We start from the raw sequence: 224361 nt of genomic DNA, 5'->3' as shown, positions 1-224361 counted from the left end.
GGGCGCCGGCGGCAAGGATGTCTCCCCGCAGCTGTCCTGGTCCGGATTCCCGCCGGAGACAAAGAGTTTCGCGGTCACCGTGTACGACCCGGATGCCCCGACCGCCTCGGGCTTCTGGCACTGGGCCGCGGCCAACATCCCGGTCGGCACCACCTCGCTGCCGACGGGTGCGGGCAGCAAGGGCGGCGTGCTGCCCGACGGCGCGCTGAACCTGCGCAACGACGCCGGTTTCCCGGGGTTCGTCGGTGCGGCCCCGCCGCAGGGCCACGGTCCGCACCGGTACTTCGTGGTCGTGCACGCCGTCGACGTCGAGGAACTCGACATCGACGAGAACGTCGCGCCCGCGGTGCTCGGGTTCAACCTGTTCTTCCACACCCTCGGCCGCGCGACGCTGATCGGTAAGTACGAGGTCGCGTAACACCCCTCGAAACGACTGTGGCCCCGGACCGAGAGGTCCGGGGCCACAGTCGTTCTCGCTACTTCAGATCGATGACCGTCGCCGGTGCTTCCTTCTCGTACAGCGCGGCGATCTCGGCGCCGTACTTGGCCGCGATCGGGTTGCGCTTGAGCTTCATGGTCGGGGTCAGCTCCTCGCCGCCCGGCTCCCACGGCTGCGGGACCACGGTGAAGCGCTTGATCTGCTCGACCCGCGAGAGCTTGCGGTTACCCGCCTCCACGGCCGCGCGGACCTCGTCGAGGATCTCCTTGCGCACCGACAGGGCGGCCAGGTCGTCGGCGGGGGCGTCGAGGGCCTTGGCGCGCAGCGCGGCGGTGTCGGGATCGAGGGTGATCAGCGCGCCGATGAACGGCTTGGCCTCGCCGATCGCGACGACCTGACCGATCAGCGAGGACGCGGACTTGACCGAGTTCTCGATGTTGGTGGGGGAGATGTTCTTCCCCGCCTCGTTGATGATCAGTTCCTTCTTGCGGTCCACGATCCGCACGTAGCCGTCGGCGTCGATGGTGGCGACGTCGCCGGTGTGCAGCCAGCCGTCGTCGTCGATCGCTTCCTTGGTCTTGTCGGCCTGCTTGCGGTAGCCGGGGGTGACGATCGGGCCGCGGCACAGCAGCTCGCCGTCCTCGCCCAGGCGCAGTTCCAGGCCGTCCACCGCGCGGCCGACCGAGCCGGGACGCGGCTTGGCCAGCTCGGTGTAGGTGCCGACGCCGGTGGTCTCGGACATGCCCCAGACCTCGGTGACGGTGAAGCCCAGGCCGAGGAAGTACTCCAGGGTCTCCGGCGGGATCGCGGCCGCGCCGGAGGCGGCGACCTTGAGGTTGTCCAAGCCCAGCGCGTGCCGCAGCTTGGAGAGCACCAGCGTGTCGGCGACCTTGTACTGCAGGCCCAGCACCGGGCCGCGGCCCTTGCCGGCCAGGTCGGCGCGGGCGGCGGCGATGCCGACCCCGATCGCCCAGTTCGCCAGGTTCTTCTTCACCGGGCTCGGCTCGAGCGAGAGCTTGCCGTCGATACCGGCCTTGATCTTCTGCCACACCCGCGGCACGCCGAAGAACACGGTCGGGCGGGCATCGGGCAGCGCGGCGGCGATCTCCCGCGGGTCCGGGACGCAGGTCACGAGCATGCCGGTGAGCAGGCTGATGGCGTGGCCGGAGATGCGGTCGGCGACGTGCGCGGCCGGCAGGTAGGAGATCGCGCGATCGTCGTAGCCGACCCGCAGCGGGCCGTTGACCAGCGCGATGATCTGGGCCAGCACGTTGCGGTGGGTGATCTCCACGCCCTTGGACGGGCCGGTGGTGCCCGAGGTGTAGATCAGGGTGGCCAGATCACCGGGATTGACCGCCTTCCAGGACTCGTCGAAATCGAAGTCCACCAGCGGATCCGCTTCGACCGCGGTCAGATCCAGCGCGCCCTCGGCCGGGCCGTCCACCAGCACGATGTGCTCGAGCTCGACGCCCGCGGAGCGGATGGTCTCCAGGAAGACCCGCTCGGTGATCACGACCTTGTTCTCGGCATTGGTGAACAAGTGCGTGATCTGCTCGGGGGAGCTGGTGTTGTAGATGGAGAACGGGGTGGCGCCCAGGTGCAGGGCGGCGGTGTCGACCAGGTTGAACTCCGGCCGGTTGGTGAGCATGATGCCGACGGCGTCGCCGGACCCGACCCCCAGTTTCGCCAGGCCCGCGGCGATCACCCGGACCCGGTCGCCGTACTGCTGCCAGGAGATCTCGGTGGTGCCACCGACCGTGCGCAACGCGATAGCGTCGGGCCGCAGCTTGATCGTCTCCTGGAACGCCTCGGGAACGGTGTAGACCGTCTTGCCGGACTCGTGCGCGAAACCGATTTCTGTAGTGCTCATATTCCTGTTCCCGATAGCTCTGTCCTGACAACCGTCCCCGAAGGCGCCGTCCCGTGCATGACACAGTGTGCAGAAGGTTGTGTCATCAACTCACGGTGCGGCGCGTCATCGAGTGGCGCGGCTCACTTATCGTAACCAAAGAATTAGTAAAGTGGCGTCCCTTACCGAGATGCCGAGCACTATCGGGGAGCGGATCAGGCCGTTGGGCCGCTCGCGACCAGGGGTGCGCGCTTCCAGAGTCGCGACAGTCCGCGCTTGGGCTCGGCGGCGGGCGGCGGCGGCGCGGCTTCCCAGGGAACGGCGAGGTCGAGCGGCTCGAACTGGGCGGTGTCCTGCAGTGCGTCCTCGATCGGGATCCAATGCTTGCGGTGTTTGCGCTTGGCCTCGAGATACTTGCGCGCGCGTTCGCTGCGGGCCCGCGTGCCCAGGGGAACCGGGGTGACGGCGAGCCCCGCCGACTTCAGGGCCTCGACCTTCTCCGGATTGTTGGTCATCAGCCGGACCTCGGTGACCCCGAACTGATCCGTGAGCAACTTGGCCAGCGCGACGGCGGCCAGCTTGTAGCAGCGCGCGTCCTCGGGGAAACCGAGGCGGTGATAGCTGGTGAACGTATCGGCGCCGGAGCGTTCGGTCTCGCGCAGACCGAGCACCTTCGCAACCAGCCCGACGCCGCGCCCTTCCTGTTCGAGGTAGACCAGCACGCCGGAACCGGCGTCTTGGATCCTGTCCATCGCCATGTCGAGTTCGGGACCGCAGTCGCAATCGTCGGAGGCGAGGGCGTCACCAAAGAGGCATCGGGAGTGGATTCGTACCAGGCAGCCATCGGAGGGTTCCCCGAACACCAGCAGGTAGCCACCGTCCCCACCAGGCAACTCGCGAACTCGAACCTGGAGGTCGCTGCCCTTGCGCCGCAAAGTACACATTGGCTCGGTGAACAATCCGTCTCGACCGTCTGGTCTGGGCGCCGAACTCTGTGCTCTGCCTGTCATTCACGCTCCCGATGGCTGGCTTCTGCCACTGATCATAGGCCGCAGCTATCGGGAGCTTCCGAAAACAAGTATCGGGAGGAGGGTTCGGCGTTGGACTTTCACTCGTGGTGCCGTGCAAAGGGATACCGTTGAGACGTCCCGAAGCGGCCCAGGGGAGGAGCGGTGTCGGTGAGTGGTGCGGATACACCGACGTCGGCGGTGGTCTTCGTGCACGGTCTGTTTTCGTCCGGGCGGACCTGGGCGGCGATGCGCGCTCGGCTTGCCGAGGATGACGAGATCAACACGCAGATCACCGATTTCGCGTTCGACTATCCCAGTCCCAAGTTCAGCCTGCACCCGCTGCGGGTGATTCCGGACTACGACGCGGTCGCGCTGCTGCTGCGGACCTATCTCGAGCTCCGGGTGGCCGGGTATGAGCGGATCGTGCTGGTCAGTCATAGCCAAGGGGGGTTGATCGTGCAGCGGTTCCTGGCTCGGATGCTCCAGGAGAACCAGGGCTTGCAGTTGAGCCGTATTCGCGCGGTGGTGATGTTCGCCTGCCCGAACAGCGGCTCAGAACTGGGCATCATGGTGCGCCGGATCGCGAAATTCTGGGTGCATCCGCAGGAACGGCAGCTGCGTCCGCTCGATGATGAGGTAACACGCATCCGCAAGACGGTGCTTCGGGGCATCCAGGACGCCACGCGCCTGGATGCCACACAATGCCCGATACCCATCTACGCGTACGCGGGATTGACCGACGGGGTGGTCAGCTACGCCTCGGCATGCGATGTTTTCGCCCGCACCGGCGCGTTGCCGGGAGACCACTTCTCCATCATCGCGGCGGATTCCTCGGACGCACTCGCATTTCTGGCGCTCAAGGAGCGGCTGCGTGAAGCGCTCGGGACTCCGGAACTCCGTGTGCCCGCGGAGCCGCTGCCGAACTCTGTTCCGGCTGAGCGTGTTTCGCCGGATGCGCGGATCCATCACAACCTGGCCGCGCCGACGACCGACTTCGTCAACCGGACCAGCGAACTCGCCCGCACCCATGCCGGGCTCACCTCGCGCAACCAGGTCGTCAGCATCTGGGGCCTGGGCGGTATGGGCAAGTCCGCGCTGGCCTGCCGAATCGGCTGGGAGCTGGTCAAGGCCGAAGGGGACACTCGGTTCGACGTGATCGTCTGGCACGACCAGAAGGCGGGTCCGCACAGCCTCGATGCTCTGATCGATGCGATCTCCGATGTGCTGCACTTCCCGTACCTGCGCGCATTGCCCATGCCGGACAAGATGGATCACGCCATCGGTCATCTCAACAGCGCTCGGTGCCTGATCATCATCGACAATCTGGACGATGTGGACGACCCGGAGATTCGCGGGTTCATCGCGCGGATTGACCCGACCCACAGCAAAGTTTTGGTGACCTCCCGGCAGCGCTTCTCCGGCGATGCGTGGTCGGTCGATATCGGCGGGCTCGACGACCGAGCCAGCAGTGAGCTGGCCGGCTCCGAAGCCCGCCGTCTGGACATCCCGCAACTCGAGCCGTCCGGCAGCGGGGGCGAGCGTTCCGGAGTACGCAATTATCTCGTCGCCACCGGCGGCAGTCCGCTGGCGATCCGACTGACGGCAGCCCAAATGCGTTATGGTGGCGACGATCTCGCGGCAGTGACGGCACGGTTGCGCAGTGCCGCGGACCGGGATCTGTTCGAGGCGATCTTCGACCGGACCTGGAACGAACTGCTGGCCCACGACCGCGATGCCCGCACGATGGTGATGTCGGTGGCCCTGCATCCGACCTCGGCCGGTCGGGAAGCCATAGGCGCGGTAGTCGCCCTGCCCGAGGACGAATTGCGCGGGCAACTCCAGGCGCTCGGTGCGACGTCGCTGCTGGAGTTCTCCCGGGCCGAGCATCCGGACGGGAGCCGGTTGCGAGTCCATCCCCTGACTCGCGCGTACGCGCTGAGCAAGCTGGACCCGCACACGCGAGCCCATCTGGAAGACCGCCTGATCGACTACTATCGCGACTTCTGCACCGCGCACGCCGATATCTACACCCAGCCGCAGCGCATCCGTCTGCTCGAGCGGGAGCGGGAGAACATTCTGGCCTTCGCCGACACGGCGTACCGGCGGGCGGTCGAGAGCGAACGAAAGAACGAGTGCCGCAACGCGATCGACTTCGCCGAGACGCTGGCCGGATTCCTGTGGGTGCGAGGCTACTGGAGTGATTTGATTCGCCTGTGCACCCAGGCGGCCGAGACCGCCCGAATCGCGCATGACCGGGTCGGGCGCGCCAGGATGTTCGCGCTCCTCGGGCGCGTCCAGGTGTGGCGCGGCGGGTACGCCGACACGCTCGACTGCTTGCAGCAGAGCGAGGCGGCGCTCCCGCCGGATGCCGCCGCGGCGGACCGCCGCGAGACGATCCGGCTGCGTGCGCAGTTCGACTCGCGGTTCGGTGAGTACTCCACGGCTCGCCGCCTGTTCGGCGAGGTCTTGGAGCAGGCGCCGGAGACAGCCGACGCCGAAGGCCGGGCCGCGACGCTGGTGGAGTTGGGCATGTGCGCACTGCGGGAATCGGAGTTCCCGATCGCTATCGAGACCTTCCAGACAGCTCAGCGCCAGTACGAGCGCATGGGCAGCCTGGAAGGCGCGGCCAACTCGCTGGTCCACCTGGCCGACGCCTGGTTCGAGTCGGGCCGCCCCGCGCACGCCCGTCCGATGTACGAGCGCGGACTGCTGCTCGCGAGCCAGATCGATCATTCGCTCAGTCTGGGGCGGTGCCATCTCGGACTCGCCAAGATCGCGGTTGTCTCGCAAGACTACGAGCGGGCCCGCCGACGCGCTCGGACCGCGCGGGAATACTTTGTCCGTCTCGGCATGACCGACATGGTCGCCGAAGCCGACGTGATCGTGGGTAACACGCCCGACCCCGAGCACCCGGCGGACAGCCACTCCGCGACCATCGCTCGGCTGCTGAACGACTGCCGCGCAGTTCTTTTCGATTTCGACGACACCGTCGCCGCGACTATCCGCACGCGCTGGCCCGCGCTGCGTTCGACCGCCGCGACATTCGGTGTATTGCTGGAGGACGAAACCATCCGAGCTGCCTGGGGCAAGCCCATAGATCAGCTCATCGCCACCATCGTCCCGACCATCGATCCGATCGAGTTCGATGTCCGCTACCGCCAGGCGATGGCCGCGCAACGGCCGGTGCCCACCGTGGGCGCGGCGGCGTTGCTCGAGGCATTGCGCCAGCGCGGGATCCGGCTGATCATCGTCAGCTCCGGCAAGTACGAATATGTGCTGCAGGACTTGCGACAGATGGGCTTGGAGCACTACTTCGAGCGCGGCGACATCTACGGCTTTGCCGAAACCGGCGCGCACAAGCCGGACCGTGCGGTGTTGCGTCGGCCTATCGAGGCTCTGAGCCGGGCGGGCATCGTCCCCGAGAAGATTCGATACGTCGGCGACAGCCGCCGCGACTACGCGGCCGCGAAAGGAAATGAAGTGGAGTTCCTGGCGGTGCTCACCGGAACGGAGAACCGCCAGGACTTCCTCGACGCCGGACTACCGGACTCGCAGATCGCCGGCAATCTCTCGCTGCTGCGGTTGTGGCTGTGACGAGCTCTTCCAGAACCGCATCCGCCGTTTGGGTTCGGTGCTGGCCGGCGTGGCCGCGATATCGGCGTCCCACGCCGCGTCACAGGGCACCGGCGCCAAGACCGCCGTGTCGGTCAGTGCACGGTTCTCGACGGCCGGTGTCAGCACCACCGTCGCCTCTTCTGCCCACGGCGCGAAGTCACCGGGAATCCAATGACCGCGCCGACGCCGTTTCGCCTCGAGGTAATCACGCGCACGCTTGCTCAGCGCGCGGGTACGCAGCGGGACCGTGGTGACCGCGATACCGGAGCCCACCAGGGCTTCGACTTTGGCGGGGTTGTTGGTGAGCAACTGCACCGACCGCAGCCCGAGGGCGTGCAACCCGCGGGCGGCCACCGTGTAGGTGCGCGGGTCGGCGGGGTATCCGAGCGCCTCGTAGCTGGTGAAGGTGTCGCTGCCGGTACGTTCGGCATAGCGGTAGCCCCGCGCCTTGGCGATCAGTCCCAGACCCCGGCCTTCCTGCTCCAGATAGATCAGCACCCCCCGGCCCGCCTTCTGGATCAGATCGAGGGCTTTGTCGAGTTCCGGGCCGCAGTCGCAATCGTCGGAGAACAGAGATTCTCCGTAGAGGCAACGCGAATGAATCCGGACCAGGCAATCATCGGCAACCTGTCCGAAAACCAGCGCGAAGCCCTGCTCGCCGTGGCCACCGTCCAGCTCGATGACCTGAACCCGCAACTCGCGCCCTTTCCGGGAGAAGCGGTGCTCGGTCTCGCCGGGCTTCGACATGAAGGTGGTCATGATCCTCCGGAAAGGTATGGCGCTGGGGACAGTCGGCAAAGGGTCCGGCGCAGCGGCTGGCGACGCTTTGACCAGACGATACTTCAGAGCAGTGCACTTGGCTGGGCAAGATCATCCGGGCATTTCGTCCGCGCCGCCGGAACGCGATCGGTTCAGCGCAGGGCGGTGGTCGCAGAGCATAGCGACTGACTATGGCCGAGGTCCACAAGGGCATTGCGGGCATTTCGACCGCCTATTCGGCATCGGCGAACACTGGCACCAGGCCCGCGGCCATCCAGTTCAGCGTTCTTCCATCTTGTTTGCCGGAAAATTGACGATCCGATCGATCTCTTCGGCGAGCGGCATCGCGTCGGACACGTCGCTGAACGATTGGGTCGCGGCCATGGCAGAGGTGGCGTAGATGAAATCCTCACGGTTCGCAGAGCGCTCGTTGGTGAGCAGTCTGGAAGCCAGGGCAGCCATGAAAGCCGCACGGGCGCCGGGGGATTCATCGAGCCGCGCGGCGATCGGGCGGGGGATGTCATAGGTTGATTGGCGCGAACGCACCGCGCACTCGAACCCTTCGACCGTGCAGACCGTGTCTACCCCCATAGCCAGCAGCTTCTGGGCGACCGACTCCGGGGTGTGATCGAGTTCGTCGACGCTGCCGTCCGGCGGAGCGGCGGTTTTCGTGTCGAGCAAACTGGCCAACTCGCGCCGCGTCCCGATCATGTAGTCGATCTGGCTGAAATATTCGTACAAGTACTGCGGGCGGTCCGCTGACGGAGTGGGGTGCACGAGTATCCATGGCGGGTCGGACAGCTGCCGGACCATGCGGAAGACCTGCTCGATCACTGCGATGGGTTGTTCGAAGGTCAGCAGCAGCGCGTCCGGCTCGACAATCGCCTCTTCTGCCGCAGGATCGTTCAGATCGTTCGCGCTGAGCCGCACGGCGTCATCGATGCTGCCAATCGTGCCTATCCCGCCGCCTCCGGTAATGATCATGGCTGCCACTGGAGTTCGCAGGCCGGGCATCAGTTTGACGAGTTCGGTATCGACCTTCTCTGTGCGGAGCCGGCGCAAGATCCGGTGACCATAGGCATCGTCGCCTACCGCGGTGAGCAGCCGAACCTGGAAACCGAGACGCGCGGCGGCAATCGCGCGGTTGAGCCCTTTGCCGCCGATTCGCTCCTCGAATCGCCCACGGGCGGCTGGACCGGCGACGGTGGGCATCCGGTCGGTGCGGTAGATGTGATCGATGACCGCGTCGCCGATCACTGTGACCACCCCCCGGGCGGTGCGCGAGGCCCGTTGCCGGACACCGACTTCGGTGGGCGCGACCGCGACGTAGCCGGTGTCGCCGGTGAGCAGGCGCGCCAGCAGGGTGACCGCGTGCAGTTCGCGTTTGTCGCGCAGGGAGCGGACCGAGGGCGCTTCGGGGATGTGGTCGAGGCCGAGGTGGGCCAGTAGTACCGGCCAGTTCTCGGTGAGGAATTCGCGTCGCCGGCCGAGGTCGGTGCCGTAGAACAGGGTGAGATCCAGGCCCGCGGGCGGGGTGTCGGCGAGCAGCTCGAGGGCCAGCGCGGCGTCGGCGATCAAACGTTCGGTGGGTGGCAATTGCCGGGCAAGGTCGCGGACTACTAGCAGCGCGGCCTGTTCGGGCTCGACGCGGTCGCGGTAGGCGCGCTTGCGGACCGGCTCCAATTCCAGCAGCGGGCCGATGTCGACCACGCTTTTGCGCAGGCGCGCGGCACCACCGGCGAGGCCACGATGTTTTCCCAGCCGCGTGAGGATCGTCTGCACCGCGGCGGCTCCCGAGTCCTGCGGTGCCATAGCGCGATCCACTCCTCGAGGTGGTCGGGGTTTGCTGGCCGTATGGCGCCACGATAGGCGGAATTTGCGTGTTTAGCCAGACCTCGGGCGGTGAATTCCTTGAGTGTCACGACAATTGACGCCAAACGGGCGGCAATTGCCAAAGAGTAGTAGCGACAGACCCGCCGGACCGGTCACACTGAAACCCCGGCGACCTATCGCCCCACCAGGAGCTCGGGAGGGTCTGGTGATGAGAGTGGTTCTCGTGAAACGCCGCATCCGCCGGCGCCGGCAGCACCGGCCCGATACCGAGCTGGAGCCGAATTTCCGAGGCTAGGCGAGACCGCCGTGCGGTCGCCAGCATCCAGCAGACATCTTGTCCTCGCCGTCACCCGGCTGCCGCCACCTCCGGATTCATGCGAGACCCGACCGACCGGTTCGACCTGTCGGCCGGGTCGCGTGCACCCAAAAGCCAGGCGGTACACCGGTCGACGACGCCGCCTCCGGGGAGACAGCCGTGACGATCTATGAATGCAGCCGGTCCATGACCAGCAGCGTCACGCCCGACTGGGCTTGGCGGCCCAGCCGCCGCTCCGCGGAACCGGCCTGGCGCCTGAGCTGGACGCCGGAGCCGTGCACCCGCGAACAGGCTCGGGCCGCAATGGAATTGCGCGAGCAAACACACCGCGACCTGGCGGCGGATCCCGCCGCTGAGCGGGGCGAACACGGCACCGCACCGCTGCGCCGCGTCATTAACAGCCTGTACCTGCGGATACTTGCCCGGAGGCGGTCGTGAATCGGTATGTAACCGACTGGTCTGTCACTAACGATATGCCCAGCGAATCGGCATATCGGGTTGCCGATAAGTGCACCAGAGCCCAATGGTCGGGTTGGCCGCTCGACCGACCTCTCAGACGTGAACAGCTAATCGCGGGGACGGATCTCACCGTCGGCGACCCTTCGCAGGTCGCGCGACAGCGGAGATCCTCAGCACCCAGACATTCCGGCACGACCGGATGGCACATCTTTCGAGCCGTCCACTGCGCTGGACAACTCGGAATTCCGTTGGAACAGCTCGGCACCGAGCTGCCGCACCCGGAGAGAGCGCAATGATCCGCACCACCGAATGGACCATGACCAGCGACATCACGCCCGAGACGGCCTACCGGGAGACCGGAGCCGGGCCGCGATTATGGCGGCTCAGCTGGTTGCCCGACCGGCTGCTGACCCGCCAACAGGCCTGGGCCGGGATGGAACTCGACGAAATCCTCAGCGACATCGACTCCGTGCACAACCGGTTGATCCAGGCTCGTGCCGCCGACTGCGCCGCCGAACTCGGCCTGCTCTGGGAACAGGCGGTGATCATGCTGTCCAAGCGCATGATCACCCGCCTGCAACTCGAGGAAGTCGAAGATCCGCCCGTCACCGAGAGAAACCGGAACCGGCCGCACTTGGCTCGATTGCACTGAGTGCACCCGAACGGTCGCCGGGCTCGGGGCGGGGTCGAGCCCGGCGACCGCCCGCGCCCGGAATCTAGGTGCGGCGGGCGACGTTCTCCGCGCCGACCGCCTCGGCGATCGAGGTGTAACCGTGCCGGCGCAGGCGCTCGGCGATGCCGCGATGAATGGTGCGGGCCCAGAACGGGCCGCCGTAGATGAAGCCGGTGAAGCCCTGCAGCAGGGTGGCGCCGGCGAGGATGCGTTCGAAGGCCTGGTCGGCGGTTTCGATGCCGCCGACGGAGATCAGGACCACGCGGTCGCCGACGCGGCCGTAGAGGCGGCGCAGGACTTCCAGGGAGCGCTCGGCCTCCGGCGGGCCGGACAGGCCGCCCGCGCCCATGGCGGCGACGTCCGCGGCGGGCGTGCGCAGCCCGTCGCGGCGGATGGTGGTGTTGGTGGCGACGATCCCGGCCAGGCCGAGTTCGACGGCCAGGTCGGCGACCGCGTCGATGTCGTCGTCGGACAGGTCGGGGGCGATCTTCACCAGCACCGGGACCCGCACGGTGTCCAGGACCGCCTGCAGCAGCGGGCGCAGGGACTCGACGGCCTGGAGATCACGCAGGCCGGGCGTGTTGGGGGAGCTGACGTTGACGACGACGAAATCGGCCAGCGGGCCCAGCAGGGCGGCGCTGGTGGCGTAATCGGCGGCGGCGCCGGCCGGTTCGACGATCTTGGTCTTGCCGATGTTGGCGCCGATCGGCACCGTGGACGGGCGAGTACGCAGCTGCTCGGCGGCCGCGGCGGCGCCAAAGTTGTTGAAGCCCATGCGATTGATCAGCGCCCGGTCGGCGGGCAGCCGGAACAGTCGCGGCGCCGGGTTGCCCGGCTGCGCCTGCGCGGTGACGGTGCCGATCTCGGCGTAGCCGAAACCGAGCGGACCCCAGGTGTCGGCGCCGTCGGCGTTCTTGTCGAATCCGGCGGCCATGCCCAGGGGCGCGGGGAAGTCGACCCCGAACACCCGGTTGCGCAGGATCGGATCCTCGGCGGTCAGCAGTTTGCGCATGGCGAGCCGGGCCGGCGCGAAGCGCACGGCCCATCGCATGGCGGTGAACGCCCAGTGATGGATTTTCTCCGGATCGAACAAGAACATCACGCGCAGCAGTAGTGTGTACATCGGCGTCACATCCCCGGTTCGGGCTGGGGTAGGAGAGCGGATTTACGGCGGCGCAGCAGGACCCGTCGGCTGCCGTCGGTGTAGGCGCGGACGCGCGACAGCTCCCAGCCGCCGTATTCGGCCTGGATCGCCAGGCGCATGGAGGCGGTCACCCGATTCATGTCCTTCGGTAGTCGTAACGGCACGTATTCGTAGTCGTCACTGGTGTTTTCCGTCCAGCTCGCCGGTAAAGCGCGGGAGTGTTTCGGCGTCATCTACTGCCCTCTCTTCCGCTGATCCGCCCGGATTCGCTGCACCCCGTCACCGGTCGCGGAACCGACGAACAGGTCACCGGTGCGCTCGTCCACCGTGACCGAGTTGGGCTGACGCACCGCCGGGTAGCGGCCCACCTCCACCGGTATACCCGTCGAGAGATCGAATCCGACAACTTCGTTGCTCTGCGTACACGTCACCCACACGGTCTCGGACCGTTGATCGTAGGCAAGTGCGTAAGGCGACGATCCTACCGGGAACCGTTGCCGCAGGAGCAGCGGTCCGGTGGTGTAGACCAGCAATTCGTTATCGGCGGTGTCGGTGACCAGCACACGGCCGAAGTGGTCGGCGATCATCATGGTGGCCCCGTCGCCGGCGCGCTGGGCCAGGCCGAGGTCCGTGGCGCCGGGCTCGATCTCGGTGATCGAGGACTGGTGGCGGTCCAGCACGGCGAGATGATCGGGGGTGCGGGCGAGCACGTCGGCGGAGATCAGGCCGGGCACGGTGCGCACGACCGCGCCGTCCGCGGCCAGGGTGCGGACCCGGCCGTCGGCGGTGCCGGCCAGCACGGTGCCGTCGGCGCCCTGCAGGACCGAGCGCACGTCACCGTCGACGGGAATCTCGGTGGTCTCGGCGGCGGCGACGTCCACCCGGACGACGCGCTGCGGTGCGGCGACGAGGATCTCGCCGGGCTTGCCCGCGGCCAGGCTCGCACCCGGGCCGGGCAGCGCGACCGTCCGCACGGCGGCGGTGTTCGGGTCGACCAGCAGCAGGGTCGCGCCGTCCAGGGCCGCGAGCTGTCCGGTGCCGGCATCGGCGACCAGCGCGGAAACGGCGCGGCCGAGCGGCACGACCTGGCCGGCGGGTGCGGCCGCGGGGACGGGTGCGACCGCGGCGGTGGCGGGCTCCCTGGTCGGTGCGTCAGGCTTGTCGCCGGAGGAGGAACACCCGGTCAGCAACAGCAGCGTCGCCGCACTCGCAAGCGCCAACGGGACGCGCACACCGAACTCCTTCACTACCGGGGTCAACCCCACTATCTGACCATGATGCGGAACCGGGCTCGCCGACCGGGGTGTCACGTCGGGGTTTCGGCCAGCCGCCGGTCGATTATCTTGGTGATACGCAGTGTTCGACTCAGGGAGCTCTCTTGAAAGCCGACCATCCATCGGGGTTTGTCATCGATGACATCACCGTCGGTCCTTTCGCTCACGGGTTCGGCACGACCGCCGATGGCCGGCCCTACGCGTTTCGCACGGTCGGCCCGGTCCTGACGCTGGAGATCTATCGCGCGGATCTGGTCGCCGCGGTGCCCGGGCCGGACGACGTGGTCGCGGGGGCGCAGGTGCGGGTCACCGATGTGGATTTGGACGACGAGCGCAGTGTGGTCGCGCTGGTGCGGGATATGATCCCCGACGCCGTGCCGGTCGAGGCTGCCGCGGACCGGGACGTCACAACCGTGCGCGCCCTGCTGGGGCGGATCAGTTCCGTCATCGATGGTATGTAGGGAATTGATGCTTTCCTCACGACTCACCGTTCTCGCGGCCGCCCTGCTGGTGGCCGGCGGCACCGCGGCCTGCGGCGGCTCCGGTCCCGACGACGCCGCGGTGGCGGCGGCGCGCTCCTCGGCCAACGCCTCGCTGTCCGCGTCGGTGGCGACCTCTGCTTCGGTGGCGAACCGGCCGCTGCCCAGCGCCGCCGAGCTGGACGTGCAGATCAAGCGCGCGCTGGACCCCTCGCTGCCCGACAGCGAGCGCACCGCGCTGATCGAGGACGGCGACGCGTTCAAGGACGCCATCCCCGACATGTACAAAGCGCTGCAAGACAATCCGCGCGCGATCTACGGCGTGACCGACCCGGTCTTCGACAACCGCGACGGCACCCTGACCGCCACCATGCGCCTGGACAAGGACGGCACCGGCAGCGCCGTGCGCACCACGGTCGTGCATTTCGTCTGGCTCGACGGCAAGTGGAAGATCTCCCGCACCGACCTGTGCGGCATCCTGCGTTCGGCCGACTACCGCTCCGCGGCCTGCGGCTAGGGATGCGGGACTCGGGGATGCCCGGCGGGGTCGGTGAGCGCTGGGGCCGTTTCATCTACCGGCATCGCTATCTCGTGCTGGCCCTGGCGGTTTTCGCGGTGCTGATCTCGGGGTTCTACGGGCGGGGCGTGGCCGACCGGATGACCCAGGAGGGTTGGTTCGACGAATCCAGCGAATCGGTGGCCGCCTCCAAGATCGCCGATTCCACCTTCGGCCGCGACACCGACAGCGACCTGATCCTGCTCTACACCGCCCCCGCCGGTGCCACCGTCGACGATCCGGCCGTGCGCGGCCCGGTGACCGCCGACCTGCGGGCCCTGCTGGAGCGTTTCCCCGACCGGATCCAGAAGATCGACAGCTACTGGGACAGCCCCTTCGCCGCCAACGCCACCGACGCCACGAAGACACACGCCTTCGCCAGTGTCGGCTTGCGCGGGGAGGGCACCGCGACCGTGGAGAACTACGCCGCGATCGTCGACCAGATGCGCGCCGGTGTGCCCGGCGGCGGGCCGGGCGGCACGACGGTGCAGCTGGCGGGGTTGCAGCCGATCCTGGCCGGACTCAATACCGGCATGCAGGACGACATCCAGCGGGCCGAGATCATCGCGCTGCCGCTGGTGGCGATCCTGCTGTACTTCGTCTTCGGCGGGGTGGTCGGCGCGTTGCTGCCGGTGCTGATCGGCGGCATGACGATCCTGGGCACCGCGGGCATCATGCGCGGCCTGACCGGTCTGATCGACGTGAACGTCTTCGCCAGCATCGTGATGACGCTGGTCAGCCTCGGGCTGGCGATCGACTACGGACTGTTCACCGTCACCCGGTTCCGGGAGGAGCTGGCGGCGGGGCAGACGGTGGAGACCGCGGTCGCGCGCACCGTCGCCACCGCGGGCCGCACGGTGATGTTCTCGGCGGCGATCATCGCGGTCAGCCTGGCGGCGCTGTTCATCTTCCCGAACGGCGTGCTGCGCTCGGTGCCCTACGGCGGGATCAGCTCGGTGCTGCTAGCGGCGCTGCTGTCGGTCACCGCACTGCCCGCGGCACTCGGTATCGCGGGCCGCCGGATCGATCTGTGGGGCTGGAAACGCTTCTCCCGCACCCAGACCGAGGCGCAGATCGACGCCGGGTTCTTCTCCCGGCTGGCGATGTGGGCGATGGGGACGAACGCGAGCGATCCGGGCAAGCGCAAGCGCCGGCCGTGGGTGGTCGCCGTGCCGATCGTGCTGGGTCTGCTGGCGCTGGCGATCCCGTTCCGCCACATCGAGTTCGGCGGGATCAGCGAGAAGTATCTGGCCGCGGAGAGCCCGGCGCGGGTCGCCCAGGAACGCTTCGACGAGCTGTTCCCCAGCTTCCGCACCGAACCGCTGAAACTGGTGGTGGTGGACGCGAATCCGCAGCAGCTCAGCGACATTCGCTACGCCGCCAACCAGGTGCCCGGGCTGACCGGGCGGTTCGAGCCGAGCGCGGCGACCAAGGACGGCGTGAACGTGCTCAACGCCGGGCTCACCGACAAGCGCGACGCCGACGAGGTGATCGCGAAACTGCGTGCGCTGCCCGAACCCGAGGGCGTGCAGGTGATGGTGGCCGGTGTGCCCGCACTGGAGCGCGACAGTATCAACGGCTTGCTCGCGGGCCTGCCGCTGCTGGTGGCGATTCTGTCGCTGGCCGCGCTGGCGTTGATATACGCGGCGTTCCGCTCGATCGTGCTGGCGCTCAAGGCCGTTGCGATGAGCGGGCTCAGCCTCGTCGCCACGCTCGGCGTGCTGACCTGGATCTTCGTCGAGGGGCACGGCTCGGAGCTGTTCCACTTCACGCCCGGTCCGCTGATGTTCGCGGTGCTGGCGCTGATCGTGACCGTGGTGTTCGGCCTGTCCACCGATTACGAGGTGTTCCTGCTGTCGCGGGTGTCGGAGGCCCGGCAATCCGGGGCCGGGGCCGAGGAGGCGATCCGCTACGGCGTCGCCCACACCGGCGGCGTGATCACCTCCGCCGCCGCGATTCTCATCGTCGTCACCGGGGCGTTCGGGTTCTCGGACCTGGTGCTGATGAAGTACATCGCCTATGGCATGATCGCCGCGCTGATCCTCGACGCCACGGTGATCCGCATGCTGCTGACCCCGGCGGTACTGAAGCTGATCTGGCGCTGAGGGGGACCGGTCGTGCGAATCATCAAGGGCGCCAACCTATTCGTGATGTTCCTGCTGGAACTCGGCGTCATCGCCGGTGCCGCCACGTGGGGGTTCACCCTGGATGGCGCGCTGCTGCTGCGCGTCGTCGCCGGGCTGCTCACGCCGCTGCTGTTCATCGGGATGTGGGCGCTGTTCGGCGCGGCGGGCAACGCGCGCTACCGGCTGCACGGTCCCTGGCGAATCGCCTTGGAGCTGATCTGGTTCGGTGGCGGCGCGCTCGCCTGGGGTGTGGCAATCGGCCCGGTGCTCGGTGTGCTGTTCTTCGCGCTGTGGGTGGTCAACGCCCTGGTCCGCTATTTCGGGGACGGGACGTTGCAGGTGGAAGTCGGAGCGCGGTAGTCAGGCCACGATGGTCGCGTTCATGCGGCCGACGCCGGTGCCGATACCCGGGCCCACGCAGCCGTTGATCTGATCCGGGGTCATCATCTCGTACCAGGCGTTGACCTGCACCCGGCTGCCCAGGCCATAGCCTTTCACCACGGTGAGATCGCCGACGGTGGGCTGCATCATGCCCACCGGCCACGGGCCCCACAGCTTGCTGAGTTCGCCGTTGGACCAGGCGATCTCGACGGTGAGCGGGCCGTCGGCGGGGTGCATGCAATCCGACCAGGCCACGTGCTCGCCGGTGAAGGTGCCGCCGGAGATGTCGGCCATGCCCTCGCAGCCCCACAGCCGCCCCACCGAGGTGAAGGTCAGCAGTTGCGGGGCCATGGTGATCCCGCCCTCGGTGGCCGTCCAGCGGAAGTCGCCGCCGTAGCAGGTGCCGACGGGGGAGTGCGCCGCCCCGGTGGGCGCGGCGGCCAGCGCGAAACCGGCGGAAAACGCCAGGGCCACAACGATGTTCACCGACTTGCGCACAGCATCCCTCACTTCCGGGCGGTGGCGTGGAGCGACGCGTTCAAGATCAACTCAGACCTTAACGGCAGTGCCCCGCCGGATGCGGTGACCGGGCCGGTTCAGCGGCGAATCGGCAGCACCAGTTGCGCGCCGGTGACGGGATGGTCCAGCACCTCGACCGGATGCTGGTAGACGCGGCTGAGCAACTCGGTGGTGAGTACCTCGCGCGGCGGGCCGTCGGCGGCGACGCGGCCGGCTTCCAGCACGGCGACCCGGCTGGCATAGGCGGCGGCCAGGCCGAGATCGTGCAGCACCACCACGACCGCCGCGCCCGCCGCGGCGCGGTCGGCGGCCAGCTTCAGCACGGCCTCCTGGTGGCCGAGGTCCAGGGCGGCGGTGGGCTCGTCGAGCAGCAGGGTCGGGGTGTCCTGGGCGAGCACGCGGGCCAGGGCGACGCGGGCGCGTTCACCGCCGGACAGGGTCGGAAAGGGGCGGGCGGCAAGGTGTGCCACGTCCGCGGCGGCCAGGGCCCCTGCGATGAGCGCGTCGTCCTCGGCGCGGCGCTCGGTGCGCGCCCAGGGGGCGCGGCCCATGGTGACGACCTCGAGCGCGGTGAACGGAAAACCCACGGTGTGGGTCTGCGGCAGCACGGCCCGGCGGCGCGCCATGTCCAGCGGCGTCCAGTGCGTCAGCGCGCGGCCGTCGAGTTCGACGACGCCCGTGGCGGCCTCCAGTTCCCCGGCCAGCGCCGCGAGCAGCGTCGACTTGCCCGCGCCGTTCGGCCCGACCAGCGCGACGACCTCACCGGCGGCGACCTCGAAATCCACGGCGTCGAGCACGCGGCGGGCCGCCCCGCGCCGGTCAACGCACAGCCCTTTCGCGCGCAGCGTCACCGTGCCGCGTTCGGGCCGCACCGGCAATTCGTGTGCCCGCGCGAAGACCGCGTCCAACCCGCTCACGCCCGCTCTCCTCGACTCGAATCGCTCATCCCCAGCCTCCGGCCCGGGCCCGGGTGCGGCGCAGCAGCCAGAAGAAGAACGGCCCGCCGATCAGCGAGGTGAGCATGCCCAGCGGCAGGTCGGCGTTGTCGACCAGCGAGCGCGCCCCGACATCGGAGGCCAGCAGCACCACCGCGCCGAGGATCGCCGACAGCGGGATCAGCACGCGATGCCCGGGCCCGACCAGCATGCGCACCAGGTGCGGCACGATCAGGCCGACGAACAGGATGATGCCGGAGAACGCGACACCCGCGGTGGCGAGGATCGCGACGATCACGATGACGTTGCGCCGCAACCGTTCCACGTCGACGCCGAGGTGGCGCGCGGCGGATTCGCCCAGCGCCAGCAGGTCCAGGCGCGGCGCGATCAGGATCGCGGCCAGCACGCCCGCGACTGTCAGCGGCGCGACCACCTGGACCGCGTCCCAGGTGGCGCCGTTGAGGCTGCCCAGCTGCCAGAACACGATCTGATCCCGGGCCGCGGGGGAGGCGACGAACAGCAGGAACGCGATCAGCCCGCCCGCGAACGCGTTGATCGCGACGCCGGTGAGCACCAGCGTCACCACCTCGGTGCGCCCGTTCGAGCGGGACAGCAGATACACCATCAGCGTGGTGATCAGGCCGCCGACGAAGGCCGCCGCGGCGATCGACCAGGCCGCGACGAACGCGCCGCCCATCACGATCACCGCACCCGCACCGACGGCCGCGCCGGCCGAGACGCCGATCACGCCCGGCTCGGCCAGTGGATTGGCGAACACGCCCTGCAACAGCGCGCCGGCGGTGGCCAGCGCCGCGCCGACGAGCATCGCCAGCAGCACGCGCGGGAACCGCACCTCCCACAGCGTCACCTCACCGGCGGGATGGGCGGGCATCGGCCCCCAGTCCACGCCGATGCGGTGCGCGATACTGCCCGCGACCTCGGCGGGGGTGGTCGGCACCTGCCCGACGGCCGCCGAGATCAGCGCGAGCACGATCAGCGCGGCGATCGCGAGGGCGAACACCAGCGTCGTCCGGGAGCGGCCGCGCGCGGCGGGCAGTTCGAGCCGCGGGGAGTCAGCGGACGTCGGCCGAGTGCCCTCGGCGTTCGCCGGGTCTGCCACCTCGGCCGGCGAATCGGCCGGGCCGCCTAGCCGTTCGCTCATGCGTGAGCGGGGTCGTAGACAGCCTTGCTGAGCGCGGCGACGACGCGGCCGGTGTTGGGGCCGAAGCTGAGCAGATTCGAGTCCGACATTTGGACCACGCGCTGGTTGCGGCCCGCCGGCGTCTGGGCGATGCCGGGGACCTTCAGCAGGCCGTCCAGGCCGCCGATGGACTTCAGGCCGTCGGTCATCACCAGCAGCACGTCGGGCGCGGCGCTGATCATGGCCTCGCTGGTGATCGTGGTGAAAGGTTCCTTCAGGCCGGCGGCGGTGCCGGCGTCGTGCGCGCCGAGCGAGGCGATCAGCGCGTCCGCACCCGAGCCGGGCCCGGCCAGCATGGTGATGGCCGAACTGCGCAGGTACACGAACGCGATGTTCAGCGGCTTGTCCTGGGCGGGCACCGAGGCCTCGGCGGCGGCGATCTCGTCGCGGGTGCGCTTGGTCAGGGCTTGGCCGCGATCCGGGACACCGAGGGCCGCGGCGACCGCCTCGATCTGCGGCGCCACCCCGGCCATGCTGCGCTGCGGATCGAAATACACGACGGTGACGCCGGCCGCGCGCAACTGCTCGCGCACGGCGGGCGTCGCGCTGGTGGAGTCGGTGAGGAACACCGTCGGGCGCAGCGCCAGAATCGATTCCACGTTCAGCGAGCCGTTGCCGCCGGTGACGATCGGCAGGTCCGCGATCGCGGGGAACACCCCGGAGGTGCTGCGCCCCACCAGGTTCGCGCCCAGGCCGAGCGCGTAGACGGTCTGGATCAGGGTGCCGTAGCGGTCGGCGGCGATGATCCGGTCCGCGGAGTTCACCGTCACGTCGGCGCCGTCGAAGGAGCGCACCGTCGCCGGCAGCACCGGCGTGGGCGGCGGACCGACCGGCTCCGGGGCGATATCGGTCAGGTTCGCGGTGGACAGTCCGTGCTGCCCGCTCGCCGCGGCGCCACTGTCGGTGCCACACGCGGCGGTTCCGGCGACCAGGAACAGCGCGAGCACGGCCAGGACGGCGCGGATGCCAACGGAACGACTCATGTAGGCAAGCCTAAGCCCACCCCGATCGGGCTCATTCGGTGCGTGCGCTGACATCGTCGATGGCGGCCCCGATGGCACGCGGCAACTCCAGGGTCTCGGCGGCCATCACCCCGGTCAGCTGACCGATGTCGCGGGCGCCGACGATCAGCGAGGCGATGCCGGGCCGGTCCCGGATCCAGGCCAGCGCCACCGCCAGGGGCGAGGTGCCCAGGCCGTCGGCGGCGGTGACCAGGGCGTCGACCACCCGGGTGGCGCGCTCGTCGAGCCGGTTGGTGATCTCCGCGGCGGTCGCCTCGTCCGCGCCGCGCGAGTCGGCGGGCACACCGTCGCGGTATTTGCCGGTGAGGATGCCCCCCGCCAACGGCGCCGAGGCGATGATGCCGAGCCCGTGGTGCCGGGCGGCGGGCACGACGTCGTGCTCCACATCGCGCGCCAGCAGCGAATACGGGGTCTGCGCGACGCACACCGGCGCGATCGCGGCCAAGCTGGCCAGCTGCCAGGCGTTGAAACCGCGCACCCCGCCGTAGCGCACCTTGCCCGAGCGCACCGCGTACTCCAGGGTCGCGGCGACCTCGTCCAGCGGCGTCGACGGGTCCCAGGCGGCGACGCTCCAGATGTCGAGATAGTCGGTGCCCAGTTCCAGCAGGGTCCGGTCGAGCTGGCGCAGCAGCGTGCGGCGCGAGGCATCGATGGTGGGCCGCAACGCTTCCGGCGTGGGCTGCAACGGTTCGGTGGTGGGCAGCGCGGGATCGGCGTGCGGCGGGTCGATCGCGGGGATGACGCCCGCGCAGCCGCTGATCACCAGGTCGTCGCGCGACACCAGGTCACCGAGCAGCTCGGCCAGCACACGCTGGGCCGCCCCGCCGGCGTAGGCGGGGGAGGTGTCGACCAGCGTGCCGCCCGCCTCGGTGAACGCGACCAGTTGCGCGGCCGCGGACTCGGCGTCGGTCCGCGCACCCCAGGTGTGGGTGGCCAGTCCGATCCGGGACACTCGTAGGCCGCTACGGCCGACCGTCCGCTGTTCCATCACCACGTCCACGCATTCGTCACGGCGCCAAGCCTAAACGGGAGGAGGGCCCGGAGTCCGTCGACAGGCGCGGGGGTGTGCCGGTCGTTTCGGCTGAGCTGCGCGTGGTCGCCGGCGAGCGCGGACTGGAACCGGCCGGTAGGCCGCGCCACGCCCGGAGCCTGTACTGTCGCTGCGAGATTGCGGCGGTTCGCACCCCCGGGTGCGCCGCCGCGCCCCAATTGCCCAGTGAGAACGGGCAATTCAGTCAGCTCGAACAGGAGGCGCGCGCGTGGGTGAGTCGATGACCTGGGTGCAGGCATTGATACTCGGTCTGGTGCAGGGACTCACGGAATTCCTGCCGATCTCGTCCTCGGCCCATCTGCGGATCGTGTCGTCGGTGTTCTTCGGCGACGACGCCGGCGCCTCGTTCACCGCGGTCACGCAGCTGGGCACCGAGGCGGCGGTCCTGGTGTACTTCGCCAAGGACATCGGCCGGATCGTGCGGGTGTGGTTCTCGGTGATGTGGGAGAAGCTCACCGTCCGCAACCGGGTGCCGGTCTCGGATCAGGTGACCACCAAGCTGCCGGTGATGACCCGGGAGCGCCTGGCCCTGCAGGAAGCCGAGGCGCAGCGCGACCTGGACTACCGCGTCGGCTGGTACGTGATCATCGCCACCATTCCGATCGGCGTGCTCGGGTTCCTGTTCAAGGACGAGATCCGCACCGGCGCCCGGAATCTGTGGCTGGTCTCGTTCATGCTGATCGCGTTCGCGCTGGTGATCGCCGCCGGTGAGCACTACGGCCGCAAGGAACGCCCGATCGAGCAGCTGACCACGCGCGACGGCCTGATCATGGGCCTGGCCCAGTGCCTGGCGCTGGTGCCCGGTGTCTCGCGCTCCGGCGCCACCTCCACCGCGGGCCTGTTCCTCGGCCTGGAACGCGAAGCGGCCGTGCGATTCTCGTTCCTGCTCGCGATCCCCGCCGTCACCGCCTCGGGCCTGTTCAGCCTGCCCGACGCGTTCGAACCCGCCGGAGAGGGCCTGAACGCGAGTGGCCCGCAGCTGCTGGTCGCGACGATCGTCGCCTTCGTCGTCGGCTACGCCTCGGTGGCGTGGCTGCTGAAGTTCGTCGGCAAGCATTCGCTGAACTGGTTCGTCGGCTACCGGATCGTGCTCGGACTGGTCGTGATGGGCCTGCTGGCGGCCGGGGTGGTCTCGGCGACATGAGTAGGGTGACTCCATGACGGTGATCCTGTTGCGGCACGGCCAATCCACCTCCAATACCGCCCGTACCCTGGCCGGTCGCAGCGCGGGAGTCGATCTGACCGAGCGCGGCGCCGAGCAGGCCCGCGGGCTCGTCGACCGGCTCGCGGCCCTGCCGATCGCGCACCTGGTGTCCTCGCCGCTGTTGCGCTGTCAGCGAACATTGGCGCCGCTGGCGGAGAAACTCGGGCTGGAACCGGAATTCGACGAGCGGTTGCTCGAGGTCGATTACGGCGCCTGGACCGGCAAGCCGCTGGCCGATCTGGTCACCGAACCACTGTGGAAAGTGGTGCAGCGGCATGCCTCCGGCGCGGTGTTCCCCGGCGGGGAAGGACTGGCCCAGGTGCAGGCCCGCGCGGTCGCCGCGATCCGCGATCACGACCGCGCCTTCGCCGAAAAACACGGCGCTGACGTGCTGTGGGTGGCCTGTACGCACGGCGATGTCATCAAGTCCGTGCTGGCCGACGCGTTCGGTATCCACCTCGACGGCTTCCAGCGCATCGTGGTGGAACCGTCCTCGCTCAGCGTGATCCGCTACACACCCACCGCCCCGTACGTCTGGCGGCTGAACGACACCGGCCCGGACCTGTCGGGGCTGGCACCGGCCGGGGCCGCGGACAAAGGCCCGGTTCCCGGCGGCGAGCCGGGGAATACTCCCGGTGCGGATAATGGGAATGCGGAGCGCCGAGATTCCTTGTAAACGAAGAAGCGGCGTATCAGCGCCGCGGATGGTTGATCAGGGTGACGTGAGCGGGCTCGCGAGCGAACCATGAACACTGCGCAGGAGGTGCAGATTGGCACGAGCAATCCATGTATTTCGCACCCCCGATCGGTTCGTCGCCGGGACCGTCGGTGAGCCGGGCGATCGCGCGTTCTACCTGCAGGCCGTAGAGGACCCGCGGGTGGTCAGCGTGCTGCTGGAGAAGCAGCAGGTCAAGGTGCTCGCGGATCGGATGGGTCTGCTGCTCGACGAGGTCGCGCGCCGCTTCGGCGCGCCGGTGCCGCCGCAGGCCGACGATGTCGCCGACGTCGCGCCGCTGGTCACCCCGATCGACGCCGAGTTCCGGGTCGGCACCATGGGTTTGGGCTGGGACGCCGACGCCGGCGCGGTGGTGGTGGAATTGCTCGCGATCACCGAGACCGAGGTCGACGAGTCGGTGGTGCTCGACGACACCGAGGAGGGCCCGGACGCGGTCCGGGTGTTCCTGACCCCGGTGCAGGCGCGGGAGTTCGCGCTGCGCTCCACCCGGGTGATCGCCGCGGGCCGGCCGCCGTGCCCGCTGTGCGGGGAACCGCTGGCCGCGCGCGGGCACATGTGCGTGCGCACCAACGGATACAAGCGCAGCGACACCTTCGGCCCGGCCGAGCTAGAGGAGTGAGTTGACCGGCGGGCAGGGGAGCGGCACGGCCGAGGACGGTTTCGGCAGCGGGGAATTGACCGTGATCGGGCGGATCAGCACCGCCTCGAACGTGACGCTGGTCTGCGATATCGCCGGCGGGCCGCGCGTGGTCTACAAGCCGGAGCGCGGTGAACGCCCGCTGTGGGATTTCCCGGACGGCACCCTGGCCGGGCGCGAAGTGGCCTCGTATCTGATCTCCGACGCGCTGGGCTGGGGCGTCATCCCCGAGACCATCCTGCGCGAGGGCCCCTACGGGCCGGGCATGGTGCAGCGCTGGATCGACACCGCCGACAATCACACCGAGCGCGGTGACCGCTTCGACCTGGTCGACCTGGTTCCCGTCGGTGCGATGCCCGAGGGCTTCCGCGAGATCCTGCGCGCCCAGGACGACCTGGGCAACGAGGTCTCGCTGATCCACGCCGACGACCCGCGCCTGCAACGCATGGCGGTGCTCGACGTGCTGCTCAACAACGCCGACCGCAAGGGCGGTCACGCGCTGGAGGGCACCGACGGTCAGGTCTACGGCGTCGACCACGGCATCTGCCTGCACGCCGAGCACAAGCTGCGCACGGTGCTGTGGGGTTGGGCGGGTCAGCCCATCGACGAGGTGCTGATCACCGACATCGAGAAGTTCGCGCAGGCGCTGCCGGGCGAGGTCGCCGATCGGCTGGCCCCGCACATCACCGACGCGGAGATCACCGCGCTCGCCGACCGCGCCGGGGAACTGCTGGCGCATCCGGTGATGCCGGTGCCGCGGACGACCCGGCCGATTCCCTGGCCGGCTTTCTGATCGGCAAATTCGTGCACTAGTGGGCCGAGCGCGCCGCGAAGGCGGTCGTGATCGCGGGTTGGTGCACGAATTTGCCTGCCTCAGGCCAGCAGTGGACGGACCTGTTCGCCGACGAAGCGGATGAATCCGACCGGGTCGGGGTCGGTGTCGGCGGGTTCGAGGATGACGGTGTCGGCGCCCGCGTCCCACCAGCGGCGGACGGCGTCGGCGATCGCGGGTGCGTCGCCGGCGATTCCGGCTTCCGGAAGGTGCGGGCTGCTGCCGCTGTTGGCCTGCTGGGCGGCGGCGAGGCGGGCGGCCGCGTCGGGGCCGGTGGTGGTGAGGAGATTGGCGATGAGCCGGGCCGGGCCGGTGATCCCGGCGGCCGCACGGCCTTCCTCGACCAGGCGGCGGGCTGCGCGCAGTCCGGCGAGGTCGGTGCGGGAGGTGAGGATGGTGGCGTCGGCGATGCCGCCGGACAGGCGCAGGGTCTTGGGGCCGGTGGCGGCGGCGACCAGCGGCGGCGGTGTGGCCGGCGGCCACTCGAGGGCGACCTGGTCCAGCTGCACGTAGCGTCCTGTCACAGTGACCTTTTCGCCCGCGAGCAGGGCGCGCAGCGCGGTCAGCTGTTCACGCAGCAGCGTCAGCGGCGACTCGACGCGCGCGCCGATCTGGCCCATCCAGTCCTGCACGCCGTGCCCGAATCCGGGGAGCACCCGGCCGGGATACAGGCGCGCCAGGGCGGCGATCTCCATGGCGGTCAGGGCTACGTTGCGCAGCGGAACCGGCATCACGCCGATGCCCACGCGCACCCGTTCGGTCCGTGCCAGCAGCGTGGCGGCGGTGACCGCGGAACCGGCCCAGAAACAGTCCTCCCAGACCCACACCTCGTCCAGACCGGAGTCCTCGGCGGCGGAGGCGACCTCCGGGAGGCGCTCCGGCGGAACCTGGGGCAGACACACAGCACCTAGAACAGTCACGCTGCCAACGTATCCCGCGGTCCGGCCGCGGCGCACGGTCTTTACCAACCCTTACGGGTGGCCGCCGTGCGCACAGGATCTCCACAGGTGCGGCGACGACTACGCACAATCGATGGTTAAGGTTCGCTCATGGAGCAGAGCAGCGGGCACACGGCCCGGCGGATCCTGGTGGTCGACGACGAGGTGACCATCGCCGAATCCGTGGCGGCGCGACTGCGCGCGGAGGGTTTCACCGTCGAGATCGCGCACGACGGCCCGGCGGCGGTGGCCGCGGTGGCCGCCCGCGAACCCGATCTGGTCGTGCTCGATGTGATGCTGCCCGGTTTCGACGGGCTCGAGGTCTGCCGCCGGATCCAGGCGGGGCGCTCGCTGCCGGTGCTGATGCTCACCGCCCGCACCGACGAGACCGATCAGCTGATCGGTCTCGGTGTCGGCGCGGACGACTATCTGACCAAACCGTTTTCCATGCGGGTGCTCGTCGCCCGGGTGCACGCGCTGCTGCGCCGGATGGAACGCACCGCCGACCGGGACGGCGCCACCATCGTCGTCGGCGACCTGCGGATCGATCTCGACGAGCGCCGGGTCTGGCGCGGCGACCTCGAAGCGCAGCTCACGCCACTGGAATTCGAGCTGCTGGCCCGGCTGGCGCGTCGTCCGCGGGTGGTGCTGGCCCGCGAGCGCCTGCTCGAGGAGGTGTGGGACTGGGCCGACGCGGCCGGGACGCGCGCGGTGGACAGCCATATCAAGGCTCTGCGCCGCAAACTGGGCGCCGATCTGATCCGTACCGTGCACGGTGTGGGTTACGCGCTGGAAGGACGGTCGTGACCCTGCGGGCGCACTACATTCGCCTGACCGATTGGCTCGACGCGATCCTGCCGCGCCCGCTGGACCCGGTGCGCTCGATCAAGCTGAAGCTGGCGATCCTGATGCTGGTGTCGGGTGGGGTCGCCTTCGGGTTCTTCCGGTTTCAGATCGGCTGGCTGCCGCCCCGCACCACCCTGGCCGCGCTGATCGTCGCGCTGGTGACCTCGCAGGTACTCGCGCACGGCATCACCCGCCCGCTGCGCGAGATGACCGCGGCCGCCCAGCGTATGGCGCATGGTGATTACACGCGCCGGGTCCGCGCCAGCTCCCGCGACGAGGTCGGCCAGCTGGCCGCGGCGTTCAATCAGATGGCCGCGGATCTGGCCGCCGCCGATCAGCAGCGCCGGGATCTGATCGCGAACGTCTCGCACGAGCTGCGCACGCCGATCACGGCGCTGAACGCGGTGCTGGAAAACCTGGTAGACGGTGTCTCCGAACCGGATCCGGCCACGCTGCGTACCGCGCTGGCCCAGACCGAGCGCCTCGGCCTGCTGGTCACCGAGCTGCTGGACCTGTCGCGGATCGAGGCCGGCGCGTTCCCGCTGGACCGCGAAGAACTCTCCCTCGCACCACTTTTGGACGACGTGGTCGCCGAGGCCGAGGTGATGACCGCGGTGCTGGGCCGCGGCGTCACCTTCCGGACCGACGTATTGCCCAGCACGGCACGCATTTACGCAGACCGTGCAAGAGTGCATCAGGTGCTGCTCAATCTGCTGGACAACGCGGCCCGGCACGGCCCGGCCGGCGGCGAGGTCCGCATCCATGCCCGCGCCGAATCCGGCGTCGTCGTCATCGATGTCGACGACGACGGCCCCGGAATCCCGAGCGCCGAGCGCGCCCGGATCTTCGATCGCTTCACCCGCGGGGGTCGCACCGACGGTGGCGGCACCGGTCTCGGCTTGGCGATCGCGCGCTGGATCATCGAATTGCACGACGGCACCATCGCGGTCGCCGACCCGGGCTCCCGAATCCGCATCACGCTGCCCGCGCCCTGACGCATCCCGCCATCCGCACCCGACGGCATCACGCTGCCCGCGCCTAACGCTGTTCGCACCCGACCGCATCCCGCCAGGCGCACCCTACCGAGATCGCGCGGCGCGGTTCTTTGCGAATCGCGCCGCGCGCGCCCGGCCGAAGCACGCCGCGCGCACTGCAATTCGGCGCGGCGTGCAAACATGCATGCGATGAATCCGCCTGTGACATGCGCGGATCGATGACCGGTGCTACGGAATCAGGGCCAGCTGCCGGGACTGGGCGACCAGCGCGCCGGTGCTGTCCCAGATGTCGAAGTCCTCTTCGTGGAAGCCGTCGATCAGGTAGTTGGTGCGGACCCGGCACTTGAGCCAGCCCGGGGCGGGCCGCTGCCGGATGTGCACGGTCAGTTCGACGGTCGAGGAGCCGGGCACCCCGAGATCCATCACCACCGGGGCCGCCGCGTCCACCAGTAGGGCCAGGGCGATCGGGTCGGCGTCGCGCCCGTCGGTGAACCGGCACCAGAAGTCGGCCGCGCTGGTCCCGCCCGGCTGCCCCTGCCAGAATCCGGGCAGCTCCGGCATCCGGAACTCCACCCGCTCGGCGATGGTCGCGGCCCCGACGGCCCCGAGCCCTTCCAGCGGGTTCACGCACTCCTCCGGCGCGGGCAGTTGCGGCGCGTCGTCGCGCACCGCGGTCTTGCCCGCGGCCGCCGCCAGATCGGTGAAAGTGGCCAGCACCCGGATGATCTCGCGATCGTCGCGGGTCAGCACCGCGGCGCCGGTCGCGGTGCGCCGCCCGATCCGCGCCACCTCGGTCGTGATCCGCGCGGGCCCGAGCACCCCGGGCCGCAGGAAGTGCGCCGAGGCCGACAGCAGATCCGGCTGTGGAAACTCCTGCCGCAACGCCTGCAAACAGGTGGCCAGCAGATATCCGCCGTTGGCGGCGCCACCGAAGGTGGTCCACCGCTCGGACAGCTCCAGGGCGAACTCGTGTGCACCGACCCGGCTACTGGCCGTGTCGGTGTCGAACGCGAAGGGCGTGGTCGTGGTCATCCGAAGAAGATCCTTTCACTCGCTCACGATCTTCCCCGGCGGGCGCGCCGTTGTCGATTACTCCGCGGGTAAGGGGCGCAGGTCGCTACTGGTAGGTGGGGTCGGGCCAGGGGCCGGTGGAGCGGGAGCGGACGGGTTCGACGAAGCGGGGGGCGAGGCTGTGGGGGTGGCCGGGGCCCCAGTTGGTGGGGTCGCCGGTCATGACGACCTTGGCGTTGTCGGTGTACCAGTCGACGAGGTCGGCGTCGGAGCGCACGATCCAGGTGCAGCCCTGTTCGGCGTCGGCGGTGAAGTCGCCGTGGCGGATGTAGGGCGGGCGCCAGAAGTAGGTGCCGGGCCACATCTTGCCGAAGTTGTAGTCGAAGCCGCCGTCGAGGCAGTAGGCCTCCTCCGAGCAGGGGTGGTGGGCCAGGGGTACTTCGCGCCAGCCGGGCTTGGCTTTGATCAGGCGGGTGTAGAAGCCGGTCTCGGCGTCGCGGGCCAGCAGTTTGATGTAGAGGCCGGGGACGGGGGTGCCGCCGAGGTCGAAACGCATGGGGCTGCCGTCTTTCACGTCGATCCACGGCATGGCGGCCGAGTCGCGGACGATCAACTGCTGGTCGGCTCGCACGAAGTCGCGATCGGCGTCGGCGTGGTCGAAATGCCAGTCGCCGTGTTCGCGGAACAGCAGGATCTCGCTGCCCGCGGTGACCGAGACCGGCGGTGTCAGAACGCCTTTCGGCGCCATCCAGAACCCTTCCGGGCCCAGGGTGGTGTCGCCGATGGTGACCTGCCCGGACCGCACGAACCATTCGGTGTCGGCGTGGTGCACGCCGGCCGGGCGGGACCAGTCGCTGGTGAAGCGGACCTTGAGGGAGGCCGAGCCGTCTTCCTCGTCGTAGCTGAGGTGGCGCTGTTCGGCTGTGCCGGTGGCGTTGTCGAATTCGGCGTGATGCCAGACGAGATCGTTTTCGTCGATGAGCTCTACGTGCGGACGCATGGGTCCCTCCTCGGAGGTGAGCGATATTTCTGATACAGAATGTAGCGATTACCAATAACCAACACAAGGTGTATCGTAAATTCATGACCAAACCCGGGCGCCCGGCCGGACCCGCCGCCGAAACCGAAACCCTGGTGCTGACAGCGGCTTTGGAGCTGCTGCTGACCGAAGGCGCGGTCGCCCTCACGCCGCAGCGGCTGCATGCCGCGACGGGCGTCGCCCGCACCACGATCTACCGGCACTGGCCGGCGCCGCGTGACGTGCTGGCCGCGCTCATCGCGGTCGCGCCGCACGAGCCGTCCGCGCCCAGCGGCGACCCGGTCGCGGACCTGCACGCCGAAGTCGACCTGCTCTGTGATCGCCTGCGCGACAAGCCGGTCGGCGCGTTCCTGCGCGCCCTGGTGACGGCCTCGGCGGGCGATCCGTCCTGCACGGAGCTGCGCCTGCGCTACGTCCTGGACCTGCTCGAGCCCTTCCGCGCGGCACTGCGCGCGATCGGCGCGCACACCGAGGCGGCGGTAGCGGAGGGCGCGACGCTGATCGCCGCCCCGCTGCTCGTCGATGTCCTGCTGCTGGATCGCCCGGTCGATCGTGCGCGCGCGCATCGCGCGGTGGACGACCTGCTGGCCCGAATCACCGCCTGAACTCCGACACCCAGGGGCAAGCATGACCAATGTCGTTGGCACCCGCGCCGTCTTCGGCGTCGTCGTGCCGAGCACGAACACCGTTGTCGAACACGACTATTGGCGGGCCGGTGTGCCGGGCGTCGCCTACCGGGCGGGCTCGATGTACATCCCGAACCCGGTGATGGGCGACGACGCGGACTTCCAGGGCCTGCTCGGCCAGATCCGCGCCGCCCTGGACACCGCGGTGCGCGACGTGCTGACCGCCGAGCCGGACCGCATGGTCATGGGCATGTCCGCCGAGACGTTCTGGGGCGGCGTCGATGGCAACGCGGCCTTCGAGCAGCGGCTGCGGGCGCGCACCGGACTACCCGTCACCACGGGCGCGAGTTCCTGCCGGGCGGCGCTGCGTGAGCTCGGATGCCGCCGGATCGCGGTGTTCTCGCCGTATCAGCCGATCGCGGACAAGGAGGTCGGCCGGTTCTTCACCGAGGCGGGTTTCGACGTCGCGGCGATCACCGGATTGCGCTGCCCGACAGCGATGGGCATCGCCCGCGTGCAACCCGACCCACTGCGCGAGGTGGTCGCCGGTCTGGACGGCCCGGGGGTGGAGGCGATCGTCCAGGTCGGCACCAACCTGTCCTTCGTCGCCCTCGCCGAGGAGTTGGAGGCCGAACTCGGCAAGCCCGTCGTCGCGATCAATTCCGCCACCCTCTGGCATGCGTTGCGCGAGCACGGTTTCGACGATCGCCTAGCGGGCGCGGGCGCCCTGTTGCGCGAGCATTGAGCCCTGGGGCGTGACTCCCGACTATGCGCCACCGAGCGCCATGGTCGGCACCGTGCGCGTCGAGCAACCTGCGGGCGCGGCCTGCCCCGACAGCCGCTCATCGATCCAGCGCAGGACCGCGGGAGTCGCGCTGATGTTGAGGCTGATGTGCTCGCTCAATTGATCTCGCGTATAGGCGATCTGCGCGCCCGCCGCGCACCACCGTGTCACCGCCTGGTCGGCCGCCGCGATGTCGAGGATCTCGTCGTGCACCGCGTTGTAGAGGAACAGCGGCGCGGTCGGTACGGCGCTGCCGAAGTCCACGTCGGCAAACGATGCCCGTACCTGCTCGAGCAGCCGCGAAAACGGGATCGTCAGGTAGTCGTCCATGCGCAGGAACGCATGCTGAGCCACGTTCGGCGTCACACATTTGCTGTCACCCGCGGCCAGCAGGGCGTGTCCGGCCGGGGTCAGGTATTTGTCGAAAGCCGCCGCCAGCTGTGGATCGGCGCGCATCATGCCCGGCAGAAGCGAGGGCAGGAAACCGGAGAACGGGCCGGAATCGAGCGACTCCAGGTAGGGGCCGACGGGTGTTGTCCAGCCGCCCATGGCAGCACCGACCAGGCGTATTTCGGGAGCGTAGGCCGGGTGCACCTGCGCGGCCCACGCGGTACCGAGCGACCCGCCGGAATAGCCCGTCACAGCAACCGGAGTATCGACGCCGGACAGGCCGAGGGGCGTGAAACCCTCGGCGGCGCGTACTGCGTCGAGCACGGCGTACCCCGGCTGATTCGGGGAGAACATCGCTCCTTTCGGCCCCAGCCAGTCGGCGATGGAAATCGCATGACCAGCGGACAGCATCTGGTCGATCTGTATGAGATCCAGCGCGGAGTCGTATTGGTCGGGCGCTCCATGCCGGAGCGCGAACGAGGGGGCGCACTGTGGGGCCGAGGCATCGGTGGCGGCCTGATAGGCGATCAGTCCCTCGACCGGCCCGGTTCGCGGGCGCAGTACCGTTGTCACGGTCGCCGTGGGGTCGCCGGCGGCATCGGTCGTTCGATACAGCAACTGCCAGGCATCGGCGTCTTGCGCCTGTGGCCCCATCGAGGCCAGCTCGACAGGTCGCGAATGCAGGATGGTGCCCGGCGCCGTCGAGGCCCAACCCGAGGGCGGGGTGTAGAACGGGTCGTTCTGCGGAGTGGGCAGCGGATCCGCACCACCGACCGCCACGGGGGTACCGGTAATGCACAGCACGACCGAAATCGCGATCAGCACCGAACGTAGCCGTCCGCGCTTGACCACTGAATATGTTGCATCCCAAGTTGATACGGCACTGCCCACGCTGGCGACTTCCCTCCCCGGCGGGGACCGACTCCCACGAATCCCCTTGAAGGCAGCAAGATTACATCTCGCGGCCGTGCGGGATACCCGAACCGGAGATACCGGTCGCGGCTGCCCCGCGCACTACCGGCAGCGCTCTAGGGCTGCACCGCACCGAGCAGGACCTGTTTCAGGTACTCGTGGGTGATCAGGGTGCAGTAGTGCTGGCCCTTGAACGCCTCGGGAATGCCGGGCGTGGCCAGCGGAACGTAGAGCGACTTGGACGGCAGATGCAGTATCCCGGCGGGATCGCGCACGGCGACCGGGAAATCGGCCACCCAGTCCTGGCCGGTGGCCGACGGGGTATCCGGGTCGAGCACGACGCGGCGCGGTTTGTAGACGAGGGCCCTGCGCTCTTCGCCGGTGAGCGAGCGGGCGACCTGGCGCAGGGTGACCCGGTTGACCTCGGCGCAGGTGCCTTCCGCGCCCGCGACCTGCGCGCCGTAGACCTCGGTGAGGTGATCGGCGGACTTGCCCTTGCAGCGGATCTGTTTCGCGAGTCCGTCCGCGTAGGTGGTGTAGCTGGTCACGGTGAGCGGCTGGATCTGTGGCTTGGAGGCGATGAAGGCGGAGAGGTCGGCGTAGGGCTCCTCGGTGAGGGTGCCACCGGCCCGCCGGAACTTCCCCAGCCGCAGATCCGCGGTCTGCACCTGCGCGCGCAGGCAGATTTGCGGGAACTGCTCACCCTCGGTCGCTTGCGCGCCGGGGACCTCGATATCGGGGTCGGCGCCGGCGGGTCCGGCGAGACCGAGCGTGACGGTAGCCAGCAGCGCGGTCGTGAGCAGCGTTCGGAGCAGCATGGGCATTCGCCTTCGGATCAGGAGGGGATTACGAGCCGGGCAGCAGATCGGCCGCGAGTCCCGCGGTCAGCACGGCCTGCGCCCGGGTGACGGTGGCACCTGTTGCGCCCGTCAGGAAGTCGTCGGTCCAGCCCAGGGCGAGCGCGCGCAGCGCCGCGGAGTTCTCCGGGGCCGGGACGCCACAGAAGACCGTGCCGAGCGGATCGGTGCTCGCGCCTTCCGCGTCCGTGTGCACGCCGGTGCGCAGCCGCACGCCGACGAACGGCCGATGCAGCTGTGTCTGGACCGCGGTGGTGCCGCGAGCGAAGCTGTTGCACAGCGCGGGTGGGGCGGAGATCGTCAGGATCGGCAGGCCGGTGCCGTCGAGTCCGCTCAGGGCGCGGGCGATGTTGTCCCCGACGAAGGACTGCACCGGATCGAGCAGGAGCACCCCGCGCAGTCCGGGCCAGGTCGGCAGGTGGTGGCTGCGGATCCGGTCGGCGACGAAGGTGACCGCCTCGGCGCCCGCCGAATGCCCGACGAACACCAGGTCGCTGGGCAGCTCGGGGACCGGCAGGCCCGCCCGGCGCGCGGCGGCGGCCAGGCTGGTGCCCAGCGCCGCGCCGGGATCGGTGGCGGTGCCGAACAGTTCGGCGACGTTGTACAGGAATCCGGAGTTGTCGCCGAGGTTCTGCAAGGTGCAGCCCGACAGCTGGAAGAACGGCAGGCTCGGGGCGAAGACCAGATAGCCGGCGTCGGCGAAGCTCTGGGCGAGCGCGGCGACTTGGGCATTGCTGCGGGCGAAGCCGTGCTGCACCCATACCAGCGCGGTGGGTTTGCCTTGCGGCAGGTACCAATCGGCGTCCTGGTGCAGGGTGTCCGCCGCGCACCGGATGTCGACGGCGCCGGAGATCGGAGCGGCCAGGGCGGGCCCGGCGGCGGTGGCGGTGAGCAGGGCGGCGACAACGGCCAGGACCGGGCCTCGAACGTTCATGGATGACTCCCGCAGCGCAACGCCGTTTCCACTAGCGAAATGGCGTTTCATTTACCGATGGATCATTAGCGCCCACATACGCGCTGGTGTCAAGGGGAACGGGGAATCCTGGACAATGAGACGGTCTCTCGATAGTTTCCATGTGCGAAACGGTGTTTCGCACATGGAGGAGGCTCGATGCGGTCCGCGCTGTATGTCCCCGGAAATCGTCCCGAACTGTTCGGCAAGGCCCTGGCCGGGCCCGCGGATGTGGTCCTGCTCGATCTGGAGGACGCGGTTCCGTTGCGGGACAAGCACTCCGCCCGGGCGGAGGTGGCGGCCTGGCTGCGCACGGTGGTACGCCCGCTCAAGCCGATCTGGGTGCGGGTCGATCCGGCCGAACTCGCCGCCGACATCGCCGCGGTGGCGCTACCGGCGATCACCGCAGTCTGCCTGCCGAAAACCGAGTCCGCGCAGCAGGTTCGGGCGGCCGGGGCACTGCTGGAGAAATATGAGAACCGGCCCGGCGCGATCGGCATCTGTGCCCTGCTCGAAAGTGCGCGCGCCATCCTCGCCGCCCCCGAGATCGCCGCCGCGCCCCGGGTGGCGCGCTTACAGATCGGCGAGGCGGACCTGCGCGCCGAGCTGGGCATCACCGCCGGCCCCGCGGAGCTGGAACTCCTTGCGGTGCGCAGCCAGGTGGTGCTGGCCAGCGCGGCCGCCGGAATCGCCGCGCCGCTGGCCCCGGTACGCACCGACTTCCGCGCTCTCGAGGCGCTGCGCGAGTCGACTGAGGCACTGCGGCGCTTGGGATTTCGCGGACGAGCGTGTATCCATCCCGCGCAGCTGCCGGTGGTCAACGAGGTCTTCACCCCGAGCGCGGCCGACGTGGCGCGGGCCCGCGCCCTCGTGCGGCACTTCGAGAGCGCGGACGGGGGAGTGGTACTCGACGCTCAGGGCCGGATGGTCGACCTGGCAGTCATCAAACAGGCACGGCGGGTGCTGGCCGAGGCCGAGGACCGGCGGTAGTCGGCGGAATGTGGAACCGCGCCCAGGCGCGACCCTGGTCAGTGCTCACGCAGTAGTGTGCCCGCTCCTTCGATCCGATCGGTGATCCCGTTGTCGCGCAACGCCATCCACCAGGTGGCGGCGTTGATCGCGATGACCGGCTTGCCCAGCCAGCGCTCGGCTTCGTCGGCCAGCCGGACCATGGACAGATTGGTGCCGCACTGGATCAGCGCGTCGATGTCGTCGCTGTCGACCTTCAGCAGCGCCCGGCGCAACTCGTCCTCGCCCACGTGCGCGATGGACACCGCGGTGGGACAGCGCAAGCCCTCGATGGCGGCGACCGCGAAGCCGAGTTCGCCGAAGAAGCGGACGACGTTCTCGTCGCCGACCGGCTGATAGGGCGTCACCACGCCGACGCGCCGGGCGCCGAACAGCTCCAGGGCCCGGCGGCAGGCCTCGGCGCCGGTGGCGACTTCCAGGCCGGTGATGTCGTGGATCTGCTGGACGAACTCCTTGTTGCCTTCGACTCCGCCCCAGAAGGTTTCGGCGGACATCCCCATGACCATGTAGTCGGGTTCGCAGGTCAGCACGCGCTCGCACGCGGCGCCGATCTCGGCGCGGATCTGGGCCAGCAGCCGGTCCATGCCCGCGTCGTCGGCCATGTTCTGATCGCGGATGTGGATCCGGCTGAAATGCGCGGTGACCCCGGGCACGCTCAGACGGTAGAAGTCGGGTTCGACGATGGTGTTGGTGGAGGGCGCGATCACCCCGAACTTGCGGCGCCAGCCCAGTGCGTCGGTCATCGGATCATCTCCTCGGTGCGCGCGGTGGCGGTCAGCCGCCACGCGGCGATCAGGAACGCGGCCTGCGCCGCGGTATTGGACAGTTGCTCGATCCATTGCAGCGTCACCGTCTGGTCGGGACGCGCGGCGAGCGGGCCGAGCACGAAGAACCCCAGCAGCTGGAGGCCGAACAGCGCGGCGGCCACGGTGTCGCCGCGGGCGCGGGCCAGGGTGATCAGCCAGATCCCGGTGAGGGTGGCGAAGACCGTGGTGCTGACCAGCATCGGTAGCGGGTCGCGGGCGAGCACCGCGCTCACTGCGCAGACCACGGTCAGGCCCGGCACCAGGTAGCCGAGCCAGGCCGGAACCGTGCCGGCGCGCAGCCGGGCCAGTTCCAGGCAGAGCAGCCCGAATCCGAGCGTCAGCAAGGGAAAAAGCAGGCTGCGCAGCCACGGCAGATCCGGGCCGCCCAGCGCGGCAACGAGTTTCGCCGTCGCCTTGGTCCCGCCGCCGAGTCCGATCAGGACCGCGGCCACCGCTACGCCCCAGCCGGGGGCGACCAGGCGGCGCAACAGCACGACCCCGCCGGTGGTGAGCAGCACCGGAACGAAATCCTCGACGGCCAGCGAGACCGGATAGTCGACGGCGCTCATCCGGCGAATAGGTCGCGGCGGCGCACCGGCGCGCTGAGGAAACGGCCGATCACCTTCGGAGTCGTCAGCCAGCGCACGTGCGCGCCGTTGCGGGCGTGCGTGACCGCGCGCCGCGCCAGCCACGGCGCCACCGTTTCGACCCGATCGGCGAGGATGTTGAAGATCTTGCGCGCCTTGGCCAGTTCCTCGGGGTCGGCGTAGCCGTGGGTGAGCAGATCGGTCACCACCATGCCCGGGCTGAGCAGCCCGACCGATACCCCGGCGGGCACCTCCTTGGCCAGGGCCTCGGTCAGATAGGTGACACCGCGCTTGCTGGCCCCGTAGGCGGCCAGCCCCGGCACGATCCGCCCGTCGCTGCCCAGGCCCTCCATGTTCCAGACGTGCCCGCCGCCGGCGGCCATCCCGGTGATGGCGACCGCGGCGCCGTTGAGCGCGCCGAGCAGGTTGGTTTCCAGCACCGCGCGCGCCGTGGCGGCGGGCAACTGCCACAGCGGTTTCCTATCGTGCGAGATGCCCGCGTTGTTGATCCAGATGTCGACGGTGCCGAACCGTTCGACGGCGGCGTCCCACAGCTGCTGGGCCTGCTCCCGATCGGTGACGTCGGCGACGACGACCAGCGCGTTGTCGGGCAGTTCGGCCTGGACCTCGGCCACCCGTTCCGGATCGACGCCGCACAGCGCGACCCGATGCCCGTCGGCGAGCAGGGCGCGCGCCATGCCCAGCCCGATCCCGCGGGTGCCGCCGGTGATGACCACTGTGCTCATGTCCGCTCCAATACGCCGTGCAGTACCGCGGTCAGGGTGTTGTGCTCGAACAGTTGGTAGACGATCGCGAGCCTGGTCCCCGCGCCCATGCCGGGTTCGGCGTCCATCATGAACTCGCGCCCGATCAGCCGGCGGCCGTCGGTGGTGTGCAGGCGCACGAAATCGGCCCGGCCGTAGGAGTTTCCGTTGCCCCACACCTCGGGGCCCTCGTGGAAGGACCGCACGCCGTCGCGGCGGACGGTGCCGCGCAGGGTCGATTCCAGCGGGCCGGACAGGATCCGGCGCTGGTCGGCGACGAGCAGGCTGATCGGATCGATCTCGAGCAGCAGGTGCACGGTGCCCTGGAGCCGCTGGCCGGCGCTCCACAGTTCCACCTCGCCCGCATAGCGGCTCTTCTCCTTGGTGGGCACGGTGAATACCACCGAACCGCAGCGTGTTTCGGTCTCGATGCGCTGCTCGACCAGATCCGGGTCGCGGGTGTAGACGCCGTTGAACACCCCGACCATGGCCGGGCCCTGATAGAGCACCGACGAATACACCTGGGTGTCGCCGAGGGTCTGGTTCCAGGTGTTCAGCGCGACCTGCCAGCCGGGACCGTAGTAGTTGGCGTCGACGAATCCGCCGTAGGGCTGGCCGGCTCCGAAGAAGTCCGGGCCGGTGTAGAGGCGGTCGCTGTCGGAGTCGCGGACGCCGAACGCGAACGGCGCGCCGAGCGCGAAGCGCCCGGCCAGATCGCCGCCGCCGGTCAGTCCGCCGTTCATGTAGTAGGTGGTCGCGCCGTCGGCGAATACCGAGGACCGGCGGATGTCCTCGTAGCCGCGCCAGGTGCCGGTGTCGTCGAACAGCGAAGGGCGCCCGACCCATTCGCCCGCGATCCGCTGCTGGAACGTGCTCGGCCCGGCGGCGGTGCTCACGTGACCAGCTCCCCGCGTACCCGCTCGGCCTGGTCCGCGCCGAGCAGCCGGGTCACCTGCGTCCAGACCGGGTCCACCTCGGGGCTGAACAGATTCGCCCGGTTGGCCCGGTCCCGCACCGCGAGATCCGCGGACACGGCGGGAACGCCCTTGTCGACCAGTCCGAGCCAGTGCGCCAGATAGCCGTCCACGACCGTGTCCAGGGCGGTGAAAGCCGAATCGGTGGCCCGGCACACCACCATCCACGGCGACATCATGGCGCGCTGGCGCGGGCCGATGGCGGCGGGGGCGACCCCGTCGATCAGCCAGGCCTGCTCCAGCAGCGGTGTCAGCGGCAGGAAGGCCGCGTCCAGGTAGTCGAGCTCGACGGCCAGGTCCGCGCGCGGAATCAGATCCAGGTGCATGGCGTGATACTCGGGGGCTCGGACCGCGTCGAGCGTGAAATGCGGTAGCGCCGAATCGCTTCCGGTGAAGGCGAAGATCATGTGGCTGTCCAGGCCGATCGGCGGTACCACCAGGTCGACGGTGACCACCTTCTCGATCGGCCCGCCGCGCAGCACCCGCAACCGGCCGACCGGATCGGGTGACATCGCGCTGGTGAGTGCCAGGTCCTCGGCGGTGTCGAGGCCGAGGGCGGAACCCAGGGTGGTCAGGACGCGCTCGCTCAGCGCGGTGGGCAGGCTCATTCCGGTTTCCCTCCGGTGCGGGCCTTGTGCACCCAGGCACTGGCCAGTTCGGGATTGTCGCGGCGGCTGGGCGAGGCGAGGACGGTCGCGGTGCGGCGCGGGGAGTCGCCGGTGATGATGTCGTCGCCGCCGACCCACCAGCCCTGTTTGATCAGTTCCAGGCGCCGGCGCCGGTAGGCGACCTGCAGGCCGTCGCTGCGCACGTGCAGCTCGTCGGACAGATCGAACGGAAGCAGCTCGGGGCGTTGTGATTCCACGATCGGCCGGTCCTGCAGCAGGATCTTCTCGATCCGGGCGCGGGTATTGCCGTCGGCCCAGGCGCCGGTGAAGAAGTTGCGGAAACCCAGGATCTTGATCAGCGTCCGGTCCTGGGACAGCGGGATGTTGAAGTCGTAGAGCAGCAGTTCGCCGATCGGCAGCCGGATGTGCAGCTTGACGATGTTGGGCAGGTACCAGGCGTTGGTGACGGTGACGTACTCCGCGCGCGGCCGGCGCCGCGCCAGCCAGCCCCACAGGCCCTTGGGCAGCGGCGGGCTGAGCTGGATGTCGGCCGAGGCCGACCACTCGGTCTGGGTGATGCGGAAATCGGGGATACCCGGCTTGTCCGGGTTGCCGAAGGAGGTGCCGTGCACGAACGGGGTGTGTGCGGCGTCGACCACGTTCTCGAAGGTCCGCTCGTAGTTGGCGGCCAGCTCCATCTCGAACTGCACCATCCGGAAGGCCGGGTCGTCGTACTCCGGGAGCACCGGGATCGGCGGGCGCTCGTCCTCGGGGAGGTCGCCCAGGAAGGCCCACACCATCCCGTACCGCTCCACGGTCGGATACGCGTCCACCCGCGCCTTGCGGGGAATCTTGCGTTCCTCGGCATTGGCGGGAATCTTCACGCACGCGCCGTCGGAATCGTATTGCCAGCCGTGATACGGGCAGGCGATGCAGTCGCCGGTGACCGTGCCCAGCGACAGCGAGCCGCCGCGGTGCACGCACAGATCCGACAGGCAGGTCACCGCGCCCGCCTGGGTGCGGTAGAGCACGAAATCCTGTCCGAGACAGGTCACCTTGCGGGGTTCGCGGGTGACCCGGTCCGCGAATTCCACGGCGTACCAGAAGTTCTTCAGCATCGGTCCGGCTCCTATCGCCTGGTCAAACGCATCGTGGTGGCATCGAATGCGGCCAGCTCGGCCTTGGCCGCCACCTCGCCGCGCAGGTGCGCGCGCAGGAAGATCGAGGTGAGCGCGGCGAACGGGCCGAGGGCATCGGTGTCGGCCGGGCCGTCGAGGAAGGCGCGCGCCGCGGTCGGGTCGGCGTCGGCGATCCCGAAGTGGTTGGCGCCGGGGATCAGCGCGAGCAGATGGTCGCCGTCGGGCAGTGCCTCGGTGAAGGTGCGCCGCACCGGGTCGGGGCGATCGTCGCCGTCTTCGCCGTAGCGGTCGGCGCTGCCGCGGATGACGCCGTCGTTGCCGCCCACCCCGAGCAGGACCGGGCAGCTCACCTGCGCGGGCAGCACCGTGCCCGCGGGCCAGCCGAGCATGGTGGCGACCATGGTGTGCGCGCCCCAGGCGAATACCGCTGCCACAGCGGGGAAATAGCGCGCGGATTGCAGCACCACCGTGCCGCCCGCCGAATGCCCGCCGAGCGCCACCCGGTCCAGGTCGAGCGCGCCGCGCAGGGGCGGCTGCTCGTTCAGTTCGGTCAGGGCGCTCAGCACCGCGCCGATGGTCGGGCAGGTCGGGCGGGTGCCGTAGGCGTCGGGCCGGGCGGCGTCCAGGTCGACCCCGGGCGTCAAACCCTGTTGCCCGCCGAACAATTCGGCGACCCGATCCAGGGTGACGACGACGAAACCGGTTTCCGCGACGGCGGTGGCGAAGCGCCGGTACGCCTCCTGTCCGACATTGACGCCGGACAGGAACACGACCACCGGGTAGGGCGCGCCGGCCGGATCGGGAGCGAAGACGCCGGTGAGCCGCTCGGCGTCGGTGCCCTCGGCGATCGCGGGGTAGTAGACCTTCAGGTGCGCGGTGTCGAACGGTGCCGTGCCGTCGGTGCGCGCCGACCACCACAGTGACCGGATCAGCCCGCTCATCGGCCCGGCCTCGGCAGTTCGCGGTCGCCGCCCCAGAGCGCGCGCACCAGCCGCTGGGTCAGTTCCGGCCCGAACATCCGCTCGCCCATGACATTCGCCGGGTCGCGCTCGGCGATATTGCGGCGCACGGCCAGGTCCCGGGCCGCCAGTTCGGCCTGCTGCTCGACGGGCACCGGTGCGGCGGCGTCGACCCAGCCCAGCCACTGCTCGACCCGCGCGGTCAGCACCTCGGCGACGGTGTCCAGGTTGGGCCGGGTCGCCGGGAAGGAATGGCAGTGCGCGGTGGGGGACAGGCTGGCCCGGATGAATCCGGTGCGGCTGGTGAACCAGGCGAAATCCGGATGCTGCTCTTTGAACGCCAGCCACGGCGCGTCGTTCTCGGCGTAGTAGCGGTCGAAATAGTCGCCGTCGCCGACGAGATCGCCGCGCGGCACCGCGTCGACATAGAACCAGCCCTCGGGCCACAGGAGCAGCGCCGCACCCAGGTGCGGCGCGCGGGTCTGCGGGCCGAGCCAGGCGGTGAGATGCAGGTTGACGAAACCGGTGCGCGGATCGCCGATCCAGGAGTGCACCAGCCAGTCGATCTCCGGGCCGGAGTAGGCGGCCAGGCTGCCCGAGGGGCCGGTTTCCGGGTCGCCGTAGGACTCGAGGTCGGTGGTCGAGGGGTCACGGGTGAGTTCGAAGCGCTCGGCGATGCGGGCTCGCAGTCCGCTCAGCAGCTCCCGCCACTCCTGGAACGTCTCGGTGACATCGGCGCGTGGCGTCTGGTCGACCATCTGCTCGACGTGCTGCAAGGTTTCACTCATGAAAGCTCCGGGGGTCGGGGTTCACAGTCAGGGAATGGGCATGGCGTCGAAGGGGCGGCGCGGGCGGCCATCGACGAGATCGGTGCCCTTGGATACACAACGGTTCACCGCCTGAGCGGGCCGGATCAGGGCGCGGGCGGTGCGTGCGCCGGGTTCGACAGCGGTCACCTCGGGGTGACTGATCACCCCCGTGAACGGTCCCGGCCAGGGGGTCCACAGCGTGAAATCGGGGCTGCACCCGTAGATGCCGCCGGTGAGCCGCGTGTCGTCGAGACCGGCGGCCACCACGTTGAGACGGTTCTCCGCGGCCCGTTCGGGGAGCAGGAGGCGCAGGTCCGCGGGCTCGAGCGGGCCCGTGCTGACCGCGATGACGTCGGCGTCCTGAATCGCCGCCAGCCGGAAGGTTTCCGGGAACAGAATGTCGTCGCCGATGACGAGTGCCATTCGGCCCCAAGGTAATTCGAAGATGCGAAGCTCGGTGCCCGGGGTGTCCAGCCAGGGGAGGCGGGCGGTGGGATGTAGTTGCTGCTGGTGTCCCACGATGCCGTCGGCGTCGATGAGCAGGCCGTGGTGGCTGCCGTCCGACCGGACGGTCAGGACCGCGTGTGCGGTCGTGTCACGGAGTGCGCCGGCGATGTCCGCGGCCGTGTGGCCGGTCAGCTCGGGTAGCACGATCAGGTCCGCGCCGCTGGTCGCTAGATCGCGAATCGCGTCCAGGTCGCCGAGGGACAGTGCGGCAGTGCCGGTTTCCGCGCCCGCCGGGGCTCGCCGTCCGATCGGCTCCGCCAGCAGCGGGGCGTAGAGCTGCGGCCGCCGGTCGGCCAGGAGATCGGCGCCGTGGCGGCGCTTGTCGGCGGACCAGGCGATATCGATATCCGCGACGACGATCGCCTCGCCGGTGGCGGGGGCCATGGCCACGCAGGTGCCGTCCGGCGCCACGATCTGGCTTTCCCCCGCGCCGTGCAGTCGATCCGGCGGCACGCCGAGCTTGGCGGCGATCGCGGGCAGCTCGGCGTCCGGCAGCAGCGGGCCCACCTTGTTCGCGGCCACCACCCACACCCGATTCTCGGCGGCGCGGACCGGAATATGCAGGCTCGCTTCGTCGGTCGCGAACGAGTTCAGGCTGTTGAGCAGCAGTTGGGCGCCGCGCACCGCCAGCGATCGGGTGACCTCGGTGATCACGCCCTCCATGCAGGCGTACATGCCGATGCGGCCCAGCGCGGTGGCGATGACCGGTGAGTCCTCGGTACCGGCGTCGAGATAGTCGTTCTCCGCGCCCATCAGGATCTGCTTGTCCGACTCGCCGAGCAGCGTGCCCGTGGGACCGTAGAGCAGGCTGGTGCCGGTGGTCCGGCCGTCTGCGCGGGCCAGGGTGACGCCGATTTTGACGTAGAGCCCGTGGCGCTCGGCGCGGGCGGCGATCGCGCCGAGAAAGGAATCGCCGATCCGGCAGGCCATTCGCCGGGCGTGCGCGCGGTCGGCGTACCAGGATAGGTGGTTACAGAACTCGGGCAGCACCACCAGCTCGGCGTTGTCGGCGGCCGCGGCGTCGATCAGGCGCAGGCAGGCGCCGAGATTGGCCGCGACGTCGGTGCCCGCCGCCAGCTGTGCGGCCGCGACTCGGGTCATCCGCTCCGCCCTTCTGTGCCACAGTGTTTCGGAGATCGAAACAGCGTTTCCGTTCGGCCTGATTCTGTACCGGCCGAGCCGATCTGTCCAGGGGTGGGCCCGGATTTCACCTCGCGGTAATGCCCGCGCGACGAAACCTGTTGTTTCCCTGTGGCAGCCGCGCCGCACGCCTTGACAGCCGCGTGAGCTGCGGGTTCAATATGCGCATTCTGAAACTGCGTTTCCTCTATGGAAACGCACACCGGGAGGGTGGGAATGACGACCTCCGATTCGATGACGAAATCCGTTGTGACCCAGCGCTGTCGCTCGCGACGGGAACGCTGAGATGAACCGGCGTGGGAATGTCGCGCTGGTGCTCGCCGGAGCATGCGCGTGCCCGGTCGCGGGCGGACAGTTGGTACTGCTCGGGAAACCGCTCGGTGGTGTGCTCGGTGTGCCGGGCGCGGTGGTCGGGTATCTCGCGCTCGCGGCCTTGCTGACCGGTTGCGTGACCGGGGTTTTCGCCCGCCGCGGCCTCTCGCCGCGCGTTGCGGGCGGCTGCGCTGTGGTGGTGGGTGCGGGATTCGCGGTGGCGGGCCTGGTGACGGTGCCCTGGTTGTTCACGGCGGCGGTCCTGCTCGCGGGTGCCGCGGCGGGTCCGTTGGTCGTTGCCGCGCGAGCGGCGGGTCTCGCCGTTACGGGCGCGCGCGGAGCCGGGCGTGAGTTCGGCCCGCTGACTCCCTGGCATGGCGCGGCCGCCGCGGGAGTCGCAGGCGCGGCCGGGCTGGCAGCGCTCGGCGAGCAGCGGCCCGGTATGGGGCTCACGGTGGCGGGTGCAGTTCTCGTTGTGCTCGGGATCGTTGCTCGGAGCGCGAACTGCGCTGCGGAGAAGCAGGATTCGCCGCTCCAACTGCCCCGGCGGCGGCTGCTGGGATATGCGGCGATCGGCCTGGCGGTGGGCGGCACCGTGCTACCCGCTCTGCACCTGCTGCTCTTCCGCTGGAACACCCTGGACGCGGATCGGGCAGGTCTGCTGCTACTCGCGGCACTGCCGGCGCTGCTGGTCCTCGCCTTCCCCGCCCCGCATGAGAGCGCTGTCACCCCGCTGCTGATTCTGGCCGCGGGCGGACCTGTACTGGTCGCCACCGCGCCGGGGCCGATAACGCTGGCAGTGGGAATCGCGGTCACCTCGACCGCGTCCGCGCGCGCCGCACGCGGCCTGGATCAGGTTCTCGTCGATGACCGCGGTGCTCTACCCGCTGCGCCGGACAGCCCGCGCTCAGCCCCGAGTGCGGGCGCGATCCGCCCGGGGCCAACAGCCGTCGCCAACGCCGATGGGCCTGCCGCTACCGAGGATAGGCCCCTCGCCAACGACAATGGGCCTCTTGTGGCGTCGGCGGGCGAGCGCTCTGTTGTGGCCGCAGGTAGTCCGGGGCCAGGCGAGGGGTCGTCGGCGGGCGGGCACTCTGCTGCGACTGCGGGTAGTTCGGGTCCAGTGGTCTGGGCGAGCGACGGTGGGCAGTCCGATCCGTTGGTGGATGCGCGCCTGACATCGGCGGTGAATGCGGGCGCGTCTTCGGTCGGCGCGCTGAGTGTGCTGCTCGTGGTGGCTGCCGGGCTCGCTGGCCTCGGACTGGTGACAGTGCTCGGCGAATTGTTCGGCACTGGAACAGCTTTGACCCTTCTCGCGCTGCCCGTCCTGATCGCCGCATTCGTCTACGGGCGCGGCGTTCGGGCGCAGTCCGCCGTACTTCAGGGAGGTCTCTCGTGATTCGTCATGTCGCTGTTGGTGCGCTGCTCGCGCTGTTCCTTGCCGCGCCGGTGCCCGCCGAGGCCGATTCAGGCCCTGTTCTGCGGATCAACGCCACTGCCGAATTGGCCGAGGGGCAGCGAATCACTGTGGACGGCAGTGGGTTCCAGCCTGGGCTGGCAGCGGTGGCGGTCGGCTTGTGTAAGCAGGGGTTCACCAGCGGGTTGAAGGACTGCGACCTCGAAGGTGGCGCGACCTTCGTCAATATCGGCGCGGACGGGACCTTTCCTACCGTGACGCTGACCGCGCGCGCCCGTTTCACCACCATCGACTGCGCGCGACAGCAGTGCGTGATCGCCGCCGCGCCCCTGCCCGGCAGTGAACCGCCCGCGCTCATCGCCGCCACTTCGGCGGAGGTGCTGGTGAGTTTCGCCGGCTCCGCGCCGCCCGCCGCGGCAACGAAACCGCTTGCGGTACCGCAGGAGACCGGCGTGGACGGCCCGTCCACCGCGCTGTGGACGGTGACCGCCGTCCTGCTGACCCTGATCGCCGCCCTCGCACTCGCCGACCGCCGGCGGCTGTAGAACTCCGAAGGAGACACCCATGAGAATCCGCGCACCGTTCGTCGTTCTGCTCGCCGCGGCGGGCCTCGCCCTGACCGCACCGGCAGCCTCGGCGGCCCCGACACTCCAGCTGAACGAGAGCTCCGGCCTGGCCCCGGGTCAAGCGGTCACCATCAGTTTGGACGGCCTGCCACCCAACCTCACCACCGTCGCCGTCGGACAGTGCAAGCCCCAGATCACCCTGCCCACCGACTGCCAGCTGGCCGGCTCACGCATGGGCAAGGCCGACGACAAGGGCAAATGGCAAGCACTGGACGGCAACAACACCCTCACCCTGGTCTCGGCCATCGGCGACGTCGATTGCACCACGGGCCCCGGCGCCTGCGTCATCGCCGTCACCAGCCTCACCCAACCCGGCAACCTCCTCGCCTCGACACCCCTGGCCTTCGGCGCCAAGGAGGCGCCGAAACCCGCCGCCGCGCCTGCTGCGGCCGAGCCGGCCGACGAGGACAGCAACACCGCGCTGTTCCTCGGCATCGGCGTCGCGGTCGTCGTAGTGATCGCGGCGGGCGCACTCCTGCTCCGCAGGCGCGCCCGATAACCCGCTCGGTGGCCGATCGCAGTGCAGGCGATCGGCCACCGAGCGATGATCTCGCAACCGCCGTGGTCGGCCCCTGTATCGCTCCCGACGGGCCCGGTGCCCGCTATCAAGCCGGTGGATACGCCCGCGCGGGTAGGCCCGCGCCACCCGCGCGAAAGGCGGCGGGGGCGTGAATCACAGTGGTTTGGACGTACTCTCGTAGCCCTTCGAGCCCGTACTCCCGGCCGAAACCACTGTTCTTGGTGCCGCCGAAGGGGGCGCGCAGGGACATGCCGGTGCGGTTGTGGGTGTTGACGAAGGTGAAGCCGGCTTCCAGATGGGTGGCGAAGGCGCAGGCGCGGTCTTCGTCGGCGGACCAGACGGAGGCGGCCAAGCCCAGGTCGGAGTCGTTGGCGCGGGCGAGAGCTTCGGCTTCGGTGTCGTAGGTGAGGATCGGGAGGAGTGGGCCGAACTGCTCCTGGCATACCACCTTCGCGTCGTCGGGCGGGTCGAGGACCAGGGCGGGCGCGGCGAAGTAGCCGTCGGTGCCGGCCGGGATCTCGGCCAGCGGGATCGTCCAGCCGCCTCGGTTCCAGGCATCGACGAGCAATTCGCGCATGCGGGCGACGGCGGCCCGGTTCACCACGGGGCCCATGGTCACCGTTTCGTCCAGCGGGTCACCGACACGCAGGATGCGCTGTGCCGCAGCGCGATACGATTCGAGAAATTCCTCCAGCCGATGCCAGGGCAGGTAGAGGCGTTTCGCCGCCATGCAGACCTGACCGGCGGTGGCGAACGAGGCCAGCACGAGGCGCTCGTAGCCGTCGGGTTCGAGGTGGAAATCGTCGAGGAAGATCGCGGGGTCGTTGCCGCCGAGTTCGAGCAGTACCGGGGTCAGGGCGCGGCCCGCGGCGGCGGCGATGCTCCGGCCCGCCTCGGGGCCGCCGGTGAACGCGACCTTGCGAATCAGAGGGTGGGCGACGAGCGCCTGCACAGTGTCCGGCCCGCCGTGGATCACCCGGGTGCCGGGCAGCAGCGCGGCGACCGCCGTGATCGTCAGCGGCGCCAGCGGTGACGGCTTGAGCACCACGGTGTTTCCCGCCGCCAGTGCCGGGCCGAGCTTGAGCAGTGCCAGGATGATCGGCGCGTTCCAGGGCGTGATCGCGGCAACCACGCCGAAAGGGGCGGGGGTGGTGGCGATCCGTCCCTGCGCGTCATCGAGCGTCGACTTACCGAGAACGGCAGGCGCATTCGCGCACACCCAGCGCAGATAGGCGACAGCGAACCCGATCTCGCCGCGACAATCGGCGACCGGTTTCCCACTCTCCCGGGCGAGCAGCACGGCGAACTCCGCGACCCGGGCACCGAGCCGGTCGGCAGCGAGCGCGAGCGCCGTGAGCCGATGCTCGAGCGTCCGTGCCGACCAGGAACGGAATTCACGGTGCGCGTCCTGGACGACGGCATCCACCGCCTCCGGTGCGGTTACCGGCACCGATCCGACGATTTCACTCGGTCTCGCGGGGTTTTCGCGGCTGACGGTCATGGGCGGATATCCAGGGTGTCGAGGAGGCACGCGCGGCGTAGATGGATGCGGGCCGCGTCCGGGTCGGCGGCCAGGTGCCGCAGGTGGGTGCGGTAGTCGTCGTCGTGGGCGCGGATGTTGCGCCAGTTGTTGTGGCTGGCGCGCTGGACGTGGTCGACGGCGACGGTGCGGCGGTGGGCGGCGGCGCGGTCCAGGTGGGATTCCGGGGCGCCCGCGAGTACCTCGGCGAGCGCGTCCGCGAGTTGGACCGCGTCGTGGATGCCGCTGTTCATGCCCATGCCGCCGAGTGGGTTGTTGACGTGGGCGGCGTCGCCCATGAGCAGTACCCGGCCGTGGCGGAAGGAGTCGGTGACCCGCTGGTGCACCGCGTACAGCGATGCGTGCAGGATCCGCCACGGCCGGCCGAGATCGGCGACGGCGGTCAATCGTGCTGGGAGCCGGTCTGATTCGAGGGCGTCGGGGGTATCGGCGGGCGTCGGAAGCAGGACCCGCCAGTGCTCGGGCGTCCGCAGCAGCACCAGCCACTCGTCGGGATCGAACACGTAGTTGATCGGTGCGATGCCGGGCAGCACCGCATCCAATTGCTCATCCACCGAGGCGACGAGGAACCGTTCCGGATACGTGTCCCCGTCGAACCCGGCACCGAGACCGCGCCGCACCGCCGAATGCGCGCCGTCCGCGCCGAGCACCCAGTCGGCACGCCGCGGTCCTTGCGAAGTGTGCAGGACAACGCCGTCGTCACCGGCGGACAGCCCGTGCACCGTGTGCTCGAAAAGCACTTCTGCGTTCGAGGGCAGCGCGGCCATCAAGATCGGAGTCAGCTTGCTCTGTTCGCACTGCACCCGAAACGGGTAGGCGGTGTCGCTCGCGAGCACACCCAGATCGAGGGTCGCGATGACGCCGCCGCTGCGCTCCCGGTACTGGAATGTGGACGCGGTAATGCCTTGGGCCAGTAGTGCTTCCAGCACACCCAGCGCGTCGAGCATTTCGAGGGTCGGCGGGTGGAAGGTGGAGGCCCGAGACTCCGTGGCCAGCCCCGCGCCCTGTTCCAGCACCGTGACCTCGATACCGCGGCGAGCCAGGGTGAGGGCGGCAGTGAGCCCGACCGGACCGGCGCCGACCACCACAACGGAGTTCATGGCCGAGCCTCGACGACCGGGCTCATGAGCTGTGCAGGGCGAAGCGGCCCTCGACGCCGATGACGCGCGCGCCGGTGAAGAACCGCAGCGTTTCCGCGGTGCCCTCCTCGCCGAGGCCCGACCAGCCCCAGGCCGGGCGCGGGGTCATGAGGTGCAGGCTCATGATCGAGGAGCCGTTGACTTTCACCTCACCGGCCCGGATCTGCTGTGCCACTGTGAGAGCCAGCTCTTCGTCGGTGCCGCAGACATAGCCCTCCAACCCGTAGGGGACGGCGTTGGCCAGCGCGATTGCCTCCTCGATCGATCCGTAGACAACCGTTCCCGCAACGGGGCCGAATACCTCGTCGGCCAGGTCGCCGTCCAGCAGGGCGGGCGCGAAGTAGTTGCCCGCATCGGGCATGGATCCAAAGAAGTTGTGCGCGCGGCCGGACAGTGCGCCACGCAGGCTCGCCACGTGCCGCGAGTGCACCAGCGGCCCGAACTCTGTGGCCCGGTCCAGCGGTGGACCGACCCGCAGCGCTTCGAGCCGCTTACCGATCGCCTCGACGATCTCCCCGGCGCGCTCCGCGGGCAGGATCAGACGCCCGAGCGCTCGGCACCATTGACCGTTGAGTGTGCTGAGCAGGTCGGCCGCCATTCGTGCGGCCGTGTCGGTGTCGGCGTCCGGCAGCACCAGCAGTGGATTGTTGCCGCCCAATTCCAGTTGGCACGGGCGCAACAGCGGGGCCGAGGCGGAGGCGATCGCGCGGCCGCCGGCGAGTCCGCCGGTGAACGACACCGCCTTGATCCGGGGATCGGCGGCGAGTTGCGCGCCGGCGTCCGCGCCGCCCTGCACGAGTTGGAACATGCCGGGCGGCACGTGCTCGGCGATGACCTCGGCCAGCGGAATCGCACTGTAGGGCGCCAGCTCGCTGACCTTCAGAATCACCGGGCACCCGGCCGCGAGCGCGTTGGCGACCTTGTGCGCGGCCATGGGCGCGGGCGCGTTCCACGGCACCAGGCACAGCGCCGGGCCGAGCGGCAGCCGGTGCACCTGGACACCGTCCAAATCCGTGCGCCGGGCCCCGGCCCGCAGCGCACCGGCGGCGAGCCGGAACGAGCCCGTCACGATGACGCCGAGCAGTTCGGTCTGCCGGATCGGCACACCGGTGGCCAGCGCGTCCAGCTCGGCGAGCCGTGCCAGCCGGGGTTCGAGTCCGTCGGCGATGGCGTCGAGCACCTCCGGGGTGATGTCCCCGGCGGCTCGGGCCGCCACCTCGAGCGCGCGGTCGATCCGGCCGGGCGCGGTCGCGACCGCGCGGGCGACCTCGGCCCCGGTCGCCGGATCCTCCAGCGCGACACCGAGATCCAGCTCCGGTGTACCCCAGCCGCCGTCGATCAGATCGACGATCTCCGGTAGGTCGCCGCTCATCGGTTCACCTCCGCCGGAGCGGTCGCGAACAGCTCGTTCGCCTTGGCGTCGGTGACGATCCGCGCGACCTCGAGCAGGCCGCGCTCGGCGGGAAAGGTCATGACCAGGCCCATGGCGAGGTCGCGCAGCGCCCGCCCCGCCACACCGTCCATCGACGCGGCCGAGGTGCCGCCCGCCTTGAGCGCCCCCAGCGCCACCTGGAAGCAGGCCTCGGTGACCGCGCCCTTGCCGAGCCGCCACTGCGTGAACACCTCCGGTTTGGGCTTGATCGGCGGTTCCACCGTCTCGATGCTCAGCTGGTAGCGCAGCCACAGGTAGGCGGTGTGCAGTTGCCGGGTCATCTCGCCGATGAGGACCTGGTGCACGGGGGAGGAGGCGATGGGCGCGCCGGTGTCGGCGAAGGTCTTACGGGTGGTCGTGGCCAGTGTCTCGTCGTAGGCCCGCTGCGCGCACCCGGTGTAGACCGCGGCGATGGCGAGTTGATTGCCAACGAAGCTGCCGCGGCTCATGGTGAGCATCTTGCCGAACGCGCCGGGCACTGCCAGCGCCTCGTCCGCGGGGATGAACACCTCGTCGAGGCGGATGCCGTTGTTGGCGGTGGCGCGCATGCCCAGCCCGTCCCACGGGGCCCGGGTGCTGACGCCCGCCGCGGCGCGGGGCACGAAGAACGTCGCCAAGCCCTCGGCGGTGTCGTAACCCTCGAGTTTGGCCGAGGTGAGGTAGTAGTCGGCGACGCCCGTGGCGCAGCCGAACGACTTCTCGCCGTTCAGGATCCAGCCGCCGTCGGTCTTGCGGGCGGTGGTGGCGATGGTGATGTTGGCGTGCGCGGTCTTCACCGACTCGGACGCGAAGTTCGCCAGCCACACCCCCTCGGCCATGCGGGTGAGTACCTTCTCGGCGAAGGCCCGCACCACCGGCACCTCGCCGGTGTCGAACAGTCCGGCGTCGATCGCCTCCAGGGGCAGCAGCCCGCGCGAGGCGCTGGTGTTGTGGAAGAAGTACGCCAGCGCCGTGGACGGGCAGGCCGTGCCCATGGCGTAGGTGGCCGCGGCGAGGTCGCGCAGGGTACCGCCGAGGCCGCCGAACTTCTCCGGAACCACCAGGCCCAGTAGTCCGGCCTCGCGCAGCAGGCCGACGTGCGAGGCAGGGAAGGTGGCCGTGCGATCGGCCGTTTCGGCGGCCGCGCTCAGCGCGGGCAGAATCGACTGAACACGCTGTGCGCGTTCGCGTTCCGCCTCGGTCATGTCCTCGACGAGTCGTTCGCCGGTCAGTGGTTCGCCGGTCATCGGGCAATCCCCTCGTGGTAGGTGCGATCGTGATAGATCAGTGGTGGCGCCGGGCGCGGGGTGGCGGTGTCGCGCACCAGGCCCAGGACGATGGTGTGGTCGCTGGCGGGGTGGCAGGCGACCACCGCGCAGTCCAGCCAGGCCACGGCGTCGGTCAGCACCGCCGACCCGCTCGGGGCCTGATGCCAGCGGCCCAGGGCGAAGCGCCGGGCCGGATCGCCGCGCGCGGCGAAGCGCCGGCCGATGTCCTCGTGGTCGTGGCCGAGCACGTTGACCGCGAAAACCCCGCTGCCGGTGATGGAGCGACAGGTCGCGCTCGCCGATGCCAGGCATATCGAGACGAGCGGCGGTTCCAGGGCCACACTGGTGAACGAGCTGGCGGTCATGCCCTGCGGGGTGCCGTCGGCGCGGGCGGTGGTGACCACGACCACCCCGGTGGCCCAGTGGGCGAGTACCGCACGGAGATTGGTCGGGTCCACCGAAATCCCCCGTTTCGATATGGGAAACACTGTTACGCACAAGGTAACGCTCTGTGCGGGGGCTCGCAAGTGGTGCGCGGGGGCCGGCGGCCGAAATCGCGGATGCTGTTTCCCATCGGGAAATGCCTGCCCTAAGCTGGAGCCGTGTCGGACACCGAGGCCGAGAGTCAGAGTCGCTCCATCGCCGCCGTCGAACGGGCCATGGACGTGTTGTTGCTGTTCGGCCGCACCGGCAGGCCCGATCTCGGCGTCACCGAGATCGCCAACGAACTGGGCCTGACCAAGGCCGCCGTGCACCGCATCCTCACCGCGCTGCGCAACCGCGAGCTGATCACCGTGGAGCCCACCACCCGGCGCTACGCCCTCGGGCACGCCGCCATCGCGCTCGGCCGCGCCTACCTGGCGCGCACCGACCTGCGGGTGATGGCGGGTCCCGAACTGCGCAGGCTGGCCGCGCAGACCGGCGAGACCGCGACCCTGTCGATCCGTCGCGGCGACACCCGCATGTACGTGGATCAGGTTGTGCCGGACCAGGAATTGCGGATGGAGGTCGCGCTCGGCGTGCCCTACCCGCTGCACGCGGGCAGCTCCTCCAAAGCGATCCTGGCGTTCCTGCGCAAGGAGGAGATCGGTGAGTATCTGGACCGGCACGAGCTGACTCCGTTCACCGACGCCACCATCACCACCCCGCGCAAACTGCGCAGCGAGCTCACCGAGATCCGCAAGCGGGGTTACGCGATCTCGCTGGGGGAGCGCCAGATCGGCGCCGCGTCCATCGCGGCCCCGGTGCTCGATCACGACGGCGGCGTGGTGGCCGCGCTGAGTGTGTGCGGCCCGCTGTCCCGGTTCCAGCCGGGCATCAAGGAATTCGTGCCGATGCTGCAGAAGGCGGCCGGCGCGGTGTCCGCGCAGCTGGGTTACTCGGGCTAGCGATCACAGCCGCGCGGCGGGTTTGAGCACGCCGAGCGCGGCGGCGGCCAGCACGCTGGCCCAGATCGTCCACACGTAGGGCAGGCAGCCGTCGACGCTGCGCCGCAGCGTGCGCTCCACCGTGTCGGTCGAGCCGCTCGCCAGCAGCGCGCCGAACGCGGGGCCGAAGGGGCGCAACATCATCCGGATGCCCAGCCCCGCCGCGATCGCCGCCGCGTAGAGCAGGATCTTGCCGCCCAGCCACTTCGGGTTGGTCGTCACCCCGAACGGCTGCGCCGCGAACAGCGCGTAGGCGCCGGCGATCGCCATGCCCGCGACGACGGCGAACCGGATACCGAGATCGGCGGCCTGCACCGCGGCGAACCGTCCGTGCGTGCGGTGCTGGATCACGGTGAGCGCCAGCCAGATCGCCGCGAACACCCACACGCCCGCCACCAGCCACCACGGGAAGAAATCGACGCCGAACAGCGATGCCCCGTGCGGTTCCAGCGCCATCAGTGTGAGTCCGCTGGGCAGGAACAGCACCAGGCAGACCTTCGGGCCGAGATCCAATCCGCTCATGATCGACAGGGCTGTCGCGCGGGCGGACGGCGCGAGCTCCGGGTCGAGAACGAACCGGCTGGAGTAGTAGACCCCCAGGTCCCCGCCGAGCCAGAACACGAACAGCACCAGGTGGAGCAGGATCCACCAGCCGTGCGGGTGTGCGCCCATCCGCCATCTCCTGTTCTCTTCTGCGAAACGGTGTTTCGCGTGTAAGCTCCGCCGATAGTTTCACATCGAAACAGCGTTTCCACAATCGAAACGGGGTTCGTATGCGCGCCCTCTTGGCGTCCACCCTGTCCCTGCTCCTGCTCACCACCGCGCCGGCCGAGGCTGATCCCGGCATCCGGGAAGAGGCGGTCCGCATCACCGTCGACGACGCCGCGGTGTGGTTTCCCGCCCGGGCCGAGCACCGCCTGCCGGTGGCGCTGCTGCTGCCCGGCGCCAACGTCGCTCGCCGCTATTACGCCCGATTCGCCTCGGCCGTAGCCGATTACGGCTTCGTCGTGGTGGTGCCCGAACGGCGTCCGATGCCGATGGCCGACTACACCCTGCCCAGCGAACATCAGCTCACCGAGGTGGTGGACTGGGCGCGCGCCATCGACCCGGCTTCGCCGCTCGGCCGGATCGTCGACCCGTCGACCCTGGTGGTGGCCGGGCACTCCTACGGCGGCGCGACCGCGCTCTACGCGGCCGCGGACCGGTGCCAGCCGCCGTTCTGCTTCGGGCTGACCTACCGGCATCCGCCCGAGCTGAAAGCCGTTGTCGGACTGGGCACGAACACCACGGTCGGATCCGCTGTCGACCCGGTCGCGGTGCACGGCGTGCCCGTCATGTTCATCAACGGCACGCTCGACGGCGTCAGCGAACCGGCCGAGGCGCACGAGAGCTACGCCAAGCTGACCGGCGCGCCGCGTGCGATGTTCGTGAACCTGCTGGGCGCCAACCACTTCGGACTGACCGACGAGAACAACCCACCGGGCGCGGCCCCTGATCCGCTGGTGGCGACCGTGCCGCACGCGCAATCCATCGCTACCGCGGCGCGCTGGACCGCGCAGTGGTTCCTGGCGCAGCTCGGGAGCGCGGCGGCTCAGGATTACGTGTACCGGCTCGGTGGGCAGCAGGATTCGGCGGTGACCGTGGAAGTGCGCTGAGCCGTCCGGCCGCGACGCCTAGGTCAGCAATCGACGGGCTGCCTCGAGGCCGGTCACATCGGCGTATTTGGCGTTGAGGTCGAACAGGTTGGCCTCGTGCAGGCGGGGGTCGCGGTCACCACAGGCGTCGGCGACCACCACCGGGCGGAAACCGTGCTGCATGGCGTCGGTGGCGGTGGCGCGGACACAGCCGCTGGTGGTGAGGCCCGCGATGAACAGGGTGTCGATGCCGTCGGCGGTGAGATTGGCGGCCAGGGCGGTGCCGTGGAAGGCGCTCGGGTACTGCTTGACGACCACGGTTTCGCCCGGGTGCGGTGCGGGATCGTCGAGGAAGTCGCCCAGCGGGTTGCCGTCCTCGAAGACCGCGAGGGTCGGGATCTTCAGCCGGAACAAGCCGCCCTCGGTGGTGCCCGGGCGGTAGGCGACCCGGGTGAACAGCACCGGATAGCCGCGCGCCCGCGCGTGCTGGACGAGCGCCGCGGCGGCGCGCACGGCATCCTCCACCGGGGCGCGCAGGGGCGAGTCGTCGTCGAGATAGGCCGCGCAGATGTCGATCACCAGCACGGCGGGGCGTTTCCCGACGCCCAGCGGGGTGCCGTAGCCGGCGCTGTGGGCGTCCTCGGTGAGGTCCTTCATGGTGCAAATCCCTTCAGAGCACGCCGGATTCGGCGAGTTTCGCGATCCGGGCGGCGTCCAGGCCGAGCAGGCCGCTGTAGATCTCGGCGTTGTGCGCGCCCAGCGCGGGGCCCGCGTGCCGGATGCTGCCCGGGGTCAGGCTCAGTTTCGGGACGACGTTGTGCATCGGCAGCTCGCCGAACTCGGGGTGGGCGACGCGGGCGATCGCCTCGCGGGCGGCGAAATGCGGATCGGCGAACATGTCGCGGGCGGTGTAGATGCGCCCGGCCGGCACGCCCGCGTCGTGCAGGCGTTGCAGCAGCTCCTCGGCCTCGTGGGTGGCCGTCCAGTCCGCGATCGACTCGTCGAGCTCGGTCATCCGGGCGCCGCGCGCGGTGTGGGTCGCGTAGCGCTCGTCGGTGGCCAACTCGGGGCGGCCCATGAGTGCGGTCAGACGCGCGAACACGGTGTCCTGGTTCGCGGCGATGAGGACCATCTCACCGCCCGCGGTCGGATAGACATTGCTGGGTGCGACGTTCGGCAGTACCGAGCCGGTGCGTTCGCGCTGGTAGCCGGTGATCGCGTACTCCGGCAGCAGCGACTCCATCATCGCGAGCACGGCTTCGTAGATCGCCGAATCCACCAGCTGGCCCTGGCTGGTGCGGGCGCGGTGGTGCACGGCCGCGAGGGTGCCGATGGTGGCGAAGACGGCGGCCAGCGAATCGCCGAGCGAGATGCCGGTGCGGGCCGGGGCGCGATCGGGATCGCCGGTGGTGTAGCGGATGCCGCCCATCGCCTCGCCGATCGAGCCGTATCCGGCGCGCGGCGCGTACGGCCCGGTCTGCCCGTAACCGCTGACCCGCACCATGATCAGGCTCGGATGCTCGGCGCGCAGGGCCTCGTAGCCCAGGCCCCAGCGTTCCATGGTGCCCGGCCGGAAATTCTCGATGACGATGTCGGCCTGCGCGATCAACTCCCGGGCCAGGCGCTGGCCTTCCGGATCGCGCAGATTGCAGGTCACCGACTTCTTGTTGCGCGCGACCACCGGCCACCACAGCGACTTGCCGTCGGACTGTTCGCGCCCCCACTGGCGCATCGGATCACCGCTGCCGGGCGCCTCCAGTTTGATGACCTCGGCGCCGAAGTCGCCGAGCAACTGCCCGCAGAACGGGCCGGCCAGCAGCTGGCCCATCTCGATGACGCGCAGATCGGCCAGTGGCCCGGGCGAAGTGGTGGGTTCGGCTGACATACGGCCGCTCCGTTCTCGGAAGGAACTCCATCGGCAAAATTGGATACACTGTATCCCTGAGTGAAACAGCGCGGCAAGGCGGCGGGAAGCATTCCGCGCCGGGCGCTTTCGGGACAGGGAGTATTCGTGGACATCGTGGAAGTCGCGCCGCGCGACGGTCTGCAGAACGAGCCGGGCATGATCGCGACCGGCGACAAGATCCGGCTCGTCGAACGCTCGGTCGCGGCCGGGCTGCGCCGCATCGAAGCCGTGAGTTTCGTGCATCCGCAACGGGTTCCGCAGATGGCGGACGCGGAAGCGGTGATGGCGGGTGTGCCGCGCGTCGCGGGCGTCTCCTATGCGGGCCTGATCTTCAACGATCGAGGGTTGGATCGGGCGCTGGCCGCCGGGGTGGACGAGATCAATGTCGTTGTGGTGGCGACGGATACGTTCAGCCATCGCAATCAGGGTTGTAGCACCGCCGAGGGTGTCGAACGCTGGCAGGCGCTGGCGGAACGTGCCGCCGACGCGGGGCTGTTCCGCACCGTCACCCTCGCCGCGGCGTTCGGCTGCCCCTTCGAAGGCGAGGTGCCCGCGGCCCGGGTGCTCGACCTGGTTCGGCAGGTGCGGGCCGCGCACCCGGACGAGATCGCCTTCGCCGACACCATCGGCGTCGCCACCCCGGACCGCGTCCGCGCGGTGCTCGCCGGTGTGCGCGGCCTCGCACCGGACACGCCCCTGCGCTGCCACTTCCACAACACTCGAAACACCGGCTACGCCAACGCGGTCGCCGCCCTGGAAGCCGGCGTCCAGGTCCTCGATGCCAGCACCGGCGGTATCGGCGGGTGCCCGTTCGCCCCTGCCGCCACCGGCAACATCGCCACCGAGGACCTGCTCTATCTGCTGCATCGCATGGGGGTCGAGACCGGCGTGCGGATGGAGGCGGTCGGCGAGACCGGTACGTGGCTCGGCGCACTCCTCGGCCAACCGGTCCCGGCGCTGCTGGGGCGCGCAGGGCCCTTCCCCGCAGCCCGGTAAAGAGTCGAACTGCGCGAGCCGCAAAACCGGCCGGAGGGGCGGGCGTCAGCGCAGCGGTCCGCGGGTGGTTGTCGGCGGGGTGGCTGACTCTCCGTTGTGGGGCGCGCTCAGTGCGGGAGGTGGGGCTGGGTGGTGCCGAGGGCGCGGATCAGGTGGTCGAGGTCGGGAAGGTCGGGGAGGTCGTAGACGATCTCGGGGATGGCGGTGGCGGCTTCGGGGGTGAGGGCGGTCGCGGTGTTGAGGCGGAATTTGGTGGCGAGTTCCTCAGGGGACAGCGGGTTGCCGGGGCCGCCGCGGTTCATGGTGACGCGTTCGGTGTGGGTTCGGCCGGTGTGCAGTTCGGCGGTGAGGGTGGCGGGGAACTGGTGCGGGAAGATCTCGTCGCAGCGGGGGTCGGGGCGGCAGGAGACCTTGGCGGCCAGGGCGAGGCGGGCCGGGTCGGCGGCGGCGCTGTCGGTGAAGTCCTCGTGGAAGACGCCGAGACCGCCGCCGCCGAGCAGGGCGGCCGCGACGGTGTAGGGGCCGGAAAAGGCTGCGTGGTAACCGGATTCGGGGTGGCGCTTGGCGGCCAGGGGTTCGCCGATGGTGCGCAATACCGCGGTGGGGGCGGCGAGGATCAGTCGGTCGATCTGGTCGGCGGTGATGCCGTGCGCGCGCAGGCGCAGGGCGGCGTCGATGCCGGCGTGGGTGAAGTGGTTGCAGGGGTAGGGCTTGAAGAAGATGCCGGGCAGTTCCCAGTGCGTGCCGAGGTCGGCGGTGACGACCGAGGCGTCGGCCGCCGGACCGCAGAACGCTTGCAGCAGCCCGAATCTGCCCTCGATGACCGTCGGCGGTCCGGTGAGCCCGTGCCGGGCCAGTCCGGCCGCGGTCACCGCCGCGTGCGCGGCCCAGCCGCAGTGCACGCGTTTGACGGTGCCGCCGGTGCGATTGGCTTCCAGCAGACCCGAACCCATGCTGGCGGCGATGCCGAGGGCGTGCCCGATCTCGGCCGCGCCGAGCCCGGACAGCATGGCCGCCGCCGCGGCCGCCCCGACCGCCCCGCAGATGGCGGTGGCGTGCAGACCGCGTTCGAAGAAGATGGAATTGCCGAGCGCCGCGTCGTATCCGGCCATGCCGAGGCGGACGGTGATCTCCACCCCGACGGCCACCGCGTCCAGCAGCGCGGCCCCGCTGGCGCCGGTGGTCTCGGCGACCGCCAGGGCGGCCGGCACCACCGAGGCCGAGGGGTGCAGCACCGAGGGCAGGTGCGTGTCGTCGAAATCCAGGGCATGCGCCAGGGTGCCGCCGAGCAGTGCCGCGCTCGCTTCGGGATAGCGCCCCGGCAACCCCAGGGCAGTCGCGCGCGGCCGCCCCTCCCACTCGGTGATCAGCGCGCGCACAGCCCCGGCCGCGGGTGTTTCGAGAGCGGCCAGGCTGTTGCCGAGCACATCCAGCACCCGGCGGGCGGCATCGGTCCGCAACTCCGCGCCGACCCCACGCGTGCGGGCACGGAACGCGAACAAAGCCAGCTCTTGAACAATCGTCAGGTCGCTCATGCGATGACTCCCGCAAGCAGGCGCATCAGCGATCTGTCGGCGGTGTGCGGAGGGTGCGCGACGGTGTGCTCCCGGTTGGCTCGGTCCGGCAGTAGGAGGACGCCGGAGGTACGCATGATCCGGCGTGCGGTGGCCATTGTCTGTCCGGTCATCTGCTCACCGCCGCGAGCGGGCGTACCGGGGAACCGGTGGCGCCGACTATGCGTAGGGGGGCCAGGACGAAGACGAACTCGGTGCGGTGTTCGGCGGCAAGTGCTTCCAAGGCAAGGTGTTCGAGGATGTAGATGCCGGAGTCGACCAGGAGTATTCGGTGCACGGGCAGGACGCTGTGGCCCGCGCCGGGGGCGAGGCATTCGTAGGCGGTGGTGTCGGCGCCGGTGGCGGCGATGTGCCGATCGGCGAGCCAGCGGGCCGCGTCGACGCCGATGCCGGGCACGCCGGATCGGTTGCCGAGATAGGCCGGGGCGTTGTCGAAGAGTCTCGCCCAACCGGTGCGAAGGAGGACGACGTCGCCGGTGCGCGGGTGCACGCCGGCGCGGCGCGCGGCGCGCTCCAGATCCTCGACGGTGATCTCGTATCCGCCGGGCAGGGTGTCGGTGTCGTGCAGGGCGGCGATGTCGAGCAGGAGGCCGCGGCACAGGAAGCCGGGCAGGTTTTCGGCGCCGTGCGCGCTGAACCGGCCGCCGGTCTGGGCCCGTGCGGCGTCGACGCCGCCGTGCAGCAGCCCGTCCTGGCTGACGTGGCTGAGGGCGTCGATGTGGGTGCCGACGTGCCCGCCGGTCACGATGATCTCGCTGGCGGCCGACCCGCCGTCGGGGCGCACCAGGTCACCGTGCCTGCGCGCCAGCGTCATCCGGAAGCCGGGGTGGTTCGGGGAGCACGGCATGCCGGTGAAGAACGGCTGCCCGAGCTCGATCAGGCGGACCCCGGCGCCCACCGCCGCCACCAGCGGATCGGTCATCGGATCACCCCGGCGGCGCGCAGTGCGGTCAGCCGGTCGGCGTCGACGCCGTAGCCGCCGAGCACCTCGGCGGTGTGCGCGCCCAGTGGCGGCCCGGTCCAGCGGATCCGCCCGGGTGTCTCGGAGAGCCGGAACAGCACGTTCTGCATCCGGATCGGCCCCAGCTCGTCGTCGGGCAGTTCGGCGATCGTGCCCAGCGCCCGATACTGCGGATCGGCCAGCACGTCGGCGGCGGTGTAGACGGGCGCGATCGCCGCCTCGGCCTGCTCGAAGGCGCGCAGCACCTCGGCGGTGCCGCGTTCGGCGATCCAGGAGCCGACCGCCGCGTCGAGTTCGTCGGCGTGCTCGGCTCGTTCGGCGCCGGAACCGAACCACGGCCGCTCGATCAGATCCGCCCGCCCGACCAGGCGCAGCACCCGCTCGGCCACCGATTGCGCGCTGGTGGACACCGCGACCCAGCCACCGTCGCCGGTGCGATAGATGTTGCGGGGCGCGTTGTTCGAGGACCGGTTGCCCATCCGCGGTTGCAGCGTGCCGAGCTGGTCGTAGGCGATGAGCTGCGGCCCGAGCAGGGTCAGGATCGGTTCGATGATGGCCAGGTCGATCTGCTGGCCATGCCCGCTGTCCGCGCGCGCCCGCAGCGCCGTCATGATCGCGAAAGCCGTGGCGAGACCGGCGATTCCGTCGGCCAGACCGAACGGCGGCAGGGTGGGCGGGCCGTCCGGATCGCCGGTGACGGCGGCGAACCCGCTCATCGCCTCGGCGAGGGTGCCGAATCCGGGCCGCCGCGCGTAGGGGCCGACCTGCCCGAAGCCGGTGACGCGGGCCAGCACCACACCCGGATTGATGGCCCGCAGCGCGGGATATCCCAGGCCCCACCGCTCCAGGGTGCCGGGGCGGAAGTTCTCGATGACGACATCCGCCTCGGCGACCATGCGGCGGAAGATCTCCTGCCCGTCGGGCGCGCCCAGGTAGAGCGTGATCGATTTCTTCCCGCGCCCCAGCATCTTCCACCACAGGCCGACGCCGTCACGCTGCGCGCCGTGGCTGCGGACCGGGTCGCCGCGCGGATGTTCGATCTTCACCACCTCGGCCCCGTAGTCGGCCAGCAGGGTGGCCGCGAGCGGGCCCGCGAACAGCGTCGCCACATCCAGCACCCGGATCCCGGACAGCGGTCCATCCATCACGCAACTCCTGCTCCGCCCGCATCGTTTCCCTCAACGAAACATGAAAGCCGGTGCGCGGCATTGACTATCAGCGAATAGTACTGCGATGATCGCCGAATTGGAAAAGATGTTTCGCACAGAGAAACTGAGGTGTGCTGTGGTGGCGACCGATCTGCTGATCCGCAACGCCCGGGTCGTGCGCCGGGGTGCGCAGTCCGCCGAGGACCCGGAGCCGGTCGATATCGCCGTCGCCGACGGTGTGGTCACCGAGATCGGGGCCGGTCTCGCGGCCGGCGGCGCGCGCCGCGTGGTCGATGCCCAGGGCCTGCTCGCCTTCCCCGGCGTCGTCGACGCGCATCAGCACTGGGGCATCTACCAGGAGCTCGCCGCCGACACCGAGAGCGAGAGCCGCGCTTGCGCGCAGGGCGGGGTCACCACCTCGCTCACCTACATGCGCACCGGCCGCTACTACCTCAACCGGGGCGGCGCCTACCGCGACTTCGTCCCCGAGGTGCTGGACCGGATGGCGGGCCGCTCGTTCGTCGATCACGCGCTGCACCTGGCGCCGATGACGGCCGAGCACATCGCCGAGATCCCGTCGCTGGTCCAGGATTTCGGCATCACCTCGTTCAAGATCTTCATGTTCTACGGCGGGCACGGGCTGCACGGCCGCGCCGCCGATCAGTCCGAGTTCCTGATGATCCCGCCGGAGCAGCGCTACGACCTCGCGCACTTCGAGTTCGTGATGCGCGGAATCCGAAGCGCCCGAGCGCGGTTCGGCGACCGGATCTCGCTGTCACTGCACTGCGAGACCGCCGAGATCATGACCGCCTACACCGAAATGGTCGAGCGCGACGGCACGCTCACCGGCTTGCGCGCCTACAGCGCCTCCCGCCCGCCGCACTCCGAGGGGCTGGCCATCACGATGGCCGCCTACCTCGCGCACGAGACCGGCCTGGCGAATATCAACCTGCTGCACCTGTCCTCGGCCAAGGCCGTCGAGGCCGCGCTGACGATGGCGAAAGCCTTTCCGCACGTGGACTTCCGGCGCGAAGTCACCATCGGCCACCTGCTCGCCGACGTCGACAGCGCGCACGGGCTGGGCGGAAAGGTGAATCCGCCGCTGCGCGACCGCGCCGACGTCGAAGCGCTGTGGGGGCACCTGCTGACCGGGGAGATCGACTGGGTGGTCAGCGACCACGCCTGCTGCCGTGACGAACAGAAGTTCGGGGCCGATCGGGACGATGTGTTCGCGGCGAAGTCGGGTTTCGGCGGCGCCGAGTACCTGCTGCCCGGCCTGGTGGGCGAGGGCAGGCGGCGCGGGTTGCCGCTCTCGCGCATCGCCGAGCTGACCGCGTGGAACCCCGCGCAGCGCTACGGCCTGACGGGCAAGGGCGCGATCGAGCCGGGCTTCGACGCCGACATCGTGCTGGTGGACCCGACTGCCGAGTGGACGGTCCGCGCCGCCGACTCCGAATCCGCCCAGGAGTACACCCCTTTCGAGGGATTCACCATGAACGCCCGGGTCACGGAGGTGTTTCTGCGCGGGCACCACGTCTACCGCGACGGCAAGGTGCAGGGTGAACCGCGGGGCCGCTACCTCCGTCGTGCGCCCGCCTAGCCGTCAGGGAAAGCTGAGGCGATGGTGTCCCTGATCCTGCTACTGCTCGCCGCTTTTCAACTCGCCTGCGTGGCGCGGCTCGGCCGTCGGCCACCCTGGCTGCTGTGCGTGGTCGGGCTCGGGCTCGCCTACGACTCCGCGGTCGTCGGTCTCGGTGCCTGGCTGGGGACCGGAGATGTCCTGCACGCGTTGAGCATCGGGCGTTACGTCGGCCATGTGCTGGTCACCCCGCTGCTGGTGGTGTGGGTCGCCGACCGGGTCTTCGCCCGCCGGGGGATCGGGCCGTGGCTGGTCGCGGCCGGTCTGGTCGCGTGGGGCGCGGTGACGGAGCTGATCGGCCTGCACCTGGTTCCGAAGTCCTTCGCCGATACCCTGCGCTACGTGCCGGACCACCCGGGCGGCCCGCCGATCCCGGCGCTGATCGTGTCGGTAGTACTGCTGGTCGCCGGAATTGCCCTGTGGCGCAAGCAAGGCTGGCCCTGGCTGGCGCTGGCCGGCATCGTGTTGATCGTGGCTTCGGGCGCGGCCGTCGCACTACCGCCGCTCGGCAACGCGGGCGAGGCGGTCCTGCTGGCCGCGCTCGTCGCTGCCGAACGCCGGCTCAGCCGCCCTGGTGATGGTCGTAGTCGTTGAAGTCGACCGCACGCGTGGCCCGGGCATAGGCGAGATGCGAGCCCGGCCAGACGGCGGTCACCGTGCCGTCGGCGGTGTGATACCAGCCGGGGCACCCGGTGGTGAAGACGGTGCGCCGCAGCTTGTCCTGGAGGCGGCTGTTGTAGGCGTGCTGGGCTTCCGGTCGCACGTCGAGCCAGCCGCCGCGTTCGGCGATCCGCTCGATCGCCAGGCGGGCGTAGCGGGCCTGCTTCTCCAGCATGAATGTGATGGTGTTGGTGAGGGATCCGGTGTTCGGGCCGTACATCAGGAACAGGTTCGGGTAGCCCGAGACGGTGATGCCGAGATGGGCGTAGGGCCCGGCCTTCCATTCGGCGTGCAGCCGGCGGCCGTCGCGGCCGGTGATCTCGATCGGGGCCAGATACTCGGTGGCCGTGAAACCGGTGCACCACACGATGACGTCGGCGTCCACCTCGCTGCCGTCGGCGAGCACCAGCCCGCGTTCGGTCACCCGCTGCACGCCGTGCGGATGCAGCGTCACCTGCGGCAGGTCCAGCGCCGGATACCAGGCGTTGGACAGCAGCACCCGGTTGCAGCCGAACCGGTAGCCGGGCGTGACCGCCCGGCGCAGCGCGGGATCGCCGATCTCGCGCCGGATCTTGGCCTTCAGCCACCATTCGAAACCGATCTGCACCGGCTCGGCCCAGCGCGCGATGAACGGCGCCCGCGCCTCGTACCAGAGCCATTCGGCGTTGTGCTGCAAGCGGGCCAGCCCGGGAACCCGCCGGAGCAGGGTGCGCGCGATCCGGTTGGTCCGGTGATCCCATTTGTTGCCGACCCAGTAGGCCGAGCGCTGCACCACGTGCAGTTCGGCGACGCGGTCGGCGATGGCGGGCACGATCTGCACCGCGCTCGCGCCGCTGCCGACGACCGCGACCCGCTTGTCGGTCAGATCGACCCCGTGGTCCCACTGCGCCGAATGGAATTGCGCGCCCGCGAAATCGGCCATGCCGTCGAGTTCGGGCAGCGCGGGCCGGGACAGCTGACCGGTCGCGCAGATCAGGACGTCGAAGTGGTTCACCTCGCCGTCCTCCAACTCGACCCGCCAGCGGGCGGCCTCGGGCTCGAAGGTCGCCGCGACCACCTCGGCGCCGAAGCGGATCTTGCGGGTGACCCCGTGGGTGTCGGCGGTGCGCTGCAGATAGCGGTGGATCTCCGGCTGGGTGCCGAAGCGCCGCGACCACTCCGTTTCCAGGTGCGCGGAGAACGAGTAGATCGGGGACGGGACGTCGCAGGCCGCGCCCGGATAGGAGTTGGCCCGCCACACCCCGCCCGCCGAGTCGCCGCGCTCGAACACGGTGTAATCGTGCATCCCGTTGCGGTCCAGTTCCATCGCCGCGGCCAGCCCACCGAATCCCGCGCCGATGATGGCGACCGACACTGCCTTGCTCGTCATGGTTCGACGGTAGGTGCGCGACCCGGGCGGGTTCGAGGTCCGATCCGGGTGGGTTATTGTCATTTCCGGACATGAGTATCGAGACACCCACCTGGGACCACCCCCGCGGCCCCGCCGCGACCCGCATCCTGGTCGACCTGGGCGCCGAGCACGGGCTCAGCGCCGCGGACTGCCTGTCCGGCAGCGGTCTGCGTCCCGCCGATCTGGAACGACCCGATCTGGTGGTCGAGGCGGGCCAGGAACTGGCCATCGCCCGCACCCTGCTGCACCGGATCGGCGATCGGCCCGGCCTCGGCGTGGCGGCGGGACTGCGCTACACCGTGGGCACGCTCGGCATCTGGGGTTACGCCATGCTGTCCAGTTCCAGTGTGCGCGAGGCGATCCGGCTCGGCGTGCGCTACGCGCAGCTCTCCTTCGCGTTCATCGAACCGGTCGTCGAGCGCAGCGGGCGGGACCTGGCCGTGGTGTTCGACGCCGCCCAGATCCCCGCCGATGTCCGGGACTTCTTCGTCGAACGGGAGCTGGCCAAGATCGCCGTGCTCATTCCGTCCGCGGTCGGCGATCCGCGCGGGCTGCGGATCGAGGCGGCGTTCGACGGCGCGCGCGCCGCGGCGCTGCGCGAGCAACTGCCCGGAGTGGACCTGCGCGTCGGCGCCGATCGGCATCGCCTGGTCTTCGCGGCGGCGCTGCTGGATCAGCCGCTGCCGCAAGCGGATTCGACCACGGCGCTGCTGCTCGAAGAGCAGTGCACGCGGATCCTGGAGGCCCGGCGGTCGCGGCGCGGTATGTCGGCCCGGGTGCGCGCGCTGATTCTCGCCGAGATCGACAGCGCCCCGTCCGCGGGCGAGATCGCGGCCCGCCTGCACCTCGACGAGCGCACGCTGCGCCGTCGCCTGCACGCCGAGGGCACCTCGTTCCGGGAGCTCGTCGACGAGGTGCGCGCCACCCTGGCCGCGGACCTGCTGACCCTGGACCGCCTCACGCTCGCCGAAATCGCCCGCCGCCTCGGCTATCACGACGCCGCCGGTTTCAGTCGCGCGCACCGGCGCTGGACGGGTCGCGCGCCCCGGCAGCACTGATTTTCGCCAGATGCATCGTTTTTGCATCGTTTCTGGGCTAGGTTGGATTATGCCGCACCGCAACCGGTTCGGTGGTCCGAGAACAGTCCGATACCTAGGCGAATCGCCTCGAATGCGGCGTCGCCGCAGGAGATTGCCATGAGTGTTTGTCTTTCACGCCGTACCACCGCCGCCGTGCTGGCCGCGGGTCCGGTGCTCGCCGCGCTGTGCTTGCTCGCTCCCGAAGCCGCTGCCAGCGCGTGCCCGGTGCCGGGCGCGGGCGCCACCTCGGTGACGACCGCGGGGGAGCAGTGTTCGGCCTCCAGTGTCGGCGGCAGCGCGGCCGCCGCCTACGGGGTGGCCGGTTCCGCGACTGCGGACGCGGGGCCGGCCAGCCTGTCCCTGGCCATCGCGCAGAACGGTGGCACCGCCGTCGTGCGGGCGGGGTCGCTGTCGGCGCCCGCGGCGGTCGCGGTGGGCCCCGGCTCGACGGTCCTGATGAACGGCGCCCGGCCCGGTCTGGCGCTCGGCATCGCCGGACCCGGCGCCACGGTGACGGTCACCGGGGTCAGCACCCCGACCTGCACCGGCGGCATCGGCTTCGCCGGAGATTTCCAGACCCTGCAGGGCTGCTTGTCGCTGGGCTGACCATGATCGTGGGCCCGGTCCGGACGGATCGGGCCCACCCTCAGCCGCGCCCGCCGGTGCCCTGCCGCGCCGACCAGGCCCGCAGCAGGCCGACCGACCCGATCCGCAGGCGGCGCGCGGTACCCACCCGGGCGCGATGCCCGAAGACCTCGAACCCGCGCTGCTCGATGCGATCCAGGATGTCGGAGTACAGCACCAGCGCGGTATGCACGCACGGACGGGAGCGGGGCGCCAGCGCGTCGATGCCTTCTCGGGCGAATGCATAGACGCCCCGGGTGATTTCGTGTTGCGCGGCCAGGGCGCGCCGGACCCGGGCGTCGGCGCGGCCCTGGCGGTGGCACCAGAACAGCCGTTCCCGGTCCACGCCGTGCGCGGCCAACTCGTCGGCGGGCAGGTAGACCCGGTCGCGGGAGAGGTCCTCGTCGACGTCGCGCAGGAAGTTGGTGAGCTGGAAGGCTTTTCCGAGTGCGGCGGCATACGGCGCGGCGTCCGCGCGCGCGGCGGCGGTGCCCAGCACCGGCAGCAGTTGCAGGCCGATCACCTCGGCCGAACCGTAGATGTAGCGGTCCAGGGCGGCCCGGTCCGGATAGTCGGTGACCGAGAGGTCCATCGCCATCGATGTCAGGAAGGCGTCGAACAGGTCACCGGGGATGTCGTAGGCCTCGGCGGTGTGCAGCACCGCCGCGAGGACCTCGTCGCCCTCGGCGTCGCCGGAGCGGAACCGGCCGGCGAGCTCGGTGAGCCGCTCGGCGCGCTGCGCGGTGCGGCGATCCGGATCGATGTCGTCGAGGATGTCGTCGGCGCGCCGGGCGAAACCGTAGAGCGCGTGCACGGCCGGGCGCTGGTCGGGGGCCAGCAGCCGGGTGGCCAGGAAGAACGTCTTGCCGTGGCGGGCGTTGAGCTCGCGGCAGATCCGATAGGACTCGCGCAGGCGCGGTTCGGTGATGCCGGCGGCGGCGAGTTCGGTGCGCGTCATGCTCGTCCGATCAGTGCGGGGGCGGTGCCGGCGCGGAGACGGCCGGTGATGCGGTCGGCGGCGAGCCGGCCCGACACCAGGACCGGAGGGATCCCGACACCGGGCACGGTGGAACCGCCCGCGAGGACGACGTTGTCCAGGCCGCGGATCATGTTGGCGGGACGGAACGGGCCGGTCTGGGCGAAGGTGTGCGCGAGCGCGAACGGGCTGCCGGCCAGCATGTCCTGGCTCGCCCAGTCCGCCGGAGTGACCGTGCGCAGGATACGGGCATCGCGCAGCGAACCGGGCCCCAGGCGCTGCCGGGCGAGGTCGAGGATCTCCGCGGCGTAGGCCGGGCCGAACTCGGCCCAATCGATCCGCCCGCGTTCGAGATTCGGCACGGGCGCGAGCAGGTAGAGCAGATCGCGTCCGGGCGGCGCGAGCTCGGGATCGGCGGCGGTGGGCCGGGTGAGCAGCAGCGACGGGTCCGCCATGACCTGCCCGGTGTCGATGATGTCGGCGAAGGCCGCGGACCAGGCCTTGCCGAACAGCAGCGAATGATGCGGCAGCTCGGGCTGCGCGGCGCAGGCTACGTGCAGCACCAGCGCCGAGGGCGCGGCCCGCACCCGCAGCGGCCGGCGGGGCCGATGCCCGAGCAGCTGATGGGTGCGATGCCGCTCGGTGGTCAGCACGACCGCGTCGCAGGCCAGGCGCGTCCCGTCGGCGGTGTGCACGGCCTGAACCCGCGCGCCTTCGCGTTCGAGCCGGGTCACGGTGGCGCCGTAGCGGAAACGCACACCGGCGGCGACCGCGGCCGCGGCGAGCGCGTCGGGAACGGCGCGCATCCCGCCGCGCGGGAAGTACACCCCGGCCATCGTGTCCATGTGCGCGATGACCGCGTACGCCGCCAGCGCCCGGTCCGGGGCGACACCGGCGTAGAGCGCCTGGAAGGTGAACACCCGCCGCAGATCGGGATCGCTGATGTGGCGCGCGACCCGGCGATCCCAGCGCCCGAAACCGCCGAGCGCCGCCAGCCGCGCCAGCGCGGGGGTGAGCATCGAGAGCGGGGATTCGAAGTTGGTCGCGATGAAATCGTCGAATTCGGTGCGGTACAACCGGTTCAGCCATTCGCGCAGCCGCAGGTAGCCGGCTGCCTGCTCGGCTCCGGCGAAGGCGGTGACGGCCCGCACCATGGCCGCTGCGTCGGAGTGCACCTCGAGGGTGCGGCCGTCGGCGTAGGTCGCGCGGTAGGCGGGGGCCACCGGGCGCAGGTCCAGGCGGTCGGCCGCCCGCGCGCCGACGGCGGCGAAGACGTCGTCGAGCAATTCGGGCATCGTCAGCACGGTCGGGCCGGTGTCGATGCGGTAGCCGTCGATGTCGAGGCGGCCCATCCGGCCGCCGGGCACCTCGGCGCGTTCGAGCACCGTCACCGTGCGCCCGCGCCCGGCCAGATGCAGTGCCGTGGACAGGCCCGCCAGGCCGGCGCCGACCACCACGACCTGGTCGGAAGGGCCGGTTACCGTACGCATAGTCGGCTCCTTACGCCGGTCCGGCGGTGCACAGCAGCGCCAGCTGCCGCAGCGCCGCGCGCCGCACCGCGTCGAGCGGGCCGGTGTCCAGCAGGTTCAGCGCCACCTCGACGCGGGCGTCGATCATCGCCTCGATCCGTTGCGGCGCACCGCATTCGGCGATCAAGGTGCGGCAGCGCTCGATCGCGGGCACGTCGAGCACCGGCCGCGCCAGCAGCTCGCTCAGCTCGCGGCGCGCGGCGGGGCCGGCGCAGTCCAGGGCGACGACCACGACGCTGGTCGCCTTGTGCTCACCGAGGTCGCAATCCTGGGGTTTCCCGGTCAGCGCCTCGGAGCCGAAGATGCCGAGCAGGTCGTCGCGCAGCTGGAACGCCTCGCCGACGCGCGAGCCGTAGGCGCCGAGCACGTGCAGGGTGCGCGGCTCGCAGCCCGCCAGTGCGGCACCGAGTTCCAAGGGCCGCCGCACCGTGTAGTTGCCGGACTTGGCCCGGGCGGTGTCGAGCACGGCCGACAGCGGCGGGCAGGCGCGCACATCATTGGACAGGTCGGCGAACTGGCCCGCCGCCAGCTCGATGCGCATGGCGTCGTAGCGCGGCCACATGCGTTCCAGGGCAGCGGTGTCGAGGCCGCTCTCGCGCATCATCTGCTCGGCCCACACCAGGCACATGTCGCCCAGCAGGGTCGCGGCGGCGGTGCCGAAGCGGGAATCGGCCCGCGCGCCGTGGCGGGTCGTGAGCACGACGTGCGCGGCCGGTGCGCCGCGGCGCAGCACCGCGTTGTCCATGACGTCGTCCTGGAGCAGGGCGAAACCGTGCAGCAGTTCCAGGCTCGCCGCCGCCCGGACGGCCGCGGCGGCCGGTTCCGCACCGCACAGCCAGCCCAGATACAGGAAGGTCGAGCGCAGCCCCTTCCCGCCGGCCGCGTACTGCCACAGGATGTCGTCGACCTTGACCGGCAGCAGATCCTCGACACCGGCCCCGCGCAGGAACGCGCCGATCTCGCCGAGGACCAGGGTGCGCAGGTCGCCGCGCCAGCGCGCGAAGGTCGCGGTGCTCGCGACCGAGGCGGAATCCAGGGTGGGTAGTTCGTCGAAAGCGACGGTGCTCATCGGCTTTTCCCCGTTCTGGCCGGATCGGATCGCGCGGTCCCGACCATCCTATGCCAAACGATGCAGAAGCGATGCACTAGTGCGTTCAGTGCTGTTGCGCGGACCGTTCCCGGGTCAGCTCCGCGACGGCGTCCTCGAGCGAATCGAGGTGGCCGACACCGGGCGGTCGCGCACCGGCCGACCAGCCGGGTCCGGCCAGCAGCAGGCGCGCCGCGCGCGGTTGCGCGGCCACGATGGTGCGCAGGCGCGCGGTGTCGGGGGTCTGCGCCCACAGCACGACGACCGGGGCCCGCTGCTGCCGGGCCAGCGCGTCGGTCAGCGCGCTGTCGGGCACCGACTGGCCGAGGAAGACCGCGGGCTCACCGTGCTCGGCCAGCGCGGCGCGCAAGACCTCCAGCGGCAGCGTGTGCTGTTCGCCGCCGGTGCAGGCCAGCAGGATCGGCGGATACCGCGCCGCGTCCCGCAGCAGCGGCGCCACCCGGTGCAGCGCGCTGGTCACCGCCCAGGACAGCATGTGCTCGACGTCGATGAAGCCCGCGCCCGCGTCCTGGCGATCGATGATCGCGGCGAATACCGGGCGGCACAGCAGGTTCCAGGTGTCGACCACGCCGTGGTGTGAGAAGTGTGCCACGATCGCGGGCAGCAATTCGGCCGGATCCAGCCGCTGCGCCGCGGCCAGGATCGCCGGGACGTCCTCGAGCGCCGAGATCGGCGCACTGGTCGCCCGGGCGGCTTGCGCGGCACTGGCCGGCGTCGCGCCCGCGCGCACCAGCTCGACCATCCGGACCACCACGGCGATGTCCTCGCGGGTGTAATAGCGATGCCGCCCGGGAGCGTGCCGAGAAGGCCCGATGCCGTAGCGCTGATTCCAGCTGCGCAACGTGGCGACCGGAATCTCCAAGCGTTTGGCGACCGAGCCGACGGTGAATTCGCCGACCCACGCGACGTGGTCATCGGCGCTGTTCATACCCGATACCCACCCGGTAACCACTGCGCGAAATGATCCGTATCCTACCCGGCGCGGCCGTTCACCCGTGCGGCACAGCAAATCTCACTGTTCCGGTCGCCGGCGCACCCGGCCGGGCGGCCCAGGTCCCGGGCGGTAGCGACGAGGGTGTTCAACTCCTGGCCGTGGGTCGTCCGGGTGCGATCGCCGGAGGGGTCGTCGCCAACGGGTCGTAAGCATTCGAGCACATTCCACTGGCTGGTAGCTGAGTATTCGCTACCATTCTCAGGGTTGGCCTCGTGGCCGATGTATGCGTTCTCCATTACCCCGGCGGTGCGATTGGGAGAGGCGAATGGCTGATTCGAACTTCACGACCGACAATTCCGGCATTCCCGTGCACAGTGACAGCGATTCGCTCACGGTGGGGCCCGACGGGCCCATCCTGTTGCACGACGCCTATCTGATCGAGAAGATGGCGGCGTTCAACCGGGAGCGGGTGCCCGAGCGGCAGCCGCACGCCAAGGGCGCGGGCGCGTTCGGCGTCTTCGAGGTGACCCACGACGTCAGTGCCTACACCCACGCGAAGGTGTTCCAGCCGGGCACCAAGACCGAGATGCTGGCGCGCTTCTCGACGGTGGCGGGCGAGCGCGGCAGCCCGGACACCTGGCGTGACCCGCGCGGATTCGCGCTGAAGTTCTACACCGAGGACGGCAACTTCGACCTGGTCGGCAACAACACGCCGGTGTTCTTCATGCGCGACCCGCTGAAGTTCCAGGACTTCATCCGCTCGCAGAAGCGGCGCGCGGACAACAACATGCGCGACAACGACATGCAGTGGGACTTCTGGAGCCTGTCACCGGAGTCGGCGCACCAGGTCACCTGGCTGATGGGCGACCGGGGCATCCCGCGCAGCTGGCGGCACATGAACGGCTACTCCAGCCACACCTACATGTGGGTCAACGCCGCGGGCCAGCGGTTCTGGGTGAAATACCACTTCAAGACCGACCAGGGCGTCGAGTTCCTCACCCAGGCCGACGCGGACGCCCTGGTGGCCACCGACGGCGACTATCACACCCGCGACCTGTGGGAATCCATCGCGGGCGGCAACCATCCGAGCTGGACGCTGCACATGCAGATCATGCCGTTCGACGACGCCAAGACCTACCGCTTCAACCCGTTCGACCTGACCAAGGTCTGGCCGCACGGTGACTATCCGCTGATCGAGGTCGGCCGGATGATCCTGAACGCCAACCCCGCCGACTATCACACCCAGATCGAGCAGGCGGCGTTCGCGCCCAGCAACGCGGTGCCCGGCACCGGACCCAGCCCGGACAAGATGCTGCTCGGACGCTGGTTCTCCTATCCGGACGCGCACCGGCACCGGATCGGCCCGAACTATCACGAGATCCCGGTGAACACCCCGCACGCGACCGAGGTGCGTTCCTACTCCAAGGACGGCCCGATGCGGCACCACAATCCCGGTGACCCGGTGTACGTGCCGAACTCCAAGGGCGGCCCGGCGGCGCGGGTGGACGGGCCGCGCGAGGCGGCGGGCTGGCACAGCGACGGCGAGATGGTCCGGCAGGCCTACACCCTGCGGGCCGACGACGACGATTGGGGACAGGCGGGCACCCTGGTGCGCGAGGTCCTCGACGACGCCGCGCGTGACCGGCTGGTCGGCAATATCGTCGGCCACCTGAGCAACGGGGTGACCGAGCCGGTGCTGGCGCAGGTCTATGAATATCTAGGCAATATCGACGCCGACCTGGGCGCGCGCGTCCGGGCCGGGATGACCGCTCCGCGCTGAGGCCAGCGCGCGACCGGTTTTCGAGTCCGGATGCGCGGCGAGCTCGTCGGGTGTGCCCGCGAAGACGAGCTCGCCGCCGTGGCGTCCGGGGCCGGGGCCGAGATCGAGCAGGTGGTCGGCCTGGCCGATGACCTCGAGATTGTGCTCGATGACCACCACGGTGTTGCCCTGGTCGACGAGGGTGCCCAGCACCTCGAGCAGGGTGCCGATGTCGGAGAGGTGCAGGCCGGTGGTCGGCTCGTCGAGGATGTAGAGCGTGCCACCGTCGCGGCGGGTCAGTTCCTTGGCGATCTTCAGGCGCTGGCATTCCCCGCCGGACAGGGTGGTCAGGGCCTGGCCCAGGCGCAGATAGCCCAGCCCGACCTGTTCGATGCGGCGCAACGGCCCGGTGATGGCGGGTTCCTCCAGGCGGGTGGCGGCCTCGGCGACGGTGAGGTCGTCGATGTCGGCGATGGTCAGGCCGTCGACGGTGTAGCGCAGCGCCTCCGGGGTGAAGCGTCGCCCGCCGCAGGTCTCGCACACCGTTTCCTGGCCGTCCATGAACGCCAAATCGGTGTAGCGGACGCCGAGTCCCTGACAGGTCGGGCAGCCGCCCTCGGAGTTCGCGCTGAACAGGGCCGGGCGCACCGCGTTGCGGGTGGCGAAGAGGCGGCGCAGCGCGGGCGCGATGCCGGTGTAGGTCAGCGCGGAGGAGCGCCGGTTCGTGGTGACCGGACGCTGATCGACGACGGTGGCCGGGTGCTGAGCGGCCAATTCCGCGGCCAGACTGGACTTTCCGGAGCCGGCGACGCCGGTGAGCACGGTCAGCACGCCGGTGGGGATGTCGAGGGTGAGTCCGCGCAGGTTGTTGCGGGTGGCGTCGGTGACGCGCAGGGCGCCGGTGGGCGTGCGCGGGGTGCGCGGGGCCCGGCGGCGGCGCAGGCCGCGGCCGGTCGGGGAGTCCGCGAGCAGCAGGTCGTCGAACGGTCCCTCGAACACCACCGTCCCGCCGGCCGCGCCCGCGCCCGGCCCGATCTCCACGATCCGGTCGGCGATGGCCATGACATCGGGGTCGTGTTCGACGACGAGCACGGTGTTTCCCTTGTCGCGCAACTGTTTCAGCAGCGCGGTCAGGGAGCGCACATCGTGCGGATGCAGGCCCATGGTGGGTTCGTCGAAGACATAGAGCATTTCGACCAGGCTGCTGCCGAGGTGGCGCACCGTCTTGATGCGCTGCGACTCGCCGCCGGACAGGGTGCCGGTGGGACGGGACAGCGACAGATAGCCCAGCCCGAGGGTGGTGAGCGCGGTCAGGCGTTCGCGCAGGGCCGCCACCACCGGGGCGACCTCGGGCGCGTCGACGGCGGCGAGCAGTTCGGCGAGTTCGGCGAGCTCGAGTTCGCTCATCTCGACGATGGTGTGGTCCAGGACGCGGGCGCTGCGGGCGGGCTCGTTCAGCCGGGCGCCGTGGCAGTCCGGGCAGGACGCGGCATGGGTGAACCGGTGCAGCACAGCCTGTTTGCGTTCGGACAGGTTGTCGGCGGTGTGCAGATAGATCCGCTCGAACCGCTCCAGCACGCCCTCGTAGTCGCGCGGCGGCCGGGTGCCCAGCTCGGCGGCGGCCGCCCCGCCGTAGAGCAGTGCCTGGCGTTCGCGGTCGGTCCACGCGCGCAGCGGGGTGCTCGCGTCGAACGAGCCGATATCGGCGTACTGGCGATACCAGTACTGCCCGTGGCCGAAGCCCGGCAGCAGGATCGCGCCGTCCGCCAGCGATTTGTCCAGATCCAGCACACGCTCCACGGCGGTGCGCAGGGTCTGGCCCAGGCCCGAGCAGGTCGGGCACATGCCGGCCGGATCGTTGAACGAGAAGTGGTTCGATTCCCCGACATAGGGGGTGCTGATCCGCGAGAACAGCAGGCGCAGATAGCTGTAGACGTCGGTGCTGGTACCGACGGTGGAACGGGCGTTGCCGCCCAGCCGCCGCTGGTCGATGACCACCACCGGTGACAGGCCGTCGATGTGGTCCACCGTGGGCCGGGTCCAGCGCGGCAGCCGGTTGCGCACGAACGGCGGATAGTTCTCGTTCACCTGATACCCGGCCTCCGCGGCGACCGTGTCGAACACCAGCGACGACTTGCCCGAGCCGGAGACCCCGGCGAAGACGACCAGGCTGTTGCGCGGGATGTCGAGGTCGATCCGGCGCAGATTGTGGGTGCGCGCGCCGCGGAGGCGGATGGCTCGGTGCTGCTCGAATGCGCTCATGACTCGACGCTAACGGCAGATGTGGCCGGATTCTGACCGCAATGGCTGCCATGATGGAGCCATGGCAGATGTCACCCGCCGGATGCTCGAACTGCTGGCCCAGCTGCAGACCGGGCGGCGTTTCAGCGGGCAGGACCTGGCCGCGCGCCTCGAGGTCAGCCCGCGCACGCTGCGCCGGGACGTGGAGCGCCTGCGCGAGTACGGCTATCCGGTCACCACCCAGCCCGGGCCCAGCGGTTTCTACCGGCTCGCGGCCGGGCGCACCCTGCCGCCGCTGGTGCTCGACGACGACGAAGCGGTCGCGACCCTGGTGAGCCTGGCGCTGCTCGGCGCCACCGCACCCCGCGAACCCGTGGACGGCAACGGCTTCGCGCCCGCGGCCGATCGCGCCTTCGGGAAACTCGACCAGTTCCTGCCGCAGCGGCTGCGCCCGGCCGTGGCCGCGCTGCGCGACACCGTGGAGACCGCACCGCAGAACGCGCCCGCGGTGCGCCCGGAAGCGGTCGCCACCCTGGGCACCGCGGCCGCGCGCCACGAATACGTCGGCTTCACCTACCTCGACCGGGACGGGCAGGTCACCCGCCGCCGCGTCGAGCCCTACCGCGCGATCCACCTGCACCTGCGCTGGTACCTGCTGGCCTGGGACCCCGAGCCCGCCGACTGGCGCACCTTCCGCCTCGACCGGATCGACGAGATCACCACCACGGCAAGCCATTTCGCACCGCGCCCGTTGCCCGCCGCCTCGGGCGCGGAGTATCTGCGCGAGGGGCTGAGCGCGCCCCGGCACCGCGCGGTCGTCACCGTCGAGGCGCCCGCCGCCGCGGTCGCGGACGTCCTGAAGTTCCAGGACTGCGAGATCGAAACGCTGGGACCCGACCGGTGCCGGCTGCGCACCCGGGTGGATTCCTTCGAATGGCTGATTCTCCAGGTCGGGCTGATCGGCGTGGACTTCGTCCTCGAGCAGCCCGCCGAATTCCGGGACCGGGCGATCGAACTCGCCGACCGGCTGTGTCGCGCCGCTGCGCCGGGCCGGGCCGATACGGTGTCGAGCACGGCAGAGTCCGTCCGGGATGGAAAGGATCGCTCTTGATCGCAGCACGTCGGGTGAGTGGGCTCGCATGGTGAATCGATTCGGCGCGCCCCCGCGCCCGGTCCTGCCGCTGCCGGTCCCGGCGATCTGGATGCTGTGTGTGCTCGCGCTGGCGAGCGCGGGGTTGATCGGTGCCGTGCTGGCGGGGGAGGGCGCGGTCGCTTTCGACGACCCGGTCCGGGACTGGATGCTGGAGCGGCGCACCGGCACCGCGACCACGGTGGCCACCGCGGTCACCCATGCCGGTGGCGGCATGGTCACGACGCTGGTCGCGGCACTGGCGGCGGTCCTGCTGGTGCGGCGCGGGCACGGGTGGCCCGCGGGATTGATCCTGGTGGCGGCGGTGGGTGCGCAGCCGTTGAGCAACGTGAGCAAGATCCTGATCGACCGGGATCGGCCGCCGACCGGTGACCATCTGGTGCAGGTGGCCAGTCAGTCCTTCCCCTCCGGGCACAGTCTCGGATCGTTCGTGGTCGCCACCGTGCTCGCGGTCGTGGCGGTGGCGGGCTGTTCCGGGCGGGCGCTGCGGTCGGCGATTGCCGGGGCGGCGGCAATATTCGTTGTCGCGGTGGGGCTTTCGCGGATCTATCTGGGTGTGCACTGGCCCACCGATGTGCTCGGCGGGTGGTCGATGGGCGCCGTGTGGGTCGGGCTGTGCCTGCTCGGCTATCGGGCGACGACCACCGCGCGAGCGGCCTAGCGCTGCACGACCTTCGCCGGGTCGAGGTCCAGGCGGCGCAGCAGCTGGGCGTTGACGGCGACCACGACGGTGGAGGCCGACATCAGCAGCGCGCCGACCTCCATCGGCATGGTGATGCCCCAGGGTGCGAGGACACCGGCCGCCAGCGGGACCGCGATCACGTTGTATCCGGCCGCCCAGATCAGGTTCTGCGCCATCTTGCGGTAGGTCGCGCGGGATAGCTCGATCACCGACACGACCGCGCGCGGATCGTCGCCGGCCAGCACCACACCGGCGGAGGCGATCGCGACGTCGGTGCCCGCGCCGATGGCGATGCCGACATCCGCGCGGGCGAGCGCGGGGGCGTCGTTGACGCCGTCGCCGACCATGGCCACGGTGTGCCCGGCGTCCTGGAGATCCTGGACCTTGGTGCCCTTGTCCCGGGGCAGCACGCCGGCGAACACCTCGTCGATGCCGAGCCGGTCGGCCACGGTGCGCGCGACGGGTTCGGCGTCGCCGGTGACCATGGCGACGTGCACGCCGCGTGCCCGCAAAGCCGTGATGGCCTGGGCGGATTCGGGGCGGATGTCGTCGGCCAGCGCGAGCGCGCCGACGAGTTCGCCGTCACGCAGCACGTGCAGCACGGTCGAGCCCTGGGCCGACCAGGTCGCGGCGGTCGGGGCCGGGTCCAGGTGGTGGCCGGTGAGCAGGGCGGGCCCGCCGACGTCGATGGTCGCGCCGTCGACGGTCGCGCTGACCCCGATGCCGTTGTGCGCGGTGAAGCCCGTCGCGGGGGGCACCCGGACACCGTGCTCGGCGGCGGTGTGCACGATGGCGCGGCCCAGGGGATGTTCGCTGTCGGATTCCGCGGCCGCGGCCAAAGCCAGCACGTCGTCGTCGCCGAGGCGGTGCCCGGTGGCGGTGGTGGCGACGACGGCCGGTTCGCCGCGGGTGAGGGTGCCGGTCTTGTCGAACAGGATCGCGTCGACGGTGCGCATCGTCTCCAGTGCGCGGCGGTCGGTGATCAGCACTCCGGCGCGGGCGGCGCGTTCGGTGGCGATGGAGACCACCAGCGGGATGGCCAGGCCCAGCGCGTGCGGGCAGGCGATCACCAGCACGGTGATGGTGCGGGTAACCGCCGTTTCCGGTTGTCCCAGCAGCAGATACACGAGCGCGGTCAATGCCGCGGCGCCGGCGGCGAACCAGAACAGCCACGCCGCGGCCCGGTCGGCCAGGACCTGGGCGCGGGAGGTGGAGTTCTGCGCCTCGGCGACCAGGCGCTGGATGCCGGCCAGCGCGGTGTCGGCGCCGACCGCGGTGACCCGGACCCGCAGCGCGGAGTCGGTGCTGACGGTGCCCGCGACCACCCGGTCCCCGGCGCCGCGCCGGACGGGCCGGGATTCGCCGGTGATCATCGACTCGTCGACCTCGGCGCTGCCGGTCTCGACGGTGCCGTCGGCGGGCACGCGGCCACCGGGGCGCACGACCACGAGATCGCCGGTGCGCAGCTCCGCGACGGCGACCGAGGTGGCGGTGCCGTGCGCGTCGAGGCGTTCGGCGGCGTCGGGGAGCAGCGCGGCCAGTGAACTCAGCGCGCTCGAGGCCTGGCCGAGCGAGCGCATCTCGATCCAGTGGCCCAGCAGCATGATCACGATCAGCAGCGCCAGTTCCCACCAGTAGTCCAGCTCGTGGGCGAGCAGTCCCAGCGTCGAACCCCACGAGGCCGCGAAGGCGACGGTGATCGCGAGCGCGATGAGCAGCATCATGCCGGGGCGGCGGGCGCGGATCTCGCCGACGGCGCCGGTCAGGAAGGGCCGCCCGCCCCAGCCGAACATCACGGTACCCAGCACCGGCGAGACCCAGCGCAGCGCGCGCGGCACGGTGTAGCCGAGCAGGTCGGCGAACATCATGTCCGCGGCGACCACGGGGATCGCCAGCAGCAGCATGATCCAGAACAGCCGCCGGAACATCGCGACATGATCGCCGTGGTGGGTGCCGGTAGCTGGGTGGCCGGTGGTCGATTCGGCGTGCGAATGCATGGGTGGCAGGTCCTCCGGGTCGGCGGCGGAACACGTTGCTGAAAGATAACTGATGCGGGTCCGGATCGGCGGAAAGCGCGCGAATCCTGGTGTGCGCGCTGGGCCGCCGCGTTGACGGCCGTCGCGATTGATGATTGTCTTTGCCTGTGCCTGAAGGGTTTTCGAGCAATCGTAGGTGTCGCTACCGGACCCGCATCGGCCTGGCGCTCGCCGTCGCGGCCACCTGCCTGTCCGGCCCGCCTCTGGCCGGCGCCGCCCCGGCGGTGACGCTGCCGCCGCGCCACGCCGGGTTCGACTACCAGATCACCGCCCCCTACGCGCCGCCGCCGGGCGTCACCGTCGTCTCCCGCGATCACGGCGCCACACCCGCCCCCGGGCTCTATAACCTCTGCTACGTCAACGGTTTTCAGGTCCAGGAGGGCGCGGAAGCCGAATGGCCGGCCGACCTGTTGCTGCGCGACGGCACCGGCGCGGTGGTCTACGACGAGGTCTGGAACGAGGCGCTGCTCGACATCCGCACCGCGGACCAGCGCACCCGCATCGCCGACCGGGTCGGCGGATGGATCGAGGAGTGCGCGCGCAAGGGCTTCGACGCCGTCGAGATCGACAACTACGACAGCTACAGCCGATCACGCGACCTGCTGAGCACCGACCAGGCCGTCACCTTCATCGCCCTGCTCGCCCGGCGCGCACACGACCGCGGCCTGGCCATCGGCCAGAAGAACGCCGCCGAACTGGTCGACCGAAGGACCGCGGCCGGACTGGATTTCGCGGTCGCCGAGGAATGCGGCGACACCGAGGAGTGCGGCGTCTACGCCACCGCCTTCGACAACCACGTCATCGATATCGAATACACCGCGGCCGGACTGGCGGCGGCCTGCGCGGGCTACGGGACCACCATGAGCATCGTGCTACGCGACGTGGAGGTCTCCACGCCCCAGGATCCCGGCTACGTCCGCAAGACCTGCTGAGGCCGCGCGCGGTTATCCGGCGGTGTCCTCGCTCGTGGCGACCAGGTGCAGCAGGGTGCGCAGGCTCTCGCGCTGGGCGGGAGTGAGCGGGGCGAGCAGGTCGTCTTCCACCCCGCGCAGGCGACGGCGCGTCTCGGCCAGCACCGTGCTGCCCCGCGCGGTCAGTTCCACGCGGCGCACCCGCCGGTCGGCGGGGTCGGGGCGGCGCTCGACGAGCCCGGCGGCGGCCAGGTCGTCGATCAGGTAGGTCAGCACCGTGCGATCCAGGCCCAGGTAGTGGGCCAGGGCGAGCTGGCTCTTGGGCCCGATTTGCTGTGAGCCCAGTAACACCTGGTAGCCGCGCGGGCCGCCGGGCAGGTCGGCCACCAGCTCGTCGGTGCGGTGGCGGTAGCGGCGCACGACCGCGAACAATGCCCAGCCGAAGTCGGTGTCGGTCTCCTGCGGTGTGCTCACCGTCTCATCCTATCAGGGTATGCGGTTCGGCAAATGATCTGTTGACAATATCGTCTGTTGGACAGAACATCGGTTGAAGAGAAGATACCACTGGAGAAGGAGAATCATGAGCACCCTGTATCGCGTCGACACCAGCGTCCAGGCCGGGACATCGGTCACCCACGAAATCGCCGACGAGTTCGAGAGCGCGTGGCGGGCCGCGCACCCCGGCGGCGAGGTCACCCGCCGCGACCTGGTGCACACGCCGTTGTCCCCGGCGGTGTGGACCGAGGCCCTGGCCGCGCGCGAAGCCGATCACCCCACCGCCGCGCAGACCGCCGCGGTCGAGTTCGCCGCCGCACTGGCCACCGAGGTATTGGCCGCCGACGCGCTCGTCATCGGCGCCCCGCTCTACAACTGGGGTGTGTCCGAGCACCTCAAGTGCTGGATCGACATGCTGTGGACCGACCCGCGTTTCGCGCCGCGCACCTACCCCCTGACCGGCACGCCCGTCACGCTCGTCGTCGCCCGCGGCGGCGGCACCTCACCCGGCGCGCCCCAGGAGGGCTGGGACCATTCGGTGCCGTTCCTGCGGCACACCTTCGGCACGGTCTTCGGCGCCGAGGTCACCCTGATCGAGACCGAATTGACCCTGGCCGAGCACAGCCCGGCGATGGCGCACCTGCGCGACCGGGCCGTGGCACTGCGGGCGAACAGCCACGCGCTCGCCCGGGCCGCCGGGGCGGGGACCGTACGACCGGCCGCGTGAGACACCGGCTGGGGTGCGCTGTGCGGATGCGCGCCTCTCGGCCCGGCCGCGGCTGCGTGGCGAGAATCGGGTGACCCAGAGCTGTTCGAGCTGCGACCCGAGGAGAACCATGTCGGTCACGATCCGCACGCGTACCGCTGCCCTGGCCTTGGCCCTGAGTGTCGGCGCCGGGCTCGGGCTGGCTACCGCCGCGCCCGCGGCGGCCAAACCCGCCGCCATGAAATGCGGTAAGACGCTGGCGGAGTGGACCGGGGCATCCGGTGCGGCCACCTACACCGGCACTCTCGAGAACAGCTCGGCCGGCGGCTCCAAGCCGACTACCGGGGCGGTCGAACCCGGCGCGGCCACCTTGGAGTTCAGCTCCGGTGGCCCGGCGGCGGGCATGGTCGTGCTCACCACCGCCGACGGCGCGAAACTCGAGCACGCCTTCGGCGCCGGCAAGCGCGGTCAGCGCATCGAGGCGCTGAGCTGGTCGGAGAACAAGGTGAACTACACCCTCGAGAAGCCGGTGTGCGCGAACGCCGACGCCACGGTGACCTCGGCGACGCTGCTCATCGTCTCGAAGCAGAGCTCACCCTTCCGCTTCAGCAGCGCCTCCATGACCCGCCGGTAGCGACCCGAACTCACGCCGGTTCGATGTCGTGGCGTTTGACGAACAGGATGAGCGCCAGCACCGGATACACCAGGATCGGCAGCAGCGTGCCGGCGTAGGACGGCTGGTCCACCAGGATCGCGCTGCCGCTGAGCAGCGTGAAATCGAAGAGCCCGTGGATGATCGAGTTGGCGGCGTTGCCGCGGGTCGCCCGGCGGATCAGATAGAAGAAGTAACCCGCGAGGCTGACCATGATCGCTTGCGGCAGCGCCGAGAGGCCGTGGCCGACCACGTTGGACAGGTGCACGGCCCCGAAGATCAGGCTCGACCACAGCGCCACCCGGCCCTCGGTGAGCCCGTGCCGGCGCAGGACGGTGACGCCGATGCCGCGGAACATGCCCTCCTCGCCCCAGCCGACGAGCTGGGTCGCGAGCAACAGCACCACGATGTAGACCCAGCCCTTCTCGGCCAGGGCGCTGTAGTCGATGCCGAAGGCGATGGCGAGCAGGAACACGATCGGCACGACGCGGACCCAGGGCCGGGTCGGATGGTCCTCCCGCAGGACCGGGCGCAGCCAGCCCAGGTAGGCGGCGACACCGTAGGTGAAGGCCAGCGCCACGCCGAGCGGGATGATCATCGCGAAGAACACCGACCGGGTGCTCAGGAAGTCGTCCGTGCCGGTGAGCTTCTGCAGCAGCAGGCCACCGCCCTGGATGAGCACCAGGTAGGTGAGCACGACCACGGCGAACATCGGATAGGACAGGCTGCGGGGCGCCCGGCCCGCCGACGGCGACACATCGACAGCACTCATGTCAGCAAACATAGAGCCTGCGGGGCCGCGTCGCCGTGACGCGCGGGATATAGGGTTCCTCCATAGTTAGCGCGTCACGGTGTGGAGATGGTCCAGGGTGCAGAGTTCGAGTCAGTCCGGATGGTTGCAACTGCTGCTCGAGGACGCGCCGTGGCCGGCGCTGATGCGCTACCGCGGCGTGGTCCGCGAGCAGGCGGGCACGGCGGGCGACCTGGACGCCGACGCCGCGCTGGAACTGCGCGCGAAACTCGATCAGCGCCGGCATCGGGCCGCGGAGTTGTCGGCGCTCAACGACCTCGCCGTGCGGCTGACCGCGGTGCGCGACCCGGGCGCGCTGTTGCAGATCGTGGTCGAGCAGGCGCGCGGCCTGCTGCAGGTCGACCTGGCCTATGTCGCGACCCTGGCCGGGGACGAGTTCGTCGTCGAGGTCACCAGTGGTGCGCTCTCGACCCTGCTGCCCGGGATGCGGTTTCCGCGCGAGGAGGGGCTGGCCGGGGTCATCCGGCGCACCCGCGCCTCGGCCTGGACCCAGGACTACCAGGCGGACCCGAACTTCCGGCATCGCGCGGGCGCTGACAGCGCCGCGGCGGCGGAGAACATGCGCGGCCTGCTCGGGGTGCCGCTCCTGCTCGGGGATCAGGTGCTGGGCGCGCTGTTCGCCTGCAAGCGCACCGAGCGGCAGTTCAACGACTCCGAGACCAGGCTGCTGGCCGCGCTCGCGGCGCACGCGGCGGTCGCCATCGACAACGCCCGATCGTTCGCGGGGTATCAGCGCAGCGTCGAACGCCTGGAACGGGCCAACGCCGAGTTGTCCACGCGCACGGCGCAGTTGGAGAAGGCGATCGAGTGGGATCGGACCCTGGCCGAGGTGGTGCTGCGCGGCGGCGGGGTGGCCCAGCTGGTCGCGGATGCCGGGCGGTTGATGGGCAAGCCGGTGCACCTGGTCACCGACGCGGCCACGATGCCCGCGGAACTCGAGGCGGTCGGTGCGGCGGTCGCGGAGGTGGTGACCGGCTTGGCCTCGGGTGCGCTCGACCGGTCGGAGGTCGTGGTCGTGCCCGCCGCTGCCGGGTCCGCGGCCCAGGTGATCGCGCAATGCATTCACACCGAGGACCGGTTTCTCGGGGCGCTGCTCGTGCGCACGGCCGGGGACACCGAATTCACCGAGGCGGACCGGCTGCTGCTGGGCCGGGCCGCGCCCGCGGTGGCGCTGCTGCTGGCCGCGGATCACTATGCCGGGGAGGCCTCACGGCGGGCGCGCGACGCTTTCGTCGTCGATCTGGTCACCCGCCCGGCCGCCACCGCGGAGGACGACCGCCGCCAGTGCCGCCTGGCCGGTGTGGCCCCGGATCGCCGCTACTGCGTGGTGGTCACCGAGGCCGGGGGAGCGGGCGGGCGGCTGCCGGACTCGGTCGCCTGGCCGTCGGGAACTGTTGTCGCCCAGCATGGTTCGCGGGCGATCGCGCTGGTGCCGGGCGAGGATCCGGGCGCGGTCGCGGCCCTGCTGCCCGCGGCGGTCACCAGCGGGGTGTCCGACGCCGCGGCGGGTGCGGCCGGGCTGTCGGCGGCCTACCTCGAAGCCCAGCAGACCTGCGATGTGCTGCTCACCCTGGGCCGGGCCGGGGAGACCTGCGCGGCCGCCGACCTCGGCATCTACCGCATCCTGCTGACCCACAGCGGCCGGCGGCAACTCGATCGGCTCGCCGAGCGGCTGCTGGGCCCGCTGCTGGCCGAGGAGGCCAAGCGCGGCACCCCGCTGGTGGACACCCTCTCGGCCTACCTCGGCCACGGGCGCCGGCACGCCGAGACCGCGGCCGCGCTCACCATTCACGTCAACACGCTCTATCAGCGCTTGGACACCGTGGACCGGTTGCTCGGCACCGGGTGGCGGCAACCGGACGCGGCGCTGGATCTGCAAGTGGTGCTGCGGTTACGGCGTAGCGCGGTGCTGCTGGCGTAGCGCGACGACCAGCGCGGCGGCGGCAAGCATGACCGCGCCGACCACCCACAGTCCGGCGCGCGGATTGCCGGTCAGATCGAGCAGCCAGCCGGTCAGGAACGGCGCCCCGAACCCGGACAGGTTGCCGATCGAGTTGATCAGCGCGATGCCGGTCGCGGCGGTCACCCCGCTCAGGAAGGTGGAGGGCAGATACCAGAACACCGGCAGCGCGCAGAACACGCCCACCGCGTTGATCGTCACGGCCGCCATCGCCAGCAGCGGCGAATCCAGGTACAGCGCAAGGGGAATGGAGACCGCGCCGACCGCGGTCGGCACCGCGACATGCCAGACGCGCTCGCCGGTGCGGTCGGAGTGCCTGCTCCACAGCACCATGACCGCGCCGCCGATCGCGAACGGGACCGCCACGATCAGGCCGGTCGTCATCAGGTTCAGGTGCAGGCCGAAGGTCGTCTTGAAACCGGCGACGATGCTGGGCAGGAAGAAACTCAGCGCGTACAGGCCGTAGGTGATCCCGAAGTAGACGAAGCCCAGCGCCCAGACCCGCGGATCGGTGAACGCCGCGCGGATCGAGCCTTTGGTCTCGGCCGGTGCCTGCTGCTCGGCGGCCAGGGTGCTGGTGAGCCAGTCGCGTTCGGCGGTGCTGAGCCAGCGGGCCTCGGCGGGCCGGTCGGTGAGATAGAACCAGGTCACCACGCCCAGCAGCACGGCGGGCAGGCCCGAGAACAGGAACAGCACCCGCCACCCCGACAGCCCGAACAGGCCGTCGCCGTATTCGACGATCGCGCTCGAGATCGGCGAGCCCAGCGCCGAGGACACCGGAAGCGCCAGCATGAACAACCCGGTCAGGCGCACCCGGTAGGCGCGGGGGAACCACAGGGTCAGGTAGAACAGCACCCCGGGAAAGAAGCCCGCCTCCGCGATGCCGAGCACGATGCGCAGCCCGGCCAGCATCTCCACGTTGGACGCCCAGGTCATCGCCATCATCACCAGCCCCCAGCTGACCATGATCCGGGCGATCCAGCGGCGGGCGCCGAAGCGGTGCAGGGCGATGTTGCTGGGCACCTCGAACAGCAGGTAGCCGGCGAAGAACAGGCCCGATGCCAGCCCGAACATGGTCTCGGTCATGCCGAGTTCGGTGCTCATGGTCAGCTTGGCGATGCCGATGTTGGTGCGGTCGAGATAGTTGATGAAATAGGCCAGGCCCAGGAACGGGATCAGGCGGCGCGCGACCTTGCGGGTCACCTGGTGCTCGAGATCGGTGCGTGCGGGTCGCAGCGTGGGGCTCATGCGGGGAAACTCCGGAATCGTTGTCGGTCAGTGGATCGGGACGCAGGCGGGGCTGCCGTCGGGGGTGCGCTCGGTCTGGCGCAGCGCGAACTGCTGGGCGACAGCGCGGATGTCGGGGCCGGTCGGGTCGGTGAGCAGGTCGGTGGGGTCGGTCGGCTGCCCGCCGGAGTAGGCGTGGAACAGGCCGTCGATCAGCCAGCGCTGGCCGAGCAGGCAGCCGCGGGCGTCGGCGTAGGCGGAGACCGTGTAGTCGCGGCCGTTGACCCGCCCGGTGCCGACCCGCGCGGGTGCGCGCGGCACCGATCCGTTGGCGGCGCCGTCGTCGGCGTAGTCGTTGGTGACCAGCCACTGCTGGACCAGCGCGTCCTGACCGGACAGTTGCGCGATCGGGTCGAGCGAGCCCGAGGACACCAGAAATGGCATGCGATGCAGGTATGCACCCATTGCCCGGAAGGCGAGCAGTCCGGACTGTTCGGGGTCGAAGGTGCTCTGCGGCTTCGGGGTCGGCAGCTCACAGCCCGCGCCCTGATACATGCAGCCGACCTCGGTGTGCACGGAGGCGAACAGGTCCGGGTAGGTGGCGGCCATGACCGTGGCCATCCCCGCGCCCGCCGAGATCCCGCCGACGAACACCTGGTGCGCGGCGATCGGGAGCCGGTGCCGCACCTGACGGGTGATCGCGGCGATCAACGCCGGGGCACGCCCCTCGCGTCCGGCCGCCGCCGAGCCGCTCCAGTCCCAGACCCCGGTGCCGGTCGCGGCCCGGCTCTCCTGCGGGTAGACGACCACGAATCCCTGTTCGCGCGCCAGCGTGTTCAGCCGGGAGCGGACCGCGACCAGGGCGACGTCGTCTCTGCCGCCGTGCAGGTGGACGACCAGCGGGACCGGGCGCTCACCGACACCGGGCGGGACGTAGAGGGCGTATCGCATGCTGCCGCGCTCGTCGCCGACCTCGCCGTAGGACAGTTCGCCCGCGCCGGGGTCGGCGGTTGCGGGTGCGGCACCGCACAGCGCGACAACGATTGCGGCACAGAGGAATCGGAGGATCACGCGCGATCCAGATGTGCGCGCAGGGCCGCGGCGGTGGCGTGCGCTCCCCGGTCGGTCATGATGATGGCGGCGTGGTCGACGCCCTCGACGAGTTCGGCCCCGAGCAGCCCGGCGCGCATCGACTCGACGTGCTCGACCGGATACATCGGCGCGCTGTCGGCGCCCACACTCCACTGCGCGTAGACCAGCCGCGCCGGCACCCGTAGCCGCGCGAATACCTCGGCGGGGGTGTCGCAGGCCAGGACCGAGAGCGCGTCTTCGACCACGCTGTCCGGATCGCGGCGCACCCGCCACCCGTCGGGGACGGGCTCGAGTTCGTGGTCGAGCATCCGCGCCAGCCGGGTGTCGGCGGGATCGACCAGCGGGGCGGCCGTGCGGCGATAGTGCGCGGCATAGGCGTGCTGATCCGGCCAGATCGCCGAGGTGTCGTAGACGGTGCGCAGGTGCGCTTCCAGTTCGGTGCGCGGCATCGGCGGCGCGACGGGCAGGCCGCCGTCGACGAGGGTGAGCGAGCGGACCCGGCCCGGATACTCGGCGGCGAGGTGGGTAGCGAGGAACCCGCCCATGGACATGCCGAGCACGTCGACCGAGGCCAGGCCGAGCGCGTCGAGCAGCGCGATCAGGTGCTCGGCGTGCGCGGCGACCGAGGACGGGCCGGCGGGGCGGGCCGGGGAGTGCCCGCGCCCGGCCAGGTCGGGGGCCAGCAGGGTCAGCTCGGGGTCGGCGTCGTGCAGCCACAACCACAGCCGGCTCGTACTCGAGACGCCGTGCAGCGCGAGCACCGGATCGGTGTGCCCGGGCCGGGTGGACAGGTGCAACGGCCCGGCGGCGGTGCCGACCTGCCGATCCTGCAGCGTTGTCAAAGGACTCTCCTCCACGTCGGGTCAGTGCAGGAATGTTAGGCAGGTCACATCACCGCCGAGGATGGGTGAATCCTCCAGTGCTGCGGTGAGTGAGTGGAGGTTTCACCCATTGGACGTGGCTCGGCGTCCTCTTTACCGTCGAGGCGTGCAGACCCCTACTTCCGATATCGATCGCGCCCTGGTCGCCGAACTCCTCGACCTGCTGCCCGAGGGCCGGGTCCTGACCGATCCGGGCCTGCTCGGGCGCTACGAACACGACGAGGGGGAATGGGCCGAGTTCGCGACCCCGCTGGCGGTGGTGCGGGCCCGGACCGCCGAGGAGGTCCAGACCGTGGTGCGGTCCTGCCGGGCACACGGTGTCGCGGTGATCGCCCGCGGCGCGGGCACCGGGTTGTCCGGTGGGGCCAACGCGAGCGCGCGCAGCGTCGTGGTGTCGCTGGAGGCGATGAACAGCGTCGTCTCGATCGACGCGCTGGAACGCCTGGCGGTCGTCGAGCCCGGGGTGGTCAACGACGATCTGCGCGCGGCGTGCGCCGAGTTCGGGCTGTGGTATCCGCCGGATCCGGCCAGCTCCCCGTGGTCGACCCTCGGCGGCAACGTCGCCACCAACGCGGGCGGGCTGTGCTGCGTCAAATACGGCGTCACCCGCGACTATGTGCTGGGCGTGCAGGTGGTCACCGGCACCGGCGAACTGGTGCGGCTGGGCCGGATGACAGCGAAGGGCGTCGTCGGCTACGACCTGGCCGGGTTGATGGTCGGCTCGGAGGGCACCCTGGGCATCATCACCGAGATCACCGTCAAGCTCCGTCCGCTGCAAGCACCCCGGCGCACGATCGCGGGCTATTTCGATTCGGTGGCCGACGCCGGTCGCGCGGTCACCGCGGTGGCCGGTGCGGGCCTGACGCCCTCGGCGCTGGAACTCATCGATCGCCAATGCCTGCTCGCGGTCGACGCGTGGAAGAACATGGGCCTGGCCGTCGACGCGAACGCGGTGCTGCTCGGCCAGATCGACACGGTGGGTGCGGAGGGGGACAGCGAAGCCCAGCGCATGCGCGACTGCTTCGACGCCGCGGGCGCGACCTGGTCGGTGGTGTCGGGTGACGCGGCCGAAGCGGAGGCCCTGTTCGCGGCCCGCCGCCTGGCCTATCCGGCGATGGAGCGCCTGGGCCCGGTACTCACCGAGGACGTCTGCGTGCCCAAACGCCACATCGCCGACATGCTCGAGCGCATCGAGCAGATCGCGGCCGAGCACGACACCGTCATCGCCAATATCGCCCACGCCGGCGACGGCAACCTGCATCCGCTGCTGATCACCCCGCGCGCGGACGAACCCGCCCGGGAACGCGCGCAGCGGGCCTTCGCCGCCATCATCGACGCCGCGCTGGCCTACGGCGGCACCGTCACCGGCGAGCACGGCATCGGCACCCTGAAGAAAGCCGGTCTGTACCAAGAACTCTCACCCGCGGTCATCGAGATGCATCGCGCGGTGAAGGCGGCCCTGGACCCCGACGGGATCCTGAATCCCGGCAAGGTGCTGTGAGCGTGCGACCCGGGCGTACAGTGCCCCCAGACGCACCTACCGACCCCGCAGAGGAGTTCGACGTGTCCGACGCGGCACCGATCGACTGGAAGCAGCTACGCTCGCGCACCCCCGGCGACGCCGAGCGCGCCGCCTTGCGCGCCACCCTGGTCGAGCGGGCCCGGCTGGTCCGCGAACACGGCTGGGACGGCTATCGCGGGGAGTGGACCGAGGGCGAACAGGCCGGGGTCGCCTACCTGCTCGAGGACACCGCCCAGCTGACCGAACTCGGCGAACCCGAGGGCTCGGTGCTGACCCGCTACGCCGGCGAACTCTACGGATTCACCGGCGCCCGCAAGGAGATCGACTCCGGGCTGGTCGGCACCCAGGCCTGGTTCGCCGCCGCCCGCGCCGACCTCGCGCGCTGACCTACATCGGATACACCGCGTGCTTGCGCGGATTGAACTCCGGCTTGACCGGGGCCTTGTGCCGTAGCAGCCGCAGTGCGCGCCGGATCTCGAGCCGGGTGTGCACCGGCTCGATGACGGCGTCGATGTAGCCGCGCTCGGCCGCGATCCACGGGGTCGCGATGGTCTCGTTGTAGTGGTTGACCATGAACTCGCGCGCCGCGGGCCGCTGCTCCTCGGGCACCGCGGCGAGTTGGCGTTTGCCGATCAGGTCGACCGCGCTCTCGGCGCCGATCACCGCGATCCGGGCGGTCGGCCAGGCGAAGCTGAGGTCGGCCCCGACCTGGCGCGCGGCCATCATGCCGTAGGCCCCGCCATAGGATTTGCGCACCACCAGGTTGATGATCGGCACGGTGGCCTCGATGATCGCGCGCGGCACCCGCCCGCCGCGGATGATCACGCCGCTGGCTTCCTGCTCCAGCCCGGGCAGCACGCCCGGGGTGTCCACGACGAAGACCAGCGGAATGTTGAACGCGTCGCAGAGCCGGATGAAATAGGTCGACTTGTCCGAGCAGGCCGCATCGATGGATCCGCCCAGCACCAGCGGCTGGTTGGCGATCACCCCGACCGGGGAGCCGTCGACGCGGGCGAAGCCGGTGATCAGGTTCGGCGCGAATGCCGCCCGGATCTCGTGGAATTCGCCGTCGTCGAAGATCCGCAGCAGGATCTCGTGCATGTCGTAGCCGGTGCGATCGGAGTCGGGGATGATGCTGTCGAGTTCGCGATCGTAGGCGGTGAGTTCGGGTTCCAGGCCGGGATTCACGCTCGGCGGCAGCTCGAGACAGCTGGTCGGCATGTAGCTCAGATATCGGCGGGCCCACTCGTAGGCGGCCTGCTCGGTGTCGGCGACATGGTGCAGGGTGCCGCGCTTGGCCTGTACCTCCGCGCCACCGAGGTCCTCGGCGCTGATGTCCTCGCCGTTGACCGCTTTGATCACCTCCGGCCCGGTGACGAACATGTAGGAGTCGCGGGTGCCGATCAGCACGTCGGTGTTGATCGGCCCGTAGACCGACCCGGCCGCGCACTTGCCGAGAATGATCGACACCTGCGGCACGTAGCCCGACAGTTTCTCCAGCACGCGGGAGATGTCGCCGAAGGAGGCGATCGAACCGACCGCGTCCTGGATGCGCGCGCCGCCGGAATCGTTGATCGTCACCACGGGGCAGGCGTTGTCGAACGCCAGCTGCAGGGCGCGCATGAACTTGCGCGCGGAGGTGATGCCGACCGATCCGCCGTAGACGGTCTGATCGTGGGCGATCACCACCACGGGGCGCCCGGCGATGGTGCCGCGCCCGGTGACCAGTCCGTCGCCGTAGAGGGCATCGGGCTGCCCGGGCTGGCGGGCCAGCGCACCGGTTTCGAGGAACGTCCCGCGATCGAGCAGCATCGCGATCCGTTCGCGCACACTGGGAATGCCCTTTTTCTCGCGCTTGGCGACGCCACCGGCACCGGCCGGTTCGGCGGCGACCGCCAGGATCTGCTCCAGTTGCCCGAGTTTCGCCCGGGTACCCGCCACGCTTGCTGCCACTGTCTCTCCCACTGTCGTGCCCAGGCGACGGTAAGGGCTGCGGGCGCGCCGGCGGGATGGCCCGCGGCGATTGCGAGGACAGGTCACAAATCCGGCCCGAGGGATATGGCAACTCCAACAGTTGAGTCGAGACGGGGGAAACGTGCTGGCCGGAGGCGGTCGCGTCTACACTTTGGGCATCTCAGCCGACGCCTCACCGACCCTGGACGGTGCCGTGACCACGCAGATGGATCCCGAATATCCCGGTTTCGCCGCGCTCGACGGCCGGTGGTTCCTACGGGGGGTTCCGCAGCACCCGGAGCAGTTGTCCGCGTGTGTGCGCTCGGGCCTGGATCAGCCCGAGGCGATGGCCCGCATCATGGCCGCCGCCCGCGCGCTCAACGCCGGGGCCGGGCTCGAGGCGGTGGCCGAAGGGGTACTCGCGCACGCGATGTCGGCGACCGCCGCCGATTTCGGCAACGTGCAACTACTGGACCCGGCGACCGGTGCGCTGCGCATCGTCGCGCACTGCGGGTTCGACACCGAATTCCTGGAGTACTTCACCGCCGTCGACGACACCGCGTCGGCGTGTGGGCGGGCCGCGCGCGAGTCCGCGCAGATCGCGATCGCCGACGTGCGCACCGACGCCGGGTTCGCCCCGCACCGGGAGATCGCCGCCGCCACCGGGTTTCGCGGCGTGCAGTCCACCCCGCTGCTCGATTCCGGCGGCCGCCTGATCGGCATGGTCTCCACCCATTTCCGCGACGCGCATCGCCCGCCGCATCCGGAGCTGGCGTTGCTGGGGCTCTACGGCGTGTTTGCCGGGGAGGTGACCGCCCGGCTGCTCGACGCGGGCCGCAGCGCCCCGGCGGCGCGGGATCCGCTCTCGGCGTTGGCCTTCGAGCCGGCGCTCCCGGCGCTGGACACCCTGGCCTTCGCCGAGCTGGGAGAGCGGCTGGTGCGCACCCTGTTCGACGGCGGGCTGCGGTTGAGCCGGGTGCGCGCGGCACTGGACGGTGAGCTGGTCACGCCGCTGGCGCTGGCCGACGCCCGCGACGCCCTCGAACAGGCCGTGACCGATCTGGACATGATGATCCGCGAGACCGGGCTGGCGATGCTGGACCTGACCTCCACGGTGCCCACCCCGGAATTCCGGCGCCGCCGCCGACGGCGCTGACCTGCCGATCCCTCCGGGTGAGGTTTACCGCGCCGCTGCCGGGGCATAACGGCGACACCTCGGGCGGGGGTGGGGAGACCAGTTGATGACTCGTGCACGGGAACTGAACGATATGAACAGCGATCCCACCGAAATCATGTCGGCGCCGGGTTCCGGGCATCCCCGGCACCCGCCGGCCAGTTCCGACATCGCCGCCGCGGAGGCGCTGCGACTGCTGGGCACGGTGAGCTTCGGGCGGATCGCCTTCGCGCGCCACGCCCTGCCCACGATCCGCCCGGCCAACCACATCCTGGACGAGGGCCGGGTGATCGTCGCCGCTACCGCGCTGCTCAGCTCGCATCGGCAGGCGGTGGCCTACGAGGTCGACACCCTCGACGCCGCCACCCAGCGCGGCTGGTGCGTCATCGTCACCGGGCCCGCCGAGGAGGTCACCGATCCGCAGCTGCTGCTGCGCTATCGCGCGCTGCTCGAGCCGTGGCTGCCCGGGCATCGCATCATCGCCATCGATCCCGATATCGTCACCGGGATCCGATTCCGGCCCGGCACCCGCACGCCGGCCCCGTTCACCCATCGCATGGCCTGAGTCAGCGCGCGTAGAGCCGGTGCACGGTGACCGCGGCGGCCAGCAGCCGCGAGTTGTTCGGTTCGGCCGGGTCGATCCCGGTGAGTTCGCCGACGCGACGCAGCCGATAGCTCAGCGTGTTGGGGTGCACGTGCAGGTGCGCCGAGGCGGTCTTGCGGTCCGCGCCGAAACGCAGGTGCGCCTCCAGGGCTTCGAGCAGATGCGGGGTGCGCAGCAGCGGATCGATGCGCGCGGCCAGGCGGTCACGGGCGGCGCCGGGGCGGGTCAGCTGATATTCGAGCAGCAGATCGTCGAGCCGGTACAGCCCGGGGGTGCGGCCCAGGACGCGGGCCAGGGTGGCGAGTTCGGCGACCTCGGCCGCGGCCTGTGGCAGCTCCGCGCGCGGCACCGCGGCGCATTCGGCCAGGTAGGTCGGCGCGCCGAGTTTGTCGGCGAGTTCGGTGGCCAGGGTGGCGGTGCGGGCGTCGGGTTCGGTCTCGGAATGCTGGGGTAGCAACGCGATTCCGGTCGACCCGTCGAAGGAGACCAGCGCGGCGCCGTTGCTGGCCGCGTCCAGGGTGCGGTGCGCGATGCGGATGCGCCGGCGCGCCAGCAGATCGGCGGCCGCGGTGGCCGGTTCCTCGGGCCGCACCTGGATCGCCAGGACGGTGTAGCGCTCGGCCAGGGGTGCGTCGGCGCGCGCGGACAGCGCCTCGGCGGGCCGCCCGCGCAGCAGCGCCGAGCACAACTCGCGGCGGGCCTCGCGTTCGGCGTTGTGGATGGACTGGCCGACCTCGACGTAGGTCTCCATCACCGTGATGTTGATGTGCATGAGCAGATCGAGCAGACCGGAACCGATCTGGACCAGCTGCTCGGTCTCCCCGGGCGCGGCCAGCGCGACGGCCTCGGACAGCACCGAGTGCGCCGAGCCGTGGATGGCCTCGAGCAGGATCGGCAGCGGAAAGCGGTCCTCGGCATGGCGTTCGGCGACCGGGGCGACATAGGCCGAGACCTCGTCGCGGGTGAGCCGGCGGTCCTCGGCGATGGCCTGCAGCACCGCGCGCCCGCAGGCGTAGATGGCGGGCAGCACCTCGGGGCGGAAGTGGCCCGCGGGCAGATCCGCCGCCGGGGGTGTGGCACCGAGCCCGTCGGCGAGCATGCGTTCGGCGATCTGGGGCCACCGGGTGAGCAGGCGGGCGAGCAGGGTGGTCTCGGCGGTGGGTGCAGCGGCAGGCATGGGCTGATTGTGGCCGAGCACAGCGATGCGGGCCAACACTGCGCGGCCCGGACCCAAATCTTTGTCACCAGCGACAATATCGGGGTATCGGATTTCGTTCGTCCGTGCAGTGACGCTACCTCGGGGGCGGGACAGACTCGCTGCATGAGCCTGCCCCGCGACGCTCCCGCGGATATCGCCGCACCCGTCGGCCACCGGGGCCCGCCGCGTCCCGAGCACGATGACTTCTACCGTCCGCCACCGGGATTCGAGCATCGCGCGCCCGGCACCGTGCTGCGCACCCGCGAGGTGCAGCTCGCGCTGTTCGGCCGCGTTCCGCTGCGGGCCTCGGCCTGGCAGCTGCTCTACCGCACCAGCGACCTGCACGGGGGCGCGGAGGCCGCGGTGACCACGGTGCTGCTGCCCGCCGGGGCCGCGGTGTGCGCGCGGCCGCTGGTGTCGTTCCAGTGCGCGATCGACGGCGTCAGCTCCCGCTGTTTTCCGTCCTACGCGCTGCGGCGCGGGGCGCGGGCGCTGGGTGCGATCCCGCAGCTGGAGTTGCCGGTCATCGCCGAGGCGCTGGCGCGGGGCTGGGCGGTGTCGGTGCCCGATCACGGCGGGATGGGCGGGCACTTCGGTGTCGCGCGCGAACCCGGATACCGGGCGCTGGACGCGGCGCGCGCGGCGCTGGGTTTCGCGCCGCTGGGCTTGGGCCCGGAAACCCGGATCGGACTGTGGGGGTACTCCGGCGGGGGATTGGCCACGGCATGGGCGGCCGAGCTGGCCGGTGACTACGCCCCGGAGCTGGCTATCGCGGGCGCGGTGGCCGGTTCGCCGGTGGGTGATCCCGGCGCGGCCTTCGTCCGGCTCAACGGCTCACTGCTGTCCGGGTTCTCCGCGGTCTGCGTCGCGGCGCTGCAACGGGCCTACCCCGAGCTCGAACGGTTGCTGCGGGTGCACGCGAAACCCGAATTCCACACCCTGCTCGCCGACGCCGCCACCCGCACCACCCTGAACCTGCTGCCGCGCCTGGCGGGCAAGAACCTCGACCGCTACAGCCGCCTGGGTTTCACCGAACTGCTGCACCGCACCGAGATGCGCCGCGTCCTGGACGACATCCGCCCCGGCGCGCACGCACCCACCATGCCGGTGCTGATCCTGCAGGGCGTCAACGACGAACTCATCGCCGTGCGCGACGTGGACGGCCACGTCGACCGCTACCGCGCCGCCGGCGCCGAGATCCACTACCTGCGCGACCGCCTCAGCCTGCACCTGGCCCTGCTCTACCTGGGCACACCCGTGACCATGAACTGGCTGGCGGACCGCTTCGCGAACAAGCCTTTGCCGCCCGCCACCACCCGCACCGTCTGGTCGGTCGCCTGGACTCCGCGCGAAGTGCTGGGCCACTTGCGCTGCGCGGTCCTGCTGGCCCGCATCCTGTGCGGTCGGCCGATCATCGAGCGATAGCACTGCGGCACAGCGGGATTCACCGCCGGACCGACACCGCCAGCTCACCCAGCTCCACGGATTCGTCGGCCCAGGCGGTACTGGCCGGCAAGGGGCGGTTCGCGATCAGCTCGCGGGCCGCCCGCAGATCCTTGGGCCGGCCGACGGTGATCGCGCCGACCAGCGCCCCGCCGGACAGGGCCAGGGCGGTGCAGTCGCGGGATTCGATCGAGCCGCGGATCACCAGCTCGTCGTAGTCGTGGGTCCAGCCCGCGAATTGCAGGTTCACCCCGTACTGGGTCGACCAGCCCCACGGCACCTCGGTCTCGGCCACCGGCAGGCCGAGCATGGATTTCGCGGCGGCCGCGCCCTGGGCCAGCGCGCTGTTCCAGTGCTCGCTGCGGGTGTGGCGGCCCAGGCGCGGGGTGTAGCGACCGGCCGCGTCCCCCGCGGCGAAAACGCGCGGCGCCGAGGTGCGGTACTGCTCGTCGACCAGGATGCCGTCGCCCAGGTCGAGCCCGGCGGTGCGGGCCAGCGCGGTGTCGGGTTCGGCGCCGATGGCGACCAGCGCCGAGGACGCGGCCCAGGTGCGCCCGTCGGTGGCGGTCGCCAGGACGCCCTGGGTGTCGATCTGCTCGACGCCGGCCAGGAGGACCTCGTTGTCGATGCGCACTCCGTGCTCGGCGTGCAGATCCTGGACCAGCGTCGAGAGTTCCCGCGGCAGAACACGATCCAGGGGAGTGGTGCCCGCGTGCACGAGGTGGACCTCGCCGCCGAGCGCCCGCGCGGTGGCCGCGACCTCGAGCCCGACCAGCCCCGCGCCGATGATCAGCAGCGGCCCGTCCGCGATCGCGGCCCGCAGCTCGGCGATGTCGGCGACCCCGCGCAACGTCCGCACCCGGACCGGCTGATGCTGTTCGAGTCGTCGTGCGCGCGCCCCGGTGGCCAGCAGCAGCCGGTCGTAGTCCAGGCTCGCGCCGTCGCTGAGCCAGATCCGGGCCCGGCCGGTGTCGATATCGGTGGCGGTGGTCCCCACCCGCAGCTCGATCTGGTGCTCGGCCCAGTAGCTCTCGGATTCGAGCAGGCAACGCTCCAGTGCCCGGGTTCCGGCCAGCAGATCCTTCGACACCATCGGCCGCCGGTAGGGTGCGTGCTCCTCCGCGCCGACCAGCACGATCTCCCCGTGGTAGCCCGAGGCCCGCAGCGTCCGGGCCGCGGTCGCACCGGTGACTCCCGCGCCCACGATCACGATCCGTTCAGTCATGTGCGGCTGACCTCGGCCATCTCGAAATCGGTCTTGGCCGCTCCGCAGTCCGGGCAGGACCAGTCCTCGGGGATGTCGGCCCAGCGGGTGCCGGGCGCGATGCCGTCCTCGGGCCAGCCCAGCGCCTCGTCGTATTCGAAACCGCATTGCAGGCAACGGAACAGCTTGTAGTCGACGCTCATCGGGGGTTCCTCTCGGTGGGTTCGAAGTCGACCTTCTCGCGCACGCCGCAGTCGGGGCAGCACCAGTCCTCGGGCACCGCCGACCACGGGGTGCCGGCCGGGAAACCCTCGCGCGGTGCGCCGGTGGACTCGTCGTAGACGTAGTCGCAGACCGGGCAGCGGTAGGCGGCCATCACCGCGCCCCGTACCGGGCGAGCAGTCGCTCGCGCTGGGCTGGCTGGATGTTCACCAGGGTGATGTCGCCGGCGTAGTGGTCGAGCACCCGCTGGTCCATCACCTTGCGCCACAGCGGCGGGAAGTAGGCCAGCCCGATCATGCTGGCGTAGCCGCTGGGCAGGTTCGGTGCGCCGTCCATGCTGCGCAGGGTCTGGTAGCGCCGGGTGGGATTGGCGTGATGGTCGCTGTGGCGCTGCAGGTGGTACAGGAAGATGTTGGTCACGATGTGATCGGAGTTCCAGCTGTGCACCGGCGTGCAGCGCTCGTAGCGCCCGCTGGCGGTGCGCTGGCGCAGCAGCCCGTAGTGCTCGAGATAGTTGACCGTTTCCAGCAGGGTGAAGCCGTAGACGGCCTGCAGCACCAGCCACGGCAGGATCGCGGGCCCGAAGACCGCGGTCAGCGCGCCCCACAGCGCCACTGTCATCAGCCAGGCGTTGAGCACGTCGTTGCGCGGCGTCCACGGGCTCTGCTCGAGCCGGCGCAGGCGCGCCGCCTCCAGCTCCCAGGACGAGCGCAGACTGCCCCACACACTGCGCGGCAGGAAGCCCCAGAAGGTCTCCCCGAAGCGGGCGCTGGCCGGATCCTCGGGTGTGGCCACGCGCACGTGGTGGCCGCGGTTGTGCTCGATGTAGAAGTGGCCGTAAGCGGTCTGGGCAAGGGTGATCTTGGACAGCCAGCGTTCCAGCCGGTCCTTCTTGTGCCCGAGTTCGTGGGCGGTGTTGATGCCGACCCCGCCCATGGTGCCCATGCTCAGCGCCAGGCCGATCTTGGACAGCACGCTCAGGCCGCCGTCGATGCCCAGCCATGACAGGTCCGCCGCGGTCCACAGGTAGCAGGCGAAGGTCAGGCTGGCCAGTTGCAGCGGGATGAAGGCGTAGGTGCAGTAGCGGTAGTACTTGTCGTTCTCCAGCTGCGCCATCACCTCTTCCGGGGGGTTCTGCCCGTCGGGCCCGAAGAACAGGTCCAGCGCCGGCAGCAGCACATAGATCAGGATCGGGCCGATCCACCACCAGACCGGGGCGAGGGTGTGCCAGCCGAGCTGGTTGAACCCCCACACCAGGGCGGCGGCGAGACCGAGCGCGGTGGGCGCCACCAGGCCGAGCAGCCACAGGTAGCGCTTGCGATCACGCCAGGGTCCGGGCGCGGTCACCGAGTCTTCGGGGGCGCCGGTTCGAGAGGTCATGTCGTTCTCCGTTTACACATTCGAGCAATGTGTATTCAGTAGATACAATCGATGTAGAGTTGTCAACGACGGAGTCACATGAGGAGCTGATGTACGATGACCGGCGTGGCCGAAGCCCCCAACTTCCAGACCGAGATGCGCCTGCTCCTGCGCGAACGCATGCTCGACGCCGCCCGCGACGTGGTCGTCACCGAAGGCTGGGGCGCGGTGAACATGTCACGCGTCGCCAAGGACGTCGGCATCAGCCGTCCCGTGCTCTACAAGGAGATCGGCACCAAACAGGCCCTGGCCGACGCGCTCATCGCCCGCGAACTCGGCACCTTCCTGCGCGGCATCGTCGACACCCTGGCCCAGCACCCCGCCGACCCGGTCACCGGCATGATCCGCGCCGCCGAATACACCCTGCGCACCGGCGCGGACAACATGCTGCTCAAAGCCGTGCTCGCCGGGCGCGATAGCAGCGACACCACCCTGCTGCCCGCCCTGGTCACCGAACCCGAACCGGTCCTGGGCCGCGCGCTGGCCGCCCTGCTGCCCGCCATGCGCGCGCAGTACGCCCTGCCCGAGATCTCCGACGACGACCTGGCCGCACTCGCCGAGATCCTGGTCCGGCTCACCCTGAGCCACCTCTTCCAGCCGCTCGGCCCGCGCGAACGCGCGGTCACCCAGATCGAACTGGTCATCACCCAGGTCTTCGCGGCGCTGACCGCGGGGTAGGGCCATTACCTCCGGGGTAATGGCCGCGATACCCAGAACTTCGTAGGGTGCAGTCGTGCACACACTGTCAGCCGGCGACCTGCTCCGGCACTGGCGCCTCGAACGCCGCCTCAGCCAACTCGAACTGGCCGGCCGGTCCGACACCTCCGCCCGGCACCTGAGCTTCATCGAAACCGGCCGCGCCACCCCCAGCCGCGCCATGCTGGCCAACCTGTGCGAACACCTGCAGGTCCCGCTGCGCGAACGCAACCGCCTGCTGCTGGCCGCCGGATACGCCCCCGCCTTCGCCGAACCCGCCCTCGACGCCCCCGAGATGGCCCCCGTGCGCGCCGCCATGCGCAGCATCCTGGAAGGCCATCAGCCCTACCCGGCGCTGGCGATCGACCAGTCCTGGAACATGATCGACGCCAACGCCGGTGTGGCCCTGCTGCTCACCGGCATCGACCCGGCCCTGCTCACCCCGCCGGTGAACGCGCTGCGCCTGACCCTGCACCCCGACGGCCTGGCCGGGCGCATCCTGAACCTGCCCGAATGGCGCGGGCACGTCTTCGCCCGCCTGAACCACCAGCTCGAGGTCACCGGCTCCCCGGATCTGGCCGAACTCGCCGAGGAGCTGCGCGCCTACCCGGGCGGGGCCACCGAACTCGTGCTCCCCGAACCCGACCAGGTGGTGGTCCCGCTGCGCCTGCGCCACGACGGACAGGACCTGAGCTTCCTCAGCGTCACCACGGTATTCGGTACACCGATGAACGTCACCGTCGCCGAGCTCGCGATCGAATCGTTCCTGCCCGCCGACGACGCCACCCGGGCGGCGCTGAGCTGAGCGCTAGGACGCCGTCTTCGCGATCACCCGCTCGGCGAACTTGGACAGATGCTTGATCTTGGTCTCCAGCGGCTCGGTGTCGTGATCCCGGGTGTAAGGACTGCGGAACCCGACGATCACATCGGTGACACCCTTGTCCTCGAGCCGCTTGATCCCGTCCACGGTGAACCCGTCCAGCGAGATCACATGCACCTCGAAATCCTTGCGCGTCCCGTACTCCTCGCGCAGCTTGCTCAGCTTCACCAGCAGCTTGTCCAGCTCCTCGCCGTCACCACCGGCATGCATCCAGCCATCGCAGCGCGCGGCCCGGCGCAGCGCCGGGGCGCTGTGCCCGCCGATCAGGATCGGCAGCGGCTCGGTCGGCACCGGATTGATCTTGATCGGCGGCAGATCGTAGAACTCACCGTGATACTCGAAATACCCGCCCGCACACAACCCGCGCACGATATCGATGCACTCGTCCATCCGCGCACCACGCTTCTCGAACGGCACATCCAGGATCTCGAAATCGTCCGGCCACGGGCTGATACCCACACCGAACCCGAACCGATTACCGCTCAGCGCCGCCAGCGAGGCCGCCTGCTTGGCCACCAGCACCGGCGGGCGGATCGGCAGCTTCACCACGAACGGCGTCACCCGCAACGTCTTGGTCGCCGCCAGAATCGCCGCCGAGAGCACGAACGCCTCGACGAAGGGCTTGTCCTCCAAGAACTCCCGGTTACCGTCCGGCGTGTAGGGATAGGTGGCGTCGGACTCCTGGGGGTAGGCGATGGAATCGGCCACCGTGATCGAGGTGTACCCGGCCTCCTCGGCCGCCTGCGCCAACGGCACGTAGTACTCCGGGTTCGTCATCGCCTCGGCATAGGTGAATCGCAAGGGACAGCCTTTCTGTAGTTGTGCGGACAGCCCGCTCGTCATCGGTCAGTGGGGGAGAACTAGGTCCATGGATTGCGATGCCCCTCGGGGACGAGCCGATCGAACAGCGCGCGCATCTGCGGCGACAACCGCATCAACTCGACATAGGAACCGAGCGGCCCGCCCTCCAGATAGGCGAACTCCATCCCGGCCCCCTCGAACGCCCCGCGCGCCACCACCCGAGACCCCGCCTCGGTGAGCGCCGCGTCGAAATCCTCGGGCACCCACGCCACGTGATGCAGCCCCGGCCCCACCCGCTCCAGATGCTCGGAATACAGGCTCACCCCCGCGCGAGGCTCGATCAGCTCCAGCTGCTGCCCGCCCGCGTACCCCAGCGCGACACTGATCGTGTACTCGGCGGGCGCACCCCGGAGCTCACACAGCTCCGGGCCGAAACGCACGTCCGGGAGGGTGAGCCACTGCTGCACCCCGTACAGCGCACCGAACTCCCGCGTCGCGGCCGCCAGATCGGCAACCACCCAGCAGAGCTGGAAGATCGGACCACGCGCCAGGCTCATCGGGCACCCCCGTGCCGATGGCGGCGGGCCCCCGCGACCCGCCCGCCCACTGCAACGTGTTCTAGATTCACGCCCTCAACAAACCACCCCCGCCCCGGCGGCGTCAAGAGAAAACTGTGATCCGCACTACTGAACGGACCCGCCCCCGGGCTCAGCCCTGCCGCGACCGCCGCGTCAGTTCCACTGTCGCAGCACGCAGTTCATCCATCCCCGACAGCGGCTCGGCATACCCCACCCGCGTCCGCGCCACACCCCGCGGCGTCACCACCCGCAAATCCAGCCCATACCGATCCGCCCGCTCACAACTGGCCGCCGTCGCATCCGGATACCCACCCAGCACCTGCGCCATCGACAGCAACGCATCAGCGTGATCATCGTTCAAATGCGTGATCGCCCCCGCCGCCACCGGCACCACCGGATCCGGAACCGCCGCCGCGTACTGCTCGGCCGACGCCGAATCCATCCGCCCGTAACCACCCACCCAGCGCACCCGATCCACCCCGAGCACCCACAGCGAGAAATCGCTGTAATCGATGTAGTACTGCGCCGCCGGCACGGCCGCCAGATGCGCCGCCCGCGCCGCCGCCAACTCCGCACCCTCCGGCCGCCGCACCACACCCGCCAACGTGATCCGCGTACCCGCCAGCGGATCGTCCGGCAGATCCGGCGCCACCACCGCGATACTCGCCCGCGGATCCGCCGCCAGATTCCGGCCGTGCTCGGCCATCCGCGACACACACAGCACCGGATCACCACCCAGCAGCCCATAGGTCACGAACGACGCCCACGGCGTCCCGTCCTCGCTCAAACTGGCCAGCGTCGCGGTATTCCCCGACGCCGCAACGGTCCTGGCCTCCTCCGCCGCGGACGGGCGAGTGGCGTTCACCACCGGCCCGGTCGGCTGCGGAATCGAGGGCGCATCGCCCGGGTCACCATGATCGAGAGTCATCTACGGTCCTTCTGCCAGTGGTTACGCCGACCACCAGTCTCGCACCGCGCACCACCGGCACCCGCCACCCCCGGCCACCCCGCCCGGAATCGCCGCTGCGCGAACGGCAATGGCACCCATTGCGCGAGCGCGACAGCGGCCGATGGGCGACACTGTGCGGCGTGACCCGATACGCATTCGACGCCGACCGCAACGCTCTCGTCGCCATCTGGGCGACCGGGCGCGGCGACCTGACCGAGACGGTGGCCGTGCTGCCGCCGATAAGTCCGGACCAGGCAACAGGTTTGGCGTCGAATCTGACCACGCTGTCGCGCTTCCAGTGGCGCACCTACACCCATCCCGCCAGCGCCGCCGGCGACCCCGACGTCCCCAACAGCGAAGCCTGGCGCCGGGCCGAGGAACGCCGCAATTTCAAGGACGTCGAAGCCGGGCTGCGGCACCCCAACCTGCCCACCGACCACGGCCTGGTCGTCTCCTACAGCGGCGTCGTCGAATCCGCGCACCGCGTCGGACGGGCACTGCACAGCATCGACGTCGACCAGCTGACCGAGACGATCGTGGGCGAGGTCGACCACGAACAGCACGCCATCGAGAACGCCGAACTCGGCGACCTCTCCGGGCGGGCCCGCCAAGCCGTCGAAATGTCGCGCCCCGACGTCTCACCGGCCCAGGTACAGGCCGCCGACCAGCTGCTGCGCGCCGACCCGCTCGGCTCCCTGGAACTGTTCACCGAACTCGATCCCGCCTCGGCCTCGGTGGCGGCCGCGCACTGGCTCTACGCCGCCGCCGAGGTGGCCGGCGAACTCGCGGGCGTCCCGACCTCAGAGGTCGTGGTGGAAGCCGATGAACTCGAGGCCCTGCAGGTCGATACGCCGACCCTGGTGCTGGAGCGCCTGGTCGCGGGGGAGACCCCGACGGAAGTGGTGGCCGACCTCATCGCCGAGGCCATGGCGGTCTCCGAGGGGCACGTTCCCGCCCCCTGGGCCGTGGTCGCGCGGGTCGCCGAGATCGAAGAGCAGGCCCGCAAATACGACGTCGACAGCGCGACCCGGGCCGCCCTGCTGGCCGAGTTCCGGATCAGCCGGCTGGATCCAGTCCGCCCCGCTCTGGACCTGCTGGAAGACCTGCTCGACGGCATCCGCGGCTGCATGCTGCTGTACACCGCGCACGGGCTAGGGGAGGAGACCGAGCTGGAGGAGCGGTTCGCCGACGACATCCGGGCCGAAGCCGACTCGCATCCGGAACAACTCTTCTGACGGTGGCGATGGGATCTGCGATCCCATCATCTTGACTGTCAAAAAACATCCCAGTTTGTAGATATGCGCATCTAACTATGTGAGCCCTGACCTTAGGAAAGGTCACCACAACTACCTCCCGAACTCTCCCAAAAGACCTCAATGAAGAGGGGAGGGGTTGCCGCCTGGCATGCTTACAGCAGGGGGAGCGCCCGGTACCGTCGGCGGTCGGAAGTCGTTAGGGGAGTAGCGGAACCGGCCGGCGCCAGAGCGGGATAGGGCAGGGCTTGCCGGTTTCGAGGTGAGCGCTGTCGGCTCTCCGCCTTAGGACACAGCGAAACTAGATGCCCAAATCGCCCTATGCGAATCTATGCATTGAACTGATTACCTCGTCACGCCGCTCCCACAGGATCTGAAGTCCTAAAGACAAGCATTGACGCCCAGGGGAGGCGTCAGGGCTGCTGCGTGATGCAGTACCAGAGCACGCCCATCGTCCCGAGGACGAAAAGCGGTGACAGCACCCAGGTCTCGACCTTGTTCCCGGTGCGCTCGATGATCGGCAGCCGCACCCGCAGGTCGAGCGGCCAGAACAGCCGGCAGCCGCGGTCGGTCAGGCAGTCGCCCAGGATGTGGGCCAGGGCGCCGAGGCCTACGCAGAACGGCAGCCAGGCGGGTTTGGCGGCGATGTAGTGATCCATGACGAAGGTGCCGGAGGCGGCCAGGACGATGACGGTGCCGTAGGTCCGGAAACTCTCACCCGGCGGGCACAGGTGCAGCGCGCGGACGGCGAGGGCCAGCAGGAAGAAGGCCAGGGCGAGGGTGAACGGGCGGCCGAGCCAGTGCACGCCGGCCCAGGTCGCGTAGGTCGCGACGGCGACGAACAGCAGGGAGTGCGTGCCGCGCCGATGTCCGCCGGAGAGCTTGCTGATGAGCACGCACAGGAAGTACGAGACCGGCCCGAGTACGTGGGCGATCGAGCTCTTCGGGTGATCGGCGTCGGGGAGGAGTGCGGCGCCCGCGGTCAGGAATACGCCGAGCACCAGCTCTACCGTGCCGATATGGCCGGTCGCGTCCTGTAATGCGGGGTAGCTCAACACGGTTACGGGCAGCAGCGCCGCTGCCCCCGACCAGGCGAGCGCGCCGCTGGTCGCATGAGAATGTCCAAGCACCCGTCAACGTTAGTTGAACGGGCAACTATTCCATAGCGGCGGGAACGCTGAATACTGTTGTGCCACAGTAGGATACGGCTCAGTTATCAAGATCACTTAGAAAGGCCTCAGATGGGGGACGCGCCGACGAGCGGTTTCCCTCCGGCGTGTCGACCCCGGGTGATGCACTGCGGCTGGCATGCTTTCGAGATTCCTACGTTCGATTTGCCTGGCTCCGTGTGATTCCGTCGACTTCAGGAGAACTCGGCTATGCATCGTGTGCGTTCGATACGTCGTCTGGCCGCCGCGGCGGCCGCCAGCGCTTTACTCGTCCTGACCGCCGGCGGCCACGCCGCGGCCGATAGGGAAGTGGCGGTGGATTGGACCTCCGCCGTGCAGCACCTGCGGACCGCGGCCGCCGGTAATCCCGCCGCCGTCGCGGCGGTGGACCGGCTCATCGCCTCCCAGCAGTGGCAGGGGCTGAAGAACTCGGCGCTGCCCGCGCAGCCGTTCCAGATTCCGGCGCAGTCCGATATCGGCCGGGGTGCCGGCGCGGGCGTGTACGGCTCGGGCATCGCGCTCGATACCGACGGCTTCCGGATGGGCTTCTTCGGTGGCCCCGGCACCATCTCGCCGAATCAGGCGGGCGCGAAGATGGAAGTGATCTGGTACAACCTCTCCAACGGCCGCAGCGCCACCGAGCTGCTCTCCGAGCACAACGACGTCCCGGTGGACACCACGATCCGCAGCCGGGTCCTGGATACGGGCCCGGGCATGATCGTGGCCGCGGTCTACGGCTCGCTGTGGCATCGCTGGTCGGTCCCGGTGAGCGAGGCCAACCCGGACGGTTTCCAGTACCAGCTCGGCACGATCTCCATCCCGTCGTTCGGCGCTGTCTACAACTGAATCCCTACACACAACGGCCGCACGGGAGTCTCCGTGCGGCCGTTGTGCTGTCCGGGTCACTGCGCCGGGCTGGAGTTCTTACGGTGAGTGGCGTGGAAGCGCGCCTTCTTCTGGCGATTGCCGCAGGTGTTCATGTCGCACCATTTGCGGGTGCGGCTCTGGCTGGTGTCGAAGAAGGCGGCCCGGCAGGTGGGTGAGGCGCACAGGGCCAGTCGTCCGTCGCGTTCGCCCGCGAGGATGCTGATCACGTCGGCGGCGATCACGCCCAGGGCGTCTTCTACGCCGGAGGCCGAGCCGAGCCGCCATTCCCGGGTGTTCTCGGGGGTCAGAACAGCTGCCGCGTGGCCCTTGATGCTGCGCTCGTTGATCACCTGGACAGCAGAGGCAGGGGGAGCGGCCTGGGTCGCGGCCGCCGTGGCGGCGGCGTGAATCGATTCCCGTAGTTCCCGGGCCAAGTCGAGCTGGGCGGTGGTGCAGGAGTCCACGGCCAGGCCGCTGACCGCGAGCCAGTCGACGAGGCGCTGCGGGGTGGGAATGCGCTCCACGGGGTCGCCGGCGCGTTCGGTCAGGGTCGCCGTGAAGCTGGTCGCCAGCACGCTACCGAGGCGGAATTCGGGGTGGTCGGCACGCATGGAACCACCTTAGCCGGTTGCATGTCCGGACGGCGGCGTGTTAGAACCGTCTTAGATGGTTCTTTTGATGGACAGGAGATCTCATGCCCCTTACCAGCGACGTGCAAGCATTCGAATCCCACGCGACCGACGCCGAACTCGACGATCTGCGCGCCCGGCTGGCCGCGGCGCGACTACCGGAGGCCGAGACGGTCGCGCACGGCCCGGACCGATGGGGCCAGGGCGTCCCGCTCGCCGATCTGGTCGAGGTCGTGAACTACTGGCGCACCGGATATGACTGGCGGTCGTTCGAGGAGCGCCTGGACCGGATCGGCCAGTTCCGCACGACCATCGACGGTCTGGGCATCCACTTCCTGCACCGCCGATCCGCCCGTGCGGATGCCACGCCGCTGCTCATGACACACGGCTGGCCGGGGAGTATCGCCGAGTTCATCGATGTCGCCGACGAGCTGGCGGATCCGCCGGAAGCAGGCGCGCCGGCGTTCCACGTCGTGATCCCGTCGCTGCCCGGTTTCGGTTACAGCGACAAACCGACGACGACCGGCTGGGGGACCGAGAAGATCGCGGCCGCCTGGGTGGAACTGATGGGCAGGCTCGGCTACGACAGGTTCCTGGCGCACGGCGGTGACTGGGGCGGCAACATCACCACGGTGCTGGCGGGCAGGTTCCCGGCGCACGTTATCGGCGTCCACTCGACGTTCGCGGAGGCGCCGCCCGGGCTGTCGACGGACGGCCTGACGGCGACCGAACGGCAGTGGACCGAGGAGACCCACCATTTCTGGCGCCATCGCGCGGCCTACGCGAAGCAGCAGGCGACCCGTCCGCAGACCATCGGCTATGCGCTGGTCGACTCGCCGGTCGGGCTGCTGGCCTGGATCCTCGACAAGTTCGCGGAGTGGTCCGATACCGAGGACAGCCCGTTCGAGACGATCTCGCTGGACCGGGTCCTCGACGATGTCACCCTGTATTGGCTGACGGGGACCGGTGCGTCGGCGGCGCGTATCTACTACGAGAGCCATAACTCGCTGGATCCGGACCTGCGGGTCGAGGTCCCGGCGGCAATCACCATGTATCCCAGAGACATCGAGAAGACGCCGCGGCCGTGGGCGCAGGAGCGGTACCGGCGGATCGTGCACTGGCGCTCACCCGATGCTGGAGGACATTTCCCGTCGCTGGAGGTTCCGGAGTACTTCGTGCACGACCTGCAAGAAGGTCTCGGGGCAGTGCTGAGCGCCACTAGTTGACATAATGTCGATTATCGGTTGAAGAACGCCGCCGTAAAAGGGGTGCCGCGGTCACCGAATGATCTTGATGTATGCGTCGCTCCGCAAGCATGGCTGGACGCCCCGGCGGCTTCGGAACCCCCGCGGCGTCCGCGGTGCAGTCGATGCATGCACTGATCTGCTCCGCGTCATTTACTGCCAGATGGAAATATTCCTGTCAAATCTGCTTCAGGCAGTAATTTCTCTATATCGGCACTTCTGTGCCCATTTACCCCTTCTGCCCCAGGGTCCAACCACCCTCCGTCAATACGTCACTGTGACGGAAAGGTGGTGGGCTCCCGGGGGTCTCGAGGGTCAGCGGATGGTGCCGGCGCCTGGAATCAGCGGCAGATCCAGCGCGGTGACCCAGCCCGGCGGCAGGTCGTTGACGGCGGGCACGGCGTTGAGTGCGCGCAGGCCGGTGGCCAGGCAGCCCGCGACCGCCGGGGTGCGGTGGGAGCCGTCGGTGAACCGGAACGAGGTCTCCTGGGAGATCGACGGTGAGCCGAGGATGTCGACCCGGTACACGTCGTCCTGGGTGCCGGCGGGCCAGTCCGGTGCGGCGTCCAGGCCGATCCGGTTGACGTGCTCCAGGGTGATCACCTCACGCCCTTGATAGATCCCGTTGATGGAGAACTTGATCGCGGCGACGGTGCCGGCCTTGACGACGCCTTTGACGGTGGGCCGGTCGGTGGGTGTGACCCATTTGTCCCAGGTGGTGGTGATGTCGTCGAGTTCGATGCCGGCCGCGGCGGCGATCATCGGCACGGTCGCGCCCCAGGCCATGACGAGCATGTCGGGGTGTTCGAGCAGGGCGGTGAATTCGGGTGGGTGCCCGATGCCCATCTCGAATTCGTAGTCGCCTTCGTATTCGGTGTAGTCGAGTAGTTCCGAGGCGCGTACCGAGGTGACTTCGCCGCACAGGCCCATCAGGGTCATCGGGAACAGGTCGTTGGCGAATCCGGGGTCGATGCCGGTGGTGAAGCAGGAGGCGCCGCCTTCGGCGCAGGCCTGGGTGATGGGGTCGCGCCAGACGTCGGGGACCTGTTTCATGTGCGGCCAGACCCAGGGTGTCATCGCGGTGGAGCAGACGTCGATGCCGGCGCGCAGGAAGGAGCCGATGACGCGGATGTTCTCGTCGGCGACGGCGGCGGTGGGCCCGTAGTGCACGACGGCATCGGGCCGGGTGGCGATCAGTTCCTCGACCGAATCCGTGGCCAGGATGCCGGTTTTCGGGCCGCCGCACAGGTCGCCGGCGTCCTTGCCGACCTTGTCGGGGTTGGAGACGCCGACGCCGACGAGCTCGAATCGGGGGTGGCGCAGGATTTCGGTGAGCACCATGGAGCCGACGACGCCGGTCCCCCACAGCACGATGCGCTTCTTGGTGGTCATCGGTGGAACTCCCCGCAGTCGACGGTCAGCATTTGCCCGGTGACGGCCGTGGCGAGGTCGCTGGCCAGGAAGAGGGTGGCGCGGGCGACTTCTTCGGGTCCGGCCAGGCGTTTGAGGTCGGTGGGTTCGGCTTTCTGCCGGTAGATCTCGGCGTGGTCGACGCCGGCTTGGCTGGCGAGCCAGTCGAAGTAGGCCTTGTTGATGTCTTCGTAGACGTAGGAAGGTGCGACGCTGTTGACGCGGATGCCGCGTGGGCCGAGTTCGGTGGCCAGGGAGGACGCGAGGTGTTGCAGGGTGCCCTTGGAGAGTTTGTAGCCGGAGAATTCGGGTTGGGAGCTGTAGGAGACGCAGGAGTTGAGCATGATGATCGAGCCGCGGCTGGCTGCGAGGGCGTCGGCGAACAGGGCCGAGAGGCGCAGGGGCGCGTAGACGTTGGTTTCGTTGACGGCGCGCAGGGCGGCGAGGTCGATCTCGGTGATGGGGTTCATCGGGGGGATGGCGAAGGCGTTGTTGATGACGCAGTCGATCCGGCCGAATTCGGCGACGGCGCGTTCGACGAGGTCGGTGCGCTGTTGTTCGTCGGTGATGTCGGTGGGGATGACGGCAGCTTTGGCGCCGAGGGCGATGACTTCGTCGGCGACTTGGCGCAGGCGTTGTTCGGTGCGGGCGACCAGGATGAGGTTGGCGCCCATGCGGGCGGCTTCGGTGCTCAGGGCGTGGCCGAGTCCGGGGCCGACGCCGGAGACGACGATGACCTTGTCCTGTAGTAGCGGCACCGCCCGGTAGGTGTCGGTGAGTGTGGTGGGGACGGCTGACACGGCTCCTCCTCGAAGTCCGTAGCAGTTACACGCTGTAACGACTTTGTTGTGACAGACTGTAACGACTGCTGCCCGCCCTCACAAGGACGAGATTTCGTGACCTCACGCCCCCGGCTCGGCCCCCGTCGCGACCCCGCGGTCGATACCGCGGTGCTGGAGGCCGCGCGTAGTCTGCTGGTCGAGAACGGTTATGCGGCAACCTCGATCGACGCGATCGCGGTGCGCGCGGGGGTGAGCCGGCCCTCGATCTATCGGCGCTGGCCGTCCAAGGCGCATCTGATCGCGCAGGCGGTGTTTCCCGATGTCGGGATGGCGAATACGGCGGCCGATCTGACCAGTGAGATCCGCAAGGTCATCCGGGGCACGATCCAGTTGTTCGGTTCGCCCGAGACTCGTGCGGCGATGCCGGGGTTGATGACCGAGATGCGGCAGGACGCGACCCTCTACGAGAAGTTGTCCGCCCGGTTGGACTCCCCCACGCGTGCCGAATTGGGTGAGTATCTCGCGCCGGAGCGGGCCGGGTTGGATCCGGATACGTTGCTGGACACGATCGCCGGTGCGGCGTTGTTCGCGATGTGTATTCGCGATATCGATGATCTGGAGGGTTTCGCCGGGTCGCTGGAGGATCTGCTGCTCTACGGCATTCTGGGTAAGCGTCCGGACTGAGGCGGTCGTTTCGCCGCGTAATCGGTTACCGGCTGGTACTTTCACCTGAGCTGGGCGGATGTCCAGGTCGGGGCGGTTTCCGTTGGAGGGTCATGAAGAAGCGATCGTGGGCGCTGTTCGCCTGTGCCGCTCTGGGTTTCGGGGTGCTGGCGCCGCCCGCAACGGCCGCGCCGTCGTTCACCGAGTATGTGGCGCTGGGTGATTCGTGGGCCGCGGACGTGACGCTGAATCCGTCCATGCTGACCACCGAGTTCACGCCCGTGTCGTGCCTGCAGAGCAGTAGCAGCTACGCCCGGCAGGTGGCGCAGGCGCTGGCGGTGCCGGAGTTCCGGGACGCGTCCTGCGGTGGGGCGATCACCGAGGACATGACGCGCCCGCAGGTGTCGAAGACCTCGACCGGTAATCCCCCGCAGTTCGACAAGCTCAGCCCGGCCACGGATCTGGTGACGGTGCTGATCGGCGGCAACGACGCGGGCCTGGCCGCGGCGGTGATGAACTGCGTGACCGTGGACGCGGCGGCGACGCCGTGCCTGAACACCTTCACCGCCGGTGGCGGCGATCGGATGTCGGCGGCGATCGCCGAGGCGGAGCCGAAGGTGGCGGCGGTGCTGCAGGGGATTCGCGAGCGCGCGCCGCGGGCTCGCGTGCTGTTGCTGAACTACTTCGAGATCGTCGGTGTCGAGGGTGGGTGTTTCCCGGAGATCCCGATCTCGGATGCCGACGCGATCTGGCTGGGGTATCGGCTGCGCGAGTTGAACGCGATGCTGGCGCGGGTGGCGCGGGCCGCCGGTGTGGAGCATGTCGATACCTATGCGGGTAGTCACGGGCACGACGCGTGTCAGGCGCCGGGTGTGCGCTGGGGTGAGGGCTTGGTGCCGTTGTCCAGTGATCCGGCGGGGCCGGCGGTGCCGTTCCATCCGAATCAGCTGGGTGCCGATCATCAGGCGCGCAGTGTGCTGGCGGCCCTGGGCCGATAGTCGCCGCTCCCCCGTATTCACCTGCCCCTCAACGTAATACGTCACAGTGACGGGTGAAGATCCGCCTACGGGTGGATCAACCGTCTGGGTCACGCGGGGTAGCCTGGATTGGTGAGCTCGACTACTGTCGCCCGCCAGTGCACGCTGTGTGAGGCCCACTGCGGAATTCTGGTCACCGTCGAGGGCCCGCAGGTGCGCCGGATCGAAGGCAATCCCGACGACGTCCTGTCCAAGGGCTACATCTGCCCCAAGGCCACCGCGATGGGCGGGCTGCACCACGATCCCGACCGGCTGCGCACCCCGATGCGGCGGGTGGGCACCGAGTTCGAGCCGATCGGCTGGGACGAGGCGTTCACCGAGATCGGGCAGCGCTTGCGCGCGGTCCGGTCCGCGCACGGGCCCAGCGCGATCGGCATGTATTTGGGCAATCCGGCCGCGCACAGTGCCTCGGTGGTCTACGGGGCGCTGCTGCGCGCGGTGCTGCTGACCAAGAACTTCTTCACGGCGTCCTCGATCGATCAGTTCCCGCAGGAGTTCGCGGCCTGGCAGATGTTCGGGTCGAATGTGCTGATGCCCGTGGCCGATATCGATCGCACCGACCGGCTGGTGATCCTGGGGGCGAATCCGGCGGTGTCGAACGGGTCGATCACCACGATGCCGGGGGCGAAGCTGCGCATCAAGGACGTGCGCACGCGCGGGGGCAAGGTCGTGGTGATCGATCCGCGTCGCACCGAGACCGCGCGCCTGGCCGACGAGCATGTCGCGGTGATTCCGGGTGGGGATCCGTATCTGCTGCTGGGGATGCTGCACGTGCTGGTCACCGAGGAGCTGTGTGACGAGCGCGCGATCGTGAAGCAGTGTGCGGGGTGGGCCGAGATCCGGGCGCTGGTCACCGAGTTCCCGCCCGAGCGGGTCGCGCCGCTGGCCGGGGTGCAGGCGGAGGTGATCCGGCGGCTGGCGCGTGAGCACGCGGCGGCGGAGTCGGCGGTGCTCTATGCCCGGCTCGGGGTGTGCCTGCAGGTGACGGGCACGCTCACGCAGTGGCTGGTCAATGTGGTCAACGCTGTCACCGGGAATCTGGACCGGGTCGGCGGGCAGATGTTTGCCACTCCGCCCATCGATGCCCCGCGGGTCGGCAAGTATCTGCCGATGGGTCACGGTGCGTGGACCGACAGTTCGGGGCGGTTCAAGTCGTTCCGTTCGGAGTTGCCGGTGGCGGCGCTGACCGAGGAGATCCGCAACGGCACGATCCGGGCGATGGTCACCTACGCCGGTAATCCGGTGCTGTCCACGCCGAATCGCGGTGAGCTGGACGCGGCGCTGGACGGGCTGGATTTCTATGTCGCCGTGGACATGTACGTCACCGAGACCACCCGCCACGCCGACATCATCCTGCCGCCGATCTCGCCGCTGGAACGCGAGGAGGTCGATGTGCTGTTGCCGGTGTTCAGTGTGCGCAACAATCTGCGCTACAGCGCGCGGGTCTTCGATCCGCCCGCGGGCAGTCTGGAGGATTGGGAGATCCTGGCCCGGCTGGTGACCGAGTTGCTGCCGCTGCCCGCGCGTGGGCTGAGTACCGGTGTGGTGCGGCGGCTCTTCGATCAGGTGAGCCCGATGCGGTTGTCGGCGCTGGGTATCGCCACCGGCCCGTACGGGCTGCTGCGGCGGGGGTGGAAGGGGTTGACGATCGCCGCGGTGCGTGACAGTGCCGGCGGTGTCGACTTGGGGCCGTTGCGGCCGCGCCTGCGTCAGCTGATCGGCACCAAGGACCGCAAGGTGCGGCTGGCGCCCCCGGATTTCGTGACCGCCGCGCGGGCGCTGCTGACCGAGCTCCAGCACGATACCGGTGACGGTTTCGATCTGCGCCTGATCGGGCGGCGGCATTTGCGTAGCAACAACTCCTGGCTGCACAACGTGCCCGCCATGGTCAAAGGCAAGGACCGCTGCACGGCGCTGATGCATCCCGAGGATGCCGCCGCGCGCGCTCTCACCGACGGCGCGCCGGTCACTGTCGCTTCGAAGTCGGGCTCGATCGTGGTCCCGGTCGAGATCAGTACCGACATCCGTCCCGGCACCGTCGCCGTGCCGCACGGCTGGGGCCATCAGGAACCCGGTGTCGGCTGGCAGTTGGCGGCCTCGCTGCCGGGCAAGAACGTCAACGCCCTGCACGATCCCGCGCTCACCGATACGTTCTCCGGGGCCGCGGCGGTCAACAGCACCTGGGTGCGGGTGCAGGCGGTGTCCTGACCTGGGTTCAGTCGAGGACCAGCAGGTTCCAGGTGTCGCCGCCGTCGCGGGTCAGGTACAGGCGTTCTTCCCCGTCGGGCGCGGTCCCGATGTAGGGCAGGACGACGAAACCGACTCGGGGCGTGAAGAATGCGCCGTGGGTCACGTGCGGGTTGCCGTGCAGGCCGCGGGTTGCGGGCGGGGCGAGGGTGGTGGTCCAGGTGCGTCCGCCGTCGTGGGAGGTGCGCAGGGCGGTCCGGGTGTCGTCGGACGGGTCGGTGATCGCGACGACGAGATCCTCGGTGGTGGCCGCCGCGGTCAGTGCCGCGGGTAGCACGCCGCGGTGGGTGAAGGTGTCCCCGGCGTCGGTGGAGACGAACAGGTGGTGTGTTCCGAAGGCGATGTCGTCCTCGGCGCGGGGAATGCAGGAGATCAGCAGCGCGGAGATGTTGGGCGCGAACAGTTTCGGGCGGTGGCGCTCGGGACACGGTAGCGCCCAGCTCGACCAGCGGCCGTCGATCAGGCGCGCCTCGCGCCCGGGTGCCGCGCGTCGGGTCGGGGAGTCCAGGCCGCCGCCGAACCAGGTCGTCGTTCCCGCGCGCACCATGCCGAACTCGTGGGACCGCGACCGGTACTCGTCGGCGTCGACCGGCACCCGCAGCGGCTCCGACCTGGTGAAGTCGTCGGTGCCGACCGGGCCGGTGACGACGAACATCTCCCCGGAGTAGGGGTCGAAGAACGGCACCTGCACGGTGCCGTCGGCGACCACTACCTCCGGGAGGTACTCCCACAGCCGGACGCCGGGTAGCAGCACCCGCTGCCAGTGCTCGCCGCCGTCATGGGTGGACCACAACTCCGAGAGCACCGCGCCCGGGGTCGGCGGGCGGTAGGTGGCGAACCAGTTGCGGGAATCGGCGAACACCAGCCCCGAGGGCGGGAACGGCAGTGCCGGCGCCCGGCGCCAGCTGCGGCCGCCGTCGGTCGTGTGCCGGATCTCGATGCACTGCCCTGTGCAGCCGGCCGGTCGGCCGAGCACCCAGCCTTCGTCCTCGGAGACGAACTGCACCGACCCCACCCCGAACGCGGACGTCTCCTCGAGGATCGTGTCGCACCCCGTCACACTCAGCGCCGCCACCAGGACGCAGCCGAAGATGTTGCCCCACCGCGTCATTCGAACCCTCACCGTCACTCGCGTATCGGCGGTCAGCGTATCGGGCACCGCGCGCGGATCTGTGTGCGGAATGTGGAGATCGCGGGCGGAAATCGGTGCGGTGCCCGCCAGGTACCGTTGGGCGGTGAACCCAGCCGATGCACGACTGCTCCACGACGGTGATCTCGAGACCCGCGAGGAGAATCTGCGCCGCCTGCTCACCCGGGCCGAAGACGGCGACACCTCCGCCAAGGAAACCCTGCGCGCGCTCGTGCGCGACTATCCCGACTACCACCGCACCCTCTACAGCCGGGCCCTGAACCGTGCCGAGGTCTTCGGCGACGACACCTTGAAAGCCCCGCTGCTCGCCGCACTGGCCGACACCCGCTACAACTGCCGGGCCTGGGCGGCGATGGGTTGCGCGGAACTCGGCTTCCACGACGCGGTCCCCGGGCTGCTCGCCCTGCTCGACCACCCCCAGGAGATGGCGCGCGAGCAAGCGATCCTCGCGCTGGGTGAACTCGGCGACGAATCGGTGGTCCCCGCTCTGGCACCCTTCCTGCACGACTCGATCGGCTACATGCGCGAACGGGCCGCCGAGGCCCTGGGCATGATCGGTGGCGAGGCCGCCCTGGCCGCGCTGTGGGACGAATTCGAGCACCGCCGCTACTTCCGCATCGGCTACATCGCCAGCGCCCTGTCCACCTTCGGCCCCGCCATCCTGCCGCGGCTGATCGAGGCCGCCGGCCGCGACGATCCGGACCAGCGCTACTGGGCCGCGGTCGCACTCGGCTCCACCGGCGACGATCGTGCCGTGCCCACCCTGGAACGGTTGATGGCCCACGACCGCGGCGCCACCGTCTTCGACGGCATCGTCGGCGTCGCCGCCAAGAAGGGGCTGCGCACCCTGCGGCGCATCCAGGCCGCGATCGCCGCCCGCGAATCCTGAATCGCCGGATTCGGGCCGGCGCAAGGCAACGCAAGCCCGGCGCAAGGGCCGTGCAATCCCGGCCGCGCATCGTCGTCACCGAGACGAGGAAAGGGAAACATCATGACTCCTTCGGTAACGATCATCGGCGCCGGACTCGGCGGCCTCACCCTGGCCCGGGTTCTGCACGTGCACGGCATCGCGGCCACGGTCTACGAGGCCGAGGACTCGCCGACCGCCCGCGCGCAGGGCGGCATGCTCGACATTCACGACTACAACGGCCAGCTGGCCGTGCACGCGGCGGGTTTGACCGCGGAGTTCGGTGCGCTGGTCCTGGAGGGGCGCCAGGCGATGCGGATCCTGGACCCCAGCGGCACCGTCCTGATGGACAAGGCCGACGACGGCACCGGTGGCCGCCCGGAAGTGCTGCGTGCCGAACTGCGTCGGTTGCTGCTGGATTCGCTGCCCGAGGGCACGGTCCGCTGGGGCCACAAAGTCCGTGCGGCCCGCACCCTGACCGAGGGCAGCCACGAGGTGAGCTTCGCCGACGGCACCTCCGTAGTCACGAATCTGCTGGTCGGTGCGGACGGCGCGTGGTCGCGGATCCGCCCGCTGCTGTCCGACGCGGTCCCCGAATACGCGGGTGAGGCCTTCGTCGAGACCTACCTGTACGACGCCGACACCCGCCATCCCGCCGCCGCCCGAGCCGTCGGCAGCGGTTCACTGCTGGCACCCTCGCCGGGCGCCCAGATCCACGCCCACCGCGAACGCGGCGACACCCTGCACACCTATGTGGTCCTGACCCGGCCGCTGGACTGGTTCGCCGAGATCGACTTCACCGACACCGCCGCGGCCACCACCCGCATCGCGCGCGAATTCGACGGCTGGGCACCAGAACTCACCGCCCTGATCACCGAGGCCGACACCGCACCGGTGCTGCGCCCGCACTACACCCTGCCCCTGGGCCACCGCTGGGCGCGCGTCCCGGGCGTCACCCTGCTCGGCGACGCCGCCCACCTGACCGCCCCCAACGGCGAAGGCGCCAACCTGGCCATGCTCGACGGCGCCGACCTCGCCCAAGCCCTGGCCGCCCACCCCGGCGACCTCGAAGCCGCCCTGTCCACCTACGAACACACCCTGTTCCGCCGCAGCACCGAAATCTCGGTCGAGGCCGCCGAATTCTTCGCCGAACTCGCCGCCTCCCCGGAGAACATGGTCGCCGCGCTGGCCGACCCCGGACAGAACGGCTGAACCAGCGTCAGGGGGTGGTTTGGTCGACGCGGGTGCCGTTGATCCAGGGTTTGGGGTCGGCGAGGAAGGGAGTGTCGCCCAGGCGGTCCAGGTCGTCGAAGAAGGCGAGGGTGGTGCGGGTGGCGGCCGGGGTGGTGCCGGTGGAGACGAAGGCCGCCTGTTCGGCGTCCAGGGCGCGGGACAGGGATTTGTCGGTACCGAAGTAGATGGCGCGTTTGGCCTCGGCGACGACGACGGGATTGCGGGCGGCCAGACGGGCTGCGGTGGTGCGGGTTTCGGTGAGCAGCTGCTCGGGGTCGACCAGGTGGTGGATCAAGCCGAGCCGGTGGGCTTCGGCGGCGGAGATCGGCGCGCCCTCCAAGGTGAGCTCGATGGCTTTGGCGGCGCCGACGAGCCGGATCAGGCGCTGGGTGCCGCCGCCGCCGGGGATCAGGTTCGCCAGCGATTCGATCTGCCCGAACCGCACGTGCTCGGCGTCGGCGGCGTAGCGCAGGTCGCAGGCCAGCGCGATCTCGTGACCGCCCCCGAGAGCGGGACCGTTGATCGCGGCCAGATAGACCACCCCGGACCGGTTCATCCGCAGCGTGGTTCGCTTCCACCGATAACCCCACACCAGCCCCGCACCCAGACCGCCCCCGACCCGTTCCACCGCGTCCGCGGCACCGGGGATCCGCAACGCCAGCGTGCCTGCCCGCAGCAGCGGTGCCGCGACCCGCGCCGGCACGAACGGGTGCGGCAGTTCGATCATGCCGGTCAGTGCGCGCGGGTCGGCGTGGGTGAGGAACCGCCCGGGCAGTCCCCCGGTGAGCACCACCGCCCCGACACTGGTGTCGGCGTCGACGGCCGCGGTGAGCCGATCCAGATCCCGCACCACCGCGGTGGTGACGAAGTTCAGGGGCGGGGCGACGATGGCGGCGGTCACGACCCGCCCGTCCTGTTCCAGCTCGATGGTGTCCAACGCGAGGTCGGCGGCACGGGTCATCGCGATCTCCTCTGACGGGCGGCGGGGTTGCCGAACCGCTTGCCCAGCAACCGATTCGGCCCGCACATGGGTTGATGCCACGGTAACCGTTCGCGCCGCACCCGTCTCTGGTCGCCTGCACAGACTTTCCCCGCCCGCTTGGTCGCGGCCGGACCTTACTTTCGCCAGAACAGGTGGTGTGTGACACCGCTCGAGCTGGGCACGACATCCTGGTGGAACCGGTCGGTCAGCTCGTCGGGGGACTCCCACAGCCGGGCCCCGGAGCCGAGCTTCGTCGGCGCGACCGCCACATGCAAGGTGTCGATGAGGTCGGCCTCGAGGAACGCCCGGATGATCGTGGCGCCACCGCCGAGCCGGACGTCGCGGCCCTGCGCGGCCTGCTCGGCCTGGGCGAGTACCGCGGCCGGGTCGTCGTCGACGAAGTGGAATGTGGTGTCGGAGAGCGTGAACGACGGGCGCGGGTGGTGGGTCATGACGAACACCGGCGTGTGGAAGGGGGGCTCGGCACCCCACCATCCCTGCCACTCGTGGTCCTGCCACGGTCCGCGCTGCGGCCCGAACTTGTTGCGGCCCATGATCTCGGCGCCGATATTGCGGGAGTCGTCCCGAGTGATGTAGTCGTCCAGGCCTCGGCTACCGGGCTCGGCGCGGCTGATGGGCGGGTGGTCGGTGGCCAGAGCCCAAGCGAGCAGGTCGCCCGGATCGGCATGACCGAACGGCGTCTCCAGGCTCTGGCCCTCGCCGGCGCCGAACCCGTCGCTCGAGACGGTGAAGTTCTGGACCCGCAGCAGCTGGCTCATCTGGCTCCTCGTGCGTCGTACTTTCTGATCATCTGACGAACGGTAGACCGGCCGGGCCGGGAAAACTCATCGCCGGACAGCGGACATTGCCGACAGGTTGCCGGCGTGTTCATCGGGTGGCGGTGGCGTAGAAACCGCGCAGTTCCTCGACCGCGTCGTCGAGCGGGGCGGTACTGCGCTGGACGCGACTCAACGCGATGGCGCCCTCGACGGCGGCCACGGTCAGGGTCGCCAGGCGTGCGGCCCGGTCGGCGGGGAAGTCGTGACGGACGAGCAGTCCGGCCAGGGCGCGGTGCCAGCGGGCGAAGATCTCGGTGGCGGCGTCGGCGAGCTCGGGGGTGTCCTCGGTGGTTTCCACGGCGATGGCGAAGACCGGGCAGCCGGCACGGTAATCGCTCTCGCGCAGGGTCCGCCGCCACAGGGCGGCGAACTGTTCCAGGGCCTGGGCGGGATCGTTGTCGCGGGTCAGCTGCTCGATGAGCTCGCTCATCACCCCGCCTGCCGCGCTGACCGCGTCGCCGAGGAGCTGGGTGCGCCCGCCGGGGAAATGGTGGTAGACCGAGCCGCGCGGGGCGCCGGTGGCGGCGAGCACCCGGTCGACGCTGGTTCCGCTGACGCCGTGCACGCGCAGGGAGTCGATGGCGCCGGCGATCATCGTCTGCCGGGCGTCGGGCAGGCGCGGGCGGGCGGGTCCGGTGCGGGGTCTGGCTGCCACCCCGCCATTCTATGGTGCCCGCCATAACCCGGGTCGGCGGCCGCGGATTATCGCGGGCGGCGATACCCATAAATCCGCGCGGGTCAGCCGCCTATTTTTCTTTCGGGTCCGAAAAAGTGAAACAGATCACGTTTTGCTGGAGATTAACTCCATGTCCGCACAGTGCGGAATGACACGAAAGGAAAGTTCCATGATCATCGAGCTTCTCATCGCAGGAATCGTATTTGTGGCAACCGTCCTGGCCTCTGGGCTTTGGATCTTCTTCTGAGCCCAACGCGCGGCGGCCCGGAAAACAGCTGGTGCCGCAGTGTTTTCACCCGAACGCCATCATCGGTAACTAACCGGTTATTGAGTTGGCGCTCGGGTTTTTTCTGTCATTTCACCCGCGTCCGATGAAATTCGAGAAATGCGGCCAGCGTTTCCTCCGCCGCTTCGAGTTGGGGATAGTGACCGACCTTCGCCAATTCGATGACATCGGGTTCGGGCACGAGTTCGCGATACCGCGCCACCATGTGCGCCCCGGACACCGGATCGAGCAGCCCGTCGATCAACCGCACCGGCACCTCGGTGCCGACCAGCGCCCCGACCCAGCGTTCCCGGTGCCGGCGCCGCTCGGCCATATAGCGGATCAGCTTGTGACCGTTGCGTTTGCCGTGCCGCCCGCACCACAGCAGCCAAAACTGGTCCAGTTCGGCCGCCGAGGGCTGGGTGTCGGGCCCGAACACCGCGGCCAGGCTGCGCTGGAAGGTCGACTCGGTGGCCAGCAGGCTCAGCACCGGCCCCAGCGGCCCGGCCAGCAGCTTCTGCACCGCGCGCGGACGGTGGGTCTCGGGGAACAGTCCCCCGTTGAGCAGGCACACCGATTCGACGACCAGCGATTGATCCCCCGCCCGGCGGCGTTCGGCGTCGCGGGCCAGTAGCTCCTGGGCGACGGTGTCGCCGTAGTCGTGGGCCAGCACATGCACCCGGCGCACCCCCTGCTCGCGCAGCAGCCGCTCGTGCAGATCGGCCTGGTCCAGGATCGAGTACTCGTAGTCGCGGGGTTTGGCCGAGAAGCCGAAACCGATCATGTCCGGGGCCAGTACCCGATCGAACTCGGCGGTCAACCCCGCCCAGATCGCGTGCCAATCCCAGGACGCGGTCGGGAAGCCGTGCACACACAGCAGCGCCCGCCCCGGCTCGACAACTGCCTCCCCGTCGGCGGGCAGGGTCGCGCTGAACGCGCTGTCACGCCAGAAGATCTGATGGCCGCGATGGGTGAACCGGCGCCCGTGGGCCCGCCACTGCGCGAACTCCTCCATGTCCAACCTCCTCGTGCCGACCAGCATCGCGTGTGAACGCTACTCCCACAGCGGGTTCCGTTGCTCCGGTACATGTCAACTACCGTCCGGGGACGCGGAGCGGCGGGCCGATGATCATGCTCTGCGAGAATGCAGCAGTGCATATGGCGATCGGCCTGGTGGTTCTCGTAGCCGCGGCCACCTCCCTGGCGGCGATAGCGCGGCGGTTCGGTGTCTCCGAACCGCTGGTCCTCACGCTGGCGGGTGTGGCGGCCTCGTATCTGCCGTTCGTCCCGGCGGTGCACCTGGATCCGGAGGTGGTGCTGCTGGGGTTGCTGCCGCCGCTGCTCTACACCGCCGCGATCCGCACCTCCCTGGTCGACTTCCGCGCCAACCTGCGCACCATCGCGCTGCTGTCGGTGGGTCTGGTGCTGTTCTCCACCTTCGTGGTGGCCGCGGTGGTGTGGCTGCTGCTGCCGGTGCCCTTCGCGGTGGCGGTGGCGCTGGGCGCGGTGGTCGCGCCCCCGGACGCGGTCGCGGCGACCGCGGTGGCCCGGCGCATCGGGATGCCGCGCCGGATCGTGACGATCCTGGAAGACGAGTCGCTGTTCAACGACGCGACCGCGCTGGTGGCGTTGCGTACCGCGATCGCGGCCTCGGCGGGCACGGTCTCGGTGTGGAACGCCGGGGGTGACTTCCTGCTCGCCGCGGGCGGTGGCGCGCTGGTCGGTGTGGTGGTCGCCGCGCTGCTGGCCCTGCTGCGCCGGCGCATCACCGACCCGGTGCTCGACACCACCCTGTCGTTCCTGGCCCCGTTCGTGGCCTACCTGCCCGCCGAGGAGGTGCACGCCTCCGGGGTGATCGCGGTGGTGGTGTGCGGGATGATCCTGGGCCACAACGCCCCGGCCTGGCAGAGCGCGGCCTCGCGCATCGCCGAGCGCACCAACTGGCGCACCATCCAGTTCATCCTGGAGAGCGCGGTGTTCCTGATCATCGGGTTGCAGGTGCGCGGCATCGTCGAGGAGGCCTGGCACAGCGGGCTCGACCACACCACGGTGGTCGTGGCCGCGCTGGCGGTGCTGGCGGCGGTGATGCTGGCCCGCCCGCTGTGGGTGTTCCCGGTGTCGCTGCTGCTGGGCCGCATGGGCAAGACGACCGCGCCGCCGGAGGAAGCCACCCGCCATGCGGCGGTGGTGTCGTGGGCGGGCATGCGCGGGGTGGTCACCCTGGCCGCGGTGCTGCTGCTGCCCGAGGACACTCCGCAGCTGGCGGTGCTCAAACTGCTGGCCCTGGTGGTGGTCGGCGGCACCCTGCTGTTGCAGGGGACCTCGCTGCCGTGGCTGGTGCGCCTGCTGAAGCTGCGCGGGCCCAGCCGCGCGGAGGACGCCTTGCAGAAGGCCGGGCTGCTCTCCCAGGCGACCTCGGCCGGGCTGGCGGTGCTCGACAGCCAGATCACCCCCGAGACCCCCGAGGCGGTGGTGGCCTCGCTGCGCGAACGGGTCGCCTGGAAGACCAACGCCGCCTGGGAACGTTTGGGCCGCGCCGAATCCGAACAGGCCACCCCCACCGCCGAATACCGGCGCCTGCGCCTGGCGATGCTGGCCGCCGAACGCGAGACCGTGCTGCGGGTGCGCGACGCCGGCGGCATGGACTACGAGATCCTGCAGCACGTGATGGCGCGCCTGGACCTCGAGGAATCGATGATCGACCGCTTCGACGAAACCGAGGACGACCGCGTCGAACTGCTCGCGGGCACTTCCGCCGACGACTGCGCCCACCTGCGCGCCGCCCCGCTGGCCGCCCAACCGCACGGCCCGGCCGAATGCGCGCAATGCCTGGCCGAGGGGCTGACCTGGGTGCATCTGCGAATGTGTTTGAGCTGCGGGCAGATCGGGTGCTGTGATTCCTCGCCGGGCAACCACGCCACCAAGCATTACGGCGCCACCGAGCACCCCGTCATCCGCAGTATCGAGCCGGGTGAGGCGTGGCGCTGGTGCTATGTCGACGAGCTGCTGGGCTGATCGCGCAGGTGGTGGTCGAAGAAGGTGAACACCCGGTCCCAGGCGTCGGCGCTGGCCGGGGCGTTGTGCCCGAACCCGGTCACACGTAGGAGCTGATCGCCGGGGAAGGTGTTGGCGAAGCCGTGGGTGGTGCGCGGATAGGTCTTGATGTCATGCGGCACACCGAGTTCGGTCAGCGCGCCCCCGAGCTTGGCCTGCGCGCCGGGCAGCGACGGATCCAGGGCCGCGTAGCTGGCCACCACCGGGCAGGCACCGGCGAGCAGGGTGCGGTAGTCGCCGTAGAGGCCGCCGTAGAACGGGGCCGCGGCGTCGAATCCCTTGGGCGCGCACAGCAGCGCGAACCCGCCACCCATGCAGAAACCGCTGATCGCGGTGCGCCCGGTGCAGTCCGGGTCGGCGAGCAGGTGGGCGCGCGCGGCCAGGATGTCGCGCACCGGTTCGCGGTCCTGCTCGGTGCTGCCGCCGGTGAACCACAGCGACCGCATCACCGAGCGCATGCACCGCACCCGACCGCGCCCGAACAGGTCCGGGCCGATCGCCAGATAGCCGTGCGCGGCCAGCATCTCGACGTGGCGGCGCAGATCGGTGCTGTAGCCGGTGACGTCGTGCAGGATCACCACCCCCGGCCACGGACCCGGGCCCTGCGGCCGGGCCAGCACGGCGTCGATCGGGCCGTCGGGGGCGTTCAGCACGATGCTCTCCATGCGCACCGAATCTAGGCCACTGTCTCAGACATGTACAGCGAAGGCGGCCAGCAGTGTGCGCGCGAAGTCCCGGTAGCGGGACGGGGGGAACCGCTCGGGATCGGTCAGCACCAGGTGCGCGGCCCGCTCACCGATCGCCAGCATCGACTGCGCGGTCACCTCGAGATCGAGCTCGGACAGGCCCGCGCGGCGGTCACGGCCCCATTCGAACAGCGCGGTCAGCTGATCGAGCGCGAATTGCCGTGCGGCACGGGCGCGTTCGTAGACCTGCGGCGGTGCGTCCTGGGCGGGTAACAGCAGCAGCCGCCACGAATCCGGTTGCGCGGCCACCGCGTCGAGCAGATCGGTCGTCGCGCTGATCAGGATGTCGTCGAAGTCGCGCTCGGGATCGAAGACGGGCATCGCCTGGGCCAGCGTGGCCAGCGCCCTGGCCCCTTCGCGTTCGAACAGGGCCAGCAGCAACGCCTCCACGCCCGGATAGGCCGCATACACCCGCGGTTTCGCCAGCTCGGCTTCGCGCGAGACGGCCTCCATGCTGACCGCCGCGTATCCGTGCCGGGCCACCAACCGCAACGCCGCGTCCAGTACCTGCTCGCGGCGCACCGCCAACTGCATCCGGGGCTGACGGGCACGCTTGGCGGGGTCGCTCACCGCGCCCAGCTTAATGACCGGCACTCAGTAGAAGCCGCGCGCGCCCGGGCGCGGCACCGGCACCTGCACCGGCCCGTTGGCCAGCCACGCGCCCGCCGGCCACACCGCCGGCGCCAGCCGGGCCGCGACACCGCGCTGGAGGCGCATGCGCGGGTCGTTGCCGCGCATGCGCCGCAACCCTTTCGAGGAGATGTCGCGGTTGTGCCGGCCCCACCGGCGGCCCCGCTCGGCGCAGTCCTCGATGAGGCGCCGGCGCCGATGCGGGTCGGCGACGGCCGCGGCGATGGCGTGCGCGGCGTCGGTGGCATCGAAGATCCCCGAGTTCAGCCCGCGCCCGCCCCACGGCGCGAACAGGTGCGCGGCCTCCCCCGCCAGCAGCACCCGCCGGTGGGTGTCGGTGTAGGACTCGGCCACTACCTGATGGAAGCGGTAGTGCGAGACCCACTGCACGTGCTCGGCATACCAGGGATCGACCACCTTGGGCATCCAGGTGCCGATGCCCTCGGGACCGGACAGGAACTCGACGTCGTCGCCGGGCGCGCATTGCAGATCTACGCGCAGCCCGCCCGCGAACGGCATGTGCATCACGTTGCGCCCGTCCAATTCCGGGCAGCGGTAGTGGAAGTAGCCGCGCAACGGCGTCGACCCGTCCGGGTGCTGATCGACATCGACGATGAGGAACGGTGTCGGATCGGTGCTGCCCCGCATGCGCGCCCCGATGGCCGTGCGCACCACCGAGCGCGCGCCGTCGGCCCCGATCACGTACCCCGCCGCGAGGCGCTGCCCGTCGGCGAGGGTGAGGGTGACGCCGTCGGGGCCGGAGTCGAGTCCGGTCACCGGTGCCTGCCAGCGGAATTCGACGCCGTGGGCCAGGCATTCGGCGTAGAGCAGTTGCTCGGTGACGCGCTGGGGCAGGCTGCTCATCAATCCCGGGTTGAGTACGGGGGCGCTGAACACCCGGCGCCCGGCGTACAAGGCGTCGTAGCCGTGCGGGGTCATCCCGGCCGCCCGGATCCGGCGGCTCAGCCCCGGCATTATCGAATCGAGGCGGCGCAGGCTGGGATACATCAGCACGATCGCGCGACTGCCCGGGCGCACGCGCTCGCGGGGCTCGGCTTCGAGCACGACGGTGGGCAGTCCTTTGCGGGCCGCGGCGAGTGCGGCGACCAAACCGACCGGGCCCGCACCCACCACGAGGCATGTCTCCGGGGTCATCGCCGCCGCCTTCCAGTAAGTACGCAACCGTAGTTACGGTAGCGTACTTATCTTGGCGCGGGGCGAATTCGGTTGTTGCCGCGATGATTCCGTGCGGCGCTCGAACACTCAGGACGGCACGTCGGCCTCGGCATCGCGACGACGCCAGTTCCGCACACCCCGATGCGCGGCGAACGCGCCGATGATCGCCACCACACACCACACCGTGATCGCGGCGTAGGCCAGCGGCGCCGACAGATCCCCGATCGAGGAACCCAGCGCGGTGTAGACGAACGCGCGCGGCGCCGACCCGATGAACGCCCCGGCCGCCAACTGCCACAGCGGAATCCCCAGCGCGCCGAAGGTGTAGGACGCCAGCGCGTCCGGCGCGCCCGGAATGAACCGCTGCCCGACCACCGCCCACAACCCGCGCCGCGCGATCTGCGCGTCGAGCCGATCCGTGCGCGCGGCCCCCAGCAACCCGCGCGCACTCCGGCGCCCGGCCCGCCGCCCCACGAACCCACACACCACCGCCGACCCCACCGTGGCCCCCAGCGTCACGAACGTCCCCACCAGCGGCCCGAACAACAGCCCACTACCGGCCGCCAGAATCGGCCCCGGCACCAGCACCGCACCCAGCAGGGCGGCCGTCAGCGCGTACACCACCGGCGCCGCCGGACCCGTAGCCGCCACCATCGACCGCACCGACTCGATGTCGATCACCCGGACCACGGCAACCAGATAGAACATCCCCAGCAGGAACGCGGCGAACACCCCCAGCCGCACCCCATCCCGCCACCGGCTCTCCGGAACCGAATCCTCTGTCTCACTCATGGTGGTTCCACCCTGCCGCACACCGGCCCGCCTCGCGAATCGCCACCGCGCCGATGGTGGCAGTCCTCGCCTCGGCGGCGGCGACCGATGGCCTCGGGCCTGTCGGCCGAGCGCCGCGATGGATGGACCAGAGCTATTGGCCTGCAACAGATCTCGGTCGGCTCGTGCGGTATCCGGGCATGAGGCGTCAGCCGTCGTAGGCCTGCCGAGGCTCGAGGACCTGGTCCATGTGGTTCTCGGCCCATCCCTTGATCGCCTGCATCACCGGCAGCAGGGAGACGCCGAGTTCGGTGAGCTCGTAGTCGACGCGCACCGGGGCGGCCGGGGCCATGGTGCGGGTGAGCAGGCCGTCGCGTTCGAGGTTGCGCAGGGTCTGGGTGAGCATCTTCTGGCTGACGCTGGCCAGGCGGCGGTGCAGATCGCTGTAGCGTTGCGGGCCCTCGGCCAGCGCGTTGATCACCAGGCTGACCCATTTGTCGGCGATCCGGTCCAGCAGGTGCCTTGCCGGGCATTCGGCCAGATACGCGTCGTAGGCCGCGCCGGCCTGTTCGCGCTGCTGCGCGGCCGTGCGAGTGGGCACGCTGGTCTCCTTGCGGTGCGGTAGGCACTGTCGAGTGCCTACTTCCCGTGGGAGAGTACCTCTCCCTAAGTTATGCACCATGACCGACCGAGAAACGATGCGCGCGATCGTGGCCCGCGGCTACGGCACCCCCGACGTCCTGGAGCTCCTCGAAAGCCCGATCCCCGCACCGGGTCCGGGGCAGGTCCTGATCCGCGTCCACGCGGCGACGGTGAACCCGGTGGACGTGGCCACCCGCTCCGGAGCCCTGGCCGCCGCCGGTCTGATGGCCGAACGCGCGATCACCGGCATCGGCTGGGACGTCGCCGGGATCGTCACCGCCACCGGCCCCGGCGTCACGGCATTCACGGTGGGCCAGAGCGTGATCGGACTGCGCGATCTGCTGGACACGAACCTGGGGACCTACGCCGACTACGTCGTGCTCGACACCCACGCCGTCACCGCCGCACCATCCGGGGTGCCCGCGACCGCCGCGGCGACCCTCCCACTGAACGGCTCGACCGCCCTGCAAGCCCTGGACCTGCTCGCCCTCACCCCTGGCGACACCGTGCTGATCACCGGCGCGGCGGGCGCGGTCGGTGGCTTCGCCGTCGAACTGGCCGCCCGCCGCGGCCTGCGCGTCGCCGCCCTCGCCGCCCCACCGGACGAAACCTTCCTGCGCGCGATCGGCGCACACTGGTTCCTCGACCGCGACACCGAGGACCTCGCCGCAACCCTCCGCTCCCTGATCCCCGGCGGCGTCGACGGCGCACTGGACACCGCGGGCCTGGGCATCCGAGCCCTGGCAGCGGTCCGCACCCGCGGCGTCTACGCCACCGTCGCCGGCGGCCCGCCCCTGACCCCGTTGCGCGCCATCACCGTCCACCAGCAATGGATCAGCGCCGACCCCACCACCTTGTCCACCCTCGCCGCCGCCGACCTCACCTTGCGCGTCGCCGCCACCCTGCCCCTCGACCAGGCCGCCACCGCCCACGAACAACTCGAGACCACCCACCTCCGCGGCCGCCTCGTCCTGATCCCCTGACGCCGCATCGGCGGAGAGCTCCGTCCCCCAACGACATTCGCCGCCGGATCGCACCAGTGGACAGCCCGCTCGGATAACCGGACGATCCGGCCTTCCCTTCACCTGGACCGAGTGCGTCAGGGTCACCCGACCTGGCCGGAGATGTGTGCAGACCGTGCGATTTCCCCGCGAAGTGTGCCGCGACCGGCGGAAATCCCTGTTGATTGCACGATCTGCAAAGTCGGCTGACTACGGCCGAGCAGGGTATTGCCGAGGCGACCTACTCGGAGTGGAAGGACTGCCCGCTCTCTGCGAGCGTCTCCTTCAGAACGCGCACAGCTTTCGGCCCCACACCATGCAGCCCGGCGATCTCGGCCCGGGTGCGCCGCGTGAGCTGTTCGAGGTGGGTGATTCCGGCGTTGACCAGCGCCTGGGTGGCGGGGCGTCCGATCGCCTTCGGAAGATCACCCACCTGCCCGGGAGTGACGGATTCGGCGGCGGTCGCCTGCTGTGCCAGAGTTTTCGGGGCGCGGGCGAGCCACGCCCGGCGGACCCAGTAGTTCAACTGCTGCCCGTTGAGGTCGGTGAGCGCGATACGCAGGCCGTGCGGGCGAACCTGCGCTTCGGGATGGGATGCCAGCATCTCGCGCGCGACGACCTCGGGGAAATACAACTCCAGCCGCCCCTCGACGTCCAGCGCCGCGAACGTCGTGTCACGCACGGCGAAAACCGTCCCGCCCGCACTCGTGTGGAGGGTCGACTCCGGATGGGAGAGCGCCGTTTTGCGTAACTGCCGCACCGTGGTCACGGCGTCATCCCCGCCGTGCCGGGGCGGGCACAGCGGCCCGCGGCAGGGGAAGGATGCTGCCCGATGCTCTTCACCTCACGACGATAGCCCGATCCCGGGACCGTCCAGCCCCGCTGATCAGCACCAGCGCGATACCGACCGACAGCGTCACCGCGCCGCCGTAGACGGTCGGACCAGGGCGGCCGGCTCCCGTCAACCGCGCGCGCGGTCCTGCCTACCGCACAGTCCGAGCCTGCCGGGGCCGATCCGGCCCCGGCACTGTCTTCAGCTGCTCGCCGCGAACGGGGTCCCCGCGGCCACCGCGGCCCCCCGATTCGGATGCGACCACAACCCACGCCGCTCCAGGATCGGCAGCACACCCTCACCGAACCAGTACGACTCCTCCAGATGCGGGTAGCCGGACAGGATGAAGTGATCGATCCCGATCTCGGCGTACTCGGCGATCCGATCGGCCACTTCCTCGTGCGAGCCGACCAGCGCCGTGCCCGCGCCACCGCGCACCAGCCCGACCCCGGCCCACAAATTGGGGGCGATCTCGAGCCCGTCGGTGCGCCCGTTGTGCAACGCCGCCATCCGGCGCTGCCCCTCGGATTCGCTGTTGGCCAGCGAGGCCTGCACGCGTTCGATCTCCCCGGGCGCGATCCCGGCGAGCAGCTTGTCGGCTTCGGCCCACGCTTCGGCGGCGGTGTCGCGGCTGATGACGTGGATGCGCAGTCCGTAGTCCAGAACGCGGCCCGCCGTGGCGGCCTGCCCGCGAATCCAGTCCAGTTTCTTGCCGACCGCGTCCAGGGGCTCACCCCAGGTCAGATACGTGTCGGCGTAGCGGGCCGCGACCGGGCCCGCCGCCGGGGAGGACCCGCCGAAGAACACCGGCGGGATCGGATCGGGCCGGCTGCTCAGCAGCGCTTGGCGCACCCGGATGTGCTCACCCTCGAAGTCGATCGGTTCGGTATTGGTCCACAAAGACCGCACCACGTCGAGGAATTCGCCGGTGCGGGCGTAGCGCTGTTCCTTGTCGAGGAAGTCGCCGTAGGCCTGCTGCTCACGCGGTTCACCACCGGTGACGACATTGAGCAGCAGCCGCCCGCGCGAATGCCGTTGATAGGTGGCCGCCATCTGCGCGGTCAGGGTGGGCGAGACCAGTCCGGGCCGCAACGCGACCAGGAACTTCAGTGTCTCGGTGGTTTCCACCAGCATCGCGGTGGTCAGCCACGCGTCCTCACACCAGGCCCCGGTCGGGGTGAGCACACCCTCGAAGCCGTTGTCCTCGGCGGCGGCGGTGAGCTGGTTGAGATAGCGCAGGCTGGCCGGGCGGTTGCCGGACATGAACGAGCCGTGCCCGCCGGCGACCAGCCCCCGGGAATCACCGTAGGTGGGCAGGAACCAATGGAAGGACAAACTCACTGCTGGAACCTCCGATCGACGAACTTGGCGAAATCGACTTTGCCCGGAATGGCTTTGGCTTCGGTGAACGCGTCGGCGATCTCCTGCTCGGAGGCCACGATGGCGTCGGTCAGCGCGATGGGCTGCTTGATCGAGCGGGTCCAGGTGACCTGCGCGGCGGCCGGGCTGATCTGGGTGAGTTCGGCGTACTTGGCGCTCCACTCGGCGACATTGTTCTGCGACCAGGTGGTCGCGGCGGCGTAGCGGCGCAGGAAGTCCTCGATGGCCTTGACCTTGCCCGCGTCAGCGAGCGCCTTGGTGCCGCTGACCCAGAAGTTGTTGCCGTTGGCGACGGTGTCGGCGGCGACGATCTGCTTGGCGCCCGATTCCTGCTCGGCGATCGCGGTGTAGGGGTCCCAGATCGCCCAGGCCTGCACGTCGCCGCGCTTGAGGGCGGTGTAGCCGTCGCCCGGGGACAGGTAGACCGGTTCGATGTCCTTGAGGCTCAGTCCGGCCTTGGACAGCGCCAGCAGCAGTGTCGCGTTGGCCGAGCTGCCCTTGAACACCGCCACGCGCTTGCCCTCGAGGTCGGCGACCGAACTCACGGTGGAGTCCTTGCCGACCAGGATGGCATCGCCCTTGCCGGTGGCCGCGAGCGCGCCGACGACCTTGATGTCGGCCTTGGCGGCCGCGCCGAAGATCGGCGGGGTGTTGCCGGTCTGGGCGATGTCGATGCCACCGGCGCTGGCCGCCTCCACCAGCGGCAGGCCCGCGGTGAAGGTCGAGAACTCGATCTTGTAGGGCAGGTTGTCCAGCTGACCGGAGGCCTTGAGCAGCACCTCGATGGAGATCGCCTTCTGGTCACCGACTTTGAGGGTGACGGTGCTCAGGTCGACCGGTGTGCCATCGGCCACCGGCGCCTCGTCGCTGCCGCAGCCGGTGACCGCGAGCGACAAGGTGGCGGCCAGGGTCAGGGCAGCCGAACGGAACAACTTCTTCACAGGGATATCTCCAGAAATAGATCTACTGCTCGACGCCGAGCAGTTCGAGCAGGCGAGCCGCATACACGGCGCCTTCGGGTCCCGCGTGACGACGCGGACGTTCCAGGGGGATGTCGATCTCGTGGGCGATGCGGCCCTCGTCGAGCACGAGCACCCGATCGGCCAGGGTCACCGCCTCGGCGACATCGTGGGTCACCAGCAGCACACCGAATCCGTGCTCGGCGAACAACCGCAGCAGCAGGTCGTGCATGGCGATCTTGGTCAGCGCGTCCAGCGCGCCGAAGGGTTCGTCGAGCAGCAGCAGCGCGGGTTCGGCGACCAGCGCGCGCGCCAGGGCGGCCCGCTGGGCTTCCCCGCCCGAGAGCGTGACCGGCCACGCGTCACCGCGCTCGCCCAGCCCCACCTCCTCGAGGACCGCGAGCGCGCGCTGGGCGCCCTTGGCGCGACCACGCCGATCGGGCAGTCCGAGAGCGACATTGCGGGCCACCTTCAGCCACGGCACCAGCCGGGCCTCCTGGAAGGCGACCGCGACACTGCCGTCGATCTCGACACTGCCCTCGTGTTCCCCGGCCAACCCCGCCAGCACCCGCAGCAGCGTCGACTTGCCCGACCCGCTGCGCCCGACCAGGGCCACGATCTCGCCTTGGCGCAGATCCAGATCCACCCCCGCCAGCACCGAGCGCGCACCGAAACTCTTGCCGACCTCCCGGATCCGGGCCAGCCGCCCGGTCGCCGGGGCGCTCACCGCTTGCTCCAGCGCAGCGCGCGCCGTTCCACCCCGCGCACCAGCGCGTCGGTGAGCAGGCCGAGCACGCCGTAGACCAGCAGCCCGAAGATGACGATGTCGGTGCGCAGGAATTCACGCGCGTTGTTGACGATGAAGCCCAGGCCCGCACTGGCGTTGATCTGCTCGGCCACGATCAGCGAGAGCCAGGCGATGCCCAGGCTCTGGCGCAACCCGACCAGCACCGCCGGCAGCGCGCCGGGAAAGACGATGTCGCGCAACTTCTCCCACGCGGTCAAGCCCAGCACCTGGGCCAGCTCACCGAGTTTCGGATCGAGCTGACGAATACCGGCATAGGTGTTGAGGTAGAGCGGAAACGCCACACCCAGGGCGATCAGGAACAGTTTGGGCTGCTCGTCGATGCCGAACCAGATGATGAACACCGGGATCAGCCCGAACAGCGGCACCGTGCGCAGCATCTGCATGGGCGGATCGACCAGGTACTCACCGATCCGGCTGGAAGCGGCCAGGATCGCCAGCAGCACCGCCAGGGTGGCGCCCAGCACGAACCCGAACAGCACCCGCTGCCCGGAAACCGCGAGCGCGTCACCCAGTTCGCCGCTGCGCCACACCTCCAGGCCCGCGTCCAGGATGACCGAGGGCGCGGGCAGGATCCGTTCGGAGAGCGCCCCGGTCTGCGACCCGACCTGCCAGGCCAGCAGCAGCGCCAGCGGCGTCAGCGAGCGCAGCAGCCAGGGGGCGGCGAGCAGGTGGCGCGTGCGTCGGGGCGCGGGGGCGGTCGTGTCGGCGGTGCGCCGGCGGTCGTCGGCTTTCCAGCCGATCGCGAGTGTCATGGTTCTCCTGGGACGGATACGGGGCGACTGGCAGTATCACCGCCGGTGTTCGCGCAGCTGAACCCTTCGAATCACCGTGACCGGAATGGCGGCGACCCGCCGAGAAATGGGTATCCTCTCGGCGAGTCGTCTCGGGTTTTCAGGGCCGCAGATCCAATACCGCTGTGCGGGTGGCCATGTCGAGCGGCACCGAGACCTGGTCGTGGGCGATCAGCCACACCCCGTCGATCTTGCGGAAACCGAACGTGGCCCGCACCCACATGCCCGCCACCGCCGGCCCGGCGCGCAATGTGCCCGCGAGACGGCCGAATCCGTGCCCGAAGGCCACCTCCGCGCCGAGGGTGAACCGCAGCGCCCGGAACTCGTAGGACACGGTGTCGAAGACCTCGAACACCTTGGCCCAGTTGGCCATTTTGGCGTCGACTCCCACGTGCTGCAGCGGCGCTTCGACATCGAAGGACACCACCTCGGGCAGGTAGAGCCCGCGCAGAAGATCGAGATCTTTCGTGCGCAGACCTTCCACGATCCGGTCGAGCTGGGCGCGCAACTCGCGCTCGCCGGTGTCGTGTGCGGGCATTACCGGGCTCCTGGGGACGTCGCGAGCTCGGCGCGCACCGGTGCCAGCGCACCGCTCCAGGCCAGCAGCCGATCCAGCAGGGCAGCCAGCGCGACACCGTGATGCTCACGCGGGGTGAAGGTGGTGTAGTTCTCGAAATCGGTGTGCACCGAGATCACCACCTGCGGGCCGACATCGGCCATCCCCAGCGCCCCGCACACCAGGCGCAGCTGCTCCACCGCGCGCACCCCGCCACCGGCGCCGTAGGAAACGAACCCGACCGCCTTGTCCGCCCACTGCGCGAACACGTGATCGATCGCGTTCTTCAGCACCCCGGGCATGCCGTGGTTGTATTCCGGGGTCACGATGACGAACCCGTCGAACGGGGCGACCCGCTGCGCCCACGCGCGGGTGTGGGCGTTGACCGACGGACCGAACATCGGCGCCACCGCCTCCTGCAGATGCGGCAGCGGATGCTCGAGCAGGTCGATCAGCTCGAACTCCGCCTCCGTGCGGGCGGCCGCCGACTCCAGCACCCACCGCGCCACCTGCGGGCCGTTGCGATGGGGCCGGGTACTGCCCACGATGATGCCGATTTTGATCATTTCCGAAGCTCCTGCTCTGCTGGAGGGGTGTCTCGACCTGTCCGACGACACAGCCCCGGGAAACGTCAGGCCTGACATTCCGGGACGCTGCGTCGTCGGTAGAGCACAGACACCGTCAGCGAAGGAGCCGACCACCATGACCGATCCGCACCTGGACGCGGTGATCGGCGAACGCCGCCAGCTGATCAACCTCGCCTACCGGCTGCTGGGCTCCCTGGCCGAAGCCGAAGACGTCGTGCAGGAGACCTACACCCGCTGGTACGCGCTCACCGAACCGCAACGCCGCGAGGTGAGCACCCCCGGCGCCTGGATGACCACCGTCGCCGGGCGCATCTGCCTGGACCTGCTCGGCTCCGCGCGCGCCCGCCGCGAACAGTATGTGGGCGAATGGATTCCGGAACCCGTCCCCGGACACCCGGACTGGTTCGGCGGCCCCACCCCCACCAACCCCGCCGACCGGGTCACCCTCGACGAGTCGCTCAGCATGGCCTTCCTCGTCATCCTCGACGCCATGACCCCCGCCGAACGGGTGGCCTTCGTGCTGCACGATGTCTTCCGCTATTCCTTCGCCGAAATCGCCGACATCCTCGGTCGCACCCCCGCGGCCTGCCGCCAGCTCGCCTCCAGCGCCCGCCGCCGCGTCGACACCGCCCGCCCCCTGCCCAGCACTCGGCCCGCCGAACTGATCCGAGACTTCAAAACCGCCTGGGAAACCCGCGACATCACCGCCCTGACCCGCCTGCTCGACCCCGCCGCCATCGCGACCGCCGACAGCGGCGGCCTGGCCCCCGCCTTCCGCGACCCCATCATCGGCGGCGCCCGGATCGTGGCCGCCTGGCTCGAGATCGCCGCCCGCGGACCCCGGGTCACCCTGCTCGAACGCGTGGTCAACGGCCAGCCCGGCCTCGTCGCCCGGCTCGGAGACGCGATCGTGTCGGTGTATGCCTTCGAGATCGCCCAGGACCGGATCTCGCGGATCTGGGTGATCCGCAACCCGGAGAAATTGCGGGCCTGGACCGACTGACGGGCCGCCGGGGACAGCCAGCCGGGCGTGCGCGCGGTCAGCTCACCGGTGAATCGAGGGGATCGACAGGATTTTCGCCAGGCAGTCGTGACGGCCGTGCCCGGTTGCGGCGGTCATCGCGCGGTGGCGGGAGGCAGCGGCGGGTCGGCACGAATCTGGTTCTAGGACAGAGCATCTCGTGGTAGCTCTCCGGTACGGGTGGCGCTCACACCGCAGGCCGATGCCCGCTGACACAGGGCCCCCGACGATAGGGATGCCGCACCCACCATCGGGGTGGACCGGCCGAACGGAGTACTCATGGAACTGGCAGCAGGACAGGTCGCCGTCGTCACCGGCGCGGCACGCGGGATCGGCGCGGCACTCGCCGAAGCGCTCGTGGCGCGCGGGCTGCGAGTCGCGATCGCCGATACCGACGCCGCGGCGTTGCAGCAGGTGGCGGACGCGCTGGGTGCGCAGGTGATCGCCGTGCCCACCGATGTCGCCGACCTCGACCAGGTCCGCGCGCTCGCCGCCCGCACCCTCGAGGTGTTCGGCCGGATCGACCTGGTGATCAACAACGCGGGGATCAGCGCCGGAGGTCCGAGCTGGGAGATCGACCCGGTTGCCTGGAACCGGCTGTGGGCCGTCAACGTGGGCGGGGTGGTGAACGGCGTGCATGTGTTCACTCCCCACCTGATCGCCGCGGGGCACGGCCATCTGGTCAACATCGCGTCCCTGTCCGGACTGACGGTGGGCCTGTTCGGTGCGCCCTACGCGGCCAGCAAGGCGGCGATCGTCTCGATCTCGGAGTCGCTGCGGGGCGAACTGGAGCTGCTCGCGCCCGGAGTCGGGGTCACGGTCATCTGCCCGGGCCCGGTGGACACCCAGATGTTCCGCGGCCTGGCCCAACTCGCCGACCCGTCCGCCGACGCGCCACCGGAGGTTCTACCGGCGGAGATCAAGGAAAAACTGGCACCCATGATGGCGGTGATCGCCGAGATGGCCGAGCAAACCCTCCCACCGGCCCGGGCAGCCGAAATCATCCTGGACGCCGTCGAGTCCGGGACGCTGTATGCGACCACACACCCCGACATGGCCCGCGCCGCCCGCGACCGGACCGAGGCGATGCTGGAATCGTTCGGTACACCACGCTGAGGTCCAGCGAGCTCCTAGCCGTTGGCCTTCGGCACCGTCACCTCGCGCGGGGACTTGTCCACCCGCACCCCACGCCAGCTCGGATGCCGCAGCCCCTCGGTGCTGGCCTCGCGATACTCCACGTCCGCGACGATGACCGGTTCGACCCAGTGCGCGGTGCGGGTCAGTGCGGCCGGGGCGGGTAGGTCGAAGGGGCTGTCGGTGCGGGCGATCCGGTCGAGTTCGGCTTGCAGGGCGCGGCGGGCGGGCATGGTCCAGCCGGTGCCGACGTTGCCGATGTGGACCAGGTGACCGGCCGCGTCGTAGGCGCCGAGCACCAGCGACCCGAACATCGTGGTGAGGCGTCCGCTGCCGGGCAGCCAGCCCGCGACGACGGCCTCGGTGGTGCGGCGGAACGGGGTCTTGATCCAGGCCGGCGAGCGGGTGCCGGGACGATACGGCGAGGTGAGCAGTTTGCTGACGATGCCTTCGAGGTGATGCTCGTGGGCCAGCGCCAGCATCGTCTCGGCGTCGACGTCGACCCAGTACGGGGACGCGCGAATGCCCGGCGCTTCGAACTCGAGGTCGGCCAGACGGTCGCGGCGTTCCTGATACGGCAAGCTCATCAGCGACTCTCCTTCGAGTTCCAGCAAATCGAAAGCGAAGTATTCGACCGGTACGTCCCGGCGCAGTGCCGCCGACGGTTCGAGCACATGCATCCGGCGTTGCAGGCGCGCGAAAGAGGGTGCGCCCGACGCCGGTTCGGGTGCGGTGATCTCCCCGTCGATCAGCAGCGAACGACCGTCGGCCAGGGTCAGCAATTGCGCGGTGAGCTCCGGAAACGACCCGCTGATATCGCGGCCGTTGCGACTGAACAACCGGCACCGCGTCCCGTCGCACTCGACCAGGGCGCGGATACCGTCCCACTTCATCTCGATCGCCCACCGATCCGGCTCATCCGGCGGCCGCCCCGCGGTCGCCAGCATGGGAGACGGTACCGATGCCACCGCGTCAGCGTATGTTCAGCAAACTCTGATGCGCGGGTGTTTCAGACACGGTTCGACAACGGTGGTGCGGGCCGATCGGCAACGCGCTCACCGTGGAGCGCCGAGCGTCCGGCGGAACTATACTAACCAGTTAGTTAACTGCGTCCTTGGAACTGCTCAACGGCGCGCACGGTGCCGCCGAAGGGAATTCGTATGGGGCGATTCGTTTGGACCCTGCTCGCGGGCTTCGCACTCGGCACCCCCGCGGTCCCCATCGGCCTCTCGCTCGCCCTGCCCGGGCCGGTCGCGCTGTTGGCGGTGCTGCTGGGGGCAACGTGCTGTGTCGTCTTCGCGGTGTTCGCCATGGAACGCGTCCGGCGGCACTGGAAATCCTGGCGGGCCCGCCGGAATCCGGCCGCCGTACCAGCCGGTGCGGCTCTCGGCGAGGCTCCGGCTGCCGACGCTCGCCTCTCCGGCGGCGCGGGGCGACGGGCACGGCGAGTCCTCGACCGGTACGGCGTGGTGGGCTTCGGCATCGCGGGCCCCGCTCTGTTCGGCACCTGGGGCTCAGCCCTGCTCGGTGCCGCGCTGGGCATTCCCCGCTGGCGGCTGATCCGCGCGCTGATGACCGGGATCGCCCTGTGGTGCACGGTCCTGCTGTTCGCGGCCGATGCGGCCTTCGCCGTCTTCGGGATCGGCTGACACGGCCGACCGGCAGGCGACCAGCAGCGCGCAACTAACTAGTTGGTCCCAATTACGCTGGCCCTATGTCCCGAGCTGACGCCACCAAGGCTCGCATCCTGCAGGCCGCCGCCGACGAATTCGCGACCTACGGAATCGCCGGCGCCCGGGTGGACCGGATCGCCAAGACAGCGGCGGCCAACAAGAACCTCATCTACGTCTATTTCTGCAGCAAAGAACAACTCTTCGACGCGGTCCTCGACGCCCACGTCACCCACGGCCTGGACTCGGTCCCGTTCACCCCCGACAACCTCCCCGAATACGCGGGGCAGATCTTCGACTACTGCCAGCAGCATCCCGAGGTCATCCGCCTGGCCACCTGGCACCGCCTGGAGCGTGCCGATCGGGACCCGGCCGCCGCGTCGCCGGCGCGCGAGGCGAAGCTGGCAGCGCTTGCCGCGTCGCGGAAGGAGGGCGGTCCGGGCTCCGGCTTCTCCCCCGCGGCGCTGCTGACCTTCGTTCTCGGCATCGCTCTTGCGTGGAACCCGAGCAACGTCACCAGCATGCCCGCGGCGACCGAGGCAGAGAGCGCCGACGACCGCCGCCGCGCGATCGTCGAAGCCGTGCGTCGCCTCGTGTGAGCGCCGGCGGCCCTGCTACAGCGAGAAGGTCAACCGGCCCGGGGCCAGATAATCGGCGGGATCGTGCAGTGAGCGCAATTCTGGGCGGCTGCCCGCGGGTAGGCGGTCCAGTTCGGCCAGCAACGGCGGGTCGTAGGCGGCCGCGCTCGAGGTGATGCCGGGCAGCCAGTTGTCGTGATGGGTCGGGACGAACAGCGCAGGGCGCAGCGCCTCGATGTAGGTGCGGGGGTCACGCAGGCCGTTGGTGAGCTGATTGAAGCCCTGGATGGTGCCGATGTGCAGATCGGTGCGGGGCAGCCCGGCCAGGACATCGAGCACCTGCGGCGCCCGGTCGACGAGCGGACCCGCCGAATCGTGCCACACCAGCGCGAACCCCGGCACCCGGAATTGATACAGCAGCACACCGTTCTCGGCGTCGGCGAGCCGCGTCAGATTGTGCACCACACCCTCGAGCGACGGCGGATGCTGAACCAGCGCGCACAGGTCCGGCGGCGGGAAGAACGGCGCGGACGGGTCGTCGCGATCCGGCGCGGTCGGCCCCGAATGAATATGGCGCACCGCGGTCACCTCGAGCGCGCCCAGGGTGAAATCGTGGCGCTGCCCGATCGGTGTGCTCGCGTCCCCGAGCGCCACCGTCGCGAACGTCGCCCCCGGCACCTGGGCCCGGATCGCCGCACCGTGCTCGGCGGTCCCGTACACCACCGCACCGCAGGCCTGCGCGATCCGCCCCGCGTCGCCCGCGTGATCGAAATGCCCGTGCCCGATGACGATCGCCTCCGGCCGCAGATCGGCCAGATCCTGCGCTGTGGCCGGACTGTATCCCGCACTGGTCAGCCGCGGCGCCCACGCGTCGAGCAGCACCACCGTCCCGGCGAACGCCATCGCATAGGTCGCGCACCCCACCCACGACAGCACTACCCGATCCGCCCGCACCGCCCCGGTCGCGCCGTCGACATTCTCCGCCCCGAAGAACCGCCGCCGCGCCGCGATCATCGGCTCGTCGCCCACCTCGGCCGCGGCCCGCAATCGCCCCGCCGCCAGCAGCACCCCGGCTCCCAGCGCCCCACCCAGCACGCTGCGCCGTCCGATCAACCGCCGCGGATCAAGATTGCACATCCGTGCAGCCCATCACGAATCCTGTTCGGCGACAAGGGGCTATCGGCCGCCCCGCCGATGCCCGCGGTCAGAGTTGCAGACCGAGCAGCGCGTCGACAGCGGTACGGATCAGCGCCGGAGCGTCCTGGTCCGGGCCGCCGTAGGCCAGGGCCTGATCAGCCCAGTTGTCCACGGCCGCCAGGGCTTTGGGGGTATCCAGGTCGTCGGCCAGATGCTGGCGCAGGCGGGCCAGGGTGTCGGTGGCCGAGGGGCCCGAAGCCAGGGCGGTCGCGCGCCGCCACAGGTCCAGACGGCGTTCGGCGTCGGCGAGGACCTCCTCGGTCCACATGCGATCGGTGCGGTAGTGCCCGGCGAGCAGGCCCAGGCGGATGGCGGCCGGGTCGGTGCCGGCGCGGCGCAGCTTGGAGACCAGAACCAGATTGCCCTTGGACTTCGACATCTTCTCCCCGTCCAGCCCGATCAAACCGGCGTGGACGTAATGGCGGGCGAAGCGGCGGGTGTCACCGAGGGCTTCGGCGTGCGCGGCGGAGTACTCGTGATGCGGGTAGATCAGGTCGCTGCCGCCACCCTGGATATCGAATTCCGGGCCGAGCCGGTTCAGCGCGATCGCCGCACACTCGATGTGCCAGCCGGGGCGGCCGGCACCGAAGGGCGAGGGCCACGACGGTTCACCCGGGCGGGCCGCGCGCCACAGCAGCGCGTCGATGGTGTCGCGCTTGCCGGGACGATCCGGGTCGCCGCCGCGCTCGGCGAAGAAACGCTCCATGGTCGCCCGGTCGTAGCCGGATTCGTAGCCGAACTGCTCGGTGGCGTCGGCACGGAAGTAGATGTCGGGGTACTCGGCGTCCTCGACGGTGTAGGCGGCGCCGGCGGCGAGCAGCTTCTCCACCAACTCCACGACCTCGTCCACCGATTCGATGGCGCCGATGTACTCGCGCGGGGGCACGATCCGCAGCGCGGTCATGTCCTCCCGGAACAGGTTGATCTCGCGGGTGCCCAGGTCCCGCCAGTCCAAGCCGTCGCGTTCGGCCCGCTCGAACAGCGGGTCGTCGACGTCGGTCACGTTCTGCACGTAGTGCACCTCGTGGCCGGCGTCGCGCCACAACCGATTGACCAGGTCGAAGGTCAGATAGGTGGCGGCGTGGCCCAGGTGGGTGGCGTCGTAGGGCGTGATGCCGCAGACGTACATGGTGGCGGTGGGGCCCGGGGTGACCGGTCGCACCTGCCGGTCGGCGGTGTCGTACAACCGCAGCGGCGGCCCTGCTCCGGGCACGGTGGGTAGGGCGGTATCGGACCAGGACTGCATGATTCGAGGGTAAAGGTGTGGTCGAGTCCGCCGCGTCCCGGGCCGGTCCAGCACCCCTGACGACCCCCGCATCCGAGCCCGCGGAGCTGCGCAAATCGGGCACTCGGCGAATGTCAACGTTTTCGCTCACGCGGAATGCACTGAAACGGGGCTCGCGCGCCAATCGCGGGGTTCAGAACGATCGCGCCGCAGCTCCGAACCGGTATCTCGGCTCCGGCAAAACCGCGTGGCGGGAATCACGCTCCGGCCCTCGGCACGCATTCTGCCCGACGCCCGATCCGCCCTCCGACCCGGATCCCCGATGCGCCCGCGGCCCGGGACGCTTCGACACCGGAGTGCGGGTTGCTGCCTGGTCACCAACCGGTTGCGGGTGCACGCCGGTCACGTGCCATCGTCTTCGCCGCCGCGCCGATGACAACGGCCGCTATCGAAGACTCCGGGTCAGCGGCCACGCACAGCGTCGGCCGCGGCCCCGTAGACGAACTCCGAGGCATCGCACTCGGCGAGGAAGTCGGCGGGAAAGCCACGCTGGAACGGGGCCGCCGATTCCAGCGCGGTGATCGCGGCGTCGGGCAGGGGCAGAGCGCACGCGCCGAGGTTGTCGCGTAGTTGCTCGACGGTGCGCGGGCCGATGATCGGCAGGACCGTGGGCGAGTGGTGCCGGGTCCAGGCGAGGGCGACCTGGGCCGGGCTCGCACCCAGTTCCGCGGCGACCTCGGCGACCGCGGCGGCCATAGCCCGTTCGGTGCCGGTGAGCTCCGCCGGGTCCACCCGCTGACTGTCTGCGGTTGCGGTGAGTTTCCCCGCGGCCAGCGGAGCCCACGCGGTGACGCTCAGACCGAGGGTTTCGGCCATCGGCAGCAGTTCCCGTTCGACGTCGCGGGAGAGCAGGTTGTAGGGCACCTGCAAACCCGAGAACGGCGTCCAGCCACGCCATTCGGCCAAGGTGTTGGCTCGGGCGACCACCCAGGCGGGCGCGTCCGACACCCCGAGGTAGAGCACCTTCCCCGACCGGACCGCGTCGTCGAGCGCGCGCATCGTCTCTTCCAGCGGGGTGTGCCGATCCCACACGTGCACCCAGTAGATGTCGAGATAGTCGGTGCGTAACCGCCGCAGACTCCGCTCCAGCGACAACGTCAGGTTCTTGCGATGATTACCCGCCGCGTTCGGGTCGGCGGCGTCACGGGTCAGCGTGTATTTGCTGCCGAGCACGAACCGATCACGGCGATCGATGATCTCACCGAGCACCTCCTCGCTGCTCCCATAGGCCGACGCGGTGTCGAGCACGTTCCCACCGGCTTCGGCGTAGGCCTCGAGCAGTGCGCGGGCGGCGTCGGGATCACGAAATCCCATAGTGCCCAGAATGATTTCCGAGACCCGCAGCCCGGTCGTACCGAAGAGTCGATATCGCATGCGCCCAGTTTGCGGGATACCCGACCGCCCAAGGGAGACCCTCGCACTACCACCCTCTGGACGCACGGCCGATCGCCGAGCGAACTGCGCCGCGGCCGACCTACTCGGGCGCGTCGCCCCGGGCGGGTTCGGCGAAGGCGAGGTCGAGCAGGCCGGGGAAACGGGTGTCGAGGTCGGCGCGGCGCAGGGTGAGGTAGAACTTGCGGCCGACGCGGCGCTGGTTGATGACACCGGCTTCGCGCAGGGCCCGCCAGTGGTGGGTGAGACTGGATTTCGGTGCGGCGGGCAGGATTTCGCCACAGAATCGTTCCTCGCCGCCGGCCAGGGCGTGGATGATCTCCAGGCGGACCGGGTGCCCGAGCGCGGCGAGGACGTCGACGAGACGGATCGCGGCGGCGTCGGGGTGGTACAGGTCGGCCATGCCCTCATAATACGCAATCTTCGTACAGTGATTTGACACCCGCACCCGATTGTACGAACATCTCGTATCGTCAAATGTACGAGAAATTCGTACGGTCGAACCATCGAGCGAGGGAATCACCATGACCAGCACCACTGCACCCGAGACGCTGTCCGACGAGGCGCTGGCCGCGGCACTGGAGGGCGGGTTCCGCAGCCGGGTCGCCGAGGTCAACGATGTGCGACTGCACTACGTCGACGGTGGCGCGGGCGCACCGCTGTTGCTGCTGGGCGGCTGGCCGCAGACGTGGTGGCAGTGGAACAAGGTGATGCCCGCGCTGGCGCGGCGCTACCGGGTGATCGCGGTCGACCTGCGCGGCATGGGCGGATCGAGCAAGCCCGCGGCGGGCTACGACAAGAAGACCATGGCCGCCGACATCCACGCCCTGATCACCCATTTGGGCCTGGAGTCGGTCAGCATCGCCGGCCACGACATCGGCGCGATGGTCGCTTACGCCTACGCGGCGAACTACCCCGAGGCCACCGACAAGATCGCGCTACTGGACGTGCCGCACCCCGACGCGGGCTGGCAGCAGTTCGGGCTGCTCCCCGAATCCGATCAGCACGTGGACTCGGTGATCGAGTCCGGCGCCCGCTCCTACCTGTGGTGGTTCGCGTTCAACCAGGTCCAGGACCTCCCCGAACTCCTGCTCGGCGACGGCCGGATCCGCCTGCTGATCGACTGGCTCTTCACCCGCCAGGCCAAGGACCCGAACACCATCGACGAGCACTCCCGCCGGGTCTACGCCCGCGCCTACGCCACGCCCGACGCCATCCGCGCCGGAAACGGCTGGTACCGCACCTTCGGCCAGGACATCACCGACGAGCAGGACTACGACCGCGTCACCGCCCCGCTCCTCGCCCTCGGCGGGGACGAGAGCAACTACGAATACCTGCGAAACCTGATGCCCACCAAGGGAACCGACGTGCGGGTCGTCGAGATCGCCGGGTGCGGGCACTACATCCCCGAGGAACAACCCGCTGCGGTGATCGAGGCCCTCGTAGAGTTCCTCGACTGATCCCGACCGGGGCCACCTCAGCGCCGCCCCGCGCCCCCGAGCGCCCTTTCGGCCTCCGCCGTGATCCGCCCGACCAGCCCCTGCGCCCCGGGCAGGTCGGCGATCAGGTCCACCGACTCCCCCGCCCACACCGGCGACGGCAACTCCCCACTGGCCACCCCCGCCACGTACTCCTGCACGGCCCCCGCGTCGGCGGCCAATTCCGCTTCCCGCCCGCGCCAGCGATCGAGGTACGGATGCCCGAGCGTGCGCGCGGAATACCGGTCCGGCCACCGCGATCCGCTGGCGATGTCGATGATCCGATTCCGTTCGGTCTGCTCCCCGCGGCCCCGCACGATCGCCTCCTTCACCATCGGCTCCGCCAGCGATTCGGCGGTCGCCTGGAAGCGCGTGCCCAGCAGCGCCCCGGCCGCGCCCAGGGCCAGCGCGGCGGCCAGCCCGCGCCCGTCGGCGATCCCCCCGGCGGCCAGCACCGGAATCGGTGCCGCCGCGTCCACCGCCACGGGCAGGAACGTCATCAGCGAACGCCCGTGCAGCGCCCCGTGACCGCCCGCTTCGGTCCCTTGCGCGACGATCAGGTCCGGTTCGAGCGCGAGTGCCTGCGCGAGTTCGTCCAGATCGGTCACCTGCACGATCAGCCGCACCCCGGCCTCGCGGATCGCCTCGGCGAAGGGCCGCCCGTCACCAAAGGCGAGCAGCACCGCCGCGGGACCACGCTCGAGCACCCATTCGACGGTCGCGAGCTCGACTGCCCAGCTCTGGAATCCGACGCCCCACGGCCGGTCGGTCCCGGCCGCGAGCAGCGGCAGTTCCCGCCCCACCCAGTCCAGGCCGCGCGCGCCCGCGCCCAGCAGCCCGAGCCCGCCGCCGTTGCTGACCGCCGCCGCCAGCGCCCCGCCGGCCGATCCGCCCATGGGCGCCAGCGCGATCGGATGCCGCACCCCGAACAGTTCCGTGAAAGCGGTCGACAGCGCCATGCTCGCCATCATGGCAGGACTCGACCGGGTCGCCGGGGCGATTAGTCTCGACGCCATGTCCCGCGCTCTGGTCGACCTGCCCTATGCCCGCCGCCTGGCGCCCTTCGACGGTGTGCTGGAGTCCGACGAGGAGTACGACAACGTGCACGTGGCGGGCCGGGAATTCGACGAACCCGATTGCCGGGGTTCGCGTTTCCTCGAGTCCGCGCTCACCGAGGTGAGCATCATGCGCGGCAGCCTGCGCTTCACCCGGCTGTCCGATGTGTGGCTGCGCGGGGTGCGGATGGTCGGCACCAATCTCGGTCAATCCGATTGGCAGGACGCCGAACTGATCGATTCCGCCTGGTCGGGTGTGGAGATCGTCAGCGCGGGTCTGCGCCGGGTCCGGTTCGAGGGCTGCAAGTTCGAATCGGTCAACTTCCGCAACTGCACGCTGCGCGAGGTCGAGTTCGTCGACTGTGTGCTGCGCGACGTGGATTTCGCCGAGGCCGCCCTGCGCCAGGTCAGCTTCCCGGGTTCGACCCTGCTGCGCCTGGCCGTGGACCGGGCGCGGTTGCAGAATGTCGACCTGCGCGGCGCCCGCACGATCGATATCGCCAGCGGCCTGGATGCCCTGCGCGGCGCCACCATCAACTACGGGCAGCTGATGGATCTGGCTCCGGCGTTCGCGCAGGCGGCCGGGATCATCGTCAGCGACGACTGAGTCTCACGCCGGGTAGTGGCGATCCAGCCACTCCTCGAAGCTCGGCCCGGCGATGAGGGTGCCCGGCCCGGGCAGCAGCGCTCCGTCGGCTTGCGCGCGATGGTTCGGATCCGAGGTGTCGAGCACCTCCTCGACCTGCAGTGGAGTCCCACGCCGGGCGGCCAGTTTCGCGGTGGCCGCGGCCAGGTTCAGTTCGTCGGGGCCGGCGATCTCGAGGCGATCCGGGGCCGATTCCGCGACTGCCAGTGCGGCGAGCTGCTCGGCCACCGTGCGCGCGGCGATCAGCTGGGTCCGGGTGGCGGGGACGTGGGCGGTGTCGCCCTGGGTGGTCCAGTCCAGCATCATCTCGGTGAATTCGTGGAACTGGGCCGCGCGCAGGATCCGCACCGGCACCGGCCCTTCCAGGTAGGCCTGTTCCTGGGCGAGTTTGCCCGCGTAGTGCCCGGCGGTGAAGGCGTCGATGCCGATGATCGAGACCACCACGATCCGCCGCACGCCCGCGTCGAGGGCTTCCTGCTGGACGTTGCGGGCGATGGTGCGGAAGTAGTCGCGCACCGCGTCGGTTTCGGTGGTGGCGGCGTTGGCCGCGTCGATGACCACCTCGACCCCGTTCAGCGCCTGTCCCAGGCCCGCGCCGCTGTAGACGTCCACGCCCGCCGACCGGGTGATCGCCACGACCTCGTGGCCCTGCTCCCGCAACACCTCGACGACCTCACGACCGACTCGCCCGCTCGCACCGATAACCGCGATCCGCATGTGCCAACCTCTCATTGATTTCGTTCTGTCGAGGAGTAGACGACGCAGCTCGACCCAGTGTGACATCACAAGATCAATTGCTCGGGCCCGGTGTTCGAGGCGACGGCGCGCGGCGCGCGTGCAATTCTGGAGCGCATGAGCATCGAGCGGGATCGACGGCGGACCTTCCCGCTCCTGGAACGCGCCGCCGACCCCCTGATTTCCGAGGACGAGCGCGAGGACGCGTTCGAGGAACTACGCCAGCTCGACGACCACCGGTCCCTGGCGCCGCTGACCGCGATGCTGCTCGACACCGGCCGCGACGAGCGGATCCGGCGCGGCGCGGCCGAGGCGGCCGGCAGCCTGGACGACACCACCACCGGCGAGATCCGGCGCGCCTGGTGGGCCGGCGGCGACCCGCTCGTACGGCAGCACGCCCTGCGATTGATGCGGCGCGGCGAGGCCGACATCGTGGTGCCGATTGCCGCCGACGACGACCACCCGCTGCAGATACGGGCGCTGCGGACCATGGAAATCGGTTTCGGGGAAGCCGAATTCACCCCGGTGCTGGTGCGCGCGCTGCGCCATCGCGATCCCGAGGTCCGGCAGGTGGCCGCCGACGTGCTGCTCTGGGAGGAGCCGGTCGCCGCCGAGGACGCACTGCTCGCCGCCGCGGACGGCTCCGCGATCGAGGTGGCCACCCAAGCGATCGATACCTTGCAGTACTACGCCACCCGGCAGGTGCTGCGCACCCTGGCCGACCTGCGCGCCGACGGCAACGAGTGGGTGCGCGCCGCGGCGGCGGCGAGCTTCGAGTCGTTGCTGTCGGACTTCGAGCGCGCCGCGAGTTTTTCCGATCCCGGGGCGGCCCGGCTGCGGGAGTGGATGCGGCCCGTCCACGACCTGGTCACCTGGACCGATCCGGAACCGGCCGAGCCGTATTCGCCGATCGAGGGCCCACCGCCGCCGTCGTTGTCCGAGCAAGACCTGATGGCCGTCCTCGACGACCACGATCTCGCCGTCATCGAGGAAGTGCTGCGCGAGAACAACTGGAGCGACTACGACCGAGCCGCCCGCTCCCGCCTGACCCGCGCGCTGGCCGGGCATCCCGATCCCGTGGTCCGCGAGAACGCCTGCGCCGCCTTCGGCGCCTGGGCCGAAACCGAAGAGCTGCTGCGCCTTTCGCAGGACCGGCACCGCGTCGTCCGGAAAGCGGCCATCTACCACCTCGGCGAGGTGCCGCCCGATCCCGCCGTCGCCGACCACGTGTGGCGCCGCCTGCCCACCCTGACCGACACGCGCGCCCAGGAAGCCCTCAACACCTACGTCGTGCACGCCCCGGCCGGTCAGCCCGCGGAACGGCTCGCCGAACTCGCCCGCTCCGACCCGCGCGAAACCCTCCGCTACACCGCCATCCATCTGCTCGGGACGTTGCGCGCCGACACCGAACTCCGCGGCCTCGCCCCGCTGCTGCACGAGCCGCCCGGGGTCACCTGGGCGGTGCACACCGCCCTGCTGTCCACCTACCACGAGCACGCACTGCCGACACCGCCGCTGGGCCACCTGGCCGACGTCGACAACCTCCACGTCCAGTCGGCGCTCGCGGATTTCGCTCCCGCGCCCTGAGACTCAGCGCCGGCGCAGCAACACCCCGCGCACGAACGCCGCCTGCCCCGAATGCTGAATATCGTCGTCCACGACACTGACCAACCGCACGCCCAGCGTCACCGGCGGATCCCAGCGCGTATCGACGACGCGCGGCAGATCGGCGTCGGTGAGCGGGCGCACGTAGTCGAGGGTTTGCGCGTGCACCGCGTCGTAGTAGCCCAGCAGCAGTTCGGCCGAGGTCCCGGCGAGGGCGTCGATCTCGGCGTCACCGTGGCCGTAGCCGGTCGCGGCGTCGTCGAAGGGCAGGTCGAAGCGTTTCGCCCACCCGGCCGCGGTCCACACCTGGTCCAGCCCGGCGACCTCGGCGATGTGGTCGTCCTGGACGCGGGTCAGATGCCACAGCAGCCAGGCGATGGAATTGGCGCCCGGTTCCAGCCGGGTGGACAGTTCGTCGAGGGTGAGCTCGGCGACGGCGCCGTGCACGTTTTCCCGGACGCGGCCGAAGGCGTCGATCAACAACTCAGCACTGGTCATGCAGAAGACCAAGGCGGCTGCCGGGCGCGTTATTCCCCGCGGGGACGCGCCCGGCCGGGCCCTCACCCGATGGTGACCGAACCCGCGGCGAGGTCGGATTTCACCTTGGTCATGGCGGCGGTGACCTCGGGGGTCGCCTCGCACAGCACGATGTCGGTGGCGCCGGTGCCCGAGGCCAGCCCGAAGCGCACCTGTTCGGCCCGGAAGCTGTTGTCCAGCACTGCGCGCACCGCGAATTCGAGTTCGGCGCCGGTGTCGCTCTTGACGTACCCGGCGTAGCCGGGCTCGCTGCCGCACGGCTTGACCAGCGGTCCGCCGACCACCACGGCCTGTCCTTCCTTGGCGGCCTGGACCAAACCCTGGCGGCCGAGGTTGAGTTGCTGGCCGAAGGCGCCCGCCCCGGCCCCGACATTGGCCTGGGCGGCCTGCTTGGCCTTGGCGACGTCGTTGAAATCGCCGACGTACTGCGCGGGCAGCACATTCACCTCGGGCTTGACGTGGCGGGCGCCCTGCTCGAACGCCTTGGCGGTCTTGACGATCGCGGGCAGTTCCATGCCGCCGACGAAGGCGACCTTGCCGGTCTTGGCGACCAGGGCGGCGTAGGCGCCGGCCAGGAAGCCGCCGTCGGCCTGGACCGGGTCGTAGTAGGCGAGGTTGGCCAGCGGGGCGGCGTCGGCGGGGCCGCCGATCTCGACGAACTTCACCTTGGGGAAGGCGGGCGCGACCTGGCGCAGCACCGAATCGGTCTGGCCGCCGAAGGCGACGACGAGTTCGGAGCCGGTGGCCAGGCGGGTCAGGACCTGCTGATAGTCCGCGGTGGGCACCTGTTCGACCTTGGTGAGCGAGACCTTGTCGCCCAGGTTCTGTTGCAGGCGCTGGTAGCCCTCGTAGCCGGACTGCATGAACCCGTCGTCGGACAGCGATCCGGGGAACATCACGCCGACCTTCAGGGTGCCGTCGGCGGTATCGGAGGTGGAGCTACAGGCGGTGACGGTGCCTGCCGCGAGGGCGAGCAGGGCGGCGACGGCGAGCTTCTTCATGGGTGTTTCCTTCGAACTTTAGTGGTATGCCATTAAGGTAGAAGTGCTGGATTACCAGCGGATTTCCGGCGCGTGTCAACCGGCCAGATCGATCTCGGTGCCCAGCCCGCGCTGCTGAGCGGCATCGATCAGCAGCCGCGCCACGGCCAGATCCTGCAGACCGACACCGAGGGAGTTGTAGAGGGTGATCTGCTCCGGGGAGCTGCGACCGGGTTTCGCGCCGATCAGCACCTCCCCGATCTCGTCGGCGAAGTGCCCGGCCTCGATGACGCCCTCGGCCAGCGGAATCAGCACGTCCCCGGACTCGTGCCCGGCGGTGAGCCGGCTGTCCACCACCACCCGGGCGCGGCGGATCCCCTCGGAGTCGATCTCGCGGTGATCGGCGCGCGGCGGCGCCCCGACCGCGTTCACGTGCAGCCCGGGCCGGAACCATTCCCCGTGCACCACCGGCTCTTTCGACGGGGTCAGCGTGCACACGACATCGGCCGCGCGCACCAGCTCCTCGGGCGAGCCGGTGACCTCCGCGCCGGTGGCCTCCGCGAACGCCTTCGCGGTCACGCCACTGCGGCTCCACACCAGCACCCGATCGAACTCGCGCACCACCCGCAGCGCTTCCAGGTGCGTGTGCGCCAGCGCCCCGGCCCCGATCAGGCCCAGCACCCGGCTCTCGGGGCGGGCCAGTTCCGCGGTGGCCACCGCCGAGGCGGCGGCGGTGCGCAACCGGGTGACCGCCGCGCCGTCGATGAGCGCCGCGCACGATCCGTCCGCGGTCGCCACGGCCAGGATCGCCGAACGCTGGGCGGGCAAACCGATTTCGCGGTTGCCCGGCATATCGGCCAGCAGTTTCACCACCGCCAGCCGCGCGGTACGCGAGGTGGCGGCCATGGCCAGGAAGCCGGACTCCGAGCCGGGCAGCCGCATCGCCGGCGGCGCGGGCAGTACCGCGTCGCCGCGGGCCAGATCGGCGTGCGCGGCCCGGACCGCGGTGATCACCTCCGGCAGGCTCAGCATCGCCAGCACATCGGAACGGGTCAGGATCAGTGTCATCAGGCCTTGGCCTCTCGGAGGAAGGGACGGGTCAGCGCCGCCGGTGCGCGGGAGGCTCCGACCAGTCCGCTCACCGCCAGCACGGCGAGCAGGTAGGGCGACATCACCAGCACCGCGGTCGGCAGGTGCCAGCCGAACGACGGCGCCGCGAACTGCAGGGCCTGGGCGATACCGAAGAGCAGGCAGGCCAGCATGGTCGGCCAGGCCTTCCAGCGACCGGCGATCACCGCGACCACGGCCAGGTAGCCCGCACCGGCGGTGAGGTTGTCGGTGAAGGCGTGCACGTCGGCCAGGGCCAGATGCGCACCCGCCAGACCGGAGGTGAGACCGGCCAGCAAAACCACCCCGAAGCGGATCAGCCCGACCGGCAGACCGGAGCGGTCCGCGGTCACCGGATCCGCGCCGATCGCGCTCACCGCGAGCCCGAGCCCGGTGCGGTGACCGAACAGCACCGCCAGCCCGGCCGCGAGCGCGATGGCGAGGTAGCCGAGCAGCGTCTGCCCGAACAGCGCCGGGCCGAGCACCGGAATGTCGTGCAGCACCGGGATTTCCAGCCGATCGAAGCCGGGCACGGTGCGTCCGCCGGTGAAGTACAGGCGCGACCCGTAGGTGGTGGCGCCCAGCGCGAGCGCGTTGGCGGCGATACCGGTGACGATCTGATCGGCGCGCAAGACCACACTGAGCACCGCCTGCAACACCGCGACCAGCAGCCCCGCGACCAGCGCGCACAACACCCCGATACCGGCGCTGCCGCTGGTGTGCGCGCCGATCGCCCCGGCGAACGCGCCGGTCAGCATCATCGCCTCGACACTGAGGTTGAGCACCCCGGCCCGCTCGCTGACCAGCTCGCCCGCCGAGGCCAGGATCAGCGGAATCGCCAGGCGCACACCGCCGTCGAGCAGTTCACCCGCCGCGCTCATGACCGCACCCCCGCACCGCTCTTGCGCAGGATGACCGCACCGGCCACCAGGATGATCAGCACGCTCTGCACCACCTGCACGCTCGACGCCGGAACCCCGGCGGCCAGTTGCAGATTGATCCCGCCCGAGGCCAGCAGCCCGAACGCCAGCGCGATCCCCGCGACCGCGGTCAGCGACCCGCGCGCGAGCAGGCCCACCACCAGCCCGGCGAAGCCGTACCCGGAGGTGAAATGCTCGGCCAGCACGAACGGCACGGCCGCGACCAGTCCCGCACCCGCCACCCCGGCGAGTCCGCCCGCGGTCGCCAGCGCCCCGAAACGCAGCCGCGACACCGGCAACCCGAGCCGCGCGGCCGCCGGTTCGGACAACCCGACCGCGGCCAGCCGGGTCCCGATCGCGGTGCGGCGCAGCACGATCGAGGTCACCACCGCGGCGACCACGGCCAGCAGCACCGCGATCGTGGCGGGCGAATCGGTCAGGCCCATCAGCGGCAGCCGCGCGCCCTCGACCAGCGGCTCGGACTGCGGCAAGGTGTCGGCCGAGGTCACCGGCTGGCGCAGCAACGCCGGTTCGTGCACCACCAGGGTCACCAAACCCAGGCCGACGAAGTTGAGCAGCAGCGTCGTGATGACCTCACTGGTGCCGCGCCACACCGCCAGCCACGCCGCGATCCCGGCCCACGCAGCACCGGCCACGAATCCGGCCACGAGGATCAGCGGCACCGCGAGCAGCGCCGGGGTGCCGGCGGGCAGGCTCACCCCGACCGCGGTCGCCGCGATCCCGCCCAGCGCGAGCTGGCCTTCGGCTCCGACGTTCACGAGTCCGGCCCGGTAGGCGATCGTGAACCCCGTCCCGATCAAGGCGAGCACCGCGGCCGCGTTCAGCGCGCTGCCGAACCCGTAGGGCGAGCCGAACATGCCGTCCCACAGGGCGTTTCCGGCGGCCATCGGCTCCGCGCCGCCGATCAGCACCAGCGCGATACCGACCAGCAGCGTCACCGCCACCGCGCCGCCGTAGACGGCCAGATCACGGCGGGCCGCCGGCCCGCGCCGGTGGCCGGTGCGCACGCCCGTGGCGGGCGCGGGGGAATCAGTGATGTTCATGAGGCAGTCCCGAGCATGAGATGAGCGATTCGGTCCGGGGCCGAGGGATCGGCCGGGTCGACGGGGCCGTGCAGGCGGCCCCGGTAGGCGACGAGAACGCGGTCGCACAGGGTCAGCAGTTCGGGCACCTCGTGGGAGACGATCAGCACGGCCGCACCGGCTTGGGCCGCGGCCCGCAACCGGGTCAGCACGCTGTCGACCGCACCCAGATCCAGGCCGCGCGTGGGATGGGCGGCCACCAGGCAGCGCAGCGGATTCAGCGCCAGTTCCCGCGCCACCACGACCTTCTGCTGATTGCCGCCGGAGAGCGTGTCCATCGGGGCGCGCGGCCCGGAGGCCTTGATCCCGTGCCGCGCGATGACCTGGGTCGCGGCCGCGTCCAGCGCCCGCCGATCCAGCAGACCGCGCCGCCGGAACTCCGCGAGCCGGCCCAGGAACAGGTTCTCCGCGATGCTCATCGCCGGAATGCAGCCCTCGTGATGGCGGTCCTCGGGGATCACACCCAGCCCGGCCTTCGTGCGCACCGCGGGCCCGGCGTGGGTGAGGTCGACCCCGTCGAGCTCGAAGGTCCCGGCCTCGGGCCGCCGCGCACCACTGAGCACCGCCACCAACTCGCTCTGCCCATTGCCTTCCACGCCCGCGATCCCGGTGATCTCACCGGGCCGCAACCGCAGATCCAAGCCATCGAGTGCGAAGCCGCCGCCGGGGCGCGTGAGTCGCAGCCCACTCACCCGCACCGTGTGCTTCGGGGCATCGCGACCATCGTGACCGGCGTCCTGCCCATCGCTGCTCGGCGTGATGGCGCCCGCCGGCGCCTCGCCATCGGCAAGGTCGTCCGAAGGCTTCGCCAGCACAGCGCCGCTGCCCAGAATCAAGGCGGGATCCAGCTCGGCGGCGGGCCGCCCGATCATCAACTCCACCAGCGCATCCCGGGTGAACTCCGCCAGCGGCCCGGCCCCGGCGACCCGCCCGCCGCGCAGCACCGTCGCGCGATCGCCGACCTGCTCGATCTCGCCGAGCTTGTGGGTGACCAGCACGACCGCGCGCCCGGATTCGGCGATGCGCCGGCAGATGGTGAGCAGTGCGGCGATCTCGGCGGGGCCGAGCACGGCGGTCGGTTCGTCCAGCAGCACCAGGCGCGGGTCGCGCAGCAGGCATTTCACGATCTCGACCTGCTGGCGGTCGCCGACCGAGAGGGTGGCGGCGCGGGCGTTCAGGTCCACGCGCAGGCCGAACTGGTCGCCGAGAGCCGCGACCCGTTCGGCCAGCGCGCCGCGCGGCACCCGCAGCCAGGAGCCCGCGCCCAGCGCCAGGTTCTCGGCGACCGTCAATTCCGGCACCAGGCTGAAATGCTGATGCACCATGGCGATCCCGTGCCGCAGCGCCTCGGCGGGCCGTTTGGGCTGGTAGGGACGGCCGAACAGGCGCATCTGGCCCTCGTCCAGGGACGCGGCGCCGTAGACGAGATTGCACAGGGTCGACTTGCCCGCCCCGTTCTCTCCGAGGACGCAGTGCACCTCGCCGGGGTGCACGCTGAGGTCCACTCCGGCCAGCGCGCGCACCGCGCCGTAGGTCTTGCCGACGCCCGTCAGCTCCAGTGTCGCCGCCACGGCCACCTCCATTTATTGGTATACCGTTAACTTTGCGGGCTGGTGTGGCGGGCGTATTCCGCGCGTGTTTCGGCTGTGAAAACCCGTGCGGGCTACCGTTACTGTGGGTTCTCGTGACTGCCCCTTCGCTGCGCGACCACGCCTACCGGGTGCTCAAGCGCCGCATCGTCGAAGTCGAGTTGCGCCCCGGCGCGCGGCTGGTGGAGCGCGATCTGGCCGCCGAACTCGAGGTATCCCGGATCCCGTTGCGCGAGGCGCTGCGCATGCTCGCCGCCGAGGGCTTGGTACTGCTGGTGCCGCACAAGGGCGCGCTGGTAGCCACCTTCTCCCCCGCCGACGTGCGCGACCTGTTCGACATTCGCGAGGTCCTGGAATCGCTGGCGGCCCGCCTGGCCGCCGAACGCGCCGGCCCGGACACCCTGGGGCCGCTGGCCGCCGGCCTGGCCGCGGCCCGCACCGCCACCGCCGCCGGTGACGTCCCGCGCATCGCCGCCGCCAACGCGGCCTTCCACGAGCAGATCATCGAACTGGCCGCGAACCCGTTGCTCAGCAACGTGATGGGCCCCCTGGCCGCGCGCACCGAATGGCTGTTCCGACTGACCGCCTCCCGCGATCCCGCCGAACAGTGCTCCGAACACGAGGAGCTCTACGAACTGATCGCCGCGGGCCGCGCCGACGCCGCGGCCGCGTGCGCGTTCACCCATATCGCGGCCGGGCGCGAGCTGAGCATGTCGCTGGCCGAGCAGTGGTCCGATCCCGGCTTCGATCCCGAGCTCATCGCCAAGGGCCGGCGCCGCCGCGCCAAGAAGACGCCGGGCTGAGGCGTTGGCAAGATGCACGAGTGCGGACGGCCCGGGCTGACATATAGCCCAGTGACCTGGACCACCACCCGTGGCAACGTGCTCTGAGTGAAACAAGCGGTACGGCAGGGTCTTCGGTGCGGGTTGGTAGCGGCGGTGGTCGCGGGCGGATTGATCGCGCCGGGTGCGGCAGGCGCCCAGGAGGCGCCGCCGGTCTCGGCGGTCACCGATCGGCAGGAGCAGCCACTGGCGGTGCGCGACGGGATCGCGGTGTCGTATGTGAGTTTCCGGCTGCCGCTGCCCGCGGGCGCGCCCGCCCATCCCGAGGCCTGTGACCGCACCGGCTACCTGCGCTACCGCCCCGCCGGCGGCCCGGCCGCGGCCGCGGACGCCGACGCGATCGTGGTGCAGCAGCAGGGCCTCAACGGCGGCGCGGTGAATTCCGATGGCGTCGCGGCCAATACGGTGCGCTCGGCCGCGACCCTGGATCGCCACGTCGAGTTCTGGGCGATGGCGCGCCGCAGCGCCTGCCTGGACGAGACCTTCGGATTCGACGCGGCCATGCGCAGCGGGAACTACCTCGACGCCGTGGACTACTACTTCAACGGCAAATCCGTCGAGGGCCAGGTCTTTCCCGGGTTCAAGTCCTCCGGCGACCTGCCGATCCTGGACGTGATGGGCGTGGAACGGGTGATCCGCGACCAGTACGAGATCATGGTGCACGAGGTGCCCGATCAGGCGCAGCGCCAGCGCAAGTACGTCTGCACCGGAATCTCCATGGGCGGCATGGTGACCGGCGTGTTCGCCGACTGGGACTTCGACGGCGACCCCGCCACCCGCGCCGACGCCGGATTCAACCAGTGCGCCGCCTTCGCCGCACAGGACACCATGGTCTCCTCGGACCCGGCCGCGATCCAGAACACCCCGTTCTTCCACGATGTCGCCGACGCCGTCCTGGGCTCGGCCAACGGCGTACTGAAGGCGGGCCTGAACTCCGGGGTGCTGCCGCTGCGCACCTTCGGCCCGTCCCCGATCATCGGCACCAAGGCGTTCCTGCTCTACCGCCTGGCCGGGCTGGCCGCGCACCTGGACCCCGACGGCGAGAGCCGGCTGCTGGCGGCGCTGCCGCGCGACCCCGAAGTCGAAGCGACACTGGCGTTCATGTTCGGGCAGAGCTGGCCGGCGATCCTGTCCGGCGGCGCCAACGGCGAGGGCACGATCCGCGACTACCGCTTCACCAACACCGCGCTGCTGGGCACCTTCATCGACAACAACTCCGGCAACTTCGCCCTGCTGCAACAGGGCGTGGGCGCGCTCGCGGGCGGCCCGGTGCAGGAGAAGACCTTCCCGAACCCGGCCATGGCCACCCAGATCCCGGTGCTGGGCAACTACCTGCGCATGAGCGCGGGCCCGCAGGTGCGGGTGGCGCCCACCAACCGCGGCGTGCTCTACACCTGGCGCAACTACAACGACGTCGCCGGCGTGTGGTGGACCGCGCCCAACCGCGAGACCGCCGACATCCACGAGGTCGCCCGCCAGCTCGGCACCGGCGCGCCGACCGCCTACTGGGAGACCTACTTCCCGCTGCGCGTGGTCCTCGATCTCGGCGCGGGCCTGGCCGGGGCGCGCAGCGGGGACATGGTGAATCTGCGCTACCCGAACATGTCGCGCACCAAGCCGAACTTCGTCGCCTACGCCGGGGACAGCGTCGTGCAGTACGGCGTGGGCACCTGGATCCCGGCGCCGCCGACCGCGCAGGTCGAACAGCTGCCCGGCTACACCCACATCGACACCATCGGCGCGGCCGCGGTGCAGAACAACGGTAAACCCGACTACAGCGGGCAGTTGCTCGCGGAGTTCATCCGGGGACTGACGTAACCGTTTGGGCGGTAAGGGGTTCGGAATACCGGATAATCAGCCGCATCGGCCGGTGGCACGCAGGGGGTGCCGCCGGCCGGTCCTGTCGGTCGATTCACCCCGGCCGAGAGCAAACCCTCCGATACACTCGGACATACCGGACACCTGGGTTCGGGGCACCCGTTCCGGTCCCGCTAACCTGGTGAGGTGAACGTTGAGGTGACCCCCCTGCCCGGCATCGGTGTACGCAAAGAGTTCGCGCTCGCGCGGGGCCGCCGCAGGATCGGCATCATCGACCACAAGGACGGATCGATCGATCTCATCCTGAGCAAGGCCGACAATCCCGATGTCACCGAACAGATTCCGCTCTCGGCCCACGAGGCCGCCGTACTGGCCAACCTGCTCGGCGCCCCCCAGCTGGTCGCCCAACTGCGCGAAGAACACCGCGAATTCGACGGCGTCACCACCCGCCAGCTGCAGATCCGCAAGGGCTCACCCTTCGACGGGCGCCAGTTGCGCGACACCGAGATGCGCACCCGCACCAAGACCTCCATCGTCGCGGTGATGCGCGCCGGCAACCCGATCCCCTCCCCGGGCCCGGAATTCCTGTTCACCGCCGGTGATCTGCTCATCGTCGTCGGCACGACCGAGGGACTGGACGCCGCCGCGGCCATTCTCACCGGCGGCTGATCGATGGTCGAACACGGCACCGCCCTCGCTCTCATCCAGCTGGGCGCGGTGATCTTCGGCCTGGGTTTACTCGGTCGAGTCGCCGCCCGCATCGGCATGTCCCCGATCCCGCTCTACCTCATCGGCGGCCTGGTGTTCGGCACCGGCGGCCTGATCGAACTGCAGCACGTCGACGAATTCATCCATCTGGCCAGCGAAATCGGCGTGGTGCTGCTCCTGCTGCTGCTCGGGCTGGAATACAGCGCCAGCGAACTGGTCACCGGGATGCGCCGCTCCTGGGCGGCCGGGGTGGTCGACCTGGTGCTCAACGCCACCCCGGGCGTGATCGTCGCGCTGGTGCTGGGCTGGGGCTTGACCGGCGCGATCGCGATGGCCGGGGTCACCTACATCTCCTCCTCGGGCATCATCGCCAAGGTCCTCAACGACCTGGGCCGGCTGGGTAACCGCGAAACCCCGACCGTGCTCTCGATCCTGGTCTTCGAAGACCTCGTAATGGCCGGGTATCTGCCGGTACTGACCGCGGTCCTGGCCGGCGCCGGCTTCCTGGCGGGCATGAAGACCCTCGGCATCGCGCTGGCCGCGGTCACCGTCGTACTGGTCATCGCGCTGCGCTACGGGCGCTATGTGTCGATGATCGTCGACAGCGAGGACCGCGAGATCTTCCTGCTCAAACTGCTCGGCTCGGCGCTGCTGGTGGCCGGGGTGGCCTCGGCGGTGCAGGTCTCCGCGGCGGTCGGGGCGTTCCTGCTGGGCATCGCGATCTCGGATTCCACCGCGCACGCGGCCACCAAAATCCTGGAACCGCTGCGTGATCTGTTCGCGGCGCTGTTCTTCGTGCTGTTCGGATTGAGCACCGACCCGGCCAGTATTCCCCCGGTGCTCGGGTGGGCGCTGCTGCTGGCGGTGGTCACCATCGCCACCAAGATCGGCACCGGCTGGTGGGCGGCCAAGCAGGCGGGCGCGTCCCGCTACGGGCGGGCCCGGGCGGGCACCGCGCTGGTCGCGCACGGCGAATTCTCCATCGTCATCGCCGGGCTCGCGGTCGCCGCGGGCGCGGTGCCCGACGAATTCGCCGCGATGGCCACCACCTACGTGCTGCTGATGGCGGTCGCCGGGCCGGTCGCGGCGCGCGTGGTGGAGCCGCTGCTGGTCTGGTACGACCGCCGGCAGGTCAAGGCGAAGCAGCCGGGATAGTCCGGCGCCACGGCGGCCGCGACAGATAGGTCACCGCCCGCAGCAGCCACTCCACCGGACCGTACTTGTGCCCGCGCAGCCACCAGCGGCTCAGCAGCAGCTGCGCGGCGAAGGTGAGCACCGCGAACCCGAGCACCGCCGCGGGGGGCACCTTGTCGGCCAGGGCGAAGCCGTATCCGGTGTAGAGCACCATCAGCACGATCGACTGGCCGATGTAGTTCGAGGCCGCCATCCGCCCGGCCGGGGCCAGCCACGCCGCGAACCGTCCGGTGCGCACCGAGCGCGCCGCGATCAGCACCGTGGCGATGTAGGCGAAGGTCATCAGCGGCGCCACCAGCATCTGGATCCCGCCCCACCAGCTCGGCGGCGCGAGCCAGCTCATCGTGCCCGCGAAGGTCACCGCCGAGACCGGCAGGCCCAGCCCGTAGCCGAGCAGCAGCACCCGAGGTGTCCAGCGGCGCACCGTCTCCGGGTCCTCGAACAGCCCGCGCTTGCCCGCCGCCAGCCCGAACAGGAACATCGCCAGGCTCGTCACCCCCTGGGCGAACCAGATCAGCAGCAGGAACCCCGGGAACAGCGAGGTCTGCACGTCGAAGGTGGCCGCGGGGCTGCCCACGTAGTCCGCGTGCAGGGCGGGCAGGTCGATGAACAACGCCATCGCCTCGTAGGCGTCCTCCCCGGCCCCGGGCAGGAACATCTGCGCCGACCACACCCCGTAGAGCACGATGCCGGTGATGATCGCGGTGCGCGGGCGGATCTTGCGCAGCAGGATCAGGATCAGGCACAAGAACGCGTACAGCGTGAGGATGTCGCCGATCCACAGCAGATACACGTGCACCAGCCCGATCGCCATCAGCGCCGCGCACCGCCGCAGCAATCGCGCCCGCTCCGAAACCCCCGCGCGCTGGGCCGCGGCGATCTGCAAGGTGAACGAGTACCCGAACAGGAACGCGAACAGCAGATAGAATCGCCCCTCGAACAACGCCGTGACCAGCGCGTGCACGAAATGATCGGCCGGGCCGTCGTAGCGCGGCCGCAGCTCCTCGCGGGTGCCGCCGAAGCTGAACAGCGTCGTCGCGACGATCACGTTGGTGACCAGGATCCCGAACAGCGCGAATCCGCGCAGGATATCGATCTCGTCGATCCGCCGACCGGAACTGGTTGCGGGCGCTGTGGATTCGATCGTGCCGGACATACACCGACGGTAGGGTGCCGGACTCCGCGCGCGCGTCCCTCCGCGGAGGGATATCCCCGCGCACCCGCTCAGGGTTGTTCCCCCGCGGACGCGACCTGCGGGGTATTGACTAACTCACCCGAGGTCGGCGACCTCGAGATAGACCTGACGACGTACCGCGAGTTCGGCCAGGAAACCCGGCTCCGCCGCCGCGGCCGGGAACGCCGCCACCGCGATCTCCCCGGCCCGCAACCGCCGGCCGGTGAACTCGCGCTGCCCCAGAATGATCGCCTGGGCCTGCCCGAACCCGATCGCCTCGACCGCGCGCGGGGCCTCGTCCTCGCCGAGCAGGTCGGTGACGGTGCCCGGGACCAGCTCGACCGCCACGATCTGGTCGAAACTGGGCTTGCGGCAGATCCGGTGCGCCAGATACAGCCGCCCCGGCTCGCCGAAACACAGATGGGTGAGCAGTTCGTGCCCGCGCCGGGTGCCCGGATCGAGGTCGTCGAAGTAGATCACCCGGCGGATCCCGGCCACCACGTCCGCGGCCACCGGCGTGCCGCCCCGGCGCACATGTCCGCGAAACAGGGTGCCGGGCAACGTCTCTCGCACCTGCCCGCGGCGCGGATCCAGTTCGGTCATCGCGAACTCGCCGGGTACGAAGGTGTGCAGCCCGTCGTAGCCGGTGGCCCGGTCCGCGGCGAGCGCGTCCCGGGCGCGGTCGTCGAGTTCGACGGCGAGCAGCACCTGGAAGTGGTGCGGCGCCGCGAACTTCGGCAGATTCGAGAGATAACAGTCGGTCCCGGTGCCGAACAGCAGCATCGCGTGGGTGCCCGTCGTGCTCGCCGGGCCGCACATCCGCTCGGGTGCCTGGGTGTGAATCCCGTTCATGCGGAGGCTCCTTCCTGTCCAGCCCCTACCTACGAACGGTGACACGAAATCGAGTCGAAACCGCGAGTGCCCGGCTACTCGAATCGGACATCGGAAGGTACTCGGCAGAACCTCTCAGGATCCCTCGATAGCGCCGAGCAGGCAAGTCAGTTGTAGGACTTCGCTACCGCGTCCAGCAGATGCTCGAGGGTGTCATAGGTCGGGGTGTCGACCACGTCGATCAGATCCGGCTGCACCGGCACCCGGTGTTCGGCGGTGACCTGCGCGAACCGGGTGGCATCACCGGTGCGGAAACCGTGCTCGGCGGCCAGACGTTGCAGCTCCGGGTCGCTGGAGAGCAGGCGCCCGATCTTGTCCCCGCTCGCCCCCAGCGGAACCAGGGTGTGCTGGGACAGCACGGTCGGTGACGGGTAGGTCAGCACCATGCCGGGCTTGGTCCGCCCCTGCACGGCGGCCTCCACGAACTGGGCCTCATAGATCAGCACCAGTGGCGAAGGGCCCATGCCCCCGGCCAGGTACTCCTGGAACGGGCCCTGGGTGGAGTTCTCGGTGTAGCCCTGGCCCGCGAACAGCCGCGCCAAGGTGGGCAGCACCGCCTGCTCGGCCGGTTCACCCTGCACGACCGCGCGGTCGTTGGCCACGAAGCTCGCGATCGCGGCATACATGGCCGCGGAGTTGGAGGTGCGCGGGTCGGTGGTGGAGACCAGGATGTTCTTGCGCACCGGGTAGACGCTGTTGCCGGGCAGATGCGCCCATTCGGTGTTGGTGTTCACCAGTTCCAGGTAGCGCGCGACGTCGAAGACCGGCACCGGCCCGGGTCGCAGCACGCGGGCTTCGGTGAGCAGGTCCGCGATCGGCTGGAACGTCGCGATCGCCATCGGCGAGGCGAACGGGGTGTACTTGGTGTTGATGTTGCGGGCGCGCTGGACGCGCTCGGCCGCGGGGCTGCTCGACGGGAAGGCGAAGTCGTACTTGCCGAGGTCGACCGAGGTCGCGATCTGCCGCGAGCCCGCGGGGTCGGCGGTCACGCTCAGCCCGTGCCGGGCCAGCGCCTCGACCACGCGCGGATCCTCGAAGTAGGCCATCTTCTCCGAGCCGACCACCCCGCGCACCACCGTCAGCGCGGGCGCCGCGGGCGTGGCCGCCGGGGCGGGGTCGGGCTCGCGGGCGACCAGCGCCACCACCACGACCGCGACCACCACGACCGCTGCGGCCACCCCGAGCGTGCGCCGGTTCGGCGCGAGCGCGCCCGGGCGGGCCGCACGCCGCCGATCGGCCCGCGACACCGCCGCGCCGGACCGCTCCACCGCGGCGGCGGCCTCCTCGATGACGCTGCCCTGCGCGGGCGGCGACAGCTCCCGGTGCACGATCCGCTCCACCAGGATCGGCACGAACTCGCGCACCGGATGCCCCTCGAACCGCTGCCGCACCGCCCGCAGCACCGCCTGGATCTCCGCCTCGGAATGCGTCTCGCCGTAGGCCTCGAGCAGACTGTCGCGCACCCGGCGCATCGCCTGTTCTTCACGGACAGTATCGACAGCCACCGTTTCTCCTCGCGCGCACAGCCCGGCCACATGATCAAATCGCGCCGAACCCTACCGCCATTCGCGACCCTCGACAGTCGCTGCCGACCCCTGCGCGCCGCGTAAACCGCTGCGCCGGAAGGGCTCTCGAACACCCCTCGAAACGGGTGACCGCCCAGGTCAGCGCCCGCCGCGACAACAGCGGGCGAAACGCCGGAACACGCGCACCGGTCCCCTTGCCCGCCCACAGAATTCAACACGCCCTCCACCACCCGCCACCAGCCGTTGTCCGCGAATTCACCGCTCGCGGCCCGGCAACGGGTTTGGTGGGCGCCGATGCCCGGTGCTAGCGTCGAATTGCCATGTAATTGCCAGTCCGCAGTGTGTGCAAGGACGGGAGATCATCATGCGAGGCGTTTCCAAGGCCGCGGCGGTATCGATGCTGCCGCTGCTGGCGCTCCTCATTCCCGCCGGCCCGGCCGCCGCCGATCCGGCCCATTTCGACCCCGCCCACGTCGACGGCACGGCGCCGGGATGTTCGGGCACCGTCAACGCCGAGGTCTCGGCCAGTCAGGGGCAGCAGGCCCGCGAAGGCGCCGATTTCATCGACAGCACGGCCCGGGTCACGGTGAACTTCCGTCCCGACCCCAACCCGCTCGGCTCGATCTCCGCGCAGCTCTGCGAGATCTCGGCGACGGTCACCATGCGTAACCTCGACACCGGCGCCACCCTCACCGAAACCCGCGCCACCCAGTACGACGGCCACTACGGCTGGCACGCCGCCTTCTTCACCCTGGCCGGTTCCGGCCGCGTCGCCGTGCAGGTCAGCACCAATCCCACCCCGCCCGAAGTCGCGATCGACGTCCCCGCGCCGCTCTGACGGTCTTCAGTCCGGCCGGCGGACCCCGCCGTAGATCCCGCGCCACACGATGACCGGTTGCAGCAGTGACCACGCCGGGATCGGGATCGCCCGGCCGCCGGGGGTGAAGATGTCGAGGATATTGCGCTGGACGCCCACCACCGAGCCCCAGCGCCGGGTGGCCGGCCGGAACCGCTTCGGTGCACCGCCGGTGCGATCGGCCCGAACGTTGTGCGCCAGCAGACCATCCGCGCGGCTCCGGGCCGAGGTGCGCAGCGGATCGGTCGCGGCGGCATCGCCGATCGCGTACACCCCCGCCGCGCCGGGCACCCGCAGATAGTCGTCGACCACGACGAAACCGTTCTCGTCGAGTAGTTCGGCGGGCAGCCACGAGGTGTTCGGGGTGACCCGCCCGATCGTCCAGAGCACGGCATCGGCACTGCTCGCGGCCTGCCCGGTACTCCACTCGACCTTGCCGCCGGTGATCTCCTCGAACCCGAATCCGGCGGGCACCACCGCGCGGTGCCCCGGATGCAGTCCCACCCCGCGGCGTTCCAGACGCTTGACCAGCGTGCTCCAGACCCGGCCGTGATGCCGCGGAAGTGCGCGCTCGCCAGGGAAATACAGATCCACCCGCTTGTCCGGCCAGGTGGTCGCCACGTTCAGCGCGCTGCTCACCGCCGCCGCGCCACCGCCGAGCACGATGACCGAGTCGGCGTCGGCGAGGCGCTGATGGTCGCGGCTGATCCCGGCGGCGACCTGCTCGCGAGTCTCGAGCTCGGGCCGGCGCCAGAAACCGTTCGTCACGCCGGTCGCGATCACCAGCACGTCATAGGGTTCGGAACCGGCTGTGCCGTCGGGACCCGTGAGATGAACGCGGCGCGCCTCGAGGTCCAGCCCGGTCACTGTGCCGTGCACCGTGCGCACCGGATCGAGCCGGTGATAGCGATCGAAGGACACCCAGTGATCGCGCGCCCACAGCTGCGGGCGGGACAGCCGCAGCCCGAGCTCCTGACCGCTGACCAAGCCGGGCTTGCTGGAGATACCCACCACCTCGGCGTGGGCGGCCAGATGGATCGCCGTCAGCAGCCCGGTATCGCCCAGCCCCGCGACCACGACGCGCGGGCGGCTCACGCGACGCTCTGGCGCTGCTTACGCGGCGGGCGCGGCACGAAGCGCGGCACCCGATCGATCACGTCCTGATAGTCGGGGCGGCGTTCCAGGCTGCGCTGCTCCATCATCGGAATACTCGCCCCCTGGAACATCGCGTACATCGCGACCGCGCCGATGAACACCCACCACCAGTCCTGCGGCGCCGCTGCCAGACCGAACAAGCCCAGCGCGAGCCAGAAAGCGAACTCCCCGAAGTAGTTCGGATGCCGCGACCAGCTCCACAGCCCCGCCGCCATCGCCTGCCCGGGACTGCAGTGCGCGGCGAACCGATACATCTGCAGATCGGCGGCGAACGAGAGCACCACCGCCCCGACCCCGACCGCGAGCGCGACGACATCCAGCCAGCCGATCCCGCGATCGGTGTTGGTCAGCACCACATACACCGGCACCATCCCCGCGAACACCTGCAAGGTGGGCACCACGTGCACACCGACCAGGTCGGCCACCGCTTCGGCCTTGCCCGCCCGGGCCCGGATCATCGGATAGCGCCAATCCTCGTGGTGCAGACCGGGAAACGCGTAGAGCCAGTTGCCCGTCAACCGGATCGACCAGAACACGATCACCCCCAGCACCAGCCACGCCCGCACCTGATCGCCGCCCGTACCGATCTCGAGCCACCACGCCACCATCAGCAGCGGCGGCAGCACACTCCAGTACGCGTCGTAGAAGCTCGAGTTCTTGTGGATGCGGCTCGCGGCGAACACCACCGCCGTGGCGATCAGATCGGCGATCAGCCCGTCCAGCCAGAGGTAGGCGGTCTCGGGCCCCCACGCCAGCCAGGCGCCCGCGGCCGCGAAGGCCAGAACATAGGCGACGCCGACGCGCACGATCGACTCGGTTTTACTCACGCGACGACGGTACCTAGAACATGTTCTAGTGCGGGCGATTCCACGCAAAATGAATCGTCCATCCGCTGGTTAGACATTTGTCTTGAACATTTGTGCAACTCGGCGGTACAGTTCTCGGCATGCAGCAGATGAGCAATCGCACCGTCTTGATTTCCGGGGCCGGCATCGCCGGGCCCACCCTGGCCTTCTGGCTGCGCCGCTACGGCTTCACCCCGACGATCGTGGAGCTGTCGCCCACCCTGCGCGCCGGCGGCCAAGCCATCGACGTACTGGGCACCGCCACCGAGGTGGTGCGGCGCATGGGCCTGCTCGAGCGCGTGCACGAGATGAGCACCGGCAAACGCGGCACCTCCTATGTGGATGCCACGGGCCGCGTGCGTGCCACCATCTCGAGCGAGGTGTTCAACGGGGTCGGCGCGCACGGTGACACCGAGATCCAGCGCGGCGATCTGGCCCGCATCCTCTACGACGCCACCCGCGACGACGTCGAGTACCTGCTCGGCGACACCATCACCGAACTGGTCCAGGACCCCGACTATGTGCGCGTGTGGTTCGAACACGCCGCCCCGCGCACCTTCGACCTGGTCATCGGCGCCGACGGCGTGCACTCGCCCACGCGCACACTGGCTTTCGGCCCGGAATCACGGTTCCTGCGGCACATGGGCTACTACATCTGCATCTACACGATCCCGAACTTCCTCCAGCTCGACCACTGGGAGCTGGATTACAACACCCCCGGAAAGATCGCCGGCGCCTACAGTGCCCGCGAGAACACCCAGGCCAAGGCGATCTTCGCCTGGGCCGCCGAGCCGATCGACTACGACCACCGCGACACCGCGACCCAGCAGCGCATTCTCGCCGAGAGCTTCGCCGGCCAGGGCTGGCGGGTCCCGGAGCTGCTCGAACACCTCGGCACGGCACCGGATTTCTACTTCGACGCGATGGCGCAGATCCGCATGGACACCTGGCACCGGGCCCGCGTCGCCCTGGTCGGCGACGCCGGGTACTGCGCCTCGCCACTGTCCGGGCAGGGCGCCGATCTGTCCCTGGTCGGCGCGTACACCCTCGCCGGTGAACTGGCCGCCGCCGCGGGCGATCACACCGTCGCCTTCCCCGCCTACGAGCAGCGGATGCGGCCCATGGTCGAGGCCTGTCAGAAGTTCGCCGAGCGCACCGGCGCCTGGTACGCGCCATCGAGCACCGCGATGATCAAGTTCCGCAACCTGAACGTGCGCCTGCTGCCCCACCTGCCCTGGCGGGGCCTGATCGGCGGCGCCCCGCAGAAAGTAGCGCGCACGATCCCGGCCTTCGACTACCCGGACCCGGGTGCGGGCGCTCAGTGAAGGTCGGACATGTCCAGCACGAAGCGTGGTGTCCATCGTCACCGGATCGAGGACCATGCGCACCGGCTTCCGCGGCCTCATCACACCCGTCGCCGCGAACCAGCGCGAGCCCAGACCGTACGCTGACCGGTCGCTCGACCTCGGCCGTAGCTCAATCGGTGTCGCCGACCATCGCCCGGACGTTGGGCAGATTGCCGATGCGCTGGGTGTCCGGGCGGTTGGGCGCGGCGGTTTGGGGTGAGCCGGTCGCGCGCAGGCGGGCACGGACCTCGGCGGGCGTATGCGCACCGGAGCCGGCGGCGTGGATGCCCTGATAGCAGGCGATCGCGCCGACCACGATCGGCGAGGCGCTGGAGGTGCCGCTGAAAGTGTCGGTGTACCAGTACTGTTCGTCGCTGCCACCTTGCAGGTCGCCGTACGCGGTCGTGGTGACCTCCCGCCCCCAGCCCTGGGTATCGACGCGGCTGCCGTAGTTGGAGAAGGCCAACCGCGAACGCCCCGGACCGTGGTCGCGACCGTGCGTTCCCGGCGGCGGCGCCCCCGCACCGACGATGATCGCGCCGGAATCCTCGGCGCGGAACGGGTTCTGCCAGGTAGCGGGGAACCCGGCCGGCCGGGTGTCATAGATCGCCGCGTCCAGGTTCTCCCCGCCGTTGCCGGCGGCACCCACGACGATCACCCCGCGCGAGTTCGCGTAGCGGACCGCGGCCAGGTCGTCGGGCCACCATTCGATGGCGATGTAGCCGGCCTGATCGGCCCGGTCGGCGAAGTTGTATCGCGGACCGGGGCGATGCAGTTCGAGCAGGATGACATCGCCGGGACTCAGCGCGTCGGCGGCCGTGCGGATCGCCGCCGCCGATCCCGCGCCGAAGATCGACACCGCCCGGATCACCGAATCCGGTGCGATACCGGTGATCCCGAAGGCGTTGGCGTCACCGCTGATCTCCCCCGCGACCGCGGTGCCGTGATTGCGCCAGCCCTCGTCGTCGGTCGCCGCACCGCCGATGATGCCGCCTTGGTTCTGGGTGAGGTCCTCGTGGCTGAACAGCCACGCCCCCTCGATGTCGATCACCCGCACCCCGGTACCGCGCCCGCCAGGCCGCGTCCACGCCCAGCGCGCGTCGATCCCGCCCGGCGCGGCATCCAGATACCCTTGCCGCGCTCGATAATCCGGCGTGACCGCCGGCGCCTCGGCATAGGAGCGGGACGCGCTGTGCTGCGGCGCGATCGGCGGTTCGGCGCCGGGTTTGACGTAGGCGCCGTCGACCGCGTCGTCGGCGCGCAGCCGGTCGGCGATTGCTTCCAGGTCGTAGACGGCCCCGCCGACGGTGAAGTAGTTCAGATAGTCCGCACCGGTCGGTTCCTGATCGGTGCCGGCCAGCCGCCCGGGCAACCGGTTGGGTGGGCCGAAGATGCGCCGCAGCCGAGCGCCCAGCGGCAGCAGTGTGCCCAGGTGCTCTTCGGTGGCGATGTTCTCGCGCAGCGCGATCGGCTGGATCGGTGCGCCCGCACCGTGGGTGACGACGATCAGTTCCGCCGACGACCGCATCGTCGCCGGTGCCTGCGGGTGTGCCGAACTCCGACGTTGATCAGTAGGTGCCATAAAGACAGTGAACCCGCTGCGCGAATCCCCCGCCAGTCATCCTCCGCGCGTCGCCGGGACCCGCGCCGGACCCGGAATGCCCACCACCGCACCGACACCCGCGATGAACAGCTCCAGGATCCCGACCACGATCAGTCCGCCGCCCCCGACCAGCGCCAGCACCTCGAGGCTTTCGAACTGCACGCCCAGTATCGCGATACCGAGCAGCATGGTGAACAAACCGAGCAGTTCGTGATGACCACTGTTGGGCAGCCGGCTGTCCCAGGCCGCGACGGTGGCGTGAATGATCCCGCGCACCGCCCAACCGATCCCCAGCCACATCGCCAGCAGCAGGATCGAATTACCGCTGCGCAGGCACAACGCCGCCAGCAGGATCGAGATAGCCGCACTCAAGAGCACGAGAGCCCGCAAAGGGATAGCAAACTTCGCGGCAAGCGCGGTCCACCCTTGCAGCACCCCGCTGATCAACAGATACGAACCGACCAGTAGTTCCGCGACCGCCATTGTCTTCTCCGGCCAAACCGCGAGCGCGACCCCGGCAATCACCGACGTCACCCCGGAGATGAGCAGCGCCTGCCGCCCACCCCGCACCCGCGGTTCCACACGCCCCGCATCACCGTTTTCGGGCATGGATTGATGATATGGGCGCTAGTTCTCAATAACCCACGGTTTGCCCGCATTGCCGGTGCGTCGGCGTTCTTCCGTGTGTCCGACCGGGAGCAGCTTGACTCTCACATTGATGTGAGACTCTAACGTCCGGGGTATGACACCGCAGCAGGCAATCAATCAGCAGCACAACCACGTTGGCCTGATAGGACTCGGTCCCATGGGTATCGCCCTGGCCGGGGCCTTGTTGAAACAGGGCCATTCCCTCACCGTCTGGAACCGCACACCGGAGAAAGCCGACGACTTGGTCTCGCGGGGCGCGCACCGCGCCGGGAGCGCCGCCGAAGCCGTCGCCGCGAGCCCGGTCACGTTCGTGTGCCTCGACAACTACGACACCCTGTACCGCGTCCTCGATGCCACCGGCACCGCGCTCGACGGTCGCACCCTGGTCAATCTCACCTCCGGGACGCCGAACGAGGCACGCGCCGCCCTCGCCTGGTCCACCGAACGCGGCATCGACTACCTCGACGGCGCGATCATGGTGCCGCCCCCGCTGGTGGGCGAACCCGAAGCGGTAATTCTGTACAGCGGCCGGCAGGGCGCCTTCGACGAGCACCAGAAAACGTTGCGGAGTGTGGGCGGTGATCCTCGCTATCTCGGCGCGGACGTCGGCCTGGCGGTCCTCTACAACACCGCCCTGCTGGAAATGATGTACGCGACCATGAACGGCTGGCTCCACGCCGCCGCCCTCCTGGACTCCGCGAACGTCTCAGCGCGGCAGTTCGCCGAACTGGCGCTGGGCTGGTTCATGCCCGCCGTGGTCGACTACGCGTCCCTGGCCGACCAAGCGCCCGACCTCGACGCCGCCCACTACCCCGGAGCCCTCGGCACCCTGGAGATGAATCTCAATGCGCTGCAACACATCACCCGCACCAGCGAGGAGCAGGGCGTCTTCTCCGATCAGCCGCGGTGGATGCAGCAGATCGCCGAGCAGGCCGTCGCCGCAGGCCACGGCAGTCAGAACTATCTCGCCATCTATGAGCTGTTCAAAAAGGCAAGGCCGTAGGACACTCGCCACCAGTATTTGGGCCGAACCGACGGGGTATTGCCCGGGTGGATCGGCTCAGCCGCGTCGGTCAGGAAGGTGGTCCGCCGATGCCCCAGTGGTGGCGGTCAGATCAGCGAGGATTCGCAGGGCAGCGGCGGAGGGTGAGCCCGGTTCGGCATTGAACACGGCCACACGTTGTCCCTCGTCGTTCGGAAGCGTCATGAACTCGGTCATGAGCGCCATGGCGCCTACGGTGGGATGGCGGTAGGTGCGGGCGGTTCCGCCGCAGTCACCCACCGTATGCGCGGCCCACAGTTTCGCGAACTCGGGGCTTCCGAGGGTGAGTTCGCCGATCAGGTTGCTCAGAGCGGCGGCGCCGGGGTGTTGTCCGGCGATCAGTCGCAGGTCGGCGACGGTGGACCGAGCCTTGAGCGGCCAGTCGTCATAGAGCTCACGCGTGTGCGGGTCGAGGAACACCATGCGGGCAAAATTGGGCCGGTCGTCAGGACGGTTCGGCGCCTCGAAGTCGAGGTGTCCGGCCAGCAGCGCGTGTGCCATCGGGTTCCAGGCGAGAACATCGACGAAGCGCCCCAGCACGAGAGCGGGTACGTCCCCGAACGACTCGATCATGAGCCGGACCCCCGGCCGCACTTGCTCGGGCTTGACGGTCCGGGGTCGCGGCCTCGGCTTCGGCCGGGCCAGCGAGTACAGATGCGCACGCTCGGCCTCGTCCAACCGCAGTACGCGGGCGACAGCGTCGAGAACGGCATCCGAGGCATTGGGGCTTTGCCCCTGTTCGAGTCGGGTGTAGTAGCCGGCGCTCACCCCGGCGAGCTGAGCAAGCTCCTCGCGACGCATGCCGGGCACCCGGCGCCGTCCGCCATAGGTGGGCAGCCCAACGTCGTCCGGTTGTAGCCGTGCTCGTCTCGATCGCAGGAACTCGCCCAGCTCCGTCGATGTGCTCATGCCTACCAGTGTCGAGGATCCGCGACCGTCGAGCCTGCACCTGCCAGATGTAGGCACCGCAGATGTACATCCGGCAGGGGTCTGGGTCCGGCATGTCCATCGGCGCAGGCTGGTTTCCGCAGACCAGATGAAAGGAGACGCGATGAAGATTCTTGTGATCGGTGCGACGGGGACCATCGGCAGCGCCGTCGCCGAGGGCTTGGCGGCGCGCCACGACGTAGTACGTGCCGCACGCCGCGGACCGCTGCGGGTGGACATGGCGGAGGCCGCGACGATCGACGCCCTGTTCACCGAGGTGAGAGAAGTGGACGCGGTGGTGTGCTGTGCCGCGAGCGGCGGCCTGACACCGCTCGATGTCCCGTCGGACACGGCATTCTGGAGCGGTCTCGACGGAAAGCTTCTCGGGCAGGTGAACCTGGTCCGGCGAGCACTCTCGCACGTGCGGGACGGCGGATCCGTGACGCTCACCAGCGGTCGGTTCGCCGAGCCCGTCCCGGGGAGCTCACTCGGCTATCTCGTCAACGCCGGGCTCGAGGCGTTCGTGCATGCCGCGGCGACCGAGATGCCGCGTGGCGTTCGCCTGAATACCGTCAGCCCCGGCTGGGTACGCGAAACCCTCCTCGGCCTGGGCATGGATCCGGCTGCCGGTACCCCTGTCGCCGATGTCGCCCGGGTCTATATGGAGGCGGTGGAAGGCGCCGCCCACGGCCGTACGCTCGCGGTGAGCGTGCCGTGAGCGACTTGCCTTCTACCGGGTCAGACGATGCCTGGATCGCTACGGCTGCGCGGGCCTATCCCGCCGATCGGGAGGAATCCTTGGCCGGAGCACGCCGCGCCTCGGCCAGCAACTCATCGAGCTGAGCCTCAGCACGCTCGGCCCGCGCCTGCGTCTGCGTCCGCGCCTGATCCAGCGCTTCGATCCGTTGCGCGGCCTCGGCCCGGACCTGCTCGATGGTGGCGGCCGCTTCGGCCCGCGCGGCCGCCGCCTCCGCCGCAGCACCTCGGCGCGCTTCCGCGAGTTCCCCTCGCACGGAGTCGAGTTCGGCCCGCACTCGCCGCCACTCCTCCCGCGCCTCGTTAGCCGCTTCGGCCCGTTCGGCCGCCGCCTGCTCGGCACGGTCGATGGCTCGTTCCGCATCGGCAGCCCGCTGCACCGCCAAATCCCGCTCGGCGCCAGCCGCGGTGAGCTGCTGCGCCGACTCTCGCCGAATCTGCTCGATCTCGGTGGCCGCTTTGCGCCGCGCCTTCTCGATCTCCTCCTCGGCCTGCTCCCGGGCCCGCGCAACGTCCTCGGAAGCTTCCCGCCGCGCCGTGCGAATCTCGGCCTCGGCCTCGCTGCGCGCCGCGAACACCTCGTCGGCAGCCTGCCTGCTGACCCGCTCGACCTCCCGCACCGCATCATCGCGCGCGGTATTCGCCTCGGTCACCAACGTTTCGGCCTGCTCAGCCGCCTCGGCCGCATCCTCGGCCGCCGACTCCGCCAGCGCCCGAGCCTCCTCCGAGTCCCGCCGCGCCTGCTCGGCCGCGACCGCCGCCATCTCCGCCTCGGCGATCCGCCGCCCCGCATCCGCCTGCACCGCCTGCACCTGCGCCTCGGCCACCGACGGATCGGCCAGCGTCGCCAACTCCGCCACCGCGGCATTCAAATTGGTGCCCAACTGCTCGGCCAGCAACCGAAACTGCCCCAGCAGCTCATCGGCCCGCAACCGCGCCACCGTCACCGGCCCCTGCGGTGTCACAGTGACGGAACCGGCGGGTGCCTCCGACTCCTGTTGTAGCCGTTGCCGTTCCCGCCAAGCCCGCCATCGCGTGTGGTCGGGGTGATCACAGTATTCCGACGGCCGGCCGGGCCCGCCGCCGCGCGTGATGGGTCGAACACATCCGGGATAGTTGCATACGCTGGACACGGCCAAATCGTAGCGTTGTTTCCGTCATATCCAACGTATTAACACGAAACGAAACCCGTGTCGCCTCAACCGAACCCCTCTGCCCACCACCGGGTTCTGACCGCCGATAAGTGAACATTATCGGCGGTCAGCCTCACCCCCATCCTTATCCTCACCGCCCATCTATTCCATTTACGTTTGGTTGGAGCAAACGTAACGAAACATCAACGCAAACCCTCGAAAACTGTGCACCCCCCTGCGACGGCGAAATCTAGCTTCGATGCCTTGGTGCTACGCGGTGAGCTCGTCGAGGAGTTGACGGACGCGGCCAGCGATATCGTCGCGGACCAGCCGCATGCGTTCGATGCCGTCGATGCCGCGTTCGGAAGGTTCGTCGGTGTCCCAGTTACGGATCCGCACGCCCTCGACCGCATCGATGTGGGCTGCACGGCCCAGCGTCACCACCAGATCGACCGCGCGCAGCAACCGCGGATCGATCGGCTTGGGCACCTCGGCGCGGATGTCGACACCGACCTCCAGCAGTGACTGCACCGCAAGCCCATTGAGATTGTCACCGGGCGCAGTGCCCGCCGAATAGGCTTCCACCCGGCCCCGCGCGGTGTGACGCAGCAGCCCGGCGGCCATCTGCGACTTGCCGCCGTTCTTGACGCACACGAAAAGCACCGACGGTGTGCTCACGGCTTCGCCACCTTCTGCGCGACGGTGTCGGCCGGGAACCGTTTACGCAATGCCAGTGCGACGTAGACCAGTCCGACCAGGACGGGGACTTCGATCAGTGGGCCGACGACCCCGGCGAGGGCTTGGCCGGAGGTGGCGCCGTAGGTGGCGATCGCGACGGCGATGGCGAGTTCGAAGTTGTTGCCCGCCGCGGTGAAGGCGAGTGTGGTGGTGCGTTCGTAGCCGAGGCCCATGACCGCGCCGAGGAGGTAGCCGCCACCCCACATCAGGGCGAAGTAGACCAGCAGCGGGATCGCGATCCGCACCACACCCAGGGGCTGGGAGGTGATCTGCTTGCCCTGCAACGCGAACAGGATCACGATCGTGAACAGCAACCCGTACAGCGCCCACGGCCCGATGGCGGGCAGGAGCTTGGACTCGTACCACGCACGGCCCCTGGCCTTTTCGCCGAAGCGGCGCGTCAGGTATCCGGCCAGGAGCGGGATGCCCAGGAAGATGAGCACCGACTTCGCGATCTGCCAGGGTGAGGTATCGATGGTGGTCCGCTCGAGCCCGAGCCGGCCCGGCAGCACCGAGAGGTAGAACCAGCCGAGGACCGCGAACATGATCACTTGGAAGATCGAGTTCAACGCCACCAGGACCGCGGCCGCTTCACGGTCGCCGCAGGCCAGGTCGTTCCAGATGATGACCATCGCGATGCAGCGGGCGAGCCCGACAATGATCAATCCGGTGCGGTACTCGGGCAGATCGGGCAGCAGCAGCCACGCCAGCGCGAACATCAACGCCGGGCCCAGCACCCAGTTCAACACCAGCGACCCGATGAGCAGCTTGCGGTCGCCGGTGACGGTGTCGAGGCGGTCGTAGCGGACCTTGGCCAGCACCGGATACATCATGATCAGCAGCCCGAGCGCGATCGGCAGTGAGATGCCATCGATCTCGACCGCGCTCAGGGCGTCACCGAGGCCGGGAACGAGGCGGCCCAGCAGCAGCCCGGCGAGCATCGCGACACCGATCCACACCGGCAGGAACCGGTCCAGGGTGGACAGCTTGCCGACGACACCGGGCTCGGGGTTCGTGGTCTCGGTGTTCACGCGTGGGCCTCCGCGGCTGCGCCGCTTTCGGTCAGCAGGACTTCCGAAAGGCGTTGCAGCGCTTCCGGAAGCACCCGGTAGTACACCCAGGACGCGCGGCGTTCGCTGTCGAGCAGGCCGGCCTCACGCAACACCTTGAGGTGATGGGAGATCGTCGGCTGGGTCACCTCGAATCCTTCGGCGACATCGCAGACACAGGCTTCCTGGCCCTCCCGGGAGGCGATCGCGCTGAGCAGCCGCAACCGCACCGGGTCCGCGAGCGCCTTGAACACGCTCGCCAGCTCGGTAGCGGTCGCTTCGGTCAACGGCTCACGCACGATCGGCGCGGCCGAGCACGCTTGCGCCGGGGTGATCGGCAGCTTCGACTTCGACATACGCCTATATTGACATGTATCGATACCGTAGCCAAATAGACAACCGGTACACACCCGTACCGGCGCAGCGGGTGTATCACGCACCCGGCACGGCGGGTTCAGTCGCGCGATATGCGGCACGCCGCCTGGTCGGCGAGCAAGGCCCGGGATGACTTGTTCGAGGTCGGCCCACAGCAGGACGCACCGGATGATTGAGCTTCGGCCTTGGCCGCACTGCCGCAGCAGGAGCCCTCGGTGGCGGCTTCCTCAGCGGTGCCGCAACACACTGAGGCTGCCTGTCCGGTGTTGCTCGCGGAGTCGGGGTGGCCGGGTTTGGTGGCGTGGATGATCGCGCCGTGCAAGCCGTCACCCACCTGGTGGGTCGTGCTGATCTCGATGTCGGTGAACCCGGCTGCGGCGAGGCCGTCGCGGTATTCGGTGAAGGACAGCGCCCCGGCGATGCAGGCTACATATTCCCCGCGTTCGGCGCGCTGGACGGGGGTGAGTTCGTCATCGGCGACGACGTCACTGACTCCGAATCGTCCGCCGGGCCGCAGGACGCGGTGGGCTTCGGCGAAGACGGCGGGCTTGTCGGTGGACAGGTTGATCACGCAGTTGGAGATGATCACATCCACCGTCGCGGCCGGGAGCGGCACGGCTTCGATGGTGCCCTTCAGGAATTCGACATTCTGAGCGCCGGCCTTGCGGGCATTGGCGATCGCGAGGGCCAGCATCTCCTCGGTCATGTCCAGGCCGTAGGCCTTGCCGGTCGGCCCGACCCGGCGTGCCGAGAGCAGTACGTCGATACCGCCGCCGGAGCCGAGATCGAGCACGGTGTCGCCGGGGCGCAGGTCGGCGACCATGACCGGGTTGCCGCAGCCGAGGCTGGCGGCGACGGCATCGGCGGGCAGCTGGTCGTGTTCGTCGGTGCTGTAGAGGCGGGAGCCGAACGCGTCCGCGCCGACCTCGCCAGGGCTCGAACAACAGGAGGTCGCGCCGGTGGCCGGAGTGCAGCAACTCGCGCTGGGCGCGGCGCCGGATCGGTCCAGGACCGATAGTGCGGCGGCGGCGTAGTGGGCGCGGACCTGTTCGCGGGTCCGGGTGTCGTCGTCGGTGCTCATCGTGCTTGCTCCTTGTTCAGATGGGCGGGAGGGGAATCAAAGGCTGTCGCGCACCGCACCCAGCGAAATCAGTTCCGGGGCAGCGCTACTGGCACAGCACCCACCTCCGGAGCTCGACGTGGCTATGGGAGCGGATTCGGGTTCCTCGAAGACGCCCGCCCCGCCGCAGACCCCGGTATCGGGCAAGGTCAGCTCGACTCGGGCGGCGGATTCGTGGTCACCGGCGAGCTCGGCGGCGATGGAGCGGACCTGTTCGTAGCCGGTCAACGCCAGGAACGTCGGCGCGCGCCCGTAGCTCTTCATGCCCACCAGGTAGAAGCCTGGTTCGGGATGGGAAAGTTCTTTCACGCCATGGGGATACACCGTTCCGCACGAGTGCACGTTCGGGTCGATCAACGGTGCCAGCTCGGCCGGGGCCTGCAGCACCGGGTCCAGGTGCAGCCGGATCTCCGAGAGCCACGACAGCTGTGGCCGGAACCCGGTCAAGGCGACCACCCGGTCCACTCCCTCGATCCGGGCGCCGGTCTCGGCCACCAGTTCGAGCTTCCCCCCGGTGCCGGGTTCGACGGTGGCGGTGCGGAATCCGGTCACCACCGTCAGCAGTCCGTCGTCGAGGGCTTGCTCGGCCCGGAGCCCGAGCGCGCCGCGCGCGGGCAACTGGTCGGCCGCGCCGCCGCCGAAGGTATTGCCGACCTCCCCGCGTCGCAGCACCCAGCTCAGGCGGGTGCCGGGTTCGGTCTTCGCCAGCCCGGCCAGCGCCACGATCGCGCTCAGCGCGGAGTGGCCGCTACCCGCGATGACGGTGTGCTTGCCGGCGTAGCGGGCCCGCACCCGCGCGTCCTCGAGGTCGGGTACGCGGTACGAGATCGCTTCGGCCGCGGCGGTTTCGCCGAGTGCGGCCAGGCCGTCGCCGCCGAGTGGATTCGGGGCGCCCCACGTGCCCGAAGCATCGATTACCGCGCGAGCCGACACTCGCTCCTCGCGCCCATCGGCATGCCGGATCCGCACGACCAGTGGTTCGCTGTCGCGTCCGGCGTCCACCACGCGGTCACGGCCCCGGCGGGTGACGCCGACGACTTCGGTTCCGAGATGGACGATATCGTCACCGAGTGCTTCGGCCAGCGGGGCCAAGTAGTCACCGGCCCACTGCTGCCCGGTCGGATAGGAATCCGGCTCCGGTGCTACCCAATCCGCGGTTTCCAGTAGGCGCTGCGCGGCCGGCGAGACGAGCTCGCCCCAGCGGGAGAACAGTCGTACGTGATTCCATTCGGCCACTGCCGCGCCCGCGGTAGTACCGCGTTCGAAGACCAGCGGGATCAAGCCGCGTTCACGCAGTTCGGCCGCCGCCGCCAGGCCGATCGGCCCAGCTCCCACTACGACCACGGGCAGCTCGTTCATCCCACATTCCTTTCATCGATAACCGTCGATTGAACTTGCGAGAACTATATCGACAGCCGTCGATGAATACAACCATCGATAGTTGTCGATATAGTGTGGGATATGACGTCGCTGGATATGCCGGTCTTGCGCACCGACGACCGGGTACACATGCTCCCGGTCGCCGAAGCCACCACCTACGCGAGCTGGTTCGCGTGCCTGGCCGACCCCACCCGCGTGCGGCTGCTGCACCACGTGGCCGGCCGGCCCGCCGGCGTCACGGTCGGTGACCTCGCTCATGCCCTCGGCGTCGGGCAGCCCACGGTCTCGCACCACCTGCGCAAGCTCGTCGACGTCGGCTTCGTCAACGTCCACAAGGACCGCACCAGCACCGTCGTCACCGTCAACCCCGCCTGCTGCACCGGCCTGCCACACGCCGCCGACGCCGTCATGGGTGTGCTGCCCCCGCAGCCCTGCTGCCCGGTCGACATCCCCGAAGACGTCACCGTGCGCGCGATGACCGACGGCGACTGGGATGCGGTGCTGCGCATCTACGGCGAGGGAATCGCCACGCGCAACGCCACTTTCGACACCGAGGTACCCGCCCGTGCGGATCTGGAAGCCGAATGGCTGACCGGGCACCGCTGGGTCGCCGAGATCGACGGCCGAGTGGTCGGGTGGGCAGCGCTTGCGCCGGTCTCGGCTCGTGACTGCTATAGCGGGGTCGCCGAAGCCTCGGTCTATGTCGCTGACGGTATGCGCGGACGCGGCGTCGGCAAAGCCCTGGTCCGTGCCCAAGTCATCGCGGCCGACAACGCCGGCGTGTGGACCCTGCAGACCTCGATCTTCCCCGAGAACCGCGCCGGCATCGCCCTGCACCACTCCGCGGGCTTTCGCACCCTCGGCGTTCGCGAACGCATCGCCCAACTCGATGGCGTGTGGCGCGACACCGTCTTTCTGGAGCGACGCAGCGCCAACTGAGCACCGCCGCGGGTACCGCCCGAACTCCTGCACCGACCCGCGCGTCACCCGCCACCCGACCGCAACCCCGTGCGACCATGTGCCGCATCGACTTCCCTCCGATCTTTCGAAGGAGTTTCGGTTGAAGGCACTGTGGCTCGCGGGATTCCCCTTGGCTGTCGGCGTCGCGCTGACACTGTCCAGCGCACCGGCCCCCGAGCCCTATCGCCTAGCTACCAGACACACGATCGAACTCACCGAGGCCGCCGCCGGCACGATCGAGGCCGAGGTGGGCGACCGGGTGGAAGTGCGCCTGGCCGCCTACGACGAGGACGACCGCCAGTGGGAGTGGAGCGCGACGGAGTCTTCGGACGTGTCCGTGCTCAAGCAGTTGCGCAGCAGTCCGGCGCCGGCCGGGGACACGTTCGCCCGCTTCGAGGCGCTCGAACACGGCCGGTCCGAGATCACCGCGCAGCGCCGCTGCAAGGGTTCGCCGGAGTGCCCGCGCGGCGTTCAGCTCTGGAAGGTCACCATCGCGGTCAGGGGACCAGCAGATACCACTCGGTGAACGTGCCCTGCATCGGCCAGCTGGCGGCCATGATCTTGGCCGGGCCCATCCCGACGAACAGGTCGACGCTCACGACCTCGCCCGGCGTCGCGGCCGTGTGCACGAAGACGTTGTGGTGCCGCGCGCCCGCCGACCCGACCCAGCCCAGCGACACCTGGTTACCGCAGGGCCCGCGGTCATAACCCAGTGGCCGCACATGCGCGCGCACATAGCCCGGGCGCTGCGGTGTGGCTTCCACCGCGATATTGATGGCGCCGGCGCAGAAGTTGGCGTTGCCGAAGTTGAACAGGGTGGTGCCGAAGGGCGCGAACTGGGGAAGCGGCTCCGCCTGTGCGGGCTGCGCGCCGGCCACGAACGCGCCGACCCCGGCCGCCGCCACGACCCCTGCTGCCATTTGCCGAACCATCATCAGTGGATGTCCTTCCCGCATAACGACACTCGCGACGGTACTACTGTCGCGGGGCGCGCGGAAGCGAATCGATCGACCTGCCGTCATGCGCGTTCCCGCGGGCGTAGTTTGAGAGACATCGATTCCAGCTCCAAGGGGGCACACCGTGACCACGATGGTGATGACCGGCGGCACTTCGGGATTCGGAGCCTTGGCCGCGCAACGGCTCGAAGGCGGCAATGCCCGCCTGATCCTGGGGGCGCGCCGCCCGGAGTCGGCCGTCGATACTTTCCCGCTCGACCTGGCCGATCTCGACTCGGTCCGCGGGTTCGCCGCGGCGGTCCGCGACGAGCTGGGTGACACCCCGATCGACGCACTGGTCCTCAACGCGGGCATGGTGCGCCCCGACGCCGACGACCGCACCGTCGACGGCTTCGAAACGACCTTCGCGGTCAATCACCTCGCGCACTATCTCCTGCTGCGCCTGCTGGAAGACGCGCTCGCCGACGACGCGATCATCACCCTGACCACCAGCGGAACCCACGATCCCGCAACCGAAGCGGGCCTGGTCACACCCCGGCACGCCGACGCCGACCTGCTGGCCCACCCGGAGCGCGATCCCGACCGTGACGAGCAGCCGGGCAAGGCGGGCCAGCACGCCTACACCGCCTCCAAGCTGTGCGCGGTGCTGACGGTTCGGGCGCTGCGCGAGCATCACCCGAATCGCACCGCGCTCGCCTACGATCCCGGCCAGGTCTTCGGCACCGGCCTGGCCAAGGACCTCGCGCTCCCGCTACGCATCGCCTGGAAGGTCATGGGCACGCCCGTGGGCTGGCCGGTCCGCCGCCTCAGCCCCACCCGCAACACCCGCGCGGCTGCCGGAAATGCCTTGGCCGACTTGGTTTTCCGCCTCCAGACGCCGCCCGAAGGCCACACCTACGCCGCCCTGCGCCGCGGCACCCTGGCCTGGATCGAACCTTCGGTCCTCGCCCGCGACGACAAGCTGGCCCACACCCTCTGGAACGACAGCGCCCGCCTGGTGAGCTGGAGCGAAACCTCACAGTGACGAATCGCGGCCATATCCGATGTCACCTGAAACTCGCCGAATTTCAACACCTTCCGGCTTTTCGATCTCATAGTTGACCCATGACGAAGGTGAGCCGGTGGTGCGGGCTCCTGACAGGTCCGCTCTTCATTGTCGCGTTCCTGATCCTGGGCGCCGTGCGCGCGGACTACAACCCGGTGCGCCAGCCGGTCAGCGCACTGTCGCTGGGGCCGTGGGGGTGGACGGCCGACATCGTCTTCGGGGTCTGCGGATTGCTCGGTCTCGTGTTCGCGGCGGGACTGTGGCGCGCGGGCTCCATCGTCGCCGCCATTCTGGTGGGGATCTGGGCCGTCGGACTGCTCGGGCTGGGCCTGTTCGACACCGATCCGGTCAGCGGCTACCCGCCCGGTGTGCCCGTGCCGCCGGAGACGACCCTGCACAGCACCCTGCACAACCTGTTCTCGGTGCTGGTGCTGATCGGGCTGACCGCCGCGTGTTTCGTGTTCGCGGGCGACCGCGGGTGGCTCTGGATGGGATATTCGCTGCTGTCGGGACTGGTATTCGGGGTCGCGTTCATGGTGGCGGGCAGCGGATTCGCCCAGGCCCCGAACCTGGTCGACATCGGCGGCCTGTGGCAGCGCATCGCGATCGTCGCCGGCTGGACGTGGCTGACGGTGCTGGCGTTCCTGTCGAAGGAGCTGTCGAGCGCATAGGGTTGACGCGACCGGAGACCTGAAAGGTGGTGGCGTGGAAGCGGTACCCGAGCTGGTGCGCAACGAGCTGCGCCGCGGTGTGCGCAGCGTGCTGGTGGACGCGGCGGCGCTGCGGCTGGTGCGGGAGCGGTTCGACGACGTGCAGGCCGGGTCGCTGCGGCGGTATCTGGAGGCCTCGCAGTCGGCGAACACCTTGCGTGCCTACCGCACCGATTGGATCGCCTGGGCGGGTTGGTGCGCCACCGAGCAGCGCCAGGCCCTGCCGGCCGATCCGCTGGATGTGGCGGTGTATCTGGCCGCGGCCGCCGACGCGCGTCGCGAGGGCGGCGAGTGGGCCTTCAGCCCGGCCACTTTGGAACGCAAGTCGGCCGCGATCGCCGCCGTGCACGCCGCCAACGGCCTGCCCTCGCCGACCCGCTCGGATGTCGTGCGGTTGACGTTGCGCGGTATCCGCCGCACCCGCCGCACCCCGCCCACCCGTAAACGCCCGGTCCTGCTGCACACCCTCGATCAGCTGCTGGCCGGGCTCCCGGATCCGGGCTGGCCCGCCGAACCCGCACGCCGCCGCGACGCGCTCGCCTTGCTCATCGGTTTCGCGGGCGCCCTGCGCCGCAGCGAACTCGCCGGCCTGCGTATCGCCGACGTGCGCGTGAACATCGATCACCACACCGGCGAACCCCTGCTGCTGGTGAGTCTGCCGACCACCAAGACCGATCCCACCGGCGTCGCCGAGCAGCGGGTCGCCTTGCCCCGCGGCCAGCATCCGCGCACCTGCCCGGTCTGCGCTTTCGCCGACTGGATCCGGCTGCTGGAAGTCCACGCCGGCACGGGCTCACCCGGCGTGCGGGCCTGGCTCGCCGACACCGTCACCCACGACACCACCATCCACCGCTGCCACGGCTTCACCGGCACCGCCCTGGCCGAAAATCCGGACCTGCCACTGCTTCCCACCATCACCCGCCACGGCGGCGTCGGCCGTACCGCCATGTCCGGTCGCGCCGTCGCCGAACTCGTTAAACGCTATGCCGCCCGCGCCGGCCTGGACCCCGACCTGTTCTCCGGGCACTCCCTGCGCGCCGGTTTCGCCACCCAGGCCGCCCTCGGCGGCGCCTCCGACCGCGAGATCATGCGCCAGGGCCGCTGGACCAATCCCCGCACCGTGCACAACTACATCCGCACCGCGAACCCGTTGGAAGACAACGCCGTAACCAAACTCGGCCTCTGATACAGCCGAAATCGCCCGCCTGATCCGGTTGTAGCGGCCTGATCGCGGGCATTCCCACCCTGTGACCGATGCCCTGCCACCCCGATACTGGCCCCTGGCCGCCGGAACCTACACCCTCACCTCCGGCTTCGGGCCCCGCGCGGGCGGCTTCCACTACGGGCTGGATTTCGCCGCACCACTGGGCACCCCCTTCTACGCACCGGCCGACGGCGTCTGCGTAGAAGGCGCCGAACGCCAGAACGTCCAGGGTTTCGGGCGCTGGGTATGGCTGGATTGTCAGCCCGCGGTCGGCACGGATTTCGTGATCGGCCACAGCGATCCGGCGGTGCGCCGCGGGGATCGGGTCACGGCGGGCCAGCTCATCGGCTACGTCAACTCTTACGGCGATTCCAGCGGCCCGCACGCCCACGTCGAGGTGTGGACCGCGCCGGGCCGGGTCGGCGGCCGCGCCATCGATCCGGCCGCCTGGTTCGCCGGCGCGCAGGACCCACTGACTGGAGACGAGGAACTCATGGCACTGACGTTCGTCAATTTCGAGGGCAAGACCGTCGACGCCGCGACCGCGCTGCAATGGATCGACCGGCGCACCTACCAGAACGAGGTCATGCTCATGGCGATCCTGGATCAGCTGCTGGGGCCCGGCGCGGGCCGCGCCATCCGCGATCGCGCCGCCGCACCGGCCGGCTGGCCGCAGAACGGCGGCCGCTCGCTCAACGATCTCACCGCCGCCATCGCCGAACAGCTCGGGGTCCCCGGCGCCGAAGACACCGAGCAGTAAGCGAATTCCCGGCCTACGCTGGGGGTATGACCCCGCGTTCGGTCTCGCTCTGGAGTCGGGGCGGCCTGTATATCACTGCGAGCCTGCGCGATTCGGGGGCGCTGGTCTTCGAGGGGCAGCATCTGAGCCGCGGCGGGGAGTACGAGTACACGATCACCGTCGCACCCGGGAAGGTGCCGTTCGTGCGGCAGGCCCTCGGCGGCTCCCCGGAGGCCGACGTGCTCGAACTCCTGTCCGCCAACGCCGAATCGATCGTGCTGCAAGGGGCGAAAACCTGGCTGGAAAGCCTGGGCATCACCCCGGAGTTCTGGTCACACGGCGATTGGCACGACGACTGAACCCTCAGGCGGGCCGCAATTCGAAGATCCGGAAATGCCGACCCCCGGAGAGCTCCTCCTCCATCCGGTAGCCCGGCCAGAACTCCACCGCCTGATCCCACGCGCGCTTGCGCTCCACGCCGGTGATCTCGGTGACCGTCGCCGCGCCGCACTCGCCGCGATAACACACCTCCGCGGTCTCGGCGGCCCGCAAATTCGCCGACCACACCGGGTGCTTCGCACTCCCCCAATTGGATCCGACAACGAGGAACCGCTCGGGCTCGGGCACCGCGAGCAGCGACGTCGTGCGCGGCACCCCGGTCTTACGCCCCGGCACCGTGATCCGCACCGACGGCAACCCCGCCACATCGAGTATTCCCCTGCGCCCCTTACTGATCCGCCGCACACCGAGCTCCATCCGCAAGATCGCGGGCTTGGCGCGCATGACCCAGGGACGCTGGGCCACCCGGCGAGCAACTCTGGCCAATGGATTTCGCATACCGACCGAGTTACCCGCTGGCGTCGTTCCACACCTGTGCTGTCGGGTGATGCTCGTCAATAGAATCACGCCGGGTCCATCCGGTGCCCGCCCGCGTCAGGCACGATAGCGTCAAAACCGTTAAGCTGCAGAAGGAGTGCCTCGTGCGGTTGAAGGTGGGAAAGATCCTCCTGCTCGTTACCGATGCTCTGCTCCTCCTCTACTGGGTCGCGGTCGCCGTGAACGCCATCCCGAAGGAATCGGCGTTCCGCGACTACACCAACCCCATCATCGAGGCTTGGAACTGGTCGTTCTTCCCCCTGGACCTGGCAGCCTCACTCTTCGGCTTCACCGGCGTCTACCTGGTTCGCCGCCGCCACCGCCTCGGCTGGCTCGTCCTGACCATCGGTCTCACCCTGACCTTCTGCGCCGGCTTCATGGCCATCTCGTTCTGGGCCTACTACGGCGATTTCAGCCTGTCCTGGTGGGTGCCCAACATCCTGCTGATGATCGTCCCCGCCGTCGTCTTCATCATCCTGGTCTTCGATCGCGGTGCGAGCGAGGAGATCGGGGCCCATAGGCCCGACTGCGTCACACCAGCCGCGTAGGGTCGGAGCGGTGAAGCGGACCCAGTGGACAATTCACGGTGAGTCTCTCGTCGACGAGAACCGCCACATTCAGCTGTCGACAGTCGATGTCGAGTTGCCCGACGGGGTGCGGTTCACCCAGTACGTCGCCCGGATGCCGCGCTGCGCGATGACTCTGGTGCTCAACGAGAAGCGCGAAGCGCTGCTGATGTACCGGCACCGTTTCATCATCGACCGGTGGGTCTGGGAACTGCCCGGCGGTTATGTCGACCACGCTGAAGACGTCGCCGTCGCGGCGGCGCGGGAGGTCGAAGAGGAAACCGGCTGGCGACCGAAAACGATGAATCACCTGGTCACCTACCAGCCCGCCATCGGCACACTCGATCACCCCCAGGAGATCTATCTGGCTCGCGGTGCGGACCTGACCGACGCCCAGCCCGACATCAACGAGGCCGAAGAGATCCGCTGGATCCCCCTCGCCGAGGCTGTCGAGATGATCGACCGCGGCGAGATCGTCGGTGCCGCCACTGTGGTCGCCGTCTACCGCGCGCTCAGTCTGCCCGTTTAGCAACAGCGAGCACCTGGTGCCGGAAGTCCGCGACATCGGGCAGCGCCGCGTAGGGGGCCAAGCGGTGGCGCACCTCCCGCAGGTACGCCAGGGTCCGCAGCGACTCCAGTCCGGCCGCGATGTCGAGGGCCTGCTGCCCGATCCGCACTGCTTCCTGGGGATCCTCGTCGGCGCGCGCGGACGCGAGGAGGCACAAATTGAAGGCTCGCCCGCGGGTGTATCCCTCGCACATATTCAACGACCGCACCGCAAAATGGGCGGTCCGGACGTTGTCGCCGAGGTCGCGGAAGCAGTGCGCTGTCTTCGCCGATACATAGGCATCGTCGAAGTAGGCGAGCCAGGCCGGAGGCCGACCGTCGGCGCGCTCGAACGCTCGCTCGGCAGAGTTGAGGGACGCGGCGCAGGATGAAGCGTCAGCTCGAGCAGCGTGGCCGTGAGCCTCGACCAAATGGCATTCGGATTGCAATGCCGCCAATCCTGCAGTGCGCGCGGCGATCTGCGCGGCCCGAGCGAGGTCGACGGCGTCACCCGGCCGTCCGACGTAGGTCGCCTGGTGACTCATCGCGGCCAGAATCTCCGCGCCGAGTCCGGCGTCACCTGCTGCCCGTGACATGCGAAGCGCCTGGATCAGATAGCGCTGCGCCAAGCCGTGCTCCTCGAGGTCGTACGCTGCCCAACCGGCGGCTTGGTCAGTTCGGCGGTGACGGCGAACAGTTGGCGCCCGATCGGTTCGTTGTATGCACCGTGCAGAAGTGGCGCTACCGAGCTGTGCAGGTACTGCACGATCGTCGAGCGCACTTTGCCGCCCCCGACTCGGTTGTCGAGATCGCGAAAGGCGGCGGTCATTGTGCGGACAGCATCGACATCGCTTTGGCCAATACGGCGATAGCCCGCCGACACCGGGTGCTCAGGGCCCGGCAACGTCAGCCACCTCATCGAGGCAGCCGGATAGACAGCCGCAGCATAGGCAGCGCCGACCAGGAAACGCCTACGCTCCACGTCGCTCCTCCAGAGTGCGGTCGCGGCGGCGGTTGCCTCCGCCAGGCTCAGCGAGAATTCCAGGCCGATGTCCGCGCGCTCGGACCCGCCTGCCATGCCACAGTCAGCCGGACGAATTGCGCGGCCGAGGAGCTCGGTCAGCACCTCGGCGATCAACCCCGGGACCGGAGGCTTCGGCTGTTCTCCATTCAGCCACCGCTTGACCGAGGCGTGGTCGTACTTCAGCTCGACACCGACGGCACGTCCGCGGCCGACAACGCGGCGCGCTAAGCCCTTGTGCGGAATGTCGATTTCGTCCAAGAGCTCGGCCAGCTGTCGATTGCTCTGCTTGGGTTGACGACCCATGTCAGGAGTGTGGCACGCAGTCGACCTGACAGCGATGAGTTGGATCGCGTGCACACCCTCTCTGCACACACGTCCCAGCGACGCACGCCTTACCCGCCGACCAGCCTTCGAGGTGTCCTGGATCAGCACGCACGCGGCGACGAGCTGATCACCGAATCCTCGTCGCCGGGTGCCCACCAACACCGACCACATCGAGGGGTTGAGTCATGCCCGACGCCGTGCCCGCGAATGCCATCGCGGCGAGAGTTCTTCCGGCCACCGAAATCCTGCTTCGTTTCCTCGACGGCGAAACGATGGACCTGAGCTTGTGGCCGGTCGGCTGGCCGCATGAAGCGCCGGAACTACCCTTCATGATCAGCGGTGCTCGCCAAGCGATGCGCGGGCATCTCGACTGTGCCCTCGACGACTGCCCCCGCAAGCTCGCCGCCTGGCGAACTCTGGTCGAGGCGGGTGTCATTCACCCCGATTACCAGCGGCTCGGACGATACATCCGATGACAACAGGCCCTTGTAATTGACTCAAGAGTAAATTACCTTCGAGTCAAATACCGAGCGGTGCGAGAGGAGACGACTGTGACACGGTCGTGGTGGGGCTGGGGAAACGTGGAAGACTCCGTGGCCGGCGAGGAGCGGGCCGCCCTCACCCGCAGGGTCGCCGGGATCATGCCCGGCGCGGACCTCTCCGTGCACGAGGCGCCAGCACTGGCCGACCTGACGGTGCCCGACTCCCGAATCGAGCCCCCGAAGCCCCTGGCGGCATTGGCTTCCCACGATCTCGGCGACCGTGTCGCACACGGCCACGGGCAGGCCTTCCGCGATGTGGTGCGGATGCTGCTCGGCCGGATCGATCACGTGCCGGATCTGGTGCTGCGCCCCCGCACCGAGGCCGACGTGGTCGATGTCCTGGACTGGTGCGCGAACGCGAAGATCGCGGTAATCCCGTTCGGCGGCGGCACTTCGGTGGTCGGCGGTGTGGAGCCGCGCGATGTCACCGACTACGCGGGGACGGTCTCGCTCGATCTCGGGCTGCTGAATCGCGTGCTGGAGGTCGACCCGGTGAGCCGCGCGGCGCGCATCCAGGCCGGCATGCTCGGTCCCGCCCTGGAGCAGGCCCTGCGGCCGGATGGCTTGACCCTGCGGCATTTTCCGCAATCGTTCGAATTCTCGACGCTCGGCGGCTGGCTGGCCACCCGCGCCGGCGGCCACTACGCGACCGTCTACACCCACATCGACGACATGGTCGAATCGATGCGAGTCGTGACCCCGGTCGGCATCAGCGAATCCCGCCGGTTGCCGGGCTCGGGCGCCGGACCGTCGCCGGATCGGATGTTCCTCGGCTCCGAAGGCATTCTCGGGGTGATCACCGAGGCGTGGATGCGGGTGCAGGCGCGGCCACGCTGGCGCTCGGGCGCGTCGGTGCTCTTCGACGACTACGGCGCGGCCGTCGCCGCCACCCGCGATATCGCGCAATCCGGGCTGTTCCCGGCGAACTGCCGGCTGCTGGATCCGGTCGAGGCGTTCCTCAACGCGGGCACACCCACCTCCGGCGGCGTACTCGTGCTCGGCTTCGAGTCCGCGGATCATCCGGTCGACGAGTCGATGTCGCGGGCGCTGCGGATCTGCCGCGACCACGGCGGCAAGGTCCCCGAGGGCGTCCGATCCACCGACTCCGAACAGGACCCGGCACGTTCCGGAGCAGCCGACACCTGGCGGTCCTCGTTCCTGCGGATGCCGTATCAGCGTGACGCCCTGGCCGCGCAGTCGATGATCGTGGAAACCTTCGAAACCGCCTGCACCTGGGACCGTTTCGACGAGTTGCGGGCGGCGGTGCACGCCGCCGCCACCAAGTCCTTCGAGTCCCTGGGCATCACCGGCGTCGTGACCTGCCGATTCACCCACGTCTACCCCGACGGCCCCGCCCCCTACTTCGGCGTCTACGCCGCCGGCCGCTGGGGACAAACCGTCGAGCAGTGGGACGAGATCAAAGCCGCGGTCTCCGAAGCACTGTCGAACTCCGGTGGGACCATCACCCACCATCACGCCGTCGGCCGCGACCACCGGCCCTGGTACGACCGGCAACGTCCCGAACCGTTCGCCCACGCCCTGCGCGCCTCCAAAACCGCACTGGACCCCGCCGGAATCCTCAACCCCGGCGTCCTGATCGACACCGCCCCATGAGCGCCGGCACCAAGGGCGTACCGCGCGAACAACGCGAACAGCAGATCCTCGACATCGCCATCGCCGAATTCGGTAACCGCGGCTACGCCAACGCCTCCCTCGCCGACATCGCCACCGCGGCAGGCGTTTCCAAGCCCCTGATCTACACCTACTTCGGCTCCCGCGACGGCCTGCACACCGCCTGCCTGCACCGCGCCGGCGACAGCCTCGTCGACGCCGTCGCCCGCGCCCAAGCCGTCCACGGCGCCCAGAGCAAAGCCCTCGCCACCCTCTCGGGCATCTTCCACGCCCTCGACGGCCACACCCAGAACTGGCGCCTCATCTACGACACCACCCTGCCCCGCCCCAGCCCCGCCCACGACCGAGCCCGCAACTACCAGGACGCCCTCAACACCATGGGTTCCCAAGGCGTCGCCGAAGTCCTCGGCAGCACCGGCACCCCCAACCCCGACGACCACTCCCTCCTGCTGACCTGGTGGTTCAGCATCGTGTCCACCACTATCTCCTGGTGGAGCGACCACCCCGACCACACCCCCTCCGACATGACCGACCGCTGCCTGCGCCTACTCACCGCGATTCGCCAATCCCCGCAGTCGATCAGCGTCGAGGTTGAGAGGTAGTCACCGAGTCGCTGCCGATCAGGGAATCTCGAGCTCGATCCCGAAATTCGAAGTAGTACCGTCGTGCGAGGTCAGCGTGACCGCCCCGAAGGTGATGAACGGTATCGAAGCACTTCCCGTCCCCCGATAGAAACCGGTTGCCGCGGTAACCCGGAGCGCGAGGGCACCGAGCATGGCGGCCATCTGATCATCGGCGTCGATCACGGGCTCGGCCAGTTCCGGATGCCCATGGGCACTGGCCCATTCGCGCACGAGGTCCGAGTCTCGGCTCATCTCCGGCAGGATGCTTTCGTTGGCCCACGCCCACATCCAGCTACCGGCCGAGGGGTTGTAACTGCCGATGAGTTGCGCCGGCGCAGTCGCGGTCTTATCCGGAAACGTCCAGGTCATCAGGCCGGTGGTTTGATCGAGACCCCAACGATCCGCCGAGCCCAACCCCCAGGTCATGTGCGCGTTCCCCAACTGGCCGATCAGGTCGGTGCCTTGCGCCACGAGGGCGGCCAGTTCGGGATTTCCGAACACCTGCCCGGGCCGATCCGACTTCTTGCTTCGCTTGAACATCCCCATGCCGCATAGTCTTTCAGCTCCGCCTGCGTGGTCCGCACCGGCCCGGCGCAGCGGACGGCTGTCAGACTGGCCGGGTGAGTACTGATGGCCGGGCCCGGGCACTGAGTTCGCTGCGCGGTCTGGCGGTCGGCGACGGGTTCGGATCGTGCTTCGACGATCCGATCAACCGCGGCGCGTTGCAGTCACGCACCGTCCTGCCCGGGCCGTGGTTATGGACCGACGACACCCACATGGCGTGCTCGATCTTCACCGTCGTGAGCGCCCACGGCCGAATCGAGCAGGATGCCCTGGCGGAGTCCTTCGCCGAGCACTACGACATCTACCGCCGATACGGTCCCGGGACGAGTCGCATCCTGCGGCTGATCCGCCAAAAGGGCTATCCCTGGCGCGAACTCGCTCAGCAGGCAGGCGGCGGACGCGGTTCCCGCGGCAACGGCGCCTCGATGCGGGTGGCACCACTGGGAGCCTGGTTCGCCGAGGACCTGGACCGGGTCGTCGCCGAGGCCACGGCGTCGGCGGAGGTCACCCACACCCATCCTGAGGCCGTGGCCGGAGCGATCGCGGTGGCCATCGCCGCCGCCGTCTGCGCGAAGCGCCCGAAGATAAGCGGCGATGAGCTTCTCGACGCCGTCGCTACCCGCACACCGGACGGCCCGGTCCGAGACAAGATCAGCCGTGCTCGCTCGATCAGCGAACCAGCCGAGGCCGCTGAGCAATTGGGCGTCGGACACGACACCACCGCCCTCGACACCGTCCCCTTCTGCCTCTGGGTCGCCGCCCATCGCGGCCACGATTTCGCCGACGCGTGCTGGACGGCTGTCGCGGCCGGCGGCGATATCGACACCACCTGCGCCATCATCGGCGGAATTCTCGGTGCTCGCCCACTCGACGGCGGCATACCTCCCGATTGGCTCGCACGCTGCGAGCCGCTACCCGGCTGGGCGACGTCATAGAACCGCATCGGAGGAGGCTGCCCGGACAACCCCGCACCACCGCGAAAAACCGGGCGACACTGCGCGATTCGATCGCCATGCTGAAGCGGTGACAATGACAGCGGTCTTCCGGGGCGACTTCGAAGCACACCTCACCCTCCACGCGGATACAGCGCCCACCCTGGAAACCTATGCCGCCGAACGAAACCTGAAATTCGCCCACATCGTGCTCGCGCGCGGCCGGGTGCCGCACCAGCCGATGGTGACCGTGCACCGGTCGGGAACCTTGGCGCAGGTGCACGCCGACGTGGCCGGCGTCGCCGCGCACCTGGAGGCCGACGGCTTCCCCGTGCTGCGCACCAAAATCGAGGCGACACCGTGGGCCGAGGGTGTGCCGAGCACCGACGAGCAGGCGACGGCACTGGGTACGCGCTTCTATTTCGAGCATCACCTCAAGCTGCTCCTCACTCCCGGATCCGGCACGGCGGCGATCGAGGCGACGGCGCGGGCGCACGGGGCCCACCTGTCCGCGAACGCGCGGCGCGTGCGGCCCGACGGTCGCCTGGAACGGTTCGTCACCCAACGCTGTCGCGGCGTCGGCGACCTGACCGCCGCCGCCCGGCTGCAGGATTTGCTGACCGAGCTCGAGCACTTGGACATCGCCTCGACCGAACGGGAATTCGTGGTGTACGACAGCGACGAATCGATCGACGCGGGCTGGATCGAGGAACTGTGACGACCTCCTGGGAAAAATTTCCGTACGGCCCGTGGAAGGCGACCACGGTGGTTCCGCAGACACCACCGCCGGAAAGCTCCCGTATCCCGCCGTCGGTGCGGCCGGTTTCCGGCGACGGTGTGCGGCAACGCCCCGTTTTCGATCCGTCGCTACAGCACTACGCGCTGGGCATGCGGCTGAGCGAGCCCGAGTTCGTCGACCCCGGACTGGCCGAGCGCTGGCTGGCCGCCCGCCGCGACGCCGTCGACCTGATACTGGCCGCGATCGCGGACTCACCCTGGTCGCAGCATCTGATGCTGCGCGGCAGCGTCCTGCTGCGCGCCTGGTTCGGCGAGATGGCACGCGAACCCGGCGACATAGATTTCGTCGTGGTGCCGACGGAATGGCGCGTCGACGACGACCGCGCCGCCCGCATGCTCGATGACATCGCCGAGCGCGCCCAAGCCACCGCCGAGAACACCGCGGTCCGCATCCACGCCGACGGCCGCGCCGAAACCGACATCTGGACCTATGACCGTGTCCCCGGCCGCCGCCTGGTCCTGCCCTGGTCCTCGACGACTCCTGGAGTCCCCGCCGGCAGTATCCAACTCGATTTCGTCTTCAACGAGGCACTCCCCGTCGAACCGGTGCACGCCGAGGTGGCCCGCGTCGGCCGTCCGGGCCCACCCGCGCATCTCCTGACCGCCGGACTCGAACTGTCCCTGGCCTGGAAACTGCAGTGGCTCAGCACCGACATATACCCGCAGGGCAAGGACCTCTTCGACGCGCTACTCCTCGCCGAACACTGCCACCTCCCAGCGGACCTGCTGCGCGGAGTACTCGAACCGCACGGCGACTGGACCTCCCACGTCTGGGGCGCTCTGCCGTACGTCGCCGCCACCACCGACTGGGACGAATTCGGCAAGGATTACCCCCACCTGGCCGGCGAACTGGATGTCTTCACCTGGCGTCTGATGACAGCGCTCGCTCCGAGCTTCGACGCCGGTTTCCACAGGCTTCCCGCCGAAATGCTCGCATCCGGCAACTACTCGCGCATCGAAGACGTCGCGGCGGCATACGCCCAAACCGGCGCGGCCGCCGTGCTGGCGGCGTTCTCCCGCCGCGGCTTGTGCACCCTGGAGCTCGTCGTCCTCCTCCGCGAACTCCTCGGCCCGGCAAGCTCTTTCGCCGACGCCGCCACGTTGCCCACGAACCTGCGTGAGCAAGGCTTCACCACCGCGGTTCCGGCGCGCGTGGACCCCGGAACAGTCGCCGCCGCGCTGGAAGGCTCGTCGCGGTGACGGAGGACCGTCTGATCCCGGAGAGCACCGAGCACTGGTCTGCCGAGCAACGCGAAGCCGTCGACCACGTGCTCGCGACCATCGCCGATTCCGTGTGGGCGAAGCGCCTGGTGCTGCGCGGCAGCACGCTGTTGAAGGCCTGGTTCGCCGAGAAGGCTCGCGATCCGAAGGACTTGGATTTCGTGGTCGGGCCCTGGGCGCGCTGGCGTTTCGACGACGACGAATTCGCGTGCATGGCTCGCGACATCGCGACGGGTGCTGCCGCTCGGTCCACCGCGCAGGTCCAGATCTCGCCGGTGCCGATGGATTTCGATGCGGTCGAACATATTTGGACCTATGACGGCACGCCTGGGCGCCGGTTGCTGCTGCCATGGGAGTGCCCGGCGCGTGGTACGAGCGGACAGGTGCAGCTCGACTTCGCGGTCGACGAGGAGTTGGCCGAGCCGCCGCAGCGCACCGAGATTCCCCGCTTCGGCACCGTCGGCCCGGCCTCGACCTTGCTGACCGTCACCCCGAGCCTGTCCCTGGCGTGGAAGTTGCTGTGGCTGGCCAGCGATACAATCGCGGACCTGCCGCAGGGCAAAGATCTCTACGACGCGGTCCTGCTGGCCGAGCACTGCCAACTGCCACCGACCGTGCTGCACGCGGTGCTCAGTGTCAACGATTTCTGGTATCCCGGCTCCAATACCCGATTGGACCTGCTGCTCGGTATGGCGCAGGGGGTCGACTGGGAGGCTTTCGCCATCGGCTATCCGTTGCTCGAGGACGCGCACGAGGAATTCGTGTGGCGTCTGCTCGTCGCGGTCGCCGCGACGTTTCCACCGGGTCTGGGCGACCTGCATCGGCGGTTGGTCAGCGAGCAAGCAGGGTGGATACAAGTCCTGCGTGAGCGCTATGCCGACGATCCGTTGGCGGGCGCCGAGGAAGAATTCGCCTGTCACCCCACGTGGGTGCTCGAGCAACTCATCGTTGTCCATGAGTTGCTCGGCCCGACCTCGTCCCTTCACGAGGCCGCCGAGGTAGTGGCGGCGATGCAGCGGCGCCGCGCACCGGATGATCTGTTCGGGTACCGCGGATTCGCCGACCCGCATCGCATGGCGTCGGATCTCACTGCCGCACGGTGATCCATCGGCCGAGGTCCGCCCTAGGGCGTCGCTCGCGCCGTGATCTCCCGAGGCTTGAGCACACGGGTATCCGCCCCGCCGGCCGCGACAGCGATCATGGCCCGACCGATCTCCCGATTGTCGTTGACCGCGTTCGGCGCCAGCCGCTTCAACAACGGAATCAGCGGTCCGGCAATCGCGTACCCGGCGCGATAGAGCCGGGTCTTGGAGACCACGCCGTCCATCGGCTGGACGAAGCCGGGCCGGAACATGTACCCCTGGAACGGAAGTGCGAGTAGATCGTTCTCGGTCTTGCCTTTCACCCGCCCCCACATCGACCGGCCCTGCTCGGTGCTGTCGGTTCCCTGCCCGGAGACATAGATGAAGGTCAACTTCGGGTTCGCGGCCGCCAGCGTGCGACCGACCTTCAAGGTCAGGTCGTAGGTGATCCGGCGGTAGTCCTCCTCTTTCATGCCGACCGAGGAGACACCGAGGCAGAAGAAGCAGGCGTCGAATTCCGGCAGTTCATCAGCGATCGCTGAGAGATCGGTCGGATCGGGCTGGACCAGCTCACGCAGCTTGGTGTGCTGCACACCCAGCGAACTGCGCCCGACGGCGACGACCTGTTCGATCCGCTCGTCTCGGAGACACTCGGCGAGAACGCCCTGTCCGATCATGCCGGTCGCGCCGAAGAGGATTACCTTCATGCGTGCATCTTGCCTGAGCGATATAAGGATCGGGCAGAGGCTCGGGTGTGACTTCACGCCACCGTGAGGGTTTCCCCATCGGCCGCGATCTCGTAATGCACAACGCCTGTGTACCTTCCGGCGCCGAAGACGCTGTGCTCGCGCACTCCCCTCCCGTGAACGAGCTCTGCTACAGGACAATCCACCCGGTGTAATAGCCGCGTTCGCAGATCGACAGCTTCACCTCACCGCCGCCATCGATGCACTGCTGGGCAGTGATCGCGGCGTGGTCGCCTTCCCACTCGTCGGCCCCGGCGGCACCGCCCGGGATGGCGGTGAACAGCGCAAAACCCAGTATTCCCAAGCTAATTCTCGTCGTCTTTCCCATCGACACTCCCCTTTCGTCGAACAGGTACAGAGGCGGCAATGCCTTGCCTAATGCTACAGCATAAATAACCGTTCCAGAGCACTAAAGACGCTGCCACGGCGAACACTTCGCGCCCGGCTGCGGACTCGCACAGATCATGAATCCGGTCGCGTATCGGTCGTGCCGCCCGGCGTTCTGCACTAGGTACAGACCGCGCTCATCGGCCACCAGTTCCGCGGCGGTCGTCAAGAATCTGAGTTCGGCATCGTCCGACCATCTGCCCGGCTTGGTGAACGTCCGGTACCTGACCTCGTAGACCAGAGTCATCGGAGCGGGCGTGGCGGCGCCGTTCCCGCGCTCGGCCTGCCCGATCCACTGATACTCACGGCCGACCACGGCCTGGTATCCGTTCCACACGAGGTAGCCCTCCGCCGAGGTCTCCTCGTCCCTGGTCACCGCAGTCGAAACACCCATACCCATGAACACGGCGACCAAGGCGAGTGACATCAAAGTCATAGTCGCGGAGGTTGACGTGACCGCCGCGCGACGCCGGGCCAATCTGCCCCGCAACCGCCGCCGCGCGAGCCGCCGCGACCGATACCGCACCAGCAGCGGCAACTCCATCCGCAGCCAGATCCACATCGTCACCGCGATGAGCAGCGGAAGAGCGACCAGAATGATCAACCCGAGCCGGAACGACGGCAACAATTGAGCCAGCGGGACATAGACCATGACCGTGATCGCGGTCGCCAGCATGTAGACCGGCAGCACATGAATCCAGCGCAGCAAGGCACACACGGCCGGAAGCGCGAGCCGGGTGAACGACCACAGCACCACACCGGAACTCGCTACCAGCAGCGCGAGCGCGGCCCGATTCGATTCGAGGACGACACCGATCCCGCCCTCCACGAAGATGTCCCGCCACTCGTAGGCGGTGATCTGCGCGACGAGGAAGGCAGAGGCGACGACCGCCAGCAGCAGCAGACCGAACGAACTCAACCGGGTGCCCCGCGCCGGCAGTTGCAACGCGAGTCGCACCTTTTCCCGCTGAAAAGCCCAGAACCCTTGCCGGCGAGCCTTGTTCAACTGATCGATGCGCTGCACCTCACGATGCACCGCGTCTTCCAGCACCGCCCGATCAGCAGGGGTCAGCACGCTACTGCTGTCCTCGGCCACCTTCAGCAGCGCCTGTAGCACCTCGAACGGCTGTTTGCGCGCACTCCGCACGCCGTAGGCCCCGGCGATGAACGCAGCCAGAACCGCACCGACGCCGCTCAGAAGTATCTGCCACCACGTCCCCACGGCGAGAGATCCTCGCAGACCGCGAAAGCGGGATGTCACCGGCCCGGGCCACAGGCGATGCACTCGCCACGACCCGACCACACGGTCTGCCATGCCGGGCGCACAACACCCAGTGGGTTGGCACCATGCTCATCCGGGACTGGTGGTGACCCGCACCCGCACGATGCCGCCAACGTTTCCGGATGATTGTGCCGGGCGCGGGTGTCACCCGATGGTGGGCATCCGGACGACCTGGCCCGCGTACGCCAACCCGGCCCCGAAGCCGAGCAGCAAGGCGGTGTCGCCCTGCTGCGCACCGCCGGTGCGCAGCAGTTCCTCCATCGCCAGCGGAATCGAGGCGGCACTGGTATTTCCGGTCTCCGCGATGTCGCGGGCGACCGTGACGGTGTCGGGGACACCCAGGACGCGGATCAGCGCGTCGGTGATCCGGCTGTTGGCTTGGTGCGGGACGAAGGCATCCAAGTCCTCTACGGCGACACCGGCGCGATCGAGCGCGTCCCGGCACGCCTTCTCCAGGAATGTGACCGCCCAGCGGAATACCGCCTGGCCGTTCATGCGGATGTAGGGGCGCTCCGAGGTGCCGCCACTCGCCTCGGCGGCGGCGACTTCGGCGAAGTACTGCTGGAAATCCTTGTCCTGCTTGATGGCGGCGGTCTGGCTGCCGTCCGAGCCCCAGGCGACCGGCCCGATGCCCTCGGACTCCGCCGCGCCGACCACCACGGCGCCGGCGCCGTCGGCGAAGATGAACGCGCAGGTGCGGTCGGTGGGGTCGAGCAGATCCGACAGCCGTTCCACACCGATCACCAGCACGTAGCGGGCCTCACCGGCGCGGACCAGGTTCGCCGCGTTCGCCAGCGCGTAACAGAAACCCGCACAGCCCGCGGAGATGTCGAACGCGGCGGTATCGTGCATGCCCAGTTCGGTCGCGACCACCGCGGCCGCCGACGGCCCCAGCACCATCTGCGATGACGTGGCCAGTACGACCGCGTCGATCTGGTCGGCGTCGATCCCGGTCGCGGTGAGCGCTTGGCGCGCGGCCGCCGTGCTCATCCCGACGATGGTTTCGTCGGCCTCGGCCCAGCGGCGGGCGCCGATGCCGGACCGTGTGCGGATCCACTCGTCCGAGGACTCGATGCGGTCGACGATTTCGGAGTTGGGGACCACCCGACGGGGTCGATACGCCCCCAGCCCGAGCATGGACGCATGCGCCACCGGCGGGGTGGATCTGATCTGCACCTTCACAGGTAAGTCCTTCGGCAGGCGGCGGTTGGCCGCGATGTTGAACCAAGTGTTGTACCGCGACTCTATGTGCGGAATTCGACGATGGCACTATGGAATCCCGGTTGTGTGAAGCCACACGGGGCAGCCGGGCTTGTTATCACTCTTCATCGCCACGATCGCGGGTGGTGTTGCCGCCGGGTATTCCGCGACGTCGCCGTCGACCAGCTTCCAGAAGAGAGCGTTCATTCTCGCGGCGGCAAGGCCGAGGGACCGCGGTGGCGGTCGGCGGCTGTCATCGCACGATTCTGCCCGGCGCGGCGAATGGATACTGTTGTGTCCCATGGATTCCGAACGCGCCCGATTCGATGCCGGACTACCGCGGAAACGGATGGGCTCGGCCGCCCTGTTCGTCGATGCGGCCGACCGGGTGCTGTTGGTCGAGCCGACCTACAAGGATCACTGGGAGGTGCCGGGCGGTGTCGTCGAGGCCGACGAGTCGCCGTTGACGGCGGTGGTGCGCGAGGTCGAGGAGGAACTCGGCCTGCGGATGCGGATCGGCCGGTTGCTGGTGGTCGATTGGGTTCCGGCGGGTCGCTACCCCAGCGACGGGATCATGATGATCTACGACGGTGGAGTGTTGAGCGCCGGTCAGACGGCGGCGATCGTTCTGCCCTCGGACGAACTGCGCAGTTGGGCCTGGTGCGACGACACCGAGATCGCGGCCCGACTGCCCGACACGATGGTGCGGCGTGTGACGGCCGCGCGGAAAGTCCGGGCCGAAGGCGGGTTCGCCTACCTCGAGAATGGGTTCGCGACAGCGTGATGCGGTCGAACAAGTGACAGGAGCCGTTCCGGCAGAATGGCTTTCATGCCCGTACCGCCGATCGTCGCCGAGGCCGCCGCTCGTTTCCTCGCGCTGATCGACGCCGAAGCGCCGGGCACGGTCGAAGGGCTCTATGTCGAGGGGTCGGTCGCGCTGGACGATTTCCACCCGGATTCCAGTGACATCGATTTCGTCGTTGTCGGCACCGAACTCCCGGATACCGCGGTGCTGGAGCGCGTCCATGCCCGGCTGCGCGCGCAGTCGCCCCGGCCGTTCGTGGATGGGATCTATTTGAACTGGGACGATCTAGCCGCGGGCCCGGCGGCCGTGGGTGACCGTCCGATGAGTCTCCAAGGGCGGCTGACAGCTGGACGACACTCCCCCGTCACCTGGCACACCCTCGCGGACCACGGCATCGCGCTGCGGGGACCGGCGATCAGCGCACTCGATATCTGGACCGATCCGGCCGCGCTCGCCGCCTGGCAGAACACCAACCTCGACGAATACTGGGGACGCGGATTGGACCGCGCCGCCCCGCTGTTCAGCCGGGCGGGCCTCGGGCTGCTCACCGACTTCGGCACCGTCTGGACCGTGACCGGTGTCGCCCGGCTGCACTACACGCTCACCAACGGCGGCATCACCTCCAAGGCCGGTGCGGCCCGCCACGCCCGGAACACCTTTCCCGAGCGATGGCATCGCCTCATCGACGAAGCGCTGCGGATCCGACTCGGCACGGACCGCCGATCGCTCTACCGCACTCGGCTGGCTCGCCGGCGCGACATCCTCGCTTACGGCCGCATGGTGATCGAGGACGCTCATCGCCGCTACGAGCCCTGAACCGGGCAATCATGGTCGCCATGGATATCGCGTCGGTTCAAATCCTCGAGCTCACTCCCGACGACTGGGATCGTTTCCGCCGTATTCGCCTGCTTGCCCTGACCGAAGCGCCCTACGCCTTCGGCGCCACGCTGGCCGAGGCCGTCGAACGCATCGAACAGGACTGGCGTGATCTGCTCGCGGCGCGCGTGCAATTCCTCGCCACGGTCGGCGGGCAAGATCTCGGCACGATCGGCGCGGTCGCCGAAGCGTCTGGCGCGCATGTCATTTCGATGTGGGTGGCGCCCGAGGCGCGTGGGAGCGGCGTGGCCGATCTGCTGGTCTGTGCCGTCGCGGACTGGGCCGCGGGTAAGGGATATGCCCGCATCGGACTGGAGGTCTCCGAGGGTAATACCGCCGCCGAACGCCTCTACCATCGCCATGGTTTCCGGCGCACCGGCGTCGCGGGGCCGATCTCGGCGACGGACCCGCGCCGGGAGTTCGAGATGGTGCGCGCCCTGTGACGGCTGGGTGACGTTGCCGCGCGCACGCTGGGGTCATGGGTTCCCCGGCCAAACAGGTGAGCTTTGTCGCCGCCGACTACTCCGACTCCGCGGTCTTCAGTCATGACGGCAAGTGGGTCGCTACCGCGTGCACCGTGTTCATCGGGGGTAGCGGCCAGCAGTGCACGTTGAAGGTGTTCGACGCGCGCACCGGGGCGATACGGTGCCAGTTCACCACGGCCCCGGACATGAGCGATCTGGCGTGGAGCCCGGACGATCGGTTCGTCGCCGCGACCGGATACGAGGCGATGACGGTGTTCGACGCCGCCTCGGGCGCGCGGCGCTGGACCAAGCAGTTCGACACCTCCAGCAATGTGAACACCACCTACAGCCTCGACGGCCAGACCCTCTACACCTCCGGGTACGGCGCGGTGCTGGCGCTGGACGCGAACAACGGCAACGTCCGCTGGCAGGTCGCCCACGACGATCGCAGCGACATGGTGCATCAGACCGTGCTCAGCCGGGACGGGAAGTTTCTGGCGGTCGCCAGCGGCGGCGGTTACGGCGGGGACCCGAACAGCGGCGGCAACATCCGGGTGCGCCACGCGAGCAACGGCGCGCTGAAATGGGAGGCGCACGTCGTCGAGGACCGGATCTACTCCTGCGCGTTCAGCGCCGACGGGCGCAAACTCCTGTACTACATCGCCCAGTACAGCGGCGAGAACCGCAACGTCATGGTCGACGCGAACACCGGTGCGCGCCTGGGCACGCTGCCCAATCTGGCCTCCTACACCCAGTCCCGCTTCACTTTCAGCCCCGACAACCGCTATGTGGTCGTCGCCGGCGACGGCAAGGTCCGGGTCTTCAACGTCGAGACGCGCGCCATGCTCTACGAGATCGGCGCGAACCTGCTGCTGCACTCGCTGCCGGATTTCAGCCCGGACTCCAAGCTGTATCTGATCGCGGCGAAACGCCCGATCACGAGCTCGGAGACGCTGTGGGCACTCGAGACCGAGACCGGGGCGCTGCAATGGACCATGGTCCATCCCCACAATTTGCAGTCGGCGCGGTTCAACCGGGCAGGCACCCACGTGGCTACCGCAAGCTACGGCGGCGCAACGGTTTTCGAGCTCGTAGCCTTGGCGGCATTGCGGCACAAACTGGTGCACCAGGGTCCGGTCCGCGCCGTCGCCTTCGCCCGTGACGGTGCGAACCTGGCCACCGCGAGCACCGACAAGAACGCGCGCGTGTTCACGATGGCCAACGGCCAGGAGACCGCGCACCGCTCCCACACCGCCGCGGTGAACGCTGTCGAATTCACCCCGGACGGCCAATCGGTACTCAGCGGCAGCGACGACAACACCGCGCGCCTGTTCAGCACCGGCACCGCCGGTGAACTGCTCACGGTGACCCACGACGGCCCGGTCCGCGCGGTCACCATCAGTCGCGACGGCCGCCGTGCGGCCACCGCCAGCACCGACGGCAGCGCGCGAATCCTCAACCTGGACACCCTGACCAGCCGCCGGCTCGCCCACGAGGGCGCGGTCACCGCCGTTGCGTTCACCCCGGACGCGACACAGTTGGCCACCGGCTGCGCGGACGGTGCGGCGCGGGTCTTCAACACCGCCACCGGCGCACGCCAGCTGCTGCTCGCCCACAACGGCCCGATCACCGCCGTCGCCTTCGGCACCGACTCCTACCTGCTGGCCACCGCCAGCGAGGACGGCACCGCGCGCCTGTTCGACATCCGCAACGGCACCGAACTGCGCAGCTTCACCCACCCGTCGCCGGTGCGCGCCCTGGCATTCAGCCTGGACGGCAGAACCCTGGCCACCGGCTGCGCCGACGCCGCCCGCCTCTACACCGTCGCCACCGGCCAGCTGCTGCGCAGCATCGCGCACCCGAAACCGGTGCGCACCTTGGCCTTCGACCGCAGCGGCAAGCTCCTGGCCAGCGCCGCCGAAGACGGCGTCCGGGTGCACAGCGCCGGCAACGGTGAGTTGAAGTTCCTGCTGCCCGACGGTGCGCCCGCCGAGGCCGCCGTCTTCGATCCGACCGGGACGCTGCTCGCGGTCGCCTGCGCGGACAATGCCGCGCGGGTCTATGACATCCCCGTGGAGTAGTCGTGGTGTCGCCCGCCCGGATTCTCAGCGCTGTTCCCGCTCCGGATTCCGCCACGGCGGCGTTCAGCCCCGACGGCCGGTCGGTCGTGGCCTCTTCGCTGCGGTTTCTGCCTACCGGCGGATCCAAAAGTGTGACGAGGCTTTTCGATGTGCACAGCGGAGTGGTGCGCTGGGAACGCGTCCTCGACGAGAATCTCTACGGGCATGTCGTGTGGCGTCCCGACGGCCAGTTCCTGGTGCTGGGCGGGCACCCGGGGCTGATGGTGGTCGAGGCCGCGAACGGCCACACCATCTGGTTCAAGGCGCTGCCCATGGCACGCAATGCCGACATCTTCTACAGCGCGGACGGTGCGACGATCTTCCTTCCGGCGATCGACGGTGTGCTGGCCCTGGACGCCGACACCGGCGCGCTGCGCTGGCGGATGCCCCACGATCCCGGGACCGACCGGGTGCATTGCCTCGACCTCGGCACCGACCAGCGGTTCCTGGCCGTGGGCAGCGGCGGCGGGGAGAGCGGCGCGGCCAATTCCGGTGGCAGCGTGCGGGTTCTGCACACCGGCGACGGCCATGAGCGCTGGAATCGGCACAATGTCCGCGATCTGGTGTTCGCGGTGCGGTTCAGCCCGGACGGGCGCTTTCTGCTCTACTACATCTCCGGCTTCCCCGGCTCGGACCGCAACGTCCTGGCCGACGCCGCGACCGGCCAGCCGCTGGGCACGCTGCCGGGATTGACCGAGGACTGGCCGACCCAGTTCGGCTTCAGCCCCGACAGTCGCTTGCTCGGCGTAGCCGCGGTCACCGGCGGAACGCGGGTGCTGCGGGTCTATGACGTAGCGACCCGGAGCCTGCGCTACGAGGTGGCGGGCAACGATCCCAGCGGCGTCCCCGCCTTCAGCGCCGACTCCAGCCTGGTGCTGATCGGTATGCCCAGCCAGATCCGCACGCCCACCGTGTGGGCGCTGGACAGCGAGACCGGAGCGCTGCGCTGGACGATGACCAACTTCGGCGGAATGTATTCGGCGTACTTCGATCCGGACGGCACCCGGGTCGTCACCTCGGCCCGCAGCGGGCATACGGTGTTCGAGCTGGCCGCGGTTACTCCGGTGCGGCATCTGCTGGCGCACGACGGTCCCGTGCGGGCGGTGACATTCAGCGCTGACGGCACCACGCTGGTGACCGCGAGCGGGGACGGAACGGCCCGGGTCTTCGCGGGCGGCGTCGCGAGCGCGCACCTGTCCCACGGCGCGGCCGTGACCGCGATCGCGTGCACGGCCGACGGGCGCACCGTGCTCACCGGCAGCGACGATCACAGCGCCCGTCTGTTCACCCCCGCCGGTTCGGCCACCGCCGCGCTGACCGTGATCCATGACGCCCCGGTGCGCGCGGTCACCATCAGCGGCCAAGGACAATGGGCCGCAACGGCAAGCGCCGACGCGACCGCACGCCTGATCAACCTCGACGATCGCACCCATCGCGGCCTGCGCCACCCCGGCGCGGTCACCGCACTGGCCTTCACCCCCGACGGAACACGCCTGGTCACCGGCTGCGAGGACGGCTTCGCGCGCTTGTTCCATACCAATTCGGCCGCCCTGCAACTGCCCATGGCGCACCGGGGGCCCGTGCTCGCCGTGGCGTTCGGCTCCGACCCGATGCTGCTCGCCACCGCCTGCGCCGACCACAACGCGCGACTGTGGGACATCCGCAACGGGCGCGAACTCCAGCGGCTCGAGCATCCGTCCCCGGTGCAAGCGTTGACCTTCGGCCTCGAGGGCGCCCTGCTGGCCACCGCCTGCGCCGACTCCGCCCGCGTCTACCGCACCGCGAGCGAGCAGCCGCTGCGCCTGTTCCGGCATCCGCGGCCGGTGCGCGCCCTCGCACTCGACCGCACCGGCACCCTGCTGGCCACCGCCGCCGAGGACGCCGCCCGGGTCTTCGACATCGAGACCGGCGAGCTGAGATACCTGCTCCGTGCGGGAGCTCCGGTGCACGGGGTCGCGTTCGACCCGGCCGCCACCCTGCTCGCGGTGGCGTGCGCGGACAACAGTGCGCGCGTCTATGAGATCCCGCCCGGCTAGTCTGCCGAATCGCCTACTCCGCGTTGGCCAGCCTAGATCCGGTGCTCCGGTTGCACCGCCGCCGCCAGGCAGCGCAACCCCTCGCCCAGCGCGGTGCGCTGCGCGGCGGTAAGGGTTTCGGTGAGCGTGGTCTCGTGCTCGAGCAACTCGCGCACCACCCGTTCGATCAGCTCGTGCCCCGCGGGCGTGAGGGTGACCAGGACACCGCGGCGCGACGCGGTGGTCGGCGCGCGGGTGATCAGCCCTGCGGATTCGGCGCGGGTCAGCCGCTGGGAGATGGCGCCGGCGGTGACCAGGCTGCGGGTGGTGATCTGGCGGGTGGTGAGTTCGTAAGGGTGCCCGGCGCGACGCAGCGTGCTGAGTAGGTCGAGGGTGGATTCGTCGATGCCGAGGCGGGCCAGGGTGCGGGCGCGCTCGTCGCCGAGCAGCTTGGCTACCCGCCACAGCGGTGTGATGACCTCGATGGATTCGGTGCGGGCCCCGGGCAGTTCGCGCCGCCAGGCGGCGGCGATCTGCTCGGCGGTGGGCACCGTATCGTCCTGCGCGTCTGGCATGGGTCTGCTCCCTCCTGTACGTTTAGCGGTAAACATATATGAAGGAGGCCCCGAATGACCAGAACCATCGTGATCACCGGCGGCAGCCGCGGCATCGGACGGCAGTTGGCGCGGCGCTTCCACGAATCAGGAGACCGGGTGGTGATCACCGGGCGTTCCGCGCGCGTCCGGGAGACCGCCGCCGAACTCGGCGTGACCGGAATCGAATGCGATGCGAGCGAGCCCGCGAGCGTCGAGACCTTCGCCGCCGAACTCGACGGCGAGGTCGACGTCTTGGTGAACATGGCCGGCGGCAACACCGATCTCACCGCCCCCGAGCCGGACTCCCTCAAAGCCCTTGCCGCGCAATGGAACGACAACTTGTCGGCGAATCTACTGTCCGCGGTGCTGACCACCGCGGCACTGCGGTCGCGCCTGCGCCCGGGCGCCGCGGTAATCAACGTCGGCTCGATCGGCGCCGAATACGCCGGCAGCTCCTACGGCGCCGCCAAAGCCGCACTCGCCGCCTGGTCGGCGGGCTTGTCCGCCGAACTCGGGCCCCACGGGATCACGGTGAACACCGTCGCCCCCGGCTACATCGAGGACACCGAGTTCTTCCACGGCAAACTCACCGACGAACGCCGAGCCCACCTGATCGCCGCAACCCACGACAAACGCCCCGGCACCCCCGACGACGTCGCGGCCCTGATCGAATTCCTGGCCTCCCCCCACGCCCGCCACCTCACCGGCCAGACCATCCACCTCAACGGCGGCGCCTACACCACCCGCTGAGCTCGACAGCGGCGCAAAGCCCAGCGTCTCAAAGCTGGTCGAATTCCCCGGCTTTGGCGCCACGGAGGAACGCTGCCCACTCCGGCCTATCTCATGTCGCAGTGCAGCTTCGGACCAGAGGACGTGCATCGAGAACCCCTCGGCCTCTTGCAGTCTCCCCAGCCGCCTGGCGGCGAGCTCGATGCGGCGCACGAGATCGACGGACGTTATCTCCGGATCAGCGGTCACGATCATGGATCGCCTGTATCGCGCCAGGGTAGGCAGCAGGCCAGAGCCGTTGCTGCTCTGAACACTGATTTCGAGGATGATGCTGCCCGCACTCGTAGATGTCGTTAGGGTCAGCGGCGCTACAGGCAGCTCCTGAGGTCACCGAGAGCTGCAACGTTCGCCGCGTGCACACCGATCATCAAGCCGTGCGGAGGAATTCGACTGTGAGCTCAGCATCGTTCGAGGCGGGTTTCAGCGCCTACACCGTCATCGATGTGGAGACATCGGGGTTGCGGGCGACCGAGCATCGGGTGTTGTCGGTAGCGGCGCTCGCGCTGGACGCGGACGGTCGAGTGGCCAGCGAGTTCCACACGCTACTCGATCCGGGGTGCGATCCAGGGCCGGTGCATATCCATGGGTTGACCGCCGAGATATTGCGCGGCTCACCCCGATTCGAGCATGTGCACGACGCGCTGTCGCCACTGCTGTCGGGGCGGGTGATGGTCGCGCACAACGCGCAGTTCGACTACGGCTTCCTCGCCAATGAGTTCGGCAGGGCCGGCGCCGGCCTGCCGGTGGGCCGCCGACTCTGCACCCTGGCTCTCGCGCGGCGGGTTGCGCCACCCACTCCGAATTGCAAGCTCGACACACTGGCCACCTATTACGGCGTGCCGCGGATGAAAGCCCATGACGCGCTGGACGACACCCGAGTTCTGGCGGGAGTCCTGAGGGCGTTGGTGGCCGACGCCGCCCGCCTCGGCATCGCACCGCCGCTTCTGCGCTGCCCGCCGAAGGAGAACTACCAGAGCGCGTGGGGTCTGCCGACCGAGCGCACCGGTCCGAAGCAACCATGCCCCTACGTGTATCCGGGGAGGTTCGAGACCGGCGGAGTTCTGGTGCAGGGCATGAAGATCGCGTTCACCGGTGACACATCGACCGAACGAGAGGTCCTGGTCTCTCGCGCTGAGGCGGCAGGGCTCGACGTCACCGGCATGGTGAGCGCTCGCACGAGCCTGCTGGTCACCAACACGCCCAACGCGGCGACGAGCAAGGCACGCAAAGCAGTGGAGTTCGGCACGCCGAGCGTGGCAGAGGGCCGGTTCCTCCTACTGCTCGAGAACGTCGCGCCGGGTACGCGCAAAGACAGACAGGAACCGGTGCGGGTGCGCGCAGCGCATCGGCCCGTCACACCCACCGGTCCGCTTGCCGGACGCCGGATATTGGTCGTCGGCGGAACGCACGATCAGGCCGCTGCCACACGAGTGCGCATCGTCGAGCTCGGCGGGTCGGCGGCGGTCAACATGTCTGCCAGGGTGACCGACGTGCTCGCGTTGCCCGGTGGGAAAGCCGACCGCCGGGCCGAGAAGGCGGCCGAAATGGGGATACCGATCCATGACCTCGGCTTGCTCGCGCTCCAGGCGCCGATCGCGTCATCACCGGTGGTGGCGCCGTCGACCATCGAGCCGGTATCGCTCGCTCGGGGCCAGGTGATCGATCTGCCGGTGGCCGAGCTCGGCGCGAGCTGGACGATCCGCGCGTCCTGGGTGCAGAACGGTAGCTGGGCAGTGGATCTGGTCGCATTCCTGGTGGACAGTGCCGAGCAGATAGAAGACGACAGCGACTTCGTCTTCTACAACCAGCCCGAGACCAGCGGTGCACGGTTGACCATCGACGGGCCCGACGAACAGTCCATGGCGATCAGGTTGGATCAACTGCCCGGGCACTGTCGCCGGATCGTGCTGGCCGTGGCTCTGGATGGTGCCGAGGTGACCTTCGGCGAGGTCGGCGCGCTCGAACTCGAGGTGGCGCCCGGCGCCGACGGCGGCATCTTCGCCCGGGCGACAATGGACGCGGCGACCGAGGAACGCACGCTGGTTATCGCCGAGATCTATCTCCGTAACGAGAACTGGCGACTGCGCGCGGTCGGTCAGGGATATCCGACCGATCTCGCCGCGCTGGCGTGCGTCTATGGGGTGAGTGTCGGGGAATAGGTTCGCTCCCTCACGCGGGTGTAGCCACAGTCGCAGTGGCTACACCCGCTGACACTCAACTCACCAATACGCGCCGGCGAAGGCCGAGCAGGACGACCGTCGTTGCGGCGGTGGCGAATCCGGCGCTGCACCAGAGTGCGGTGACCGGATCTCCCGAGCGGTCGACGAGCACACCGGCGAGGCCCGGGCCGAGGATCGCTCCGAGGTTGAGGGCGGTGGTTGCCAGGGCTCCGGCGAGCCGGGGTGCGGTCGGGGTGGCGGTTTGCACGATTGTCGCGACGAGAGTGGAGCCGACGCCGAAGGCGACCGCTCCGGCTATGAACATCGTGATCAGGACGCCGGTCAGGGTGTGTGCGGTCAGGGCGGCAAGGGTCCAGACGACGATCAGGCCGGGGGTGCCGGTGGTGATGATCGCGGTGCGGTGGCGGTCGCTGTACTGGCCGGTCAGGGTTACTCCGATGAAGGAGCCGAGGCCGAATACGGCCAGGGCCAACGGGATCCACGCGCTGCCGAGTCCGGTGATCTGTGCGGTGATCGTGCCGAGGTAGGTGAATCCGGCGAAGGTCGCGGCGTTGACGAGGATGCCGGCGAGGACGGCGGTTCGGACGGTGCGCAGTACGGTCCATTCGGACCGGATCGAGGCGTCGGTGCGGTCACCGGCGATTTCGTCGCGCGGGACCAGGACAAGAATCGGGATGAGCACGGCGGCGCTGACGACGGCTACGGCCCAGAACGCCGAACGCCATCCCCACAGCTGGCCCAGCAGCGTTCCGGTGGGGACGCCGACGATGCAGGCCACCGTCACCCCGGACACGATGATCGAGGTGGCGCGGCCGACGCGGGCGGGCCCGGCCAGTCGTGGCAGCGCCGCCAGCACGATCGCCAGGAATCCGGCGTTGGCGACCGCCGCGAGGACCCGCGTCCCCAGCAGAACGGCGAACTCGGTGGTGAGTGCGCCGACGAGATGAGCGGCGCAGAAGACGGCGAGAAACGTTGCCGCGGAACGGCGTATCGGCCAGCGCCCGGCCGTCATCGCCATCGCCGGTGCGCCCAGCACCACGCCGACGGCGTACAGAGCGGTCAGCAATCCGACCGACCCGAGGGAAACTCCCAGGTCGGTGGCGGTCTGCTCCAGCAGACCCGACATCATGAACTCGGATGTGCCCTGCGCGAACACCGCGACAGCCAGCACGAAAACTACAAGGGGCATCAGGAATCTCTCCGGAGACCCGGACAGCACGAGGTGTCCGGGATTGTCGGCAACAGGAATCGACGACTATCCGGCGTCGCGAAATGCCCGCCGGGTCACCCGACCGGCGGCACGCACTCGCAACGCCGTCCAACCCGCGGGCTGGACGGCTACCGCCTGGATGCCTCCGGAGAATTCACGCCCCGACGGTAACAACCCCCAACGCGACTGCGCTATCGGATTTTGCGGCGCGCCTTGTCGATCTGCTCGCCGAGCCACCGGTTGCGGCGGGCGGGTGGCGCGTCACCGACCCGTTCGCCCACCTCGATCGGGGGCAGTTCCACGCCCTTGACGGTGACCAGGACGGTGGCGTGCTCGCCGTGGCGGGTTTCCACCACGCGGGTGTAGCCGCCGTCGTAGCGGCTGAGGACGATGCCGCCGTCCTTGGTCCGGTACTCGACCCCGCGGGAATTTTCGCTGGGCCGGATGGCTTGGAAGTGGCCGCCGCGCACGGTGAAACGCAGGTCGGTGGGACGGAACGGGCCCAGGTACTGGCCGGAACGGTCGCGCGGTACGACGGTGACCGAGGTGCGCAGGTAGCCCTCGTATCCGGTGGTGCTGGTATGGGTTTCGGTCTTGGCCGGGTCGATCGAGACCCCGACCCACCGGGACAGGGTCAGAACCCGGGTGTAGGTGCTGCCGTCGGGCAATTCGGCGGTGACGGTGACTCGCCAGGTGTAGGTGCCTTCGGCATCGGTGTTGCTGTAGCGGTTGGTGTAGTTGCCTTCGCCGTCGTCGAAGAGTTCGTCGGTGCCGTCGTCGAAAACGCCGGTCGGAGTGTCGATCGGTAGGCCGCGGCCGTCGGTGAAATGGGCGAGCATGGCGGCCTTGGGTGCGTGCGGATCGGGCGGGCGCGGACGTCCCGCCCGGTAGTCGGACCCGCGCACCGCCAGGTAGGAACCCAGCGATTCACCCGGACGAGCCAGTTCGACAACGACTTTCGTACCGGTGACGGGGTCGGAACCGGCGCGCACGCGCGCGGTGAGACGGATCGGGTCGCCGGTGGCGTAGTGCTCGCGGTCGAAGACCAGGTCGGTGCGCACGAACAGGTCGACGAAGACGAGCAGGTCCTTGTCGAGGATGGTCACGGTGGCACCGGCGGTGTCCTTGCGCTGGATGTGCCAGTCGGCGGCGGGCACCGCGGTCTCGTCACCGCCGTGCAGCGCGGCCACGTCGACCCACACGAAATGGTGGCCGGCGCATTTGCGCACCGACGCCGCCACCGGCGTGAATCCGGCGGCGCCCTGCACTCGCCGCTCCAGGGTGAGGGTGTCGCTGCCCGCCGCCCCTAGCACGGCGATCGCGAGCCGGGACACGCCGGGTTCGATGTGCACGAGCCGGGGCGCCGCGGGCCCGCCCGGTTCCGGGGTGCGCTGCTCGGTGGCCTGGGACAGCGAGGCCATCTGCGCCATCGCCTCGGCCACCTCGTGCTCGGTGACCCCGGCGACCAGCCGGTAGCCGCCGCCGAACTGGGTGGCCAGTGCGTCGAGCACGTCCTCCTGCACGGTCGCCCCGACGCCGATGGTGAACACCGACAGGCGCGCGTTCACGCTCTGGCGGGCCGCCCCGGTTTGCCTTGCGACACCGAACTTCTGGATCCCGGCCGGGGCGGGGGTGTTCGGGTCGACGATCACCGTGCCGCTGTTCTCGTAGCCGTCGGTGAGCAGCACGATGGTGAAGTGCGGGTCGTCGGCCACGCCGAGGGCGGCCAGATCGTCGATGGCGCGGATCAGCCCGTCACCGATCGGGGTGCAGCTACCGGGTGCGCCGAAGGCGGTGCCGCACAGGTCGGCCGCACTCAGCGCCGTCAGCGGCAGCACCGGGGTGACCAGCGGGCTGACCGGTGCGCCGTGCCAGCTACAGCCCTGGTCCTCGAAGACGATCTCGGTGATCCGGTCCGCGGCGTTCACACCCGAACGCATCGCCAAGAACAGATTGCCCATGATCTGGGCGGCGGTGGTCGCGTTGTCCCATCGGGGACCGCTCATGCTGCCGGAGCGATCCAGCACCAGCGCCAGATGCTGGGTGCGCGGCCGGATCGTCAGTGCTTGCGCGGGCGTTTCGGAGTTCAGGAATCCGACTGTGCCGCAGCCGGTCTCGAACCAGACCTGCTCGGAGATCGTGATCGCCTGATCGCGATACACCCCGGGCGGGGTGAAGGTCATGGTCTGGCTCGCCGAGCACGCCGGGAACGCGGTGATCGGCACGAACCCGGTTTTGGTGAAGCGGTAGCTCACCGCCGGCACCGGACCGCCGACCACGGTCGGGGCCGCGGCGGTTCCCCCGGCGGCGGCCGCGGTCAGGGTGACGGTGTCCTGTTCGCGCACCGCGCCGTTGGCGAAAGTGGCGGCGGTAACGGTGAATCCGGATGCCGGATCGCACAGGACACGGGTGATCGTCGGATCCCCCGGCAGGTCTTCGATCTGGCTGAGCTGCCAGGTTTGGGCGTCGGCGGCACGGGCGCGCACCGACCACGCCTCCCCGGCGGCCGCGCCCGCGGTGGTGCGCAACTGACAGTCGATCACGATCTCGGCGCCGATCGCGGTGGCCGAGGCCAGGATCCGGCGGTTGGCGAAGCTGATGTTGTCGTTGAGGGTGGCACCGTCCAGGACGGGCAGGGCCACACTGGTGGCCGCTCCGCGATCCAGTCGCACCTCGACCCCGGCCGCGGCGGCCGGGAAACGCAGCTGGAATTCGGCGAACGGTGAGGTGCCGACGATGTCGAGCCGCAGATCGGCGACCAGCGCGCGCGAGGCGGTGACGGTGTAGATGCCCGCACCGAGGGTGTTCGGACTGATCGAGGCCATGGCGGTCTCCTCTCAGATCGCCGTGACGAGGCGTTTGTAGTAGATGCTGAGATTGGTGGCGTCGCGGCCGCTGTTCCACAGCAGCCAGATCGAGCGGTCCGCGGCGAACATCGCGTGCGGGGCGCTCTCGTCCTTGCCGGGGCCGGTGGCCGTCAATTGCCTGGTCGGGCCCCAGGTTCCGGTGTTGAGGTCGCGGCGCATCGCGAACAGGTCGCGCGAGCCGACATCGCCGCGGGCGAAGAACAACCAGATCCCGCCCTCGGCGTCGGCGACCGCGCACGGGTGGTGATCGGCCAGGCTGGTGCCGGCGATCGGCTGGGGGTCCTTCCAGCTCCCGCCGCTGAACACCCGCCCGTACAGGCCGGGGTCGGGTGCGCCGGTGGAACGCCAGAACACCCAGACCGTGGTGGTCGCGGCCCCGGGCACCGGCAGCACGAACGGGCTCTCGTGCGCGCTCGCGCCGGTGGCCACCTGGGCGGTCTCCTGGGCGACCGACCCCGAGGCCGGATCGAAACTCAATGCGGTGGAACCGGTCTTGGTGCGGAAGGCCGCCCACACCTTGCCCGCCGCGTCGGCGGCGGCATGGAACTCCGGCACCGTGGCGACCGCACCGGAAAGCACGATGGGCGCGGCATCGCCGAAGCTGCTGGTCACGGTGTTCCAGCGGCGATAGTTCCATTGATTGGTGTTGGTGCGGTGGAAGAACACCGTCGCCGTCGAGCCGGTGACCGCGAGGAAGGGCTGCTTCTCCTCGACCGTCGCGTCGGTGGCCACCGCGATCTCGGGCGCCGCGGGCAGCCCGGTCAGCGACCCGCGTTTCATCTGAATGTTGGCCGCCGGGCCCATCTTGTGCTGATAAACCACCAGCAGGTCCCCGCCGGGCAGCAGCGCCAGATGCGGTTCGGTGTGGATGTCGGCGCCGGCGCTGACCTGCACCAGCGGGTTGGTGAAACCGCCCGCGATATTCGACAGCTCCAGCCGGCCCGCGAAGGCCTGCTCCACCCCGGCCACCCGATCGCTGCCCAGCGTCAGCACCAGGCCGCCGGTGGTGTCGAACACGAAGCCGCGCTTGCTGGTTTCGTTGGCGGTGCTGCGGTCGACGGGTGCGTCCGGCGTGGCGGGCATTTCGCCGCGCAGCAGCGCGTTCACCGCGGCCCGGACGCTGATCGGCGGGCGGCCCGCCCCGTTGCGGTAGGCCAGCGGGTCGACGCCGAACAGGTCCTCGACCAGGGTCGCCGGGGGCACCATCAGCCGGCGGGCGCGCTGATCGAGGATGTCCCCGGTTTGGATGTTCGGATCGCCCGCGCGGCGCTGGATCAGCGCCAGCGCCGAATAGGCGTGGCCGGCAAGGAAATCGGGGTCACCCTTGACCGGGGCCTTGATTCCGGGCCGGGTGCGCACCACCCATTCGCGGCGGGTGCGCGCGCAGGTCTCCACGCCGAGTCCGGGGTGCACCAGTTCGGGTTTCTCCGCGGCGGTCACCACCCGCTCCCACAGATCCAGATACACCACCAGGGTGCCGTCCCCGGCCGGGGTGGCCAGTTTCGGCACCACCGGCACGCCCAGCCGCGCGGCCTCCGCGGCCGAACCGGCCCGCTCGGCGTAGAGCGGCTGCTCGGTGAACACCAGGTCCTTGGCGATCATCACATCCAGGCCGTCGACGATGATCCGGCCCACATTGCGCAGCGCGACCTCGGTGCCGGCGGTGCCCGGGGCGGCCGCGGCGACCCCGCGCGAGACGACGAAGTCGTTGGCGGGCGCGCTGTCACGGCGCACCACGCGAAATCCCTCGTTGCCGTCGGGCACCCCGTCCCCGACGAACCATTTCAGGAACGCCCGCAACTCGAACTTGCGGATGTCGTCGAGTTCGTTGACATCGGCATCCACGATCGGAACACCCTGTTGCAGGCGAACATTCACATAGCCGAGCAGCGGATCGAATTTGTTCTGCGAGATGATGGCCATGAGGGTGCCTCGATTCAGAACGTCAGCCAGATGGTCCGCTGCAGGGTGCTGGCGGGATCCTTGGCGATGACGGAGTGGGTGACGTAGTTCAGCAGCACGGTGGCGCCGTCGAGCGTGGCGACCAGCCCGAATTCGCGCAGATTGCTGGTGGTATGGTTGGCGTCGGGCCAGTTCGGCAGGTTCGGGCCCAGGGTGGTGTGGATCTGCAGCCGGTTGGTCGGGGTCCCGGAGACGGTCGCGGCGGTGAGGAAGTCCAGGCGCATCGCGGCCGGGCCCGCGGTGAAGGGTTTGGGGTCGACCAGTTTGGTCTGGCCGCTGGTCGCCGGGGGTGGTCCGGTGTTGTCCCAGGCCTCCGAGCCGGCCCCGATCTGGAGCCCGACGATGCCGGTGGCGGCGGGCGCACCGCGGATCAGGGCGGCCAGCAGCCGGCGGCAGTCTCCGACAATGGCATTGGCGTGCCAGCCGCGATCCCACAGCACGCGGCCGTCGGGTCCGAGCAGGACGTCGTGGTAGCGGCCGGACAGCCGCCCGGCGGCAGGTTCGTCGATCATGGTGACTCCTCGGGGAACGGCGGCCACCACACCCGGTTGCGCAGTGTGGTCAGCAGGTCGCGGTCGGCGGTGCGGCTGGACAGATCCGTCGCGCGGAACACCCGCCAGTCCGGGATCGCGTCCACACCGGCGTCGCTGACGGTCAGATATTCGGCGAACGGGTATTCGTCGCGGAACGCTTCGGTCAGCGGATGACCCGCGCCGAACACCTCCTCGTCCAGTTCCGAGGAGCGCAGCACCACCACCGCGCGACGGTTGACCGGCAGGAAGCGGATCAGCAACTCGCGCAGGCGATCCGCGTCCCGGGCGATCAGCGGGCGACCGGCGGGGCCGCGTTCGACATAGAGGCCCAGGGTGCCGGGGGTGTAGAGCTCGTCGGGTTCGAGGGCCGAGCCGTCGGGGCGCTGCGGGGTGTAGGCGAGCAGGTCACCGAATTGGCGGCGGCCGCGATTGCGATCCAGGTCGGCGAGAGCGACAGTGGTCGAGCCGGCGAAGCGCCGTACCGAGGCTTCGTCGGCGGCGCGATGGCTGGGATCGCCGGTGCCCGGCCGGTCGCGGTCGGATTCGCCCGCACCTGCGGACCAGTGCCCGCTGATGTCGGCGCGACCGTGCAGGCCAGCGGCCCAGTCCGCGCCGGCGATGTCGCTGCCACGGCGCGCGGGGGTAGGGGTTCCGTAGCCGCCGAGACGGCCCAGCGCTACGTTGCGGTCGCTGCGAAACAGTAGGCAGGGCAGGCCATCCGATAGATCGAGCACGGCGGGGTTGGTGTTGGCGGCCGCGCCGGTCAGGACCGGTTCGGGGGCGGTGATCGCGCCCGCGAGTGAGAGGTCGGCGGAGTACAGGCCCTCGCCGCCACCGCGATCGGAGCGGAAGTACACCCGTGCCCCGCCGGTGCCGCGAGCCGCGATCGCGGGTTCGCGGTCGCGGGCGGTGCCGGTGGTCAGGTCGATCGGCGCGGACCACGCCGGGCCCGGCCAGTCGAAGCGGCGCATCCGAATCCGGTGGCGATCCAACGGGTCCGCGTGGGTGTCGGCGTGCGCGGCGGCCAGCCAGAGCCGGTCCCCGTCGCGCACCAGATGCGGATCGTATTCGCCCGCACCGGGATCGGGGAACCACAGCGGAGCCGACCAGGGACCGTGCAGTGCGCGCACATTGTTGCCCACCAACCCGGAGGCGGTGGTTTCGGTGCGCCAGCCCGCAGCGTCGCGGATGGCCAACCCTGCGGGTGTGCCGACGTAGACGGTGCCGTCCGCGGTGACCAGAACCGCCCGGCAGTCCTGGTCGGGCAGTCCGTCGGCAGTGGTGTACAGGTGTCCTTCGGTATCAGAACGCAACTCGACCACCCCGGCCCCGGTCGCCAGCCAGACCGGGCCGTGATCGGCCACGATGGGTTCGGCCGCCGGATACGTCCGGGCACCGGCGGACGTGAGGCCGTCCTCGGCGCCGATTCGGGCGAAAGCCTCGCCACCCACGGCACCGGCCGGCGGAAGAACACGGCTGTCGCCGCCACTCGGCGCGACTGCCCCACCCTCGGCCGCGCTCGCCGGTGCGAAATTCCGACCGTTGTCGACATTCATCGGCGCGAAGGCTTGACCGCCGACGGCACCCGACGCGAAGGCCTGAGCGCCATAGGCACTCACCGGCGCGAGCATCCGGACGTCCTCGACGGGGACCGGCGCGACTGCCCGGACGTCGTTGGCGGCTGTTGGAGCGCCGAGTGCGGCCAGGTCGATGGTGGTGACGGTGTCGTCGGCGCCGATCCAGGCGGCGCCGGAGCCGGTCGCGACCCAGATCGCTCCGTACGGGTCGACCGCGAGGTGGCGGATGTCGTTGCTGGGTAACCCGTCGGCGATGCGCAGGGTCTCCCAGCCGCTTTCCAGGCTCGCCAGATCGGTGGCGCGGCGTCGGGACAGGCCCGAGGCGGTGGCCGCCCAGACCGACACTCCGTCGGTGGCGGCCCGGATCACCAGGTGCCGGACGTTGCGGTTGGCCAGGCCGTCGCCGGCGGTGTGCCAGGTGCCGTCGGGTAGCCGGGCGCTGACGCCCGCGGCGTGCCCGAACCACACGGTGCCGTCCGGGGCCAGGGCGACCGCGCGCAGATCGGTCACCGGGTTGCCGGTGGGGTCGGGCACCGTGAGCTGGGTGATGGTGCCGCCGGGGCGCCGTACCGCGGCGCCGGCGGCGGTGGCGTACCAGGTGGAGCCGTCTGCGTCGACGGCCAGTGCACGAATATCGTTGCCGGGCAACCCGTTCGCGGTGGTGACGCGCTGCCATGCGCCGCCCGCGGCGCGCTCGCCGACTCCGGCGGTGGTGCCCGCGAGCACGGTCGCGTCCCAGCGCACCCGGGCCAGCCGCCACACCTGTTCGGTGTGGGTGCGCCACACCAGCCGGATCGCGCCCGCGGGGTCGGTGGCCGCGGTGCAGTCGGCGTGCCACCCGATCGGCACGGTGGGGACCGTGGCCGGCGGCGCCCAGTCCACGGCCGGGTCGACGCTGCCCTGCCCGCGCATCCGCCGGTCCCCGAAACCCAGGGCGTGGGCGCAGGTCGAGGCCGGAAGGTCTACGCGCAGCACCACATCCGGCCCGGTCGCGGCAGTGCGCAGGGTGATCCCGCCGTCGGCGGACACGGTGGCCACCACGCCGCTCACCTGGGCGTTGAACGCCGCTACGACCTCCTGGGCGGTGGCGCGCGCGAGCACGGCGTAGGCGGCGGCCCGAACATGGAACACCTCGCTGGCCCCGTAGCCGGTCAGGGTGAGCCGGGTCCCCTCGACGAGGCGGAACGGTCCGCGCACCTCCCCGCGCAACCGGGCCGGTTCCATCGCCTGCGTCCTACCGGTGCGCCAGCGCAGCACACTGTGGCCGGTGTCGGGATGGGCCACACACGCCAGCCACAAACCCGCCGCACCCGGCAACGCCAGCAGCGCCGGATCGGCTTGCGGCGCAGCCGAAGGCACGGCGGTCGCGTCGAGCCAGGCCGCGCGCACCGACGCCTTGATCAGCAGCCGGGTCCCGCCGTGCCCGCAGGTGGTGGCATAGCCGACCCACCGGCGTTGGGCGGCATCGGTGCAGGTCGTGAGCCGCCCGCGTGGCGCGCCGTCGAGTGCGACCAGGCTCGCGCTGGCCGGGCTCACCTCGAGCCGGGATTCCGGGCCGGTCAATCGTGAGCGCAACCGCAGTTTGGCCCCGACGGCTTCGGCGTCGACCCCGGACAGCATCCGGGTCAGCACCGCCGCCACCTCACCGGCGCTCGCCGCGGTGAGATCGGCGAAATCGCCGGGCCCGAACACGATCGTCGCCGCCAGCGCGCCATCGGCGGCCACCGTCAGCGTCATGCCCGCCCGCAGCGCGAACGGGCCGTCCACGACGCCGGTGAGCACGGCGGCGACACCATCGTCCCCGACCGCCGCCGGCACCGTCAGCCCCAGTACGGGTGCGGCGTCCTGGGCACCCCACCAGGCCCCGCCGCGCTGCACCGCGGCGAACAGATTGCGTTGCGGCGCGGCATTACTGCACGTGATGTGCTGGGCGAACTCCGCGACCCGGGTGGACCAGCCGGTGTAGTGGTCGACGATGCTGCGCAACCCGGGGATGGCCCCGACGGTGCCGTAGAGCCCGGGCGCGGTGGCGATCTCGCTGCGCTGGCGGGCGATGTCGCCGTCGGCGGTCAGATCCCAGCCGATCCAGGCCGCCAGCAACGGCAGGAACCGGTGCTCGACCTCCGCGGTCGCGCGCAAGCCGCGCAGCCCCTCGGCGGAACTGAGGATCGAATCCAGCGCCACCCCGAAGGTGTCGACGAACCGGCGCAGCTGCCCGCCACCGGCATTCGCCTCGGGCAGCAGTCCGGTGCCGGGATCGCGGGGCCGGGTCTGGGTGTCGTGGCGGCGATAGATCGCCGGGATCAGTTCGTAGAGGGTGCGGTGATTGCCGTGCACCTCCCCGGCGGTCGCGGTGGCGCGCAACGATTCCGGCCCGTCGAGCTGGTAGTAGTAGGGCACGCCCGGTTCGAGCAGCACACCGCCGAGGTCACCGGCGTCGAGCAGGTCCACTTCCCGGCGCAGCACCGAGCGGTCCGCGCCGAACACCGTGCGCACGATCCGGCGGCGCACCTCCTGGCGGATTCCGCCGACGTCCTCGAGCACGGTCAGGGTCTGCTCGAGAATCCGCTGCGGCCCTTCGCGGCGATCCCGATCGGGCAGATCCACCACTTCCACCGCACCCGGCGGCGGGAACTCGGCGTCGTCGTAGAGCAGATACCGCGCGCTGTCGGCGGGGAAGGCGAAGTCGCGGGTCTTGCGCCGCACCCGCACCACCGGGCGATCCGGGGCCGCCTCGCCAGGCAGCGGTTCCATCGTCCACCGCAGCAGGACGCGCCGCCCGATCAGGTCGGCGGTCGCGGTGAACGCGGTCACTTTCATGACACCCGGGTCCTCACGGGGACGCCTCGAGGCGCACGTCCAGCACGCCGGGCGTGGGGATCTCGAATTCGCCGACCTCGATGCGGCCCTCGGGCGCGACCCCGGTGCCGATCGCGTCGCGCAGGAACGCCGGCAGCTGGGCCAGCGGCGGCAGTTGATGGCGGGCCAGTTCGGCTTCCAGGTCCGGGGCGGGCCGGTCGGCGCGCTGGAACCGGGTGACCTTCGCCCCGAGCACGCCTTCCACCGATTCCGCGGCGGCGTACACATCGCTCTGATACAGCGTGGATCCGAAGTCCACGACCGCGAAATCCAGCAGCGCGGCCACCGCGGCCGACACCCGGGCCAGGATCGCCTCGGGCAGGAATCGTTTGTCCACGCTCAATTCCACGGCGATGTCGACTACCACCGGGCGCGCGTCGAGCACGGTCACCGTGGTGCCGGCCATCCGCTTGTCCTCGAAGTAGCCGAGCAGCCGGTTGCGCAGCGCCTCGGGGACCGCGCTCAACGCCGGGCCGGCGGGCGCGATGTAGAGGTCGACGGTGTTCCAGGAGCGACTGTGGGCGCGGACCTTGGCGACGGTGCCGGTGCGCTGGGCCAGGGCCACGTAGTCGCTGGCGGTGACGGCGCGGTTGGTGGAGCGGAAGGCGAAGGGCGCGTAGCGGATCGCGTGATCGGCGCGCTCGGCGTCCCCGCCACCGGCCGCACCGGCCGGGTTGAGCACCGAGCGCAGCCCGGGAATCGGAGTGCGGGACTGGGTGATCGCGCCCGCGGCCACATTGCCGGCCGCGCCCCGGCACACCCGGTAGCTCGCGCGCACCTTGTCGGTGCCCACCGGGGGCCGGCGCCCGCTGCCGAACACCACGTGCGCGGTGCCGGTGGCGTCGAACAGCAGTTGGTAGACGCGGTCGGCGGGATGGGCGAACACCGCGCGCCCGTCGGCGGCGACCTCGAAGAGCAGGCTCTCGCGCCGATCCCAGCTCACCCAGCCCGCGCCCTCCTCGACCTGCACGAGTACCGAATCGACCACGATCGCCTGATCGGGCAGCCGGAAGGTCTGGCCGGGCTCGCCGGTGGAGGAGCCGAGCAGCACCGGGGGCCGGGCGCTGCTCTGCTCCACGGGTAGTCCGTCGTAGCGCAGCACCGGCCGGTTCTCGTCGTCCAGGCCCGGGCGCAGCTGATCCGAGAGCAGCGCCAGCTCCAATCGCGGTCCCAGGTAGGTGAATTCGATCGCGCCGCCGGTGTCGCTGACGGTGGCGAACACCGCGCCGTGCGGGACGGTCACCGTCTGCGGGGCGCCGGGGTGGGCGAAGGTGAGTTGCAGGTCGGCGACCGCGGGGGTGGCCGGGGACAGTTCGTAGCCGATGAGCCGCAGCAGATCGACGATGCCGGCGCGTTCGGTGGCGGTGGCGGGGAACAGTTCGCTGGCGATGCGGTCCTGGTAGTAGAGCATCACATCGCCGCAGTAGGCGAACAGGTCCACCATCAGCATGCCCAGATCGGCCGGGGAGCGGTCGGTCCATTCCGGCAGCCGCTGCTCGGCCAGGCGCAGCATCGCCGCGCGCAGGGAGCGGAAGTCCTTGTCGGTGTAGTCGATGGCCGCGGGGGCGGGAGTCACCATGATTGCCTCACACGATCGGAATGGTCATCTCGGCGGCCACCGGCCGGTCGCTGTGCACGTAGCCCAGGATCAGGCGCAGTTCGCCGTCGTGGCGTTCGAGCACCGCGCGGGTGACCACGATGCGCCGTTCCCAGCGCACCACCGATTCGTGGGCCTGTTTGCGCAGCAGGTCGGCGGTGACGTCGTCGTCGGGTTCGTGCACCAGGGCGTGCACGCGGGTGCCGAAGTCGCGCAGCATCGGGCGTTCGCCGAGCCGGGTGCCCAGCAGCACCCGCAGGTCGTCGCGGATCTTCTGATCGCCCGCGGTCATGGCGATGCCGCCGGTGTGCGGGTCGATGCGGAACGGGAAGGCGGCTCCGGCGGCGTCGGTCATGACGGTCTCCTAGTCCAAGGGGCAGGCGGGCAGGGCGGGCGGGCTCGGCAACGGCGGCAGGGCCGGAATCTCGGGCAGGCCCGGCAGGGCGGGCAGTGGCAGCGCGATCGAGGGCAACTTCGGGACGGGCAGGCCGGGCAGGGTCGGCAGGGTCAGTGCCGGCAGCGCGGGCAGTTCGGGAATCGCGGGCAGCCCCGGTAGCGCGGGCAGGCTGATCGAGGGCAGCTTCGGGACCGGCAAACCCGGCAGGTCGGGCACGCTCAGCGACGGCAGCGCGGGCAGCTGCGGAATCGCGGGCAACCCGGGCGGTGCCGGCAGCGTGATCGCGGGAAACGGCGGGAACTTGCAGCGGCTCATCACTTCACCACCACCGCACTGCTCAGATGCACACCCGGTTGCAGGAGCAGCGGCGCCAGCTGGAGTGAGGGCGCGGCCACCCCGGCCACCGCGGCGGGCGGGGTGAGGGTGCCGGTCACCACGTGGGTGTGGGTCAGCATCGCGTGCCACAGTGCACTGAATGCCGTGCCCATCAGCGTCGGCTCGGCCGCGTTGGTGCCCAGCGCCACCGAGGTCGCGTTCAGCACCACGGTTTTCGCGTTCACGTGCACGGTGTCCTCGACGAGGTTGAGCACCGTGCCCTTCGGGTTGACCACCGCCGTCCCGTCCGCGGTCATGCTCAGATGATTGCCGTGCGCCTCCACCAGGGTCGTCTTGCCGTTCTCGGCGTCCAGGTGCAGATGCGAGCCCTTGCCGTCGGCGACGAGCACGCTGCCGTGCGCGTCGATGGAGACGAACGCGTCGCTGGCGTGATGGATCAGGATCTGCTCCGCGCCCGGAGTGTCGACGATCTCGACGGTGTGCCCGGCCACGGTCTTGATCACCCGGCGCTCGGGCGGATCGGCCGCGGCCTCGGGCGGGGTGGCGCCCTGCGGATACCAGACTCCGGTCCAGACCGGGCGCCGGGTGTCGCCGGCCTCGAACTCCACCCACACGTCGGTGCCCTTGGGCGGGACGAAGAAATAGCCGTAGGGCAGGCACGGCGCGGCCGGCACCGAGGCGGTCGTGCCGAACACCGCCGGCACCGTCACCTCGAGCGTGCCCCGGCAGTCGGGGTCGGCGTCGTCGGCGACCTTGCCCCGGTACTTGCCGTAGTAGCGGCCGGCGTGGCGGCCCAGTTCCTCGGTCAGCATCCCCATCACCTCGTCGCCGCGAATTTCGTGTAATAGCTGGCCCGGCCGCGGTTTTCGGAGCGTTCGCGCCGGTAGACGTGATTGACCTTGGTCAGATACCAGTCCCCGGCCGCCCACGCCGAGATCCCGGAGATGCTGACCCGCGATTTGGCCCGCAGCAGCACGTTGCCGGTGGCCACTCCGCGCCCGGCGAACCCGAGCGCACGCGTCGGATCCCGCACGATCGTGGCCTTGGCCGCACCCGGGTCGGCGATAGTGCCGATCACCCGATGGGTGGGCGCGGGCAGTTTCGCCGCGGCGGCGGCGGCCAGTTCGGTGAGCGCCTCGAGCGCCGCGGTGCGGCTCTTGCCCAGATCGGGGTCGCGGCCGCTGCCCGGCGCGGGCAGTTGCGGGCGCGGCGCCGGGGCGGGGGCGGGTGCGTCGACGACCGCGCCGCTGAGCGGGTCGATGGTGGCCGCCGCGCGTGCCGGCAGCGCCCCGGCGGCGATCCGCTCGAAGTCGAACTCCACCAGATCGCCCATGCCCCGGCAGTAGCTCAGCGCCCCGATCGGCGCCGCGGTGCCCACCTTCTCGATCGGCACGAAGTAGAAGTGCGAGGTGTTCTTGCCGTCGAACTCCAGGAACGCCAGGCAGTTCTGGCGTTCGGCCAGCCCCAGCACGAACGCCCAGTCGTTGACGTTGGCCTGGCGCAGCGGATCGGTTTTGCTGAACGTCGTGTTCTCGGTCGGCTCGATCTGCAAGGGCGTGATCCGGTACTCCGCGCGCGACACGATCTCGGTCAGCACCTGTTCGAGCGTTTCCCCGTTGTTCCACACCTTGGGTTCGGCCGGGGTGTGCTTGCTCATGCGGTGGGTGAAATCCAGCGCGGTCAACTCGATGCGCTGCCCGCCCGGCGCGGCGATCACCCGCGCCGCGGAGACCACGCCCTCGAAGATCATCGCCGGATGCGCCTGCCAGCCCAGCGTCAACCGCAGCTCCAGGCCCTCGAAGGAGGCGTCGGCGAGCACGCCGGTGTTGTCGTCGAGGATCACCGTGGCCTTGTCGGTGAGCCGGTCGTGGTCCTCGACGTCCACCGAGGCCACCGGCGGGGACACATCGCGCCAGTCCTTGCCGTCGGCGCTCATCGCCAGCAGCGCGATCGCGGTGTCCTCGGCCATCTCAGAACACCCGCTTGCGGTCGATGAGGCCGGGCGCGGAGGTCACCGGCACCGCGCGCGACTCCCCCGGGCGCAGCCGCAGCGGGAAGCCCACCGGGTTGGCATCGGCGATGCGCCACCAGCTCTCGCCGTCGCCGTAGTAGCGCCAGGCCAGATATTCGATGTCCTCCACGCCGGTGACCCGATGCTGGTAGTCCACGGCGTCGGGCGGGCGCGGGGCGTAGCGGCGGATCGCGACCGTCGCGTGCACCACCCCGTCGGCGCCGGTCGCGTCGTAGACCTCGAGGCCGCGGTAGCGGGAGGTGATCGAGACACCCATGACAGCTCCTAGATTCCGAAATCGCCGAAGACGTTCTGCAACAACCCGACTCCGGGCGCGGTCTGCGCCCAGTCCTCGCCGTCGAGCTGCCAATAGGATTTGGCGACCTCGATGTGGCGGCCGATGTAGTCCAACGTGGTGCCGATCGACTGGGTCTGCTCCTGCAAGGTGACGCTGATCTCGGCGCGCTCGGGGGTCAGGTCGGATTTGAAGTTGGTGATCTTGATGTTGAGATCGGTCATCACGCATTCCAGGTCGATGCCGCCCAGCTTCAAACTGCACACCGGCGGCCGGGTGGGCGGGCAGAATTTGCGGCCCGGCGCCAGCCAGGCCAGCATCTCCCCCAGCGGATCCCAGGACGGGTTCATGAACGAGCGCAGCACCGCCAGGCTCGGCTCGAGCCGGCCCCCGAAGCGTTTGTCCCCCGAGACCGGCACGCGGGGCGGTGCGCCCGGAATCTGCTGTCCGGGTTGGAGTTCGGGAATGTTGTCCACGAAGCGGGCGTCGAGGGCGAAATCCAGGGCGAAGGTGCGTGGTTTGCCGGTGTCGGCCTCGAGGCCCTTGGTGCCCACCAGCAGCGGCCCGAACTCCTTGAGGTCGTCCAGGGCACCGAAGACCTTGCCGAAACCGGTGTCGGCCGCGGTGCGGTCGAATTCCCACTTGCCGAAGTTCTGCACCTCGCGGTAGCCGTAGGACTTCTTCTCCGACATCAGGTCCGGGTTGAACTGGAAACGGAAGATCAACGGCGGCACGTTGATCACGTTGGCCAGGTACCCGGTTTTTCGTGTCATCACAGTCTCCTAGGCGGGGCTCGGCAGGACGCCGCGGCCGCCGTTGCGTTCGCCGAGCTCGAACCACATGCGGGCGTGGCGTTCGGCGTCGTCGCGGTCGGGCGGCAGCGGGAAGTCGCCGGGCCCGAGCGGGCGCTCGGGTTCGGCGGCGGGTGGCGGGATTTCGCGCAGCGCGGGGCCCGGTGTGCCGCTCAGGTCGATGAGGACCTCGTCGATCTGCACGGTGGCGCGCGGGCGGTCCATGACCGCGGCCGCCGCGGCGGGGACACCCTTCCGGGCTTCGGGGCCGGCGAAATGTTCGGTGATCTTGCCCAGCAGGGTGTCCAGGCCGCCGCGGGTCAGCCAGCTCTCATAGGCTTGGGCGATCGCCTCCAAACCCGTGTCGGTGCGGACCTTTTCCCCGACGATCAGGTTCTGGGCGAGTTCGGTGGAGCGTTCGCGGACCTGCCCGAGATGCTTGTCCAGCGTCGAGTCGGACAGTTTGGCCTCCGCGGCGGCGGCGCGGTCCAGTTTGCCCGCCACGTCGCGCAGTCCGCCGGTGACCGCGTCGCCGGTGATCTGGAGTCCGTTGCGGGTGACCTGCTGGATGCGGTCCAGGGCGACGGTGGCGTGCCCGATCGTCTTCGGATCGGTCAGGATCGCCTGGAAATTCGGTGCGCTGGGCGGTGTGACCGCCACCGGCGCGACGCCGCCGCGGTGCAGCGGATCCAGGAACGGCAGCCGCGCGGCCTCGTTGAGCCGTTCGATCTGCTCGGGGTTCAGCGCCCCGGGCCGGTCCGCGGTGCCGGCCAGGGGCTGGTCGGCGACGATCTCGTAGATGATCGGCAGGATCGCGGGCAGGATCCGCACCACGTGGGTGATCACCCGGAACACCCGCAGATCCCCGAGATTGCGCAGGATCGTGTCCACG

General features: G+C 69.9%; 220 protein-coding genes (2 of these 220 only partly in view). 89 read left to right on the top strand and 131 right to left on the bottom strand.

Annotated features, from left to right (window positions below):
• A protein-coding gene (locus AB0H76_RS19015; protein ID WP_357325157.1) for a YbhB/YbcL family Raf kinase inhibitor-like protein crosses the window boundary here: on the top strand, positions 1-418 show its 3' portion. The gene continues 110 nt to the left of window position 1, outside the view; the window shows 418 of its 528 coding nt (coding positions 111-528); its start codon lies beyond the left edge, outside the window; the stop codon is at positions 416-418.
• Positions 419-476: 58 nt separating this feature from the next.
• Here AB0H76_RS19015 and AB0H76_RS19010 read toward each other — a convergent pair whose 3' ends face one another.
• Both AB0H76_RS19010 and AB0H76_RS19005 read right to left on the bottom strand, forming a co-directional pair.
• Complete coding sequence (locus tag AB0H76_RS19010) at positions 477-2309, bottom strand: long-chain fatty acid--CoA ligase (RefSeq protein WP_357325155.1); 1833 nt, start codon at positions 2307-2309, stop codon at positions 477-479.
• Positions 2310-2503: 194 nt separating this feature from the next.
• Positions 2504-3232, bottom strand: coding sequence for a GTP cyclohydrolase II (locus AB0H76_RS19005; RefSeq protein WP_357325152.1), 729 nt, complete (start codon positions 3230-3232; stop codon positions 2504-2506).
• A 234-nt stretch (positions 3233-3466) separates the two neighbouring features.
• Here AB0H76_RS19005 and AB0H76_RS19000 point away from each other — a divergent pair, with 234 nt between their 5' ends.
• Complete coding sequence (locus AB0H76_RS19000) at positions 3467-6892, top strand: alpha/beta fold hydrolase (protein ID WP_357325149.1); 3426 nt, start codon at positions 3467-3469, stop codon at positions 6890-6892.
• Here the strand turns inward: AB0H76_RS19000 and AB0H76_RS18995 are convergent.
• A complete protein-coding gene (locus AB0H76_RS18995; protein ID WP_357325146.1) occupies positions 6839-7672 on the bottom strand; it encodes a GTP cyclohydrolase II in 834 nt (277 codons plus the stop codon). The genes AB0H76_RS19000 and AB0H76_RS18995 overlap by 54 nt on opposite strands.
• 279 nt (positions 7673-7951) lie before the next feature.
• Positions 7952-9484 (bottom strand): PfkB family carbohydrate kinase, encoded by a 1533-nt coding sequence (locus AB0H76_RS18990; protein ID WP_357325143.1) that lies wholly within the window; start codon positions 9482-9484, stop codon positions 7952-7954.
• A 496-nt stretch (positions 9485-9980) separates the two neighbouring features.
• Between AB0H76_RS18990 and AB0H76_RS18985 the strand changes: the two genes are divergently transcribed.
• Entirely contained in the window at positions 9981-10259 is a 279-nt protein-coding gene (locus AB0H76_RS18985) for a hypothetical protein (protein ID WP_357325141.1), read from the top strand.
• A gap of 313 nt (positions 10260-10572) precedes the next feature.
• A complete protein-coding gene (locus AB0H76_RS18980; protein WP_357325138.1) occupies positions 10573-10932 on the top strand; it encodes a hypothetical protein in 360 nt (119 codons plus the stop codon).
• Between the two features lie 64 nt (positions 10933-10996).
• On the opposite strand, the gene AB0H76_RS18975 is transcribed toward AB0H76_RS18980, so the two are convergent.
• Genes AB0H76_RS18975 through AB0H76_RS18965 form a run of 3 tightly spaced genes read right to left on the bottom strand, consistent with a single transcriptional unit; the run spans position 10997 to position 13329 of the window.
• Positions 10997-12076 (bottom strand): quinone-dependent dihydroorotate dehydrogenase, encoded by a 1080-nt coding sequence (locus tag AB0H76_RS18975; RefSeq protein ID WP_357325136.1) that lies wholly within the window; start codon positions 12074-12076, stop codon positions 10997-10999.
• A 5-nt stretch (positions 12077-12081) separates the two neighbouring features.
• Positions 12082-12330 carry a DUF5703 family protein gene (locus tag AB0H76_RS18970; protein ID WP_357325133.1) on the bottom strand — a complete coding sequence of 83 codons (249 nt, stop codon included), beginning with the start codon at positions 12328-12330 and terminating at the stop codon, positions 12082-12084.
• Positions 12331-13329 (bottom strand): hypothetical protein, encoded by a 999-nt coding sequence (locus AB0H76_RS18965; RefSeq protein ID WP_357325130.1) that lies wholly within the window; start codon positions 13327-13329, stop codon positions 12331-12333. It abuts the gene before it with no gap.
• Between the two features lie 146 nt (positions 13330-13475).
• Between AB0H76_RS18965 and AB0H76_RS18960 the strand changes: the two genes are divergently transcribed.
• Genes AB0H76_RS18960 through AB0H76_RS18945 form a run of 4 tightly spaced genes read left to right on the top strand, consistent with a single transcriptional unit; the run spans position 13476 to position 16892 of the window.
• Positions 13476-13832: a hypothetical protein gene (locus AB0H76_RS18960; RefSeq protein ID WP_357325127.1), complete on the top strand. Its 357-nt coding sequence runs from the start codon at positions 13476-13478 to the stop codon at positions 13830-13832.
• A 7-nt stretch (positions 13833-13839) separates the two neighbouring features.
• Positions 13840-14367: a hypothetical protein gene (locus AB0H76_RS18955; protein WP_357325124.1), complete on the top strand. Its 528-nt coding sequence runs from the start codon at positions 13840-13842 to the stop codon at positions 14365-14367.
• Between the two features lie 17 nt (positions 14368-14384).
• Positions 14385-16511 carry an MMPL family transporter gene (locus tag AB0H76_RS18950; protein ID WP_357325121.1) on the top strand — a complete coding sequence of 709 codons (2127 nt, stop codon included), beginning with the start codon at positions 14385-14387 and terminating at the stop codon, positions 16509-16511.
• Between the two features lie 12 nt (positions 16512-16523).
• Positions 16524-16892: a YrdB family protein gene (locus tag AB0H76_RS18945; protein ID WP_357325119.1), complete on the top strand. Its 369-nt coding sequence runs from the start codon at positions 16524-16526 to the stop codon at positions 16890-16892.
• Here the strand turns inward: AB0H76_RS18945 and AB0H76_RS18940 are convergent, their stop codons facing one another.
• The 5 genes from AB0H76_RS18940 to AB0H76_RS18920 form a co-directional block, all read right to left on the bottom strand.
• Positions 16893-17423: a hypothetical protein gene (locus AB0H76_RS18940; protein ID WP_357325116.1), complete on the bottom strand. Its 531-nt coding sequence runs from the start codon at positions 17421-17423 to the stop codon at positions 16893-16895.
• A gap of 86 nt (positions 17424-17509) precedes the next feature.
• The gene (locus tag AB0H76_RS18935; RefSeq protein WP_357325113.1) at positions 17510-18349 is read right to left on the bottom strand and encodes a heme ABC transporter ATP-binding protein; all 840 of its coding nucleotides are present in this window, start codon (positions 18347-18349) and stop codon (positions 17510-17512) included.
• A 25-nt stretch (positions 18350-18374) separates the two neighbouring features.
• Positions 18375-19529, bottom strand: coding sequence for an iron ABC transporter permease (locus AB0H76_RS18930; RefSeq protein WP_357325110.1), 1155 nt, complete (start codon positions 19527-19529; stop codon positions 18375-18377).
• Complete coding sequence (locus AB0H76_RS18925) at positions 19526-20551, bottom strand: ABC transporter substrate-binding protein (protein WP_357325107.1); 1026 nt, start codon at positions 20549-20551, stop codon at positions 19526-19528. Before AB0H76_RS18925 ends, AB0H76_RS18930 begins: the two co-directional genes overlap by 4 nt.
• 31 nt (positions 20552-20582) lie before the next feature.
• Complete coding sequence (locus AB0H76_RS18920; RefSeq protein ID WP_357325105.1) at positions 20583-21578, bottom strand: aldo/keto reductase; 996 nt, start codon at positions 21576-21578, stop codon at positions 20583-20585.
• A 271-nt stretch (positions 21579-21849) separates the two neighbouring features.
• Here AB0H76_RS18920 and AB0H76_RS18915 point away from each other — a divergent pair, with 271 nt between their 5' ends.
• The 4 genes from AB0H76_RS18915 to AB0H76_RS18900 all read left to right on the top strand — a co-directional run bounded on the left by AB0H76_RS18915 (position 21850) and on the right by AB0H76_RS18900 (position 25011).
• Complete coding sequence (locus AB0H76_RS18915; RefSeq protein ID WP_357325102.1) at positions 21850-22785, top strand: undecaprenyl-diphosphate phosphatase; 936 nt, start codon at positions 21850-21852, stop codon at positions 22783-22785.
• A gap of 13 nt (positions 22786-22798) precedes the next feature.
• Complete coding sequence (locus AB0H76_RS18910) at positions 22799-23521, top strand: histidine phosphatase family protein (RefSeq protein WP_357325099.1); 723 nt, start codon at positions 22799-22801, stop codon at positions 23519-23521.
• A 94-nt stretch (positions 23522-23615) separates the two neighbouring features.
• Complete coding sequence (locus AB0H76_RS18905; RefSeq protein WP_357325096.1) at positions 23616-24200, top strand: DUF3090 domain-containing protein; 585 nt, start codon at positions 23616-23618, stop codon at positions 24198-24200.
• 1 nt (position 24201) lies between these two features.
• Positions 24202-25011 (top strand): SCO1664 family protein, encoded by an 810-nt coding sequence (locus AB0H76_RS18900; RefSeq protein ID WP_357325094.1) that lies wholly within the window; start codon positions 24202-24204, stop codon positions 25009-25011.
• Positions 25012-25091: 80 nt separating this feature from the next.
• Here the strand turns inward: AB0H76_RS18900 and AB0H76_RS18895 are convergent, their stop codons facing one another.
• Positions 25092-25970 carry an LLM class flavin-dependent oxidoreductase gene (locus AB0H76_RS18895; RefSeq protein ID WP_357325091.1) on the bottom strand — a complete coding sequence of 293 codons (879 nt, stop codon included), beginning with the start codon at positions 25968-25970 and terminating at the stop codon, positions 25092-25094.
• Between the two features lie 129 nt (positions 25971-26099).
• On the opposite strand from AB0H76_RS18895, the gene AB0H76_RS18890 reads away from it, so the two are divergent.
• Positions 26100-26795: a response regulator transcription factor gene (locus AB0H76_RS18890; RefSeq protein WP_357325088.1), complete on the top strand. Its 696-nt coding sequence runs from the start codon at positions 26100-26102 to the stop codon at positions 26793-26795.
• 101 nt (positions 26796-26896) lie between these two features.
• The gene (locus AB0H76_RS18885; protein ID WP_357326249.1) at positions 26897-27829 is read left to right on the top strand and encodes an ATP-binding protein; all 933 of its coding nucleotides are present in this window, start codon (positions 26897-26899) and stop codon (positions 27827-27829) included.
• A gap of 228 nt (positions 27830-28057) precedes the next feature.
• On the opposite strand, the gene AB0H76_RS18880 is transcribed toward AB0H76_RS18885, so the two are convergent.
• Together AB0H76_RS18880 and AB0H76_RS18875 are read right to left on the bottom strand one after the other, a co-directional pair.
• Positions 28058-28861 (bottom strand): thioesterase family protein, encoded by an 804-nt coding sequence (locus tag AB0H76_RS18880; protein ID WP_357325085.1) that lies wholly within the window; start codon positions 28859-28861, stop codon positions 28058-28060.
• Positions 28862-28946: 85 nt separating this feature from the next.
• Positions 28947-29840: a DUF4437 domain-containing protein gene (locus AB0H76_RS18875; protein ID WP_357325082.1), complete on the bottom strand. Its 894-nt coding sequence runs from the start codon at positions 29838-29840 to the stop codon at positions 28947-28949.
• A gap of 83 nt (positions 29841-29923) precedes the next feature.
• Between AB0H76_RS18875 and AB0H76_RS18870 the strand changes: the two genes are divergently transcribed.
• Together AB0H76_RS18870 and AB0H76_RS18865 are read left to right on the top strand one after the other, a co-directional pair.
• The gene (locus tag AB0H76_RS18870; protein WP_357325079.1) at positions 29924-30484 is read left to right on the top strand and encodes a TetR/AcrR family transcriptional regulator C-terminal ligand-binding domain-containing protein; all 561 of its coding nucleotides are present in this window, start codon (positions 29924-29926) and stop codon (positions 30482-30484) included.
• Positions 30485-30506: 22 nt separating this feature from the next.
• Complete coding sequence (locus AB0H76_RS18865; protein WP_357325076.1) at positions 30507-31250, top strand: arylmalonate decarboxylase; 744 nt, start codon at positions 30507-30509, stop codon at positions 31248-31250.
• 21 nt (positions 31251-31271) lie between these two features.
• Here AB0H76_RS18865 and AB0H76_RS18860 read toward each other — a convergent pair whose 3' ends face one another.
• The 3 genes from AB0H76_RS18860 to AB0H76_RS18850 form a co-directional block, all read right to left on the bottom strand.
• Entirely contained in the window at positions 31272-32333 is a 1062-nt protein-coding gene (locus AB0H76_RS18860) for a lipase family protein (protein ID WP_357325074.1), read from the bottom strand.
• A 374-nt stretch (positions 32334-32707) separates the two neighbouring features.
• Positions 32708-33409 (bottom strand): hypothetical protein, encoded by a 702-nt coding sequence (locus AB0H76_RS18855; protein WP_357325072.1) that lies wholly within the window; start codon positions 33407-33409, stop codon positions 32708-32710.
• Positions 33410-33437: 28 nt separating this feature from the next.
• Entirely contained in the window at positions 33438-34382 is a 945-nt protein-coding gene (locus tag AB0H76_RS18850) for an alpha/beta hydrolase (protein ID WP_357325070.1), read from the bottom strand.
• Between the two features lie 177 nt (positions 34383-34559).
• Between AB0H76_RS18850 and AB0H76_RS18845 the strand changes: the two genes are divergently transcribed.
• Complete coding sequence (locus AB0H76_RS18845; protein ID WP_357325067.1) at positions 34560-35390, top strand: CoA ester lyase; 831 nt, start codon at positions 34560-34562, stop codon at positions 35388-35390.
• Between the two features lie 38 nt (positions 35391-35428).
• Here the strand turns inward: AB0H76_RS18845 and AB0H76_RS18840 are convergent, their stop codons facing one another.
• The 9 genes from AB0H76_RS18840 to AB0H76_RS18800 are packed head-to-tail and all read right to left on the bottom strand — an operon-like array spanning position 35429 to position 43683.
• Positions 35429-36172 carry an arylmalonate decarboxylase gene (locus AB0H76_RS18840; protein WP_357325065.1) on the bottom strand — a complete coding sequence of 248 codons (744 nt, stop codon included), beginning with the start codon at positions 36170-36172 and terminating at the stop codon, positions 35429-35431.
• Entirely contained in the window at positions 36169-36804 is a 636-nt protein-coding gene (locus AB0H76_RS18835; protein WP_357325064.1) for a hypothetical protein, read from the bottom strand. Before AB0H76_RS18835 ends, AB0H76_RS18840 begins: the two co-directional genes overlap by 4 nt.
• Positions 36801-37568 (bottom strand): SDR family oxidoreductase, encoded by a 768-nt coding sequence (locus AB0H76_RS18830; RefSeq protein ID WP_357325062.1) that lies wholly within the window; start codon positions 37566-37568, stop codon positions 36801-36803. The genes AB0H76_RS18835 and AB0H76_RS18830 overlap by 4 nt, the downstream gene beginning before the upstream one ends.
• The gene (locus AB0H76_RS18825; RefSeq protein ID WP_357325059.1) at positions 37565-38482 is read right to left on the bottom strand and encodes a hypothetical protein; all 918 of its coding nucleotides are present in this window, start codon (positions 38480-38482) and stop codon (positions 37565-37567) included. The genes AB0H76_RS18830 and AB0H76_RS18825 overlap by 4 nt, the downstream gene beginning before the upstream one ends.
• Positions 38479-39168, bottom strand: coding sequence for a hypothetical protein (locus AB0H76_RS18820; RefSeq protein ID WP_357325057.1), 690 nt, complete (start codon positions 39166-39168; stop codon positions 38479-38481). Before AB0H76_RS18820 ends, AB0H76_RS18825 begins: the two co-directional genes overlap by 4 nt.
• Positions 39165-40286 carry an aromatic ring-hydroxylating dioxygenase subunit alpha gene (locus AB0H76_RS18815; RefSeq protein ID WP_357325054.1) on the bottom strand — a complete coding sequence of 374 codons (1122 nt, stop codon included), beginning with the start codon at positions 40284-40286 and terminating at the stop codon, positions 39165-39167. Before AB0H76_RS18815 ends, AB0H76_RS18820 begins: the two co-directional genes overlap by 4 nt.
• An 11-nt stretch (positions 40287-40297) precedes the next feature.
• Positions 40298-41248, bottom strand: coding sequence for a dienelactone hydrolase family protein (locus AB0H76_RS18810; RefSeq protein WP_357325051.1), 951 nt, complete (start codon positions 41246-41248; stop codon positions 40298-40300).
• On the bottom strand, positions 41245-42054 hold the full coding sequence (locus AB0H76_RS18805) for an oxidoreductase (RefSeq protein ID WP_357325049.1): 810 nt from the start codon (positions 42052-42054) through the stop codon (positions 41245-41247). The genes AB0H76_RS18810 and AB0H76_RS18805 overlap by 4 nt, the downstream gene beginning before the upstream one ends.
• Before the next feature lie 27 nt (positions 42055-42081).
• Positions 42082-43683, bottom strand: coding sequence for a carbon-nitrogen hydrolase family protein (locus tag AB0H76_RS18800; protein WP_357325046.1), 1602 nt, complete (start codon positions 43681-43683; stop codon positions 42082-42084).
• 325 nt (positions 43684-44008) lie between these two features.
• Between AB0H76_RS18800 and AB0H76_RS18795 the strand changes: the two genes are divergently transcribed.
• The 3 genes from AB0H76_RS18795 to AB0H76_RS18785 are packed head-to-tail and all read left to right on the top strand — an operon-like array spanning position 44009 to position 46576.
• Positions 44009-45433 (top strand): hypothetical protein, encoded by a 1425-nt coding sequence (locus tag AB0H76_RS18795; RefSeq protein ID WP_357325043.1) that lies wholly within the window; start codon positions 44009-44011, stop codon positions 45431-45433.
• Positions 45430-45996, top strand: coding sequence for a neocarzinostatin apoprotein domain-containing protein (locus tag AB0H76_RS18790; RefSeq protein ID WP_357325042.1), 567 nt, complete (start codon positions 45430-45432; stop codon positions 45994-45996). Before AB0H76_RS18795 ends, AB0H76_RS18790 begins: the two co-directional genes overlap by 4 nt.
• Before the next feature lie 19 nt (positions 45997-46015).
• Positions 46016-46576: a neocarzinostatin apoprotein domain-containing protein gene (locus tag AB0H76_RS18785; RefSeq protein ID WP_357325039.1), complete on the top strand. Its 561-nt coding sequence runs from the start codon at positions 46016-46018 to the stop codon at positions 46574-46576.
• A 106-nt stretch (positions 46577-46682) separates the two neighbouring features.
• On the opposite strand, the gene AB0H76_RS18780 is transcribed toward AB0H76_RS18785, so the two are convergent.
• Genes AB0H76_RS18780 through AB0H76_RS18760 form a run of 5 tightly spaced genes read right to left on the bottom strand, consistent with a single transcriptional unit; the run spans position 46683 to position 52413 of the window.
• Positions 46683-48098, bottom strand: a complete 1416-nt coding sequence (locus AB0H76_RS18780; RefSeq protein WP_357325036.1) for an aldehyde dehydrogenase family protein — start codon at positions 48096-48098, stop codon at positions 46683-46685.
• A complete protein-coding gene (locus AB0H76_RS18775; RefSeq protein WP_357325033.1) occupies positions 48095-49237 on the bottom strand; it encodes an FAD-dependent oxidoreductase in 1143 nt (380 codons plus the stop codon). Before AB0H76_RS18775 ends, AB0H76_RS18780 begins: the two co-directional genes overlap by 4 nt.
• 22 nt (positions 49238-49259) lie before the next feature.
• Complete coding sequence (locus AB0H76_RS18770) at positions 49260-50648, bottom strand: aldehyde dehydrogenase family protein (RefSeq protein WP_357325031.1); 1389 nt, start codon at positions 50646-50648, stop codon at positions 49260-49262.
• Positions 50645-51934, bottom strand: a complete 1290-nt coding sequence (locus tag AB0H76_RS18765) for an acyl-CoA dehydrogenase family protein (protein WP_357325029.1) — start codon at positions 51932-51934, stop codon at positions 50645-50647. Before AB0H76_RS18765 ends, AB0H76_RS18770 begins: the two co-directional genes overlap by 4 nt.
• Positions 51931-52413 carry a flavin reductase family protein gene (locus tag AB0H76_RS18760; protein ID WP_357325027.1) on the bottom strand — a complete coding sequence of 161 codons (483 nt, stop codon included), beginning with the start codon at positions 52411-52413 and terminating at the stop codon, positions 51931-51933. Before AB0H76_RS18760 ends, AB0H76_RS18765 begins: the two co-directional genes overlap by 4 nt.
• 144 nt (positions 52414-52557) lie before the next feature.
• On the opposite strand from AB0H76_RS18760, the gene AB0H76_RS18755 reads away from it, so the two are divergent.
• Positions 52558-53343, top strand: coding sequence for an IclR family transcriptional regulator (locus AB0H76_RS18755; protein ID WP_357325024.1), 786 nt, complete (start codon positions 52558-52560; stop codon positions 53341-53343).
• A 3-nt stretch (positions 53344-53346) separates the two neighbouring features.
• Here AB0H76_RS18755 and AB0H76_RS18750 read toward each other — a convergent pair whose 3' ends face one another.
• Positions 53347-54054, bottom strand: coding sequence for a hypothetical protein (locus tag AB0H76_RS18750; RefSeq protein WP_357325022.1), 708 nt, complete (start codon positions 54052-54054; stop codon positions 53347-53349).
• A gap of 101 nt (positions 54055-54155) precedes the next feature.
• Between AB0H76_RS18750 and AB0H76_RS18745 the strand changes: the two genes are divergently transcribed.
• Positions 54156-55037 (top strand): hypothetical protein, encoded by an 882-nt coding sequence (locus tag AB0H76_RS18745; RefSeq protein WP_357325019.1) that lies wholly within the window; start codon positions 54156-54158, stop codon positions 55035-55037.
• 18 nt (positions 55038-55055) lie between these two features.
• Here the strand turns inward: AB0H76_RS18745 and AB0H76_RS18740 are convergent, their stop codons facing one another.
• The gene (locus AB0H76_RS18740; RefSeq protein ID WP_357325016.1) at positions 55056-55673 is read right to left on the bottom strand and encodes an isochorismatase family protein; all 618 of its coding nucleotides are present in this window, start codon (positions 55671-55673) and stop codon (positions 55056-55058) included.
• Between the two features lie 13 nt (positions 55674-55686).
• Positions 55687-56901, bottom strand: a complete 1215-nt coding sequence (locus AB0H76_RS18735; protein WP_357325013.1) for a CoA transferase — start codon at positions 56899-56901, stop codon at positions 55687-55689.
• A gap of 126 nt (positions 56902-57027) precedes the next feature.
• Here AB0H76_RS18735 and AB0H76_RS18730 point away from each other — a divergent pair, with 126 nt between their 5' ends.
• Entirely contained in the window at positions 57028-57918 is an 891-nt protein-coding gene (locus tag AB0H76_RS18730) for a hydroxymethylglutaryl-CoA lyase (protein ID WP_357325011.1), read from the top strand.
• 107 nt (positions 57919-58025) lie between these two features.
• Here AB0H76_RS18730 and AB0H76_RS18725 read toward each other — a convergent pair whose 3' ends face one another.
• Genes AB0H76_RS18725 through AB0H76_RS18710 form a run of 4 tightly spaced genes read right to left on the bottom strand, consistent with a single transcriptional unit; the run spans position 58026 to position 61598 of the window.
• Positions 58026-59453 (bottom strand): MmgE/PrpD family protein, encoded by a 1428-nt coding sequence (locus tag AB0H76_RS18725; protein WP_357325008.1) that lies wholly within the window; start codon positions 59451-59453, stop codon positions 58026-58028.
• The gene (locus AB0H76_RS18720; RefSeq protein ID WP_357325006.1) at positions 59450-59605 is read right to left on the bottom strand and encodes a hypothetical protein; all 156 of its coding nucleotides are present in this window, start codon (positions 59603-59605) and stop codon (positions 59450-59452) included. The genes AB0H76_RS18725 and AB0H76_RS18720 overlap by 4 nt, the downstream gene beginning before the upstream one ends.
• Entirely contained in the window at positions 59602-60414 is an 813-nt protein-coding gene (locus AB0H76_RS18715; protein ID WP_357325003.1) for a cyclase family protein, read from the bottom strand. Before AB0H76_RS18715 ends, AB0H76_RS18720 begins: the two co-directional genes overlap by 4 nt.
• The gene (locus AB0H76_RS18710; RefSeq protein ID WP_357325001.1) at positions 60411-61598 is read right to left on the bottom strand and encodes a CoA transferase; all 1188 of its coding nucleotides are present in this window, start codon (positions 61596-61598) and stop codon (positions 60411-60413) included. The genes AB0H76_RS18715 and AB0H76_RS18710 overlap by 4 nt, the downstream gene beginning before the upstream one ends.
• A gap of 142 nt (positions 61599-61740) precedes the next feature.
• On the opposite strand from AB0H76_RS18710, the gene AB0H76_RS18705 reads away from it, so the two are divergent.
• Both AB0H76_RS18705 and AB0H76_RS18700 read left to right on the top strand, forming a co-directional pair.
• A complete protein-coding gene (locus tag AB0H76_RS18705) occupies positions 61741-63201 on the top strand; it encodes a dihydroorotase family protein (protein WP_357324998.1) in 1461 nt (486 codons plus the stop codon).
• Between the two features lie 21 nt (positions 63202-63222).
• Positions 63223-63834, top strand: a complete 612-nt coding sequence (locus tag AB0H76_RS18700; RefSeq protein ID WP_357324996.1) for a hypothetical protein — start codon at positions 63223-63225, stop codon at positions 63832-63834.
• On the opposite strand, the gene AB0H76_RS18695 is transcribed toward AB0H76_RS18700, so the two are convergent.
• Positions 63803-65269: an NAD(P)/FAD-dependent oxidoreductase gene (locus AB0H76_RS18695; protein WP_357324994.1), complete on the bottom strand. Its 1467-nt coding sequence runs from the start codon at positions 65267-65269 to the stop codon at positions 63803-63805. The two genes, AB0H76_RS18700 and AB0H76_RS18695, sit on opposite strands and share 32 nt — an antisense overlap.
• A gap of 71 nt (positions 65270-65340) precedes the next feature.
• Here AB0H76_RS18695 and AB0H76_RS18690 point away from each other — a divergent pair, with 71 nt between their 5' ends.
• Positions 65341-66348: an AraC family transcriptional regulator ligand-binding domain-containing protein gene (locus tag AB0H76_RS18690; RefSeq protein ID WP_357324991.1), complete on the top strand. Its 1008-nt coding sequence runs from the start codon at positions 65341-65343 to the stop codon at positions 66346-66348.
• Positions 66349-66486: 138 nt separating this feature from the next.
• A complete protein-coding gene (locus AB0H76_RS18685) occupies positions 66487-66975 on the top strand; it encodes a DUF6764 family protein (protein WP_357324989.1) in 489 nt (162 codons plus the stop codon).
• A gap of 40 nt (positions 66976-67015) precedes the next feature.
• Here the strand turns inward: AB0H76_RS18685 and AB0H76_RS18680 are convergent, their stop codons facing one another.
• The 4 genes from AB0H76_RS18680 to AB0H76_RS18665 form a co-directional block, all read right to left on the bottom strand.
• On the bottom strand, positions 67016-67951 hold the full coding sequence (locus tag AB0H76_RS18680) for a phytoene/squalene synthase family protein (RefSeq protein WP_357324986.1): 936 nt from the start codon (positions 67949-67951) through the stop codon (positions 67016-67018).
• A complete protein-coding gene (gene crtI, locus AB0H76_RS18675) occupies positions 67948-69459 on the bottom strand; it encodes a phytoene desaturase family protein (RefSeq protein WP_357324983.1) in 1512 nt (503 codons plus the stop codon). The genes AB0H76_RS18680 and crtI overlap by 4 nt, the downstream gene beginning before the upstream one ends.
• Positions 69460-69469: 10 nt before the next feature.
• Positions 69470-70567, bottom strand: coding sequence for a polyprenyl synthetase family protein (locus tag AB0H76_RS18670; RefSeq protein ID WP_357324980.1), 1098 nt, complete (start codon positions 70565-70567; stop codon positions 69470-69472).
• Positions 70568-70652: 85 nt separating this feature from the next.
• On the bottom strand, positions 70653-71534 hold the full coding sequence (locus AB0H76_RS18665) for a MerR family transcriptional regulator (protein WP_357324978.1): 882 nt from the start codon (positions 71532-71534) through the stop codon (positions 70653-70655).
• A 331-nt stretch (positions 71535-71865) separates the two neighbouring features.
• Here AB0H76_RS18665 and AB0H76_RS18660 point away from each other — a divergent pair, with 331 nt between their 5' ends.
• On the top strand, positions 71866-73320 hold the full coding sequence (locus AB0H76_RS18660; protein ID WP_357324976.1) for a catalase: 1455 nt from the start codon (positions 71866-71868) through the stop codon (positions 73318-73320).
• On the opposite strand, the gene AB0H76_RS18655 is transcribed toward AB0H76_RS18660, so the two are convergent.
• Entirely contained in the window at positions 73258-75561 is a 2304-nt protein-coding gene (locus tag AB0H76_RS18655) for an excinuclease ABC subunit UvrA (RefSeq protein ID WP_357324973.1), read from the bottom strand. The genes AB0H76_RS18660 and AB0H76_RS18655 overlap by 63 nt on opposite strands.
• Before the next feature lie 61 nt (positions 75562-75622).
• On the opposite strand from AB0H76_RS18655, the gene AB0H76_RS18650 reads away from it, so the two are divergent.
• On the top strand, positions 75623-76651 hold the full coding sequence (locus AB0H76_RS18650) for a WYL domain-containing protein (protein ID WP_357324970.1): 1029 nt from the start codon (positions 75623-75625) through the stop codon (positions 76649-76651).
• A gap of 28 nt (positions 76652-76679) precedes the next feature.
• Positions 76680-77351 carry a phosphatase PAP2 family protein gene (locus AB0H76_RS18645; RefSeq protein WP_357324968.1) on the top strand — a complete coding sequence of 224 codons (672 nt, stop codon included), beginning with the start codon at positions 76680-76682 and terminating at the stop codon, positions 77349-77351.
• On the opposite strand, the gene AB0H76_RS18640 is transcribed toward AB0H76_RS18645, so the two are convergent.
• Complete coding sequence (locus tag AB0H76_RS18640) at positions 77348-79369, bottom strand: heavy metal translocating P-type ATPase (RefSeq protein ID WP_357324965.1); 2022 nt, start codon at positions 79367-79369, stop codon at positions 77348-77350. The genes AB0H76_RS18645 and AB0H76_RS18640 overlap by 4 nt on opposite strands.
• Positions 79370-79515: 146 nt before the next feature.
• On the opposite strand from AB0H76_RS18640, the gene AB0H76_RS18635 reads away from it, so the two are divergent.
• Complete coding sequence (locus AB0H76_RS18635; RefSeq protein ID WP_357324962.1) at positions 79516-80340, top strand: endo alpha-1,4 polygalactosaminidase; 825 nt, start codon at positions 79516-79518, stop codon at positions 80338-80340.
• A 12-nt stretch (positions 80341-80352) separates the two neighbouring features.
• Here AB0H76_RS18635 and AB0H76_RS18630 read toward each other — a convergent pair whose 3' ends face one another.
• Positions 80353-80793, bottom strand: a complete 441-nt coding sequence (locus tag AB0H76_RS18630; protein WP_357324959.1) for a MarR family transcriptional regulator — start codon at positions 80791-80793, stop codon at positions 80353-80355.
• A gap of 106 nt (positions 80794-80899) precedes the next feature.
• On the opposite strand from AB0H76_RS18630, the gene AB0H76_RS18625 reads away from it, so the two are divergent.
• Together AB0H76_RS18625 and AB0H76_RS18620 are read left to right on the top strand one after the other, a co-directional pair.
• Entirely contained in the window at positions 80900-81541 is a 642-nt protein-coding gene (locus AB0H76_RS18625) for an NAD(P)H-dependent oxidoreductase (protein WP_357324956.1), read from the top strand.
• Positions 81542-81650: 109 nt separating this feature from the next.
• Positions 81651-82154 carry a hypothetical protein gene (locus AB0H76_RS18620; RefSeq protein WP_357324954.1) on the top strand — a complete coding sequence of 168 codons (504 nt, stop codon included), beginning with the start codon at positions 81651-81653 and terminating at the stop codon, positions 82152-82154.
• A 10-nt stretch (positions 82155-82164) separates the two neighbouring features.
• Here AB0H76_RS18620 and AB0H76_RS18615 read toward each other — a convergent pair whose 3' ends face one another.
• A complete protein-coding gene (locus AB0H76_RS18615; protein ID WP_357324951.1) occupies positions 82165-82944 on the bottom strand; it encodes a CPBP family intramembrane glutamic endopeptidase in 780 nt (259 codons plus the stop codon).
• Positions 82945-83041: 97 nt separating this feature from the next.
• On the opposite strand from AB0H76_RS18615, the gene AB0H76_RS18610 reads away from it, so the two are divergent.
• On the top strand, positions 83042-84904 hold the full coding sequence (locus AB0H76_RS18610) for a helix-turn-helix domain-containing protein (protein ID WP_357324949.1): 1863 nt from the start codon (positions 83042-83044) through the stop codon (positions 84902-84904).
• Here AB0H76_RS18610 and AB0H76_RS18605 read toward each other — a convergent pair.
• From AB0H76_RS18605 to AB0H76_RS18595, 3 genes are read right to left on the bottom strand one after another with little or no spacing between them, the layout of a single operon-like run.
• Entirely contained in the window at positions 84875-86191 is a 1317-nt protein-coding gene (locus AB0H76_RS18605; RefSeq protein ID WP_357324946.1) for an MFS transporter, read from the bottom strand. The genes AB0H76_RS18610 and AB0H76_RS18605 overlap by 30 nt on opposite strands.
• A 27-nt stretch (positions 86192-86218) precedes the next feature.
• Positions 86219-87241 (bottom strand): PHB depolymerase family esterase, encoded by a 1023-nt coding sequence (locus AB0H76_RS18600; RefSeq protein WP_357324943.1) that lies wholly within the window; start codon positions 87239-87241, stop codon positions 86219-86221.
• A complete protein-coding gene (locus AB0H76_RS18595; protein ID WP_357324940.1) occupies positions 87238-88104 on the bottom strand; it encodes an alpha/beta hydrolase in 867 nt (288 codons plus the stop codon). Before AB0H76_RS18595 ends, AB0H76_RS18600 begins: the two co-directional genes overlap by 4 nt.
• A 166-nt stretch (positions 88105-88270) precedes the next feature.
• Here AB0H76_RS18595 and AB0H76_RS18590 point away from each other — a divergent pair, with 166 nt between their 5' ends.
• Entirely contained in the window at positions 88271-89644 is a 1374-nt protein-coding gene (locus AB0H76_RS18590) for an FAD-linked oxidase C-terminal domain-containing protein (protein ID WP_357326246.1), read from the top strand.
• A 62-nt stretch (positions 89645-89706) separates the two neighbouring features.
• A complete protein-coding gene (locus AB0H76_RS18585) occupies positions 89707-90051 on the top strand; it encodes a hypothetical protein (protein WP_357324938.1) in 345 nt (114 codons plus the stop codon).
• A gap of 1 nt (position 90052) precedes the next feature.
• Here the strand turns inward: AB0H76_RS18585 and AB0H76_RS18580 are convergent, their stop codons facing one another.
• Complete coding sequence (locus AB0H76_RS18580) at positions 90053-91606, bottom strand: acyl-CoA carboxylase subunit beta (RefSeq protein WP_357326243.1); 1554 nt, start codon at positions 91604-91606, stop codon at positions 90053-90055.
• A gap of 226 nt (positions 91607-91832) precedes the next feature.
• Here AB0H76_RS18580 and AB0H76_RS18575 point away from each other — a divergent pair, with 226 nt between their 5' ends.
• The gene (locus AB0H76_RS18575; RefSeq protein WP_357324936.1) at positions 91833-92774 is read left to right on the top strand and encodes a GAF domain-containing protein; all 942 of its coding nucleotides are present in this window, start codon (positions 91833-91835) and stop codon (positions 92772-92774) included.
• An 85-nt stretch (positions 92775-92859) separates the two neighbouring features.
• Positions 92860-93357, top strand: a complete 498-nt coding sequence (locus AB0H76_RS18570; RefSeq protein ID WP_357324932.1) for a pyridoxamine 5'-phosphate oxidase family protein — start codon at positions 92860-92862, stop codon at positions 93355-93357.
• 1 nt (position 93358) lies between these two features.
• Here AB0H76_RS18570 and AB0H76_RS18565 read toward each other — a convergent pair whose 3' ends face one another.
• Positions 93359-94573 carry a helix-turn-helix domain-containing protein gene (locus AB0H76_RS18565; protein WP_357324929.1) on the bottom strand — a complete coding sequence of 405 codons (1215 nt, stop codon included), beginning with the start codon at positions 94571-94573 and terminating at the stop codon, positions 93359-93361.
• A 144-nt stretch (positions 94574-94717) separates the two neighbouring features.
• Between AB0H76_RS18565 and AB0H76_RS18560 the strand changes: the two genes are divergently transcribed.
• Positions 94718-96019, top strand: coding sequence for a lipase family protein (locus AB0H76_RS18560; RefSeq protein WP_357324926.1), 1302 nt, complete (start codon positions 94718-94720; stop codon positions 96017-96019).
• A 19-nt stretch (positions 96020-96038) separates the two neighbouring features.
• Here the strand turns inward: AB0H76_RS18560 and AB0H76_RS18555 are convergent, their stop codons facing one another.
• From AB0H76_RS18555 to AB0H76_RS18540, 4 genes are read right to left on the bottom strand one after another with little or no spacing between them, the layout of a single operon-like run.
• On the bottom strand, positions 96039-97262 hold the full coding sequence (locus tag AB0H76_RS18555) for an FAD-dependent oxidoreductase (RefSeq protein WP_357324923.1): 1224 nt from the start codon (positions 97260-97262) through the stop codon (positions 96039-96041).
• A complete protein-coding gene (locus tag AB0H76_RS18550; RefSeq protein ID WP_357324920.1) occupies positions 97259-97444 on the bottom strand; it encodes a rubredoxin in 186 nt (61 codons plus the stop codon). The genes AB0H76_RS18555 and AB0H76_RS18550 overlap by 4 nt, the downstream gene beginning before the upstream one ends.
• Positions 97441-97617: a rubredoxin gene (locus tag AB0H76_RS18545; RefSeq protein WP_357324917.1), complete on the bottom strand. Its 177-nt coding sequence runs from the start codon at positions 97615-97617 to the stop codon at positions 97441-97443. The genes AB0H76_RS18550 and AB0H76_RS18545 overlap by 4 nt, the downstream gene beginning before the upstream one ends.
• Entirely contained in the window at positions 97617-98843 is a 1227-nt protein-coding gene (locus AB0H76_RS18540) for an alkane 1-monooxygenase (RefSeq protein WP_357324915.1), read from the bottom strand. The genes AB0H76_RS18545 and AB0H76_RS18540 overlap by 1 nt, the downstream gene beginning before the upstream one ends.
• A 105-nt stretch (positions 98844-98948) precedes the next feature.
• Between AB0H76_RS18540 and AB0H76_RS18535 the strand changes: the two genes are divergently transcribed.
• Together AB0H76_RS18535 and AB0H76_RS18530 are read left to right on the top strand one after the other, a co-directional pair.
• A complete protein-coding gene (locus AB0H76_RS18535) occupies positions 98949-99560 on the top strand; it encodes a TetR family transcriptional regulator (protein ID WP_357324913.1) in 612 nt (203 codons plus the stop codon).
• 55 nt (positions 99561-99615) lie between these two features.
• Positions 99616-100383: a helix-turn-helix transcriptional regulator gene (locus tag AB0H76_RS18530; RefSeq protein WP_357324911.1), complete on the top strand. Its 768-nt coding sequence runs from the start codon at positions 99616-99618 to the stop codon at positions 100381-100383.
• 3 nt (positions 100384-100386) lie between these two features.
• Here AB0H76_RS18530 and AB0H76_RS18525 read toward each other — a convergent pair whose 3' ends face one another.
• From AB0H76_RS18525 to AB0H76_RS18515, 3 genes are all read right to left on the bottom strand, one after another.
• The gene (locus tag AB0H76_RS18525) at positions 100387-101259 is read right to left on the bottom strand and encodes an LLM class flavin-dependent oxidoreductase (protein ID WP_357324908.1); all 873 of its coding nucleotides are present in this window, start codon (positions 101257-101259) and stop codon (positions 100387-100389) included.
• A gap of 59 nt (positions 101260-101318) precedes the next feature.
• Complete coding sequence (locus tag AB0H76_RS18520) at positions 101319-101816, bottom strand: VOC family protein (RefSeq protein ID WP_357324905.1); 498 nt, start codon at positions 101814-101816, stop codon at positions 101319-101321.
• A gap of 151 nt (positions 101817-101967) precedes the next feature.
• The gene (locus tag AB0H76_RS18515; protein ID WP_357324902.1) at positions 101968-102765 is read right to left on the bottom strand and encodes a DUF2470 domain-containing protein; all 798 of its coding nucleotides are present in this window, start codon (positions 102763-102765) and stop codon (positions 101968-101970) included.
• 161 nt (positions 102766-102926) lie between these two features.
• On the opposite strand from AB0H76_RS18515, the gene AB0H76_RS18510 reads away from it, so the two are divergent.
• Positions 102927-104021, top strand: a complete 1095-nt coding sequence (locus AB0H76_RS18510; RefSeq protein WP_357324900.1) for a hypothetical protein — start codon at positions 102927-102929, stop codon at positions 104019-104021.
• Between the two features lie 431 nt (positions 104022-104452).
• Here the strand turns inward: AB0H76_RS18510 and AB0H76_RS18505 are convergent, their stop codons facing one another.
• Positions 104453-105169 (bottom strand): metal-dependent hydrolase, encoded by a 717-nt coding sequence (locus tag AB0H76_RS18505; RefSeq protein ID WP_357324897.1) that lies wholly within the window; start codon positions 105167-105169, stop codon positions 104453-104455.
• Between the two features lie 249 nt (positions 105170-105418).
• Between AB0H76_RS18505 and AB0H76_RS18500 the strand changes: the two genes are divergently transcribed.
• A complete protein-coding gene (locus AB0H76_RS18500; RefSeq protein WP_357324895.1) occupies positions 105419-106054 on the top strand; it encodes a hypothetical protein in 636 nt (211 codons plus the stop codon).
• 56 nt (positions 106055-106110) lie between these two features.
• On the opposite strand, the gene AB0H76_RS18495 is transcribed toward AB0H76_RS18500, so the two are convergent.
• Positions 106111-106686, bottom strand: a complete 576-nt coding sequence (locus tag AB0H76_RS18495) for a CGNR zinc finger domain-containing protein (RefSeq protein ID WP_357324891.1) — start codon at positions 106684-106686, stop codon at positions 106111-106113.
• An 83-nt stretch (positions 106687-106769) separates the two neighbouring features.
• On the opposite strand from AB0H76_RS18495, the gene AB0H76_RS18490 reads away from it, so the two are divergent.
• Entirely contained in the window at positions 106770-107930 is a 1161-nt protein-coding gene (locus AB0H76_RS18490; RefSeq protein ID WP_357324888.1) for an epoxide hydrolase family protein, read from the top strand.
• 333 nt (positions 107931-108263) lie between these two features.
• Here the strand turns inward: AB0H76_RS18490 and AB0H76_RS18485 are convergent, their stop codons facing one another.
• Positions 108264-109340 carry a dihydrodipicolinate reductase gene (locus AB0H76_RS18485; protein ID WP_357324886.1) on the bottom strand — a complete coding sequence of 359 codons (1077 nt, stop codon included), beginning with the start codon at positions 109338-109340 and terminating at the stop codon, positions 108264-108266.
• The gene (locus tag AB0H76_RS18480) at positions 109337-110158 is read right to left on the bottom strand and encodes an SDR family oxidoreductase (protein WP_357324883.1); all 822 of its coding nucleotides are present in this window, start codon (positions 110156-110158) and stop codon (positions 109337-109339) included. The genes AB0H76_RS18485 and AB0H76_RS18480 overlap by 4 nt, the downstream gene beginning before the upstream one ends.
• 96 nt (positions 110159-110254) lie before the next feature.
• Between AB0H76_RS18480 and AB0H76_RS18475 the strand changes: the two genes are divergently transcribed.
• The 3 genes from AB0H76_RS18475 to AB0H76_RS18465 all read left to right on the top strand — a co-directional run bounded on the left by AB0H76_RS18475 (position 110255) and on the right by AB0H76_RS18465 (position 114048).
• Complete coding sequence (locus tag AB0H76_RS18475) at positions 110255-110824, top strand: TetR/AcrR family transcriptional regulator (RefSeq protein ID WP_357324880.1); 570 nt, start codon at positions 110255-110257, stop codon at positions 110822-110824.
• Positions 110825-110916: 92 nt separating this feature from the next.
• Positions 110917-111801: an SGNH/GDSL hydrolase family protein gene (locus AB0H76_RS18470; RefSeq protein WP_357324877.1), complete on the top strand. Its 885-nt coding sequence runs from the start codon at positions 110917-110919 to the stop codon at positions 111799-111801.
• A gap of 111 nt (positions 111802-111912) precedes the next feature.
• A complete protein-coding gene (locus AB0H76_RS18465) occupies positions 111913-114048 on the top strand; it encodes a molybdopterin oxidoreductase family protein (RefSeq protein WP_357324874.1) in 2136 nt (711 codons plus the stop codon).
• Between the two features lie 7 nt (positions 114049-114055).
• Here the strand turns inward: AB0H76_RS18465 and AB0H76_RS18460 are convergent, their stop codons facing one another.
• Positions 114056-115198 (bottom strand): hypothetical protein, encoded by a 1143-nt coding sequence (locus AB0H76_RS18460; protein WP_357324872.1) that lies wholly within the window; start codon positions 115196-115198, stop codon positions 114056-114058.
• Positions 115199-115322: 124 nt separating this feature from the next.
• Here AB0H76_RS18460 and AB0H76_RS18455 point away from each other — a divergent pair, with 124 nt between their 5' ends.
• Positions 115323-116126, top strand: a complete 804-nt coding sequence (locus AB0H76_RS18455; protein WP_357324870.1) for a HEAT repeat domain-containing protein — start codon at positions 115323-115325, stop codon at positions 116124-116126.
• A 102-nt stretch (positions 116127-116228) separates the two neighbouring features.
• The gene (locus tag AB0H76_RS18450) at positions 116229-117356 is read left to right on the top strand and encodes an NAD(P)/FAD-dependent oxidoreductase (RefSeq protein ID WP_357324867.1); all 1128 of its coding nucleotides are present in this window, start codon (positions 116229-116231) and stop codon (positions 117354-117356) included.
• A gap of 7 nt (positions 117357-117363) precedes the next feature.
• Here the strand turns inward: AB0H76_RS18450 and AB0H76_RS18445 are convergent, their stop codons facing one another.
• The 4 genes from AB0H76_RS18445 to AB0H76_RS18430 all read right to left on the bottom strand — a co-directional run bounded on the left by AB0H76_RS18445 (position 117364) and on the right by AB0H76_RS18430 (position 121154).
• Positions 117364-118338, bottom strand: coding sequence for an enoyl-CoA hydratase-related protein (locus AB0H76_RS18445; protein WP_357324864.1), 975 nt, complete (start codon positions 118336-118338; stop codon positions 117364-117366).
• A gap of 155 nt (positions 118339-118493) precedes the next feature.
• Positions 118494-119138 (bottom strand): dihydrofolate reductase family protein, encoded by a 645-nt coding sequence (locus tag AB0H76_RS18440; protein ID WP_357324861.1) that lies wholly within the window; start codon positions 119136-119138, stop codon positions 118494-118496.
• Positions 119139-119247: 109 nt separating this feature from the next.
• The gene (locus tag AB0H76_RS18435; protein ID WP_357324858.1) at positions 119248-119853 is read right to left on the bottom strand and encodes a TetR/AcrR family transcriptional regulator; all 606 of its coding nucleotides are present in this window, start codon (positions 119851-119853) and stop codon (positions 119248-119250) included.
• Positions 119854-120227: 374 nt separating this feature from the next.
• The gene (locus tag AB0H76_RS18430; protein WP_357324855.1) at positions 120228-121154 is read right to left on the bottom strand and encodes an alpha/beta hydrolase; all 927 of its coding nucleotides are present in this window, start codon (positions 121152-121154) and stop codon (positions 120228-120230) included.
• 143 nt (positions 121155-121297) lie between these two features.
• Between AB0H76_RS18430 and AB0H76_RS18425 the strand changes: the two genes are divergently transcribed.
• Entirely contained in the window at positions 121298-123154 is a 1857-nt protein-coding gene (locus AB0H76_RS18425; protein WP_357326240.1) for a Na+/H+ antiporter, read from the top strand.
• Here the strand turns inward: AB0H76_RS18425 and AB0H76_RS18420 are convergent.
• The 5 genes from AB0H76_RS18420 to AB0H76_RS18400 form a co-directional block, all read right to left on the bottom strand.
• Positions 123130-123858 (bottom strand): dienelactone hydrolase family protein, encoded by a 729-nt coding sequence (locus tag AB0H76_RS18420; RefSeq protein ID WP_357324852.1) that lies wholly within the window; start codon positions 123856-123858, stop codon positions 123130-123132. The two genes, AB0H76_RS18425 and AB0H76_RS18420, sit on opposite strands and share 25 nt — an antisense overlap.
• Positions 123859-123882: 24 nt before the next feature.
• Complete coding sequence (locus AB0H76_RS18415) at positions 123883-124509, bottom strand: helix-turn-helix domain-containing protein (protein WP_357324849.1); 627 nt, start codon at positions 124507-124509, stop codon at positions 123883-123885.
• 24 nt (positions 124510-124533) lie between these two features.
• Positions 124534-125724 carry an NAD(P)/FAD-dependent oxidoreductase gene (locus AB0H76_RS18410; protein ID WP_357324847.1) on the bottom strand — a complete coding sequence of 397 codons (1191 nt, stop codon included), beginning with the start codon at positions 125722-125724 and terminating at the stop codon, positions 124534-124536.
• A 108-nt stretch (positions 125725-125832) separates the two neighbouring features.
• Positions 125833-126537 (bottom strand): TVP38/TMEM64 family protein, encoded by a 705-nt coding sequence (locus tag AB0H76_RS18405; RefSeq protein ID WP_357324844.1) that lies wholly within the window; start codon positions 126535-126537, stop codon positions 125833-125835.
• Positions 126538-126724: 187 nt separating this feature from the next.
• Entirely contained in the window at positions 126725-127117 is a 393-nt protein-coding gene (locus AB0H76_RS18400; protein WP_357324841.1) for a helix-turn-helix domain-containing protein, read from the bottom strand.
• 79 nt (positions 127118-127196) lie between these two features.
• Between AB0H76_RS18400 and AB0H76_RS18395 the strand changes: the two genes are divergently transcribed.
• Complete coding sequence (locus AB0H76_RS18395; RefSeq protein ID WP_357324838.1) at positions 127197-128141, top strand: NADP-dependent oxidoreductase; 945 nt, start codon at positions 127197-127199, stop codon at positions 128139-128141.
• A 259-nt stretch (positions 128142-128400) separates the two neighbouring features.
• On the opposite strand, the gene AB0H76_RS18390 is transcribed toward AB0H76_RS18395, so the two are convergent.
• The 7 genes from AB0H76_RS18390 to AB0H76_RS18360 all read right to left on the bottom strand — a co-directional run bounded on the left by AB0H76_RS18390 (position 128401) and on the right by AB0H76_RS18360 (position 134051).
• The gene (locus AB0H76_RS18390; RefSeq protein ID WP_357324836.1) at positions 128401-128841 is read right to left on the bottom strand and encodes a hypothetical protein; all 441 of its coding nucleotides are present in this window, start codon (positions 128839-128841) and stop codon (positions 128401-128403) included.
• Positions 128842-129192: 351 nt separating this feature from the next.
• A complete protein-coding gene (locus tag AB0H76_RS18385; RefSeq protein WP_357324833.1) occupies positions 129193-130332 on the bottom strand; it encodes an LLM class flavin-dependent oxidoreductase in 1140 nt (379 codons plus the stop codon).
• Positions 130329-131312, bottom strand: a complete 984-nt coding sequence (locus tag AB0H76_RS18380; protein WP_357324831.1) for an ABC transporter substrate-binding protein — start codon at positions 131310-131312, stop codon at positions 130329-130331. Before AB0H76_RS18380 ends, AB0H76_RS18385 begins: the two co-directional genes overlap by 4 nt.
• A gap of 22 nt (positions 131313-131334) precedes the next feature.
• Positions 131335-132057, bottom strand: a complete 723-nt coding sequence (locus AB0H76_RS18375; RefSeq protein WP_357324828.1) for an ABC transporter ATP-binding protein — start codon at positions 132055-132057, stop codon at positions 131335-131337.
• Positions 132054-132890 carry an ABC transporter permease subunit gene (locus tag AB0H76_RS18370; protein WP_357324825.1) on the bottom strand — a complete coding sequence of 279 codons (837 nt, stop codon included), beginning with the start codon at positions 132888-132890 and terminating at the stop codon, positions 132054-132056. Before AB0H76_RS18370 ends, AB0H76_RS18375 begins: the two co-directional genes overlap by 4 nt.
• A gap of 139 nt (positions 132891-133029) precedes the next feature.
• On the bottom strand, positions 133030-133467 hold the full coding sequence (locus AB0H76_RS18365) for a nuclear transport factor 2 family protein (protein WP_357324822.1): 438 nt from the start codon (positions 133465-133467) through the stop codon (positions 133030-133032).
• On the bottom strand, positions 133467-134051 hold the full coding sequence (locus tag AB0H76_RS18360; RefSeq protein WP_357324819.1) for an NAD(P)H-dependent oxidoreductase: 585 nt from the start codon (positions 134049-134051) through the stop codon (positions 133467-133469). The genes AB0H76_RS18365 and AB0H76_RS18360 overlap by 1 nt, the downstream gene beginning before the upstream one ends.
• Before the next feature lie 136 nt (positions 134052-134187).
• On the opposite strand from AB0H76_RS18360, the gene sigJ reads away from it, so the two are divergent.
• Together sigJ and AB0H76_RS18350 are read left to right on the top strand one after the other, a co-directional pair.
• Entirely contained in the window at positions 134188-135075 is an 888-nt protein-coding gene (gene sigJ / locus AB0H76_RS18355; RefSeq protein WP_357324816.1) for an RNA polymerase sigma factor SigJ, read from the top strand.
• 297 nt (positions 135076-135372) lie between these two features.
• Complete coding sequence (locus tag AB0H76_RS18350) at positions 135373-136209, top strand: SDR family NAD(P)-dependent oxidoreductase (protein ID WP_357324813.1); 837 nt, start codon at positions 135373-135375, stop codon at positions 136207-136209.
• A gap of 14 nt (positions 136210-136223) precedes the next feature.
• On the opposite strand, the gene ligD is transcribed toward AB0H76_RS18350, so the two are convergent.
• Positions 136224-137174, bottom strand: coding sequence for a non-homologous end-joining DNA ligase (ligD, locus tag AB0H76_RS18345; RefSeq protein ID WP_357326238.1), 951 nt, complete (start codon positions 137172-137174; stop codon positions 136224-136226).
• Positions 137175-137387: 213 nt separating this feature from the next.
• Between ligD and AB0H76_RS18340 the strand changes: the two genes are divergently transcribed.
• Positions 137388-137876, top strand: a complete 489-nt coding sequence (locus AB0H76_RS18340; RefSeq protein WP_357324810.1) for a hypothetical protein — start codon at positions 137388-137390, stop codon at positions 137874-137876.
• Positions 137877-137941: 65 nt separating this feature from the next.
• Complete coding sequence (locus AB0H76_RS18335; RefSeq protein WP_357324808.1) at positions 137942-138496, top strand: TetR family transcriptional regulator; 555 nt, start codon at positions 137942-137944, stop codon at positions 138494-138496.
• A gap of 15 nt (positions 138497-138511) precedes the next feature.
• On the opposite strand, the gene AB0H76_RS18330 is transcribed toward AB0H76_RS18335, so the two are convergent.
• The 4 genes from AB0H76_RS18330 to AB0H76_RS18315 form a co-directional block, all read right to left on the bottom strand.
• Positions 138512-139612: an MBL fold metallo-hydrolase gene (locus AB0H76_RS18330; RefSeq protein WP_357324805.1), complete on the bottom strand. Its 1101-nt coding sequence runs from the start codon at positions 139610-139612 to the stop codon at positions 138512-138514.
• 67 nt (positions 139613-139679) lie between these two features.
• On the bottom strand, positions 139680-140918 hold the full coding sequence (gene mshC, locus AB0H76_RS18325) for a cysteine--1-D-myo-inosityl 2-amino-2-deoxy-alpha-D-glucopyranoside ligase (RefSeq protein WP_357324802.1): 1239 nt from the start codon (positions 140916-140918) through the stop codon (positions 139680-139682).
• Positions 140919-141359: 441 nt separating this feature from the next.
• On the bottom strand, positions 141360-142331 hold the full coding sequence (locus tag AB0H76_RS18320; RefSeq protein WP_357324798.1) for an aldo/keto reductase: 972 nt from the start codon (positions 142329-142331) through the stop codon (positions 141360-141362).
• A gap of 100 nt (positions 142332-142431) precedes the next feature.
• Complete coding sequence (locus AB0H76_RS18315; RefSeq protein ID WP_357324795.1) at positions 142432-142752, bottom strand: helix-turn-helix domain-containing protein; 321 nt, start codon at positions 142750-142752, stop codon at positions 142432-142434.
• A 121-nt stretch (positions 142753-142873) separates the two neighbouring features.
• Between AB0H76_RS18315 and AB0H76_RS18310 the strand changes: the two genes are divergently transcribed.
• On the top strand, positions 142874-143809 hold the full coding sequence (locus AB0H76_RS18310) for an alpha/beta hydrolase (protein WP_357324792.1): 936 nt from the start codon (positions 142874-142876) through the stop codon (positions 143807-143809).
• 17 nt (positions 143810-143826) lie between these two features.
• Here AB0H76_RS18310 and AB0H76_RS18305 read toward each other — a convergent pair whose 3' ends face one another.
• Positions 143827-144786 carry a nitronate monooxygenase gene (locus tag AB0H76_RS18305; protein WP_357324789.1) on the bottom strand — a complete coding sequence of 320 codons (960 nt, stop codon included), beginning with the start codon at positions 144784-144786 and terminating at the stop codon, positions 143827-143829.
• Positions 144787-144796: 10 nt separating this feature from the next.
• On the opposite strand from AB0H76_RS18305, the gene AB0H76_RS18300 reads away from it, so the two are divergent.
• Positions 144797-145489 (top strand): pentapeptide repeat-containing protein, encoded by a 693-nt coding sequence (locus tag AB0H76_RS18300; RefSeq protein ID WP_357324786.1) that lies wholly within the window; start codon positions 144797-144799, stop codon positions 145487-145489.
• A gap of 3 nt (positions 145490-145492) precedes the next feature.
• Here the strand turns inward: AB0H76_RS18300 and AB0H76_RS18295 are convergent, their stop codons facing one another.
• Positions 145493-146245, bottom strand: coding sequence for an NAD(P)H-binding protein (locus AB0H76_RS18295; RefSeq protein ID WP_357324784.1), 753 nt, complete (start codon positions 146243-146245; stop codon positions 145493-145495).
• 135 nt (positions 146246-146380) lie between these two features.
• On the opposite strand from AB0H76_RS18295, the gene AB0H76_RS18290 reads away from it, so the two are divergent.
• Entirely contained in the window at positions 146381-147850 is a 1470-nt protein-coding gene (locus tag AB0H76_RS18290) for a HEAT repeat domain-containing protein (RefSeq protein ID WP_357324781.1), read from the top strand.
• 3 nt (positions 147851-147853) lie between these two features.
• Here AB0H76_RS18290 and AB0H76_RS18285 read toward each other — a convergent pair whose 3' ends face one another.
• The 6 genes from AB0H76_RS18285 to AB0H76_RS18260 all read right to left on the bottom strand — a co-directional run bounded on the left by AB0H76_RS18285 (position 147854) and on the right by AB0H76_RS18260 (position 154086).
• The gene (locus AB0H76_RS18285; RefSeq protein WP_357324778.1) at positions 147854-148366 is read right to left on the bottom strand and encodes a DUF664 domain-containing protein; all 513 of its coding nucleotides are present in this window, start codon (positions 148364-148366) and stop codon (positions 147854-147856) included.
• A gap of 62 nt (positions 148367-148428) precedes the next feature.
• A complete protein-coding gene (locus AB0H76_RS18280; RefSeq protein WP_357324775.1) occupies positions 148429-149406 on the bottom strand; it encodes a BMP family ABC transporter substrate-binding protein in 978 nt (325 codons plus the stop codon).
• Positions 149407-149481: 75 nt separating this feature from the next.
• Entirely contained in the window at positions 149482-150453 is a 972-nt protein-coding gene (locus AB0H76_RS18275; protein ID WP_357324772.1) for an ornithine cyclodeaminase family protein, read from the bottom strand.
• The gene (locus tag AB0H76_RS18270; RefSeq protein WP_357324769.1) at positions 150453-151373 is read right to left on the bottom strand and encodes an ABC transporter permease; all 921 of its coding nucleotides are present in this window, start codon (positions 151371-151373) and stop codon (positions 150453-150455) included. Before AB0H76_RS18270 ends, AB0H76_RS18275 begins: the two co-directional genes overlap by 1 nt.
• On the bottom strand, positions 151370-152476 hold the full coding sequence (locus AB0H76_RS18265; protein ID WP_357324766.1) for an ABC transporter permease: 1107 nt from the start codon (positions 152474-152476) through the stop codon (positions 151370-151372). The genes AB0H76_RS18270 and AB0H76_RS18265 overlap by 4 nt, the downstream gene beginning before the upstream one ends.
• Positions 152473-154086: an ABC transporter ATP-binding protein gene (locus AB0H76_RS18260; protein ID WP_357324764.1), complete on the bottom strand. Its 1614-nt coding sequence runs from the start codon at positions 154084-154086 to the stop codon at positions 152473-152475. The genes AB0H76_RS18265 and AB0H76_RS18260 overlap by 4 nt, the downstream gene beginning before the upstream one ends.
• Before the next feature lie 113 nt (positions 154087-154199).
• Here AB0H76_RS18260 and AB0H76_RS18255 point away from each other — a divergent pair, with 113 nt between their 5' ends.
• The 4 genes from AB0H76_RS18255 to AB0H76_RS18240 all read left to right on the top strand — a co-directional run bounded on the left by AB0H76_RS18255 (position 154200) and on the right by AB0H76_RS18240 (position 158627).
• Positions 154200-154907, top strand: a complete 708-nt coding sequence (locus tag AB0H76_RS18255; protein ID WP_357324761.1) for a GntR family transcriptional regulator — start codon at positions 154200-154202, stop codon at positions 154905-154907.
• An 87-nt stretch (positions 154908-154994) separates the two neighbouring features.
• Positions 154995-156764 (top strand): hypothetical protein, encoded by a 1770-nt coding sequence (locus AB0H76_RS18250; RefSeq protein ID WP_357324758.1) that lies wholly within the window; start codon positions 154995-154997, stop codon positions 156762-156764.
• 186 nt (positions 156765-156950) lie between these two features.
• Positions 156951-157433 carry a TrkA C-terminal domain-containing protein gene (locus AB0H76_RS18245; RefSeq protein WP_357324755.1) on the top strand — a complete coding sequence of 161 codons (483 nt, stop codon included), beginning with the start codon at positions 156951-156953 and terminating at the stop codon, positions 157431-157433.
• Positions 157434-157436: 3 nt separating this feature from the next.
• Positions 157437-158627, top strand: a complete 1191-nt coding sequence (locus AB0H76_RS18240) for a cation:proton antiporter (RefSeq protein WP_357324752.1) — start codon at positions 157437-157439, stop codon at positions 158625-158627.
• On the opposite strand, the gene AB0H76_RS18235 is transcribed toward AB0H76_RS18240, so the two are convergent.
• The 3 genes from AB0H76_RS18235 to AB0H76_RS18225 form a co-directional block, all read right to left on the bottom strand.
• Positions 158605-159822, bottom strand: a complete 1218-nt coding sequence (locus tag AB0H76_RS18235; protein ID WP_357324749.1) for a DUF418 domain-containing protein — start codon at positions 159820-159822, stop codon at positions 158605-158607. The genes AB0H76_RS18240 and AB0H76_RS18235 overlap by 23 nt on opposite strands.
• Positions 159823-159936: 114 nt before the next feature.
• Positions 159937-160692 carry a hypothetical protein gene (locus AB0H76_RS18230; protein ID WP_357324747.1) on the bottom strand — a complete coding sequence of 252 codons (756 nt, stop codon included), beginning with the start codon at positions 160690-160692 and terminating at the stop codon, positions 159937-159939.
• 146 nt (positions 160693-160838) lie between these two features.
• On the bottom strand, positions 160839-162236 hold the full coding sequence (locus AB0H76_RS18225) for a three-helix bundle dimerization domain-containing protein (RefSeq protein WP_357324744.1): 1398 nt from the start codon (positions 162234-162236) through the stop codon (positions 160839-160841).
• Positions 162237-162621: 385 nt separating this feature from the next.
• Here AB0H76_RS18225 and AB0H76_RS18220 point away from each other — a divergent pair, with 385 nt between their 5' ends.
• Positions 162622-163095 carry a hypothetical protein gene (locus AB0H76_RS18220; RefSeq protein ID WP_357324741.1) on the top strand — a complete coding sequence of 158 codons (474 nt, stop codon included), beginning with the start codon at positions 162622-162624 and terminating at the stop codon, positions 163093-163095.
• A 6-nt stretch (positions 163096-163101) separates the two neighbouring features.
• On the opposite strand, the gene AB0H76_RS18215 is transcribed toward AB0H76_RS18220, so the two are convergent.
• Together AB0H76_RS18215 and AB0H76_RS18210 are read right to left on the bottom strand one after the other, a co-directional pair.
• A complete protein-coding gene (locus AB0H76_RS18215; RefSeq protein WP_357324738.1) occupies positions 163102-164208 on the bottom strand; it encodes an FAD-dependent oxidoreductase in 1107 nt (368 codons plus the stop codon).
• A complete protein-coding gene (locus AB0H76_RS18210) occupies positions 164205-165095 on the bottom strand; it encodes a DUF1295 domain-containing protein (protein ID WP_357324735.1) in 891 nt (296 codons plus the stop codon). Before AB0H76_RS18210 ends, AB0H76_RS18215 begins: the two co-directional genes overlap by 4 nt.
• A gap of 119 nt (positions 165096-165214) precedes the next feature.
• Between AB0H76_RS18210 and AB0H76_RS18205 the strand changes: the two genes are divergently transcribed.
• Positions 165215-166438, top strand: a complete 1224-nt coding sequence (locus AB0H76_RS18205) for an FAD-dependent monooxygenase (protein ID WP_357324732.1) — start codon at positions 165215-165217, stop codon at positions 166436-166438.
• A gap of 151 nt (positions 166439-166589) precedes the next feature.
• On the opposite strand, the gene AB0H76_RS18200 is transcribed toward AB0H76_RS18205, so the two are convergent.
• Both AB0H76_RS18200 and AB0H76_RS18195 read right to left on the bottom strand, forming a co-directional pair.
• Positions 166590-167987 (bottom strand): S8 family serine peptidase, encoded by a 1398-nt coding sequence (locus AB0H76_RS18200; protein WP_357324729.1) that lies wholly within the window; start codon positions 167985-167987, stop codon positions 166590-166592.
• Between the two features lie 90 nt (positions 167988-168077).
• Complete coding sequence (locus tag AB0H76_RS18195) at positions 168078-168671, bottom strand: DUF308 domain-containing protein (RefSeq protein WP_357324726.1); 594 nt, start codon at positions 168669-168671, stop codon at positions 168078-168080.
• Positions 168672-168804: 133 nt separating this feature from the next.
• Between AB0H76_RS18195 and AB0H76_RS18190 the strand changes: the two genes are divergently transcribed.
• Positions 168805-169713, top strand: coding sequence for an NAD(P)-binding domain-containing protein (locus AB0H76_RS18190; protein WP_357324723.1), 909 nt, complete (start codon positions 168805-168807; stop codon positions 169711-169713).
• A 57-nt stretch (positions 169714-169770) separates the two neighbouring features.
• Here the strand turns inward: AB0H76_RS18190 and AB0H76_RS18185 are convergent, their stop codons facing one another.
• Positions 169771-170661: a helix-turn-helix transcriptional regulator gene (locus tag AB0H76_RS18185; protein WP_357324720.1), complete on the bottom strand. Its 891-nt coding sequence runs from the start codon at positions 170659-170661 to the stop codon at positions 169771-169773.
• 142 nt (positions 170662-170803) lie between these two features.
• On the opposite strand from AB0H76_RS18185, the gene AB0H76_RS18180 reads away from it, so the two are divergent.
• Positions 170804-171397, top strand: a complete 594-nt coding sequence (locus tag AB0H76_RS18180) for a short chain dehydrogenase (protein ID WP_357324717.1) — start codon at positions 170804-170806, stop codon at positions 171395-171397.
• 55 nt (positions 171398-171452) lie between these two features.
• Here the strand turns inward: AB0H76_RS18180 and AB0H76_RS18175 are convergent, their stop codons facing one another.
• The 6 genes from AB0H76_RS18175 to AB0H76_RS18150 form a co-directional block, all read right to left on the bottom strand.
• The gene (locus AB0H76_RS18175; RefSeq protein WP_357324714.1) at positions 171453-172400 is read right to left on the bottom strand and encodes a hypothetical protein; all 948 of its coding nucleotides are present in this window, start codon (positions 172398-172400) and stop codon (positions 171453-171455) included.
• Positions 172401-172838: 438 nt separating this feature from the next.
• Complete coding sequence (locus tag AB0H76_RS18170) at positions 172839-173246, bottom strand: low molecular weight phosphatase family protein (RefSeq protein WP_357324712.1); 408 nt, start codon at positions 173244-173246, stop codon at positions 172839-172841.
• Positions 173243-174337: an ACR3 family arsenite efflux transporter gene (gene arsB / locus AB0H76_RS18165; protein WP_357324709.1), complete on the bottom strand. Its 1095-nt coding sequence runs from the start codon at positions 174335-174337 to the stop codon at positions 173243-173245. The genes AB0H76_RS18170 and arsB overlap by 4 nt, the downstream gene beginning before the upstream one ends.
• Positions 174334-174711, bottom strand: coding sequence for a metalloregulator ArsR/SmtB family transcription factor (locus AB0H76_RS18160; RefSeq protein ID WP_357324706.1), 378 nt, complete (start codon positions 174709-174711; stop codon positions 174334-174336). Before AB0H76_RS18160 ends, arsB begins: the two co-directional genes overlap by 4 nt.
• A gap of 98 nt (positions 174712-174809) precedes the next feature.
• Complete coding sequence (gene arsM / locus AB0H76_RS18155; RefSeq protein WP_357324704.1) at positions 174810-175811, bottom strand: arsenite methyltransferase; 1002 nt, start codon at positions 175809-175811, stop codon at positions 174810-174812.
• Positions 175812-175847: 36 nt separating this feature from the next.
• Positions 175848-177209 (bottom strand): NAD(P)-binding domain-containing protein, encoded by a 1362-nt coding sequence (locus AB0H76_RS18150; RefSeq protein WP_357324701.1) that lies wholly within the window; start codon positions 177207-177209, stop codon positions 175848-175850.
• Positions 177210-177311: 102 nt separating this feature from the next.
• Between AB0H76_RS18150 and AB0H76_RS18145 the strand changes: the two genes are divergently transcribed.
• Positions 177312-178169, top strand: a complete 858-nt coding sequence (locus AB0H76_RS18145) for a metalloregulator ArsR/SmtB family transcription factor (protein ID WP_357324698.1) — start codon at positions 177312-177314, stop codon at positions 178167-178169.
• A 121-nt stretch (positions 178170-178290) separates the two neighbouring features.
• Complete coding sequence (locus AB0H76_RS18140) at positions 178291-178716, top strand: hypothetical protein (RefSeq protein WP_357324697.1); 426 nt, start codon at positions 178291-178293, stop codon at positions 178714-178716.
• On the opposite strand, the gene AB0H76_RS18135 is transcribed toward AB0H76_RS18140, so the two are convergent.
• Positions 178688-179110 carry a hypothetical protein gene (locus tag AB0H76_RS18135; protein ID WP_357324694.1) on the bottom strand — a complete coding sequence of 141 codons (423 nt, stop codon included), beginning with the start codon at positions 179108-179110 and terminating at the stop codon, positions 178688-178690. The genes AB0H76_RS18140 and AB0H76_RS18135 overlap by 29 nt on opposite strands.
• 169 nt (positions 179111-179279) lie before the next feature.
• On the opposite strand from AB0H76_RS18135, the gene AB0H76_RS18130 reads away from it, so the two are divergent.
• From AB0H76_RS18130 to AB0H76_RS18110, 5 genes are all read left to right on the top strand, one after another.
• The gene (locus tag AB0H76_RS18130) at positions 179280-180170 is read left to right on the top strand and encodes an SDR family NAD(P)-dependent oxidoreductase (RefSeq protein ID WP_357326235.1); all 891 of its coding nucleotides are present in this window, start codon (positions 179280-179282) and stop codon (positions 180168-180170) included.
• An 80-nt stretch (positions 180171-180250) separates the two neighbouring features.
• Positions 180251-180862 carry a DUF998 domain-containing protein gene (locus AB0H76_RS18125; RefSeq protein WP_357324691.1) on the top strand — a complete coding sequence of 204 codons (612 nt, stop codon included), beginning with the start codon at positions 180251-180253 and terminating at the stop codon, positions 180860-180862.
• Between the two features lie 34 nt (positions 180863-180896).
• Positions 180897-182087, top strand: a complete 1191-nt coding sequence (locus AB0H76_RS18120; protein WP_357324688.1) for a site-specific integrase — start codon at positions 180897-180899, stop codon at positions 182085-182087.
• Positions 182088-182148: 61 nt separating this feature from the next.
• On the top strand, positions 182149-182865 hold the full coding sequence (locus AB0H76_RS18115) for a M23 family metallopeptidase (protein WP_357324685.1): 717 nt from the start codon (positions 182149-182151) through the stop codon (positions 182863-182865).
• A gap of 26 nt (positions 182866-182891) precedes the next feature.
• Entirely contained in the window at positions 182892-183203 is a 312-nt protein-coding gene (locus AB0H76_RS18110; RefSeq protein WP_357324682.1) for a hypothetical protein, read from the top strand.
• 4 nt (positions 183204-183207) lie between these two features.
• Here AB0H76_RS18110 and AB0H76_RS18105 read toward each other — a convergent pair whose 3' ends face one another.
• The gene (locus tag AB0H76_RS18105; protein WP_357324679.1) at positions 183208-183669 is read right to left on the bottom strand and encodes a nitroreductase family deazaflavin-dependent oxidoreductase; all 462 of its coding nucleotides are present in this window, start codon (positions 183667-183669) and stop codon (positions 183208-183210) included.
• Positions 183670-183824: 155 nt separating this feature from the next.
• Between AB0H76_RS18105 and AB0H76_RS18100 the strand changes: the two genes are divergently transcribed.
• Complete coding sequence (locus AB0H76_RS18100; protein WP_357324677.1) at positions 183825-184268, top strand: DUF5360 family protein; 444 nt, start codon at positions 183825-183827, stop codon at positions 184266-184268.
• Positions 184269-184278: 10 nt separating this feature from the next.
• Complete coding sequence (locus AB0H76_RS18095) at positions 184279-184815, top strand: NUDIX hydrolase (RefSeq protein ID WP_357324674.1); 537 nt, start codon at positions 184279-184281, stop codon at positions 184813-184815.
• Here the strand turns inward: AB0H76_RS18095 and AB0H76_RS18090 are convergent.
• Positions 184799-185461, bottom strand: coding sequence for a hypothetical protein (locus AB0H76_RS18090; RefSeq protein ID WP_357324671.1), 663 nt, complete (start codon positions 185459-185461; stop codon positions 184799-184801). The genes AB0H76_RS18095 and AB0H76_RS18090 overlap by 17 nt on opposite strands.
• A complete protein-coding gene (locus tag AB0H76_RS18085; protein ID WP_357324668.1) occupies positions 185443-186159 on the bottom strand; it encodes a hypothetical protein in 717 nt (238 codons plus the stop codon). Before AB0H76_RS18085 ends, AB0H76_RS18090 begins: the two co-directional genes overlap by 19 nt.
• 206 nt (positions 186160-186365) lie before the next feature.
• Between AB0H76_RS18085 and AB0H76_RS18080 the strand changes: the two genes are divergently transcribed.
• From AB0H76_RS18080 to AB0H76_RS18070, 3 genes are all read left to right on the top strand, one after another.
• Positions 186366-186656, top strand: a complete 291-nt coding sequence (locus AB0H76_RS18080; RefSeq protein WP_357324664.1) for a hypothetical protein — start codon at positions 186366-186368, stop codon at positions 186654-186656.
• 75 nt (positions 186657-186731) lie between these two features.
• Positions 186732-188336, top strand: a complete 1605-nt coding sequence (locus tag AB0H76_RS18075) for an FAD-binding oxidoreductase (RefSeq protein WP_357324661.1) — start codon at positions 186732-186734, stop codon at positions 188334-188336.
• A complete protein-coding gene (locus tag AB0H76_RS18070; protein WP_357324658.1) occupies positions 188333-188956 on the top strand; it encodes a TetR/AcrR family transcriptional regulator in 624 nt (207 codons plus the stop codon). The genes AB0H76_RS18075 and AB0H76_RS18070 overlap by 4 nt, the downstream gene beginning before the upstream one ends.
• A gap of 18 nt (positions 188957-188974) precedes the next feature.
• Here AB0H76_RS18070 and AB0H76_RS18065 read toward each other — a convergent pair whose 3' ends face one another.
• Complete coding sequence (locus tag AB0H76_RS18065; RefSeq protein WP_357324655.1) at positions 188975-189523, bottom strand: DUF6882 domain-containing protein; 549 nt, start codon at positions 189521-189523, stop codon at positions 188975-188977.
• Positions 189524-189597: 74 nt separating this feature from the next.
• Here AB0H76_RS18065 and AB0H76_RS18060 point away from each other — a divergent pair, with 74 nt between their 5' ends.
• The 4 genes from AB0H76_RS18060 (at position 189598) to AB0H76_RS18045 (ending at position 193595) form a co-directional block, all read left to right on the top strand.
• Positions 189598-190476 carry an ADP-ribosylglycohydrolase family protein gene (locus AB0H76_RS18060; RefSeq protein ID WP_357324652.1) on the top strand — a complete coding sequence of 293 codons (879 nt, stop codon included), beginning with the start codon at positions 189598-189600 and terminating at the stop codon, positions 190474-190476.
• Positions 190477-190564: 88 nt separating this feature from the next.
• Positions 190565-191191, top strand: coding sequence for a hypothetical protein (locus tag AB0H76_RS18055; protein WP_357324649.1), 627 nt, complete (start codon positions 190565-190567; stop codon positions 191189-191191).
• Complete coding sequence (locus AB0H76_RS18050) at positions 191188-192471, top strand: nucleotidyl transferase AbiEii/AbiGii toxin family protein (protein WP_357324646.1); 1284 nt, start codon at positions 191188-191190, stop codon at positions 192469-192471. The genes AB0H76_RS18055 and AB0H76_RS18050 overlap by 4 nt, the downstream gene beginning before the upstream one ends.
• A complete protein-coding gene (locus tag AB0H76_RS18045; RefSeq protein WP_357324643.1) occupies positions 192468-193595 on the top strand; it encodes a nucleotidyl transferase AbiEii/AbiGii toxin family protein in 1128 nt (375 codons plus the stop codon). Before AB0H76_RS18050 ends, AB0H76_RS18045 begins: the two co-directional genes overlap by 4 nt.
• A gap of 20 nt (positions 193596-193615) precedes the next feature.
• Here AB0H76_RS18045 and AB0H76_RS18040 read toward each other — a convergent pair whose 3' ends face one another.
• From AB0H76_RS18040 to AB0H76_RS18025, 4 genes are all read right to left on the bottom strand, one after another.
• Positions 193616-194338: an NAD-dependent epimerase/dehydratase family protein gene (locus tag AB0H76_RS18040; RefSeq protein ID WP_357324640.1), complete on the bottom strand. Its 723-nt coding sequence runs from the start codon at positions 194336-194338 to the stop codon at positions 193616-193618.
• A gap of 112 nt (positions 194339-194450) precedes the next feature.
• Positions 194451-194648, bottom strand: coding sequence for a hypothetical protein (locus AB0H76_RS18035; protein ID WP_357324637.1), 198 nt, complete (start codon positions 194646-194648; stop codon positions 194451-194453).
• Positions 194649-194729: 81 nt separating this feature from the next.
• The gene (locus AB0H76_RS18030; protein WP_357324634.1) at positions 194730-195929 is read right to left on the bottom strand and encodes a hypothetical protein; all 1200 of its coding nucleotides are present in this window, start codon (positions 195927-195929) and stop codon (positions 194730-194732) included.
• Between the two features lie 204 nt (positions 195930-196133).
• Entirely contained in the window at positions 196134-197126 is a 993-nt protein-coding gene (locus AB0H76_RS18025) for a beta-ketoacyl-ACP synthase III (protein WP_357326232.1), read from the bottom strand.
• Positions 197127-197490: 364 nt separating this feature from the next.
• Between AB0H76_RS18025 and AB0H76_RS18020 the strand changes: the two genes are divergently transcribed.
• The 5 genes from AB0H76_RS18020 (at position 197491) to AB0H76_RS18000 (ending at position 203490) form a co-directional block, all read left to right on the top strand.
• Positions 197491-197973: an NUDIX hydrolase gene (locus tag AB0H76_RS18020; protein WP_357324632.1), complete on the top strand. Its 483-nt coding sequence runs from the start codon at positions 197491-197493 to the stop codon at positions 197971-197973.
• Between the two features lie 45 nt (positions 197974-198018).
• Complete coding sequence (locus AB0H76_RS18015) at positions 198019-198810, top strand: aminoglycoside adenylyltransferase domain-containing protein (RefSeq protein WP_357324629.1); 792 nt, start codon at positions 198019-198021, stop codon at positions 198808-198810.
• A 20-nt stretch (positions 198811-198830) separates the two neighbouring features.
• Positions 198831-199313, top strand: a complete 483-nt coding sequence (locus AB0H76_RS18010) for a GNAT family N-acetyltransferase (RefSeq protein ID WP_357324626.1) — start codon at positions 198831-198833, stop codon at positions 199311-199313.
• A 35-nt stretch (positions 199314-199348) separates the two neighbouring features.
• Positions 199349-201415 carry a WD40 repeat domain-containing protein gene (locus AB0H76_RS18005; RefSeq protein ID WP_357324623.1) on the top strand — a complete coding sequence of 689 codons (2067 nt, stop codon included), beginning with the start codon at positions 199349-199351 and terminating at the stop codon, positions 201413-201415.
• 131 nt (positions 201416-201546) lie between these two features.
• The gene (locus AB0H76_RS18000; protein ID WP_357324620.1) at positions 201547-203490 is read left to right on the top strand and encodes a WD40 repeat domain-containing protein; all 1944 of its coding nucleotides are present in this window, start codon (positions 201547-201549) and stop codon (positions 203488-203490) included.
• A gap of 32 nt (positions 203491-203522) precedes the next feature.
• On the opposite strand, the gene AB0H76_RS17995 is transcribed toward AB0H76_RS18000, so the two are convergent.
• A complete protein-coding gene (locus tag AB0H76_RS17995; protein WP_357324617.1) occupies positions 203523-204044 on the bottom strand; it encodes a MarR family transcriptional regulator in 522 nt (173 codons plus the stop codon).
• A 54-nt stretch (positions 204045-204098) separates the two neighbouring features.
• On the opposite strand from AB0H76_RS17995, the gene AB0H76_RS17990 reads away from it, so the two are divergent.
• The gene (locus AB0H76_RS17990) at positions 204099-204815 is read left to right on the top strand and encodes an SDR family oxidoreductase (protein ID WP_357324614.1); all 717 of its coding nucleotides are present in this window, start codon (positions 204099-204101) and stop codon (positions 204813-204815) included.
• Positions 204816-205207: 392 nt separating this feature from the next.
• On the top strand, positions 205208-207013 hold the full coding sequence (locus AB0H76_RS17985; RefSeq protein WP_357324611.1) for a TerD family protein: 1806 nt from the start codon (positions 205208-205210) through the stop codon (positions 207011-207013).
• Between the two features lie 55 nt (positions 207014-207068).
• Here AB0H76_RS17985 and AB0H76_RS17980 read toward each other — a convergent pair whose 3' ends face one another.
• From AB0H76_RS17980 to AB0H76_RS17920, 13 genes are all read right to left on the bottom strand, one after another.
• Positions 207069-208223, bottom strand: a complete 1155-nt coding sequence (locus AB0H76_RS17980) for a Cmx/CmrA family chloramphenicol efflux MFS transporter (RefSeq protein WP_357324609.1) — start codon at positions 208221-208223, stop codon at positions 207069-207071.
• A gap of 212 nt (positions 208224-208435) precedes the next feature.
• Complete coding sequence (locus AB0H76_RS17975; protein ID WP_357324606.1) at positions 208436-211069, bottom strand: vWA domain-containing protein; 2634 nt, start codon at positions 211067-211069, stop codon at positions 208436-208438.
• Positions 211070-211081: 12 nt separating this feature from the next.
• Positions 211082-213034, bottom strand: a complete 1953-nt coding sequence (locus AB0H76_RS17970) for a DUF6519 domain-containing protein (protein ID WP_357324603.1) — start codon at positions 213032-213034, stop codon at positions 211082-211084.
• A 14-nt stretch (positions 213035-213048) separates the two neighbouring features.
• The gene (locus AB0H76_RS17965; RefSeq protein WP_357324600.1) at positions 213049-213585 is read right to left on the bottom strand and encodes a hypothetical protein; all 537 of its coding nucleotides are present in this window, start codon (positions 213583-213585) and stop codon (positions 213049-213051) included.
• On the bottom strand, positions 213582-218003 hold the full coding sequence (locus AB0H76_RS17960; RefSeq protein WP_357324597.1) for a two-component regulator propeller domain-containing protein: 4422 nt from the start codon (positions 218001-218003) through the stop codon (positions 213582-213584). Before AB0H76_RS17960 ends, AB0H76_RS17965 begins: the two co-directional genes overlap by 4 nt.
• Positions 218004-218016: 13 nt before the next feature.
• Entirely contained in the window at positions 218017-219621 is a 1605-nt protein-coding gene (locus AB0H76_RS17955; protein WP_357324594.1) for a baseplate J/gp47 family protein, read from the bottom strand.
• A gap of 7 nt (positions 219622-219628) precedes the next feature.
• Complete coding sequence (locus AB0H76_RS17950; protein WP_357324591.1) at positions 219629-219994, bottom strand: GPW/gp25 family protein; 366 nt, start codon at positions 219992-219994, stop codon at positions 219629-219631.
• Positions 219995-220003: 9 nt separating this feature from the next.
• A complete protein-coding gene (locus tag AB0H76_RS17945; RefSeq protein ID WP_357324588.1) occupies positions 220004-220351 on the bottom strand; it encodes a hypothetical protein in 348 nt (115 codons plus the stop codon).
• Positions 220351-221184 (bottom strand): phage baseplate assembly protein V, encoded by an 834-nt coding sequence (locus tag AB0H76_RS17940; protein ID WP_357324585.1) that lies wholly within the window; start codon positions 221182-221184, stop codon positions 220351-220353. Before AB0H76_RS17940 ends, AB0H76_RS17945 begins: the two co-directional genes overlap by 1 nt.
• Positions 221185-221189: 5 nt before the next feature.
• Positions 221190-222341, bottom strand: coding sequence for a hypothetical protein (locus AB0H76_RS17935; protein WP_357324582.1), 1152 nt, complete (start codon positions 222339-222341; stop codon positions 221190-221192).
• A gap of 1 nt (position 222342) precedes the next feature.
• On the bottom strand, positions 222343-222660 hold the full coding sequence (locus tag AB0H76_RS17930) for a hypothetical protein (RefSeq protein ID WP_357324579.1): 318 nt from the start codon (positions 222658-222660) through the stop codon (positions 222343-222345).
• Between the two features lie 8 nt (positions 222661-222668).
• Entirely contained in the window at positions 222669-223451 is a 783-nt protein-coding gene (locus AB0H76_RS17925; RefSeq protein ID WP_357324576.1) for a hypothetical protein, read from the bottom strand.
• Positions 223452-223460: 9 nt separating this feature from the next.
• Positions 223461-224361, bottom strand: partial view of a hypothetical protein gene (locus AB0H76_RS17920; RefSeq protein ID WP_357324573.1) — the 3' portion only. It continues 986 nt past the right edge of the window; the window shows 901 of its 1887 coding nt (coding positions 987-1887); its start codon lies off the right edge, out of view; it ends in the stop codon at positions 223461-223463.

Origin of the sequence: Nocardia sp. NPDC050712, from assembly GCF_040654295.1 — a bacterium.
Lineage (GTDB): Bacteria > Actinomycetota > Actinomycetes > Mycobacteriales > Mycobacteriaceae > Nocardia.
The sequence above is the reverse complement of the archived record's forward strand: the minus strand, read 5'-3'. Positions and strand labels throughout refer to the sequence as shown.

Excerpts from the sequence above, each read along its gene's own strand:
- AB0H76_RS19010 (WP_357325155.1), bottom strand. The coding sequence starts at position 2,309 with ATGAGCACTACAGAAATCGGTTTCGCGCACGAGTCCGGCAAGACGGTC.
- AB0H76_RS19005 (WP_357325152.1), bottom strand. The coding sequence starts at position 3,232 with ATGTGTACTTTGCGGCGCAAGGGCAGCGACCTCCAGGTTCGAGTTCGC.
- AB0H76_RS18995 (WP_357325146.1), bottom strand. The coding sequence starts at position 7,672 with ATGACCACCTTCATGTCGAAGCCCGGCGAGACCGAGCACCGCTTCTCC.
- AB0H76_RS18990 (WP_357325143.1), bottom strand. The coding sequence starts at position 9,484 with ATGGCACCGCAGGACTCGGGAGCCGCCGCGGTGCAGACGATCCTCACG.
- AB0H76_RS18980 (WP_357325138.1), top strand. The coding sequence starts at position 10,573 with ATGATCCGCACCACCGAATGGACCATGACCAGCGACATCACGCCCGAG.
- AB0H76_RS18975 (WP_357325136.1), bottom strand. The coding sequence starts at position 12,076 with ATGTACACACTACTGCTGCGCGTGATGTTCTTGTTCGATCCGGAGAAA.
- AB0H76_RS18970 (WP_357325133.1), bottom strand. The coding sequence starts at position 12,330 with ATGACGCCGAAACACTCCCGCGCTTTACCGGCGAGCTGGACGGAAAAC.
- AB0H76_RS18955 (WP_357325124.1), top strand. The coding sequence starts at position 13,840 with ATGCTTTCCTCACGACTCACCGTTCTCGCGGCCGCCCTGCTGGTGGCC.
- AB0H76_RS18950 (WP_357325121.1), top strand. The coding sequence starts at position 14,385 with ATGCCCGGCGGGGTCGGTGAGCGCTGGGGCCGTTTCATCTACCGGCAT.
- AB0H76_RS18930 (WP_357325110.1), bottom strand. The coding sequence starts at position 19,529 with ATGAGCGAACGGCTAGGCGGCCCGGCCGATTCGCCGGCCGAGGTGGCA.
- AB0H76_RS18925 (WP_357325107.1), bottom strand. The coding sequence starts at position 20,551 with ATGAGTCGTTCCGTTGGCATCCGCGCCGTCCTGGCCGTGCTCGCGCTG.
- AB0H76_RS18920 (WP_357325105.1), bottom strand. The coding sequence starts at position 21,578 with ATGGAACAGCGGACGGTCGGCCGTAGCGGCCTACGAGTGTCCCGGATC.
- AB0H76_RS18910 (WP_357325099.1), top strand. The coding sequence starts at position 22,799 with ATGACGGTGATCCTGTTGCGGCACGGCCAATCCACCTCCAATACCGCC.
- AB0H76_RS18890 (WP_357325088.1), top strand. The coding sequence starts at position 26,100 with ATGGAGCAGAGCAGCGGGCACACGGCCCGGCGGATCCTGGTGGTCGAC.
- AB0H76_RS18885 (WP_357326249.1), top strand. The coding sequence starts at position 26,897 with ATGCTGGTGTCGGGTGGGGTCGCCTTCGGGTTCTTCCGGTTTCAGATC.
- AB0H76_RS18880 (WP_357325085.1), bottom strand. The coding sequence starts at position 28,861 with ATGACCACGACCACGCCCTTCGCGTTCGACACCGACACGGCCAGTAGC.
- AB0H76_RS18875 (WP_357325082.1), bottom strand. The coding sequence starts at position 29,840 with ATGCGTCCGCACGTAGAGCTCATCGACGAAAACGATCTCGTCTGGCAT.
- AB0H76_RS18870 (WP_357325079.1), top strand. The coding sequence starts at position 29,924 with ATGACCAAACCCGGGCGCCCGGCCGGACCCGCCGCCGAAACCGAAACC.
- AB0H76_RS18865 (WP_357325076.1), top strand. The coding sequence starts at position 30,507 with ATGACCAATGTCGTTGGCACCCGCGCCGTCTTCGGCGTCGTCGTGCCG.
- AB0H76_RS18860 (WP_357325074.1), bottom strand. The coding sequence starts at position 32,333 with ATGGGGCCACAGGCGCAAGACGCCGATGCCTGGCAGTTGCTGTATCGA.
- AB0H76_RS18855 (WP_357325072.1), bottom strand. The coding sequence starts at position 33,409 with ATGCTGCTCCGAACGCTGCTCACGACCGCGCTGCTGGCTACCGTCACG.
- AB0H76_RS18850 (WP_357325070.1), bottom strand. The coding sequence starts at position 34,382 with ATGAACGTTCGAGGCCCGGTCCTGGCCGTTGTCGCCGCCCTGCTCACC.
- AB0H76_RS18845 (WP_357325067.1), top strand. The coding sequence starts at position 34,560 with ATGCGGTCCGCGCTGTATGTCCCCGGAAATCGTCCCGAACTGTTCGGC.
- AB0H76_RS18840 (WP_357325065.1), bottom strand. The coding sequence starts at position 36,172 with ATGACCGACGCACTGGGCTGGCGCCGCAAGTTCGGGGTGATCGCGCCC.
- AB0H76_RS18835 (WP_357325064.1), bottom strand. The coding sequence starts at position 36,804 with ATGAGCGCCGTCGACTATCCGGTCTCGCTGGCCGTCGAGGATTTCGTT.
- AB0H76_RS18830 (WP_357325062.1), bottom strand. The coding sequence starts at position 37,568 with ATGAGCACAGTGGTCATCACCGGCGGCACCCGCGGGATCGGGCTGGGC.
- AB0H76_RS18820 (WP_357325057.1), bottom strand. The coding sequence starts at position 39,168 with ATGAGCCTGCCCACCGCGCTGAGCGAGCGCGTCCTGACCACCCTGGGT.
- AB0H76_RS18815 (WP_357325054.1), bottom strand. The coding sequence starts at position 40,286 with ATGCTGAAGAACTTCTGGTACGCCGTGGAATTCGCGGACCGGGTCACC.
- AB0H76_RS18810 (WP_357325051.1), bottom strand. The coding sequence starts at position 41,248 with ATGAGCGGGCTGATCCGGTCACTGTGGTGGTCGGCGCGCACCGACGGC.
- AB0H76_RS18805 (WP_357325049.1), bottom strand. The coding sequence starts at position 42,054 with ATGAGTGAAACCTTGCAGCACGTCGAGCAGATGGTCGACCAGACGCCA.
- AB0H76_RS18800 (WP_357325046.1), bottom strand. The coding sequence starts at position 43,683 with ATGACCCGAGTCGCGGCCGCACAGCTGGCGGCGGGCACCGACGTCGCG.
- AB0H76_RS18795 (WP_357325043.1), top strand. The coding sequence starts at position 44,009 with ATGAACCGGCGTGGGAATGTCGCGCTGGTGCTCGCCGGAGCATGCGCG.
- AB0H76_RS18785 (WP_357325039.1), top strand. The coding sequence starts at position 46,016 with ATGAGAATCCGCGCACCGTTCGTCGTTCTGCTCGCCGCGGCGGGCCTC.
- AB0H76_RS18780 (WP_357325036.1), bottom strand. The coding sequence starts at position 48,098 with ATGACCGTCAGCCGCGAAAACCCCGCGAGACCGAGTGAAATCGTCGGA.
- AB0H76_RS18775 (WP_357325033.1), bottom strand. The coding sequence starts at position 49,237 with ATGAACTCCGTTGTGGTGGTCGGCGCCGGTCCGGTCGGGCTCACTGCC.
- AB0H76_RS18770 (WP_357325031.1), bottom strand. The coding sequence starts at position 50,648 with ATGAGCGGCGACCTACCGGAGATCGTCGATCTGATCGACGGCGGCTGG.
- AB0H76_RS18765 (WP_357325029.1), bottom strand. The coding sequence starts at position 51,934 with ATGACCGGCGAACCACTGACCGGCGAACGACTCGTCGAGGACATGACC.
- AB0H76_RS18750 (WP_357325022.1), bottom strand. The coding sequence starts at position 54,054 with ATGGGCGCACACCCGCACGGCTGGTGGATCCTGCTCCACCTGGTGCTG.
- AB0H76_RS18745 (WP_357325019.1), top strand. The coding sequence starts at position 54,156 with ATGCGCGCCCTCTTGGCGTCCACCCTGTCCCTGCTCCTGCTCACCACC.
- AB0H76_RS18740 (WP_357325016.1), bottom strand. The coding sequence starts at position 55,673 with ATGAAGGACCTCACCGAGGACGCCCACAGCGCCGGCTACGGCACCCCG.
- AB0H76_RS18735 (WP_357325013.1), bottom strand. The coding sequence starts at position 56,901 with ATGTCAGCCGAACCCACCACTTCGCCCGGGCCACTGGCCGATCTGCGC.
- AB0H76_RS18725 (WP_357325008.1), bottom strand. The coding sequence starts at position 59,453 with ATGAGCGACCTGACGATTGTTCAAGAGCTGGCTTTGTTCGCGTTCCGT.
- AB0H76_RS18720 (WP_357325006.1), bottom strand. The coding sequence starts at position 59,605 with ATGACCGGACAGACAATGGCCACCGCACGCCGGATCATGCGTACCTCC.
- AB0H76_RS18715 (WP_357325003.1), bottom strand. The coding sequence starts at position 60,414 with ATGACCGATCCGCTGGTGGCGGCGGTGGGCGCCGGGGTCCGCCTGATC.
- AB0H76_RS18710 (WP_357325001.1), bottom strand. The coding sequence starts at position 61,598 with ATGGATGGACCGCTGTCCGGGATCCGGGTGCTGGATGTGGCGACGCTG.
- AB0H76_RS18700 (WP_357324996.1), top strand. The coding sequence starts at position 63,223 with ATGGTGTCCCTGATCCTGCTACTGCTCGCCGCTTTTCAACTCGCCTGC.
- AB0H76_RS18695 (WP_357324994.1), bottom strand. The coding sequence starts at position 65,269 with ATGACGAGCAAGGCAGTGTCGGTCGCCATCATCGGCGCGGGATTCGGT.
- AB0H76_RS18690 (WP_357324991.1), top strand. The coding sequence starts at position 65,341 with ATGAGTATCGAGACACCCACCTGGGACCACCCCCGCGGCCCCGCCGCG.
- AB0H76_RS18685 (WP_357324989.1), top strand. The coding sequence starts at position 66,487 with ATGAGTGTTTGTCTTTCACGCCGTACCACCGCCGCCGTGCTGGCCGCG.
- AB0H76_RS18680 (WP_357324986.1), bottom strand. The coding sequence starts at position 67,951 with ATGACGCGCACCGAACTCGCCGCCGCCGGCATCACCGAACCGCGCCTG.
- crtI (WP_357324983.1), bottom strand. The coding sequence starts at position 69,459 with ATGCGTACGGTAACCGGCCCTTCCGACCAGGTCGTGGTGGTCGGCGCC.
- AB0H76_RS18670 (WP_357324980.1), bottom strand. The coding sequence starts at position 70,567 with ATGAGCACCGTCGCTTTCGACGAACTACCCACCCTGGATTCCGCCTCG.
- AB0H76_RS18665 (WP_357324978.1), bottom strand. The coding sequence starts at position 71,534 with ATGAACAGCGCCGATGACCACGTCGCGTGGGTCGGCGAATTCACCGTC.
- AB0H76_RS18660 (WP_357324976.1), top strand. The coding sequence starts at position 71,866 with ATGGCTGATTCGAACTTCACGACCGACAATTCCGGCATTCCCGTGCAC.
- AB0H76_RS18655 (WP_357324973.1), bottom strand. The coding sequence starts at position 75,561 with ATGAGCGCATTCGAGCAGCACCGAGCCATCCGCCTCCGCGGCGCGCGC.
- AB0H76_RS18650 (WP_357324970.1), top strand. The coding sequence starts at position 75,623 with ATGGCAGATGTCACCCGCCGGATGCTCGAACTGCTGGCCCAGCTGCAG.
- AB0H76_RS18645 (WP_357324968.1), top strand. The coding sequence starts at position 76,680 with ATGGTGAATCGATTCGGCGCGCCCCCGCGCCCGGTCCTGCCGCTGCCG.
- AB0H76_RS18640 (WP_357324965.1), bottom strand. The coding sequence starts at position 79,369 with ATGCATTCGCACGCCGAATCGACCACCGGCCACCCAGCTACCGGCACC.
- AB0H76_RS18625 (WP_357324956.1), top strand. The coding sequence starts at position 80,900 with ATGAGCACCCTGTATCGCGTCGACACCAGCGTCCAGGCCGGGACATCG.
- AB0H76_RS18620 (WP_357324954.1), top strand. The coding sequence starts at position 81,651 with ATGTCGGTCACGATCCGCACGCGTACCGCTGCCCTGGCCTTGGCCCTG.
- AB0H76_RS18615 (WP_357324951.1), bottom strand. The coding sequence starts at position 82,944 with ATGAGTGCTGTCGATGTGTCGCCGTCGGCGGGCCGGGCGCCCCGCAGC.
- AB0H76_RS18605 (WP_357324946.1), bottom strand. The coding sequence starts at position 86,191 with ATGAGCCCCACGCTGCGACCCGCACGCACCGATCTCGAGCACCAGGTG.
- AB0H76_RS18570 (WP_357324932.1), top strand. The coding sequence starts at position 92,860 with ATGACTCGTGCACGGGAACTGAACGATATGAACAGCGATCCCACCGAA.
- AB0H76_RS18565 (WP_357324929.1), bottom strand. The coding sequence starts at position 94,573 with ATGCCTGCCGCTGCACCCACCGCCGAGACCACCCTGCTCGCCCGCCTG.
- AB0H76_RS18560 (WP_357324926.1), top strand. The coding sequence starts at position 94,718 with ATGAGCCTGCCCCGCGACGCTCCCGCGGATATCGCCGCACCCGTCGGC.
- AB0H76_RS18555 (WP_357324923.1), bottom strand. The coding sequence starts at position 97,262 with ATGACTGAACGGATCGTGATCGTGGGCGCGGGAGTCACCGGTGCGACC.
- AB0H76_RS18550 (WP_357324920.1), bottom strand. The coding sequence starts at position 97,444 with ATGAGCGTCGACTACAAGCTGTTCCGTTGCCTGCAATGCGGTTTCGAA.
- AB0H76_RS18545 (WP_357324917.1), bottom strand. The coding sequence starts at position 97,617 with ATGGCCGCCTACCGCTGCCCGGTCTGCGACTACGTCTACGACGAGTCC.
- AB0H76_RS18540 (WP_357324915.1), bottom strand. The coding sequence starts at position 98,843 with ATGACCTCTCGAACCGGCGCCCCCGAAGACTCGGTGACCGCGCCCGGA.
- AB0H76_RS18520 (WP_357324905.1), bottom strand. The coding sequence starts at position 101,816 with ATGAGCCTGGCGCGTGGTCCGATCTTCCAGCTCTGCTGGGTGGTTGCC.
- AB0H76_RS18515 (WP_357324902.1), bottom strand. The coding sequence starts at position 102,765 with ATGACTCTCGATCATGGTGACCCGGGCGATGCGCCCTCGATTCCGCAG.
- AB0H76_RS18500 (WP_357324895.1), top strand. The coding sequence starts at position 105,419 with ATGCATCGTGTGCGTTCGATACGTCGTCTGGCCGCCGCGGCGGCCGCC.
- AB0H76_RS18495 (WP_357324891.1), bottom strand. The coding sequence starts at position 106,686 with ATGCGTGCCGACCACCCCGAATTCCGCCTCGGTAGCGTGCTGGCGACC.
- AB0H76_RS18490 (WP_357324888.1), top strand. The coding sequence starts at position 106,770 with ATGCCCCTTACCAGCGACGTGCAAGCATTCGAATCCCACGCGACCGAC.
- AB0H76_RS18485 (WP_357324886.1), bottom strand. The coding sequence starts at position 109,340 with ATGACCACCAAGAAGCGCATCGTGCTGTGGGGGACCGGCGTCGTCGGC.
- AB0H76_RS18470 (WP_357324877.1), top strand. The coding sequence starts at position 110,917 with ATGAAGAAGCGATCGTGGGCGCTGTTCGCCTGTGCCGCTCTGGGTTTC.
- AB0H76_RS18460 (WP_357324872.1), bottom strand. The coding sequence starts at position 115,198 with ATGACGCGGTGGGGCAACATCTTCGGCTGCGTCCTGGTGGCGGCGCTG.
- AB0H76_RS18450 (WP_357324867.1), top strand. The coding sequence starts at position 116,229 with ATGACTCCTTCGGTAACGATCATCGGCGCCGGACTCGGCGGCCTCACC.
- AB0H76_RS18445 (WP_357324864.1), bottom strand. The coding sequence starts at position 118,338 with ATGACCCGTGCCGCCGACCTCGCGTTGGACACCATCGAGCTGGAACAG.
- AB0H76_RS18440 (WP_357324861.1), bottom strand. The coding sequence starts at position 119,138 with ATGAGCCAGCTGCTGCGGGTCCAGAACTTCACCGTCTCGAGCGACGGG.
- AB0H76_RS18430 (WP_357324855.1), bottom strand. The coding sequence starts at position 121,154 with ATGGAGGAGTTCGCGCAGTGGCGGGCCCACGGGCGCCGGTTCACCCAT.
- AB0H76_RS18425 (WP_357326240.1), top strand. The coding sequence starts at position 121,298 with ATGGCGATCGGCCTGGTGGTTCTCGTAGCCGCGGCCACCTCCCTGGCG.
- AB0H76_RS18420 (WP_357324852.1), bottom strand. The coding sequence starts at position 123,858 with ATGGAGAGCATCGTGCTGAACGCCCCCGACGGCCCGATCGACGCCGTG.
- AB0H76_RS18410 (WP_357324847.1), bottom strand. The coding sequence starts at position 125,724 with ATGACCCCGGAGACATGCCTCGTGGTGGGTGCGGGCCCGGTCGGTTTG.
- AB0H76_RS18405 (WP_357324844.1), bottom strand. The coding sequence starts at position 126,537 with ATGAGTGAGACAGAGGATTCGGTTCCGGAGAGCCGGTGGCGGGATGGG.
- AB0H76_RS18395 (WP_357324838.1), top strand. The coding sequence starts at position 127,197 with ATGACCGACCGAGAAACGATGCGCGCGATCGTGGCCCGCGGCTACGGC.
- AB0H76_RS18370 (WP_357324825.1), bottom strand. The coding sequence starts at position 132,890 with ATGACACTCGCGATCGGCTGGAAAGCCGACGACCGCCGGCGCACCGCC.
- AB0H76_RS18365 (WP_357324822.1), bottom strand. The coding sequence starts at position 133,467 with ATGCCCGCACACGACACCGGCGAGCGCGAGTTGCGCGCCCAGCTCGAC.
- AB0H76_RS18360 (WP_357324819.1), bottom strand. The coding sequence starts at position 134,051 with ATGATCAAAATCGGCATCATCGTGGGCAGTACCCGGCCCCATCGCAAC.
- sigJ (WP_357324816.1), top strand. The coding sequence starts at position 134,188 with ATGACCGATCCGCACCTGGACGCGGTGATCGGCGAACGCCGCCAGCTG.
- AB0H76_RS18350 (WP_357324813.1), top strand. The coding sequence starts at position 135,373 with ATGGAACTGGCAGCAGGACAGGTCGCCGTCGTCACCGGCGCGGCACGC.
- ligD (WP_357326238.1), bottom strand. The coding sequence starts at position 137,174 with ATGCTGGCGACCGCGGGGCGGCCGCCGGATGAGCCGGATCGGTGGGCG.
- AB0H76_RS18340 (WP_357324810.1), top strand. The coding sequence starts at position 137,388 with ATGGGGCGATTCGTTTGGACCCTGCTCGCGGGCTTCGCACTCGGCACC.
- AB0H76_RS18335 (WP_357324808.1), top strand. The coding sequence starts at position 137,942 with ATGTCCCGAGCTGACGCCACCAAGGCTCGCATCCTGCAGGCCGCCGCC.
- AB0H76_RS18330 (WP_357324805.1), bottom strand. The coding sequence starts at position 139,612 with ATGTGCAATCTTGATCCGCGGCGGTTGATCGGACGGCGCAGCGTGCTG.
- mshC (WP_357324802.1), bottom strand. The coding sequence starts at position 140,918 with ATGCAGTCCTGGTCCGATACCGCCCTACCCACCGTGCCCGGAGCAGGG.
- AB0H76_RS18320 (WP_357324798.1), bottom strand. The coding sequence starts at position 142,331 with ATGCGATATCGACTCTTCGGTACGACCGGGCTGCGGGTCTCGGAAATC.
- AB0H76_RS18315 (WP_357324795.1), bottom strand. The coding sequence starts at position 142,752 with ATGGCCGACCTGTACCACCCCGACGCCGCCGCGATCCGTCTCGTCGAC.
- AB0H76_RS18310 (WP_357324792.1), top strand. The coding sequence starts at position 142,874 with ATGACCAGCACCACTGCACCCGAGACGCTGTCCGACGAGGCGCTGGCC.
- AB0H76_RS18305 (WP_357324789.1), bottom strand. The coding sequence starts at position 144,786 with ATGGCGCTGTCGACCGCTTTCACGGAACTGTTCGGGGTGCGGCATCCG.
- AB0H76_RS18300 (WP_357324786.1), top strand. The coding sequence starts at position 144,797 with ATGGCAGGACTCGACCGGGTCGCCGGGGCGATTAGTCTCGACGCCATG.
- AB0H76_RS18295 (WP_357324784.1), bottom strand. The coding sequence starts at position 146,245 with ATGCGGATCGCGGTTATCGGTGCGAGCGGGCGAGTCGGTCGTGAGGTC.
- AB0H76_RS18290 (WP_357324781.1), top strand. The coding sequence starts at position 146,381 with ATGAGCATCGAGCGGGATCGACGGCGGACCTTCCCGCTCCTGGAACGC.
- AB0H76_RS18285 (WP_357324778.1), bottom strand. The coding sequence starts at position 148,366 with ATGACCAGTGCTGAGTTGTTGATCGACGCCTTCGGCCGCGTCCGGGAA.
- AB0H76_RS18280 (WP_357324775.1), bottom strand. The coding sequence starts at position 149,406 with ATGAAGAAGCTCGCCGTCGCCGCCCTGCTCGCCCTCGCGGCAGGCACC.
- AB0H76_RS18275 (WP_357324772.1), bottom strand. The coding sequence starts at position 150,453 with ATGACACTGATCCTGACCCGTTCCGATGTGCTGGCGATGCTGAGCCTG.
- AB0H76_RS18270 (WP_357324769.1), bottom strand. The coding sequence starts at position 151,373 with ATGAGCGCGGCGGGTGAACTGCTCGACGGCGGTGTGCGCCTGGCGATT.
- AB0H76_RS18265 (WP_357324766.1), bottom strand. The coding sequence starts at position 152,476 with ATGAACATCACTGATTCCCCCGCGCCCGCCACGGGCGTGCGCACCGGC.
- AB0H76_RS18240 (WP_357324752.1), top strand. The coding sequence starts at position 157,437 with ATGGTCGAACACGGCACCGCCCTCGCTCTCATCCAGCTGGGCGCGGTG.
- AB0H76_RS18235 (WP_357324749.1), bottom strand. The coding sequence starts at position 159,822 with ATGTCCGGCACGATCGAATCCACAGCGCCCGCAACCAGTTCCGGTCGG.
- AB0H76_RS18230 (WP_357324747.1), bottom strand. The coding sequence starts at position 160,692 with ATGAACGGGATTCACACCCAGGCACCCGAGCGGATGTGCGGCCCGGCG.
- AB0H76_RS18220 (WP_357324741.1), top strand. The coding sequence starts at position 162,622 with ATGCGAGGCGTTTCCAAGGCCGCGGCGGTATCGATGCTGCCGCTGCTG.
- AB0H76_RS18205 (WP_357324732.1), top strand. The coding sequence starts at position 165,215 with ATGCAGCAGATGAGCAATCGCACCGTCTTGATTTCCGGGGCCGGCATC.
- AB0H76_RS18200 (WP_357324729.1), bottom strand. The coding sequence starts at position 167,987 with ATGCGGTCGTCGGCGGAACTGATCGTCGTCACCCACGGTGCGGGCGCA.
- AB0H76_RS18195 (WP_357324726.1), bottom strand. The coding sequence starts at position 168,671 with ATGCCCGAAAACGGTGATGCGGGGCGTGTGGAACCGCGGGTGCGGGGT.
- AB0H76_RS18190 (WP_357324723.1), top strand. The coding sequence starts at position 168,805 with ATGACACCGCAGCAGGCAATCAATCAGCAGCACAACCACGTTGGCCTG.
- AB0H76_RS18185 (WP_357324720.1), bottom strand. The coding sequence starts at position 170,661 with ATGAGCACATCGACGGAGCTGGGCGAGTTCCTGCGATCGAGACGAGCA.
- AB0H76_RS18180 (WP_357324717.1), top strand. The coding sequence starts at position 170,804 with ATGAAGATTCTTGTGATCGGTGCGACGGGGACCATCGGCAGCGCCGTC.
- AB0H76_RS18160 (WP_357324706.1), bottom strand. The coding sequence starts at position 174,711 with ATGTCGAAGTCGAAGCTGCCGATCACCCCGGCGCAAGCGTGCTCGGCC.
- arsM (WP_357324704.1), bottom strand. The coding sequence starts at position 175,811 with ATGAGCACCGACGACGACACCCGGACCCGCGAACAGGTCCGCGCCCAC.
- AB0H76_RS18150 (WP_357324701.1), bottom strand. The coding sequence starts at position 177,209 with ATGAACGAGCTGCCCGTGGTCGTAGTGGGAGCTGGGCCGATCGGCCTG.
- AB0H76_RS18145 (WP_357324698.1), top strand. The coding sequence starts at position 177,312 with ATGACGTCGCTGGATATGCCGGTCTTGCGCACCGACGACCGGGTACAC.
- AB0H76_RS18135 (WP_357324694.1), bottom strand. The coding sequence starts at position 179,110 with ATGGCAGCAGGGGTCGTGGCGGCGGCCGGGGTCGGCGCGTTCGTGGCC.
- AB0H76_RS18130 (WP_357326235.1), top strand. The coding sequence starts at position 179,280 with ATGGTGATGACCGGCGGCACTTCGGGATTCGGAGCCTTGGCCGCGCAA.
- AB0H76_RS18125 (WP_357324691.1), top strand. The coding sequence starts at position 180,251 with ATGACGAAGGTGAGCCGGTGGTGCGGGCTCCTGACAGGTCCGCTCTTC.
- AB0H76_RS18110 (WP_357324682.1), top strand. The coding sequence starts at position 182,892 with ATGACCCCGCGTTCGGTCTCGCTCTGGAGTCGGGGCGGCCTGTATATC.
- AB0H76_RS18085 (WP_357324668.1), bottom strand. The coding sequence starts at position 186,159 with ATGGGTCGTCAACCCAAGCAGAGCAATCGACAGCTGGCCGAGCTCTTG.
- AB0H76_RS18080 (WP_357324664.1), top strand. The coding sequence starts at position 186,366 with ATGCCCGACGCCGTGCCCGCGAATGCCATCGCGGCGAGAGTTCTTCCG.
- AB0H76_RS18070 (WP_357324658.1), top strand. The coding sequence starts at position 188,333 with ATGAGCGCCGGCACCAAGGGCGTACCGCGCGAACAACGCGAACAGCAG.
- AB0H76_RS18065 (WP_357324655.1), bottom strand. The coding sequence starts at position 189,523 with ATGGGGATGTTCAAGCGAAGCAAGAAGTCGGATCGGCCCGGGCAGGTG.
- AB0H76_RS18035 (WP_357324637.1), bottom strand. The coding sequence starts at position 194,648 with ATGGGAAAGACGACGAGAATTAGCTTGGGAATACTGGGTTTTGCGCTG.
- AB0H76_RS18025 (WP_357326232.1), bottom strand. The coding sequence starts at position 197,126 with ATGCTCGGGCTGGGGGCGTATCGACCCCGTCGGGTGGTCCCCAACTCC.
- AB0H76_RS18020 (WP_357324632.1), top strand. The coding sequence starts at position 197,491 with ATGGATTCCGAACGCGCCCGATTCGATGCCGGACTACCGCGGAAACGG.
- AB0H76_RS18015 (WP_357324629.1), top strand. The coding sequence starts at position 198,019 with ATGCCCGTACCGCCGATCGTCGCCGAGGCCGCCGCTCGTTTCCTCGCG.
- AB0H76_RS18010 (WP_357324626.1), top strand. The coding sequence starts at position 198,831 with ATGGATATCGCGTCGGTTCAAATCCTCGAGCTCACTCCCGACGACTGG.
- AB0H76_RS18005 (WP_357324623.1), top strand. The coding sequence starts at position 199,349 with ATGGGTTCCCCGGCCAAACAGGTGAGCTTTGTCGCCGCCGACTACTCC.
- AB0H76_RS17995 (WP_357324617.1), bottom strand. The coding sequence starts at position 204,044 with ATGCCAGACGCGCAGGACGATACGGTGCCCACCGCCGAGCAGATCGCC.
- AB0H76_RS17990 (WP_357324614.1), top strand. The coding sequence starts at position 204,099 with ATGACCAGAACCATCGTGATCACCGGCGGCAGCCGCGGCATCGGACGG.
- AB0H76_RS17980 (WP_357324609.1), bottom strand. The coding sequence starts at position 208,223 with ATGCCCCTTGTAGTTTTCGTGCTGGCTGTCGCGGTGTTCGCGCAGGGC.
- AB0H76_RS17975 (WP_357324606.1), bottom strand. The coding sequence starts at position 211,069 with ATGGCCTCGATCAGTCCGAACACCCTCGGTGCGGGCATCTACACCGTC.
- AB0H76_RS17970 (WP_357324603.1), bottom strand. The coding sequence starts at position 213,034 with ATGGCCATCATCTCGCAGAACAAATTCGATCCGCTGCTCGGCTATGTG.
- AB0H76_RS17965 (WP_357324600.1), bottom strand. The coding sequence starts at position 213,585 with ATGATCGACGAACCTGCCGCCGGGCGGCTGTCCGGCCGCTACCACGAC.
- AB0H76_RS17960 (WP_357324597.1), bottom strand. The coding sequence starts at position 218,003 with ATGAAAGTGACCGCGTTCACCGCGACCGCCGACCTGATCGGGCGGCGC.
- AB0H76_RS17955 (WP_357324594.1), bottom strand. The coding sequence starts at position 219,621 with ATGGTGACTCCCGCCCCCGCGGCCATCGACTACACCGACAAGGACTTC.
- AB0H76_RS17950 (WP_357324591.1), bottom strand. The coding sequence starts at position 219,994 with ATGACCGACGCCGCCGGAGCCGCCTTCCCGTTCCGCATCGACCCGCAC.
- AB0H76_RS17945 (WP_357324588.1), bottom strand. The coding sequence starts at position 220,351 with ATGAGCCGCTGCAAGTTCCCGCCGTTTCCCGCGATCACGCTGCCGGCA.
- AB0H76_RS17940 (WP_357324585.1), bottom strand. The coding sequence starts at position 221,184 with ATGCTGACCGAGGAACTGGGCCGCCACGCCGGCCGCTACTACGGCAAG.
- AB0H76_RS17935 (WP_357324582.1), bottom strand. The coding sequence starts at position 222,341 with ATGGCCGAGGACACCGCGATCGCGCTGCTGGCGATGAGCGCCGACGGC.
- AB0H76_RS17930 (WP_357324579.1), bottom strand. The coding sequence starts at position 222,660 with ATGGGTGTCTCGATCACCTCCCGCTACCGCGGCCTCGAGGTCTACGAC.
- AB0H76_RS17925 (WP_357324576.1), bottom strand. The coding sequence starts at position 223,451 with ATGACACGAAAAACCGGGTACCTGGCCAACGTGATCAACGTGCCGCCG.